Source organism: Streptomyces sp. NPDC048257, assembly GCF_043201855.1.
Lineage (GTDB): Bacteria > Actinomycetota > Actinomycetes > Streptomycetales > Streptomycetaceae > Streptomyces.
Genome location: NZ_JBICZI010000003.1, coordinates 109,586 through 331,828, shown reverse-complemented (window position 1 = coordinate 331,828; position 222,243 = coordinate 109,586). Strand labels below are relative to the sequence as shown.

Genomic DNA, 222,243 nt, shown 5'->3' with positions numbered 1-222,243 from the left:
GGGGGCCTCGTCGAGGGTGTGGCGCACGGCCCCGTCGAGGGCCGACGTGTCGAGCGGGCCGACGACCTCGATGTACTGGCCCATGTGGTGACCGGCGTACGAGGGATCCGCGCTCTGCGCCGCCGGGATGTGCGCATGCGCCGCCGTGAGTGCGGCCGTTCCGGCCTCCGCCGGGGTATCGGTCCGCGGCACGGCCGCTCAGCCCCGGTGGGCGGGGACGCCGTCGGTGACGGCCGCCCCGCTGGTCGCCAGCGCGGCCCGCACCTCGCGCTCGGCGACGTGCAGCAGCAGGGAGTCGCAGATCTCGCCCGATCGCACGGCCAGCGTGGACAGCAGGGAGGCGGTGATGCCGTGGGTGTGCTCGGTGGCGGCGCCCTGGACGTAGATGCCCGCCCGGACGCGGTCGGTGGTCTCCACCCGGTGGTCGCGGCCGACGCGCAGCCGCCCCTGCCCGTCCGTGAGGCACTCCCCGGCCAGGTCGCCGAGGAGTTCCGCCGGTTCGGTGGGCCGGTAGCCGGTGGCCAGGACCACCGCGTCGCAGTCGAGGGCGAGGGTCTCTCCCGTGGTGAGGGAGCGCACCACGGCCCGTGCCCCGTCGGGCAGTTCCTCCGCGCCGGTGAGGGCGGTCGCGTTCAGGATGCGCAGCCGTTCGGCGCCCGCGACCTTCTCCTGGTAGACGGTCCGGTACAGGTGCTCGATCAGATCTCCGTCCACGACCGCGTAGTTGGTGTTGGTGTGGTAGCCGATCAGCTGCTGCTTGACCTCCTCCGGGGCGCGGAAGAATTCGTCGACCGCGGCGGGGTCGAAGATCCGGTTGGCGAACGGGCTGTCGTCGGCCGGGCTGTACCCGTACCGGGTGAAGACGGCGCACACCTCGGCGTCCGGGAACGTGCGGTGCAGGTGGTCGGCGGTCTCGGCGGCGGACTGTCCGGCGCCCACGACGACGAACCGCCGGTGCGGACGCGCCGTCAGTTCCGGTGCTCGGTGCAGCAGGTCGCGGTTGTGCCAGATGTGCGGGCCGGTGCTGATCCCGGCGGGGACGCGCGGGCGCAGTCCGGTCCCCAGTACGAGGTTGCGGGTGCGGGTGGCGCGCAGGGGGCCGGTGCCCGAGGCGGGCCGGGTGATGACGTCCAGCTCTTCGGCGACACCGTCGGGACCGGCCGGCCGCACCTCGACGGCCTCGGTGGCGTAGTCGACCAGCCCGCGGAAGGGGGCGGCGCACCAGCGGAAGTAGTCGTGGAATTCGAGGCGGGTGGGGAAGAAGGACTTCTGATTGATGAAGTCGGCCAGCCGGTCCCGGTCCTGCAGGTAGTGCAGGAAGCTGAAGGGGCTCCCCGGATTGCGCATGGTCACCAGGTCCTTCAGGAAGGAGACCTGCATGGTGGCCCCTTCGAGGAGCATGCCCTGGTGCCAGCCGAAGTCGTCCTGGCGCTCGATGAACGAGGCCCGGAGCGCCTCGCCCGGGGCGCGCCGGCCGTTGTGCTCCCGGATCGCTATGGCCAGGGCCAGGTTGGCCGGCCCGAAGCCGATGCCCACCAGGTCCGGGAGGCCCGGGAGGCCCGGGAGGCCCGGGAGAGCGTCCCCGGGTGTGGAGCTCGCGTGCGGTGCGGACATGCCCATCCTTCCTCGGTCCTACCCCAATTCGATTAGGTAAGGCTGGCCTAACATCTCTGACGGACCGGAAGCTGTCAAGTTGCCCCTGCAGCTGTCTCGATCCGCATCAAGCCGAGGGAGGAGCAGGCGAGTTGGACACACGAAAGGCCCCGGAGCCGTCTCGGCTCCGGGGCGCGGTGGGGGAGGGGCGGCGGTCCCCGGTTCAGCGGGGGAGGTGCTCCTCGCCCGGCAATCCGTCCGGCACCACCGTGGTACCGGTGTGCTCGACGGCGAAGACCGACGCCGGTACGGGGCCTCAGCTGCGGTGGAAGACGACCTCCGGGTCGGCCGCCGACGGACCGTCCAGGCGCGGCGCCGGCTTCCCGCGCAGGTGCAGGTCGAAGAAGTCGCCGACGTACGCCCGCGTGATCTGCTGCGAGCGGGTGCCCGACAGGGGGGTCTCCGGATGGGGGTAGCCCACCTGCTCGCCGAGTACGGGCCAGTCGGTGAAGGCGGGGTGCCCGGCCCCCGTGACCGTCAGCCAGCGCTTCCAGCCGTCCAGCCGGGGCCAGTTGTCCTCCCAGGAGGTGTCCGGGAAGTCGGGCGGCAGCAGGGCGGGGTCACCGGCGAGCATCAGGAAGGGCCGTCCGCCGAGGCCGGCCTGGGGTATCGGTGTGAAGAAGGTGCCGTCCATGTTGACCCCGGCGTCCACGCGCGGGTCCACGGCCATGGTGGCCGAGGCCGCCGCGCCGCCGATGGAATGGCCGGCCATCCCGATGTGCCGGGCGTCGATCAGCCAGGAATACCGCCACGAGGCGTGTGGACCGGTGAGCCGGTCCAGGAGGAACGGGACGTCACGGGCCCGGCCGTCGGAGACCCGGTGCAGCGACCCGTCGGGGAAGACCTGCTCGCACGCCTTGCAGGTGAGCGTCCGCCCGCCGGGGAAGACGGTGCCGTCCGACTCGTACGCGTGGTCCACCGCGGCCACGACGTACCCACGGCTGGCGAGGTCCTCCGCCAGGGTGCTCAGTGAGGTGCGCGGCAGGGTGAAGCCGGGGGAGAGCACGATCAGCGGGTAGCGGCGCGCGGTGGGCCGGGGCAGCGCGTCCGCCCGCGCATGGGTCCGGGTGGCCGCGACGCGCTCGGGCGTGACGTACTCACCGAGCTGCCCCCGGTCGGTCAGCAGCGCCTTCGCCTCGGCAGCGCTCATGTAGGGAGCGGGAGTTCCGGTGTGGGCGAGCGCCGGGTAGTACAGCGACAGCAGTAATTCGCGATCGGCCGTGGGTACCCAGGGGTCCTTGCGGTCCCGGTCGACCAGGTGGAGGGTGTCCCGCCCCACCGCGAAGTCACCGGTGGGGCGGGGGAGTTCGAGTCTGATGGGGCCGGCCGCGGCCATGGCGGGAGTGGTGAGCGTGCCGGGCGCGGCGAGGGCCAGACCGGTCGCCACCGCCGTCAGTACGCGGATGATCTTCTTCATGTCGGCATCTTATGGCTTTTTAGGCAAGCCTTACCTAACATCCTCTGAATGTCATGGAGTTGAGGCGCCTCCGTGACGGTGCCCTTGGGACTCGAACGTGCATTTCAGGACAAGCTGAGTGGCCGTCCGGTGAACCGTGCGCAGCCGGCAGCAGGTCAGCGGGGTGGGGCCTGCACGTCGCGGGCGGCTGCGGCCCGTTACGGCGTGCGACGGCAGGGCGGGTGGGCCCCCGGTGAACTGCCCGAACGACCATTCGGTCGCCGGTATGCGGATGCTCTGTCCGTAAATCGGTCATGGACATGCAATGCGCCTTGATGTCGGACAGTCTGGTCCCACAACGACGCGATATCCAAACCAATTATCGCGTTCAACCTTTGAATCGAAAGTGAGTATCGTCGTGCGTCACCGCATCGCAGCTGCCTCCTCCGCCGCGCTCCTCTGTCTGATCGGTACCACCGGCGTGGCAGCCGCTCAGCCCACCAGCCTGTACGCCCCGTCCGCCCTGGTGTTCACCGTCGCGCAGGGCGACGACGCGGACTCGGCCACCGCCCTCCGGGCATCGACGCTCAGCTGCGCCCCGACCGCCCAGGGCACCCACCCGGACCCGAAGGCCGCCTGCGCAGCCCTCAACTCCACCGGCGCGGTGCTGGACCTGGACCGGCTGCTCGCCTCCCCGAGCACGGACCGCGCCTGCCCGATGCACTACGCCCCGGTCACCGTCACCGTCGACGGCGTGTGGAAGGGCAGCCGCGTCGCGTGGAAGCACACCTTCTCCAACACCTGCGTCATGTCCGCGACTCTGAACGGCAACGCCGTCTTCGCGTTCTGATCCCGCGTCGCCGCCGCGCCCGTCCCGCGCGCCCTCCTCGAGCGCCCTGCTTCCGGACCGTTCCAGGTCCGGAAGCAGGGCGCTTTTCTGCCGTCCCGCTGTCCGTCCCGCCGGTCCTGCTATCCGTTCCGCTCCCGGGCCGAGACGGTGACGTGGTCCACCCGCATCGCATGCCCCGGCTCGGTCGCAGGACCCGTGCCCGCCCCGTCGGCGAGCGGGAGACTGCCCCCGACGGCCACGTTGAGGATCAGGAACAGCCCGTGCTCGACCGCCGCCCTCCACGTCCCGGGGTCCATCCGGTCGGCGCTCACCCGGTGGTACACCCGCCCGTCCAGGTACCAGCACCTCCTGCGCACCGGGCGCGAGATCGACCTCGACGGCGTACGAGTGGAACGCGGTACGGCAGCCGGAGCACGGCTGCGGACCGGAGTTCAGGCCCGCGGGCTCCTGGCACGGGCCGCCGTCGAGGACACCGCAGTGCATGGTGCCGAAGACGGTGTCCCGCCCGTTGACGGACTCCATGATGTCGAGCTCCCGACACCCCCGCACCGCGGCCACTGCGGGAGCCGGCCTGCCCGCGCCACGCCTGTGTCCGTGCACGCCAGTCGGTCAGGTGTCGCAGCGCTGTTGGGGGGAGAGGGACGTTGGCGGGGTTTTGGTGCGTGGGTGGTGGCCGGGGAGGCTAGTTTGCTTGGATGAGTCTCCTTGATGATGTGGCCGAGCGCGACGGCTGGCGGTGCTGGGTGTGTGACGAGCCGGTCGACCCCGACGAGTCGGTGAACGATCCGCGGGGGCCGAGTGTCGACAGTCGGACCGCCGACCGGAAGGCCAAGGTCGCCGAGCGGCTCGCGCACCGTGGGTGCAATACCCGCAAGGGTGCGGTCAAGGTGGTCATCGCCTGGCCGGAGCGCCTGTATGTAGTGGAACCCGCTCCGCTGATCACCGTTGCCGACAGGCTGGAGCGCAAGGGGGGCCGCGAGATGGTGGGCCGTTGTCCGACCAGGAAGGACGCCCAGGAGGCGGCGGACTGGCTGGTGGACCGGTTCTCCCGACTGGTACCGGGGCTGCCGGTAACCGCCGGCATCGAGGCGGGCGGCGGCCAGTTCCTCGTCATCCTGGCCACCGGCCGCCGCTGATCGGGGCACACCCGCGCACACTCGCATCGAGATGGTGGTCATCTGACCTTTCAACTCTGCAAAGCCGGGCCCACTAAAGGCTGTCCCGTTCATGCTCTTCGAGTCGGTGAAGGCGGGTCGTTCCGTGCGGGGCTACTCCACCGCGCACCAGGTCGTCACCGATGCCGACACCTGCCAGGTCGTCGTCGGCCGGCCGGTGCCGGTAGTTCTTGGACTGCTCGGCAATGCTGCGGTCTCGGGTGGGTACGAGGGTGCCGTCCACGATGAGGTTCGTGCGCCAGTACGCCACGACCAGGAGCACCCGGTCTTCCAGTGACAGGCTCCACGGCCGACCGCGCCGTGCCCCGTCCGGTCTCACGGCGAACCGCGGTCACCAGCTTGCCGAAGCAGCGAGGGCTCAGCCCGGTGAACGGGACTATCCAGGACGGCTCCGACGCCGTGATCACACCAGCCACTGCCGGCGATGGAGTAGTGACGGCCCGCCTGCGCCCGCAGTTCTGGCATGTCCGCAGGTCACAGCTGCCATGCCGGAATCTCGCCAGTATCCCGCCCAGCGCCTGGAGCACCGCAGAGCCAGCGTCTGAGGGCCAGCCTCTATTCCCTACGGTGTAACAGCCGCAGCCGCAGCCGCAGCCGCAGCCGTTGCCCGTACTGCTCGATGAGGGGGTGACGTCGGACGCTCGCTGATCAAGCTACATCCGAAAGCATGAATGGACGCATTACTTCCGTTTCTATTCCTACCTGGGTCGTTGAACACATGAGTGGCGTCCGCACCGGGTTCTCCTTGGGCGACTCGCCGTGCACGTCACGCCGAACCACAGGAAGGAGAACCCGCATGCATCTGTCGCCACATGAGCAGGAGCGGCTCATGATCCGTGTCGCAGCGGATCTGGCCGAACGACGACTCAGGCGCCAGCCTGATCTCGCACTGAACTACCCGGAAGTCATGGCGCTGTTGGCGGCCTATGTGCTGGAGGAGGCCCGCCACGACACGAAGACGGTCGCCGAGCTCATGGATACCAAGCTGAGCGATGTGGCGAAGTCGCTCAAGATCCCCAGCAAGACCGCCGGCGTCGACTTGACGGACTTCAAGGTCATGGACGGCGTGCGGGAGATGATCCGCGACGTGCAGGTCGAAGCGACGTTCAAGGACGGCACGAAGCTGGTGACCATCCCGGACCCGCTCGGCAAGGCGGACCCTGACGCGAAGGTCTACCCGGGCAAGTACGAACTCCTCGCGGACGACGGCCAGCACGCGGTGACGTTCAACGCTGACGACCACGAGGACTCCCTGGAGGAGGGGCCGCTGTGGGCGAAGAACACCGCGAAGCGCCCCATCCAGGTCGGCTCCCACTTCCACCTGGGCGACGTCAACGCGTGCCTCAAGTTCTTCAAGGACGAGGGGTGCACCGACCCGGCCGACGATGACGTGAAGGGGAAGCGGCTGCACATTGCGGCCGGTACGTCGGAGCGGATCGAGCCCGAACACGTACGCGAAGTGTGGGTGGTGCCCATCAAGGGAGCCCAATTGGTCAAGGGCCTTCGAGTCAAGGATTCGAGTGAGTGGAAGGTGGCCCCATGAGTGGTAGCTCCAGTCAGACGAGTGGTGTGGTGAAGTCGACGCCGCGCGAGCTCAGCTTCACCGTGCGCCCTCCGGTGCCGCTGTGGCGGAAGGATTACGCCACGCTGTACGGCCCGACGAAGGGCGACCGGGTCAGGCTCGCCGACACGAATCTCATCGTCGAGATCGAGGAGGACTGGTGCGGGGGGCCGGGCCGTAGCGGCGACGAGATGCTTTTCGGCGGCGGCAAGGTCATCCGGGAGTCGATGGGCCAGTCGCATTTCCCCAGGAGCGACACCACACACAATCCGGTGGACACAGTGATCACCGGTGCGCTGATCATCGACTACTGGGGTGTGGTGAAGGCCGACGTCGGCCTGCGAAACGGCGAGATCAAGGCGATCGGGCAGGCTTACAACCCGGAAACGATGACACCGAAGCCCTACACGGCCGAGGAGAACCGGGGCGGGCGCGCCTCGCACTTCGTGGTGGGGCCCGAAACCGAGGTGATCTCCGGCAACGGGCGGATCCTGACCGCGGGCGGCATCGACACCCATGTGCACTTCATCGGCCCCGGGCAGATCCACGAGGCACTCGCGTCGGGAGTGACCACGCTCATCGGCGGCGGCACCGGCCCCGCGGAAGGCAGCCGGGCCACCACCGTGACGCCTGGTGAGTGGCACCTCCGGCGGACGTTCGAGGCCCTGGACGCCTACCCGGTCAACATCGGCCTGTTCGGCAAGGGCGGCACGATCTCCTACGAGTCGCTGAAGGCCCAGATCCTTGCCGGCGCCATCGGCCTCAAGGTCCACGAGGACTGGGGAGCCACCCCCGCGGCCATCGACAAGGCGCTGGAAATCTGTGACACCTACCACGCCCAAGTCGCCCTGCACGCCGACTCGATGAACGAGTCCGGGTTCGTCGAGGACACCTTCAACGCCACCAAGGACCCCGACACCGGCAAGCCCCGGGGCATCCACGTCTTCCACGTCGAAGGCGCCGGCGGCGGCCACGCACCGGACATCATGAAGCTGGTGGGCAAGGGCTACGAAAGCGTCCTGCCCGCGTCGACCAACCCGACCCGGCCCCTGACGGTCAACACCGTCGCCGAGCACATGTACATGATGGTCGTCTGCCATCACCTCAACCTCGACGTCCCCGCGGACAAGTCATACGCCGACTCGCGTATCCGGCCCTCCACCATGGCCGCCGAGGACTGGCTGCACGACACCGGCGCGATCTCGATGATGTCCTCCGACTCGCAGGCCATGGGGCGTATCGGCGAGATGATCATGCGGACCTGGCAGACCGGGCACGTCATGAAGAAGCGCCGCGGCCACCTGCCGGAGGACACCGACAGGCACGACAACTTCCGCGTCAGGCGCTACATCGCCAAGTACACGATCAACCCGGCCATCGCCCATGGCATCGACGAGCACGTCGGCTCCGTCGAGCCAACCGGCCCCGGTGGTACCTCCAAGGTCGCCGATCTGGTGCTGTGGGAGCCGAAGTTCTTCGGCGTCAAGCCCCACATGATCATCAAGGGCGGACAGATCGCCTACGCGCAGGTCGGCGACGCCAACGCGTCGATCCCGACACCGCAGCCGTACTTGCCCCGCCCGGTGTGGGGGGCATGCGGCCGGGCCCCGGGAGGCAACTCCTTCAACTTCGTGGTTCCCGAGGCGGTCGGCATCAAGACGAAGTACAACCTGACCAAGGGGGTGAAGGCGACCACATCCACTCGTGACGTGACCAAGCAGAGCATGAAGCTCAACGATGAGTCGCCGGAGATCGAGATCGGCCCCGAGTCCTTCCAGGTCACCATCGGCGAGGGTGGGGGCACGGGCACGGGCACGGGTCCGGGCACTGAGCCCGGCACAGGGGAACCGGGCGCGAATAGGGGCACGACGACTGATGCCCGCACCGTGCTGAAGAAGGCCCTTGCGGACGGTGCCGACGACGATGACGAGCCCGACGACAAGCTGATGTTCGACAAGGATCATCCGCAGAGAGATCCGGAGCTCTACGAGACCGAACTGCCCATGGCGCAGCGGTACTTCCTCTTCTGAGCGCGACGTCGGTCCGGCGCCCCCGCCGCCGGACCGCCTGCTTGGGAATTGTCCCTTTTCCTGAGCTCCGTACCTGTGAAAGGCAGGCCACCGTTCCCATGAGCCATGCCGCTCTGCTTGTCCTGGCCGACGGCCGTTTCCCCGCAGGCGGACACGCCCACTCCGGCGGTGTGGAGGCCGCGGTCGCCTCGCACGGTGTCCACGACGCCGCAAGCCTGGAGGCGTTCTGCCGGGGCCGCCTGCACACCGCCGGGCTGACCGCGGCCGGCCTCGCCGCCGCGGCCGCCACCGGATATGACCCGATGGCGCTGGATGAGGCCGCCGACGCCCGCACCCCCGTACCGGCGCTGCGGCAGGTCGCCCGCAAGCTCGGTCGGCAGATGCTGCGCGCGGCCCGGGCCGCCTGGCCCTGCCCGGAGCTCGACCAGATCGCCCACCGCCTGCCGCAGGGCGCACACCAGCCTGTCGTGCTCGGCGTCGCCGCGCGCGCCGCCGGCCTGACGCCGTTGGACGCCGCCCAGTGCGCCGCCTACGAGAGCATCAGCGGCCCTGCGACGGCGGCGGTGCGGCTGCTGAGCCTCAACCCGTTCGACGCGACCGCCCTGCTCGCCCGGCTGGCCGGCGAACTCGACGACGTCGCCCACGCCGCCGCCGAAGCGGCAGCACGGCTCGCCACCGACGGTGTCGGAGCCCTGCCCGCCGCGTCCTCGCCGCTCCTTGACATCACCGGCGAACAGCACGCCGCCTGGCCCATGCGCCTCTTCGCCTCCTGACCCCCCACACCGTTCGGAGAACGCCATGCACCTCAACCACGACACGACCCTGCCGCACCACTACACCCCCAGCGCCGAGGCACTGCGCCCCGATGGCAGCCGCCGCGCCCTGCGCATCGGCCTGGGCGGGCCCGTAGGATCCGGCAAGACCGCCACCGTCGCCGCACTGTGCCGCGCCCTGCGCGACCGGCTGTCCATCGCCGTCGTCACCAACGACATCTACACCCGCGAGGACGCCGAGTTCCTGCTCCGCGAAGCCGTGCTGCCCCCGGAGCGCATCACCGCCGTCGAGACCGGCGCCTGCCCGCACACCGCGATCCGTGACGACATCTCCGCCAACCTCGAAGCCGTCGAACAGCTGGAGGAAACACTGCCCGCCCTGGACCTCATCCTCATTGAGTCCGGCGGCGACAACCTCACCGCCACCTTCTCCAAGGGCCTCGTCGACCACCAGGTGTTCGTCATCGACGTCTCCAGCGGTGACGATATCCCCCGCAAGGGCGGCCCCGGCATCACCACCGCCGACCTCCTCGTCATCAACAAGACCGACCTCGCCCCCTACGTCGGCGCGGACCTGGACACCATGGCCGCCGACGCCAACCGGCAGCGCGGCGACCTCCCCGTCGCGTTCACCAGCCTCGCCTCGGACGACGGCATTCAGCCCGTCGCCGACTGGGTCAACGGATGCCTGGCCGCCTGGCGCACCGAGGTCGCCGTATGACAGCCATCGCACCCCATCCGAGCCCGCCGCACACCATGGCACCGCCCGCACCGCCCGCACCGACCGTCGCAGGAAGCGAGACGGAGTGCGGTCAGACGCAAGAAGAGCACGTGGCCGGACGAGTGCACCCAACGGACCCCGCACATTCGGGAGTCCGGGCCACCGCCGTCATCAGGGCCGCCCGCGACGGCTCCACCACGACCGTGCCGCTCATGCGCAACAGCGGCCCCTTCCACCTGCACCAGACGCAACCCCACAACGGGTGGGCCCGGGTCAGCGTGATCAGCTCCATGTGCGCACCCCTCGGCGGAGACCGTCTCGCCCTCGACATCACCGCCGAGGAACACGCCAGGCTGGAGGTGACCACGCCGACCGCCACCATCGCGCTGCCCGGCGCCACTGCCACACCCGCCACCTACGACGTCCGCCTCACCGTCGCCGACCACGCCATGCTGTCCTGGCTGCCCCAACCCCTGATCAGCGCCTCGGGCAGCACGCTTCACCAGACCTGCACGGTCCACCTCGCACCCACCGCCGCTGTCCTGCTGCGCGAGGAGCAACTCCTCGGCCGCACGGCCGAACCCCCAGGCCACCTCACCACCCGCCTTACCGTGCACCGCGGCGGCCGCCCCGTCCTGGACCAGCACGCCGCCTACGGCGGTACGGCACCGGCCTGGGACGGCCCCGCCGTGCTGGGCGGACACCGCGCCGCCGGCCAGCTCCTCGTCGTCGACCCCCACCTCACCACCGACCACCCGACGCTCCTCATCGGCGACGACCCCGAGAAGGGCCACGCCGTTCTCACCCCGCTCGCCCAGCACCCCGCCTACCTGGCCACCGCCACGGCCACCACCCTCCACCAAGTGGGCAAGCTCCTCGACACCGCGCTCGAACACATCCGGAACATGTAGCCGGGATCAGCCTGAGGCGCGGCTCGGGTGGACATCCGACGGATCGTGCAAGGGGCTCACGAGCAGGTCTTCCCACTCGGCGGCTCGGCGGAGGATCGGTCGAGCGACGAAGGCGCCCGGTTGCCACCACACACAGACTCCCGGCAAGGCAGTCGATGTTAGTTCTGCCTCGTGGATGACGGGGCCTGAAAACAACATCGCCAAGGAGGCAACACGCCCACGGCCACGACGAGCCCGTGGATCCCCACGAGGTCATGCGCTGGTTCATGGGGCAGGTGGTCGTGCAGGTAGGCCGCTGGCGCATCGCGTTCAAGCAGGGAGAATCGTCGGCAGTGGAATGATCAGGCAGTGGCTGGTGTGATCACGGCGTCGGAGCCGTCCTGGATAGTCCCGTTCACCGGGCTGCCCTCGCTGCTTCGGCAAGCTGGTGACCGCGGTTCGCCGTGAGACCGCGGACGGGGCACGGCGCGGTCGGCCGTGGAGCCTGTCACTGGAAGACCGGGTGCTCCTGGTCGTGGCGTACTGGCGCACGAACCTAACGCTGCGCCAGCTCGCCCCACTCTTCGGGGTCTCCAAGTCGGCCGCCGACCGGATCATCGAACACCTTGGTCCGAAACTGGCACTCCAGCCGCGCAAACGGTTCAGTAAAGACACCGTGCTCATCGTGGACGGCACCCTCGTACCCACCCGAGACCGCAGCATTGCCGAGCAGTCCAAGAACTACCGCTACTCCACCGCGCACCAGGTCGTCATCGATGCTGACACCCGCCGGGTGGTCGTCGTCGGCCGACTAATGCCTGGCAACCGCCACGACTCCCGCGACTGGAAGGAGTCCGGGGCGAAGGAAGCCGTCGGTGACACGGTGACGATCGCGGACGGCGGCTACCAGGGCACCGGACTCGTCGTCCCGCACCGACGGACGAAGGGTGAGGCCCTTCCGGAATGGAAGGAGGAACACAACCGCTCCCACAAGCAAGTAGGCACTCCTTTCTTCAGGGATCCAGTCAGCTGCAGTGCAACTGTGCGTCGGCCCAGTCAGCGTGGTCCTTGCCCGTGCCGTCGCCGCCGTCGGCGGCCACCAGTTCCAGCACCTCGGCGCCGGTGATGTCGACGTCCAGAGTTGTCGGGCCGGTGGCGTGGGTGCGCACCGGGGTGGTCGTCAGAGTGCGACCGTCGGCGCGGGCCGAGAAGGCCACCGAGCCGTGGTCGACCTCGTCGTCGATGCCCACCGTAGCGGTCAGCCGGGTGCAGTGGCCGTTCAGCTGCAGCCCCACCACACTTGATGCGTGGGTTCCCAGGCCTGTGGCGAAGGTCTTGCCGTTGAGCGAGAGTGTTCGCCCGTCTCCGGCGCCGGCCTCGCCGTTGCTCGTGTTCCGCTCCACCGGACCCCAGCCGTTGGCCGAGTAGTAGAACGGCAGGGCGCTGACGGGGGTGTCGGCGGTCGGGGGCAGTGCCGCCGTGGCCGGAAGGACCCTACGGCTGTCGGCCAGGTGCTGCGCGCCGCCCTGCTGGAAGTCCGCCGCTGCGGTGAGTGCGGAGAACTGCGGCAGGGTGCCTGAGGGGGCGGTGACCTTCCAGCTCGCGGTGGCAGACGTGCCCGGGGCCACTGTGGCATCGGCGACCGCCGTCGCCGGGGTGACGGTCCAGCCGGTCGGTGCCTGCAGGGTGATGCCGGTCGCGGTGGCGGAAGTGACGCCGGCCGGCACGGCCAGCGTGGCGGTGACCGTGGTCTGCTCGGCTGGCGCGAGGTGCTCCGGTGCGGCGAGCGCGAGCGCGGCATTCGGCGAGGCGGACGCGTAGGTGGCGGCCTGGTACTGGGGGGCGGCCGCCGAGCCTGCCGTGAGCGGGGAGAGCTGGGTGCCGTAGGACTCCAGGGAAACGGCGCCCAGGCCGCCGGTGGTGCCGTCCGCGTTCCAGACCGCGAGGGCGATGGAGTTGGCGCCGTCGGGGTTGAGGATGCCGTTGGGGATCGGGAAGCTGTGCTGCGGGCCGAGGTCGTTGATGTACCGGCCGAGCTGCCAGCCGTTGACGAAGATCAGTGCCCGGTAGTGGCGTGCCGGGTCGTCGGTGATGCGCAGCCCCACCGAGGTGTCCTGACCTGCGGGGAGGTTGAGGTTCGCCGAGGTGCGGTACCAGGTGACACCCGGGGTGGTGTTGTTGGTCGGCAGGGTGACGGGTGACCACGGGGTGTCGGGGAAGCCGGGCAGCGACCAGCCGGAACGCTCGCCGTAAAGGCCTCCGGTGTTCATCGGGCCGCGGGCCGGGTCGATCAGGGTCTCCCCGCCGCGGCTGCCCTGGATGCGCCAGGTGACCGCGGTGGTCGGTGCGCCGACGAGGGCGGCACCGGTCAGGCCGCGTGCCTCCTTGTGGGAGTCGTTGGCGGTCCAGTCCTCGTTGTGGCCGGAGTTCTCCAGCAGCACCGAAAGTACGTTGTCCGCGCTGTCCTTGAGGCTGCCTGCGGGTAAGGCGAACCGGTGGTGGCGGTCACTGGTGCTGCCCAGGAAGGTGCCGTTCAGCCAGACCGAGTAGATGCCGGCGGGGCCGGTGATCGCGGACAGGTCCACGGCGTTGGTGCCGGGCATGCCCGTGAAGTGCGCCCGGTACCAGACGTCGCCGTAGTGGAAGCCGTACTCGTCGGTGAACAGCACCGGGAGCGTGTCCGGGGTGGTCGTGCTGTGGGAGGTGAGCTTGTCCGCCACCGTCCAGCTGCTGTCGTCGAAGCCCGGCTGCGCCTCGGGATTCTCGGTGGACTTCTTCCAGCCGGTCAGTGCCGGCAGGGAGACCGCGGTCGGGGCCTTGAGCCGGCCCGTTCCCGAGCCGCTGGACGTGGTCGTCAGGGCGAGGGCACGGCCGTTCCAGGTGGTCTTCGCGAAGGAGCCGGCGAAGACCTCGACAGCGCCGGCAGAGGCGCAGTCGCCGGTGAGTGCCAGTGTGCCGTCGGCGGCGGTGGTGGCGCCGCGCAGCAGCGAACTGCCGCGGACCAGCACGGGGCCGGCCGCGCTCTGGGCCGTCCAGAACGTCTTGGCGGTTGCGGTATCCCCGATCAGCAGCAGCAGCGGTCGCTGTCCGCCCGTGACGAGCACCCGGGCCAGGCCGGAGTGCTGGTAGTTGAGCCGCAGGTCACCGGTGGTCGCGTTCCAGGTGAACGGCACGTTCCCGCTCAGCACCTTCACGGTCGGCTTCGTCGGGAAGTTGAGCACCGTCTCGCCGGACTGCCCCTGGCCGCCGTAGAGCACCGATAGGTCACGGCCGCCGATGGTGGTGCTGGTCATCAGCTCCGAGGTGGAGTACTGCAGCCGGCTCGCGCCGAGTTGGTAGCCGGCCACGAGGGTCTTGGACTCCCTCCCCGCCAGCGTGATCGCGGTTCCTTCCTGCTGCGGGACGGACGGGTAGTTGCGCGTGGCCCCCGTCGGCTGGTCGACGGCGTCGACCGCGACGAAGGCGCCGGAGGCCGAGGCGTTCTTCTGCCCGGTGGCGACGATCTTCAGGGTGTGTGCGGCGTCGGTCAGGTTGTTCGCCGAGAACTGCACCTGCTGCGGCACGACCGTGGCCGAGTAGCCGTCCACGGTGGCCATCTTGGTGCCGTCGATGTAGACGTCGGCCAGGCCGTGGTTGGGTGCGGTCGATGCGATCCAGCGGACCGACCTTCCGGTGAACGGTACCGAGACGCTCGTACCGGCGGTCTCGGTCCAGGACTCGGTCTGACGGTAGTCGTTCTTCGCGTAGTCCTGCTCGGCGCCGACATGGGTCCAGCCTGGGCTGTAGGCGAGGCGGCCGTCCTGGTCGTCGAAGGTGTAGGCACCCTTGGTCAGGTCGACCGCGATGTGTGCGTTGACGGTGCCGGTGGACTTGACGTCCGCCTGCCGCAGGAAATGGAACTGCGTTCCGTCGTCCGGGTTCCGGCGGACCGTCTGCACCACGTCCTGGGTGCTCGGGGCGGCGTTAGTCACCTGGTCGGTCTTGTTCAGCGACTGCGCGGTCCGGAGGAAGGAACCGATCAGCTTGATCTGCTGGTACTTGTCGGTGAGCTGGCGAGGCTCGCTGATCGCCGCGCCGTAGTCGTAGGAGGTGTAGACCATGTTGGGGTCGGCCTGCCAGCCCCAGGAGGTACCGCCGTAGGCCATGTAGAGGTTCTGCATGGTCGCCCCGACGGCGAGGTTGTTCTTGTAGAAGACGTTGGCGAAGTCGGCGCCGGTCAGCTGGCGGCACTTGTCGTAGCCGGGGCCACCCCACGGGTCGAAGGACCCGCCCTGGAACTCCGCGGTGAACAGCGGGGCGCCGGGCGCGCGGGAGTAGCCGGCGATGTTTGGCAGGTTGCTCCACTGCGTGGGGTTGGAGCAGTTGAACCCCTGCGGGTAGGAGGTCACGGCGTCGATGTCCACCGCCCCCGGACCGGTGGCGAACGCTTGGTTGTGGTTACCGGTGAGCGGCACGGTGATTCCGTGGTCCCGCGCGGCCTTCTCCAGGTGGGCCATGTAGGCCCGGGCGTCGTCGTTGTTCTTGTAGTACTCGTTCTCGATCTGGTAAGCGATGATCGATCCGGTCCCGTTGGTGAGCTGGTGGCGAGCCAGGATCGGGGCGATGTGGTTCAGCCACTCGTCCGCCGCTGCCAGGTACGCGGGTTCGGTGCTGCGCGCCGAACCCGGCAGGGTGTCGACCCAGGCCGGGAATCCGCCGCTGTCGAGCTCGGCGTTGATGTACGGGCCGGGCCGGGCTACCACGTAGATGCCCTCCTGCGCGGCCATGTCCAGCAAGTTGTCGACGTCGCGGATGCCGCCGAAGTCGTACACGCCGGGCTTGGGCGAGTGGTAGGCCCAGTCGAAGTAGATGGAGACGGTGTTGAACCCGGCCGCCTTCATCTTCTGCAACGTATCCCGCCACAGGTCCGGACTGGGCAACCGGTTGTAGTGGAACTCTCCGCTCCAGATGTAGGTGCGCTTCCCGTCGATCAGCATCGAGTAGCCGTCATACGTGACCGTGTGGGAGCCGCTGATCGCGGGAGCGGCAGCCGGCACGGCCGGCACGGTAGCGGCGGAGACCGCTGCGGTGGCGGGGTGGGCGGCGGCCGCGCCGCCGACCGTCAAGACCAGCGTGAGGACAGTCGCAAGCGCTCTGCGCAAGCAGCGACCGGTGGGCTTGGGAGGAAGGAAGTCATTGAGCATGGGGCGGCTCCTGAACTGGGTGGCAGTCACAGTGGTCGCGGAAGGGGCCACCACCATCGTGGTGCCAGCTGATGTCACCGTCAGGCCAGTACCTGTCGGTCAGCCGGCCAAGCTCCTCCCACCAGCGGCATGTCTCGGTGATCTCGTCCCACAGCTGTCGAGACCCGGCCTGCATGACGACAAACTCGGCCGCGGTGCGGCCGTAGTAGTCGACGCCCGCCCAGGATCCGGTGGTCGGATCGTCGCCCCAGAAGCGGGTGTGGGTGTGTTCGCCTCTGTCGTCCCAGCCGAACGAGGCGCGGGGGACGGTGAGGCCGATGTGGAACTCGGCGTCGAGGTCTCCGCCCGCGACTGCCCACGGCGACAACTCCGTCGACGAGTATCCGGCTGTGCTCGCGGCCGCCTCGGGCGCGGCCGGCTGCGGACCGTGCTCTGCTTCGGGGCGTGCCATCTGAATGAAGGAGGCGAAGGAGTGGAAGCGGCTTTGCGCCTGGCCTCTTCGGTAGCGGTGAGTGTCAAGGTGCCGCAACTGCACCAGGCAGTGGTCCAGGAGGTCACGATGCGGCCGCCCGGGCTGCTTGTGCCGTCGGTACGCATGAGCCCCGATAGGGAGATGAGCAGGTCCGCGAGGGTGTAGGTCAGTTCCCGCTGCCGTGTGCGGAGCGGCGCGGCGCGGCCTGGAGGGGCACCGCACGAGAGTCCGCACGTTCTTCACGCTGGTCCAGGTGGAGGCGCGGGCTGTGATTTGCCTGTTCGACCAGAAGGTGCGCGCACGGCGCCCCTCCCCCCGGTGGGGCGCCGTGCCCGTTCGGGCCAGAGCTGCGAGTGCCTGTCCGTCAGCCGGTGGCGACGGGGTAGACGTCGTCGATGGTGTCCTGGTCGGTGGTGGTCTCCCACTCCGTCACCTTGCCGCCGTCAGTGCGTGCCAGGACGTAGCGGTCGGCGCGGAACCAGATGGCTTGGGAAAGCCGCTTGCCGTTGGCGGGGTATTCGCGCTCGACGGTGACGGTGCGGCTGCTGGACTGGGTCGTCTCCTGGGCGACGCGGGTGCGCAGCTGGTGGCTGATGGTGGTGCTCAGGGAGGCGGAGAAACCCTTGTACTGGAAGCTCGTCTCGGCGGTGACGGAGATGCTGGTGGTGGTTTCCACCTCGCGGGCGTTGCTCGTGGTCATGCCGATGGTGGTGCTCTGGGACTCCTTCTTGCTCACTTGGCCACTGTGTTCGTAGTAGTAGACAATCTTGTAGTAGCCGTACCGCTTGAGCAGGTAGTACGGACTCTCCGCGGCCTGCCGCGCACGGCCGAGTGCCGGGTCCGACACCAGGGGGAAGGGCAATAGTGTGGTGCCGATGAGGACTTCCCGCGTGGTCTCCGGGTGGGGCCTCGAGTGTCCGCTCATCGGGAGGATTCCGCTGACCGCGCTTCCGGTCGGTCCGGCGGCGGCGTTGATGATGCCGCTGTAGGCGGTGTCCCTCTCCAGCAGCCACAGCTGGGAGTCGCCGTCCGCGCCGGATGCCCGCCCATAGGTGTTGATCTTGTCGGAGCCGCTCGTGCCGAAGTTGTTGGGGGTCAGGAACAGCCCGCCGTTCTTGTTGCTGAGCGTGTAATAGCCGCCCCCCGCCTGCCGGAGCAGCCAGGTCTGGCTGCTGCGGACAGCGGCGTCCGCCCCGTTCTGCGGCGGGAAGAGGTTGACCCGGACGTCATGACTGGCGAAGTTGTCCGGAGTCAGCAGGTTGCCGGCGACCTTCTGGGCGATGAGGTACTCGCCGTTGTCGAGGCTCAGAACGTTCCACGTCTGCGATGCCCGGGCCTGCCCACTGGTCTCGGACTTCCAGATCGTGGCGTAGGAGTCCCCCTCGAAGTCTGAACTGGTGAGGTACAGGCCGGTGCGCTTGTTCTTCAACCGGTAGGCGTAACCCTGCTCGATGCCCTCAGCCGTTGCCATCGTTCCCCTTCCGGATCCCCATCAGGAAGCGTCATCCTCACAGGGGAATCGCATGAAGAGAAAGTACGTAATCAGACAGACATCGACATGGAAATGAACACTCCAGCACATGAATCATCAAGCGCGCTGGACTCTGCTGCCAGTTGTCCCGTCTTCTCGGGCATGACGAGGGCGAAGAACGTTTCTGCGGCAGGTCGCGGCCCCGGCCGTGCCAGTTGCCCTCGCCGCCACCATCGGTTCCGTCGCCCAGGCACCGGGAGGCAGCTAGCCTCTCCCGCCGTGCCGTACTCGTCCGCCGGAGCTGATGGGGCGAGGGGCCGGGCAGCCGAACCGCTGACTACCGGCTTGTTCGACTGGAACCCGCACGAGTGAGCCGACAACGCCGGCCCAGCCGGATGGAGCCGACCGAGCCGCCGGTGGCCCGGACCCGGACCGTGCCACGCCCGACGGCCCTGCCCCGACGGCCCTGCGCCGACGGCCGCCGGGGCTGGGGTCGTTGTCGGCCTGGGCGACCGAGGTGACCCCTGGCGACCGGCGGCACGTCCACCTCACCCGCCGGGGGGACCTGCGCGCGGAAGCCGCGTTTGCCCTGCCGGGCGCCCCGGTCCCGCTGTTGTTCCTGGCGGGCCGAGGTTGTGCATCCCCTTCTCGCCGGTGCCCTTCTCTTGGCCTTCGCCGCGGGTGCCCATGCTCTTGGAGGGCTTGCCGTGCGGGTTGCCCGCCTCTTCCTGGGAGACCTGTCTGCCGGGGCCCTTGGCGGGGGCGTACTTCTCCGGGTGGAAGGAGCGCTGGGCGCTGGGGTTTATCCTGCTGCCGGGTGCGACTCGGGAGCCGCCCCCCGCCTGCGACAGTGAGGCCGACAAACAACAGGACTGTCGAACGCTGCATCAACAAGCTCAAGCAATGGCGCGGCCTGGCCACCCGATGCGACAAGACCGCCACCATCTGCCTCGCCGGACTCCGCACCGTCGCCATCTACATCTGGTCCACGAGGCGATCCGAAAAGAAGCGGCCTAGCTCTGCGTGGGGGTGGTCGGGTTGCCGCTCCCGGTGTGCGCGACGTCCACCACCAGTCGGTCGTCGAGCTGGAGGACCCGGTAGGGCAGTCGGGCGCGCAGGCCGAGGCCGATCTGGGTGCGGCCCTCGGAGCTTGCGCCGAACACGGCGTCCCGGAAGGTGCGGTAGCCGGTGACGTCCACGCCGGGCAGCGGCTGCCCGCTCCGGCCGGGGATGGTGGGGGCCATGGTCTGCCGGTCGTAGGCGGGCGAGTCCACCATCACCTCCAGGACCGCGCCGCCGCGCACCGGCAGGGGATCACCGGAGGCGTCCTGGAGGAGGGCGTCGGCGTAACGGACCTGATAGCCCACCGGGTTGGCGGACGAGCTGCCCGGCACGTCAAACACCAGCCGGTCGTAGCAGGGGTGTTCGCCGCTCCTGATGCCACGCAGCTCCGGGACCTGGCCGGTGGAGCGGCCCTCGGCTGGGCTGTCCCACCCGATCGGGCACTGCATGGCCGGTTCGACGGCCCCGGCCGCAGCGGCGGTGGTCGGGGCCGCCGCGGCGATTGTGACGGGCAGGGCCGTGGTGGCCGCGAGGACGAGAGTGGCGGGAAGGATGATCCAATGTCGCATGATCTGCCCCCTGGGGGAGATTATTGGTTTGTGTTGCTCCTTGTTGATTTCCGTTTGCCCGGGTGTTCGGTTTGTAGGCCTGAACCTGGGAACTTTCCGGAGGGACGTGACGGCCCCTCAACCCCCGCGCTCTCGTGGGGCGTGCTTCCTTGGCGTTTGCGACGGCTTGGTAGGTCGCGGACCCCGGGGCGCGGCGCACGGTGCGTCGTAGACGGTGATGGGGCCGGTGGTCGTGGTACTCGGCAGTGCCCTGCCCTGCCGGCAACTCCCGCTGGTGTCACTCGAGACTGCCAGCCCTGCCGTGCTGTGCGCCAGCTCCGTCGGCACCACGACCCTGCGGTCGACGCCGCGGGCCCCCTCCCGCAGCTGCCGGCTCGCCCGCCCTCCGAGCACCCGCTGCACCGTCGCCTCGGGCAGGTGCGCCAGCAGACCGATCGTGTGCACCCCGAACTGGACAGCCGCTGCTCCTGGGCGCGTTCTCTGAACTAGTTCGTCTTTGCGGGTGGTTCGTTCAGGTCTCTGACCAGCGGGGATGTGTGGGTTCCCAGGCGGTCGAGGAGGTGGAGCTGGATGATGCCGCAGGTAATGGCGATGACGGGCGGGTCGGTGGCGCTGGTGACCCGTAGTCGCAGGTCGGACAGGTGGTAGAGGATCACCGGGCCGGTGGGCATCACCATCTGGTTGCCGGGTTGAGCCCCTGCACCTTCTGGTCGCCGCCGAGGGCTCGGCGGACCTGGCGTTCGATCAGGCGGAACAGCAGCAAGGCCAGGCAGATCACCGTGATCAGTGCGGCGACGCGTGCGTTGTCCAGTACGAAGACGGGGATGACGGCCAGCGGGCACTTGGCGGGCGCCCGCCTCGAATTCGCCGTATCGGCGCTCGACCGTGCCTTGGTCCATGTGACGACGTAGTGCTTCGCCGGGATCGGCCTGTTTGAGCGTGAGGGTGGTCAGCAGCGCGTACCAACCGTCCTTGATGTCCGGGGCTCGCCGCGACACGCGTTTCGCCTGACCGGAGACGGACAGTGGCGCTCACTCACCCGGGCAGGTCAGGTCATCAGGTCGCAGGGAGGTAGTGGGCGATGAGCGCGTCGACGCCGGCGGCAAGTTGTTCCTCCCCGCCTCGGACAGCCAGGGCTGGGCCGAGCGAGCGAAGCCGGGGGAAGTCCTTCGCCGGTAGGCGGTGCAGGCCCAGGCGGAAGGCGGGGTCGGGTTCGTCGGGGTTGTCGACGACTTCACGCAGCTCGATGACGGTGTACCCGAGCACCCAGGAGATGAACGCCCGGTACATCTTCAGCGTCGTCTCCTCATTCATCCCTGCCGTGTCCAGGAGGGCGAGCAGGCGCTCGTGGGCACGTTGTACCGCTGGGGGCCTGCGGGTCAGGGGGACGGTGAAGGGCCTTATGGCCACCAGTGACATGACGTGGGGGTGGGCGAGGGCCACCTTGTACATCGCCTGCGCGATGCCATGGAGGGTCTCGCGCCACGAAGGCGCGGCCTGGCCCTGCGGCACGGAGACGGCGGACGCGGCGCTGTCCAGCGTCTGCTCCAGTTCGATGAACAGGTTCTCAACGAGGCCGTCCAGTAGAGCGTCCTTGCTGGGCGTGTACCGGTAGAGGGCCATGGTCTCCACGCCGAGTTCATCGGCTACCCGGCGCATGCTCAGACCGTCGAGTCCCTCATGGTCCACCAGGCGGAGGGCTGCTCCAAGGACGCGCTCGCGGCTGAGCCGACTGCTGGCTGCCATGGCCGCACCTCCGAAAGAGCCGGCTCCGCCGACCTGCCCTTGACGACCGCATCGGTGGGGTAGAGCCTGTATACGTACAGCATAAACGGATGGCGTCCGTATACGCCCTAAGCATGGCATGAGCACATTCCGCCATGCTCCTGTGATCGTCCAAGCAAGTGAGTGGTCGCCGTGCGACACACGAATACGCCCTATCCGTCACGCCTTCGTTCTTGCACCAGCCCCTGCCTGGTACCGCTGGCCCCCGAGGCGCTGGCTCAGCTCTACGCCGAATACCTGGACCTGATGGGATCAGGTCGGTTGCCGAGCCACACCACCTTCGAGGACTACTACTACACGTGGCGCTCCGCCCGGCGCGCTGGAAAGCTCACCGGCCTCGACGACGGCGCCGTGAGAATCGAACCGAGCGGCGAGCGACACCTGATCACCCGGCCCGACAAGCAGCTCAAGGGCGTCGTCAACACTTTGGTGCTCCTGGTCGACTTCCCCGACAAGCCGCACCAGCCGAGCCACCGCCCAGGTCACTACGAGCAGCTGTTGTTCAGCACGAACTCCCTCCCGACCGGCAGCATGCGCGAGTACTACCGCGTGATCAGCGGCTTCGACGCATTCAACAACACCGGCATCGACATTCAGGGTGAGGTCCACGGCTGGTACCGGCTGCCACAGCCGCTTTCGTTCTACGCCGACGGCAACTCCGGGCAGGGCCTTTTCCCCCGCAACGCACAGGGCATGGCCCTGGACGCGGTCAAGCTGGCCAAAGCCGAAGGTGTCGACTTCAAGCCCTTCGACGTGCTGGACGAGAACTCGGTCACTGCTGTCTTCGTCGTGCATGCCGGGTTCGGAGCCGAGAGAACCAGAAGCCGCGACGACATCTGGAGCCTCAAATGGGGTGTGCCAGGAGGCGTTGCGGTCAGCCCTGGCCTGACCGTGGAGACGTTCCTCACGGTGCCGGAGGACTGCACCATGGGCGTGTGCGCCCACGAGTGGGGCCATCTGGCGGCGCGTTGGGCCGACTACTACGACACGGGCCAACTGGAGGCAACCACCTCCAACGGCCTGGGCAACTACTGCCTGATGGCGGCGGGTTCTTGGGGCAACTCTGGACTCACCCCGGTCTTCCCCAACGGCATGCTGCGCATGTTCCACGGCTGGGCCGCTCCAAAGCGCATCTCAAGGACCTCGAAAGACGTGGTGCTGCGCCCGACTGCCGAGGGCGGTGACATGCTCTTCATCCAGAACCCGGACACGATGACAGAGATGCAGTACATCCTTGTCGAATACCGACGCCGCCGAGGACAGGATGCGTTCCTGCCGGACGCGGGCATCTCGGTCTACACGGTCGACGAAGCAATTGACAACGTGGACGATGAGGACCGTCTCGCGATCGAGCTACTCCAGGCTGATGGCAGGCGCGATCTGGGCACGATCTTCGGTCGCGGAAACCGGGGAGACTCCACCGACCTGTATCCCTCCGCGGGGAACAGGACCATCGGTGAGACGACGAGCCCGGCACTCAACCTGCCGAATGGAACGTGGTCGGGCGTCACGATCGAGGTCGAGGGCAACCCCGGCGATGACGAGATGGCCGTCGATGTCCACATAGTGTGAGCCCAAGCGATCGGCCTGAGGGGCCTCGACCTCGGATTTTGAACACGTCTATGCGGCTTGGGCCAGGGTAGTTGCTGCTGGTTGCAAGGCGTTCCCGTAGACGACCGGGGACCGCTGGCCGAGGCGGGAGCGCCGGCGTCGGATGTTGTAGCGGGTCAGCCAGCGGAAGGCGTCGAGTCGGGCTTCACCCTCGTTCGGCCAGCCTTTGCGGCCTTGAGCGTCTCGCTCTTGAAGGCGGCGTTGAAGCTTTCCGCAGCGGCGTTGTCCGCGCTGGATCCGCTCGTGCCCCTGCTCTGCCGGACCCCTGATGACCTGCAGGAGGACTTCTTCCTCGCCGACGTCGAGCGGGCGTTGGCAACCGCCGAGGGGTTCCTCCAAGAGGGCGCACAGTGACGCGAGCGGCTCGGCGGAGAACTGCCTGACATCGGGCCGTCCCGGCCGGTGGAGGCGGTGGAGGACGAGGAGCGGACCGTGATGCGCATCGTGGTCCTGCTGGCCTGCCGAACCCTTGGGGTCTTGCTCGAACCCTTGGGGCCTTGCTGGTGGTGGCCGGAGCCATGTTGAACTACGCGCTCAGCACCTGGTACTCCCGCACCGTAGGCGGCATCGGCGCTCTGCTGTGGGGGGCCTGGAGTGCTGCTCCTCGTGGACCCGTGGGACGCTTACACTGACTGGTGGCCCGCCCTGCGGGTCCGCATTCACCACGAGCCGGACCCGCCCGCCTGGAGCACCGGCCTGGGCAACATCTTCACCCGGCTGCTGCGGATCGCCTGGGCCATCGGCGCTGCGGTCGGCGGGGTGCTAATGCTGGCGACGTTCTACTGATGGCCGTTGTGATGGCCGTTGTGGTGGCTGATCCTGCTGGTGCCGGTGGCACTCGGCCTGGTCGGGCACACCACGGCGGGACGCGGCCTTCCCGCCGTACGAATCCTGATCGCCGTGACAGGACAGCTCGCCTCACTGTTCCCGGGCACTGTGCTCGCGCGGGCGTTCCACGTGGAGGCCCTGCCCCGCGGCCATGCCCAGGCGCCGTGAACGCCCCCTTGTGGGAGCCAAGTGGGAGAAGAACCGACGCGGGGAGGGGGATGCGGTAGAGCCGGTGGCGCCCGCCGCCGGCAAGCCGCTCCGACGGCGGAGCCAGACCGACGCGGCCACCGGTAAGACCCCGAGCATGTAGCACCCGGGAAACGCGCAGCGTCCCAGTAGTCCGCCAGCTGGACCGGGGGGTTGGGCACCCGTCATCGACCTGCTTGAACGGGGCTTGCGCGCGTCGGGCGGGCGTCCACCACCCGTCGACCGGCCCACGCACGGCAGCGCTGCTTGCCGAAGGCTTGGGCTCAGCCCTGCGACGTGATGTGGTCGATGACCGCGGTGAAGTCATCGGTTGGTGAGAAGTCCACGTATTCGCAGTCATCGAGGGCCACGGGGGCGTGTCCGGGCGGCCAGTAGAACGCCTGTCCCGCCTCGTAGACCTCCTCACCGTCCTTCGTCACCATCTTCAGCCGGCCTTTGAGCATGTACCCCCAGTGCGGGCACTGACAGAGATCATCGGTCAGGCCCTTCAGAGCCGGCCGCAGGTCCGTCCCCTGAGGCAGCTGCACGAAGGCCACGGACAGGTCTCCGCCGACCGCGCGCGTACGCAGTTCGACGCCTCCGCCCTCGATTGCGACTGGTGTGTCCTGTCGGGTCGTCCCGGTCATGGCTGCCTCGCTTCGTTCGTAGTGCGGCAGTGCGCCTCGCTTCCAGACTGGCCCGAGCGGTCGGGGCTCGCCAGGCGGGCCCATGGCCCGCCGGCCCCGCCTCTCCCCTCGCCGCGATCCAGCTCTGGCTGCATTGACGTACCACGAGGCAGTCCACGCCCCGGCGCCAGGACCGCACGGCTCGCACCGGCGCGGCCGGCGTGCGTCAGGTTGGAGACGACCACCGAGCGGACCATGACGTCGTCGTAGTCAGAGCCTACGAAGACCGTGGCGGGGGCGTTGGTGAGGTTCTGCGGGGCGAAGGCCGGCGAGGGATCGCTGACGCGGCCCCTGACGCAGAAGGCGTACGTCAGGAACTGGCGCCGCTGACGCCAGGGGCGACGAAGCGCCGGTGCAGGGGGTAGAACTTCGGCTCGGGGTCGCTCTGTACGCCCAGTTCGCCCTTGAGTACGGGGGCGACCCTCGCCTCGATGAACCGGTTGAAGTGGTCCTCCGACTCCCAGATGTCCATCACGTTGAGGCCGCCGTCGACGAACCAGGCGGCGTGCATCACGCACCCGTCCGGTGTGTCCTCTTCCCAGCGCACCTTCTGGCGCACCGCGTCGTACACGTCGGGTGTGATCTCGGGCCAGGAAAAGGTCATCACGACTGCCATGGAGTTTCCTTTCGACCGCCTGGACGCGCCGCGGCTGGACGGTCCGCGGCATGGCATTGCGAAGCTAAGCCGCCGGCATCGCCGGTGCACTCCGGGGCGTCCATCCGAGAACGGCTGGTACTGCAACGGTGTTGGGTGTGACTGGTGGCCAGGTGGGTCGTCGGGCTGGTTATGGGTGGGGTACGTGGTGATGTGAGGGCGTGGGCGGCGGGGCTGGGTGAGGTGCATGAGCGGTTCGTGCACCGGTTTGCCCGTTCGGAGCTGCGGGAGTCGGCGCTGGCGTATATGCGGGGGCTGATAGCTCCGCTGGAGCGGAAGAACACGTGGACGCTCGCGGAGGAAGCAGGGCACGCGGTGCCCCATCGCACGCACCGGCTGCTGCACCGGTGCGACTGGGACATTCTGGAGGGCCTCTTCGCGGCCCGCCCACTGGCCGCCGCGTGGACGACGTTCATTGATCGACGTCGGGGGCGACATGAGGCGTCCTCGCGGACTGGGAGGGCTTCGGCTGGCGGGCGGGTACGGCGACGGGGGGCTTCCCTCCGCTGAGCAGCGTCATCAGGTCCCGTCTCGCGTGGTGCACCGCGAGGAGATTCGGACCGAAGAACCTCTCGTCGAACAGCGTGTAGGGCCGGAAGTCGACGCGCCGCGGCATGGTCGCGGCGTAGCCGTACTCGAACTGGACGGCCGCCACCTGCCGTCGAGCAGGGCTTGTTGGAATCCCTCAAGGACTTCCAGTTCGGCGCCCTCCGCGTCGATCTTGAGGAGATCCACGGGTCGATGCCGTGCGCGGTCAGGTAGTCGTCTCCCCGGAGCACAGGCTCCCGTCGCCACTCGACAGCCTGCTCGCGTCCACCCGCGGCGGCAGCTGGAACGCGTGCCGAGGCTGATACCGGGTGCCCGCGCCGAGATCGTCGCCGCGACCGGCCACGGACCGCAGATCGACCACCCGACCTGGTCAACGCCCGGATGCTGAGCTTCATGGAGGACGTCGCTCGCTCGCCCCCGCCGGGTAGCCGTGACCGGACGGCCCGGCCGCCGGCCGGGCGCGACGGCCCGGCCGGCCGGATCGGGTCAGGGCGGTCTCGGCCACGCCGTGGCGAGCACCCCCGTGGTCCGCCACGGCGTGTGCGAGGCCGCCCTGCGTCAGTGGGCGAGGGTCGTCGGGGCGGGCTCGGGCGTGCCCGTGGGGTGGAAGCGGGTGAGGCGCTGCGGGGGGACGATCGTGGGGAGGAGGAAGTTCCACAGGTCGGTGACGCGGGCGGGCAGGTCGTCGCGGCGGGTGCGGACGTGCGAGGTGACCTGGATGCCGGTGAAGGCTCCGACGAGCAGCGTCGAGAGGGCCCGGACGTCGAGCGACGGGTGTATGTCGCCGCGTTCCTGAGCGGGGGTCAGGCAACTGCGGCAGGTGTCGATCCAGGCGTCGTAGGGAGTCGGGTCGGGGTGGGTGAAGGAGCCGAACTCGATGACCAGGCGGATGCCGGCGCGGATACGGACGTTGGTGCGCAGTCCGTGCGCCATCCGGTGGGTGAGGTCGATGACCGTCTGCAGCCCCGGGTCCTCGATGGCGGGGAGGTGCTCGGACACCTGGAACTGCTCGTCCATCAGGGTGCGGGCGAGTGCTTCCTTGGACGGGAAGTGGAAGTAGAGGGCGCCTTTGGTGACTCCGGCGTGTTTGACGACGTCGCTGAGGCTGGTGCCCTCGAAGCCGCTGAGGTCGAAGGCGGTTGCCGCGCCGTCGAGTATGGCTCGGCGGGTGATCTCCGCCCGCTCCTGTCTGGCCCTCGCCACGTGCGCTCGTCCCCCTGGTCCGCTGCCCGAGCGGTGTTCGCTGCGGTGTGCCGTCAATCTAGTCGGGCAACCCGAAAGGAAACCAGTCGACAGGTACTTTTTTGTGGCGGCGCAGGAGCGGTTGGGGGAGGTGTGTGTCTCTTTGTGTGATTGCTTCTCCCCGGCAGTCCGGGAGCACGAGCTCGCCGGCCGGGAGCCGGCATGGCGCACCACGGCTGTCTAGCATGCAGGGATGAGTGATCTTGACGAGCGGGTGACCGGGTTTCGGCTCGATGTGGGGCAGGGGGAGCTGGACGACCTGCAGGAGAGGCTGGCCCGGGTGCGGTGGCCCGACCAGCTGCCCGGGGTCGGGTGGGCGTACGGGATGCCGCTCGAACGGATGCGGGAGCTCGTCGGGTACTGGCGTCAGGAATACGACTGGCGGGCCGCCGAGGCCCGGTTGAACGAGTGGCCGCAGTTCACCACGGTCATCGACGGTGCCCGGGTGCACTTCGCCCACGTCCGCTCGCCCGAGCCGGACGCGACGCCGCTGCTGATGACCCACGGCTGGCCGGGATCCCTGGTGGAGTTCCAGCGCGTCGCGGGCCCGCTGACGGACCCTCGGGCGCACGGCGGCGATCCGGCGGACGCCTTCCACCTGGTGCTGCCGAGCATCCCCGGCTTCGGGCTGTCGGGGCCCACGACCGAGCCGGGCTGGGAGTTCAAGCGGGTGGCCCGGGCTTTCGGCGTCCTGATGGAACGGCTGGGGTACCCGTCGTACGGGGTGCAGGGCGGCGACTGGGGCGCCGCGATCTCGCGGGAACTCGGACGGATCCGGCCGGACCGGGTGATCGGGGTGCACCTGAACCTGCTGCCCGGCGGCGGGGCCACGACCGAACCCCGGCCGGAGGAGCTGGCCGCGCTGACCCCCGCCGAACGGGAACGGACGCTGGCGTCCTGGGAGCGGTACCGGATCTGGGCGCGCGAGCGGCAGGGGTACGCCGACATCCAGTCGACCCGGCCGCAGACCCTCGCGTACGGGCTCAACGACTCACCCGTCGGACTGCTCGCCTGGATCGGGGAGAAGTTCACCGAGTGGAGCGACCCCGCCTGCCCGGTCGACCGGGACCAGATGCTGACCAACGTGATGCTGTACTGGCTCACCGGAACGGCCGGCAGCGCGGCCCGCATCTACTACGAGCGGGCCCACGCCGCGTACGCGGGCCGGCCGCCCGAGGTGTCGCAGACCCCGACCGCACTGGCCGACTTCCCCCGGGACAACTTCATCCCGCTGCGCCACATCGCCGCGCGCACCGACACCATCGTGCGCTGGACCTCGTACGACCGGGGTGGCCACTTCCCGGCCATGGAGGTTCCCGAGCTGCTGGTGGAGGACGTCCGGGCCTTCTTCCGTGCCCTGCGCTGATCGGCACGGGAAACGCGGTGGGCCGGAACCGGGGCCGGATGTGATGATCACCCGATGATCGATGAGCAGCGGACCCGGCCCGTCCTGGCGGGCGACGAGCGCGCCACCCTGACCAGCGTCCTGCAGTGGCAGCGCGACACCCTGATGATGAAATGCGCGGGCCTGACCGAGGACCAGCTGCGGATGCGGGCGGTGGCCCCGTCCGGGCTGAGCCTGCTGGGGCTGGTGCGTCACCTCGCGGAGGTCGAGCGCGGGTGGTTTCGCAACGTCCTGGGCGGTGAGGACGTGCGCGGCCACTTCCCGAAGAACGAGGCGGGGGAGTGGACGGAGTTCCATGTCGAGGACGCTGACGTGGCCGGCTCGTTCAGGATCTGGGAGGAGGCGTGCGAGCGGTCACGGGCCATCGTTGACGCCGCCGAGTCCCTTGACGTGAAGGGGTACTTCGGCGACCAGCCGTACTCGCTGCACTACATCCTGACCCACATGATCGAGGAGTACGCCCGCCACAACGGGCACGCGGACCTGCTGCGCGAGGCGATCGACGGCACGACCGGCGAATAGCCGGGCCGCGGCCCGGCACCGCAGGGTACGGTCCGAGGTCATGCGGATCACGAAATACACCCACGCATGTGTCCGGATCGAGCACGGTGGCCGCGTACTGGTCATCGACCCCGGGACCTGGAGCGAACCGGCGGCCCTGGCCGGCGCGGACGCCGTCCTGGTGACCCATGAGCACGCCGACCACGTCGACGTGCTGCGCCTGGCCGGGCTCGGCGTGCCGGTCTACGCTCCCGCAGAGGCCGACATCCCACGGCTGGAGGTCAACGGGGTGTCCTCCGGTACCGAGTTCACGGCCGCCGGCTTCCGGATACGGGCGGTCGGCGGCCGCCACGCGTTCATTTACGGCGGCCAGCCCGACTGCGCGAACCTCGGCTACGTCATCGAGGACGCGGTCTACCACCCGGGTGACTCGCTGCACGTGCCCGAGCAGGAGATCGAGACGCTCCTGGTTCCGGTGCAGGGGTCGTGGCTGAAAACGGTGGAGGCGATCGACTTCGTCAAGGCGGTCAGGCCGCAACGGGCGTTCGCCATCCACGACGCCCAGATCAACGGCCGCGGCCTCGGCAGTGTCAACGGCTGGCTCACCGAGGAAACCGACCACGGCTACCGGTACCTGAGCCCCGGCGAGTCCCTCTGACCCACCGGCCGTCGGTGAGGGGTGGCCGGATGTCAGAGCACATCCGGCCACCCCTCTCCGTGCTCTCACAGCTCCGGCACCACGTCCCCGCCACCCGGATAACGGCCGTGCTCCAGCCGGAAGACGTACGCCCGCAGGTCGTCGGCCAACTCCCCGGCCAGGTAGGCCTCGTACTCCCGCAGGCCCTCGCCCGCGTCGCGCTCGTCCTCCTGCATGCTCCCCTCCCACTCCACGAGCATGGTCGCGATGTACTCCTCGACCACTCGTCTGGCGTGCCACCACTGCCGCACGGCAGCGGGCGTCCAGTGCTGGTCGCCGTCACAGGCGTACGCGGCCGGCAGGTCCTCGGCCGCGGCCCGCGCGAGAGCGTGTACCTCATCGGGGGTCTTCGGCTGCCGGTACACGAACTCGCCGTAGCCTTCCAACCGGTCGGCGTAGAGCAGGTGCCGGGGTGCGTACCTGCGACCGGTCCAGCCGCCGTCCGCGCCGGCCGTGTAGAACGGCCCGGGCACGTTCAGCGGCGAACGGTACTGCCACTGTCCGTGGAAACTCCGCTCTGGCTCACCGTCCGGCAGCGCCGCCACCGGGTCCCACCCTTGCACCCCGGTCATTTGGTCGTCGGAGGCGCGGCGCTCCGCCGAATCCATCTCCCGCTCCTTCTCTGCCTCGCACACCCGGTTTCCCACCCCGCCGTCCGCAAGTGACCCGGCACCACCTGCGTCCGGCCGAGGATATTCGCGCACCGCCCCACGTGGTGCATCCCGCTGGGAACGGGACCGAGCCGGGCCTGCCGGAAGGGCCGGCCCCCACACCGTGGGACAGGTCACCTCGGTTGGCCGGGTGGTGGTGAACTACCAGTCCAGGTAGGTCGCGGTGGGGATGCCCCCGGCGCCGAGGGCGGCGAGGTTGTTGCGGTAGCGGGGCGCGAGGGTCTCGAGGGCCGTGGCCTTGTCGAGGGGTACCCATTCGAGACCGATCTGACCCGTGTCCTGCTCGGTCCCTCCGACGAGTTCGGGACTGCCGTCCACGGTGCACAGGAACACGATCTCGACGCGGTGGTAGTTCTTCGCCACCGGCTCGCGGTCGCGGATCCACGCTTCCAGGACCCACAGCAGCGGGCCGACGTTCACGGTCAGGCCGGTCTCCTCCCGCACCTCGCGGCGAACGGTGTCCGGCAGCAGCTCGCCCGGTTCCTGGCCCCCTCCGGGGAGGAAGTGGCCTTCCCTTCCGTCCCAGATGTTGCGGGTCAGGAGCACGCTGCCCTCGTGGAGGATGACGGCCTTGGCGGAGTTGCGGATGTGGGTGGGGGTCATGCGGGGGCCTCCTTCGCGGTGCGCTGGCCGGGGACGGTGCGGTCGTTCTGCAGTTCGAGAAGTTCACGGAAGAGTCCGTCGGTCCTGGACAGTTCCTCGAAGGTGCCCTCCTGGACGACGCGACCGTGGTCGAGGACGACGATACGGTCCGCGACGGCGACGTTGGCGAGGCGGTGGGTGACCAGGACCACGGCACGGTCGCGGGCCACCCGGCGCAGGTTGGTGAAGATGCGGTGCTCGGCGCGCGGGTCGAGAGCGGACGTGGGCTCATCGAGGACGAGGAGCGCGGCGGGGCGGTAGAAGGCCCGGGCGAGGGCGACGCGCTGCCACTGGCCGCCGGAGAGCTCGGCGCCGTTGAGCCACTCGCGGGCCAGCAGGGTGGAGAGGCCGGCGCGGAGTTCTCTGACGACCTCGTCGGCACCGGCCGCGGCGGCGGCTTCCCAGATGTCCTTCTCGTCGTCGCTGTGGGGCTGGCCGAGGGTGATGTTGTCGCGGGCGGTCATCGGCCAGCACGAGAACTCCTGCGGTACGAGGGAGACGTGCTTCCAGGCGGCGTGGGGGTCGAGCGCGGTGGTGGGGTGGCCGTCCCAGGTGACGGTGCCCGAGGTGGGGAGGTGGAGGCGGGTGAGGAGCTTGGAGAGGGTGCTCTTGCCGGATCCGTTCTCACCGACCAGAGCGACGATCTCGCCGGTGCGGACGCTGAAGTCGATCCCGTCGAGGGCGTTCCGGTCGGCGCCTTCGTAGCGGTACACGAGGTTCTCGGTGCGGATCTCCCTCGGGGTGCCGGGAGTGACGGCGCCGGCGGCGAGGCGGTAGCCGCCCGTTTCCTCCAGGAACTTCGACCAGTCGTCCATGTACATGCCGGTACGGAAGATCATGGCGGCATTGCGGACGACGCCCTGGACGGAGCCGGTGACGGTGCGCAGGGCGAGCACGGCGGTTCCGGCGGCGGCGACGGTGAGGTGGCCGGTGGCGAGGAGGGCGACCAGGACGCCCCAGACGATCGCGGAGGCCACGCCGCCGCCGAGGGCGCCGAGGAAGGCCATGCGGGCGCCTTCGCTGACGGCCTCGCGGTGGACGGCGGTGACCCGGTGGGTGAGGTGCCGGTATTTGCCGAGGAGGAAGGGGGCCATGGTGCCGGCGCGGATCTGGTCGGCGGAGTGGCGGCCGGCGAGGTGCCAGCGCAGGACGCCGATCATGCGGCCGTGGCCGGTCATCTTGACGGCGGCGATGTAGGTGACCCGGGCACTGTGCACCTGCGCGATGCCCTGGGGGAGGCTGGCGAGGACCAGGAACGGCAGGAGCAGGGGGTGGAGTGTTCCGAGGACGACGGCACCGGCGAGGAGCGAGGCGAGGGCGGCGAGGAGGTCCTGGCCCTCTTCGATGATGTCCTTGGAGACGACGGCGCCGCGTTCGGCGTTGTCCCACCGGTCCTTGAAGCCGGGGCTGTCGTAGGCGGCGAGTTCGCTGCCGGTGGCCGCGTCGAGCAGCATCAGCTCGTACTCCTGCTGGAGCAGCGGTGCGATGCGGGAGGTCAGCCATGTGACGGCGATGTAGAGGGTGGCCCGGACCCCGGCCGCCGCGGCGAGTACCGCGACGGAGGGCCACGCCTGCCACAGCCGGTCGGTGATGTTCCCGGAGGAGATGAGCGCGGTGATCGTCGAGGTGGTCGCGAACAGGCCCAGGGCCGCCGCGATGCCGGAGACTACCTGACAGGCCAGCAGCCCGGTCACCGACGCCCGGTCGACGCGCCACGCGATCGACAGGGAGCGCCTCATCAGGTGCGGGAGGCGCCGGGCCATGTGGCGCAGCGTGATGTACTGCGCGGCCTCCCACCGACTGTCGCCCTCCCACGCGAAGTCGATTTCCTCGTCTGCTTGTTTTTCACTGTCCTTGCTGGTCATCGGATGCGCCTCCGTGAGTGATGGCGAGGGTCAAGACTCAGTCCGCAGGAGGCGGTTGGGAAGGGTGTGCGCACGGCGATCACCCGAAGGTGTCACCGTACGCAGTCGGGGGCCGGCTTCGGCGAGGTGGCAACGGGTCACCCCACCGGCTCCGTTGCCGGCAGTGGCGGCGGGATAACCTCCGTCGAATGGCTCGACAGGAATCCCTCTCCACGCTGCGGCACAGGCCGTTCAGGCTGTTTCTTCTGGCACGTCTCATCTCGATGAGCGGTACGGCGATGGCGCCGGTGGCCCTGGCCTTCGCCGTGTTCGGATTCGACAGCAGCCCGGCGTCCCTGGCGATCGTCCTCGCCAGCAACACCGCCCCGCAGCTCGTCCTCCTCCTCGTCGGAGGGGTGATCGCGGACCGGTTCTCCCGCCAACGGGTCATCGTGATCGGCAACTTGGTGCCGGCCGTCACCCAGGGCTGCGTCGCCCTCCTCGTGGTGTCGGGAACGGCCACCACGGGGCGGATCGCCCTGTTCGCCGCACTGGCGGGCTGTGCGTCGGCGCTGACCCAGCCCGCCATGAACAGCCTGCTGCCGCAGCTCGTCGATCCCGGCGAGCTGCAGCAGGCCAACGCGCTGATGCGGTTGCCCGGCAACATGATCCGCATTCTCGCGCCGGCGGTCGGCGGCGCCCTCGTCGCGCTCATCGGCCCGGAGTTGACCCTGGGCTGGGACGCCGCCAGTTTCGCGCTCGCGGCCCTCCTCTGCAGTCGTCTCGACGTTTCCGGACCCGCCCGGACCGCCGCCTCAGTCTTCCGCGACTTCAAGGACGGCTGGAAGGAGTTCTCCCGTCTCTTCTGGGTCTGGTCCTATGTGCTGTCCGGAACCGTGGTCGTCGCCCTCTGGCTCGGCGGCTATCAGCTCCTCGGTCCCGTGATGGCCAGGAACAGCCATCTGGGTGCTGCCTCGTGGGGCATCGTCCAGGGGGCATTCGCGGCCGGCCTGTTCCTGGGCGGAATCGTCTCCCTCAAGTGGAAGCCGTCCCGGATCATGGTCGTGTGCGTATGCGCCAACGTGCCTCTCGCACTGCCCCTCCTCGCGCTCGCCTGGGGCGCCCCGCTCGCCGTGCTGGCCGGGGCGACCCTCATGGCGGGCATCGGCCTCGACATCGCGATCGTGTGCTGGAGCACCGCCGTACAGGAACACCTGCCGTCCGAGGTGCTCGGGCGGGTCAGCTCCTTCAGCTCGGCCGGTGAGCTCATGTCCGTCCCGCTGGGCTACCTGGTCGTGGGCGCCGCCGCGGCCTCCCTCGGTACGGAGGCCGTCCTCCTGTGGAGCGCCGTACTGATGACCGTGGCGACCCTGGTGCTGCTGCTGGCCCCGAGCGTGTGGGCCGTACGCAGGCTGCCCGCGGGCCCCGGTCCGGCCGCGGCAGCGGCGGGAGACCAGGGCCACCGGGGCCGGAACGGCCGGGCACCGGATCAGGTGGCGCGTCCGTAGCGGACTGCCGAGCTCCAGATCCGCTCCAGACGCACGCGGGTGCCGGGGCGTGGGGCGTGCCAGATCCGGTCGTCGCCGGCGTAGATCCCGACGTGGGTCATGGTCGCGCCGCTGGGGAAGAAGACCAGGTCCCCGGCCGCGCGATCGGCCTCGGGGATGTGGCGGGTGTGCTCGTACTGCTGCTCCGCGGTGCGTGGGAGCCGTTTGCCGGCCTTCTTGAACGCGTAGAGGGTGAGGCCGGAGCAGTCGAAGCGTTTGGGGCCGGTAGCGCCGTAGGCATACGGCGAGCCCTGTTTGGAGGCGGCCACCGCGACGGCTTTGGCGCCATACGGTGCGGCGGCGTGCGCCGGGGCTGCGGGGCCGGTCAGAGCGGCGGCCGTGAGGAGCAGCAGGGAGAGGGCGGCGCGTGCTCGGGGGCAACAGCGCGTGGGGGGAAGGCCCTTGGGGGCCCTTCGGAAGTCGGTCCTGAAGCAGGGCATCGTGACACCTCCGCGATCGATTGGCAGGTAACAGTCAGATCAGTGGTCGGGGTCCTGTTCTCGGTCGGTTACGTCATGGTTCTGACGGCGGACCAGTTTTCTCCGACGCGATGGGCCGATCAGGACAGGACACAGTGGGATTTGTCCCGATTTTGCATTCGATTCGAGATCATAGGCATGAATGATTGCCATACGGGCGCGTCCCGAACGGGCCCGAACTGCCGATGTCCGCCAAGTTCTATGATCATCGGATGAAGGATCCCCGCTATCCCGCGAAGCCCCGCCCCGGAGACCTGGTGGCGGTACTGTCGCCCTCGTCCGGCCTCCCCGGCCTGTTCCCGCTGCCGTACGAGTTGGGGCTGCGCAGGCTCCGGGACGACTTCGGACTGAAGCCGGTGGAATACCCGACGACCCGGACGATGGGTGCGACGCCCGAGGCGCGGGCCGCGGACATCCACGCGGCCTTCGCGGACCCCGGCATCACGGCGGTGATCGCCACCATCGGCGGCGACGACCAGATCACCGTCCTTCCCCACCTCGACCGTGATCTCCTGCGAGCCAACCCCAAGCCGTTCTTCGGCTACAGCGACAACACCAACCTGCTGCTGTTCCTGCGGAACCTGGGCATCGTCGGCTACCACGGCGGATCGGTCATGGTCGAGCTCGGACGGCCGGGCGCGATGCACCCGTCGACCGCCGCATCCCTGCGGGCCGCGTTGTTCACTTCCGGCGAGTACGAACTCACCGCGGCACGCACCTCAAGGGACGTCAACAGCCCCTGGGAGGACCCGCGGACCTTCGCGTCCGAGCCGCTCATGGAACCCGCCGACGGCTGGTCCTGGCACAACGGCGACCGCGTGGTCGAAGGCATCGGCTGGGGCGGCAACCTGGAGATCATCTCCTGGATGCTGATGGTCGATCGCGCGGTGCGACCGGTCGACGCCTACGCCGGGAACGTGCTGTTCCTGGAGACCTCCGAGGAGATGCCGCGCGCCGAAGAGGTCTACCGGATCCTTCGGAACATGGGCGAACGCGGGCTGCTCCAGCAGTTCCCCGCCCTGCTCATGGGCAGGGCGAAGAGCTGGTCCTTCGAAAAGCCGCTCGGAGCCCGGGACAGGGCGCACTTCCGCCTGCAGCAGCGCGAGGCCGTCCTGCGCGCCCTCCGGCAGTACGCCCCCGACACCATGGTGGTGTTCGACGTCGACCTGGGCCACACCGACCCCCAACTCGTCGTCCCCGTCGGAGGCCGCATCCGGGTGGACGGCCCGGCACGCCGGATCGTCGTCACCTACTGATCCGGGAAGGCCAGGAGGCCGGGGCCCGTGGGGCCTTGGGAGCCCAGGAGGCCTGGAGCCCGGGCTCGGTGACTCAGTGGCTCTCCGAGCGGTAGGCGCGCATCGCCAGGGGCATGAAGACCGCCGTGATGCCCACCGCCCAGAGCAGCGACCACAGGATGGCCGCGCCCGCCGGAGTGCCGAGCAGCAGCCCGCGGAACGCGTCCGACAGATGGGTCACGGGGTTGACTTCGACCCATGCCTGGAGCCACCCGGGCATGGTGTCGACCTCGACGAACCGCTGCTCGTGAAGGTGAGGGGGAAGATGAAGGTGAAGGCGAAAACCTGCACCTTCTCCGCGTCACCGGCCACCATCCCGATCAGCACCGCAGTCCACGACACGGCCGCGGCGAACGTCAGCAGCAGCACGGTCGCCCCGGCGAAGCCCGCCGGACCGCCGGTTATCTCGAAGCCCAGTACGAGACCCAGCGCGATCATCAGGAGCATCGCCCACAGCTGTTTGGCCAGGTCGGCCACGATCCGCCCGAACAACGGCGCCGAACGGGCGATAGGCAGGCTGCGAAGCCGGTCGAACACGCCCTTGGTCAGGTCGGTGTTCAGCGACATGGCGGTATACATGCTCATGAACAGTGTGTTCTGAACGATGATCCCCGCCAGCGCGTACTGGAGGTACTGCTGTGGGGAGCCCGCCATCTGCCCGCCGAAGACGTAGGTGAACAGGAACACGAACATGATCGGCGTGATGCTGTAGTCGACGAGCTCCAGCGGATTGTGCTTCACCGAGACCAGGCTGCGCCAGGCCATGGTGGCGGTCTGCCGCAGTGCCGCCGGCGGCCGCACCCTGCCGCCGCGGCCCAGGCTGTCCGTGAGGGCCGCGCCGGTCATGACGGCCTCCGTGCCTGCGCGTACCGGCCGTCGTCGTCGGCGCCGGCCTCACCAGGGGCGTCACCGGCGGCGTCACCAGCGGCGTCGGCCTCGCCGGCCCGACGGTCGGCGCCCGGCTCGGCGCGGTGGCCGGTCAGGGCGATGAACACCTCGTCGAGGGACGAGCGACGGAGCGTGAGCTCCCCAACGGCGATACCCGACTGGTCGAGCCGGCGTACGACACGGGGCATGAGCGCCGGGTCGTTGACCGGGGCGATGATCCCGTCGCCCTCGGTCTTGGCCTGTGGCCCGGCCTCCTCAAGGACCAGGGCGTGCGCCGCGCCGAGATCGGCCGGCCGGACCGGACGCAGGTGCAGTACCTGACCGCCGACCTGGGCCTTCAGCTCGTCCGGCGTGCCGCCGGCGATCACCCGCCCGTTGTCGATCACCACGATGCCGTCGGCGAGCCGGTCCGCCTCGTCCAGGTACTGCGTGGTCAGCAGGGTGGTCATGCCCTCCGCCACCAGAACGCGCAGCATGTCCCACACCTCACCGCGGCTGTGCGGATCGAGCCCCGTGGTCGGCTCGTCCAGGAAGAGGATCTGCGGCCGCCCGGTGAGGCTGGCCGCGAGGTCGAGGCGCCGCCTCATGCCGCCCGAATAGGTCTTCACGGCCCGCCCCGCCGCGTCACTCAGGTGAAAACGGTCCAGGAGCTCGGCGGAGCGGGCCCGGGCCTCACCGCGCGACATGCCGAGCAGCCGCCCGATCATCAGCAGGTTCTCCGTGCCGGTCATGTTCTCGTCCACGGCGGCATACTGACCGGTGAGCCCGATGAGCGAGCGGACCAGCCCCGCCTCCCGCACGACGTCGTGCCCGCCCACCTCGGCCCGCCCCTCGTCGGGGCGCAGCAACGTGGCGAAGATACGGACGGCGGTCGTCTTGCCCGCGCCGTTGGGCCCGAGCAGGCCGAGCACCGTACCCGCGGGAACCTCCAGGTCCACGCCGTTCAGCGCGCGGGTCTCCTTGAACCGCTTGGCCAGGCCCTCGGCCTGGATCGCGTATCTCACGGGATCACCTCGTCCGGCGGAGAGATCGGCATCCCCTCCACTGTGACCCATACCACTGACACCCGGCCCGGCGGCCGGCTCGTGGCCTACGGCAGCGGCCGGGCGCCGGCGTGGGCCGCACCGCATCCACTACGGCGGCGAGCGTCCGTCGACACGGGCGCAGCGGCCAGGCCACCCGCCCCGGGATCATCCGCCAACCGTCGGGGATCGCCCACGGATCGCGCGCCGACCGGCGCTCCGGCTCCCTGCCCGGGCGCCCTATGCTCCTGACATGGAGGCACTGGCCGTACGGCTGTCAGGACTGGATTCCCACGTCGACGGCGCGATCCGCATCATCGCCTTCTACGACACGCTGATGCGCCGGCGGGTGGACCTTCCCGCGCTCGCCCGCTCCTCGGCGGGCCTCGCGGAGTGCGTGGCCGGGATCCGGCTCCACGGCACGGGGCAGACCATCCGCGTCGCACCCGACGGAGGACACGTCCCGGGACCGCCGGGACCTGCGTCCACCACCACGCCGATCACGCTCGACGAGGAGGAGATCGGCGCCGTATGGCTGGAACGCCCCGGCCCGCCGAACCCGCTCGACGACGTCCTCCTCGACCGGCTCGTCATCGCCGCCGCGGCGGCCGTCGAGCGATACGGCCCGGCCCGCACCACCATGGCCGACCCCGCCCTCGTCGAACTGGCGATCAGTCCCGACAGCGACGAGGCGGCCTGTGCCCGGGCGCTGCGCCTGCTGGGGTTCACCGCAGACCTGCCGGTCCACGCCGTCGCCGTGCGCTGCTCCGGCGTCCCGCTCGACCGGATCGGCTCCCTGCTCTGCCCCGCCCGCCCCGTCAAGGCGGCATCCCTCGCCGGTGTGGGCGTCATCCTGGCGACCACCGTCGACCCCGCCGGGATCACGGCCGACGTACGCGCGGGCATCGGCGCCGCCGGCAGCCCGGCCCGATCCTGGCAACAGGCCCGCACCGCCCTCCGCTTCACCACCGCACGTCAACCAGTGGTCCATCACCATGAGTTGGGGGCGTTGGCGCTGCTCGCCGAGGTGTCCCAGGACGCGGTGCGCGACAATGCCGATGTCGCCGCCGTCGCCCGCATCGCCGCCGGCAATCCCGAGGACCTGGAGACCCTGGCCACCTACTGCGCCACGGGCTCCCTGCGCCGGGCAGCCGACCTCCTGCACCTGCACCACAGCAGCGTCGCACGGCGCCTCGACCAGATCGCGAAGGTTCTGGCCATCGACATCACCGAACCCACCGGCCTGACCCGCGCCTCCCTCGCCCTCACCGCATGGCGGCTGCTCGACCCCTGAGGAACGGTCAGCCGCAGCCGGCCGGAACGGCCGCCCGGGGAGCTATCCGCATCCGGTCCTGCGCGTACTCCACCGTCTCACCCGGCAGGATCAGCAGCCCGGGCTCCCCGTCCCGGCACGCCCCGCCGATCCGCTGCACCTGCACCGCCGGGCCGAGTCCGCCGGCCATGAACACCGTCGGGTCGACCTCCCAGCCGTGCACCGCGAGCCACAGTTCCAGCGCGGCCGTGTCCTCGGCCTCCGCACCGCGTGGCCACTCGAACGTCGTGCTCCCCATGCCTGCCCCCTGTAGGTGGTTGGATCACCGCCGTCGATCCTGCCACCCACCTCTGACAGTCGCCGCCCAATATCGGGAGGCGTTGCACACATACGGGCGTGCCCGCACCCCCGACGTGCACGGGGTGCGGGCACGGCTGCCGGCCGGATCAGCCGTTGCGGTGGTGCCGACGGCCGTCCCAGGAGTCGGTGTCGAGGACGTTGCCGCGGTTGTCGCGCAGGGTGGCGGTGTCGCGCTCGTCCCAGATCTGGTGACGCCGGTCCTGGTAGACGTCGCGGCGGGTGTCGCGGCCCTGGCCGGTGTGGACCTTGACGCTGGACCGGCCGTCCAGACGGAAGTCGGCGAAGCGGTAGCGGTTGCCCTGCCGGTCGGTGAGGGTGAAGCCGCGCAGGTTGACGCCCTTGCGGCCGGTGTTCTTCACCTCGACCCATTCGCGGTTCAGCGCGCGGTCGGCGCGCTCACCGCGGACGGGGCTGGCGTACTGGACGGCGCTGATGACGATCGAGGACGGGGCCCGGTGGTCGCGCCTGTGGTCGTCGGCGGCGGCCGGCAGGGCGGCGGCGCCGACCAGGGCGCCTGCGGCCAGGAACGCGGCGACGGCCCGGCGGGTGGCGAGAGAAGCAGACATGAAGATGACCCCTTCAACAGACAGCGGTCCCGGCGTCCTGCCGAGGAGCCACACTCTGGCCTCCAAGCACCACCAAAAGCCACTAACTCGGGGCGTGTTGCGAAATACGGACGTATCAGCGACTCTCGCTTGTAGTGGACGTATATCCCCAGGGTGACTGCTTGCACCGTTTCTTCGTACGTACACGCGCGAATGGTTCTGGCGTTCTGCCGCTCGGAGCGTGATCACCGAGCTGCATCGGCCCGGCCCGGTGCATCAAGGAGCTCGTCGAGCAGGTGGCGGACGCGGGTTTCGATCTCGTCGCGGATCGGCCGGACCGCCTCGACGCCCTGTCCGGCGGGGTCGTCGAGCCTCCAGTCGAGGTACCTCTTGCCGGGGAAGACGGGACAGGCGTCCCCGCACCCCATGGTGATCACGACGTCGGATGTCCGGACCGCGTCGGTGGTCAGGATCTTCGGGGTTTCGGCGGAGACGTCGATCCCGGCCTCCGCCATCGCCTCGACGACGGCCGGATTCACGGCATCGGCCGGTGTCGATCCGGCCGAGCGGACCTCCACACGGCTCCGGCCGAGGCGGGCGAGGAAGGCGGCTGCCATCTGCGACCGGCCGGCGTTGTGGACGCAGACGAACAGTACGGACGGGCGCGAGGGGGACGCATGCACGGCAGGACTCTCCTGGTTCACGGGGCGGGAACAGCGGCACGCGGAAAGGTGGGTTCAGGTTCACCGGTCGCCGAGGTCGGGCGGGCGAAGACCAGCGCCACCGCTCCCAGCCCCAGGGCGCCGCCGACGAGCTGGGCGGAGACGAACGCGGGCACGGAGCCCGGGTCTATCCCCGCGAAGGAGTCGCTGAAGGCCCGGCCGATGGTGACCGCGGGGTTCGCGAACGAGGTGGACGAGGTGAACCAGTACGCGGCGCCGACGAACGCCGTCACCACCACCGGAGCCAGTTCCGTCCGGCCGCCCCGGGTCAGCCCGAAGATCACCAGGATGAGCCCGGCCGTCGCCACGATCTCGCCGAGCCACAGGTGGGAGCCCGAGCGTTCGTGGCCGGAGAAGACCAGCAGCGGCTCGCCGAACATCGCGTTCGCCAGTACGCAGCCGCCGATCGCGCCGGCGATCTGCGCGGGCACGTACGCCGCGACCTCACGCAGGCCGGGCCCCTTGCCGGAGCGGCGGCCGGTGAACCAGACCGCCAGGGTGACCACGGGATTGAAGTGAGCGCCGGAGACCGGCCCCAGGACGGCGATCAGCACGCCCAGCCCGAACACGGTGGCGAGCGAGTTCGCCAGCAGCTGGACGCCGGCGTCCTGCGACAACCCGGTGGCCTGGATCCCGGACCCGACCACGACCGCGACCAGGCCAGCCGTTCCGAGCGCCTCGGCGGCAACTCGGCGTCCCAGCGGGGCGGACACGGTCACGCGGTCGCTCCCTCGGCCTGCGGTACCCGCAGGACCGCCGCCAGCCGCTCCAGTGCGGCGGGCAGTGCCCAGTAGTAGACCCAGGTCCCGCGGCGTTCGCAGTCGACGAGACCGGCCTGCCGCAGCAGCTTGAGGTGGTGGGAGATCGTCGGCTGGGACAGGTCGAAGGCCGGGGTCAGTTCACACACGCAGATCTCGCCCCCGTCCCGCGAGGCGATCATCGACAGCAGCCTCAGTCGCACAGGGTCACCCAGGGCCTTGAACACTCTGGCCAGGTCGGCGGCCTGTTCCTCGGCCAGCGGCGCGGCCGCCAGTCCCTGGCAGCAGGATGCATCCGCGTCCTGGCCGAGCACCACGAACTCTTGTTTCGACATGCTTCTATGTTGACGTTTTTCGATCCAGGGTGCAAGCTGATTCGAAGAACGTCAATACAAGCGGTCCGGGTCGGTCCCGCCAGGCCCCGGCATTTGGGAGTGCACGTCATGAACGAGCAGAGCGTGAGCGAGCAGAGCAACGACCAGGACGACGACCTCCGCGAGACGGTCCGCCGGCGCTATGCCGCCGCAGCGGTGCAGGTCACCGAAGGCGGCGTCGGGTGCTGCGGTCCGCAGGCCGTCGAGGTCGACGACAACTTCGGATCCACCCTCTATCCCGCCGCCGAACGCGACGGACTGCCCGCCGAGGCCGTCGCCGCCTCCCTCGGCTGCGGCAACCCGACCGCCGTGGCCGACCTCCATGAAGGTGAGCGCGTCCTGGACCTCGGCTCCGGGGGCGGGATCGACGTCCTCCTCTCCGCCCGGCGGGTCGGCCCCACCGGGAAGGCGTACGGCCTGGACATGACCGAGGAGATGCTCGCCCTGGCTCTTGCGAACCGAAGGAGGGCCGGCGCCACGAACGTCGAGTTCCTCAAGGGAACCATCGAGTCCATCCCGCTGCCGGCGGCCACGATCGACGTCGTGATCTCCAACTGCGTGATCAACCTCTCCGTCGACAAGCCCGCGGTGTTCGCCGAGACCTACCGCGTCCTGGTCCCCGGTGGCCGCGTCGGCATCTCCGACGTCCTCGCCGAGGACACGCTCACCTCCGAACAGCGGGCCGAACGCGGCGACTACGCCGGCTGCATCGCCGGTGCGCTCTCCTTCGCCGAATACCGGCGCGGTCTGGAGGCCGCTGGATTCACCGGCATCGAGATCACCCCCACCCACGCCGTCGCCGACGGCATGCACTCCGCCATCGTCCGGGCGGTCAAGCCCTCCTCCGCGGCGCGGCCCGGAATCGGCCCGGCTCCGCGCGGGCGGTCGACCGGGTCTGCCCGATAATGGTACCCAGGGGGCATTTGCGTACTAGTGGAGGCCGGAATGGGACGGGACAGCAGGTACGAACTGGTATTCGTCGGCCCTGACCTCGCGGTACCGGGCGCCGAGGAATCGGTTCTCGTGCACCGCACCGACCGGACCGGCCCCGGCGGCCACCCGATCTACGCCGACGACACCGGGATCGTGCAGGCGGAGATCAGCGACCAGGGCGACGTACGCATGATCGCGAGCGGCGGCCATCAGGAGCCCTCTTCGCGCGTGAGGGTCCGTCCCGTGTCCAGCGGGTGAACCTTCGATTCATAAGTTGAATCGTTGCCGTCAATGCAATGATGCCGATTGGCCCTGAAAAGCCCGAACCGGCGAATGCGGACTGTGATGGCAACGTTGCCATCACGTTAATAATTCACTTCTTGACGAGGGTGTCAGTGCCGAGTTGACTGCCCCTACCTCGGCCGCAAGGACACGGCCTCGTCAGGGAGGTTTACATCGTGAACGCATATCTCGGTCGTGCCGCTGTGGCGGTCGCCGCTTCCGCGATCACCGTTTCGCTGGCCGCTTGCGGCGCAGGGGAAGACGGCGACGGAAGACCGGGCGGCGTGGAGGATGACGCGATCAAGGTCGGTCTCCTGCTTCCCGAAGACCAGACCGCGCGTTACGAGAAGTTCGACAAGCCGCTGATAGAGAAGGAAGTCGCCAAGCTCACCCGCGGTAAGGGCAAAGTGGTTTATGCCAATGCCAAGCAGGACGCCAACGCCCAGAACACCCAGGTCGACGCGATGATCACCAGCAAGGTGAATGTCCTGCTCATCGATGCGGTGGACTCCAAGGCGATCGCGGGCGCGGTCAAGCGGGCCAAGGACGCCGGTATTCCGGTCATCGCCTACGACCGTCTGGCCGAGGGCCCGATCGACGCCTACACCTCCTTCGACAACGAGGACATCGGCAGGGTGCAGGGCAAGGCGCTGCTGGACGCACTGGGCGACAAGGCCAAGGACGGCCAGATCGTCATGATGAACGGCTCGGTCATCGACCCGAACGCCAAGTCCTTCAAGTCCGGTGCGCACTCCGTCCTCGACGGCAAGGTGAACGTCGGCAAGGAGTACGACACCGTCGACTGGAAGCCGGACAACGCCAACAGCAACATGGCGGCCGCGCTCTCGGCGCTGGGCAAGGGGAAGATCGCGGGCGTCTACTCCGCCAACGACGGCATGGCCGGCGGCATCATCGCCGCCCTCAAGGCGGCCGGCGTCACCCCCCTGCCGCCGGTAACGGGTCAGGACGCCGAAATCGCCGGCGTGCAGCGGGTCGTGGCGGGGGAGCAGTACATGACGGTGTACAAGCCGTACGCCCCCGAGGCCGCAGCCGCCGCGGAGATGGCCGTCGCCCTCGCCAAAAGCCAGAAGATCGACGGATTCATCAACCAGCTCGTCGACAGCCCGACCACCAAGCGCGTGCCGTCCGTGCTCGTCCCCGGCGTCGCGCTGACCAGGAACAACGTCAAATCGACCGTGGTCGATGACGGGGTCTACACGGTGGCCGAGATCTGCACCGACAGGCTGAGGGCGGCCTGCGAGGAGATCGGGCTGAAGTAGGCGGGCCCGCGGCGGGGGCTGCTCAGGACTCCTTGCCGCGGCCGCTCATCATGGCGCGGAGGCGGTCGACGAGGCCGACGCCCGGCGCGAGCAGCTTGTTCGCGGGAGGGGTGTTCGGAGCGGCGGGGTGCGGGCGGGTCGGCGCCAGCCGCTTGGCGGTGCGCACCTTGTCGCCGAGCTCGCCGAGCGTCTCGTTCGTGCAGTGGGCGCGCAGCTGGGGGAACAGGTTCGTCTCCTCGTCGGCGACGTGCGCGCGGATCTCGGCCATGAGCCTGCTCATCAGGGTCTCGAAGCGGGGGTCGTCGGCGGCGCAGCCCTCGAGCTCCTTCATCGTGCGCTCGGCCGCGGAGTGGTCCTCCAGCTCCCGGTCCGCCATCGCGTCACCGCCCGGCACGTGCTTGCGGACCGCCGGATACAGGTAGGCCTCCTCGGCGACCGAGTGGCGGACCAGCTCGATGGTGACCTGGTCGGCGTACTCCTTCCGCCTGGGATCCCCGAGCGGCGCCCGCTGGATCTTGGCGAAGAGCTCCTCCACCTCGTGATGGTCGGTGGTCAGCTCCTGGATGACGTCGCCGCCGTGCCCCATCGCCCGCTGCTTGCTCAGCTGCTGTTCGGCCGCGTCCATGAAATCCGGATATGCGCGAAAGTTCGTGATTCATGAACCTCCCCGCGTGTCGTGATGCGTGTGTCCAAGGCCACCTTTTCGGGCAGAACATTCCATTTCATTCGATTGGCTCGCTACCGTGGCGATCCGATTCCCTCGCCTACTGGTCCGGATGGTCAGCCGTGTCCGCAGACTTCTCCCTCTCGCCCCTGATAGCGGCGACCGCGCACTGGCTCACCCGGGCCTACCCTGCCGGCGGCGGCGCCCTCCAGCGCGGTCTGGCCGAGGCCCAGGCCCGCCAGGCGGTCACGGTCGCGGCGTGGCTGTGTTACCCGACCGAGCTCGACGCGCAGCTGGTCGCGCTGACGGGCCCCGGCGGATCGCACCGGCTCGACTGGATCACCGGTACGGACGGCCACGCCCCGACCGGCGACGGCGACGGCGACGGCGACGGCGACGACGACGGTGACGGCGGCGGCGCCTGGCGCTCGTGGGTGGACGAGATCGTGGCCAGCTGGGCGGCGAGCCTGCTGAGCCATCCGCACCTTGCCGCGTCCGCGACCCGGGCCCTGGCCGAGACCGATCACGGCGGTGCCGTCCCCCTCGCCTTCGACCGCCTGACCCGGCCGAGCGAGAGCGACCGTGGCGCGGCCGCCCTGATGCGCCACCCGGATCTCCTTGCGCCCATAGCCCGGCTCCACCGCACCCGGCTGCTGGCGCGCCTGGACGCGGGCACCACGCTCGCGGGGTAGCCGCGTCCGGGGGCCTTCGCGGGCCTCGCGGGCTTCAGGGATGGATGGTCAGATCGGCCAGGTGGTCGACCACGTCCCGTAGCCGGTCCGTCCTGCGCAGGGCCGCACGCTGGCGGGCCGCTCCGCAGCCCTTCCTGCGGAGGGCTCCGAGGAGGCGGTGGACCTCCGCCTCGTCGCCCGCCGCCCGAAGCCCCGGCCCGGCCGTCCTGATCAGGGCGCCGATCAGAGCCTGGGCGGGTACCTGCTCACCGGTGAAGGGATCGAGGGCGAAACCCGTGGGGCCGTACTGGGCGGCGTACCGGTGTGCCTCGCGCAGCCGCGCGACGGACACGTCGGGCGGCGGTCGCCCCTCCTCGGCCTGCCCGAGGAACGTCGCGCACAGGCCGCGCAGGAGCAGTGCGACCAGGACGGTCGTGTCCAGGTCGGCGTTGCTGTCCGTGACGCGGAACTCGATGGTCGGCTGGTGCTCGGACGGCCGCGCGAACCAGTAGATCATCCGGCGGTCCAGGAGGGTGCCGGAGGCCACCAGGGCCTCTGCGGTCTCCTCGTACGAGACCGCATCCAGCAGCGGGGTGGGACCCGCGGTGGGCCAGCGGCCGAATTCCAGGGCCCGCCAGCTCGCGTAGCCGGTGTCCAGTCCACCGGAGAACGGCGAGTTCACGGCAAGGGCCTGCAGGGCGGGGAGCCAGGGGCGTACGCGGTTGGCCAGGAACAGGGCCTGCGCGCGGTCGGCGGTGCCCACGTGGATGTGGCAGCCGCAGACGACGCCCAGTCTGCCGTCGACGAGGGCGCCGAAATGCCGGGCCATGCGGCGGTAACGCGGTGTGTCGGTCACCGGGATCGGAGCCGTCGGCGGCACCGGAGGGGTGCCGGAGGCGATGAGCAGGCACTGTGCGGAGCGGGCCGCCTCGGCGACGGCGGCCCGGAGGAAGGTGAGCTGCGTCCGCAGGTCGGTGGCGGTGGTCGTGGGCCGGGTGCAGACCTCGACCATGCAGCGGTAGAACTCCGCCTGCACCAGTTCTCCGAGCGCGGGCGTGGCCGCCTCGATCACCGGGCCCGCGCGCGCCACCGGCGCTCTGGTCAATCGGTCGACCAGGAGGAACTCCTCCTCGACTCCCATCGTCGACACGATCGGTCGGCCGGTGGCTATGGCGAGCGCCGCTGCGGGACCACTGCGCGGCTCGATGGCGGTCATACACCACATATACCCCCAAATCGGCCCCGAAGCGGCAGGTCGGGTCGGTCGGCGGTACGGGGGGCCGCCGCGGGGAATGCATGACCGTGCCGATGCCGGGGAGGCGCAGGGGGTACCGCCACCGCAGGAGGAAAGAACAGTGAGCCGCATGGAATCGACCACCGAGCCGGAGCCCGAGGGGCCGGGGCCCACGCCCACGTCGCCCGACCCGGTGCCGCGCGACCCCCATCCGCCCGAACCGGGAGGGGAGCCGCCGGCTCCTGCGCCCCCGAGCCCCGGCCCCGGCACGCCGCCGCCGGTACCGGAGCCGCCTGACTGACTGCCTGACTGCGGACTGACGGAAGGGCCGGACGGCCCAAGGGCCGATCGGCTGAACGGCTGAATCACGGAAGGACGTGAGCACTGTGCGAGTCGCGTTTCTGGTGGCGCCCGAAGGTGTCGAGGAGATCGAACTCACCGAACCCTGGAAAGCCGTGCTCGGAGCCGGCTGGAACCCGCAACTGGTCTCCACGGAGCCGGGCCGGATCCAGGCCTTCAACCATCTGGACAAGGCGGGCACGTATCCCGTCGACCGGGTTCTCGGGAGCCACACGGCCGAAAGCTTCGACGCCCTCGTCCTGCCCGGCGGGGTCGCCAATCCCGACGCGCTGCGGATGAACGAGACGGCCGTCGCCTTCACCCAGGGCTTCTTCGAGTCGGCCAAGCCCGTGGCCGCGATCTGCCACGCACCCTGGCTGCTGGTGGAGGCCGACGCCGTACGCGGGCGGACACTGACCTCCTGGCCCAGCCTGGCGACCGACATCCGCAACGCGGGCGGCACCTGGGTGGACGAGGAGGTGCACGTCTGCCACGCGAAGCCGGCGACACTGGTCACCAGCCGAAAGCCGGACGACCTGGACGCCTTCTGCGCGGCCTTCCTGAAGGAGTTCGGCGGCTGACCGCCGCGCCCGGGTGCCGGCCTGATGGTCCGCCCTGCGGTCGTCCCGCAGGGCGGCACTCGGCTTTTGCCCGGGGGAGGGGCGCGAAAACCCCGAGTGTGAGAAGGAACCCCCCTGGGGGGCCGAGCCAGGAGGCTGATCCATGCACCGCGCCGCGCTGTTCGACGTCGACGGGACGCTCACCGACACCAATCACCTGCACGTCACCTGCTGGTGGGAGGCGCTGCGGCAGGCCGGACACACGGTGCCGATGCACTCCATCCACCGCGCCCTCGGTCTGCCGGGAGAGGACCTGATCGCGCATCTGCTCGGCGACCGGCGCGACAAGAGCGAGGACGACACGCTGAGCGCCGCTCACGACACCCTGTACGGCACGTACTTCGACCGGCTGGCGAGGCTCGACTCCGCCGCCGACCTGCTGCGCGCGCTCGACGAACAGGGATGGCGCGTCGTCCTCGTCACCTCCGCGAGCAGCGTCGAACTGGAGGCGCTGAGGAAGGCGATCGACGCCGACGACGCCATCACCGCCACCGCGAGCTCCGACGACGTGAGCGACGGGAAACCGGCGCCCGACCCGGTGCACCACGCCCTCGACCTTGCCGGAGCGCAGGCGCACGACGCCGTGTTCGTCGGCGACAGCGTCTGGGACATGAAAGCCGCCGTCCGTGCGGAGGTCGCCGCCGTCGGGCTGCTCTGCGGCGGCATTGCGCGGCACGACCTGGAGGAGGCCGGAGCCCGCGCCGTGTACGGGGACCCCGCCGACCTGCTCGCCCACCTCGACCGCAGCCCCTTCGCAAGGCCTTCCTGACCCGCGTCGCGGGACCTGCCCGAGTAGACTCGATTCGCACCTTTTCCTGTGCGGTCGGTGCCCTCCCGCGGCCTACCGGAGTCGACATGGACGAGCCCGCCGACGGACCGGCCACCCCGCCGTCCCCCGACCCCAGCGGGCTGTACCGGGCCGTCAGGGCGCTGACCGACGAGATCGCCGAACTCCGGGCCGAGCGCGCCGATCGCCATCTGCTCGACCTCGCGACCGGGATCCTCGTCGCCCAGCTGTCCGCACCGCCCTCCGCCGCGGCGGACCACCTGAGCCGGCTGGCCGCGAGTACGGGCGTGAGCGCGCCCGATGTCGCCGCGGACATCGTGAACGCGGCCGCCGGATCCCGTGACGAGGCGGGGTCCCGTCCGGCCACCGCCGAGGCCCACCCGGCGGCGGCGCGCCGTCTGCGACGGACCGATGCCGCCATCGGGGCTGCCCCGGCCGCGGGACAGGCGGCCGAAGCGCTGCTGGCGGGCGGTCTGAGCCACCTCGGCGCACACGCCGTGTGGCTGTGGCGGCGAACCGCGACCGACTGCCTGGACCTGGTCGCGCACGCGGGCGGCAACACCTTGCAGTCCGCGCACTGGCAATGGCTGCCCGCCCACCTGGCCGGCGCCCTGCGCAGCGCGGCGGAAGCCGGTGAGCCCGGCTGGCTGCCCCACGGCCCGCCGGACGGCCAGCCGTTGCCCGGCGCCGTGCCCGAGGCGGGGCGGGCCGTTCTGCCGCTGTGGGACCAGGGCACGGTCGTCGGTGTCCTCCTGGCCGCCTGGCCGGGACCGGTGGCCTTCGACCCGCCCCTGCGCAAGGCCGTGGAGGCGGTCGCCGACAGTGCGGTGCGGGTCCTGGACGCCGTGCCGGATCCGGACGGTTTCGACAGCCCGCTCACGCTCCGGGTCCTGCTGGACTGCCTCACCGACGCGGCGCTCGCCCTCACCCGCACCGAGGGGCCGTCCGGCGCCGACTGGCGCATCGCCCACGCCAACACGGCGGCCGCGCGGCAGCTCGCCGGTGTGCCGCGGGCGGCCGGCCGCTCCCTCGCCGAGGTGCTGCCCGCGCACTCCATCGACCTGGTGCGCCTGATCGACGAGGCCCGGGCGACGGCCGCACCGCGCCGGGTGGACCGCCTCACGGGCAAGGGCGCCGGAGCGCTGGTCGACGTACGGGCGCTGCCGCTCGGGCCGGGGCGCGCCGTGGTCCTCTGGCACACCTCGGACGACCCCGGACTGCTGCTGCCCGGGGTGCTGGGCAGGCTGGACCACTTGGCGCTGTTCGAGGACGACCTCGTCAGCGGGGTCTCGCGGTGGAGCGCGCGGGCATACTCGATCTTCGGAATCGAGCGGGGTTCTCCGGGCGTCCCGCTGCGCGACCTGATGTCCCGGACCCACCGGGACGACAAGGGGCAACTGGTCGCACTCCTCGAAACCTTGACGGTGCGTCAGGAAGGCGCGCACACCCTGGCCCGGATCATCCGGGACGACGGCGGGATGCGTCACGTCCGGATCAGTGCGGAGCCGCTCCTGAAAGGGGCGGTCACCGTCGCCGTGACCGGCGTCTTCCAGGACGTCTCCGCCCAGCACAGGACCGAGCTGGCCCTCGGGGCCACCTACGACCGGCTCACCGCCGTGCAGGCGCAGGCCGCGCTGCGCCACCGGTTCGTCCTCCAGCTCCAGCAGGCCATCCTGCCCGAGGTACCGGCCTCCGTCCGGCTCCCGGGGCTCCTGGTCACCGCGCGCTACCGGCCCGCCTCCGAGGACTACCGCGTGGGCGGTGACTGGTACGAGGTGCTGCCGTTGCCCGGCGACCGGGTGATGCTGGCGGCCGGGGACATCGCGGGACACGGGGTCGGGGCGGCGACCGCCATGGTGGCCCTGCGCAACGCCCTGCGCGGCCTCGCCTTCACCGGAGCCCCGCCCGGGCAGCTGATGGAATGGCTCAACGCGGTCGCGTCCGCCGACCCCCGCCGGTCCACGGCGACCGCGGTCTGCGCGCACTACGAGCCGCAGGACCGGGTGCTGCGGTGGTCCAGCGCCGGACACCTGCCGCTGATCCTGCTCAGGGAAGGCCGGGCCGTGTTGCTGGACACGCCCCGGGACCTCCTGCTGGGCGCGGTGCGCTCGGTCACGTACACCGAGACGGTGACCCCGCTGCGCACCGGTGACCTGCTGGTCTTCTACACCGACGGTCTCGTCGAGCGGCGCCACACCTCGCTGGACGAGGGAGTGGCGCGCCTGACGCGGGCCGTGGAGAGCCATGCGCGCGCCGACCTCGACGACATGGCAGACCGGCTGCTCGCCGAGGTGCGGGGGGACACGGACGACGACACGAGCCTGGTGCTGGTCAGGGTGGTGCAGTAGACGGCACGGATCAGGCGAGCCAGGTGTGGATGCGCGCGGCCAGGTCGTCGGCGTCGACCGGCTTGGTGACGTAGTCGTCCGCCCCGGCGGCCAGCGCCTTCTCACGGTCACCCGGCATCGCCTGGGCGGTGACGGCGACGATCGGGACGTTCGTGTAACCGGGCAGGGCACGGATCGCCGCGGTGGTGGCGTAACCGTCCATGCCCGCCATCATCACGTCCATCAGGACGAGGTCCACGTCGTCGTGTTCGGCCAGGAGCGCCAGGCCGGTGAGGCCGTCCTCGGCCCGCAGCACCTGCATCCCCTCGCGCCGGAGGATCTCCGTCAGCGCGAAGACGTTGCGTGCGTCGTCGTCCACGACCAGCACGGTGGGCCCGGTGACGACCGCGGCTCCTCCTGCCGAAGGCCCTGCCGGTACGAGGCCCTGCGCCGCGCCGTCGGCCGGGTACGGAGGCGGTGTGAGGGCCGGCGTGGTGTCCACCGGCGCCTCTGGTGCGGACGCGTCGGAGGGCGCCGGCGGCGCCGGGGCCCGGAGCGCGGACCGCTCCGGCGTCCGGAGCGGCAGGAAGAGGGTGAAGACACTGCCTTCCCCGGGCATGGACCGGACTTCGATCAGGCCACCCAGCAGATGGGCCACCTCTCGGCTGATGGACAGGCCGAGCCCCGTGCCTCCGTAGCGGCGGCTGGTGGTTCCGTCGCCCTGCTGGAACGCGTTGAAAACGGTCTCGAGCCGGTCCTCGGGTATGCCGATGCCCGTGTCGGACACCCGGAAGGCCATGACGGGCGCACCGCCCTCGCCCAGGTCGGCCGGGACCTCGTCGGCGGCCGCCGGGTCCACCCGGAGCTCGACGTGCCCGTGCTCGGTGAACTTCACCGCGTTGGCGACCAGGTTGCGCAGGACCTGCCGCAGCCGGGTTTGGTCGGTGAACAGCTCGTCGGGCAGCCCGTCCCCGGTGACCACCCGCAACTCCAGCTCGCGGGCGGCCGCGACGGGCCGGAAGGTCGCGTCGAGGGAGGACAGGAGTTGCTGGAGCGGGAAGGCCTTGGGGCTCAGGTCCATCTTTCCCGCCTCGACCTTGGAGAGGTCGAGGATGTCGTTGATCAGCTGGAGCAGGTCGGACCCGGCGGAGTGGATGACCTCGGCGTAGTCGACCTGTTTGTCGGAGAGGTTCCCGTCCGGGTTCCGCGAGAGCAACTGGGCGAGGATCAGAAGGCTGTTGAGCGGGGTGCGCAACTCGTGGCTCATGTTGGCCAGGAACTCCGACTTGTACATGGAGGTCCGCGACAGCTGCTGGGCCCGCACCTCGAGTTCCCGCCGGGCCTGTTCGATCTCCAGGTTCTTGCGTTCGATGTCCCGGTTCCGGTCGGCCAACAGGGCCGCCTTCTCCTCCAGCTCGGCATTGGAACGCTGCAACTCGCCCTGACGGGACTGGAGTTCCTGGGACCGGGCACTCAGCTCCGCCGTCAGGCCCTGGGACCGCTCCAGCAGCTCGTCGGTACGGGCGTTGGCGATCAGCGCGCTGACGCTCACGCCGATGGCCTCGATGAACTGGTCGAGGAAGTCCCGGTGGATGGCGGTGAACGGGGCGAGTGCGGCCAGCTCGACCGCGCCGAGCGCCTGGTCCTCCACCACGATGGGCAGGACGACGAGGACGGCCGGTTCGGCGGCGCCGGCGCCCGAGGCGACGGTGGCGTACCCGGGCGGCAGCCGCTCCACGGTGAGGGTGCGCCGCCCGCCGGCTGCCTGCCCCACCAGCGACTGCCCGAAGCGGAAGCGGCGCGGGGGCGCGGCGGGGTCGTCCGGCATCCCGTAGGCGGCCCTCAGTACCAGGTACCTGCCCTCCTGGTCCTCCTCCGTCAGGAAGAAGGCGCCGTACTGGGCGCCCACCAGGGGCGGCACCTCGTTCATGATCAGCTGAGCGAGGTCGGTGAGGTCGCGGGTTCCCTGCATCAGGCCGGAGATCCGGGCCAGGTTGGTCTTGAGCCAGTCCTGTTCCTGGTTGGCGCGGGTGGTCGCACGCAGGGACTCGACCATCGCGTTGATGTTGTCCTTCAGGTCCCCGACCTCGCCCGGGGCCGCGACCGTGATCGACCGGGTGAGGTCGCCCTCGGCCACGGCGCTGGTCACGGCCGCAATGGCGCGCACCTGGCGGGTGAGGTTGCCGGCCAGGCCGTTGACGTTCTCGGTGAGCCGTTTCCAGGTGCCGGATACGCCCTCGACCTCGGCCTGGCCGCCGAGCTTGCCCTCGCTGCCGACCTCGCGTGCGACGCGGGTGACCTCGGCGGCGAAGGCGGAGAGCTGGTCGACCATCGTGTTGATGGTGGTCTTCAGCTCCAGGATCTCCCCGCGTGCGTCCACGTCGATCTTCCGCGTGAGATCGCCCTTCGCGACCGCGGTCGTCACCTGGGCGATGTTGCGCACCTGGTTCGTCAGGTTGTCGGCCATTGAGTTGACGTTGTCGGTCAGGTCCTTCCACGTGCCGGATACGCCCTGCACCCTCGCCTGCCCCCCAGCTTGCCCTCCGTGCCGACCTCGCGTGCGACGCGGGTGACCTCCTCGGCGAAGGAGGAGAGGCGGTCGACCATCGTGTTGATGGTCTCCTTCAGTTCCAGGATCTCGCCGCTCGCGTCCACCCGGATCCTGCGGGTGAGGTCGCCGCCCGCGACGGCGGTGGCCACCTGGGCGATCGAGCGGACCTGGGAGGTCAGGTTGTCGGCCATGGTGTTGACTCCGGTGGCGAGCTCCCGCCAGATGCCGCTCACCCGGGGCACCTGCGCGTGTCCGCCGAGCAGCCCCTGGCCGCCGACCTCACGGGCCACCCTGGTGACCTCCGAGGTGACCAGGGACAGCTGCTCGACCACGCCGTTGTAGACCGTGGCGATCTCGCCGAGGAGGCCCTCGGAGTCGGCTGGCAGCCGGATGGTGAAGTCTCCGTCGCGTACGGCCGTCAGCCCCTCCAGCAGCCGCCTCAGCCCCTCTTCGCCCAGCTCAGGGCGTTCCCGCGCTTCGTCCATGGACGCCTCCGCAACCACTGTGACACGCGGTGCCGCGGGGGACATCCCGGGGGAGGAGGCCGGATCTCCACCGTCTTCAACCGGGAACGCAGACTCCCGGCGGACAGGCGACCTCGAGCCAGACGCGCTTGCCGTCCGGTCCCGGTTCCGAGCCCCAGTCCCGGGCCAGGCGTTCCACGATCAGCAGCCCGTGACCGCCCCGCTGCCCGCGCTCACCCGGTGCGCGTGCACGGGCCGGTACGCGCACCGGCGGGGCCGGATTACCGTCCGTGACCTCGATCCGCAGCCGCTCGGCCGAGCAGTCGAGCACGAGTGTGCGGGGGCCTCCGCCGTACAGGCAAGCGTTGGCGACCACCTCCGACACCAGCAGGAGCACGTCCTCGGCAGCCTCGCGGCGGCCACTCTCCTCCGAGGCCGGGAGCCAGTGCCAGGCGGTCAGGGCCTCGCGGGTGAAGTCGCGGCTGCGCGAGACGACGCCGGTGCTCCCGGACAGCGTCAGGCTCCAGGTCCGGTCGGACGGGCCGCGCTGTTCCATGGTGCTCAGGCTCCTCCGGCTCGAGGCGTCCTCAGGGCATCCGTCACATCGGAGTGGACGGGGAAGACACCGTCAGCGCCGGTGATCCGGAACATGCGGGCGACGGGGCCGCGCAGGCCGACCAGTTCGAGGGTGGCTCCCGCCTCCCGGGCGGCGAGCCGGTTGTTCAGCAGCACGTTCAGGCCGGTGGAATCGCAGAATCCGAGCGCCGTCAGGTCGACCAGCAGCCGACCGCCAGGGGTGAGCGCCGCGTCGAGCGCGTCCCGGAGCGGCTGCGCCGTGTCGTGGTCCAGCTCCCCCGCGAGCACGAGGACGACAGCTCCGTCCACCGCCTCCACCGCGACGGTGAAGCGTTGGCCGTCCGTTTCCGGCACCATCCGGCATCACCCTTCCGTCGTGCTGCTCCGCAGCTGCCCGGGTTCCCGCGCAATATACCTGCCCGCCCCGTACGGACGGTGGAACCGCTCACGCCGGATCGGCCTGCCCTTCGTCGCTGAGCAGGCCCTCCCGGAGCCGGCCCAGGATGCGGCCCAGCAGCCGGGAGACGTGCATCTGCGACATACCCAGGCGCGCGCCGATCTCGGCCTGGGTCAGCTCCTCCCCGAAGCGGAGGGCGAGGATGGTCCGATCCCGTTCGGACAGCCCCTCCAGCAGTGGTTTGAGGGATTCCAGGTCCTCGACCGTCTCGAAGCGCGACTCGTCCACGCCGAGGCTGCGGGCCAGCGTGCCGGGCGCGTCGTCCTCCTCCGTCACGGGGAGGTCGAGGGAGAGGCTGGTGAACCCGTTGGCCGCGAGCCGGCCCTCGCAGACCTCCTCCACGGTGATGTCCAGCCGCTCGGCGAGCTGCTGCGCACTCGGAGCGTGGCCCAGCTCCTGCTCCAGGGCGTCGTTGGCCTTGGCCAGGTCGATGCGCAGCTCCTGCAGCCGGCGCGGTACGCGCACGGCCCAGGTCGTGTCACGGAAGTACCGCTTGATCTCGCCCACGATGGTGGGCAGCGCGAACGACATGAACTCGAAGCCGCGATCCGGGTCGAACCGGTTGATCGCCTTGATCAGGCCGATGGTGCCGACCTGCATGACGTCTTCCCAGGGTGCGCTGCAGTGGCGCACGCGCGTGGCCGCGTACTTGACCATGCTCAGATTCAGCTCGACCAGGGTGTTGCGCACGTACGAGTACTCGGCGGTCCCTTCGTCCAGTACGTGCAGCCGCCGGAAGAGCGTCACCGAGAGGTCGTGGGCGTCCGCCGTGCTCACGGACTGCGGATCGGTGATCACGGGGAGCTCCGGCAGCGGCTCCGGCTGCGGCACGGGGGTGGCCTGGACGGGAAGAGCGCTGGTCATGAGGCCTCCTTCGGGCGTTCCCTCAGGCCACATACCCCGCTGCCGGCCGGTTGAAGCTGTGCACGTCGTTGGCCATGCCTCACTCTGCGTGAGCGGGCGGGCCGCCCGCGGCCAGCCGGTAGACGGCGAAGGCCCGGTCGATGACCGGCATCGCGACGTTGCGTACGCGCACCCCGCCCGCCGTCGTCCCGTGTTCCGTACCCAGGTGGGCGTGGCCGTGGACGGCGAGGTCCGCGCCGGCCTCGTCGACCGCCTCGGCGAGCAGGTAGCTCCCGAGGAAGGGATAGATCTCCGGAGGCTCACCGGCCAGCGTGTCGGGCACCGGGGAGAAGTGCGTGAGCGCGATCCGCAGGTCACTGCCCGCGTCCTCGAGTTCCCGAAGCGATCGCGCGAGCTCCTCCGCGCAGCGCCGGGTGTACCGGACGAACGACTTCATCTCCGGTTCGCCGAACTCGCTGCCGCAGCGCCCCGCGAAGCCGCCGCCGAAGCCCTTCGTCCCGGCGATCCCGACCCTCGCCCCGTCGACGTCCACCAGCACTCCGTCGCCTTCGAGGACCCGTACGCCCGCCTCGGCCAGCACGCGGGTGACGGCCGTCTGCCGGCCGCTCTGGTAGTCGTGATTGCCGAGGACCGCGATCACGGGCACCGGGAGCCCTGCCACCTCCCCGGCCACCACGTGAGCCTCCTGCGGGGTGCCGTGCCGGGTCAGGTCGCCCGCCAGCAACAGCAGGTCCGCACAGTCCCCGAGCGTCTCGAAGGCGGGGCGCAACAGCCCTTCGCTGCCGGGGCCGAGGTGGATGTCACCGACAGCCGCGACCCGGATCACAGCAGCTCCTCCGAGCGGTCGGGAGGGCTGGGGCAGCACACGGTGACGTCCTGCTGCCAGGGAACCCCCGCGAGCGCCTCCTCAGCGATGCGCAGGACCTCCGCCCGGCTCCCACCACTGCTCACACTGCCCCAGACCAGTACGCCCGCCCCACGCGCCTCGATCCGGATGCCCAGCTCGGAGATCTCCTCACGCGCCAGGCGTTCCCTCAGGTGCTCGATGCGGTACTCGATGAGGTCGATCGCGGTCACGGCGTCGCCTCCCACGGGTCGGTGATCTGTAGCCGTTCGAGCAGGTACAGGAACGCGTCCGACAGCGGGGCGGAGCGGTGGGCCCGGTTCAGCCGGGCCCAGTCGATCTGCTCCCGCAGCATCCGGGCCATCGGCAGTAGGTCGCCGAAGTCGCAGTAGTGCTCGCAGAGCGCGGTGAGCCGGGCGTCCATGAGGTCGGTGGGTGCCAGGACCGGCATCCACACCGAGTCCACCGGCCGGACCTCGGCCCGGTCCAGCAGCGCCGTGTCCACGGGGCGCCGGGCGAGCTCGAAGATCAGGTCGATCTCCTCCCCGCCGGCCCGGCCCTTGACCAGCCAGTCCTCGGGGGCCCGGCGCATGGCGATGCCGCCGTCCTCCAGCGCCTTGACCACGACGTCCGCGTCTTCGGGCCGGACACAGAAGTCCGTGTCGTGCTGGAAGCGGGCCGGCACGCCGTGCGCGAAGGCGGCGACGCTGCCGGCGAGCGCGAACGGCTGCCCGGAGGCCTTCAGGAGCGCGGCCACGCGCTTGGTCGTCTCCAGAATCGCCTGGGTGTGGTCGTGCGGCAGGCTCCCGCCCGGGCCGGTCGTCTCCGGGAACGGGGTCCCCGGCAGGGCGGGCGATTCCGACGGAGGGGGAGGAAGTTTTCTCACGGTGCACCTCACTCGGAGCGCTGGTCCCATCGTCTCAGATTCTTCACCCGCGGTTAGCCTGGACAGCGCCCTTCAAACCTGTACGGAGGGCCGGTCACCCCCGGAACGCACGGCCGGCCCGCCCGGGCTGGGCACCGGCGCGAGCAGGCGGCGGACCAGCGCAGCCGTTCGTGCCGGCCGCCCCCTGCGCCGGTCCGACGCGGGGGATGTGTACCCGTCCGGCGGATCGGACCGGACGTCAGGTGACGGGATCAGGAGCCGGTACCGGTCCGGGCAGGGGACCGGGCTGAGGGAGCGGATCGGGCCCCGGCGCCGGCTCGGGCTGCGGATCGGGCTCGGGCCGGGGCGGCGCCGGCGGCACGGGATCCGGGCCGCCGGGACCGGGCACCGGCCCCGGCAGCGGACCGGGCGCCGGCCCGGGACCAGGTCCGGGAGCGGGCGTGGGGTTGGGCGGTACGGGGTCGGGAGGGGTGTGCAGGTGCATGAGGGCCACCTCGGCTCGGATGCGGGTCACGGCGTCGGCCGTGCTCGTCGCTGCGCGACTACCCGGTTGATCCACCTTGATGCCGACCTCATCCGGGCGCCGCTTTTGCGGGCCCTCGGCCAGGGGCGGATGGTGGAGGGCGAAGCGTGGACCCCTCGTGCGAGGACGGTGTGCCATGAGCGAGGCCAAGGGCAGTACGCAGCAGGTCTGCGGCATGCCGCAGAGGTACTGACCCGTGCGCGTGCACATCGTCCTGTTCGACGGGGTGGAGGAGCTCGACTTCGCCGCGCCCTACGAGGTGTTCTGCGTCGCCCGGTCCTTCACGGACCGCGAGGTCGGCGTCCGCTACGTCACCGCCTGGGGGCCGGGCGTCGTGCACGCCGCCTACGGCACCCGGGTGACGGTCGAGCACGCGTGGGATCCGCGCGCGGCGGACCTCCTCCTCGTACCCGGCGGCGGATACCAGCGCCCTGACGGTCCCGGGGTGCGGGCCGAGATCCGCAGCGGCCTGCTCCCGCGGAAACTGGCCGAGGCGGTCCGCCCCGGCCTCACCGTCAGTGCCGTCTGCACGGGCACGATGCTGCTGGCCGCGGCCGGCCTGACCCGGGACCGTCCCTGCACCACCCACCACAAGGCGCGCCCCGACCTGGAGCAGCAGGGCGGCCTGCTGAAGAACGCCCGAGTGGTGGACGACGGCGACCTGGTCGCCGCGGGTGACATCACCTCCGGACTGGACCTCGCCCTGTGGCTCGTACGGCGGGAACTCGGCGCCGAGACCGCGACGGGCGTCGAGGCCAGGCTCGAATACGAGGCCCGTGGCACCGTATGGGCCCCGCCCCCGGACCGGCGTCCGTGGTGATCCTGCCCGGCAGCGGTCAGCTGCCGGGCAGGATCACCACGGCGGGCACCTCCACCGGTGGGCTGTGCCGGAAGTGGAGGACGAACGTCACGATGTCGCCCGCCTGCCAGCCGGCCTTCGGACGGGTCATCACGCTCACGTCGAAGGGGGACATGGCCAGCGTGGCGCCCGCGGGCACCCGCACCGCTCCCGTCATCCGCATCGTGTCGGCCCCGAGGCCCGAGCTCTCGTGCCGGCTCAGCATCGCCTTCTCGACGGCCGTCGACGTCACTTCGGTCAACTGGTCCTCGGCGCCGCCGATGTTGGTGATGTCGAAGAAGGCGGCCGTGTCCCGGCTGTTGCCGTAGGGCAGGAAGACGCGGCCGTTGCCGGCCGCGATCTGCGGCGGGGTGCCCGCGGCGCCGGACGAGGTCCAGGCCGTCAGACCGGCCAGCGCCACCGAGCAGGCGACCACCGGGACGATCGCGGCACGCAGCCCCTCGCGCATGCGTCCCGGGCTCGGCAGCCAGCGGTCCGGGGTCCGCGCCTGCGCTGGTTCCGTCATCGTCCCGTGCCTCCCGTCCGGTTGACCGTATGCGCTCGGCGTGACGGCGGCGCGGGCTGCCAGGTACGCAGCCGGAGACTGTTGCCCACCACCATCAGCGAACTCACCGACATCGCGGCGGCCGCGACCATCGGGTTGAGCAACCCCACCGCCGCGAGCGGAACGGTCACGACGTTGTAGCCGAAGGCCCACACGAGATTGGCCCGGATGGTCCCCAGCGTCCGCCGGGCCAACTGGACCGCGTCCGCAACGGCCTCGATGTCGCCGCGGACCAGCGTGACATCGGCCGCGCCGATGGCCACGTCCGTGCCGCTCCCCATGGCGATGCCGAGATCGGCCCCGGCCAGGGCGCCGGCGTCGTTCACCCCGTCGCCGATGACCGCGACCCGGTGGCCGAGGCTGCGCAACTCCCCGACCAGTTGCGCCTTGTCCTCGGGCGAGCAGTGCGCGTGCACGTCCGTGATACCGAGCGCGGCGGCGACGCGGGTCGCGGTGGCCCCGCGGTCGCCGGTGGCCAGGACGGGCTCCACCCCCAGGCGCCGCAGCCGGTCCACGGCCCGGAAGCTGCCGGGGCGCAGGACGTCGCCCAGGGAGATCAGCGCCTGGTCGGCGCCGTCCACCCGGACCAGGACCGGCGTGTGTGCGGCCGCCTCCGCCTCGGCCAGTGCCCTGTCCAGCGCCGGATGCAGGTCCGCGCCGGCGGCACGGACCTCCACGCGGTGGCCTTCCACCAGCCCGGTCACCCCGATGCCCGCGGTGGCCAGGAATCCGGTCACCTCGTCCGGCTGCGGGGGCCGGCCCAGCTCCTGCCGGGCGTACGCGACCACAGCGCGGCCCAGCGGGTGCTCGGACCCCTGTTCCACCGCCGCGGCCAGCCACAGGGCCCGCTCCCTCCCCATCCCGTCGGGAACGGCCGTCACGCGCGCGACGGTCATCCGGCCGGTCGTCAGCGTGCCGGTCTTGTCCAGGACCACCGTGTCGACATGGCGCAGGGTCTCCAGCGCCCGCGGGCCGCTGACGAGCAGACCCAGCTGCGCGCCGCGGCCGGTTGCCGCCAGCAGGGCGGTGGGAGTCGCCAGTCCCAGCGCGCAGGGACAGGCCACGACCAGGACGGCCACACAGGCCGTGACGGCCGCCTGCGGATCCGCTCCGGCGCCGAGCCAGAAGCCGAGCACGGTGACGGCCAGGGCCAGTACGGCCGGGACGAACACACCCGCGACCGTGTCCGCCAGGCGCTGGGCCCGGGCCTTTCCGGCCTGCGCCTCGGTGACCATCCGGGTGATGCGGGCGAGTTGGGTGTCCGCGCCGACCGCGGTGGCCCGTACGACCAGCAGGCCGCCCGCGTTGACCGCACCGCCGACCACGTCGTGACCCGGGCCCACCTCGACGGGCTCGCTCTCGCCGGTGACCAGCGAAAGGTCGACGGCCGAACCACCGGAGGCCACCACCCCGTCCGTCGCCACCCGCTCACCCGGCCGGACGATGAACTCCTGCCCCACCCGCAACTGCGCGATCGGGACGAGCCGCTCCTCGCCGTCCTCCCGTACGGTCACGTCCTTGGCCGCCAGCCCCGCGAGCGAGCGCAGCGCCCGACCCGTGCCGCGGCGGGCCCGGGATTCGAGGAACCGCCCGGTGAGGACGAACAGCGGCACCCCGACCGCGGCCTCCAGGTAGATGTGCGCGACCTCCCCGCCGGCCGAGGGCAGCAGGGTGAACGGCATCCGCATCCCCGGATCGCCCGCCCCGCCCAGGAACAGCGCGTACGCCGACCAGGAGAAGGAGGCGACCACGCCCAGCGATACCAGGGTGTCCATCGTCGCCGCCGCGTGCCGCAGCCCGCGTACCGCCCGGGCGTGGAACGGCCACGCGCCCCAGACGGCGACCGGCGCGGCCAGTACGAAGCACAGCCACTGCCAGTTGCGGAACTGGAAGGCGGGCACCATTGACAGCACCAGAACCGGTACGGACAGCAGGGCGGTGATCACCAGCCGCTCCCGCTCCTCACGGCCGGGGGAGTCCTCGGTCTCCGGTGACGGCGTCCGGTCGTCCGCGGGCAGGGGAGGGGCGGGCGGTTCGGCGCTGTATCCGGCCCTCTCGACCGCCGCGACGAGGTCGTCCGTCGTCACGTCCGGCGGATGGCTCACCCTGGCCCGCCCGGTGGCGAGGTTGACCGTGGCGCTCACGCCGTCGATCCGGGCCAGCCGCTTCTCGACCCGGTTCACGCAGGCCGCGCAGGTCATCCCGCCGACGACCAGGTCGGTGGTCTCCAGTACCTCCGTCCGCTCCGCCGTCACCGCGCGCCACCCGTACCGACCGTGCCGCCGCCGTGTCCGTGCGGTCCTCGCGGGTTCGTGTCGAACCTCGGGGTGTCGCCACCGGTGGAACGCATCCCGGGAGCCACCGGGCCGGCGGTGGTTCCCACTCCGTACGCCACGGCGAACATCAGTATGAGCAGTGCCAGGAATCCGGCGAGAGGGGGCGGCGGCGCCCACCGCTTCAGGGCGGTGATCGCCGGGGGCGGGTACTCAAGCCGGTCCGTCATCGTCACTCCGGAATTTCTCGTTCTCGGTTCCAGACGCACTTTCTCCGGTGAGGTGGTCGTGGAGCGGGGGTAGGAAGTTCCCGCGAAGTTCCCGCGCGGGAGGCAGGTCACAGAAGAGGACCCTTATGGACCTCTTGCTCCGTATGTCACCCTGGCCGGGTGAACCGGGTCACCCACCTGCCGTGCGACCCGGCCGACCGAGCGACACGGATACCGCCATGCACCTGCCGTCCCCGTCCCGAGCCGTACCCGCCGTACTGGCCGGAGCTGTGACCGCCCTGCTGGCCGCGTGCGGGCCCTCGGCCGCCGCCGGAGCGGCCGCTGCGCCGCACGCGGCGACGGCCGCGCCCGTGGCCTCCGCCGCCCACACCCCCGCGCGGGAACCGTCCCCGGCGGCCACCCCCGCTCCTCCGGCCCCCACCCCCTCGCCCGTGGTCTCGGCGCTGTCCATACCCTCCGCGGGCGTTTCCGGGCTGCGCGTGGTGCCGTACGAGGGCACCACCGACGACGCACCGGGAACCCGCATCCAGGACCAGGGCGCGGCGGCCAGCCCGTACGGGAAGCGGGGCGGAGTCGGACCCGGTCAGGTGGGCAACTTCCTCGTCACCGCGCACCGCCTCTCGGCCGGCGGCCCGCTGGGCGCGCTGCCCACCGTGAAGAAGGGCGACACGGTCCTCGTGACCGTGGGCGAGGTGGTGTACACCTACGAGATTGTCGAGACCCGCAAGACGTCCTTCCGCTCGGAGCGCTCGCTGAGCGAACAGCGCGCTGCGGTGCCCGGGAAGCCCGGGGCGACCCCCACCCAGGCCATGATCACGATCTCGACCTGCGCCACGCCGGAGGACCACGCCGAGGGCAACTTCTGGAGCGACGCCCAGGGCAACCCCGAGCACCGCATCGACAAGATAGGCGTGCTGCGCAAGACCTCCGGAGCGCCGTCCGCCGGCTGACGCGCGGCCACGGGACCCCTCAGCCGGGGACCGATTTGGGTGCGGTGCGCCTTGAGGCGGCGCGCCCGGACGGGTGGTGAAGACGTCCCGCCCGCATGCACTGCCGTGGGCGGGGCAGGCGCGGACGAGGACGGAGGGAGAGCCTCTTGCGTCCCCGCACACCGGAGGAGTTGTTTCGCGTGACCGATCACGTGTGGAGCTACAAGTCGACCTCGGGGCATCTGGCCGGGACCGACCTGACCGGGTACAAGGTCGAGGCGGTCGACGGAAGTATCGGCAAGGTGGACAAGCACTCCGACGAGGTCGGGGACGCCTATCTGGTCGTGGACACCGGGGTCTGGATCTTCGGCAAGGAAGTCCTGCTCCCGGCGAGCACCGTCCTGCGGGTCGACCCGGAGGACGAGAAGATCTTCGTGGACGGCACCAAGGAACAGATCAGGAACGCCCCGGAGTTCCACCGCGAGAAGCACCTCGGTGACCCCGGCTACCGCGAGGAACTGGGCGTCTACTACGGCATCGGCGGCCCCTTCGGAGGCCCGCTCGTCTGAGGACCGACGGGCACGGCCGAGGCCGGCGCCCGGGAGAGGACGGATGAGGTGAAGGAGAGGACCATGGAGACGTCATTTCTGGTCACCGACCAGATCCGTGAGGCAGCACACCAAGCCGCACAGCTGGTGAAGGACAACGCCCCGGACCCCGCGCCCGCCCTGGACAAGGCCGCCAAGGCGTCCCGTCGGGTTCTCGGGACCACGGCCCGGTCCGACCGCAGGCCACTCCTCGTGGCCGGCGCCGTCGTGGCGGTGTTCCTCCTCCTGGTGCGTCGCCGCAGGGGCTCCAAGTGAACAGGTCGCAGCTTGCCTACCGTCCGGTGGGACTCGTACTCGGCGCGCTCAGCGGCATGATGGCCGGGATCGCGTTCAAGCAGGCCTGGAAGTTGATCGAGGGTGAAGCCGACGCTCCGGGAGCCACCGACGAGGACCGCTCCTGGAAGGAGATCCTCATCGCCGCGGGCCTCCAGGGCGCGATCTTCGCGGTGACGAAGGCCGCCGTCGAGCGGTCCGGCGCGGTCGCCACCCGGCGGATGACGGGCACGTGGCCGGGCTGACCCGGCCTTGACGCCTCCCGCTCACCCCGGCGGGGGGGGGGGGGGCCGGGCCCCCCGGGGGGGGGGCCCCCCCCGGGGGGGGGGCGGGGGGGGGGGGGCCCCCCCCGGCGCCCCCCCCCCCCCCCCCCCCCCCCCCCCCCCCCCCCCCCCCCGCCGGGGCAGCAGTTCTGGCAGGGTTGCCCAGCATGGCGACGACCGCGCTTGTCATCATCGACATGCTCAACACGCACGACCACGACGACGCGGACCGGCTCGTCCCCTCCATCACGCGAGCGCTCCCCGCGGTCGTGGACCTGCTGGAGCGGGCGCGCGCACAGGGTCTGCCGGTGATCTACGCCAACGACAACTTCGGGAAATGGCGCTCCCACCACGGCGAGATCCTCGACGCGACCCTCGCCGGTCCGAACGCCGCACTGGTCGAACCCGTCCGGCCGGACGAAGCCCCGTACTTCGTCGTCAAGGCGCGCCATTCCATCTTGTGCGAAACGCCGCTCGCCTATCTGCTGGGCACCCTCGACGTCGGCCACCTCGTCCTGTGCGGGCAGGTCACGGAGCAGTGCGTGCTCTACTCCGCGCTCGACGCCCCCATCCGCCACCTTGAGGTCACGGTCGCCCGGGACGCCGTGGCCCACATCCACCAGGATCTGGCCGAGGCCGCCCTGCGCATGATGGAGACCAACATGTCGGCGCGCATCCTGCCCGCCGCCGACGCGCTGCGCTGAAGCCCGGGGGCCGGGGCCGGGGGAGCGGGTGGAGGTGCCCGACCACCGACCCGGGTCGCCGGGAGGCAACCGGCACGGACTCGCCACGCCCTGGGGGGGGTCTTGCCGATCAGGCCAGAACCCGCGCGGGGATACTGGCCGCATGCATCAGACGCCGCGCGCCGTCGACCCCGAGCCGATAACGGCCGACCCGCCGCACACGGCGGACCGTCCCCTGCTCACCCAGTCCTGGCTCGACCTCTCCTTCGTGCACTGGGCCGTCGACCCCGCCCTCGTCGCCCCGCTGCTGCCGCCCGGCACCGTGCCGGACACGCTGGACGGGGTCACCTACGTCGGCCTGGTGGCCTTCCGCATGCACAAGGTCGGCTGGTTGCGCCTTCCCGGCGTCCCCTACCTGGGCTCCTTTCCGGAGACCAACGTCCGGCTCTACTCGGTCGACGCGCACGGCCGCCGCGCCGTGGTCTTCCGCTCGCTCGACGCCTCCCGGCTGATCCCGGTGGCCGTCGGGCGGGCCGCGTTCCGGCTCCCGTACCTCTGGTCCCGGATGACGGTCCGTCATGACGGTGACACGATCACGTACACCAGCAGCCGGCGCTGGCCCGGCCCGCGCGGCGCGCACAGCCGCATCGCCGTACGCGTCGGTGAGCGCGTCGCGGAACCGACGGCCCTGGAACACTTCCTGACCGCCCGCTGGGGCATGCACACGGAGTTCTTCGGACGGCCGCTGTACCTGCCGAACACGCACCCGCGCTGGCCGCTGCACCGCGCCGAACTCCTCGACTGCGACGAGGACCTGGTGGCCGCGGCCGGCCTGCCGGCCCCGGCCGGGCCGCCCGTGAGCGTGCTCTACTCGCCGGGGGTCCCCGTACGGTTCGGGCCGCCGCCCCGGGGACGCTCCTGAGGGGAACCGGACGGGCCCCTTCTTCCTCTCAGAGGGCGTGGACGGGCCAACGGGGGCTCAGACGAAGGAGAGGACGCGCATGAGCGGCACCATACGCACGGACGCGGAGGGCGTGCGCCCGAAGGAGATCGAGGTGGCGTGGGCGCTCACGCTCGCCGCCGTCGCCGCGAAGGTCCTGGACTGGGTGCTGTGGGCGTTCGTGATCGGGCCCACCGGCCTGGACGAGCTGACCGACGTCGCCGGTGCCGACGGCGCCGCCCTCCGGCTCGCCGGCTCGGGCGCCGTGCTGCTCGTGATCCTGGCCGGCTGGCTGGCCGTGGCGGTGAAGATGCGGGCGGGCCGCGGCTGGGCCCGTACGGTCCTCGGCATCGTCGGAGCCGGGAACCTGCTCTTCGTGGCAGACGACCTCGGAATGAGCGGGATGATGCCCGGAATGGGGCCGGCGCTGGCCGCCCTCCCCGACCTGCTCGCCGCGGCCGCCGTGGTCCCGATGTTCCTGCCCGAGGCCCGCGCCCACTTCCGGGCCCGTCCGCGCCGGATCTGAACCCGCGCCGGATCTGAACCCGCGCCCGATCCGACCCCAGCGCCTAGACGGCCGCGCGGGGATCGCTGCCGTCGGACGTGTCGTTCGCCACTTGGCCGGCGGGCGCCGGCGGTGAGTTCAGCGGGCCCGCGAGGTAGGCGAGCAGGCCGGCGATCTCGTGGCCGGCCTCCGCCGGGTGGCGAAAGCGCGCGCCGGGCGCGACGACGTACCGGTTGCGCCGGCCGTCCCGGATCCGGGTCAGGTACCCGTCCGCCTGCAGGTCCGTGACGATGGTCTGCACCGTGCGCTCGGTGAGACCGCAGTCCACCGCGATGTCACGCAGACGGATGCCCGGATCGCGCGCGATGGCGATCAGAACCCGGGCGTGGTTCGTCAGGAAGGTCCAGCCGTGGCGGCGGGAACCCGTGTGCTCGCTCTCCACACCGTCATTCTTGAGGGATAACTCACGAAAATCAATTCCAGAACAAGTTTTCCGGTATTACTTGACGTGTGTCCCAGGCACCGACAGGGTGCAGGTAGGCGGAAGCGCACTTCCGCATGACCGAGCTGCCGAGCTATCGAGCAACGCACCGCAAGCACACGTGCCCAAGGAGCGAAGACGATGACCTTCACGGCCACGGCCGAGGCCATGACCATGACGACGACCGCGACCGCGACCGCGACCGCGACCACCTCCACCGGTGGCGCCGCCGATGCCTCCGGGCTCAGCGGGCTGCCGGACGTGCCCTGCCCACGGGAACTGTCGACCGGCGACGCCCGCGAGCTGACCCGCATCTTCTTCGAACGGCTCCACAGCCTCGAAGAGGGCACGCAGGAGTACCAGTACGTGCGCAACACGCTCATTGAGATGAACATCTCACTGGTGCAGTTCGCCGCCCGGCCGTTCCGTGACCGCCCCGGCGGACCCGAGAACGAGGACATCGTCCAGGTCGGCGTCATCGGCCTGATCAAGGCCATCGACCGCTACGACCCCGAGCGGAACACCCAGCTCACCACGCTCGCCCTGCCGTACATCACGGGCGAGATCAAGCGCCACTTCCGGGACACCACCTGGGCCGTGCGGGTTCCGCGCCGCCTGCAGGAGCTGCGCCTGGAGCTGGCGAAGGCCACGGAGGAGCTGACCTCCGAGACGGACCACGCGCCGACCCCGGCGGAACTCGCCGAGCGGCTGGATCTCACCGAGGACGAGGTCCGCCAGGGCCTGGTCGCGGCCAACGGCTACTCCACCCAGTCCCTCGACGTGCCCCAGGAGAACGCGGGCAGCGGCAGCCAGGCGTCCACGGCCGCCGGAGGCTCGCTCACCCTCGGCGACACCATGGGTGACCTCGACCCCGCCCTGGAGGCGGTCGAGGACCGCCACGCCCTGGCGCCCCTGCTCGCCGGCCTGGACGAACGCTGCTCCCAGATCCTGGAACTGCGCTTCGGCCAGGAGATGACCCAGGCGGAGATCGGCGCGGAGATCGGCCTGTCCCAGATGCAGGTCTCCCGGCTGCTCACGCGCACGCTGGGCACCCTGCGCGAAGAGCTGCTGCAGGGCTGACCGACCGGCCGGGGGCCTTGCGTCCCGGTCGGTCGTCCCGGCCGAGCGGCCTCAGGCCCGCCCGGGCCGGTCCGCCCGCAGCCGCTCGGCGTCGATGTCGGCCCAGACGACCTTGCCGTGCGAGGTGGCCTCGGCGCCCCATCGGTCGGCGATCCTGCGGACGAGGTGCAGGCCGAACCCGCCCGGAACGCCCGGACCGCCCGGACGCGCCACGGGCACCATCCGCCGGAGGTCGCCGAGGCCGTCGTACACCTCGACCCGGAGCACGTCCCCGGCGCGGAGCAGGAGCTCGTGGCAGCCGCCGGCGTGCAGGCTGGCGTTGGTGACGAGCTCGGACACGACCAGCAGCGCGTCCTCGGCGGTGTCCCGGCCGTCCCACCCCCAGTCCTTCAACGCCTCACGGGCGAACGCGCGCCCCCGCGCCACTTGCCGGTGGGCCCCACGCAGGGCGAGCCGACGGCACTGGCGGAAGGCCGGCTCCCGCGCGTCCGATGCGGGCTCGCTGATCTCCGATCCGATGGTCTGCACTGCGCTCTCACCTCGTTCTCGTCACTCATGTCCCGCTATGTCGTGGTGCGCTTCTACCCACCCTGGCGAAAGGGACGCTCCCTCCCCACCCCCTTGCCCGGACCCGTTTCCGAGACCACCTCAGAGGAGTCATGGACACCCTGCTTCGACTGGTGGCCGTCATCGGCGGCTCGATCGTGCTCACGTTCGTCGTGGGCCGGCTCACCGACCTGTTCCTGCGGCGCGCGCATGCCCGCCATACCGAGACACCCCTGTGGGACATGCTGCGCCGCTGCCGCACCTCCGTCCGCGTCCTGCTGTTCACCGCGGTGCTGCGCGGGACGTACCGGCAGATCGAGTGGCAGCCGCTGCACGAGCACGCGGCGGCCGTGGGCCGGACCCTCACGCTCGTGCTGATCGGGGCGAGCGCGTGGTGCGTCGTCCTCGTCACCTCCGCCGTGGTCGAGTCCTCGTACGCCCGCTACGCGCTCGGCACCCGTGATCCCTCCCGCGTCCGCCGGGTCCGCACCCAGGTGACGCTCATCATGAGGATCGTCACGGCCGTGGCCGTCGTGGTGGCCGTCGCGGCGATGCTGCTGACCTTCCCCTCCCTCCGCGCCGTCGGCACCTCGCTCCTGGCCTCGGCCGGCATCATCGGCATCGTCGCCGGTGTGGCCGCCCAGTCCACCCTCGGCAACCTCTTCGCCGGATTCCAGATCGCGTTCGGCGACATGGTGCGCATCGGCGACACGGTCGTCGTGGACGGCGAGTGGGGTGTGGTCGAGGAGGTCACGCTCACCTTCCTGGCCGTGCGCACCTGGGACGAGCGCCGGCTCACCATGCCCGTGTCCTACTTCACCGGGCGGCCCTTCGAGAACTGGTCGCGCGGCGGGATCCAGATGACGGGCACGGTCTTCCTCCACTGCGACCACACGGCCCCCGTCGCGCTGATGCGCGAAAAGCTCAAGGAGGTCCTGGACGGCTGCGAGGCGTGGGACGGCCGCGGCTGGGACCTGGCGGTCACCGACACGACCGCCACCACCATCGTCGTACGGGCGATCGTCACCGCGAAGGACGCGGACGACCTGTGGACCGCCCGTTGCACGGTGCGCGAGCAGCTGGTCGCCTGGCTGGCCGAGAAGCACCCCTACGCGCTGCCACGCGTCTCCACGTCCACCGCAGCCGAGGCGCCGACCTGGGCGGACGGCGTTTCGAAACGCGCACCCGGGTCAGACGCGTGAGGGACGAAGCAGGACGTGCGGAACGTGGAAGAGAGGAGTCGCAACATGACCAAGGTGGCGCGCCTGCCCGGCCGTGCGGAGCACCACTGGCTGTGGCAGGAGGAGGCGGCGTGCCGGGAACTGGGGACGGACCGGTTCTTCCACCCGGCGGGGGAGCGGGGTGAGGACCGCTCCGCGCGGGAGCAGGAGGCCAAGGAGGTCTGCGCGCTGTGCCCGGTGCGGGCGCAATGCCTGAGCCACGCGCTGCGCGTGCAGGAGCCCTACGGAGTGTGGGGCGGGCTGAACGAGGACGAGCGACGGGCGCTGGGCGCACGACGCGCGGCCGGCTGACCGGCCGGGCGGCGTGCGCGGCAAGGCGTACCTCAGGGGCGCGCGTTGAGCTCTGCGACGATCGAGGCCGGTGTGTGGCCGCTCCCGTCCGACAGGCGGTGGAAGTCGACGGAGACGAAGTTCGGGTCACGGCCCCCGGCTGCGGGCCGGCACTGCTCGGCGATGCGGTTCCTCAGCTTGGTGCCGTTGTCCAGGGCCGCCGTGAGGACCGTGGGCACGTTGCGGTGGTGGCTCATCGTGAACAGGCGCCGGAAGCCCGGCTCCTGACGGTCCAGCGGCACGTCGGCCCAGCGGCTGACGCACGTGAGGTCGTTGCCCAGGTCGCCGAGGCTCCAGAAGTTGCTCACGGTCCAGGACTTGTCGTACATGACGCCGAGGTGTTCCCGGTCGGACCGATCGGAGAAGATCAGCAGCCGCTTGCCCGAGGTGACGAGGTCGGCCACCTTCGGCCAGCCGTGCTGCCGTACGCCCCAGTCGTCGGGCCGGAACAGCAAGTTCTGCAAGCCGTTGACCCGGCCCAGGGACGCCTGCAGCTGATCGGCGCCGACGTAGTCCTCGAGGAAGACGGTCACGACCTCCTCTGGATGGGCGGCGAGGAAGTCCACCACGGTCTGCATGGTGCCGTGGAAGGTCTGCCGCGGCAGGGCGTACGTGGCTCCGGCGAAGGTCTTGCAGTCACCGTGGCACAGGTACACGTCGCTGGGGTAGCAGTCGCTGCCGAAGCTGATGATGCACAGCCAGGTGCTGCGTTCGTACCAGTGCGTGTCGAGGCTCAGGCCGCGGACGCCGTTGTCGAGCTGGGCGCGCACGGACTCCGACTGGTTCACCGAACTCCAGCGGGAGTCCTCGTAGTTGGTGAAGGCGTTGTGGGTGGTCAGGAAGGTGGCCTCGTCGAGCCGCCGGTCGCCCCAGCGGGCGGCCGCGGCGGCTTCGGACACGCGCGAGGCCGTGGCGGGGGCCGTCGGCGGGGGTGAGGCGGCCGCTGTGGTCGCGGTGCCCAGCAGGAGGGCCAGCAGGAGGAGGCACACCCACGAGCGCCGGCCGCTTAGGGGCGGCCCTACGGTGGTGCGCTGCATGTCCATGTCAATCATGGCGCGGAGGATAGCGCGTCACCCGCCGATCCGCTCCCCTGCCGACGCGCATGGCCGGTACGCGCGGCCGCGGCGTGCGCGGTCGCGCGCTGGGCCGGATCGCGGTTTCGTTGAGCCAGAGGGGTGTACCGCGAAGGAGGAGGGCGGAACATGCCCGGTCCCGGGCCGAGATCCGGCCGCCGCCGTGCGGCCGTCCTCGCCGCGGCGGCGATCTGCTCGTCGGCGCTCACCGCGCCGGAACCGGCCGCCGCCCACGCGCAGCCGTCACCCTCGGTGGCCGTGCCCCGGCTGGACTGGAGTCCCTGCACACCCGGCAGCCCGTACGACTGCGCCACCGCCGAAGTGCCGCTGGACCACGCCGACCCGGCCGGCCGCACCATCGATCTGGCCGTCGTCCGGCGGAAGGCGGCCGACCCCGGGAAGCGGGTCGGCACCCTGTTCGTCAATCCCGGTGGCCCCGGTGGCCCCGGCGGCCCCGGTACGGTGCAGGTGCCGCAGAACTACGACTCCTTCCCGAAGGACCTGCGCGAACGGTTCGACATCGTCAGCTGGGATCCCCGGGGCATCGGCAGCACTTCATCGACGGCACGCTTCCGCCGCCCGGCACGACGTGCCAACCGGACCGGCCCCCGTTCTCCTGACGGGCCCGGCTGCCGGGTCACGGGACGAGGACGACCTTTCCGGCGACCGTGCCGGACTCGGCCAGGCGCATCGCCTCGGCGGCGCGGGCCAGCGGGATCTCGGCCGCGACCTTGGCGGTGATCTCACCGCGCTGCAGGGCGGTGAACACCTGGGTGAGGTCGGACCGCAGGCGCGCCCGGAAGCGGTTCTTGGCGTACGCGCGACCGGCCCACACGTTGAAGAAGTACGCGCGGCGGCGGTTGGGCAGCGCGTTCCACACCCACACCCGGCCCAGCAGCTTGAGCACCGGCCGCGCGCCGGAGCCCTCGTCGTCGCGGGTGGCGGCGCTGCCGTACGAGACGAGCGTGCCGCCGGGGGCCAGGAGCCGCCAGGAACCGACGATGCCGTCGCCGCCGACGTGGTCGAAGACCGCGTCCACGCCTCCGGGGGCGAGGGCCCGTACCCGGGCGGGGACATTGCCGGAGCGGTAGTCGATGGGGGTCACCCCGAGCGCGCGCAGCGCGTCGTGGTGGCGCGTGGAGGCGGTGCCGATCACGTGGGCGCCCGCGGCCAGGGCCAGCTGGACCAGGATCGAGCCGACTCCGCCGTTGGCGCCGTGGACCACTACGGTCTGGCCGGCGCGCACCCGGGCCTTGCGGTGGAGCATCTGCCAGGCGGTGATGCCGTTGACGACCGCGGTCTCCGCGTCCGCCGGGCGGACGCCTTCGGGTACCTCCACCACGTCGGCGGCGGCGAGCGCGATGTGGCTCGCCCAGCCTCCGGTCTTCGTCAGGGCGGCCACGCGCTTGCCGAGCAGGGCGGCGTCGGCGCCCTCGCCCACGGCCAGCACCGTGCCGACCAGGTCGTATCCGGGGACGAAGGGGAAGGGCGGCTGGTCGTAGTACCGGCCGCGCCGCATCTGCTGCTCGGCGAAGGACACGCCCGTCGCTTCCATGGCGACGACCACCTGGCCGGCCGTCGGCGCCGGGACCGGACCGCGGTGCAGTTGCAGGCCTTCGGGCTCGACCTTGCCCGGAAGAACGATCTCGACCCGCTCGACGGTGTTCGTCATGACGACCTCCGGATGGTTACTATTTCTTGTGTTCGTTAGAACCTGTAACCAGAGTGAATGGCTATCTCGCGAATGTCAAGAAGCGGTTCGTGCGATCGAAAGTGGCTGTGCCGATGGTGATACCTTCTAACTCGCGATGAAGAAGCCATGCGGCGATGGGGCGTGCAGGGCGAGAGCGAGAGGTGACGGGCGTGACCGGAGCGACGCAGACCCCGCGCGAGCGGTACCGGCAGCAGGTGCGCGAAGAGGTCAAGGAGAAGGCCTGGCAGCAGATCGCCGGCTCCGGCGCCTCCGCGCTCTCCCTGAACGCGATCGCCAAGCAGATGGGGATGAGCGGACCGGCGTTGTACCGGTACTTCGCCAACCGCGACGAGCTGATCACCGAACTCATCCGCGACGCCTACCGCAGTCTCGCCGATGCCTTCCTGGCCGCCGCCGCCGCCGCCGCCGGCGGCGGGGGAGCGGACCGGCCCGGCCTCGCCGGGCTGGCGCAGGTGCTGCGGCGCTGGGCCCTGGAGGACCCGCACCGGTACTTCCTCCTCTACGGGACCCCGGTGCCCGGATATCACGCGCCGCAGGATGTCACCGGAATCACCTCGGAGTTGATGTCCGTCCTGCTCGACGCGTGCGCCGCCACCGGGCCGGCTCCCGCCCGGGGCGCGAAGTCCGCTGCCGTCGAGGGCCACCTGGCCGATCACCGCGAGTGGGCCGGGAGCCACCCGGACGCCCCGCCGCCGGCCCTGCGGCTGGCCCTGGCCTTCTGGAGCCGCCTGCACGGGGTGCTGTCCCTGGAACTGGCGGGCCACTTCACCGGTATGGGCCTGGACCCGGCCCTGCTCTTCGAGGCCGAGGTGGAGGCCCTCAGCGCCGGGTGAACCACGTGATCGTGGCGCCGTTGTCGAAGGAGGTGCGGTCGGTCATCACGAAGTGGGCGGGAGCGAACGCCCCGTTGAACACCGGGATCCCGGCCCCCGCGACCACGGGGTAGCTCTTGATGATCAGTTCGTCGATCTCGGGCAGCAGTGCGCCGGCGAGAGTGCCGCCGCCGCAGAGCCACACGTCCTGGCCCTCCTCCCGCTTGAGCTCGCGCACGAAGGCGAGCGGGTCCCCGCCGACCACGGTGACCGCCGGATCGGTGTCGGGGGCGAGCGTGCTCGAAACGACGTACTGGCGCAGGTGGGCGTAGGGGCTGGCGATTCCCGCCCGCAGGACCGGGCCGTAGGTGCCGAGGCCCATCAGGACGGTGTCGAAGCGCCGGTTGGGCGCGTCCGTCAGGCCGTGGGCGGCGCGCATGACCGTGGGGACGGTCTCCGGGTAGCGGGTATTGGCCCATTCGGAGTAGGCGGCGGCCTGCTGCTCGTCGCCGAGCGGGAAGAAGTCGAACTCTCCGCCGGGGCCGGCGATGTAGCCGTCGATGGTGACGGCGATGTAGTACACGAGCCTTCGCATCTGGCAACTCCATCTGTAGTACTCTGCGCGAGCTGGTCGCAACGTAGTACTACGGATGGAGTGGTGTCAATGGTCCGCAGGAACGCCGAGCGGAGGGCCTCGCTCGTCGATGCCGCGATCGAGGTACTGGCCGAGCAGGGCGCGCGAGGTCTGACCTTCCGGGCGGTGGACACCGAAGCCGCCGTCCCCGCCGGCACGGCCTCCAACTACTTCGCCAACCGCGACGACTTGCTGACCCAGGCCGGAGCCCGGGTCTACGAACGCCTCCAGCCCGACGAGGCGACCATCGCGCGGCACCGGACGGCCGCGCAGGACCGGGCGGCCTACGCGACGCTGATGCGCGAGACGATCGCCCGGATCAGCACCTTCCGCACCGGCTACCTGGCGCTCCTGGAACTGCGCCTCGAAGCCACCCGGCGCCCCGAACTGCGCGCGGTGCTGACCGCACGCGTCCGCGCCGACGTCGACGCCAACGTGGCCCACCACGAGGAATCCGGCCTCCCGGGCGACGCGACCGCCGTCCGGCTGCTCTACCTGGCGTTCAACTGGCTGATCGTCGAACAGCTCACCCTGCCAGGAGTGTTCTCGGAGGCCGAGCGCGAACAGCTCATCGAGGCTGCCGTCGACCGCATCGTGTCATCCTGACCCACTCCAGGCGAAGCCTTCGGCCGGAGGCCGTGGTCACCGTCTCGCTCACAGCCCGGTGACCTTGGCGCTCGCCGACAGTTCGTAGACCAGCGTGACCGTCCGGCGGCCGCCCGGGGGGAGCGCGACGGCCCAGCGGGCGATGCCTTCGGCATCGACCGCGTCCGGCGCCGGAGAGCAGGCCTCCTTGCGCAGGCGTACCTCCACCGCCGCGACCTCGGAGACGGGGATCCGCTCCCGGAGGACGACCACCCGTTCGCCCTCGTCCCCGGGCGCCGAGAAGCGCGACAGGTGCAGCCGCACCGTGCGGGTGACCACGGTCCGCTGGGTGAATCCGGCCGAGTCGCGCGACTCCTCGGTGTACCGGACCACCCTGTGGTCGTCGCAGCTGCCGAAGGCGAGCTCGACCGGGGCGCCCGGGGCGGCGAACTCCAGCGTGCCGCGGCCACTGAATCCGCTGCCGCGGACCAGGTCGACGGGACCGGCGAGCAGCGCATGACCGGACCGGTTGTCGAAGGAGACCACCCGGGTGACCAGCGGCGACAACTCGGGTGAGCAGGCGTACTCGCTGTCCGCCGCCGTGGTGAAGGCGGACAGGGGCACCCGGTGGGCGCGGCCGTCCGCGCGTACGGACACCGGTACGGGAGAGTGCAGCACCCGCGCCTCACCGCCGTCGTCCACCCCGGGCAGGCCCACGACCGGGGCCGCCGGTCCGAGGTCCCCGATCTCCTCCTCGCGCAGCTCGACGTCGACCGTGCGGCGCTCCGCCGCCGTACGGTCGCCCAGCGTGAGGCGGTCCTCGCCCAGCCGCGGCGGATCGGTGGCCAGCGCCGACCGCGCCGTCGACAGGGTCAGCCGGACGCCGGACCAGTCCTCGCCCGTCCGCTGCCAGACCATCGCGTCGGTCTCCAGCGTCAGGGACTCCCCGTCGAGCACGGCCCGGTAGGCGGGCCGCCACAGCGCGCACGGGACGAGGTGGCTCAGGCGCAACCGGACGGGCCCGGCGGCTGCCGTCTCCACGGTCAGCTCGACATGGCCGACCAGCTCGGCGGGCTCCGTCTCGGCGAGGTCCATGGCCCGCCGGATCTCCCCGAGCTCGACGGCGAGGGCGGTCAGGCGGGCGTCGACGGTGCGCAGTTCCTCACCGTACGCGTCCCGCTCGCCGTCCACCCGGTCCATCTCGCGGGCCCAGCGGGGACCGTCGTTCTCCCCGGAACCGGCGCCCTCGCCGACCTCCCGCAGGAGATCGGCGGAGAGTCGGCCGAGCACGCCGAGGCGGGCGTGCAGCCGATCGCGTCGCCGACCCACGGCGAGCTGCTCCTCTTCGAGGACGTGCACGCGGTGGCGCAGGACGGAGTCGTCCTCGGCGGCCGGCACCGGTCCGCGCGGCTCCCAGCTGCGGACGATCCGTACGTCGAGCACGGTGGCCGGGTGATCGGCGGTCAGCTCGGCGTGGAGGGTACGGTCGACGGCCAGCGCGCTGACCGGACCGAGCCGCAGGCGCTGGACCCCCGCCTCCAGGTCCAGTACGGCGGTGCGCTCGATGTGGGCGCGGTCCTCCAGGCAGGTGACGGCGGTGACGGGAAGGGCGATCGGCTTCGGGGCCGTGGACATGAGGGGTGTCAGCTCCTGCGGTTGCCGCCGACCAGGGCCTTGCCGGCCGGGATGCGGATCTCGTAGCCGCCGTCGAGGGCGGTGGTCCCGCCGGCCGGCAGGTCCACCCGCCAGACGCGGGTGCCCGGGGTGTGGTGCTCCGGCCCGGCGCCGTCCTCGGGGGTCGTCCAGCCGTCGCGTTCCTCGATGCGCACGTCCGGTTCGGAGGTGACGGGCACGCGCTCGTGGACCTCGACGGTGACGGGTGCGGCGAGCCGGTTGGCCAGTTCCACGTGGACGTGGTGGTCGAGCACGGTGGTGTTGTTGCGCAGACCCGACGTCGATTCGCGCAGGGTCGTACGGCGGGTGACCCGGATGCCCTCGGCGGTCCCGAGGCCCACCCGGCGGACACCGCCCGGGGCGAGCGTGGGCAGGGCGGCGGTCAACAGGAAGTCGTCGTCGACCGTGACCTCCACCGGGCCGGCCAGCAGGGCCTGGTCCGTGGCGTTGGAGAGCACCAGCGTCGCGTACACGGTCTGCTCCACGGAGGGCACGCAGACGTACTCGGTGCGCAGACCGACCGGGATCTCCCCGACGGTGACGGTGTGCCAGGTGCCGTCCGAAGGGATGTCGGCGCGGGCGGCGGCGTCGAAGCGGTGGTCGAAGGAACCGGCCGACTCACGGGGCCGCACGGCGTGCCCGGGCAGCGGCAGCCGGTTCACCGCTTCGGCGCGGCGGCGGTGTTCGGCCGCCACCGGGTCGAAGGGGGAGTCGGGGAACAGCCGGCCCCTGCGCCCGCCCTGCTCGTCGGGGCCGCACAACACCAGGGAGGCGTAGTCGAGCTCGGCGCCGCTCGGCTGGGGCGGCCCGGGCGCCGGCTCCGGTGCCGGAGGTGCCGCAGGAGCCGGCGGAGCGGCCCGGCCGGGGGCCGCGGGAGCCAGGGGGGCGGGGGCCCCGGCGAAGCCCGTACCGCCGCCCCGCTGCCTGGAGGCCGGCCGCGCGGAGGCCGGCTGTGCGAGGGCGGGCATCGCGCCGCCGAAGGCGTCCGGGGAGGCACCGTACGCGCCGCCCGGTACCGGGGGAGCGCCGTAGCCCTGCGGCGCGGCCGCCGGGGCGGGGGGCGGCGGTGGCGGCGGCGGTACGGGACCGGACGCGGAGCCGGCCCTGAGGGCCGGGGGTACGGCGGTCGGGGCGGGGCGGCGCGGGCCGGCCGCCTCGTACCCGGCGAACAGATCGGCCAGACCCGCCGGAGGCTCGCGCCAGCCCGACGGCGCGGGGGCGGGCTGACGGCGCCCGATCCGGACCGAACGGAGCCTCGGCAGATCGGTGCGGCGCCGCAGGTCGGCAGTGGCCAGGGCGATGCGCACACCGGTCCAGTCCTCACCGGTGCGCTGGGCGACCGAGGCGCGCAGCACCAGACGGCCGTCGCCGTCCCCCTGACGGTGGGTGAGACGGTAGGCCGGAACCCAGACGGCGCCCGGAACCCCGTACTCCAGCTCCAGCTCGACCTCCCGGGCGTCACCGCCCACGTCACCCTCCGCGTCACCGGTGGTGTCGAGGGTCAGGAGAACGGAGACCGTCGTCTCCAGGTGCGCTGACGGTGCGTCGGTGGAGGCCCGGGCGAGCCGGTCCGTGGCCATGCCGAACTCGTGCTCCACGCGGCGCAGCGCGTCCTCCAGCTCGGCGAGGCGGGTGTGCAGCCCCGTCAGCCGTCCGTCGACGAAGTCGGCGAGCTCCAGCCACGCGTCGACCGGGGTACGGCGGTGCGGATCCTCGGGGTTGGGGGCCGGCGGTACCGGGTGCAGGGCCCTGACCTCCTCGATCAGGCCCAGGTGCCGGTTGCGGCGGGCCTGCGCCGCCGCGTACTCGTCGCCCAGCCGCTCGACCTCGCGCCGCAACGTGTCGGGAGCACCGGCGTCCAGCGGCTCGGCCTCGACCTCCACCCGGGCCTCGGTGACGCGCACTCCGGGCGCGCCCACCACACCGGCCCGCAGCGAGCCCGGGTCTAGCGAGCGGGGCAGTCCCGCTACGCGCACCCGACCGTCCGGCGGCATGCTGCCCCGTACCAGACGGCGGCAGACGGCGCCTTGCGCGTACACCACGACCGAATCGAGGGTCGAGTCCCACCTCTGTGCCGTCCCAGCCGTCATGTGACCCGCCCCCTCTGCGCCTGTGCTGATCGAAGCCTACGCCCGACCGGCCCCTGCCGGCCCCCGCGTTCGTGCCGGGGCCCGATGTCAGTGGCCTGTCGTACGGTCTGGGTGTGTGCACGTCCGACGAAGCCCGTGAAATCGCCCTCGCCCTCCCGGAGACGACCGAGAAGGAGGCCTGGGCCATGCCCACCTTCCGGGTCGCCGGGAAGATGTTCCTGACCCTGCCCGACGACGAGACCTCGCTGGCCGTCCGCTGCCCGAAGGAGGAGCGCGACGAGCTGGTCCGCGCCGAGCCCGGGAAGTTCTGGGTCGCGGACCACGAGGCCTCCTTCGCCTGGGTACGGGCGCGGCTGGCGGCCCTCGACGACGTCGACGAGCTCCGTGCGATCGTCGTCGACTCCTGGCGCCAGGCCGCCCCGCCCGCGCTGCTCCAGGCCCACCCCGATCTCGGAGCCCCCTGACCTGGGACGAGGCCCGCGACCCGACGCCGTCGTCGGCTCACACGGGCTCACACCGGCCCGGGCGGGGCCGTGCGGGCTCGCCGGGAGAGCGGCGGGTGCCGACGGGACGGAGGCGATGGGGGGACCATGGTTACGTGCGAAACGTTCCGGGGCGCGGTCAGCAGGCCGACCGGCGTGCGCTGAGAGAGGCACTGGTCGAGGCCTGCGCCGACGCGGGAGCGTCCATCGGCATGCTCTACCTGCCCGACCCCGACCCCGCCCGCCGCGTCCTGCACCTGACACTGGCCTCCGGGCTCTCGCGCGAGTTCGCGGCACCCTGGTCCCGGGTCGGCCTGGACGACCCCATCCCGGTGGCCGACGCGGTCCGCGACGACCGGCTGGTCTGGCTCGGCGGCCAGGAGGACACGGCCCGCCGCTACCCGCGCCTCGGCCTCGTCCTCCCGTACGACTTCGCCCTCGCGGCCGCCCCGCTCACCGCGGACACCACCCACGGGCCCGCCGGGCCGACGGGGGCCGGGCTGGTGTTCCTGTGGCCGGGCTCGCACGGGCCAGACCTCCACGAGCGGGAGCACCGAGCCCTGGAATCGGCCCGCCACCGCCTGGGGAGCATCCTGCTGCGCGCCGCCGGCGAAGGCCTGCCGCTGCTTCCGGCCCCGCATCCGGTCATCCTGCGACCCCTGCCACCCCCCACGCCGGGCCCCGCAGAGGCGGCGGCCACCGTGGCCTTCGTCCGGCGCCTCCCCGGAGGGAACTGCGCACTCGACCTGAACGGCACCATCACCTTCATCACCCAGGAGGCCGCCGACCTGCTCGGCGCGCCGGTCGCCGCTCTGCTCGGAACCCTGCCCTGGGAGGCCCTTCCCTGGATGGACACCCCCACCATCGAGAACCACTACCGGGCCGCCGCGATGAGCCGGATGCCGCGCACCTTCACCGCCGCCCGCCCCGCCGGAGAGCCCCTGCGCTTCGATCTCTACCCGGACAACACCGGTATCAGCGTCCGGATCACCACGGGGAGTGACGAACCCACCCCGCCGGCCCCCGCCCGACGGGAAACCCCCGAGCAGACCGCGCCCAGCCGGGCCACCGCGCTCTACCCGCTCATGCTGCTCGCCGCCACCCTCACCGAGGCCGCCCACGCGCAGGACGTCGTCGAGAAGGCCGCGGACCAGCTGGTCCCCTCGCTCGGCGCGCACGCCATGGCCCTCCTCGCCGAGCAGGACGGGCGGGTGCGGATCGTCGGCCACCGCGGATACTCCGCCCAGCACGTGGCAGAGCTCGACGGCACCTCCACCTCGGCCGACACCGCCCTCACCCACATCCTGCGCAGCGCCGCACCCCTGTTCTTCGGCGACGTGGGCGAACTCCTGGCCGCCCACCCCGACGCGGCGATCGAGGACGGCATGGCGGCCTGGGCGTTCCTGCCCCTGATCGCCTCCAAGCGCCCCACCGGCTGCCTCGTCCTCGGCTACGCACACCCCCGTACCTTCGCCCCCGGCGAACGCGCCGTCCTGACCTCGATCGCCGGGCTGATCGCGCAGGCCCTGGACCGGGCCCGCCTCTACGACGCCGCCCACCAGCTGGCCCGCAGCCTGCAGACCGGGCTCCTGCCGCACACCCTGCCGCGCGTCCCCCGCCTCGAGGTGGCCGCCCGCTACCTGCCCGCCGCGTACGGCCTCGACATCGGTGGCGACTTCTACGACCTCATCCGCATCGACGACACCACCGTCGCGGCCGCCATCGGCGACGTCCAGGGCCACAACGTGAACGCCGCCGCCCTCATGGGCCAGGTCCGCACCGCCGTCCACGCGGGCGCCGGCGCACCCCCGGAAGAGGTCCTCGCCCGCACCAACCGGCTCGTGACCGACCTCGAACCGGGGCTCTTCACCAGCTGCCTGTACATCCACATCGACCTCGCCGGTCACACCGCCCGCCTCGCCTCCGCAGGCCACCCGCCGCCCGTGCTGCGCCACGCCGGCGGGACGACCGAGATGCTGGACCTGCCGGCCGGGCTCCTCCTGGGCATCGACCCCGGGGCCTCGTACACGGCCGTCGAGATCCCCTTCTGTCCCGGCGACCTCCTCGCCCTCTACACCGATGGCCTCGTCGAAGCCCCCGGCCGGGACATCGAGGAGGCCATCGATGCGGTCGCGGCCTGTATCCACGACGCCCCCGAGCACCTCCCGCTCGCTGATCTGGCGGACGAACTCATCGAGCACGCCCACCGCGACGCGCCCCGCACCGACGACATCGCCCTCCTGCTGCTGCGTACCGAGGGCGCCCTTCCCCTCGACGTTCCTCATCGCCTCTGACTGCCCACCTCCTCGTCCACGGTGTCCAGCGCCGCCTCGCCGACCCGCAGGGAGTCGTACACGAACCGGACCGCCGTGTCCTTAATGCCACAGAACTCCGAGATCCCCACCCGGAGGGTGTGCTCCACCGTCCGGTCCCAGCCCGCGCGGGTGAACTCGGCCTCCGAGTAGCTCACGAGGGGGATCCAGAGCATCCGCTTCCCCGTCAGCGTGCCGCGGCTCCGGCCGCCGTAGGCGAAGCCGTAGTTCCACACCCGGTCGATCCAGCCCTTGAGGATCGCCGGCAAACCGAACCACCAGAGCGGGAACACCACCACGATCACGTCCGCCGCCGCGACGCGGGCCATGTGGGCGCGGACCTCGGCCGAGTACTCCTTGCCGGCGTCCGCCCAGTCCGGTTCGTCCTCGGGGCCCATCCGGGGGTCGAACCCCTCGGCGTGCAGGTCGAGTACGTCCACGGCGAACCCGTCCGCCGCCAGGCGGGACCGCGCCCGCCCGGCGAGCTGCGCGGTCAGGGAATCGGTCCGCGGGTGGGCCAGGACGACCAGCGCCCGCCCGCCCGGGGCGGCCGCGCTCATCGGCCCGCGCCCAGACGGACCAGCATCTTGCCGGTGTTGGCACCGCTCAGCACCCCGAGGAAGGCGTCGGCCGCCCGCTCGATCCCGTCGGCGACGGTCTCCTCCGTACGCAGGGTCCCGTCGGCCAGCCAGCCGGCCGCCTTGCCGATCCACTCCGGGAACAGGTCGAAGTGGCTGGAGACGAGCATTCCCCGCAGGGTCACCTCGCGGGCCGCGGCCCGGAAGAGGTTGTCGGGCCCGGGCGCCGGCTCCGTGGCGTTGTAGCCGCTGATCGCACCGACCATGGCGATCCGCCCGCCGGGGCGGATCGCGCCGATGGCCGCCTGGAGGTGGTCGCCGCCGACGGCGTCGAGGTAGACGTCGATGCCCTCGGGGGCGGCCTCGGCGAGCTGACCGGGCAGATCGCCCTGGCGGTAGTCGACGGCCGCGTCGTAGCCGAACACGTCCAGCAGCTTCTTGGTCTTGTGGGGGCCGCCGGCCGAGCCGATGACCCGGGACGCGCCCAACTGCCGGGCCAGCTGGCCGGCGATGCTGCCCACCGCCCCGGCCGCGGCGGAGACGAAGACGACGTCACCCTCCTCGACCGGCGCGGTCCGGGTGAGCGCGGCGTACGCGGTCAGGCCGGTGGTGCCCAGAGCGCCGAGGTAGTCGGTCGGCGAGGCGATCGAGGTGTCGACGACGGTGGCGGCGCCGGCGTCCAGGACCGCGTACTCCCGCCAGCCGAGGAAGTGCGAGACGGTCGCCCCGGCCGGCACGGACGCGGAGCGGGAGGCGACCACCTCGCCGACCGCGCTGCCTTCGAGGGCGGCGTCCAGGGCGAAGGGCGGGATGTAGGAGGGGGCGTCGTCCATCCGGCCCCGCATGTACGGGTCCACCGACATCCAGGTGTTGCGGACCAGGATCTGGCCCTCGCCGGGCTCGGGGAGGTCGGTGGTGACCAGCTGGAAGTTCTCGGGCTTCGGGGCGCCGACGGGGCGGGAGGCGAGGCGGATTTCACGGGAGACGGTCATGACGTGTTCCTTTCGGTGCGGACCGCTCGGTCGCGGTCACAGGAACACCTTGCAAGGGGCCGCGCACGGGCCGCGCACGGATCACGCACGGGGTCACGCACGGGATCGGGCACGGGGGCAGGTGCGGGTGACCCGCGGCACCGCTGGGGTGACCAACGGCCCGTGCAGGGCCTGTTGACGTGGGGGAAGTAACGTTGCGGCATGCGTTTCGAGGTGCTGGGCCCACTGACCGTGCGAACCGACGACGGGACCCCCGTCCCCGTACCCGAGGCGAAGGTCCGGGCGCTGCTGGGCGCGCTGCTCGTGCGGTACGGGCGGCCCGTGCCCGTGGACCGGCTGATCGACGAGCTGTGGGGCGAGGACCTGCCGGGCAACCCGGGGAACACCCTGCAGACGAAGGTCTCCCAGCTACGGCGCATCCTGGCCGGGGCCGAGGAAGGGGGCCGGGCCCTGGTCGGCTTCGGCCCGGCGGGCTACGCCCTGCGGGTGGACGACGACGCGGTGGACGCGGGCCGGTTCGCCGAACTGACCGCGCTCGCCCGCAAGGAGACCGGCCCGGGGGCGCGCGCCACGCTGCTGTCGGAGGCGCTCGGGCTGTGGCGCGGGCCCGCCTACGCCGACTTCCCGGACGCCGACTTCGTGCGGACCGAGGTCGTCCGGCTGGCGGAGCAGCGGATCACGGCGCAGGAGGACCTCGCGGAGGCCCGGCTGGAGATGGGCGAACACGGAGTGCTGGCAGATGAGTTGGCCGCCCTGATCGCGGAGCACCCGCTGCGGCAGCGGCTGCGGGCCGCTCAGATGCGGGCGCTGTACGGGGCGGGGCGGCAGGGTGAGGCGCTCGCGGCCTACAGGGAGGTGGCGGAACTCTTCGCGGAGGAGCTGGGCATCGACCCGGGGGCCGAACTCGGGGCACTGTACGAGGCGATCCTGCGGCAGGATCCGCAGCTCACGGCGGCTGCCCCGGCCGCGGGGGCCACGGCTCCGGATGCCCCGGCCCCGGCCCCGGCCCAGGCCCCTGCCGCCGGGCCCCGGCCGGTGCCCGGCGCCGCGGGGGAGCGGTCCGGGCCGGCGGCGAACCTCCCCACCCCCGTCAGTTCGCTCGTCGGGCGGGAGGAAGCCGTCGCCCGGGTCTGCGCGGCGGTCGGGGCCGGTCGTCTGGTGACGCTCACCGGGCCCGGCGGTGTCGGCAAGACCCGCCTCGCGCTCGCCGCCGCGGCCCGCCTTGCCGACGCCGAGCCGGGCCTGTGCCCCGACGGCGTCCGCTTCGTCGAACTCGCGGGCGCGCAGGGCGCCGTGGCCGGGTTCGTCGCGGCCGCCCTCGGGGTCCGCGAGGACGCGGACAGCGGCGCCGGCCCCGTTCAGGGACCCGCCTCCGGTACCGGTTCCGGAGGCGAGGACATCGCCCGCGACCGGCTGGCCGCGGCCCTCACCGCGCGCCGGCTGCTCCTCGTACTCGACAACTGCGAGCACGTCGTCGAGTCCGTGGCGCCGCTGGTCGAGCAGCTCCTGCGGCAGGCTCCCGGGCTGCGCGTCCTCGCCACCAGCCAGGAGCCGCTGGCCCTCTCCGGCGAGGTACTGGAAGCCGTCGCCCCGCTCGCCGGGGCCGAGGCGATGGAACTCTTCGCCGCCCGCGCCGCCGCCGGCGCCCCCGGGTTCGCCCTGGGCCCCGACAACGCCGAGGCCGTGGCCCTGGTGTGCCGCCGCCTCGACGGGCTCCCGCTCGCCCTCGAACTGGCCGCCACCCGGGTCAGGACGCTCGGCGTGCACGCGCTGGCGGAGCGGCTGCACGACCGGTTCCGGCTGCTCAACCAGGTCCGGCGGGACGCGCCCGCACGGCAGCGGACCCTGCGGGCGATGATCGACTGGAGCTGGGAGCTGCTGGCCCCGGCCGAACGGGCGGTGCTGCGCCGACTGGCCGTGTTCTCCGGCGGGTTCACCCTGGAGTCGGCCGAGTCGGTGTGTGCCGCGGGGGACACGGCCGCCGAGGACGTCCTGGACCTCGTCACGCGGCTGGTCGACTGCTCGCTGCTCGTCGCGCCGTACGGTGGTGGCGGGGACGCCGCCGGACCGCCGCGCTACCGGATGCTGGAATCGGTGTCCGCGTACGGGCTGGAACGGCTCGGCGAGGCGGGCGAGGCGGCACCCGCGCGGCGGAGGCACGCCGAGCACTTCACCGACCTCGCGGAGCGGGCCACGGCCCATCTGCACGGGCCCGAGCAGCGCGTATGGCTGCGCCGTCTGGACACCGAAGGCCTCAACGTGCGTGCCGCGCTGGACCATGCGGTGGCGGCGGGAGCGGCCGGTGTCGCGCTGCGGCTGGTCAACGCGTCGTCCTGGTACTGGTGCCTGCGGGGCAGGATCGGCGATGCCCGGGCGGCGTTGGAGTCCGCCCTGGCGTGCGCGGCGGGGGCCGTGACCGTGGCCGGGTCCAGGGCCGGGGGCGGTGGACGGGCCGCGTCGGACGTCGCCGGAGCGCGGGTCCGGCTGGCCGCCTTCGCGGTGTTCGCCGGGGACGACAGCCTCCTCGGCGGCGACTTCGACGGCGCCGACCCGCGGGGGAGATGGCTGCTGGAGTTCGCCCGCCTCGGTTTCGCGGGTGGGCGCAGTGACGCCGCCGACGACGATGTCCTCGACGGGTTCCCGGCGGTGTTCCGGGGCCTCGGCGACCGGTGGGGAGAGGCGGCCGCGCTCAGCAGCCTCGCCACCCGGGCCCTGTACCGAGGAGACCTCGTGCAACTGCGCCGCAACGCCGACGCCGGATCCCGGCTGTTCGCGGAACTCGGCGACCAGTGGGGCCGGTTGCAGGCCACGGAACAGCTGGGCATCCTCGCCGAGATCGGCGGGGACTACCCGGCGGCCGCCCGGCTGCACGAGGACGGTGCGCGGAGCGCGCAGGAACTGGAGCTCTGGACGCAGGTCTCCTTCCGGCTGGCACGGCAGGGCCGTATCGCCCTGCTGTCGGGGGACACCGCACGGGCCGCGGAGCTCCACGAGCGGGCCCGGCGGCTGGCCGACGAGCAGTCGCACCGGCCGGCCCAGCAGTTCGCCGAGATCGGCCTGGCACTCGGAGCCCGCCGGGACGGCGCCCTGGACGCCGCCGAGGCATGGCTGCTGCCGTGGCTCGACTGGAACCGCAGGCTGGGGGTGGACATCGGCGTCGCGCTGATCCAGGCGCAGCTGGGGTACGTCGCCGAGCTGCGCGGCGACGCTCCGCTGGCGCAGACCCGGCACCGGGACGGCCTCGCGGCGGCCCGCCGGTCGGGGGACCCGCGGGCCCTGGCCCTGGCCTTCGAGGGGCTGGCCGGCGCCGGATCCGTGACCGGGGACCACCCCGCCGCGGCTGCGGCCCTCCTCGGTACGGCCGCAGCCCTCCGGGAGTCCGTCGGCACCCCGCTGCCGGCGGCCGAACGGCACGACGTGGACAGGGCGACCGCCCGCCTCCGCGCGGCCCTGGGTGAGGACGCCTTCGCCGCGGCGTTCGCCGACGGCCGCGCCCAGCCACCGTCGGACCAGGCAGACTTGATCGAACGCACCGGTCACTGACCGCATCGCTCCCATGCCGTCGACGCGTCGGGGGAGAGGGACGGCGAGGTCTCCGGGGTCTCCCGCCGGAGCGTGTCAGGACCCCGTGATCGGGCCCGAGGACCGGAGCGCTTTGATCGCCATGCGGTCGGTGCGCCGGGCGTTGCTGCTCAAGCGGTGGAGCACGAGCCAGCGGCCGTCGTCGTGTGCCACGGCGATGGCGGACGCTCCGTGCGTGGCGCCGTTGTGCCACAGCACCGACTGGGCCCGTTGCCAGGTGGGCGCCGGCGGTCCCAGCCTGCGTTCGACCAGCAGGCCGACCACGGCGGCGGCCAGGATCCGCGGGGTGGACCACAGGCCACCGGCGGACAGGATCGGCCCGGTCAGGGTCCAGGTGGGTCGGGGACGGCCGAGGAGGGTGCTGGCCACCAGCCGCCGGTCGTGGGGTGGGTTCGCCGTGATGTCGCCCGCCGCCAGGCCCAACGGGGCCAGGACGTGCTCGTCGACCAGCTGCTGGTAGGTGCGCCCGGACGCTTCGGTCAGTGCCCGCCCGAGAATCGCGTAGCCGAGGTTGGAGTACTCCGAGACGCCGGGCTGTCCGGTCGCCAGCCGGTCCAGGCCGGACAGCAGCTCGCTGAGCGAGTCCTCGGTGAAGCCGATGTACGGATCGGCGGTGGTACCGGTGTCGCCAGGGGGAAGGCGTGGCAGCCCCGAGGTGTGCTCGGCGAGGTGTCGCAGGGTTATTCCGGTGCCGGGAGGCACCTCGGGGAGGCAGTCATCGAGCGGTGCGTCGAGGCCGGTCATTGTAGGTTCCGACTTGATTTGTCGGCTGGTGGCGACGTGACCTGGTGTTTTGGGGTGCTGTCCGGGCTTCTTGTCGGGGCTTTGTCCGGCCGATCTGTCGGTTTCTTCAGACCGCGGTGCGGTGTTGGGTTTCGTGCCGGGCGGCGCGGTGGCCCTCGGCTGTGAGGGTGTAGAAGGTGCGGCGCTTGCCGGGTCCGCGGCCTGGGGTGGCTCTGTTCATCCAGGTGGCGTCGTCTTCGAGCCGACTGGTGAGCCAGCCTGCTCGTTCGAGCCGCTTGAGCTTGGGATAGACGGTGCCTGGGTCGAGTCCGGTGCGTGCGATGACCTCGGCTCCGTAGAACTCCTGTTGCGGTCGGGCGAGCAGATCGTGCAGGAGGGCGAGCGTTGGCTTGGTGACGCGGATGCGTTCGACGGCGATGTCGTCGAAGGGGGTGGGCGGGCCGGGGTTGCGGCGGGTCTGGAACTTGGTATGAGCGGCTTCCAGGACGTGGTCGTCGGGTGGGGCGGGGGTGTGGTCGTGCGGGAATGAGGCGGTCATCAGGGCCTTGAGGCGGTCGGTTTCGAGGTGCCGAAGTAGTTGTCGGCCCCGTGGGGTGGGCTGTTGAGGGCGGCCGAAGGCTGCCCTGGCGAAGAGGTGTGTGCCGATGTCGCGTTCCAGTCGCTTGAACTGTGTGACCAGCGCGTTGGGTTCGGTCTTCAGGTGGTGGGCGGCGCTGTCGAGGGACGGGAAGCGCATGGCGATCTGGAAGCGGTGGAGGCGGAGCCAGCCGTGGAGGGTGCCTTCGACGGCGGACCGGACATCGCGGGGGAGGCTGGTGTCGATCTTGGCGGTCATGATGGTGCGGCTGTGCACTCCTGGGGGCCGGAGGGGAATGTTCAGGTGCTTGAGGCGTCGGCGGACCGTCTCGTCTTCGGTGCCGAGTTCTTCGGCGATGTCGAGGGTCGAGCGCTTGTGGGTGAGGTATTGCTCGCGCAGCCAGGTCTCGTCGATGGGGAAGGGCTTGCGGGTGCGGCGGACGGTGAAGCCGAGGGCGCGGGCTTGGACGACGGCGATGTGGCGGGGGATTCCGGTTTCTTGTGCGATGCGGGTCAGGGTCTTGTCGCCGTCGACGTACTCGCGTTGCAGGAAGTCCGTGGTGAGGACGTCCTTGGCCTGCTGGTGGAGGCGCCAGGAGCCGACACTGGATGACCTGCCCCACTCGCGGGGTTCGCGGGGGACCTGTTCGAGTGCGAACCGGATATGGGTGAGGGTGGTATCCAGTTGCCCGGCCGCTTCTCGGGGCGCCCGCTGGTCGGTGATGACGATGCGGCGTACTTCTTCCAGGTCGATGTCGTCGAGGCGACGGCCGGGAGGTCGAGTCCATCGGCGCATTCTTGCGGCGGCTCCCAGGTCAGGGGCTCGTCGATGTTCAGGTCGTGCAGGACGCCGATCGCGTGCTGATGCAGAGCGTCTCGCTGGTCGAGGGTCAGGGAGGGAGGGAAGGCGAAGTACCGGGATCGGTCAGGTCGGCTCCGGTCAGGAGCTGGTTGAGGTAGCGCTGGGCATTGAGGTAGCGGGGGGCCTGGGTGGTCTTGTTGTTGAGCTGTTCACCGGGCTGGGTGCCGGTGCGGAAGCAGAGCTCGCGCCACTGGTCGGGGCTGATCGGGGCCGCGGGGACGAGGCGCCGCCGGCGCTCGTAGTCGATGGGGCTGCCGTGGTCGTCGAGGTGGTGGGCGAGGTTGCAGAGCGCGGTGAGCACGTCCGGGTGGCCGGACTTGAGGGCTCGCTGCAAGGTGACGGTCATGGCGTTCGGTAGGTGCGGTCCCAGCCGATCGGTGATGCCGCGTGCCCGCAGGGCCGGTTCTCCGGGCAGCAGGAGCAGTGCGGCGGCGATGCCGCGGAAGAGGTTATCCTGCATTCCCTCTTGGGGCATGAGCCGCACTGTCCAACCGGGCCAGAGCAGCTGCGGAACGTGCCGGATGCGTGCACTCGCGCTGTGATCACCGGGCCGGGGGACGTGGGCGCGTGGGGTGGAGGAGGAGAAACGGACGCGGTCCAGGGCGCCCATGATCTGGTCGCCGGCGTGCAGGAACCGGCGCTGTGTGCCAGGTGAGAGCTGGGACCACTGTTCGGTGGTCATGCCTCGGGGGATCACCTTGTTCGGGGTGTCGTGCCGGGCTCGCAGGACGTGGAGAGTGCCGGCGGCGAAGGTTTCGTCGGATGTGTCGAGGAACGGCAGAGCCGCGTGAGCGATGACGCCGCTCACGGCGGCGCCGAGCGGCTTGGCCCGGTCGGCGGGTGTCCGCGTGGCCAGCGGCCTGCGGTGCCACCGGTCTCGGATCACCGGCCCCATCGTCTGGATGTCGTTGTCGTCGATCGTGTGCATCAGCCATGACGTGCACTGATTCAGATCGGCCAGCACCGTGTGGGCCCTGGACGGGCCGGCGAGCAGGACGTCGACGCGGAGCTGGGCGGCGAGCAACGGGTGATCGGAGTCCAGTGCAAGGAGCTTGGCGCTGGTCAGGTCGGTGCCGCAGACCGACGCGAGCCGGGATCCGCGGGTGCAGGTTCCTGCCGGGAACCGGAGGGTGTGGCCAGGCAGCCTGACGCGTACTCCTTCGCCGCAGCCGGGACAGGTGTCGTGCAGCAGGGCCTCGTGGGCGGTGCAGGCGAATGTCCAGGGCAGCCACCACTTCAGCAGCCAGCGTCCTTCCCGCTCGGCGAGGCACTGGGGACAGAACCGGCATCGTCGCTGCCGCCTGGGGCTGAAGGGGAAGTCGCTGTCGATCACCGCGTGATCGAGACGGCCGACCGGAAGACCGGCGCGGACCTCCAGCTCGCGCAGCATGGAGACGGGCAGGTCGCTGACCAGCAGGCGGGTCAGGTAGTGCCGGGACAGGCCAAGGACGCGCAGGAACGTGGAGAACGTCAGGCCGTTGCGGCGGCCCATCGCCTCCAGCCAGCTGTCCAGGCTCTCGCCGTCCAGGATCGGCATCCGCAGGGGCAGCACACGTGTTTCGGTCACGAGGCGTCACCGAGTGCGGAGGTGGTCTTCGCGTGGGCCACGGTGGCGGCCAGCTGCTTGCGGGCCTGCTCGGATGCCTCATCGAGTCGAACGCCGTCGAGGACCTCGCGGGTGACGGCTTCCGTACCGGTGCGGATCGCGCGGTAGCAGCCGCGCATGAGCAGCGTGAAGTACGACCCGATGTGCCCGCTGGTGCGTTCGAAAAGGTAGTCGGCGTTGTGCAGCAGCATCCCGGGCCGGTGCTCGGCGAGGACGAGTCGCCGTTCGGTGGACTTGATCAGGCTCCGCCAGTGGCGTCGGCCCTGCTCGGTGTCGAGACGGAACGGTTCGACACCCAGACGGGTCCAACGGCGGGCGGTCTGGGCCAGGGCCACGTTCTTGCCGGTCAGGCCGTCAGCGAAGAACCGCCGCTCGGCCAGGCCGACACCGACATAGATGAAGGTGACCGGCAGCTCGTTGGCGAGCCACTTGAGATGGTTCGACACCGCCAGGCCGTCGCGGCGATCCAGGTCGATGAAGTGGATGTCGTCGATGATGTCGAGCTGGGTCTCGCAGGACAGGACGCAGTCCAGAGCGTGACTGGCCAGGGCGGCGGCGTTCGCCCGGTCGGTGGCAGGGTGGCCGTAGTACTCGCAGATCATCCGGTTCAGGGTTCGCAGGGTGGTGTTGGAGGTCAGCCCGACACGGAAGACGGGAATGCGTTCGTGCCCGGCCTCAGTGACCGTGGACAGGCGGCGCATCTGCTGGCGGTCGAAGTCGCGGCCGAACAGGTTGGCGATGGTGGTCTTGCCCAGTCCCGGCAGCGCGTCGATGACGGCGGCGGAGCGGATGCGGTCGCCGTCCTGCCGGTTGCTCGCGACGATCTGTTCGAGTTCGTCGTGGATGCCCGCGAGCTGCGGCGTCTGCACGATGCCGAAGTTCGCGTGCCAGTCGTGCCGCGAGTCGTTGTAGTCCTCGGCTGCCGCCTCGCCCAGCGCGGTCAGTTGGGCCCGGGTCAGTGTCTCGGGCCGCAGCCGCGGCGCGGCGTCGGCGAAGCGGCGCCAGCCCTCTTTGCGGGAGAGGCTGAACAGGTTGGGCTGCCTCACTCGATCACCTCGAAGGCGTCGGCGTAGAAGTCGTCGCCCTCGGGGGCGTCGAACAGCTCGTCCTCCTCGTCGCTGTCTCCGGCCGGCAGCTCGGGCACCAGCCTCAGCTCCGGAGGCGTCAGGGGGCCGGACTGCTCGGGCAGCACCGGCAGGGACAGAGCGCCGCGTTCCGCCGACAGCCGCACCGCCATGCGGCGTTCGCGCCGGTCGGTGACCATGCCCTGGTCCCAGCGGGCCAGCAGATCCGAAAGAGCCTGTGAGGCGTCGATGTGCCGGCCCTCGCGTGCGGCCAGACGGCGGGCATAGGCGGCGGCCTCCCCGCTGAAGGCCATCGTCAGCGCGGGAGCGTGTTCCCAGAGCAGCGGATGCCAGGAGTCGTCGGCCGGGTCCTGGAAGTAGACGAACCGCACGTCGTCAGGGTTGACGTGGATCGGCCACTGCCGTCCCAGACCGGTGTAGGGGCTGGGCGCGTTGCGGTAGCCGTCCAGCACGGGCCCGTTATAACGCAGGCCATCGACCTCGACCCCGTAGTGCTGGATCGTGCGCGGCTTGACCGCGAGGAACTGAAAGGCCAGGTCCGGCGAGGCCGGCATGCGAAGCCGCCCGGCGCGGGCCAGACCGATGCGCAGCATCTCCAGCGGGGACAGCGACAGCTTCGGCCACTGCGGGATGACCAGTCCGTCGTGCTCACGACGGTGGTAGCCCACTTTACCGACCGCAGGAGCTCGTGAACCTGCTCTGAACTGCGACGATTCATAGACTACATGTCCGCGACGGCGAGTTGGGGGCGTTGTTGTCGCTCGTTCGCGTGGTCGTCGAGCTGCGAGCGGAAGCGTGGTGCGCGAGGCGTCGCAGCGCGAGGGCGCCTGGGGCCTCTGCCCTTGTAAATCAGTCGTCCAGGGGTGTGGGGACCGACACGATACGGCCATGACTAGCGATCTCTTGCTTGACCGGGCCCGGGAGCTATGGACACACCTGGCCGTGAAGCCAGTGGAGTTCTCCTCCTCGGACGGGGCGAACGTTGTGGTCTCTCCCAGCTCGCAGTTGTGTCCGCCGTTGTGGACAGGGATCGTAGTCCTCGGCGGAGCCAGCATCGTCACCGTGCCGAGCGTGCAGGTCGCCCAGCTGATGGCGGGCGCTTCAAGCAAGCTGTCCGCTGAGGAGCTCGTCGACAAGGACCGCTTGCGTGAGGTGTTGCCCGTCCTCGACGTACTTGGTCCTGCGTCCCTCTTCTATCTCGACCGCGCCGACTTCCTGCCTGCGCAAGGCGGCGCCGCCGTCGAGGAGGCGGTGTGCGGCGCTGACGAGGTGGCCGCACTCCTGGCCCGTGCTGGTGAAGAGGACGCCGGCGAAAGCGGCTTGGAGGACATCACCTCTCCCGCCTTCGTCCTCCGCGAGAGTGACGACGTGGTTGCCGCGGCCGGCTATCAAGCTTGGCCGCAGTCGGCGGCTCACCTGAGTGTGCTCGTTGCGCCGGGTCATCGAGGCCGAGGGCTGGCGCGGGTCGTGGCGTCTGCGGCGGTGGCGCATGCACTTGACGCTGGGCTGCTTCCGCAATGGAGAGCACGGCCGCATCCGTCAAAGCGTGTGGCGCTTGCGCTGGGCTTCCAGGAACTGGGTTCCCAGCTCAGCATCCGCCTCGGCGACGCGGTCGCACCGGCCTTGGCCGGTGCGACCGTGTCCGAACTCGGCCGAGGTGATTCAGCGCACCGTTGAGTCGGCGATCTGGGCTTCGAGGTCGGCGACGCGTCGGTCCTGGAAGCGAAGGTTGGAGCGGGCTGCCTTGAGCCGCTCGTCGAGAGTGCGGTTGTCGGCCGTGAGCTGGCGGACCCGCTGCTTGAGGGTGGTGTTCTCGGTGGTGATCCGCTGGATGGCCTCCTCGGTCCACTCGGCCTTCAAGTCGCGGATCTGGCCGAGGAGTTCGCCGATGCGGGTGCGCTGGACGAGGATCTCGCCGTGGGCGGCCTTGAGGGCTTTCTCGGCGTTCAGTGCGCGTTCGCGCCAGGTTGCCTCGCGTTCACTGTCCTGGTCGGCGAGGGTCTGGGATCGGCCTTCGCCAGCCTCGGTCAAGGCGGTGGCGACGGCGGCTCGGGCTTCGGGATTGTCGTAGAGGAAGGTGCGGGAGACGTCCGCTCGGCGGGCGACCGCCGCGACGCTGACCTGGGCCTTCTCTCGCCGAAGCTGACCGATCGTCTCGTGGACCCGTTGGAGTGCGGTCTCGGTCTTCCGCCGGCGGGCCGCCAGGGCAGCGGCGGTGCGGGGTTCGGGGACGGTGGCGGCGTTCATGCGATGGCCCGTTCGGAGTCGTCGTCGGTTGTGCACGTATCGCTGCACTCGCCTTCGTCCTTGGCGCCCGCGTCGGCGAGATCGGCGGCGCGGAAGGCGGTGGACCACACGCGGTGGAAGTAGTCCTGGGGTTTGCGCAGGTCCAGGGCGAGGGCGTCGTCGAGGAGGCCGAGGCCGGCGAGAGCCTTCTCCAGGCCGTCGATGGCGCGGGCGGTGGGCTCGAAGTAGCGGTGGAGGTAATCGGCGGTGGCGTCGTCGGGGGCGCCTTCGGCCAGCAGCCGCCACTGTTCGCGCTTGCGCCGCCAGTAGAGGAGGTCGGCGCCGGAGAGGACGAACTTGTCGCAGTTGTGGCAGTCGAGGTTCCAGGGGCAGGCGCCGCCGTCGACGACTGGCTGGAAGGTGCAGAACCCGCCCTCCGCGGGGGTGCTGCGGCGGGACAGGTCGATCGCGAGAGCCTGAGCCTGCTCACGGGTGAGCGGGGCCGTTGGCTCGGTGAGGAGTTCTCCGGGGCTGGTGGTGCCGGGGCCGGTGACCCAGACGTGCTGGAGGACGTCCTCGAGGTCGGACTGGGTCAGGTGGATGTAGTGCTCGGCCATCCGCTCGGAGACGTGGCCGAGGTAGCGGCGGACGTGAGTCAGGCTCGCGCCGGCCCGCAGCAGGCTGGTGGCCAGACTGTGCCGGGCCTGATGGGGGACCCACCGGCCGATGTCGAGCTCGTCGATCCAGAGCTTGAAGCCCTTGTGGAACCACTTGTAGGACAGCGGCGTGCGTCCGTTGCGGTTGCGCTGGTTGGTCGGGAACAGCGCCATCTGGGCCCGTTCCTCGGTGGTGGGCGGCCGGTTGTTCCGGGTCTCGAACAGGGCGAGGGTCTTGCGCTGGCGATCCTGCAGGAGCTGGTGGACCCGTTCGGGGATCCGCAGGGCCTGGTCGTAGTTGCCGACCTTGGTCTGGTCATGCCAGAGCATGGGGAGGCCGCCGTAGCGGCCGAGGCAGTCCAGGCGGAGTTTGAGAACCTCGCCGCAGCGGCGGCCGGTGACGATGATCGTCTCCCAGGCGTCCCGCAGGCCGCGGTCGAAGGGGTCGTAGGTCTCCGCGAGCCTGACCAGGTTGCTCTCCTCGGCGAGCGCGCGGGCGACCTCGTCGGCGAACGGCGGCCGAGCGCGGCTGATCATCCGCCCCGGGGCGGGAATGGCGGCGATGAAGGCCCGGTCCAGGCCGAGGCGTCCGGCCTCGCCCGATTCCAGAGCCCCGCGCAGGAGCCGCCGGGTGCGGTGGAAGACGCGCTGCCGGGTGTTGGCGGTCACGATCGACGGCTTGCCGTGGACGCCCCTGGCCGCGAGCGAGACGAGGCCGTCCCGTTCGCGTTGCCGCTGGTCGGCGACGAACTGGTGCATGTGCTCGGCCGTCAACGCCCGTGGGTCGTGGCCTCGCGCGGGAGCGTGGAGTTCGAAGAAGGCGCTCAGCTCCAGCCCGGCTCGGCGCATGTCGTCGAAGGTGCCTCCGCTGCGGGGGCAGCTGGGAGAACGCAAGATCGCGACCAGGTGGTCCCAGATCAGGTCGCGCAGCCATCGCTGGGAGACGCCGGTGAGGTCGATGCGGATCGCGCGGCCGGTGAGCTTGCGGCCGAAGTGCTCGGTGAGGATGTAGCCGAGTTCGCGGGTCTCCTCCGGCGTCACGTAGAGAGGGTGCAGGGCGCCCGCGATGGCCTGGGCGGTGTAGACGCCCTCGCGGGTGACCGCCTTGCGCTGGTCCGCGTCGTCCCAGCCCACGTCGGTCAAGGAGCGCAGGCCGTGCGCGCGTGCGTAGTTCGCCAGCCGCTGCAGCGGTGCCAACTCCCAGCGGCCGTGGGGTCGTTGGGTGTGCCAGAACATGCCCCACTGGATCTCGGCTCGCAACAGCGGGTGCAGGCCCCGGAGGTTGACCTGCGCGGGCCGCAGCACGGCTGCGGCCGTCGTGCACCACCGGCGGAAGGCCGGCTCGTCCGTGTACTCGACCGGGGTGGGCCGGCCGGTGCGTTCATAGCGGTTGCCCCACTGACTGGGCAGCACCGCCCCTCCGGGGCGGTGCTGATTGCGGTAGCTCCGGTCGTGGCGGAAGCACAGCCCCAGCGGCGAGTCCGCCAGGTCGGGGCAGACCTGGACCAGGCAGATTCCGTAGCCGGGGGCCGCTTGCTGGTCGGCGAGCCAGCCGTCGAAGTCGGCGTCGGCGCCATGGCGGTCACGGTGGTGATACCAGCGGAACTGATGGTGGTGGCAGAGGTCCAGGGTCAGGTGGCGGGCGGGCCGGTCGGGGCAGATTCGGCAGGGGCGCTCTTCCACCTCCTGGCCAGGGCCGGCGGGTGGCGCAGTGCGCAGGAAGTCGGCTCGCGACCTCCCGGCATCACGCTGCCGACGCCAGAGCATCTCGTGGGCCGAGCACAGGTCGCCGTGGCCCATCGTGGTCCGTTCGCAGTCCGCGACCAGGCAGTTCCAGCGATAGACGGGGTGATCGGGCGGGATCGTGACGAGGTCCGGGCGGAACAGCGGGTCGAAGGACGGCGCGTTGATCAGCGCGGTGAGGACCTCCAGGCGGTCCCGGCCCGTGCGGGGGTCCTGCCGCGGCAGCAGCGACGTGATGGTCACCGGGCCTCACCCCAGACCGTGCGCAGGGCGGCGTCGAAGGTGGGGTCGTGGACGTCGACGTGCCCGTAGACCTCGTCGACCGTGGCGGCCGAGGCCCAGCCGCCGGCATCCCGGGCGATCAGCAGGTTGCCGTCGGCGGCGTCGAGAACCGCGGAGGTGAACGTGTGCCGGAAGGCATGGGGTTTCACCAGCCCCAGACCAGCACGTTTCCCGGCCCGTCCGAGCATCCGGCGGGCCCCGACCGGCGCCCAGGGCTGCCCGGCATCGGCGCCGTGCAGCTGGACCAGGAGCATGCCGTGCCCGGCGCCGCGCGGGTACTCGGTGGTCATGTACTCGAAGTAAGCGTGCACCATCGCCGGGCTGACCCTCTTGATCAGCCCGCCGGTCACCGTGCCGTCCTCAACCCGCCAGGGGTGCTTGGTCTTGGCCTCGGCCCGGTTCGAGTTGCTCGGGCGGTAGCAGACGTGCAGGTGAGGGCTGCGGCACTCGCCGCAGGCCGCGTTCTCCCGCAGGTGCAGGTCGACCAGGTGCAGCCCGCAGAGCTCGCCGATGCGGAGCCCGCCGTCGGCGAGCCAGGCCACCACCAGCCGGTCCCGGGCGGCGTTCACGACCTCCAGCAGACTCTCCCGGGCGCCGTCGGGGAGCATCTTCGGGTGCCGACGGTGCGGGCCCTTCGGACTGAGCGGGTTCGCCGGCATCGCCGACTTCACGTGACCGAGGAACGAGCGACGACGATCCACCCGCGACGGAAGTCGGGTACCGTCCAGCTTCCCGCCGAGCTCAACGCCGACACCGAGCGAGGCTTGGTGAAGGTAGAAGCCCTTCAGGCAGGATGCCGCGGCCGACAGCGCGGACCGGCCATAGGGACGCTTGCCGACCCGCCACGGTTCGCCGAGCGGCATGCGGACCTCGGCGCCGACGATGCCCATGTACCGTTCCAGGTCCCGCAACTGGACCGTGTCGAAGGCCAGGCACTCACGCTCCAGCCACCGCAGGTGATCCACCAGCAGATACGCGTACGTCCTCTGCGTCCCCGAGCCGTCATGGACGCGCAGGAACCGGTCCGCCTCGGTGTGTTCCGTGCCCTCGGGCCACACGATCGTCCACGATCGCCGTCCGTCCTTCCGCTCGATCTGCTGGACCCTCAAGTCCCCGATCACCACGTGCCGTACCACTCGTCCTCCGTACCGACTCCGAGACATGACAGACGTCCCGGTCCCGGTCGGTAAACGAGCCCATGACGTCCATGTCACAGGCCCAGACGGACATCACTGGCGGCACAACTCACGGTCGGTAAAGACCTCCGCGATCCACTCACGGATGACCTCCTCCACCTCGTGGATGAAGAAGAACGCGGCGTCCTCGACGGCCTGTCCGCGGCTGTGGACGTCGGGCCCCTTGTAGGCGGGAAGGTGCTGAATCAGCCCCTCCCGCAAGGTGCGGAAGAAGCGTTCGACAGTCGGCTTGTCCGTGGGCTTCTTCGGCTGGGCCGGCTGAATCGACATCCCCAGCCGCGTGCAGACCCCGATCACGTGCGCGGACATGAACGCCCGCCCGTGATCGATGACCAGCGTCTCCGGCGGACACAACCCGCCGCCCGGCACGAGCCCGTCCTCGGTGAACACCACCTCGTCCCACAGCCCGTGGTAAGGAGCTAGCGCGGGCCGGACCGTGTCCTCCAGCGGAGGGCATACCGCCTCGAACAGCACGCCGGCGACGTCCACCGACTTCGTCGAGCAGGCCGTTACCCGCAGGCCGACGATGCAGCGAGAGAACAGGTCCTGGGCGACGGTCAGCTGGATCGGAACCCAGCGGCAGGTCACCGGTTCCATGGCGAAGATGTCCAGGTCCTGGGTGTCGAGCACGACGTACTCACCGGGCCGGGTGGCCCGCAGCCGCCCGTAGGTGCCCTGCGGCCTCTCCGCGATCGAGCGGCGGGCCTTGGCGCTGCCGGAGACCGCGTTCGTGCCCTTGGCTAGCCACGCGAGCCGGGCGTAGGCCGTGCTCCGGGACGGGACAGGAACAGTCCCCCTGCCGTACTCGCCGTTCAGCCGTTCCTCGGCCCGCAGCAGCAGAGCCGACCGCGTCGGGGTCGAAGCGGTCACCGACTCCGCCATCACCCGACGCACTGCCTCCTCCCAACGGGGATCGACGCTTGAGGCCCTTCCCGAGCGGGCATCGACGAGGCCGACCTCACCGCTCTCCCGGTAGGCGGTCAGCCACCGCTGAAGCGTGCGAGCCGAGACACCCAGCTCAGCGGCCTTTGCCGCAGTCCGGTCCTTCAGCGGAAGATCGGGATCGTAGGCGGGCCTGGGTTCGGCCGGCAGAGCACTGCCGGGGTGCCCGGAGCGGTAGCCGTTGAGCACCTCGCGGACGTGCCCCGCCCGTTCCTCCAGACGCTGACGCTGGTCGGCCGACAAGCCCGCCAGCAGAATGCCAACCCCCTCCGCGGCGGCCGGCGCGGGACCTCCGATCGACCGGGCTCCGGCTGCCAACCGCCCGAGCGGAACGGAGCTGTACTCGCCTGTCCGTTCGCTGCGGACCGTCGTCCGCAGACCCTCGATGACCACGACCTCGACGACGTCACCGCCGAAGAAGAGTCGGGCCCCCGGGAACAAGGTCATCGCGTAGGTGCTCATGCCACCACCCGGATTCGGCTCGCAAGGTTGAGCGGTGCACGCAGGTTGGTGACGAGCTGGCCGGACCAGACCAGGTGCAGGACGACCGGACGGACGATCTCGCACGGCTTTCCGGCCAGCGCGGCCTCGATGCCGCCGATCGTCGGCTGGTCCACCGCGGCGTCCAGCACGCGCGCAATGAGCGAGGTCTCCACCAGGTCGCGGCGCCGGTAGCCGGCCAGGAAGCGCACGTTCTCCACGACGGCAGGCTCGGCCCCCGACCAGGTCTCATAGACCCAGCCGCGACGCGCACACACCTGGCGTGTCCAGTCGAACTGTGCGATCACCTTGGAATCCTTCATGCGAGAGGGAGCTTTGACGTCCACGACGGTCACCAGACCGTCGGCATGGACGAGGAACAGATCGGGAACGTGGCGACGGATGCGCGTACCGTCCCAGCCGACCAGTTGGAAGGGCTGGGCCGCGATCTCCGTGACGTCCCTGGCGAAGTCGGCGATCAGGATGCGTGCGAGCTCCAACCGGCTCTCGTAGGCCACCATCCGGCCCGTCGTCGAGGCGTGGTACCAGCCCGAATAGTGCTTCCGGCCCCGGTACCAACGGAACTCGCGTACGGGCAGTCCTCTGGCGACCTCGTCCACCGGAATCCGGTCGAACGGGGCCTCGACCAGCCGTCCGTTGCCCCGCCGATACGTGACCCGGACTGTCCGGCTATCTCTCGCGTCCTCGCCGCCCGCACCAGTCCCCATGGTCGCCCCTTCGTGTCCGATGTCTTCGACACCAGGACACTGGCCACCACCAGCGCGATCCCGAGCCGAAAGGCGGACAAACCAAACGAAAGGCTGGACCGCGGACTACCAGCGTGACGTTGGCGCCGAGGCGGGGGCGGCACGGGGCCGGAGAAGCTGCGAAGGTGCGGGATGTTAGCTTCCTTCCCATGGTGGAGCACCAGGAACAAACCAGGGCGGCCTACGACGGAGTCGTCGAGCTGTATGCGTCGATGTTTGCCAATCGGCTGGAGACGCAGCCATTCGCGCGGAACATGATCGGCACCTTTGCCGAGCTGGTGCGCGGGACGGGAATCCCGCGGGCGGCCGACGTCGGGTGTGGACCCGGACATCTGACGGCCATGCTGCACGACTTGGGGCTGGACGCCTTCGGACTCGACCTCTCCCCGGCTATGGTCGACCACGCCCGGCGGGCCCATCCGGCGCTGCGGTTCGACGAGGCGCGGATGGAGGCCCTGCCGGTCGAGGACGGCGCGCTCGGCGGCGTGCTGGCCCACTACTCAATGATCCATACCCCGCCTGGGGAACTGCCCGCGCTGCTTGCCGAGCAGGTACGTGTCCTGGCGCCTGGGGGCCTGCTCTTGGTCTCATTCTTCGCGACCGACGGACCGGAGCCGGTCCGCTTCGACCACAAGGTGACGCCTGCGTATAGCTGGCCGGTGGATCGGTTCGCCGAATTGCTGGCCGGGGCTGGGCTCATCACGGTCGCCCGGCTGATCCACGACCCGGCCTCCGAGCGGGGCTTCCTCGATGCCCACTTGCTGGCCCGCCGCCCCTAGAGCGGGGTAACGCCAGCTCATCTGCCAGCGCATCGTGGGCTGTCGCCTCGATCCGCATCTGGCCCCCAGACCCGGTCATATGGTCACGGGCCGGGCCGCAGTAGAGACTCAGCTGGGCGAGTCGGACGACAAGTTGATGACAAATCACTTGGACAACGACATCTCTATTCGGAACCTACAGTCATCCCCTGGACCGCCAGCTGGGTCAGGATCGTTCCGGTCATCGCCTTGCTCAGAGAGCCGATCTGCACGAACCGGTCCGGGTCGTGGCCGCGGGTGGCCCGGTCCGTGATCCCGTCTGCGCCCAGCAGGCAGGTGGCCGTCAGCACGCGCAGGTGCTCCCGTCCGTCCCGTTCGGCCGCATGGGTACTTCCCTTCGTCGCCCTCGGCTCGGTGCCCTCGGTCTCGCCCCGGGCAGCGGGGCCAGGTCCGCGATCTTGATCATCGTAGACCTCCACGATCGGGGTACCGGTGTCATCAGGCCAGAGGACGGACGTCCCGGGCGGCCCGGCAGGCATCGGTCGAACAGCCGGAATCGCGCACGAAACGGCCTGGACGATCCGGGACTTCGACCGGAACGTTCCCGCGCCCGGCTCGGCTGCGCCTCGGCATTTTCGGCCAATTCCGGGCAACGCCCTGACATGCTCCTGACACTTCAGGGCGGCTGTGGGACTCTCCCGGCACGCACTCCGCACACTCTGTGAGGCCCAGCGCCTCGCCCACCCCCACCAGTACGTGGCATGGAGGAGCGAATCATGAGGCACATCAGGCGTACCGTCCGCACCACCCGCACCACCCCCACCACCCGCATCTCACGCTTCGCCGGGATCGCGGCGCTGGTCGTCGCAGCGGCGTTCACCGGTACCGGTACCGCCCTCGCGCACGGCCCCGGCGCCCCGGCCGCCGACCAGAAGGTCGACGGCGTGATGGTGGTCGCCGGCAACAGCTGCAGCTGGACCAACGCGAGCACCAGCGCCCTTCCCCCGAACGCCCTCACGGTCGACCGCAGCACGATCAACGCGCCGGGCGGCAACCTGGCTTGCGGCGGCGGCATATCCGCCACGCTCAACAACAACCCCGCGTTCACCTTCGACGACGCCGCAGGCACCGCGCGGACCGATCTGATCGACATCACCGGCAAGATGAGCTTCATCTCGTGCCGCTACAAGGCGACGAACATCGTGTGGGACCGCAATGCGACGAGCGGGAAGTACGTCAACCGGGACTTCACCGCCACCAAGACCTCGGGCAGCTTCCTGTGTCCGGGATCGGTCACCACCCCGGCCGGGGACGCGTCCATGCTGTTCCACTGACCCGGACCGGCTCCGTACAGGGGCGCCGCCCCGATCCCGGGAGACGGCGTCGCGGACGGGGCTCGGCCGGACGGGCGGGCGCGTTCACCGGAACCGTCCGCCCGGCCCGCGAAGTCGGGGGATCAGGACTTGTGGCGGCTCTCCGCTTCGGCGTTCGCCATGGCTTCGGCTTCGCTTTCGGCCATGGCTATGGCGACGCCGAATGCCTGGGCGATGTGGCCGGCGGCCGACATGACGCGTGCCGTGCCCACGACGGGGGCGATCGCGACGAGAACGTCCTGGAGCTGTTCCACGGTGAAGTCGGCCTTCACGGCGGGGCTGATGTGGGCCAGGTAGGAGATGGCCGGTGCGTCCATCGCGACGAGGGCGGCGATGCGCGTGGTGATGAGTGTCTTCTCGTCCATGCCGCAGTGCTCGATGGAGTCGATGGTCATTGCGGCGAGGGTGTCGAGAACAGGAGCGTCAGACCTGGTGGCCATGTCGTAACCGCCTTTCGGTGCACTGGGCCGGACGCACCGCCCGTGACCGCGGGACTCGGGGCGTGTCGGCGGGGTTGCCGTTTCAGCGTAGGCGTCTCAAGGACCCCGCGCTCCTTGGGCTGTCCGGGTGAATGACCGCCGCACGGGCACTTCACCGGCCGAGGCCGTCCCCACCTCGGTGGCGAAACCGCAGAGCCCGTGGCCGACACCGCGGAGATCCGTATGATGATCGGCGGCCGCAGACGGGCAGGCCAGTAGGGTTGCGGGGTGGACACTTCATCGCGCCCCCGTTCCTTCCGGCTGCTCGTGACAGGCGGCGGGACGGGCGGTCACACCTATCCCGCCCTGACAGCGATCCGCACGCTGCGTCCCCGGCTCGCGGCCGAGGGCACCTCGCTCGACGTGCTGTGGATCGGAACCGCGGACGGTCTGGAGGCGCGCGTCGCTCCGGCCGAGGGCATCGCGTTCAGGACGGTCGCCACGGGGAAGATCCGCAGATCGGCGAACCCCCTGAAGATGCTCTCGGCGGCGAACGTGAAGGACATGTCACGGGTGCCGCTCGGAGTGGTCCAGGCCCGTGCGATCGTGGCCGAGTTCCGGCCGGACGTGGTCCTGGCGACGGGCGGGTACGTGGCGGTCCCCGCCGGGCTGGCCGCCCGGTTGTGCCGACGCCCTCTGGTACTGCACGAGCAGACGGTCCGGCTGGGGCTGGCGAACCGGAAGCTGGCCGGCTCGGCGACACGGATCGCGGTGTCCTCCGAGTCCTCGCTGCCGCTGCTGCCGGCCGAGGTTCGCGGCCGGGCGATCGTCACCGGCAATCCGGTCAGGCCCGAGGTCCTGACCGGGCACCCCGACAAAGCGGTGCAGGCGCTGAACCTGACGGCGTTCGACCGGCGTCTTCCGACCGTTTACGTCACGGGCGGGGCGCAGGGCGCCCAGCAGATCAACGGCGTTGTGCGGGAGGTGCTTCCGTGGCTGCTGAGCCACGCGAACGTGATCCATCAGTGCGGCCCGGCCCATGTCGATGACCTCCGATCGGCTGCTGCGGGCCTCGACCCCGTCCTCGCGGGCCGGTACCACCTGACCGGCTTCGTCGGGCCGGAGTTGCCGGACGTGCTGGCGCTCGCGGATGTGGTGGTGTCCCGGTCCGGGGCGGGGACTCTGGCGGAGCTGACCGCGCTGGGCAAGCCCGCGGTGTTCGTCCCCCTTGCCACCTCCGCCGGGAACGAGCAGGCGCACAACGCGCGGCACTTGGCGGATGCGGGCGCTGCGGTGGCCCTGCTCGGAGAGGTCACCGGGCGGACCCTCGCGGAGGCCGTCGGCCCGCTCCTGACCGACGCCGCCGGGAGGGCGGCGATGGCGGAGCGGGCCCGTGGGTACGGGAGGCCGGACGCTGCGGACAGACTCGTGGACGTACTGCTGTCCGCGGCGGCCGGCTGATCCGTCCCGCGCGGGTCAGCCCGTGCGTGCCGCCGGGGCGTCCTCGGGACGGAATGCAGGAGGAACAATGACCGAGCGCGTGGTCGATGTGGACGGCATCAGACTGTGCACCGAGTCCTTCGGTGACCCGTCGGCCCCGCCCGTCCTGCTCGTCATGGGCATGGGGGCCTCCATGCTGTGGTGGGAGGAGGGTTTCTGCCGGATGCTCGCCGCGGGCGGGCGCTACGTGATCCGCTACGACCACCGCGACACCGGCCGTTCGGTCACCTACGAGCCGGGCCGCCCCGGGTACACCGGAGCGGACCTGGTCGGTGACGCGGCCCGGGTGCTCGACGCCCGTCAGATCCCGGCCGCGCACGTCGTGGGTGTCTCGGCCGGAGGGGCACTCGCGCAGCTGCTCGCGCTCGCCCACCCCGGGCGGGTCCTCTCACTCGTCCTCATCAGCACCTCCCGCGCCGTCCCGGGGCCCGGGGACCGTGAGCTGCCGCCGCCGACCGAGGAGTTCGCACGGTTCGTCTCGACCGTGCAGGTCGATTGGTCGGCTGCCGACTCGGTGATCGACCACCAGGTCGACTACGCGCGTGTGCTCGCAGGGGGCCGGCGCCCGTTCGACGAGAGCGCCGCCCGCAGCCTTGTCCGTCGCGACGTCGAGCGCGCGAACGATTTCGCCGCGGCCCGCAACCACGACTTGCTTCCGGACGGCGAGCTCTCGCCGGAGCCGCTGTCCCCGATCGCCGTTCCCACGCTGGTGATCCACGGGACCGCCGATCCGATGTTCCCGCTCCGGCACGGTGAGGCCCTTGCCGAACAGCTCTCCGAGGGAAGGCTGTTGGTTCTGGAGGATGCCGGTCACGGGGTCGAGCGGGCCGACTGGTCGACCATCGTCACCGCGATCCTCGACCATACCGCCGCGGCCGTCGGCGGCTAGGCCGAGCCCAACGCCGGAGCGGATGACGTTCACGGAGGGCAGCCTAAGGGCTGTCCCGTAATCCCCGGCGGGCGCACGACGACAGCTACGGCACGTCGCTGCGTTGTCGGAACGCCCGGATACGCACAGTATGAGGACGTGCCTCCGCCTTGCGATGCACCGCATCTGACGCCGCGCGCTGATCCACCCGGGATTACGGGACAGCCCTTAGGGGGGTCTTGTCGATCAGGTCGGGCTCGCGTCACCCGGCACGCGCGCTCGCCGCGTTCTCGTCGGTCGCCGACGCTCCGGGTCGGCTCCCTCCTCGGCCTTGCGACCGCACGCACCAGGCACCGCTCCCTGATCCGGCCCGATCGACAAGACACCCCCTAGGGGGCCGAGGCGCGCGCGCCGGTCAGGGAGTTCAGCAGGGCGGCGGCCCGCTCCGCGTCGTCCACGCTGACCGCGAAGTCCTTGCCCTTGGCCCGGATCACCAGGCATTCGCCGCTCCGCAGCATCACCGTCGTGCCCAGGCCGCTGAGCCGGTAGCCCCAGCCGCCGACCTGTGCCGGCGTGCGGTTCTCGGCCCGCGCCCATTCGATGTCCGCCGCCTGCCAGTGCCGCACCGGCCACCCGAGGGGCCCGAACGCCACGTCCATCCCGCGCTCGGCGACCCGTACACGTACGGAGGAGCAGGCCAGCACCGCCAGCGAGGCGACCGTGAACGGCGCGATCAGCAGCCACAGCGGCGCCGCCGGGTCGCCGGCACCCATGCCCATGCCGACGAGGAGCGCGGCGAGCGCGACCACGCCGGTGGCGGCCGACAGCAGGTAGAGCCACGGATTCGCGGTACGCGACAGCCAGACATGGCGCTCACCGGGGGGAACCTCCGCCCGAGGGCCGCCGTCCCCCGGCAAGGCGGGGGAGCCGGGCCGACGGCGCACCAGCATCCCCACGAGCCCGGCCGCGCCCGCCGCCACGACGGTCACCACGGCCCCGGCGAGGACCGAGTCCGCGTCGCGCCAGTCCGCGTGGGAGAGGTTGGCCCGGACGATCGAGACCTGCTCCCCGGCCAGCAGCACCCCGCACGACAGCAGCACGGCCGCGCGCCACCGGCGCGCCGCCCGCCAGAACACGGCGCCGGCGACGAGCACGATCCAGATCGCGGTCGGCACCAGCATCACCGCCCAGAGCGGAAGCGCCCCGTCGGGCTCTCCCCAGGCGTTCCAGTGCGTCGCCAGCACGCCTTCGAACCCCCTGTGTGCCGCAAGCGGCAGCGCCACCAGCAGGGCGAGGATTCCGGCTGCCCAGGCGGCCGTCCCCCACGCGGGCCCGCTCTTCAGCCCGGCTAAGCCACCACGGTCCTTACCCTCGCTCACTGCGCCTCCTTGATCATCTCCATGAGATCCGCTTTGCCGTATCCCAGGCGCGCCCCGTCGGCCACAAGCTCCCGCACCCGCTCGAGCAGCGCCGACCGGCCGTCGGCCCCACCGGCCACCGTGACCCCGCGGCCGCGCCGGAACTCCAGCAACCCTTCGTCACGCAGCGCGCGCAGTCCCCGTAGAACGGTGTTGGCGTTGACGCCCAGTGCCTGCGACAACTCCCGCGCCGACGGCAGCCGGTCGCCCGGCCCGCACTCGCCCTCGGCGATCGCGCGCCTGATGGCCCCGGCCACCTGCTCGTGCAGGGGGCGGTGGTCCGCGGTGTTCAGCCTCAGCAACATGATGCCAATGAAGCTAGCACCACTCCACTCATCCGGCACCGGCCGACGCCGAAAAGTCGGCTCCGAAGGTCGAACCGGCTCGCGGGTTCTCGCGTGTGGGGAGCATGAACACGCCTTCCGCCGGCCTCCGCGCGAGAGCCTCCGAGTACGCACTCCTGCCGCTGCGCCTCTTCCTCGGCGTCACCTTCGTCTACGCCGGGCTGGACAAGCTGACCGATCCGGCGTTCCTGTCGGCCACCGGCGACGGCTCGATCGGGCAGCAGATGGAGGCGGTACGGGACGCCGCGGCCGTTCCCGGCCTGGTCGACTTCTCCCTGACCAGCCCGGTCGGCTTCGCCGTCGCGATAGCCGTCGGTGAGCTGGCCGTCGGGCTGGGCGCCCTGGCCGGGCTGCTGACCCGGATCGCGGCCGTCGGCGGCGCGCTGATCTCGCTCAGCTTGTGGCTGACGATGAGCTGGTCGACCACTCCGTACTACTTCGGCGCGGACCTGATCTATCTGCTGGCCTGGACCCCGCTGATCCTCGCCGGCGCCCCGCTCCTGTCCCTCGACGCGCTGCTCCACCGGCGGCGCGGTGCCACGGCGCGCCCGCCCACCGGCGCCGGCCCGAGGCTCACTCCCGTCGGCGCCCCAGTCGGCTCGCCTGGCGGACGCCGACGGGCCCGGGCCGGTCGGTGATCCAAACGACGGGGCCCCCGCTCCTCGGAGAGGAGCGGGGGCCCCGCAGAATCAGAACTCACGACTCAGAACTCACGACTCAGAGCTCAGGAACCCGGAACTCGGGAACGGCTCAGAGGACGCTCTTCGACGCGCTCGCGACGACGCATTCCTTGTACTCGCTGCCGTCGCCCTTCCCGGTGTACGTCGTGGTGGCCTCGGCCTGCTGCGACGCACCCGCCTTGACCGTGAGAGCGGTGACCCTGGCCTGGGCCGGGCTCGCGGCCGAGGTGGTGTCCCCGCGGAACTTCATGGTGATGTTGTAGGTGTAGTCGACCGAGCCGCTGTTGGTGACGGTGAGCTTGGCGACGAGGTTCTTGCCAGCGTCGTCCAGCTTGCACGCGACGATCTTGATGTCGCGCTCGGCCTTGTTGCTGCTGGATCCGCCGGTGGTCGTGGATCCCCCCGAGCTGCTGGTGGTGGTGCCGCCGCTCGTGCTGTCGCTGTCGTTGCTGCCACCGGTGGTGCTGCCCCCGCTGGAGCTGCTGGAACCGCTGGAGCCCGAGCCGTGGCTGCTGCCGCCACAGCTGCCGCCGTGGGAACCTCGGGCTCCGGTAAGTGCGAAGATTGCGATCCCGAAGACGGCGACCGCGCGGACATGGCGAAGCTTCACGTAAACCCCGTTGAAATATCAGTACGTCAACGCCCGACTTGACGAGCGCACGTCACCCTAACAGTGGATGGGGGCGCCTCGGTTCACCACCCGGTCGACCCGATTACTTGGGTGTGACCCAGACCTGACGCTTGTTCGTGTTCGCCGTGTAGAGCTGAACGACCGTGCCATTGGCGGTCGCGCCACCTGTGACGTCGAGGACCTTGCCCGAGGCCACGTGGACGATCTGCCCCTTCGCGTTGACGGACCAACGCTGCGCCGCAGAACCGTTGCAGTCGTACAGGCTGATCTTGTTGCCATTGGCATTGGCATTGCGCGCGTTGTCCAGGCACTTGCCGAAGGCGCGGAACGTGCCGTCCTTGCCCAGGATCCACGACTGGGCCACGGAGCCGTTGCACGTGTAGAGCTGGATCTGCGTGCCGTTGACCGCCTTTCCGCCCTTCACGTCAAGGCACTTGGCGCCGAGCCCGCTCACCTTGCCCTGCGGGGACAGTGCCGCCCCGGCGCCGGCGGCGAGGAGGCGAAGGCCCTGGACGTCGAACTGCTGGACGTAGTTGCCCGCGCGCTTGTCCTGGTAGGCGTACGTGGGCGTGCACATGACCGGGAACTGGCCGGAGTCGGTTCCCTTGACGCAGTCACTCTTGTTCATGCTGCGGTTGGCGTGGCTCAGGCCCAGCGTGTGCCCGATTTCGTGGCTGACGTGGTTGCGCATGTACGTCTCGCCCATGGCGGCCGTCGGCTTGCCCGCCGAGGTGAAGAACTCGCTGTCGATGTAGGCGTGTCCGCTGGTCACGGTCGCGGGGACAGAGGAACTGGTGAAACCACAGCTGAGGTTCGCGCTGCCCGACCCGTCACGGACCACCTTCCAGCCCTTGTTGCCCATGCTGCCGCCTTCGGCCGGCGGGACGCAGGGCCGGTGCAGGACTCCGACGACCACTTCGCCCTTGGGTCTGGCGTAGTCCCAGCCGACCGGCTTCGTGTCGACGGTCACCGGCAGGTTCGTGATGCGCCGCAGGTCGGCGGCGGTGGCCTGGGCGTAGGGAGCCAGCCAGTCCGCGGACTTCTGGTCGTAGAACTTGATCGTGTAGCCGGTCTGCAGCCACTTGGTCGCCCCGCTCAGTTTCCACCCCTCGCCCTGGGGCGGTGCGGGGTCGGCAGCGGCGGCGGCCGCCGCCGACTTCGCCGGGGCCTTGGGCGCCGGTGCGCCGAGCGACATGACGCCGTCCTTGAAGGCCGTGTTGTCACTGCCGTACGCGGCGGAGTCCTCCCCGTGCGCGTCGGGCGCCTCGCCGGTCGGAGCCGTCGGCGACGGTTCGGAACTTCCGGTCGCCAGCGGGGTGTTCCCGGCGTCCTCGGTGCCGAAGGCGCTCGAAGTCAGCTGGAGACCTCCCACGATCGCCGCCGCGACCGCCACGGCCGCGATGGATTTCCGGTGTTTGCCTGTCAATCGCAAGTTCTCGTTGCCCTCTCATCGTGAATCGCCTCCCGCCGACGTGTCCTGTGGTGACAGGGGTGGCGGGAATCGAACGAATAATAGGACAAGCCCAGTTGGGGTCCGACACGGCAGGCCGTTGGCGCGCGTGGGCAGCGGTCCACGCCGTCGCTGATCGTGCGCGGCGGTCCGCGGCGGTACGCAGCCCTCGGCCGGGCTCGTCGAGTCTCAACGGCGGCGCGGCGGATGCCGATTGCGGATGCCGATTCACCTGACCGTGCCGCGCACCCCGCCCTGGTCAGGACTTCGAGCACGGTGACGAGCAGGCCATGGGACACCGCCCGGGGACGGGTGGGCGGCTGTCACTACCCGATGTGACTCAGACCTGGGGAAGGGACGGGTCGGGTGCCCAGGGAGTCGGTGCGGTGACGGCCCAGCGCTCGTGGTCCCGCCAGTCCCCGTCGATGTAGAGGTAGGCGGGCGAAACCCCTTCGAAGCGGAAGCCCAGCCGCTGGACCAGGGCCAGGGATGCCTTGTTCGCCGGCTGTATGTTGGCCTCCAGCCGGTGCAGCCGCAGGTCGGTGAAGGCGTGCTGCAGGGTGGCGGCGAGCCCTTCGGTCATGTACCCGTGCCCTGCGGACGGGGCGAAGGCCGCATAGCCGATGGACGCGCCCTGGTAGCGGCCCCGGATGATCGAGTTGATGTTGACCATGCCGGCGGCCGCGCCGGTCTCCCGGACACGGACCAGAAATCCCCGGTTGGTGCCGTCGTCGAAGCGGCGCATCCAGACCCGGAACTCCTGCGCGGTCTTGGGTAGTTGCATCCACGGCTGGTGCAGCTCGGAGCTGGCCCGCACGAGTGTGCAGAACTCGTCCTGGTCGGAGAGGGTGAGCGGGCGCAGTTCGACCCGTGACGGCATCTTGATCACACGTCTACGGTACGGCCTGGCCATCGCCGACCCGGCCGGGGTTTCCCGTGCGTCCTGCACGGGAAGCAGCACGCATGCTCCGGGGAACACCTGCCATTCGCGTGGTCGGGGCCGCTCATGGCCGGCGCAGCGATGAGTTCGGGAAGGCCGGCCGCGCGGCCGGACGCGGTGTTCTGCTCGACGGCGTGTCATGCCAGGTCGTGGCGGCGCGATTACGCTGATGACCAGGCGAATCACCCGCCGTACCTCCCGCCGGAGCGGCCAGCCCGCCTCCCGCGAAGCCCAGCGGGACTCACAGTCAGCGCCCCAACGCCAGCCCCACCTTCCGACTCATGCATCCCCGCATGGACCTGAACGGCCCGTCAGCATCTCATCCGAGCCGGTAGCCGACGGTGGTACCTCGACGACGAAGAACAGGAAGCAGGTTTTGGTCGAAAGGTTATGGAAGTCGTCGGGGAACAGTTCACGGGCGGCCGGGTCGGGCTGCGGCTCGCTGATGACGGAAAGGCGGAAGCCGGCGGTGGTGAAGGCATCGGTCATCGCCTGTAATGACCTGCGCCAGAATCTCATGGGGACGGACTGCCCGCCGAACGTCCAGTCGAAGGCATAGCTGGTGGTCGCAAAATAGTCGGGCCGAGGATCCTGGATCGTGTAGGCCACGAAAGGGTGATCCACCGACGCGATCAGCCGGCCGCCAGGCTTCAACACTCGCCGCAACTCGGCCAGCGTCGGCCCCCAGTCCTCCAGGTAGTGCAGCACCAGCGACGCGACCACATCGTCGAACGCACCGTCGTCGAACGGCAGGCGGTCCCTCAGGTCGACCACGTGGAGGTCCGCGTAGTCACCGAGGCGCCGCCTGGCTAACGCCACCATCTCCGCGCTGGCGTCGATGCCGCTGACGACTGCACCGCGATCGCGTAATGCAGCGGTCAGAGGGCCCGAGCCGCAACCGGCGTCCAAGATCTGACGGCCAGCCACGTCGCCAGCGAGGGCCAACATTGCGGGCCGCTCGTAGTACGCGTTCACCAGGCTGTTCTCGTTCTCCGCCGAGTACGCCTCGGCGAAGCTGTCGTAGTCATTCGCCTGGGCCAGGTCTGCCGGCTGGTCGAAACTCTCGGGCACGTCGGTTAAGCGTTCCATCGTCGCAGCCTAAGGCCTGTCTGATAATTGATCTTGTGGCAGGTCGAGGTGAGTTGACGGACGCGGTGTGGGATCGGATAGAGCCCTTGTTGCCGACGCCATCAACCTCCGCGGCTGGACCCTGCGCGATGACGACGGCAACCGCTACCGCTTCGACAACGTCCGCATCAATGGCCGCGCCACCATCCGCATCCCTACCGGCAACGGCCGCGACACCCGCACCGACCTCTTCCAGAACCGCCGCGACTACGTCCGGGACAACCACGGCGACACCGCCACCCTGCGCGACGACCGCGGCCGCACCGTCGACACCGAGACCTGGGGACGCCGCCGCCAACCCCGACCAGCCGCAGGCCCCGCACCACCGTGCGAACCCTGCGTGAGCGGCGCCCCGGACCTGCTCGGGTCCGGGGCGCCGCTGTGTCTGTCGCATGGTGCGGCAGGGTGCAGGTGCGAGAGGACTGCGCCGGTGAACCGGGCGCCCGCCCCCGCTACGCCCCCGGCCAGTACCGGTGTCCGGGGCGGGTGGTGTCGCTCGGCGGGGCCGCCCCGGGTGGGGGCGGCTCCGCGTGTGCTTGGCGTGTTGCGAGGAGAGTGTTGCTGGTCAGGGTAGGGCGCGGCCTTGTTGTTCTTGTCTGTGGTTGGTGTGGGCGTCTTGGTTGTCGTCGGTGAGGAGGTGGGCGAGGAGGAGGCCGGTGGCGCGTTGGCTGAGGCCGTGGGCGGCGGTGATCAGTCGGGTGTGGTCGTGGGCGGGCAGAGACACGGCGATGCTGGAGGCCCGGCCGGGTAACCCGAGGGAGAACGCGACGCAGACTTCCTTCTCGGAGTGTTCGAGGAGGTCGAACTGGGCGGCGTGGGGGAGTGGCTCGTCGGGGACGTCGAGCAGAGCGCGGCGGCTGGTGATGGTGCGTTCGGTCAGTTGCACGGAGGGGTAGCGGGTGAGGTGGTCCATGCGGGAGTCGAAGTCGAGTTGCGCGAGGAGGCTCTTGCCGACGGCGCTGGCATGGGCGGTTTCGGTGAAGGGGGCCCACTCGTGGACGGGTGGGGCGGAGGCGCTGTGTGCGCAGCCGTTGACCTCAACCTCGCCGTGGGTGTAGGTGCTGATGTAGACGGCCGCGCCGAGGTCGTCGCGAAGTTGTTCGAGGGCGAGGTTGAGCATCCGCCGGTGGGGATCCGCCTTGGTGACGAGGTCGAGGACGGGGCCGGTGAAGTAGGCGCCGCCGACGGTCTCGACGAGCCGCTGCTCAAGGAGCCAGTCCAGCAGTCGCACGGTGGTGTTCAGCGACATCCTGGCCTTGTGCGCCAGGGCGCGGCTGTCGACCGCCGGCAGTGCTGATCACATGGAGCAGGCCGCGGGCGCGCTGGGTGGTCTGCCACTTCTGGGGCACACGGGCGGGGGTGTTGCGGTGGCGGGCCATGTCATTGAGGACGGCGGGGCGCAACGCGTTCACCGACCAGGGCTCCGCCATCCCCCTGCCGTCGTCGGTGTCCGCCTCGTCGGCGGCCTGCCGCAGCAGGTGCACCGCGGCCGCGGTCGCGTCGGGCCGCAGATCGGGGAGCGGCAGACGAAGCCCGCCTTGGGCGGGGGGCAGCGCGGCCAGGTGCGGCCGCCGCCCGCCGGCCATGACCCTCTACGCGAAGACGTTCCCGGGCTCGGACGGGGCGAAGGCGGTGCACTGGTACCGGATGGCCGCGAAAGCCGCCGACGCCTCCGGCGACACCACCACCCGCGTCTGGGTCCGCGGCCGCGCCGCGATCGCCCTCGGCCACGAGGGCGCCGCACTGCCCGTCGCGGACGTCTTCGCCGACCAGGCCATGGGCATCAGCGACCGGCCGTCCCTGGGCCTGCTGAACGCCGTCTTCGGCAAGGCTCACACGGCAGCCCTCCGCGGGGACCGGCGGGCGGCGTTTTCGGCCGTCGAAGGCTTTCGTGATCGTGATCGTGATCGTGATCGCGCTCGCGGTTGCCGGAGCTCCGTGGAGGCCCGGTCGGCGTGTGATGGAGGCTGCCCTCGGCCTCAGGACCGTCCTCGCGGACTCAGACGACCGCCCCCGTCCCCCTCTCCTTCTTCCTCCGCGCCTCCGACGGGCTGTACTCGTCAGGGACTTCCTTCGCGGCGCGGCGGCCCCGTGCCGGTGGTGGTGGCGGGTTGCGGTGTTCCAGGGCGATCGCGATCGGGACCGCGGTGAAGATGGTCGAGGCGATGCCGACCAGGACGCCCGCGATCAGTGCCACGGAGAAGTCCGCCAGCGAGTCGCCGCCCAGTACCGCCAGTGCGGTCAGGATGAACAGGGCTCCCATGCCCGTGTTCACCGTGCGCGGGAGTGTCTGGACCACCGCGTGGTTGGCCGTTTTCTCCAGGTTGCCTCGGGGGTCTCGGCGGCGCGCTTCGCGGACGCGGTCGAAGACGACCACCGTGTCGTTCACGGAGTAGCCGATCACCGTGAGCAGCGCCGCCAGGAAGACGCTGTCCACCGGCCTGCCCATCCAGGCGAACAGGCCCACCACGAGGAGGACGTCGTGGACCATCGCAGAGACTGCCGCTGCCGCCAGGGTCCAGCGGAACCGCACGCTGAGGTAGATCAGCTGGGCGGCCACCGCGATGCCCAGGGCCAGGAGGGCCTTGTGGCGCAGTTCGCTGCCGAGGCTCGGGCCGATCTGTTCGTCACGCTCTACCGTGACGGTTCCGCCGGGCTTCTCCAAGGCCGCCCTGACGCGCTGCTGTTCGTCGTCGGTGAGCTTCTCCGTGCGTACGGTGATGTCGCCGTAGCCGGACTCCTGCACCACCGCGCGCGGGAACCCCGCGTCGGACACGGCGTTCCGGGCCGTGTCCGCGTCGACGGACCTGCTGGTGCTGTACTCGACGAGGCGGCCGCCGGTGAACTCCACGCCGAAGTCCAGGCCGCGGATGAGGATTCCTGCGACGGCCACCGCCACCAGGAGTGCGCTCGCGCCGAGCCAGCGGCGACGGTGGCGGACCAGGTTCGGGTTGCGGCGGGACAGCCATGTGCGGACCCGGCCCGTCGAGGCGATGCCCGTCAGACCGGGGCGCTTGCGTACGAAGCTGCGGGCGACGGCGAGGTCCGCGAGCGCGCGGGTGATCACGAGCGCCGTGAGCATCGATGCCAGGACGCCGATGCACAGGGTGACCCCGAAGCCCTTGACCGGGCCCGTGGCGAAGAAGAACAGCAATCCCGCGGCGAGCAGCGTCGTCACGTTCGAGTCGATCACCGCGCTCCACGCCTTCGCGAAGCCGGTCTTCACCGGCTTCGCAAGGTCCTTGGAACGGACGCCCAGGTACTCCTCCCTGGCCCGTTCGAAGACCAGGACGTTCGCGTCCACCGCCATGCCGATCGCCAGGACGAATCCGGCGAGCCCCGGCAGCGTGAGCGTCGCGCCGAGCGCCACCAGAGCGGCGTACGAGATGAGGCCGTACAGCGCGAGGGCCAAGGCGGCGAGCGCGCCAAGGAGCCGGTAGACGACGGTGATGAACAGTGCGGTCAGGGCGACGCCGATGAGCGCGGCCTTGGTGCTCGCCTCGATTGCGTCGGCGCCGAGCGTCGGGCCGACCGTGCGCTGCTCCACGACGTCGAGGGGCACCGGCAGCGCGCCGCCCTTCACGAGCGCCGCCAGCTCGCGCGCCTCGGCCCGGCCGAAGCCGCCGCTGATCTGCGTGGAGCCGCCGGTGATACCGGTCCCGCACACCACGTCCGCGGTGACGCCGGGCGCCGAGATGATCTCGTTGTCGAGGGTGATGACGACGCGGCGTTCCGGAGCGCCCTGAGGCGCGCAGGCCGCGTCCGAGGTGATCTCCGCCCAGGTGTCGCCCGCGCCCTTGCGGAAGTCGAGGGAGACCATCCAGCCGCTGAGCGACTGCTGGTCCAGGACCGCCTCGGCGTCCTCGACCCCCTCGCCGGTGAGGGCGGTGGGGCCCAGCTTCAGGTGGTTGCCCGGCTGGTCCGGGTCGGGCAGGGTGCGTGATCCGTCGGCCTCGGGCTTCGCGGAGCCCTTGTCCGCCGTCGCCCCCGTCACCGGGTGGACCGTGAGCTGTGCGGTGCGGCCGATGACCTCGGCGGCCTTGCGTGGGTCCTGCACTCCGGGCAGTTCGACGATGATCCGATTCTCGCCGGAGCGGGCGATGCCGGGTTCGGAGACGCCGAGGGCGTCGACGCGCTGCCTGAGGACCTCCAGAGCGCGGTCGGTGGATGCGGCGTCGGCCTTGACGGTGGGTGAGTCCCGGGTCTCCAGGACGATCTGGGTGCCGCCGCGCAGATCGAGGCCGAGGCGGGCGGATTGGGTGAGGGCGATGTAGAGGGACAGCGCGACGGCTGCCAGCGCGACGATCGCCCTCCACAAGGGTGGGCGGGACAAGGGTGCGCGAGACATGCGTACTCCACGATGAGGGCAGGACGGAGGGACGCGTGACCGGCCCCGCGCGGTGTGCGCCGGGTCAGAAGGGTCAGGCGTCGATGACGGTCTGTGTGCTCATCGGTGGGGCGGGCCGCGCGGGGCGGCGGACCCGGCCGGCCTGCGCGGCGGCGCGAGTGCGGTGGCGGGGCCCGTGTCGGGCCCGCCCAGAGCGCGGTGCGGGGCCGTGTCGACGGCCGTACGCGGGGGGCCCGCAGGCTGCGGGCCCGGGATGTGGGCGTCAGGTCGGTGCGTGACCGCGACATGCCGCGCCGGGACGTCGTCCGGTCCTGCCCCTTGTCCGGCGTGCCCCGCCACCGTGTGGTGGGCGAGCGGCTTGTCGGCGGGCATGGGCATGCCCTGCGCCCCGGCCACCGGGACGAACAGCGCGAGGACGGTGACGACGAGGGCCAGCGCGGACGCGGCCAGGCGCGCGGAGCGGCTCTGTTGCGGCACGCGTCCCCCCATCCCTTCGATGCTCGTCGGGTGCGCACGGCGTGGCCCCGCCTTGCTCAACGTATGGGGCGCCCCGGTCCGTTCCGTGTTCCTCGGCAGTTTTTCGGAAGCCGAAGAACTTCAGCAACAGTGCGAAACCCAGCCGGTTCGCCGCCCCCGACTTGTTCCGAAGCTGCTCCTGGTCCTCCTCCAAACAGCGTCCAGACCTCGATCAAGTCCTCCCGCTCCCACTCCTGCCGCACTCCGCACTCCCTCCGGTCTTCGTGACCGGACCAACGTCGCCGAGCAGCTCCTCAAGAATCCGGAAAGATCGAAAACCCGGACAAGCCCACCCCGGATTTGCTACAGAGAGCTACTTGTCACTTCGTGGCAGCTTCGGGAGGACAGGGCCGAGATGCCCGTGGGTGCAAGGAAACTGAAGGGTCTCCAGTGGGAACCCGGGGGTTCGTCGCCGTACTGCGAGGGGGTGGACCCGTGGGTACGTGGTGAAGCCACGGTATCGGCTTCGGCTGACTGTTCCATGAGTTGCCGTGCGGAGGCCGCGTAACGAATCGCGGTCTGCTCGTCGATGAAAAAGATCGGAGCCTCACGACCCGAGCGAGGGCATTGACGGACCGCCACCACCGATCATGATCGTTCTCACCGATACTGACTGTCCCGTTGGTCCCCATGGCCGGGGAGCCCCGCGAGTTCGCGGAAACTGAAAGTCCTTCAACGCGAACCCGGGGGTATGTTGCCTTAATTCTCCAGCAGTGCCCGCGCGGAGTCCGCGTAGCGCACGGCCGTCTTCTCGTGAAGCCCGAACAGCTCGGCGAGGTGAAGGGCATCAGGGCCTTGGACCATGGCCTCTTCGAGCTGTCGGTCGACGCGGAGCCTCTCCAGAGTCGCCTCCTGACCGCGCAGGGGCCCGCGGACCCAGCGGTTGCTGGCGCGACCGGTGCCCGTGGCTGTCTGGTTGTTGATCAGCAGGTGGAGATTGGCCGTGTTCGGCCAACGCTCGCGCCGGTGTTCCAGCCACTCCAACAGCAGTTTCAGGGTGAGATCGTCGAGTGGCCGGGCTCGTCCGGCGATAGTCAGGCGGCGGTTCCCGACGTCGGCGTCGTCGAGCATGATGGTGGCGATCTGGGCGACCCGGGCTGCGTGCACCGCCGCGAGAGCGAGGACGAGCCGGGCGGCCGGCGTGGTGGCGACGGCGACAGAACGATCAACCTGAGCCGGCAGCAGAGGCTGGAGCACGGCGTAGTTGTTCTGGCCGACCTTGATGCGGCTGGTCGGGTTGCGGAAGATCACGCCCGACCGCTGGGCCCAGCTGAACAGAGATCGCAGTCCGACGAGCCGGTCGTGGCGATGACGGCCGTGCAGGTTCTTGAGATGGGCCAGGACGTCCTCGCGGGCCACTTCCCGCAGGTGGTCGTAGCGGTTCGACCATTCCAGGAGTGCTGGGAGGACCCAGTTGAGGTAGAGGCGGACCGTCGCTTGCTGCCGGGGGCGGCTGCGGGGGCCTCCGTCGCGCAGAACCCGGGTCCAGCGCTCGGCTTCCGCAGCGATCCCCGGGGCGAGCCCCTCCAAGCGCTCGGCGAGCCAGCACTCGAAGAAGGGCTCCTCGTCATCCAGGAAGATACCCATCTCCTCCAGGACCGTGATGGTGTGGCCGACCCGCAGGCCCAGGGCACGGAGCGGGGTGAAGATCTCGCTATGGCGAATGACGTCGCCCTCGGTGTATCCGGTGAGCACGATGGCCAGGCCGCGGTTGACGGCGAAGCGGATGCCTCGCCCCCAGCCCCGCGCCTCGGCAAGTCGCTGGGCGAGGTACTTTGCCCAGGCCAGCCAGGGGTTGGTCAGGTCAGCGGCGGCCGGGTCGAGGCGGCAGTAGTCACGCGAAACCTGCTCGAACAGCGGCAGTTGCTTCCAATCGCTGCTCGGTCGTGAGCGCGACACCGGTGGCGGTCTGCGGGATGCTTCTCGCACCCTGACGCGGTGCAGAGCCGTGAGAGCCGATCCTCTGCGGTAGTGCAGTCCCACGAAGAAGAGCTGGTGATGGCGGACGCCCTTGAGCCATGGGGCCATCACCTCGCCATTGACGGTCGGCATGCCGGTGGCCATCTTGGCGTTGAGTCGGGCCTGGCACCAGCACAGACGGCAGTACTCCCACTTCAGCGGCTGGACTCGTCGGCAGCCGACGCAGGCGGCCGCCTCGTGATTGCGGCCGAACATGTAGCAGGTCTGGCAGAGGCGTCCGCTGAACTCGCCCCAGGCCAGGCAGTTGTCGCAGGAGTCGGTGGGCTTGCGATAGCCCTTCGGGTACCGGCTCATGCCGGAGGCAGCGACCGGCCATCGCGGCGCTTGGGCACCACTGCCGGGGCAATGGTGCCGGAGCCGACCGCGACTCGACCTGTCTCTTCCTGACCAGGGCGGTTGACTTTGCCCGGCTCGGGGATAAGCAGGTCGCCGATCTCGCAGCCGAGGACAACGCAGATGACATCCAGGTCCTCCAGCTTGAGCGAGACCGGCTGGCCGGACCACAGTCCGGACATCTTCCCGGCCGAGATCACCAGACCGTGCTCCGCGAGGTTCCGCTGAAGCTCGGACGCCTTCCAGATGCCCTTGTTCGCGGCGGTCAGCCGCAGGTTCCACCTCATCGGACCAGTCCTTCCAGCCGCTTCGCGGCCCGTTCCATCCCGGCAACCCAGGCGTCCTCGACCCGGGTCTGCTGAACGTGGATATAACGCATCGTCGTGGCGATCCAGGAGTGCCCCAAGACCTCCTGAATCGCGATCAAGTCCATTCCATTTCCGTAGAGTTGAGACGCGCAGTAATGCCGAAGGACGTGCGGCGTCAGCTTCTCGCCCCACCCCGGCAGATGAGCCTTGGCCGCCTTCTTCAGGCCGTCGCGCAGTGCGTCGTCGCCGACCCGGCGCGAGGAGCCGTCGGTGTTCTTCCGCTCGGAGGGAAACAGCGGGGCACCAGGGCGGGTGTGGTCATCGTCGAACTGGCCCCAGACGTCCTCGATGAACCACCGAAGCGTCCGGTCGGCGCCGTTGATCAGCGGCACCATCCGCTCGCGCGGGCCCGAGCCGCGGGTGCCCTTGCCGTGGCGGACGTGGAGTTTGCCGAATCGGCCCAGCTCCCACTTGATGTCGTCCAGGTCGAGCCCGCATGCCTCGCTCACCCGCAGGCCGACCTGGGACAGCAGCTTCGAGGCGGTGTAGTTCCTGGCGGTAGGGGCGAACTTGCGGCAGGTCGCCAGTTCGCCGCCCCAGCCGGTGAACAGTGTCCCGACCTCCGGCTCGCTGGGCGGGATCCGCAGCTGTGCGTCCCTCGCCCCACGCGGCTTGTTCATCTCGTCGATCGGGCACTCGACAACCCGGCCCGTCATCCGATGGAGCTCGACCTTGTGCCGCAGCTCCAGGAACATGAAGTACGTGGTCAGTGCCTGTGACCGTCCCAGCCGGGTGCCACTCGGCGAACCCCGCAGCACCTTCCCGAAGTACGCGTCAGCATCGGCCGGCTCCATGTCCCACAGCGGTCGACCGAACCAGGTCCTGATCTGGTCCAGGTGTCCGACGTCCCCGCGAATGGTGCCGTCCGCCAACCCTGCCGAGGCCCGAGCGAGAACGAATCCGGACAGCGCGTCGGTCTCGAACTGCTCCAGTTCCTCCACCAACGCGGGCGCCCAGTGCTCGCGCAGATCCCGTACAACTGCCAGCGCCGCCAACCCCGAGCCCCCTCGCCTTCGGCCCGACCGTGGATCGGTCGGACATGGTGAGAACGCTTCAAGAATCCCGAAGTTACGTCACCGGGCAACAGAGCACCCAAAGGAGGAGGAACCCCCTGGCCACAGGGGAAAGGACTCAGCAGAGCTCAGGGCAACTCAAGGGATGTCGCACATACGTTCTGCGAGGTTAGGTGCGAACGAATCCGGTTGGGTCGGCCAGGTAGCGGTCGAGGTCCGGGTCTTCGCGGAGTGCCTCGAACTCGTCGTAAATCTGCCATCCCGGGCCGAGTTCGGTGCGAAGACGGCCGAGCGCTTGGCCTACCGCCTCGTTGAAGTTGCGACACTCCGCTTCACGCCACGGCCCCGGGTCTGGGGGGTAATCCCAGTTCAGCGACGTATCGTAGCGAGCTATCAGCCCACGCAGGACGTCGCGGAGGTCGTGGCTGATCGGTAGTCGGTCCAGCTCGACGGGGTACCCCCACACCTCCTTGTCCTCGGGCGTGGCCGCCCAAAGGACTACGCCTGATCCTGCGTCGAAGAAGAACCTCGCGGCGGGCATGGCGTCGACCTCTCGATATATATCGGTTTAAGCGGCCACCACGGTACTTGACGAGGCTGGCACGGCACCCCCACGGCCCTGGATGCGGCCGACACCTTGCCTTCATTCTGATTGAAGATCGCTCGGACGAAGTGAGAGATCTTCGAGAATACTGAAGTTCCGTCACCCGATCGACGATCACTCCAAGGAGGCCGAACGCCCTGGCCACGGGGGCAAGGGCTCGGCAGGGATCAGGGGAACTCACGGGATGTCGCACACTCGCGGGTCCGCCGCCGACGGGGTCGACTACAGCGGCGAGCGGCCCGTACTCGTGGTGAAACTGCAGGAGTTGTTCGGCTGGTCTGCCGCCCCCGCGCTGGTGGACGGGTGGGCCCCGCTGACCGTCCACCTGCTCTCCCCGGCTGGGCACCCGGCCGCCGTCACCGGCGGCCTCGCGTCGTTCTGGCGCGAGGGCTACCGCGCCCTGCGGGCCGAGCTCCGCGGCCGCTACCCCCGCCAACGGTGGCCGGAGGACCCGGCTGCGGCCGAGCCGACCCGGCGGCTCAACGCGCCCAAGTAGCGGCAGGCTGCCCCGAACCGCCTGCCGCCGGCTGCATCGACGGGCGCTCCCCGGCCGGGGAGCGCCACGGGTAGCCCGGGGTCAGCCGCCACCCGAGCCGGCCGAGGCCGAACCGCCGGAGGTCCAGGAGTTGGTCTGCGGCCGATCGCGCGTGCTGCGCTCGGTGCGCAGCTTCACCACGACCCCAGCCGGGCCGAGCAGGGCCTCCAGCGCGTCGGCGAGCCGCTGCGGGTCGCCGCCGAACGGGAGCGGGTCGAGCCGCTCCCGGACGCCCCGCAGGACGAGTTCCAGCGCGAGCGTGGAGACGGCCGGCTTGTAGTCCCCCTGGTACGGCTCCACCACCTTGTGCGTCAGCCGCACCTCGCGCAGGGTCTCGACGGGCAGCCAGTCGTCAGGCCCGGCGGCCCGGACCAGCCGCAGGGACGCGGGCACCCCGGCCGGCGCGAACTCCACCCGCAGGATGTCCCGGGCCCGGGAAAGGGCCAGCGCCGGCCAGCCGATCAGGTACTCCAGCCCGGCGATCACCCCCACCACCACGAACACGGTCGAAGCCCGCGCCCCGGCCAGCGCCATCCAGAAGGCGACGAGCAGGGTCGGCACGCCCAGGGCGAGCGGAGTGAACAGCGCCGGCCCCGCCGAGGTCAGCGCGTTCCACGCCGGCCCGGCCGGGCCGGCGCGAAGGACCAGATCCGTCGAGTCGGGGCCTTGTCTCAGCAAGGGATCGGTGGCCATGCCTCCAGCGTAGGACCGGTCCGCAAGAGCGCCTCGACCACATTCGGCCGATGGGGCAGGACTTCTGACGGCCCGTAGCCCTCAGCCGGCGGGCGCGGCGGGCTCCCAGGGCTCGAACCACGGGTCGGGCCACGGCTCGGCGGCGGCCATCAGCGGGTAGAGGGTGGCGCCGTCCAGGCTCTCTCGGATGATGTCGGCGTGGCCGCCGTGGCGTGCGGTCTCCTCGATCAGGTGCAGCAGCACCCACCGCACCGACCACTCCTCGACGTCGGCGGGGAACCACGGCTCACCCCGGGGGACGGGAACGCCCTGGCCGAGGTCGGCGATGCCGGCGACGGCCTCGTCGGTCTCCCCGGTCGCCAGCTCGTAGTCGGCCAGCAGCCCGGCCGGGGTCTCGCCGGGCGCGGGCCGGAACTCGTCGTCGTCCGACTCGTCGGCCGCCCGCTGCAGGGCGCCGGAGCGCCGCAGGACGAGGGCCGTCCAGCCACGCTCTCAGCGCGCGGCGTGCTGCGAACGGGTCCTCGATGCGGTAGACGGCGGGGCGCCGGCTGAAGCGCGATCCCAGGGCCTGCTCGGCGATCGCGCGGGCGCTCGGGGCCGGGCCATCTGGAACGGCGGTCGCCCCTGCATGGCGCCCGCAGCGCGATGATCTCCCGCTACGAAAATGTCGCCGACCCCGGCCTTTGCATGCGCTGGAGCCCTCGCTATGATCGTAAGTAAGTACTTACTTGCAGGAGGTGGGGCGTGGACAGCCGGGCACGTGTAGTGGAGGAGGCCATGCGGCTCTTCGGCGAGCAGGGCTACGCCAAGACGACCATCGCCGAGATCGAACGGGCCGCCGGGCTCTCGCCGGGGTCCGGAGCCCTCTACCGGCATTTCCGCTCGAAGGAGGAACTGCTGGCCGAGGGCGTGCGATCGACGGTCGCTGAGAACGCCGGGCTGCTCGCACTCCTCGGTGACATGCAGGCCGTTGCCGCGCTGCCGCTGCACGAGCGTCTGGCGACACTGGCTCGTGCCGGCCTGCGGCGTCTGGGCGAGGAGCGCGACCTCAACCGGATCGTGGTGCGTGACCTGGCGGCCTTTCCGGCACTGCTGGAAGAGGTCCGCGAGGGCGAGATACGCCGCATCCACGCCGCGGTGGCGCAGTGGCTGAGGGTGCAGGCCGGCCCGGGGGAACGGGACTGGGATGCGCTCGCCGTGGTGCTCGTGGGGGCCGTCTCGCACTTCTGGCTGCTGCGGGATGTGTTCGGCACCCATCCCAGCGGCCTCGATGAGGACCGCTTGGTGGCTGCCTTCGTGGACCTCGCCGAGGGGCTCCTCCAGCAGCCCGCTTCCTGAACGGTGCCAGAACAGCCGATCGACCAAAATACAGATAAATCGGAGTGGCTCGATGAACATCGCATTGTGGATCGCGCAGGGGCTGCTGGCCGCCGTCTTCATGGGATCGGGATTTCTGAAGTCGACGCAGACGAAGGAGAAGATGATCGCCACGGGCCAGACCGGCGTCGCGCCCTTCCCCCTGCCGGTGATCCGTGTGGTCGCGGCACTGGAGATCGTGGCGGCCCTCGGGCTCATCGCTCCCCAACTGACCGGCATGGCCCCAGTCCTCACCCCGTTGGCTGCCGTCGGCCTCGGCGCGGTCATGATCGGTGCTGCCGTCGCGCACTGGAGCCTCAGGGAGTACCAGCAGGTCTTCGGCGCGAACATGCTCCTCCTGATCGGCTGTGTCTTCGTCGCCCTCGGCAGGTTCTGAGCGCCCGCACCCCTCTCGGCCGCTCCGGCAAGTGACCAGCCTTGGCTCGCCTCCTGGAGGGTGGGGTGAAGTGGCCGCCGACGAGACCGAGCGCCAGGCCCTGCTCGGCCTCGCCGAGGGACTGCCCGACCACCACGTTCGTCTACGAGCCGGCCGCGGCCCGGTGGCTGGGGCCGCGCCGCATTCCCATACCTGTCAGGGACTACCTCGCAGCGATGAGGTCTACGACGAAGGCGAGGGCTGACCGATGGTCCCCTCTGTGAGGTGTCGGTTGTGGGGGCCCGAGGGAGGCCGCAAGTTTTGAGCATGTTCAAATAGGGGCGTGCGGTCGCAGGGCCGGACATCCAACCTCTGGGAGAGGTCTGTGAACATGCGCGGATGGCAGGCGATCGTTCTCGCGGTGACCGGGGTGGTGCTCACTGCGTCCTGTGGGTATGCCGCAGCGAGCTACTCTGCGGAGATTCCGCAGGAGGAACTGGTAGGGACATGGACCAGCTCTGCCGGGACGTCCCTGACCTTCTCGAAGGAACACACCTTCTCCGGAACGGGTTTCGACAAGGTTGAGGCGCTGGGTTGCGCCAATCCCGAGACACTGTCCAATGGCCGCTGGGCCTTCTACGTCGGCCCCAAAGGCGACGTCACCCATCCCGACGAGACCGCCACACGTGGCAATGACCTTGAGCTGTCCTTCACCGAGGATCCGACGTGCACGGTGTGGGTCTACCTCTACGGCGATGCAGAGGACCCCAGCATGTGCCCCACGCAGGACCCGGACGACGGTTGCTCTCCGGGCGGTTACCTGAGGCGGGATGAGGCCCCTTCCCACTCCTGATGCCCGTTGCCGCCCGCGGCAACGCGCACCGTTGCCGGCCCGGCCGCACCGATAGACCACCGGCTCGAACCCCTCAACCGCCGGGATCAGGCAGGAATGCCACACATTGCGAATGACGCTCCCCGCCAGCTGGCGCTTCCTCCTGGACGGCGGCGCGGCGGGAGGCGTACGCGAACGACCAGGGCCAGGCGGCCTCCCTGGTTGGGGTGACGGCCCGTTCGAACAGGCAGAAGGCTGATCAGGATCGGGCGGAGTGGCTCCCGTCCGCGGACGCCCTGTGCTGTATGGCGCCGAGCGGACAGCGACCAAGCTCCGCCGGGGCCTCGCTGTCGACGAGGCGGAGAAGGACCGGCTTGCTAGAACGGCCTTGGTCATCCGGCTTCGTACTTGCTCACCTCACCAGGCCGGCGGCCGGGGCCGGTCACCGTCTTCGATCTCCTCCGGCCAATCGACGGGCCTGCAGTCCGTCCGGCTGAGGATGCCAGGGTCGGGAGCGTGGCCCTCCTCGGGAGGTCCGGACCACCAGGCCCGGCGGGTACGTGGAAGGGGTATTTCCACCAGCCTGCCGTCGTGGATCATCCAGAGGCCGAAGCAGTCGTCCTCCTCGTCGTGGATCAGTACCTGTACCGTCTCCGGCCGAGGCCACGGCAAGGACTCCAGGTGCTTGAGCAACCCAGACCTGCCGCCCATACGCTCGAACTCCGCGCCCCAGCCGAAACCCCAGCGATTCGGGTACATCTCGGCGAAGCACGCCCGCCAGGTACGGGTGGGGTCGGGCCGCGTCAGAGGTTCCATCACCTCGTCCGCGTTCTGGGCCAGCACGATAACCTCAGCGATTCTGCTCATGTCCCGGAGTATCGCTGCCGAGCACGGGCCTCGTGCAACTAGATTCACTGATCGTTTCAGAATGCCGTCCTGCGGAGACGCTGGCGGCCCCGTGGAACAATGCCTTCCTTACCGTGTTGGCGGGTTGATTCCGGTCCTTCGTACGATCGGGAGACCCAGGGGCTTGGGTGTGGCTGAAAGTGCTCATGCCGTACGTGTGGCTTTGACTGATTGGCCGCCCAGTGCCCCGCGACGACACGGCCACTCATTGGGATAAGCGAACAGAGATCGCTTCGTAAGGACACGTCGGCGTGGTCGTCTGCAGGGACCAGTCAACCGGACGACGAGGGAGGCTCGGGTGCCCGAGCTCTGGGCGGGGACGGATGCCGGCAAGGTCGCGCATCACTGCACGGTGATCGACACGGACGGGACGAAGGTGCTCTCACGCCGGGTTCCCAACAACGAGCCCGAGCTCCTGGAACTGATAGGTGACGTCCTCGTGCTCGCGGCGGACAGCCCGGTGACCTGGGCCGTCGACCTGAACGCCGGCGGCGGCGCTCTACTGATCGCTCTCCTGGCCAACCACGGCCAGCGGCTCCTCTATATCCCTGGCCGAACCGTCCACCACGCCTCCCGCGGTTACCGAGGCGACGGCAAGACCGACGCGAACGACGCCTACGTCATCGCCGACCAGGCACGGATGCGCCGGGACCTGCAGCCCTTGCAGGAATGGGACAAGATCGCGGTGGATCTGAAGATCCTCACCGCCCGCCGCTACGACCTCGCCGCCGACCGCACCCGCGCCATCAACCGGATGCGGGCACAACTCCTGGAGTACTTCCCCGCCCTGGAACGGACCTTCGACTACGCCGCCTCCAAGGGTGCCCTCGTGCTGATGACCGGTTACCAAACGCCGGCTGGCCTGCGCCGGATCGGAGCGGCCCGGCTCGCGACCTGGCTGAAGAACCGCAAAGTCCGTGGCGCCCAGGTCATGGCCGATGCGGCCGTCACCGCGGCTCAGGCCCAGCACACCGCCGTGGCCGGGGAGAGCACAGCGGCCACCGTGGTGAACACCCTGGCCCGGACGGTCCTCGCTCTGCACGAAGAGATCGCTGACATCGACGCACGGATCGCGGCCCGATTCCGAGAGCACCGTCACGCGGAAGTGGTTCTCAGCATGCCCGGCATGGGCCCGTTGCTGGGGGCGGAGTTCATCGCCTGCACCGGCGGGGACATGGACGCCTTCGGCACCGCGGGACGCCTCGCCGGCGTGCCGGCCTCGCACCGGTCCCACGGGACTCCGGTCGGATCAGCGGCAACATGCGCCGGCCACACCGCTACCATCGCCGGCTCCTGCGTGTGTTCTACCTCTCCGCCCAGATCGCCGCCCGTTTCTGCCCCACGTCGAAGACGTTCTACGACCGGAAAAGAAGCGAGGGCAAGAGCCACAAGCAGGCGATCCTCGCTTTGGCCCGCCGCCGTCTCGACGTCCTATGGGCTCTCATCCGCGACCACCGCACCTTCACCACCGAGCCGCCCCAACCCGATCTCACCTCGGCATAGCGCCCTGGTGACTGTGCGCTTCATGTGGCCTCTTGGCCGCACCTGGTCGTTCCCAGGCTGGGCGGTCGGGATCAGAGGGCCCAGGGCAGTCGGAGGGCCTCGATTTCCGTGTCGTTCAGGAGGGCCTCGACGAGCGGGGCAGGGCCCGCAACTTTGGTGGCCCAGAGGTCGTAGTCCGTGCAGAGGACCCAGGACCGGTCCTGGGACCAGAGGTTGGACGGGGTCCAACCGTCCTCCTCCGGGTGGTCGTACAACGCCTTGGCATCCGCGAGCGTGCCTGCCCGGACGTGCAGGTTGTCGAAGTCCTCGGCCCTCTGCAACAGCGGGTTGTAGTAGGCCAGGCAGCGGGTCTCAGCACCCTGCGGGCTGTGCTCGGTGAGGATCTCGACCAGGCGGTTCCAGTCGGTCCGGTCCAGGCTGCCCTCGGACGGCCCGGCGATGCCGACAGGCCAGCCGCTCGGCTCCCGGAGCGAAGGGAAGGAGCGGTAGCAGGGCAGCCGCCCCTCGGGCGCCACGGGATCACCGGTCCGCCGCGAGAGCTCCGCCCAGCGCAGCCGGCGCCAACTGGGGCCGCGGGGCTCACCCGGCGTCCCCCCGAACACGTCCGCGGGATCGAGGCCCGGGATGATCTCGGGCCCGCCTCCATTCAGCACGGCTCGTTGATACGCGACATAGGACATGTCGGTGGGCCCGAGTTCGTGTTCGTACATGGAGTGGAGCACCCAGGCGGCGTCGGGCAGTGCCGGCGGCATGAAGCCGGTGAGCCCGTCATCGTCGGCCAGCTCCCGCAGCCAATCAGTCTCCCCAGCCGCGGTCAGCGGCCACCGAGCGGTCGCCAGAGCAGCGGATGTCTCGTTCATCCGTTCAGGATCTCACCCGCCGCCGCGGCGAGCGCCGGGATCACTTCCCGGCCTCCACCACGTACCCGACGCCCTTGACAAACATGATTGGGAATCAGTCACAGGCTCAGGGGGGACCACGCCGTACGGAGCGGGTTGGGGCTGCGCGAGACCTTGTGCTCGGTTACGTTCGCGCTCTGAACGCGATTGATCAGGCCATGAGGGTGGCCATCAGCAGCTCGGCGATGAAGCCGCAGTAGGTCATCTGGTCCTTCATCGCCCTGCCAGCGATGTCGGAGAACTCGTTCCTGATCGACGGAAGCCGCAACAGGCGGCAGGCGGTGTCGATGGCCGTGGTGGCGGCCTGCCCGGTCACGGCCGCCGCTACCGTGGCTGCCCGCGGACGTCCTGCGCCATGTCTTCGACGAGGCGGGAGTCGACCCGGAAGACCGCGCCGCCATGGCTGACGACCACACGACCTTCGAGGCGGTGACTGCCGCGGCGACGGTGCGGGCGAAGGAGGGGGCGACGGTAAGAAGACGGCCCGGGCCAAGGCGATCGTCGGCCGTTGACGCGCGCGGCGAAGGCTCACACGGGAGAGTGAGGCGGAAATGTGCGCTGATCGTGGCGCGAGGGCAAGGGCGCCCTGGGTCGACGGCGGGTGGCGCGTTGGACCGGCAGCCAATCGGCGTAGCGCGGATTTGCGTTGTTCAAAAAATGCCTTACCTATGTCCATATTCTATGCCCGAGTTTCCCCGAGCCCTTTCGCTTCCGGCCGCCGTGCACGTGGGTCGACTGCACCAGGAACGCGACATGAGGCTTCCGCTCTCGATTCCTGGAGAACCGTATGCGCGTTGCCGTCACCGGCGGCGGTGGATTTCTTGGGTCGCATCTCTGTGAGGCCTTGCTGAGGCGCGGGGATGCCGTAGTGTGCCTGGATAATTTCTCGACGGGCGACCCCAGGAATATTGCACACTTGCTCCCCGATCCAGCATTTGAATTCATCCGTGCAGATGTCAGTGCCACCGCGGAGGTCCCGGGCCGCGTGGACGCTGTTGCTCACCTGGCGAGCCCCGCGTCGCCACCCGATTACCTGCGGCAGCCGCTGGAGACGCTCGCTGTCGGAAGTAGGGGGACGGAGAACGCGCTCCGTCTCGCACTGCGCCACCGTGCCCGGTTCATCCTCGCGTCGACGAGTGAGGTCTACGGCGATCCTCTGATCCACCCGCAGGACGAGGAGTACTGGGGCAACGTCAACTCCGTCGGACCCCGCAGTGTGTACGACGAGGCGAAACGTTTTGCCGAGGCGATCTCGGTCGCGTACCGCCGCACCCACGGTCTGAACGTCGGTATCGCGCGGATCTTCAACACCTACGGTCCCCGCATGCGCCCGCACGACGGACGGGTGGTTTCCAGCTTCATCACCCAGGCCCTCACCGGCGAGCCCCTGACCATTTACGGCGACGGAAAGCAGACCCGCAGTTTCTGCTACGTCGACGATCTGGTCCGCGGTCTCGTCGCCCTGCTCGACTCCTCCGAGACCGGACCCTTCAACCTGGGGAATCCGGTCGAGCGAACCGTTACCGAGCTCGCTGAGATGGTGCTGGAACTCACCGGCTCGTCGTCGGAGGTCCAGTACCACCCGCTGCCCGTCGATGACCCGACCCGCAGGCGCCCGGTCATCTCCCGGGCGCGGGAAGCACTCGGCTGGTCGCCCGAGGTGGAAATCGAGGAGGGGTTGCGCAGGACGAGCGACTGGTTCGCCTCCCGACCCGCCGACCTCTCGGCCGGGGCCGCCGCGATCCGCGGGGGCCAGGAGGACGGGATGCCGCCCCCGAGGAAGTACGCCGGTGCCGTGTCCGTCGCGGCGGAGTCCGTCCCCGCGCAGGCCTGAACGGTCCGGACCCTCCCCCTCCGGGGGGGGGGGGGGGGGGGCCCCCCCCCCCCCCCCCCCCCCCCCCCCCCCCCCGGCCCTTCCCGCCAAGGCGGCTGTGAGGCTCTCGCGTCGCCACACCGAGATCATGCTGGAGCGCGCTCACATGACCCCGACCGAGCCAGGGCTCGTACGCGAGGCTGCCGCGACCGACGGGCGCATCCCCAGCCCGTCCGGAGAGCAGGCCACACTCAAGGATCAGATCCGCGAACTCTCCCGGGGGCGCGTCGCCGAGATTCCTCCCGACGGGCCCGTGTTCGCCCATCCGCGCCGTGCGCTGGCGACCCGCCCCACGAGCTTCGTCCGCCAGTTCGGCAAGGCCGACAGGATCAAGGTGGCGGCCCTCACCCTGGGGTGGGTGGCCTGCCTCGTCTGGTTCTGGGTCTGGTGGCTGCGTCCCGAGCACCGGATCGGCTGGGTGGGCCTGGCCGTCAACAGCGCGCTGCTGTTGTACCTGGCGCTGCTGCCCGTGCACTTCCTGGTCGCTGTCGTCCGCCTGCGCCGCTTCGACTCGCAGATCGAAGTCCCGCTGGTGCGTGCGGCGTTCGTCGTCACCCGTGCTCCGTCCGAGCACTGGGACATCGCCCGCACCACCCTTGAGGCAATGCTCCACCAGGACTACCCCCACGCCTACGACGTATGGCTGTGCGACGAGGACCCTTCCGGTGACGTCCTGGACTGGTGCGAGGCGAACGGAGTGCGGGTCTCCTGCCGCCGGGACCGCCCGGACTACCACCGGCTCACATGGCCGCGCCGCACCCGCTGCAAGGAGGGCAACCTCGCCTTCTTCTACGACCACTGGGGCTACCGGGACTACGACGTCGTCGCCCAGCTGGACTGCGACCACGTGCCGAGCCGCACGTACCTGACCGAGATGGTGCGTCCGTTCTCCGATCCCGCGATCGGCTACGTCGCCGCCCCGAGCGTGTGCGACGCCAACGCCGAAGTCTCCTGGTCCGCCCGCGGCCGACTGCACCGTGAGGCCGTCTTCCACGGGGCGGTCCAGCTGGGCCACTCGGCAGGCCTCGCGCCCTTGTGCATCGGCTCCCACTACGCCGTGCGCACCGAGGCGGTGCGGGACATCGGCGGCATCGGGCCCGAACTCGCCGAGGACTTCTCGACCACGTTCCTCATGAACTCGGCCGGCTGGCAGGGGTCGTTCGCCATCGACGCCCACGCCCGCGGCGACGGCCCCGTCACTTTCGCCGCCATGGCGACCCAGGAGTTCCAGTGGTCCCGCAGTCTCGCGGTGATGCTCTTCGGGATGCTGCCGCGCCACCTGGGCCGCATGCGCGGCTGGCTGCGCCTGAGATTCGCGTTCGCCCTGTCGTACTACCCCTTGCTCGCCGCGACCACGACGATGGGTCTGGCCCTGCCTCCGGTGGCGGCCGTCACCGGTCTGCCGTGGATCAACGTGAACTACTTCTCGTTCCTCGGCCACTTCTGGGCGATGTCCGTATGGCTGATGCTTCTGACCGTGCTCGTGCGCCGGCGCGGCCTGCTCCGTCCGGCGAAGGCCCCGGTCCTGAGCTGGGAGAGCTGGCTCTTCGGGCTCGCCCGCTGGCCCTTCGTCGCCTGGGGTGTGGGCGCCGCCCTGGTACAGAAGCTGCGCCCCCGGCCGGTGGTCTTCAAAGTGACCCCCAAGTCGACGGACGGGCTCGAGCCCCTGCCGCTGCGGCTCGTGGCGCCCTACCTGATCATCACGACCACCCTCTCCTGCGCGGCCGTGACCGGCGAGCTCACCGGCCCCGCCGCGGGATACGTCTTCCTGTGCATCCTCGGCTCGCTCTCGTACGCGATGGTCACCCTCACCATCGCCGGGCTGCACATCGCGGAGATGGCCCGGGCCGCGGGAGTGCCCAAGCACAAGGCCGTGGTGACGGCCCGGCTGCCCCTGCTCGCCGGAACCCTCACGCTGCTGCCGCTCGCCCTGGCCGTCGGCCTGTTCCCCGTCTACGCGGCAGGCATCTTCGGCTGGTGACACCGGCGCACCGGCCCGCCACCCCACTTCCCCCCCAGACGATCACGGAGAAGGGATCCCCCCATGCCCACGACGGTCCTGGTCACCGGCGGTGCCGGCTTCATCGGCAGCCATACCTGTGTCGAGCTGCTCGAGAACGGCTACGAGGTGGTCGTCGTGGACGACCACTCGAACAGCTCACCGGAGTCCCTGGAGCGCATCGCGAAGATCGCCGGACGCCCGATCGCCGCCGTCTACCGGGCCGACCTGCGGGACCGGCGCGCGCTGGACGCCGTATTCGCCTCGAACCCGATCGACGCGGTGATCCACTTCGCCGCGAAGAAGGCGGTGGGCGAGTCGGTGGAGATCCCGATCGCCTACTACGACATCAACGTCGGCGGCACGACCGCCCTGCTGTCGGCCATGCACGCGCACGGAGTGCACCGGCTGGTGTTCTCCTCGTCCTGCTCGATCTACGGGGACGCCACAAAGGTGCCTCTTGCAGAAGGGGATCCGGCGGCCCCGACCAACCCGTACGCCTCGACGAAGTGGCTCTGCGAGCAAGTACTGGCCGACACCTGCCGCCGCCTGCCCGAACTCAGCGTGCTGGCCCTGCGGTACTTCAACCCGGTCGGCGCGCATCCGTCCGGCCTGCTGGGTGAAGACCCCCGGGGCGTGCCCAACAACATCATGCCGTACCTGGCACAGGTCGCCGTAGGCCGCCGCGAGCGGCTCAGCGTCTTCGGCGACGACTACCCCACCCCCGACGGGACCGGCATCCGTGACTACATCCACGTCATGGACGTGGCCGAGGGACACCGGCGCGCATTGGAGCACCTCGGCGACGGGAACGGAATGCGCGTCTTCAACCTCGGTACCGGGGTGGGGTCCTCCGTCCTCGACCTCGTCGCCGCCTTCGAGCGGGCCTCCGGCATGCCTATCCCGTACGAGGTGACCGGGCGCCGCCCGGGAGACGTGACCGAGCTGGTCGCCGATCCCACCGCGGTGGCGGAGGCCTGGAACTGGGCCGCGACCCGGGATCTCGCCGCGATGTGCCGCGACGCATGGCGCTTCCAGGAACTCAACCCCTCGGGCTACACGGGCTGACGCGTCCGAGCCTGCCTGTGGCCGTCCCACCGACCCCTCACAGTTTCGCCAGACAGGAGAATCACATGCGCTTGACCGTCATCGGTACGGGATACCTCGGAGCCGTGCACGCCGCGTGCATGGCGGACATCGGACACGAGGTCCTCGGCGTCGACGTCGATGCCGAAAAGATCAGAGCCCTCACCGAGGGCAGACCCCCCTTCTTCGAGCCCGGCCTCGACGACGTACTGACCCGCGCCATCGACTCCGGGCGCCTGCGGTTCTCCACCTCCCTCAGGGAGGCGGCCGCCTTCGGCGAGGTGCATTTCGTCTGCGTGGGCACCCCGCAGCAGGCCGGCTCGGATGCCGCCGACCTGCGCCACGTCGACGCCGTCATCGACGGACTGGCCCCCCACCTGACCAGTCCCTGCCTGATCGTGGGCAAGTCCACCGTCCCGGTGGGCACCACACCCCGCATCGCGAGCCGGCTGAGGGGCCTCGTCCCCGCAGGTGCGGACGTGGAGGTCGCCTGGAACCCTGAGTTCCTGCGTGAGGGGTTCGCGGTCGAGGACACACTGCGGCCCGACCGGCTCGTGGCGGGCGTCACCTCACCGCACGCGGATCGGACCCTTCGCGAGGTCTATGCCCCCATGCTGGCCGCCGGCATTCCGTACATCAGCACCGACCCCGCCACCGCCGAGCTGGTCAAGGTCGCGGCCAACTCCTTCCTCGCGACCAAGATCTCGTTCATCAACGCAATGGCGGAAGTCTGCGACGCGGCCGGTGCCGATGTGAGCACCCTCGCTGACGCACTCGGACACGACACCCGCATCGGACGCCGTTTCCTCAACGCCGGCCTCGGCTTCGGCGGCGGCTGCCTGCCCAAGGACATCCGGGCGTTCACCGCACGGGCCCGGGAACTCGGTGTGGAGGAGGCGGTGAGCTTCCTGCGCCAGGTCGACGACATCAACCTGCGCCAGCGGCTCCGGACCGTTGCCATCGCCCGTGACCTGGTAGGCGGTGCGTTCTGCGGACACCGCATCGCGGTCCTGGGCGCCACCTTCAAGCCGAACAGCGATGACGTCCGCGATTCGCCGGCCCTTGCCGTGGCGGCGGCGATCCACCGCGAGGGCGGTGAGGTACGGGTCCACGACCCCGAGGGGATCTACAACGCCCACTTGGCCCACCCCGAGCTGCGATACGAGGCAGACGTGCTGACCGCGTGCCAAAAGGCGGATGTCGTGCTGCACCTGACCGAGTGGAGCCAGTACCGGGAAGTCGACCCGGTGAAGCTGGCACGCGTGGTGTGCGCACCGCGTCTGGTAGATGCTCGCAACAACCTCGACGCGGGTCTGTGGCGCTCCGCAGGCTGGACCGTCCGGACCCTGGGCAGGCCCGCCCCCGCCACCGTCCCTGCACCCCAGCGCGGCGGCACCTTTGCTCAGTCCTCGGCAGTTGGCTGTGCGGCACCTGCGGAGGGCGCCGTGCTCAGTCGTGCCCCGAAGTAGTCGACCTGACCCGGGTTGACGCCGACCGACTGCAGCGTGACGGCGCCGTCCAGTTGGTCGACGCATTGCGAGACGAGAGGGGTGGCCCCGGCCGAATCGGTGACCGGGGCCACCGCGCCCGCGAGACACGGGTCGGCGCTGCTGCCCGTCGGGACGGTGCCGAGCAGTTCCTGTCCAGCCCGATTCCGCCAGGCATCCAGGTCGGAGTACCGGGCCTTACCCCACTGCACCTTCCAGTCGCCCGTGCTGAAGTAGTCGTTGCCCTGCAGACGAACGAGGCCTTGCGTGTAGTTGGTGTCCGAATCCACCACGGGAGCCCCGTTGGTGACGAAGATGTTGTTGCGGACGCCGACTCCGCTCATTCCGTTCCGGAGTCGCAGGGCCGGAGGCCGGTCGATGCCGCTCGACCGCAGGATCACGGTGTTGTGGTAGATGTCCAGATCCCGCAGGAGGTCGCCGAAGGCCACGATGCCGCCGTACCAGGACAGCTTTCTGGCGTCGTCCCAGCTGTAGTTGAACCGCACGATGTTGCCCTTGTGCGCGTTGGTCGGGGCACCTGAATACACGAGGAAGCCCGCGCCGTCGTTGTTGTAGGACAGGTTGTACTGGAGCACCGAGGACGACACGTTGTTGTCCAGACCGAAACCCCCACCGTCGACGCGGGACCCGGTGCGGTTGCGATAGGCCTTGTTGTTCTGGATGATCACGCGGGTCGAGTCGTAGGTCCAGATTCCCTCGGGCCCTTCCTGGGCCAGGGCCGAGGATTCCGCCCCGTTGTCGTACGAGACGGACTGCTGCACGGTCGAGTCCCGGACGCTGCCGAGAACGATGCCGCTGCCGGTGTTGCGGTCGTCCGCCGTCGGGTCTCCGGGATTGCTGTACGCCTTGACTCGCGTGATCGTGAGCTTCTCGTGCGCGTAGCTAGGATCCTTGGCCTTGAAGTGCGGCCCGTAGGTGACCAGCCCGGCATCCTGGTTGTGGTGCACTGCCGAGTCGCTGATCTGGATGTCGCTGAACCCCGACGACTTGGGGCCGGATCCGAGGCGAATGCCGTTCTGGAACCGGGACACATCGACGCCGTTGATCCGCACGTGGTTCATATGCTTCGCGCCCGGGCGATCGGAGAAGAAGCTGATCCCGTCCGCACTGCCCTGAGCCTTGGCATCGCCGACGAGTGCGAGATTCCGGATCTCCACGCCGGCGGTGTTGTACACGGCGATTCCCGCTGCACCCCGGGGCGCGATGGTGGCCCGACCAGTGCCGTACGAATCGATCACCACAGGTTTCGCCGCGCTGCCCGCATCACCCGGGCCGATGGTCAGCCCACCGGGGAAGCGCGCGCCGCCCTGGAGCCGGAGACGGTCCCCCGGCCGGAACGGCACTTGGTCGGCCTTGCCGAGTGTGCGCCAGGCAGTCGCCTCGGACAGCCCGTCGTTTTCGTCGTCGCCGTCCGGACTCACGTAGAAAGTGAGGGCCTCCTTGGAGGGAGGCCGTGGGGGCGTGTAGGGCTTGAGTACATCGCATCCGGAAAGAAGGGCGATCGCGCCCACGGTCATACCTGCGACGCATTTCACCCCACCACGGAGACCCCAGCCGGCGGTCCGACGGTCGCGCATCATTCCGGTGTCCCCATTCCGTCGGCTCCGCACTTCGCGTAACAAGGTGCCAGAAGCCATAGGTGCGTTACATCCGTGACATGGCGATAACTCCCTATCTTTAAGCTGACGCCCAAATAGCGCTTGATTATCTTATTTTGTGCTCGTCGGGTCTGACGAGCTGATGCAGACGGGCGGCAGCGGGATCGAGGGCAGCCCCGCCGCCCAGCCGGGCGACCCGAACGCGGCACCCGGGCAGGACCCGACCACCGCGCCGACGGCCACCCCGGCCGCGCCGGCCCCGGGCGAGCAGGACCCGGCCGCGACGATTGCCCGTCTCGAATCCGACCTCGCCGCCGCGCGCGCCGAGGCCGGCAGATCACCGCCAAAGCAGCAGGCCGCCGACGCTGCGCGCCAAGAGTTCACGGCGCAGCTACTGGGGATTCTCGACCCGAGCGGGGGCGGCAGCGTGGCCGGGACCCTCGGGTCCGTCACGTCCGGACCATTCCCGCAGGCACGGGATCATGCGCGTGGCTTGACGGGCCCTCAGGCCACCGATCGCCCCTACGAGCACCCCGCAGGGTGTCACCTGTTGTCGGAGATCCGTCTTCTCGCCTCTGGTGTCCGGCGTCCATCCGGGCGCGCCGTCCCAACCTTGAGGCGTTCGCGGCGGTTCATCGCGCTTCCAGGATGCCGCATCCCGAGCAGTAGGGAGATGGCACCCCACTGCATGCCGTCTGCCCGGGCGTCTTCGATGGCTGCGAGCTCCTCCCTGTCCAGCACCGCGCGAAGGCGCCGCACAATGGCGAGTCGGATTCCGGCCTGGTCGCCGCGGTGGTGCCACCCGCCGTTCGCCGGAGGCAGCGCGCAGTGGAACCGGCGGGTGTAATCCAGAATGCCAATGGCATCTTGATGGTCAGGCCACAGAGCGAAACATGGATCGTCGCGATGCATCTCATGGAGGGTGGCCAGCAGATCTCGCAATTCAGCGGGTTCGGGTGGGCGCGGGTTTCCTTGGGGCACTCCCCGATCTTGGCAGGGCCGTCGCGCCCCTTTCAGCCCGGCACGCACATTGCTGCGTAATATGCCAAACAGCCCTGAACTTCCCCGCCACCGGCCCCGTACGGGACGAGGTGGTGCACCCGGTTGCCCGGCCGGTGCGGCGGGGTGGCCGGGCCGACCGGCGGGGGCGTGCGCCGCACGCCCCCGCCGTGACCGGATCAGGGCGTCGCCCGGCGCAGGGACACGGCGAAGGCGCAGCTGGTGACGGCGAGGACGACGATCGGCGGCATGGGCAGGAGCAGGACGGATATCGCCAGGCCCACCAGTGAGGCGACGAAGGGGATCCATCCGAAGGCGGTGCGCCGTTCGATCAATTCCGGGGCGTGCCGGACGGCGGTGAGGGCGAGGAGCCCGCACGCGATGACGAACAGGGCCATGACGAGGCTCATGCCCTGGACGAGGTCGAGGGTGCTGCGTTCCAGACCGAGCAGGGTCATGCTCGACTCCCGCATGGCTGCCGAGGAGGCTTGCTGCTGGGGGGTGGGGTCGCCCAGCGCCGTCGCGGCCGCAAGGGCGAGGTGGCCAGTGCCCAGCAGGAGGAAGCCGCCGGCCCCGACTCTGAAGGGTCGCAGGGGCTTGGGCTCGGGCTTGCGCTCGAGGACGGGTGTGACGGTCGCGCTCACCGTGGCTCCTTGAAGTCGATCGAGGCCGTCCTCTACATGTGTAGAGGATGGTGCCCGAACTCTACACATGTAGAGGCGTATTGGTGGGGGCGGCTGCAGCTCGCAAACCGGATTCCGCCGCGCACTGCTGAGCGCGTATCTGCAGGGGACGGGTCGGCCGGACACCGGCAGCCGAAGAGATGGGAGCCGGTCGCTGTGCCCGCTCCGGAACCTGACTGGGGGCCCGCGCCCGGATACCAGGGCAATCGAATCCCGCGGTGCAGTACGGGATGTGGGATTCGATTGCCCTCTCCCACCGGCCGATCGGTGTGCTCCCACCGCCTATGAAGGCGTACGCGGACAGGCTGGTGCTGCAGGTGGAGCAGAGCTGGGAGGACCGGGGCGCTGTGGACGTCGCCTCGTTCCGACTGGGCGGGCGCTTTTACGCGCTGAGCCAGTTCACTGACGTGGAGGACACGGGCGTTACCGTGTGGCTCGACCGCCGGCACACCGACGACGAGGCCTCCCTCGCGGCGCTCGTCGAGGTCCTGGGCGTCCCGGGCGACTGCGTCCGCGACCTCACCTGGTGCCCGCACCCGGTAGTCCGGTTCATGCTGCCAGCCCCACCCGAAGACGGCCCGGGTGCATCACGATGGACACGCTTCCTCCGGAAACTCGGCAGGCCAGGGGCCGGTCCCGCCGTCCCCTAGGGACGTGTCCGGGCGATCTTTGAGGCAGCGGCACCTGACGCCCGTGACTCTCGTTGTCGCCGATGCCGCGGAGCTCCTGCGCACGATGGGCGCGAATCAGGTCCGCCGGCTCCCGGTCATCGACGTGCACACGCTGGGCGGCATCGTCGCCCTTGCCGACGTAGCCCGCGCCCTGCCCGAAAAGTAGGTCGGCGACCTGCTTCGAGGCGATCTCGCAGAACTGACCCGACAAGCACGGCCCGTGAGATGCTCACCTTTGCTTCCGCGCCCCTGCACGGCGGCGGACTCCTCGACCCGGTGACACCCGAACCGGTCGAGTTCCTCCGCCCCGGAAGCAGGCCCCGCCGCGGCCTGCCTACTCGTCTCCGCCAGCACCAGCGAACGCTGGGACACGGCCGTCGCGGCGCTCGACGACCCGCTCACCGACACGGAGCTGAGGAAGGTGCTCGACGTACTCGCTCCCCGATGACGCCACCCGCGACCGCATGGAAGCCGCGCAGGCCGAAGCCCGCCGCCGCCTCGCCACCGAGACCGAGACCGAGACCGACGGACCGTACGCCTGGGGATGGAACGCCCGCACCATCAGCGCCCTGCTTCGGCACCGACCACTGGCTGCGCGTCACGAGGCCACTTCCGAGGACCGCGCCGCCTCCCGGGTCCCAACGCGGGAATCAGCGGCGCCGAGAACCTTCCCGACGCCGTACCGCGCCCGCGCCTGCACGCCACCGCGACCTGGACCAAGGACGGCTGGACACACCACGCCGACCTGCTCAGCCGCATCGCCCACTCCGTCGTCTTCCCCCAGACCCCTGAACTCCTGGCGGACCCGGGGCTCGACGACGCTCGTGGGCCGAGCTGCGCAGAGCGCCGGACGTTCTGGGCGCTGCCAGCGGACCGGGAGTCGGTCCCGCTGCTGTGATCACGAGCCGGACGCTGGCCCGTCCGCTCCGTACCGGAGGCCGTCGAGGAGCAGGTCGAGGAGGCGGCCGGCCCGTTCGCGTTGGGCGGGAGCGCTGGTGATCAGCCCGATGCCGGCCAGGCTGAAGCCGACATCGACGGGGTCCAGGTCCGGGCGCAGGAGGCCGGCGTCGGCGCCGGCGTGCAGCAGGGTGCCGACCGCGGTGGTGAGCTTGTCGAGGGTCTCGGCGAAGGGGTCCGCACCGGATGCGGCTGCGGCCCGCAGCGCGTCCGCCATGCCCTGCTTGGCAGCCAGGTAGTCGATGAAGTCGTCCATCCACAGGCGGAGCGCCCGGTCCGGGGCATGGTCGGCGAGCCGCGTCGCGGCGCTGTCGCAGACACGGGCCAGCTCGTTGCGGTAGGCCGCCTCGATGAGCGCCTCGCGCGTGGGGAAGTGGCGGTAGAGCGTGGCCGAGCCGACGCCTGCGGCCTTGGCGATCGCGTCGATCGCAACGTCCGGGCCCTTCTCGGAGAAGGCGCGAACGGCAGCTTCGAGGATGCGCTCCCGGTTGCGGCGGGCATCGGCGCGCAACACGCTCGGCTTGGAGGTCAAGGCTGTTCCTTCGTCATGGGGGCAGTCTATCTGGACAACCGGGGAGTTCCCCGGTTACGGTTGTGGCTAACCGGGGAACTCCCCGTTTGTGGCGTTTCCATATACGCCCCACGCGCAAGGAAATGGCGATCATGAGAGCACAGCCAGCCCATCGGCTCCGGCTTCGGGGCGCACAGCACCGCGGCCGAGGTCCTGGCCGGCCTCGACCTCACCGCAAGGCTCGCCGTCGCGACCGGTGGCAGCTCCGGACTGGGGCTGGAGACCGTGCGCGCCCTGCGGGGCGCCGGCGCGACTGTCGTCGTCGCCGTCCGCCGCCCGGAGGCGGCCGTGGAAGTCTTCGACGCATTGGACCCGGTCGAGGTACGCCGCCTCGACCTGGGCGACCAGGCCGGCGTGCACACATTCGCGGACGAGGGCCTGGCAACGGTCCGCGGCATCGACTTCCTCATCAAACAACGCCGGCGTGATGGCCCTGCCCGAGACCCGCCTGGGACTCGGCTGGGAGGCGCGGTTCGCCACCAAGCACCTGGGCCACTACACGCTCACCAACCGGCTGTGGCCTGCACTCGCAGCCGACCGGTGACACGACGGCAAAGCGCACTCCTCTTCAAGGAACCCACACCTGAAATCTCTGTAAGAGAGGTCACGAAATCATGACGCACACCGATCTGGCCGCCGTCGCGAACGAAGCGCAGGCATGGTTCGACGGATACGTTGAGACGTTCATCGGACTGGCGGCGAAGGGGAGCATCGACCCCGCGCCGCTCCTCGACTACTTCTCCGTGCCGATCAGCATGACCACCGGGACGGCCCACACCGTGCTCACCTCCGCCGAGGCGCTCTCCCAGGGACTCGCACACGAACTGCGCGGACTGTGCGACGCCGACTACGGAGGCAGCAAGGCCCTCGACCCGGTGGTGCGCGCCCTCAACGAGCGGGCCGCAGAGATCGAAGTTACCTGGGCACGCCAGGACAGCCAGGGGCGGGAGTTCCAGCGCGTCCGCGTGCTCTACCTCGGCGCCCGGACCGACGCGGGCTGGCGGACAGTCGCTTCCGTGATCCTGGCCAGCTGACGAAGCTGTTGCCCGCCCGGGCGCCCGCTCGTCTGGGTCTGCTCGCTCATGCTGCACCCTCCCCTAGGCAGTGTCTGACAAATGATCACGGACTGGTTCATGGGGGGATCTGAAACCCGCTCCTTGATCGACAAGGTCGACGCGTACTTCGCGTTCTACCGCCTACCCGGTCCACTTCGTACGTTTCTTCGATCTCCATCCAGGCGTCGCGGCGGAGTACGTGCAGGCCGCTCACCCGGACAAGGCTCTGCCACGCATCCGCTGGCAGGACCATTCCTTCCGCAGCCTGCTCACGGTGGAAACCGTACGTAGACCATGTCCTCGACCTGGACCCTGCCGGAACCACCCCCGCATCTGACATCGCTCTCGCCGCCCTGGGGAGACGCGGTCGGGGTGGCGTGAATTTATCGGACCTGCCGAGCATGACGGGGCCGCCGAGGAGTAGGGGTCATGACGTCCACGGCGCGCAGCGTCGGACGTTGTGCGCGAGGGCTTCGAGTACCTCGGAGCGGGTCACCTGAGTGGGGAGCAGCCGGGTCAGGTGGGAGGGCATGTCCGGCTGGCCGGGTGGCAGGAAGCCGATTTGGGCTACGCGGGCCATGCCGCGTGCACGAGGTTGCGGGATGGAGGGATCGGCCAGCAGGGGTCCGGTGGCCGGGCGGCCTGCCTCGTTGAGGAAGTCGATGCATGCGTGTTCCAAGTCGGCTGCGGTCAGGCGGGCGGGGCCCGCGGTGACCCAGTGGAGGCCGGGAGCCGTGCTGTCACCGCGGATCTGGGCTTCGGTCAGTGCGGTGACGTAGTCGACGAGGGTCTCCATCGGGAGGATGTCGGTCCAGTGGTCGGGGTGGACAGGCAGCGAACCGGGTCGCGCTTGCAGCATGGCGGTGAACAAGGCGTGCGGGAACTGGTGTCGCGGTGCGGCGAGCGCGTTTCGGGCGGCGAACAGGAGCGCGGTGCGCACGATCGCGACAGGCTGGCTGCACTGGGCGGCCAGTTCCTCGCCTCGGCGCTTGGACTGGCCGTACGCGCGCATGGAGCGGGCGGCGAGGTCGTCCCCGGGGATGTCGAAGGCGGCCGAGGCGGAGGAGAGCAGGACTACGGGCACGCGGGCGTCCTCAGCGAGCTCCAGGATCCTGCGGGTGCCCTCGGCGTTGACGTGGTCGAAGGCGGTGCGGTCGCGGGGGGCGAAGTCGGTGAGACCGCCGCAGTGCACGATGACGTCGATGCCGGCGGTCAGTTCGCGTCGCTGGCTGTTGCTCAGGCCCAGGCCGTCGGCGGTCAGGTCGGCCTGCACGCACTTGGTGGCGCCTTCGGGCAAGCGGCGGTGGACGAACGCGGTGACGTCGTGGCGGACGGCGAGTGCCGGGAGAAGGTTCGCCCCGATCACGCCGGTCGAGCCGGTGAGGAGGACGGTGGGACGGGCTGCGGTCATGGTGGCCTCGGAACTGGAGGAACGGGCACGGGGCAGCCCGCTGTGCGGGATGCCCCGCAATTGGGATGTCGGGGGCCGGGGCGGTGGCCACGGTCAGTTCACACGCCGTCGGCGGGAAGGATCTCGTACGGACCGGCGCTGGGTACGGAGCGGGTGGGTGAGCCGGGGGAGGTGGGCGCCGGCTTACCTGGGGCGGGAACGGGTTTCGGTGAATCGGGTCATCGCCGGCCGTCCGCCGCGCTCATCGCGGCACTGAGCGATGGCGCGGCCGAATATTCCACCGGGTGGCAGTAGGCGAGGCCATCGAGGGACTGCCCGGTCGCGAAGCGCGTCAGCAGGTCGCCGGCCAGGTCTGGGAGCTCCAGATGCATCGCGTGGTCGGCTCCGTGGACCAGCACGACGCGGGCGTCCAGGCAAGCTGAAGCAACTTCGCGGCACAGGTCGGGCGGAGTGAAGAGGTCGTGCTCACCGGTGGCCACCATGACGGGCACGGTGATCGGCGGCTGCGACGACGGCGCCTGTTCCAGCAACCTCAGAGTGTTGTTCCGGTACTTGTCCCGGTCCGCTTCACCGATGTCACGGAACATGGAACGCAGGATGCGGCGCACCGCCGACTGGCGGGTCACTCGCTCGCCCGGCGTGGAGCGCAGGATGATGTCGGCGCTCAATTCGGCGAACGCCTCCATTCGCTCTTCTGCCAACAGATCCACGGTGCGGCGCAGATCCTCCCGGACCGCGTCGGGGACCCACAGGAGTGGCCCAGCAAGCACCAGGCTGCGTACCGCCTGGGGACAGGTCTGGGCATAGCGGTGGGCGATGCCCGAACCGTACGAAGCGCCGAGCACATGCACCCGCCGGTGCCCGGCCGCCTCCAGCAGGTCATGCAGGGCGCCTGCGAGGAAGTCCAGCCCGAAGGAGGCGGGCAGCGTGTCCGCGTCACCCCACCCGGGCAGATCCACCGTGAACATGTGAAACGTTTGGGCCAGAGCCGCCTCGAAACGGCCCCATGCCGTCTTGCGCTGGAGGGCCCCGCCGATCAGCACGACCGTTTCCGCCGCAGGGTCGCCGTGCCACAGCGTGCGACCCTCGGACTTGTATCCGCCATAGCCGGACACCACGAACTCTTCGAAGGTCAAGACGCTCTCCTGTTCTTGTGACCCGTGAGGACCCCGGCCCCGCGCCGCCCGTAGCGACCACGGCGGCGGCGTACGCGCCATCAGGTGCAACGATCTTGGCCACGTGGCGTCACGCGGACGGCGCAGAGCAGCGCCCGTCCTGAACGTGGCTTCGAGTCGAGTGCGTTCGTCGGCTCAAGCCCCTTCGCAGCAGACGGGCCGCAGCGGGGTCGTCAGGTTCTGTGTTGCGCCTGTGAAGCACTCAGCTGCCGCTCGTCTGCCTGGTCCGGGCGGGTGCCGGTGCGGTGCCAGCCGGGGCGTGGAGGGCGAACAGGCGGCTCTTGACGTGATCGCTGAGCCAAAGAGGCGCCGCACACTGCAGGGCGGTGCCCAGGTACGCGTCGACGCCGACGGTGTACCTGCGACGCGGCCGCTGGACACGGAGAGCCCTTGCGATGGTGCGGGCCACCGGCTGCGGTCCGCCGGCCGACCGCTGGATGCGGGAGAAGAGGCTCGCGACCCGGTCATGGACGCCGGCGTCGGCGTCGCCAGTGGTCAAGCCGGACAGATCCTCCTTGGCCCGGTCCCAGAACGGGGTCGCGACCGTGCCGGGCTCGACGAGGACCACCTGCACGCCGTAGCGGCGGGCCTCCATTCGCAAGCTGTGCGTCGCCGCGCTGAGCGCGTGCTTGCTCGCGGAGTACCAGCCGTTCATCGGTGCCGGAATCCGAGCCGCGGCGGAGGAGACGGTCACGATCCGCCCCCTGCCCCGCTCACGCATCGCAGGCAACACCAGGCTGCACATACGCAGGGTGCCCACGACGTTGACCTCCATCACCTCACGGATCCGGTCCTCCGACACATCGGTGATCGCACCCGTCAGCGGGATCCCGGCGTTGGCCACCAACGCATCGGGGCCACCATCGGTGAGCTCAGCCACTCTCCTGGCAGCCTCCCGGCAGGAGACCGGGTCAATGAGGTCCATGACCACCGTGTCCAACACCAGCCCCTGGTCGCGGGCGGCGCGAACCAGAGCGTCGGCCTTGTCCTGCGAGCGGGCAGTCCCGATCACCCGTCGGCCCTGACGGGCAAGGAGCAGAGCAGTGGCCAGCCCGATCCCACTGGTCGCACCCGTCACCAACACGCTGGCCGGCCAACCGGCACTGCTCGTCTGCTCATTCACGTGTCGCTCCATTGGTATGTCAGTAGACATCCCGCCGCGAGCAAGCTCCCGGAGGTTCTGGCCCCGGTCTCGGCCGAGATGTGCCTTCGGCGACAACGACGTCACACCGGCTCAGGGCACGCACTGTCTGCGCAGGACCGCTCGACGGGCTCCCGACGTCTTCAGGCGCCCCACTACGAACCGCGGCATAGACCAGCACAATGAACCAGTCGACGCACCGGTTCGTACGCATTCGAGTCCGAGAATCCGCGAACCCGCGCGCTTCCGCCTTCGACGCCCTGCAGATCGACGGCATCGAGCTGTTGGCCCTGCCCTATGCCGGGCGTCGCCGTCGCCTGGAGGTTCTGTTCGCCTCTCGCGCACTGGCCGCTCCGTGGACCCTGTGCCCCATGACCACCGACCCGGCCGAGGCCCGGGAGTGGCTGGAGGACTGGACGGATGTCTCCGGCGTTGAGGGGATCTTGTAGCCAGGGTTCGTTGCTGACCGGTTGACCACTATGCTGCCGGGCCGAAGCTCTACCGTCGCGACCGCCTTTGTCCCAGAGCCCCGCGAAGGTTACGCCGAATGCTGTAGCAACACCCGCGTTCGGTTCTCAACAGTTACGGCATGGCCACCGAGGACGAGAATCCCGGTCAGCCGGACATCGCCGGCGATGCTTACCGACCAGACCCGCGCTTGCCAGGCAGCACGCGACGCTATCGCCGCTGGCCGCCAGATGGTGGTCTGGGACCGGCCTTGCGACTGGTGATGTCGCGGCTTAAGGTGCTGATGCTCATGGGTTGGGCATCAGACGCACCGGCCCCTCCCGCAGACTTCCGTCGTTCCCTCTCTCCCAGCGAACGTTGCCCGCGTCCACGAAGGCGAAGGCAATGGGGAAGACGTTGGCACCGATGGGCGGTAGTTCCACCTCAGGGTTCGCGGCTCGCCAGTTATCTGCGAGGTCGAGACCGTTGACCTCTTCTTCAGTCATGGGCTGGATCTGGCGCGTACCGGCTTCGAGCATGCGGTACCTGGTGGTGGTGTTGACGAACTCGCGGGGTAGGCGGATCCGATAGATCGGCTCGTCACTGTTGTTGGCGATCACGTACGCATAGCCTGCGCGGACCCAACCCTGCGGCCCTCGGGCTTCCTCCTGCCAGGCCGCATAGCCATGCACCCTCCGGGCCTGTTTACGCCGCTCAGCGTCCAAGCGCTCGCTGTCCCGGGACGCTTCCTTCTTGAGAAGGATTAACCCTGTCACGAAGGTGGCGATCGTGCCGAGAGCGGCAAAAGCCGTGGCTGCGGCAGTGATCCAGTCGGTGACTAGCGGTTCGAACTCAACAGGGAGTGGAGCCATAGCGGCACACTGGCCGAAATTTGATCACGCCTCCAACTGCGGATCGTGTGTCGGGGAGGATTCAGTCGACTGAGTCGACACGGAGGCCGTCGGCTGCCACCTCGCGGGCAACGCGCCGAGCCGGGGGGCACGGCCGTGCAGGCGGGCGGTTCCAGGGCTGGGACAGGCCTGCCTGTGGCGCCGGGGGTAGGCCCGCGTCGTGCCTGCGGGCCGCTGGCACAACACCCAGGTGGCGGGTCCGTGTCGGCGTCACGCCGAGGTGCGGCTGCTCAGTCCGCAGGCGCGTCGGGCGAATCCGTCTGCTCTTGCGCCGGCTCCGGGAGCAGCGCGAGCAGGTCTGCGAACACCCACCTGTCTACGAGGTCCGGGTACGCGGCGATCCAGTCAGTCGGCTGCGACGTGTGGGGTTCCTCCAGGCCGTGGCACCACTGCGAGATCAGGTTGTCTCCTGCCGCCAGGTTGGCGACGGCGGCGCGTAGTTTGACGGCGTGCTGAAGGATCGGCTCCAGGCGGGCAGACCAGATGTAGCCGATCGAGGCGCCCTCGTGGGCGATGAAGTTCCGGGCTTCTCTGGCCTTGTGCAGGGTGTCCATGTCCATGGTCACGCCCATGGGGTGGTTGGCCAGGCTGTGCAGGGTGCCGCCGAGCATCTTGTCTGTCGGGGTTGCGGCGATCAGCTCGTCCAGAGTGAGGACGGGGTCCGCTTCGCTTGCGGTGACCATGTTGCCGATGCGCAGGACGTACTGGCATTTGCTCTCGTACGCGTTCGCCAGGTGGAGGGCCCGGCCGACGGCCAGGAACAAGGCGTCCAGAAGCTCCGGGTGCGGCGGCGCGAAGCGACTCAATGACCAGCTCATGTCAGCGACCGTATCGCCCGCGATCGGTGCTGTGCTGCGATTTGCCGAGCCCCTACTTGCCGCGAGCGATGTCGATTTGGGACTGGACCTCGTAATCGACCTGGAACACGGCATCCCTGATCTTCTCCTCCAGAGATTCGAAGGAGTCCTCGATGGCGGCGTACTCGCTGACCAGTGCGTGCTTGTCGTCGATGGATTCCAGAGCGTCTATCCGGGTTCGCCACTGCTCCAGGTCCGCCTTGGAGTACTGATACCTCCGCCCACGCACCTGTTCGAGCGTCGGGTTCGCGGCAAGGTCCGCCTGCACGAGCCGCAAGGCGTCCCCGCGGACGAGGGGCGGGCCAACGAGGTTGTCCTCGATGAACTCCAGGCCGTCGACCATTTGATCAAGCCGAGCATCGAGGTAGGCGGTGAGGGCACTCCTCACCTGCGGGAGATCGAGCCCCACCTCTCGGCGTAGCTGTGCAGCGATCTTCTTCGGGAGGTCTTTCGCATCGAAGAGGCCCGGCCGCCTGCCTTCGGTGAAGCGACAGATCTCCGAACCGGGGTCGGACGGGTAGGCGATGAGCATCTGGTGGCGGTACGCCTCCAGCACCGTGCATGCGGAGTCGAAGTAGATCAGGGTGGCTGGCCTGATGATCTCGGGCCTCAACTTGTCGCGGTGGTACATCTCGTTGCGGTACTTGTGCAGCTTTTCCAGGACGGGGCCGAGCGCTTTGTCGAGCAAGTTGCGGCGGACCAGAAGACCGACCTTGGCGTCGAAGTTGCGGTCGATGTTCTTCATCTCGGACTTGGATACGATCTGCGCCTCGATGGACGCGACCTCTTCCGCGTCGACCGGCATTCCGTAGGCCGCGTTCTGCTGGTGAGCCAACAGCAGCTTCTTGAGCACGCCCTGGTACTGAAGTTCCGTCTGAACGGTTCGGTGGAGGATCAGCTCCGTCACGCTGTCGATGAGTAGGTACGCCAACCGCAGGTTGGGCACACGCCCCTTCTCGATCATCCCCTTGGCCTCTTCGAGCTGCACGACGATCAGCTCCAACCGCTCCATGTTGATCCTCCGTCGCGTCAGTCGGTCTCCTGCTCCACATCATCTCTGGATGTTCGGCCGCCTACACCCGATATAGGGCCGCACCAGGTCCCCGCAGGCGCGCCGCAGCTGCACTCGTCTGGGGTGACAGCTCACTGGCGAACCTGATTGGTGGCGACGGAGTCGGTCATCGGGTGCGGCGGGGCAGCGGGGTGACCGCACGGGCGTCCTGGAGTGCGGTACGCAGGCAGTCGTTGTCGATGGTGAGGCGTTGGATGGCGGCGATGGCAAGCTCGAGCTGTTCGGCGAGGTCGCGGTTGTCGCGCCGGAGCCGCGCATTGTCGGCTTTGACCTTGCTGTAGGCATCTGCGCCCCCCGTGCCGCCTGCGGTGCCCGGGGTGCCGGACAGTTCGGTGCAGATGCCGGGGAAGTTGCGGCGGAAGGTGGTGTTGGCGAGGCCGAGGCGGGTGGCGAGGGCCAGCACGCTGGGGGACCTGCCGGTTTCGACGGTGAGATGGTCGATCGCGGCGTGGACATCGGCGAGGCCGGGAAGCGGCCGACGGTGAGCGCTCATGTGGCGGCTCCGGTCGTGGTCAGGAAGCGGCGGATCGCATCCCGGCGGCGGGTCAGGGAGGCGTGAAGGGCGGGCGGCAGGGTTGGGCGGGCGCCGAGCTGTTTGTGGAGGCGGTCTTCCTCGGCGGCCAAGGCGGTGGCGTTGCCGGGGGTGAGGGCGACGTTGCGGCATTCCAGCGGCTGGCAGTCGAGTGGGGCCGGGCGCGGACGTTCGTCGTGGGAGGCGGTGCGGGGGCGGCACAGGGCTTTGTCGGGGTTAAAGACGCAGGTGACGTAGTTGCCGGGGTAGACCTCGGGGTCGTGACGTGCGAGGACTCGGTGCAGGCGGCGGTCATCAGTGATGACGGAGCCCGCAAATCCGGTTCGCTGGTGGAAGTCGGCGAGGCGGGTGGTGGCCTCGGCGGCGGCGGGGCCCGACAGGTCGTGCTGATGGTCGGTGGCGAGGGCCAGGAGGTGCTCGCCGCGCTTAATCGCCTGTTCGGCTTCGACTTCGGCGCGGAAGCCGGAGTCGCTTGTCCCTGCGTATCCCTCGAACATCTGGATACCCAGGTGGCGGTACTGGACGGCTCCGGCGATCACTCCGCCGGGGCGGCGGGCGATGTACCAGGCCAGGGTGCGTCGGAACTGGCGGGTGGTCAGGTTCCAGGGGGCGCCGTTGACGTCGGGGATGGTGTCGTTGATGCCGTGACGGTGGCAGTAGGCGTTGATCCAGGTGATGACGTGGTTGATCAGTTCGTTGCTGGACCGCAGCGTCATCGCTCCGGGCTTGAGGCGGTGTCGGTGGGTCAGACAGCGGAAGAGCAGGTCGGTGCCTGGCGGCTGGAGCCGTTCCAGGACGGTGACGGCTCGCGCGGCTGGGGCGCCGATGATCCAGGTGGCGGGGGTGCCGCTCGGGTCGTGCTCGCCCTTGAAGGCGAGGCTGGTGATCGTCCAGCGGTAGGGGCGGCCGGAGCCGTCGAGTAGGGTCCGGGTGCTGCCGGGACGCAGGTGCTTGATCTCGCTGTCGCGCATCCCGGACAGGTGGGCGATCAGGATGTAGCAGGCGCCCTGCAGAAGCCGGGCCAGAGCGAATGTCTCCAGGCGGCCCTGCCTGCCGACCACCGGACGGCTGGTAGCTGATCCAGGGGATTGGGCTCGGTGAGGCCAGATCCCGGAGGGACGGGGAATGGGCACACGTCCCTGTGCCAGGCTGGCGGCGTGATGAGCGCGGTGCGCGTCCAGGGCATTGAGGATGTCGGGGGCGAGGTCGTCGACGATGCGTAGGCACCATGCCAGCAGAGGCCCCATGACCTGCTCGGGGATCCGGTGGGTGGTGTTTTCCGCGCGGCCGCGGCGGGTGCTGTTGCCCCAGTGCTCGCACGCCAGAGGGTCGGTGGTCAGCCGGTCGCAGGTCAAGACGGTGCGGTACCGGTAGAGGAACCGAACGGAACTCTGGGCGACTTCGCGACTGGACTCGGCGGGCAGCACGGTACGCAGGTGCAGGGCGTAGGCGGCGACGTCGTCGACTCGAAGGTCGGCCAGCGCCGGCCGCCCGGGCCGTGCTGCGACCCAGCCGGTGAAGCGGACCAGTTCGGTGAAGTGCCGCCGCACCGACATGACCTTCGGACGGGGCTCGTTCGGCGGCAGCTGTCCCGAGAGCATCGCCGCGAACAGTTCCTTTAGAACAGGGACGAAGCCGGGCGCGACGCGCGTGAAGTCCAGGCGGGTGCGGGCCTGCTGCCGCTGAAGCAGCACGGGGGCAAGCGGCCAGACGCCGTCCGAGAATCGAGCGGTGTCCTCCAGCACGTGCCCCTCGGCGAGGGGCCTGCCGGCCAGAACAAACTGGTCACCGCTCCTTGGCGCTGGTGTGCGTACGGCGTGGGTCAGGGCTGCTGCCATGGGTCTTCCACCAGGTCGAGGAGGGCATTGGGAACGGGTGCGAGGCGGGCCTGGCGGAGCTGCTCGGGGGTGAAGCGGGCCAGCACGTCGTGGCGGATCGCCGCGAACGCGGGCCCGTACCGTCCCCACCAGGCATCCTCGCCCATCCGCTGCCGCCGCTGCTCCATCGCGTCCAGCAGGGCCAGGAGCCTGGGCAGGTGCTCGGGCGTGATGACGCAGTTCCCGCAGTGGAAGCAGTCCAGGAAGGAGGCCCTGCAACTGCGGCCCGTGGCAGGATGCCGCTCTACGTCCTCACAGGCTGACCACGCGCCCTCGGACGCGCCGTCGGCTGTTTCGGCGATCTGGGGGCTGCCGGCGCGTTCGATGAGACGGCGATGGGCATCCAGGGCCGCCTCCTCGGCGTCCGTGAGGGCCTGCGCCATCACCTCGTGTGCCCACTCCACCGTCGCCGGGTCATCACGCAGGTAGTTACGGAACAGCACCGGGACGGTGTTGGTCCGCGCGGCCGAGGGCAGGTGACCGCCCATCTGCCGGGTCCGCCGCGCCTCCACACTGGTACGCAATCGGTTGAAGCTCACCCCGAACCGCTCGCCCTCGTCATTGACCAAGCCGTGCCGGTCGACCCAGGCGGTCATCTCGATGCCCGCGGTCATCGCGCCGCGAAACGGGCTGCCGTGCGCGTCGTCGTGGCGGCTCCGACAGTACGACCAGAACCAGCGCGGGTCCTCGGCCAGGGCGCGGCTGGGCGCCATCAGGTCGTGCAGCAGCAGGTAGAGCCCGCCTGGGTTGCGCAGCTCTTGCCCCGCCTCGCCGATCTCCCACAGGACCGTCTCGTACCAGCGCCCGGCCCCGCGGCGGCGCTTGGTCAGCCGCACCTCGACCGCCTTGCCGTCCACGATGCGATGCTCGGCTGGAAGCTCTTTGATCGTCTCGATGTTGCGGCCCGTGACAGCCGCCAGGAGCACCAGCATCCCCGGCAGGTCCCGACGCATGGGGAACAGCATCCGGGCAGCCCTCAAGGTTTCCCGCAGGCTTGAGGATCGGCCTCCGGCCGCGACAGTGCGCAACAGGTCCGTCTCCGGCCCGCCGTCGGGGTCCGCGAGCAGACGTCGCCCCTCCGCGATCCGCTCCCGCACTCCGGCCACGTCCGCGCGGGCGGCGACCACCAGGCGCCGCAGCTCACCCTCCGAGTAGCCCGGCACGTGCTTTGGTGCAGCCGGGACGCGCACCAGCAGGACGTCGAGAACCTCCGATGAGACCTGTCGTCCGGGTGGCAGCAGCCGCAGCAGAACCCCGACCTGCTCGATACACCGCAGCGCGTACACCGGCTGCATCGTTGCGCCGAACGTGTCGGCGAAGTGCCGCACGTGCTCTACCCGCAGGTCAGCCGGGCGCTGCGGCGGGTTGGGCAGCGCCGCGAGGGTACGCAGGAATCGACGCAGTGGCACCCACATCGCCAGGGTGGACGAGCCGGTGCGCAGCCCGCCGCCCGGGCCGATCCGAGCGGCCACCGCGACGGCCAGGTCCCGGTGCCAGCCCGGCAGCTCGCAGTCGGCGAAGTCAAAGGTGCGCCGTCGGCCGTCCTCACCCTCGAACTCCACGCATACGCTGCCCTCTGGCGAAAGACCGATCGCGGAACGGACCTCGTAGTTCCCGGGCGGCAGGACAGCCCGCACCCCAGGACGTGTCGTGCCGCGCCCTCTCACGAGGCCACCACCGTATCGTCCACGATGTCCGCCGGCAGATCCCAGCCGTCGGGCACCAGCGCCACCCTGGTCTCCATCTCCAGCTCCGCCAGGGTGTGCAGGTAGATCATCGTGGTCACTACCGACCGGTGCCCCAAGCGGCGGCGCACCCAATCCAGCGGGTCGCCGAAGATCCGCGTGTAGTGCTCCCTCTGTCGCGGGTGCTGCTCGGCCAGTGTTGCCAGGTGCCCGCGCTGCAACTGCTCCAGCGTCACCACGGCGAAGGTGTGGCGCAGCATGTGGGCGTGGCAGGTCACCTTCACGCCCGCCGCTCGGCAGCGCCGGTTCGCCGCGGAGAACATCTCCTTCCACGAGGACATCGACAGCGGCTGCCCGCTCTCGCCGAGCCACAGCATGGCCGGTTCCAAGCCGCCCGGCCCGTTCACCAGCAGCAGGCGCCGTTCGCGCAGCGCCAGGTGCTCCACGGCGACACGGAACTGCGAACCGACACGGCGGGCCCACGGCTTCTGCGGGTCCTCCACGACCCACGGGCGCCGCCACCGGGCATACCGGCCGGCCGCCTGCGCCTCCGCGACAACCTCTGCCCGGTCCCACCGCTGGTAGTCATCCAGGTCCGCCAGCGCGCCGTCGGGCACGTACGTCCAGCGCGCCGAGCCGCCCTTCGCCACCGCGGCCGGCAGCCAGAACCTTGCGTGGCCGCCCAGCAGCGGCGATCGCCACGGCACCTCGAAGACGGTCAGCGCGGACTGTTCAGCCAGCCTCAGCCCAGTGCGGACCATCACGTCGCAGAACGCCGAGTTGCGCGCCGCCCAGCGACCGCGGAACCCCGACCGGGGCAAGCCAGCAGCATCGAAGCCACGCACCCCCACATCCCGCCACACCCGATAGACCATCGGCGGAAGCCACTTCACTCGCGTACCGCTGGTATCCCGCGCGTACGTGGCCGGCCGCTGCTCGTCCGCCGTCTTGTGAGCCAGCCAAGATCCGACGCCGTCGCGCCGGGCCACCTGCGGGATCGGACTGCTGGGAACGTGACCGCAGCGCACCGCCCAGCGGTAGAAGGCATCGGCGGCCGCTACTTCGCGATTCCACGTCGATCCGGCGACCCGCGGCCCGTCGCCGTCGCGGCGCCGCCAGACCAGGTAGGCCAGGTGATCGGCGTCCGTCGCATCCCGCCAGCCCTTGCCGCCGCGCGACACCCACAGGAACGTCAGGAAAGCGGCCAGATCCCGGGCATAGCCGAACTGGGTGTTCACCGCGTGCATCCGCATCCCGGGCGACTGGAAGAAGCGGTTCAGGACGATGTCGTACTCGAACGCGGGCGACAGCAGAAACGGCGTGCCCGGATCCAGCCCGATCTCGCGCAGCCACTCGGCTCGACCGTCCGTCAGCAGCCGTGCATCGAACCGCACGCCGTCCCGCGGAAGCTCAACCTCATCCATCGTCGCCCGGACCCGCCACGCATTCACGATCATGCCCGTAGGTGTATGGTCAGTGACCTTCTGTGCACAAGGAATCCTCGTGAAGAACATGGGCCAGCGCTATCGGCCGGGAGAATCAAGATCAGACGCAGGAACACCACCGAGGCGATCATCGGCGCGATCACCGGGACCCTCGCACGCCCTCAGCTCCTCGTTCTCGGCCGCCACGAATCGACCGGCCGCCTCCGCTTGGTCGGCCGCACTGTCCCCCTGCGCCCTGACGCGGCCCACGCGCTCGCGGAGCACCTCACCCCGGCGGGCTCCGGCCATCTATGGACCGGTGCGAAGTTCTCCTCGGCCTGGGGCACGCGCGACCTCCTCGATACCACCCTGGTCCGGCCCGACCTCGTCGCGGAGATCAGCGCCGACACTTCCGTCGACCGAGGTGGCGTCTATCGGCACCCGATGCGGTACGTGCGCTTGCGCCTGGACGCGACCGTCGACGACGTACCCCGGTTCGGTGGGGGTCCGGCTGCAGCTGCGGGGTGACCACGAAGGCGCTCGGATGGTGAGCTGCCGGGGGAGTGGAGACGACCCTGCCTCCGGGCGGTGGAGCAGGGCCGTCTCACGCGGGCCGCCCCGGAAGATGGGCCGGGGGTCCACGTCGTACCGTTCAACGCCTGCGTCCGGCTTCGGGACACGGGTCGGGGCGCGGCCCCCGTCGCGGCCTTCTGCCGCGCGGAACAGCTCGATGCGCCCCGCCGTCCTCCAGCCGCGCTCCGCCCAGTACGGGTGGGAGTTGATCAGGCACGACAGCCGGATCAAACTGATGAAGGTCTCCCGGTCCGCCTACTACACCCGCCGAACCCCGAAGCCAGGACCGCGAGCCCGGCGTGATCAGGAACTGACCACGCTGATCAACGAAGTCCACACGCAGTCACGCGGTACCTACGGCGCCCCACGGATTCACGCAGCCCTGCTGCGTGAGGGCCATACCCGCGGTCGACGCCGGATTGCCCGGATGATGCGAGAGGCCGGCGTCGCGGGCCGGCACCGTCGACGCAGCCACCGCACCACCGTCCCCGACCCGGAGGCAGGTAACCCCCGAGACCCTCAAGATCATCGGCAAGCCTGGAAGATCTTGGTAGATAAAGAACAAGCTCAGGCTGCGGCTTCGCCAGGGTCCTCGTTCTCGTCTTCGTCGTCCGAGCTGCTGCCCCGCTCGTGACGCGGGATGGGGATGACGCGCCCGTCGCGAAGAGTCCTCGTGTGGGCGCTTACCCCATGCCTGACGGGGGGCCTCCGTCGCTCAGAGTCGGAGACCGACTCGGTGTCCTCCACGTCCCCGCTGTCCTGGCCGTCCTCGGCCGCGTTCTGTTCCGTGGCCTTCTTGACGACCACGGCAGCGACAATCAAGCCGGCGGCGCAGACGGCGATGATCTTTCCCTGGTGCTTCTTCCACAGGTTCTTCGCGTTCTCGGTGAAGGGGGTGGGCTTGCCGTCCTCGGGCGTGGAGTCGTTCACGCGTACAGATCTATCGGACCCGTCCCTCGCCTGTCAGGCGATCACCCGACATCGCGTGATCAAGTTCAGTAGCCCACAGGCCAGTGTGGGTTCGGCATGCCGTCATCGCTCATGTGCGCCCTTTGCCAGATCTCGTTCCAGCCGTACGGGGTCTCCGGCACGATCCGGTGCCGCCGCTCGCACGGACACAGCGCTGGCGCCCATGCACATCGGCCGCACAGCTCGACCCAGCCGTGTCCGGTCGAGTTCTGCTCCAGCGGTCCCTCGTTCCCGCAGGCCGGGCAGCCGGGCAGCTCAGCGCCGTCGAGAAGCGCGTTCTGCCGCCGGACGTACTCGGACAGTCGCAGCGACGGGTGGCGGAACGGGGCGTCGTACCAGGCGCGCTCTGATCCCTCCCACCTGCTCCGCAGCCACCACGGCCGAGGGTTCGGTACAGCCCGCCGCCCGGCCCGCTTCTCAGCCCGACGCTGCGCGGCGTAATCCTCCGCCCGCACGAGCCACAGGAGCCGCGCCTCGTGCAGTTCCTCCACCGCCCGCACCAGCGCGTCCGGATCCGCCTCCAGCCGCCGGGGGATCGCGGCGCTGAGCGTGAGGTGGTGGTACGTCGCCCGCAGGCCGTAGGGCGCAAAGAGGGTGAGGCAGGTGCGCAGCGCGCTGTGCCGCTGATGGAGGGGGAGCCGGACGTCGTCCACGCGCGCTCGGTGGGTCAGGAAGCTGGTCATGGTGTGGGCCCCAGGTCCAGTGCCCGGGCCAGGGCGGCGGTGACGGCGGCGGCATGTGTCGGCAGGTGTTGCCCGGCCCAGGGTCCGGCGAGGTTGAGGAAGTCCCGCAAGTCCTGCTGGGCACCGGTGACGAGCGCGCGTACCTGGTCCACTGGCAGCTCGATCACCGGGCTGCCGTCCTTCGCGTGGGCGTCGAGAGTCAGCCGGACGTTGTCGCCGACACGTTCGGCCGCTGAGGACGGGTCGTGGCCGAAGTAGGAGCAGCCGGTGCCGTCGAGCACCTCCAGCCAGTCCCGCCAGGTTTCCAGGCCGTTGCAGCAGCCCGGCTCGACGAAGACGGTGCCGGTGCGGATGTCGGTCACCCGGAAGCCGCCGGCGGCGAACAGGTCGGTCATGGTGAGCAGCCCGTGCAGGAACGCGCCGAGCGGGTCGGTCGGGCACGGCCCGTGCTCCTCCTCCGGCTCGAAGTCGTTGCAGTCGGCGATCCGCATAACCGCCGTGCCGACCTCCGCCGAAGTCAGCTCCCCGTCCAGCACGAGGTAGCCGTACGACTCGTGCTCGCCAACCGGCCAGAGCGCGAAGTCGTCGGTAGCGAAGATCTCCAGAACGGGTTGCATCACAATCACACAGGGATGATGCAGGACCCGATGCCACACCGCCACGGGCTTTAGCTGCGGCATCGGGCTCAGGGCGGGCCCGCTACCTGGGCACATTCGCGGGTCGCTCGGGTAGGCGGTGCCGACGGAGCGCATGGAGCGGCGGGCGAGGGCGAGGGCGTGACGTGGATGCGGCAGCGGTCGGCGTTCAGCGTCCAGTGGCCGGCCCTTGAGGGCGACGGAGGCCGCGGTTAGGAGGGCGCGGTTCGGGCGCACACGGTGTCAGGGCTGGGCGAAGGGCTGGACGGTGAAGCGGACGCCCTGCCCGGCGGCGGCGGGCGCCGCGGCGAGGAAGCCGGGGTCGGCCTGCGCGATGTCGCCCAGCAGGGCCTTGATCCAGTCGGTGGGGCGCTGGAGGTCCACTCGGAGCACGGCTGGTGATGAGAGAGTGGCCCCGCCAAACGTCTCCACACGCCGGACCGCATGCTAGACCGAGCCCCCGGCCGGAGCCTTCCTACTGTCCGCGGCGATGGTCGTGGATTCGAACGATGCCTGACGTCGCGGGTTGTGCTTCGGCCCCGCAGCGGATTCAAAACAGGTTGGCCGGTCTGTCACGGAGCTGCGACGATGCTCCCTGATTCTCTAGCGGAGGGCATTTGTTCGTTTTCGTGTGTGGGGGATGCGGCGCCGAGCTGACCAACCCGCTGTCCCAAGTTGCCCTGCCGGCACACGCTCATCAGAAGTACGGGAACGGGCTTCAGCTCCCCGTGCTCATGGAGTCAGCCACCTTCGCTGAGGACCCAGAGCCCTGGGGGCCGCCGTGGCGGAGATGGGAGGAGATCCATCCGGACGAGGCGGTGGCCCGCGGCATCTACGCGCCGGTCTTCGCCCTCTCCGACGCCGCCCCCGGCTCGATCGTCATCGCACCCGGCGACGCCCGCGGCACCGTGCTGATCCCGGAGAGGGCCGGCGGCTACTGTTGCGGCCTCGACGGCACAGACGGCCCCAACATGGCATGCGAGGCGTGCGACCTGCCCGTGGCGAGCCGGATCGACGACTGCTCGCTCTGGCAGGCGGTATGGCTCGCGCCCAACGCCGTCCGCCGCCTGATCGTCGACGGCGCCGACTCCGTGCCACTGACCTGGGCAGAGCTGTTGAAGGAAGGAAAGTCCACGCCTCCGTTCGAGCCGATCGCCACATGGAGGTCGCGGCTGGGGCCGAACCCCTTCTGGTCGTGGAGCCCACAGTGGGAGGCCGCGGTCGGCCGGGCACTCGCCCACCTGCTGGCTGCCTCGCAGGGCCGGCCGGTGACCGTCCCGGACGGTCTGAGCAAGGAAGTATTCCAACGCGCCCTCGACGCCGTGCTCCCCGCGGGTCCGCCGACACGGCGCGCCGTTCTGGCCGGACCAGGACAGCCCGCCGCCGACGCGGACATCGTCCTCGTGCCGACCCATCCGCAGACCGGACAGATGTGGGCCGGCCCGGCCACTTCGGCCTATCCGGTGCCGCTGCCGTTCGGGGTGTGGTTGTGGCTGGCCTTCCCCAAGCCGCACCTGCCGCTTCCCGCGTCGGGCGGCATGCCCGACGGCGTCCTCCGCGACGATCCGCCCGCACCGCGCCCCCGGTACCTGTTCCGAGCCGATCCGGGTGCCTTTCAGCACACCCTGGTCCGGCTGCCGGCCGTCCGTAGTCCGTGGTTGCGCGAGATCCTCGAAAACCTTCCTCAGCACATGCGCGCCGGGCTCTTTTAGCTTGGGCGTGTATCGAAAGTGCCTGGTGAGGATGGCGGAGAGCCCACCTTGTGATCCAGAATGATCGGATGGTCACGCTTGAGACTTCCCGTTTGATCCTGCGTCGCTGGCGCGAGGAAGACGTTGCGCCCATGGCTGCCATCAATGCGGACCCCGAGGTCATGCGGTGGATCCGTGACGGCAGCGTCCGTGACGAACAGCAGACCCGCGATGGGATCCGGGCATGGGAGAGCGAGTGGGAGTCACAGGGCTTCGGCCTGTTCGCTGTGGAGATCCGGTCCACTGGCGAGCTTGCCGGGTTCACCGGCCTTTCGGTGCCCAACTTCTTGCCGGAGGTACTGCCGGCGGTGGAGATCGGCTGGCGGCTGGGACGTTCCCACTGGGGGCAGGGCTTGGCCACCGAGGCCGCTGCGGCCGCTGTACGGTTCGGGTTCGAGGAGCGAGGGCTGGAGCGGATCGTCAGCATCACTCAAGTGCGCAACGACGCCTCCGAACGGGTCATGACCAAACTGGGAATGCATCCGGTCCGTGAGACCGTCAATCCCACCGGCGGTCGGCGAGTCCGGGTGTTCGAGTTGTCGTCAGACCAGTACGTCACAACCACTCGTTGATGGCGGCAACGAGGAAGGTTGCCTCGTAGCGGACCGCGAGTTTGATGCCCCTATGGATGTCAACCGAGGGATCCCGCGGCTCCGGTCTGGTCAGTCGGAGGGTTTGCCGGGACGATCAGTCGGTAGATCTCTCGTGCGACGTAGCGTTTGAGGCAGCGGATGGTCTCGCGGCGTGTCTTGCCCTCGGTCAGACGTCGTTGGAGGTAGTTGCGGGTGCGGTCGTCCCAGCGCAGGCGGCTGAGGACGATGCGGTAGAGGGCGGCGTTCGCCTGGCGGTCGCCCCCGCGGTTCAGTCGGCGGCGCTGTGTCCTTCCGGAGGACGCCTCGACCGGGCTGGTGCCGCATAAGGCCGCGAAGGAGGCCTCGCTGGCGAGTCGCTCCGGGTTGTCGCCGGCCGCGATGAGCAGGGCAGCGGCGCTGTCCGGGCCAACGCCGCGGACTTCCAGCAGGCCGGGGGTGCTGTCTTCGACGGCCTTGGCTATCTGCTTGTTGAGGTCGTCGATCTCCTCGGTCAGGTGCCGGATGCGGCGGGCCAGCAGCCTCAAGGTGTGACGCGCGGCCCCGGCCGGCCCGCTCGCGTGCTGGGGGTCGAGGTCGGCGCACCGTTTGAACAGGTGGGGGTTGCTCAGCTCGGCCAGCGACTCGCGGAGGGCGGAGTCGGCTGAGATCAGGACGCTCTTGAGCCGGTTGATCGCCTGGGTCCTGGACTTGATCGCGGAGCCCTTCGCCAGCTTGAAGAGCCGGAGCATCTCGACTGGACCGTCGCCGGTCTTCGCCGCGGCGGTGGCTCGTCCGGTCAGCACGGCGCGGGCTGCGGCCTCGGCGTCGATAGCGTCGGTCTTGCCGTGGCGGCGTCGGGCGGCTTTGTCGGGTTGGTTGACCTCGGTCACCTCGATGCCCTCGGCACGCAGGTGAGGGGTCAGGGCGGCTCCGTATGAGCCGGTGCACTCGACGCCGGCCCGCCGCAGCACGCCGAATGACCGTGCCCAGTCGAGGAGTTGCCGGTAGCCATCGGCGTTCGCGAGGAAGCTTCGGCCTTCCAGGGCGGCGCCGAGCACGGTGACGACGGCTGCGGCGTGGACGTCCTTGTGAGTGTCCACTCCGAGCAGGACGTCCTCGGCGTCCGCCGGGACGTGACATGGGGCGGTGGACTGCGTGATGCAAGGTCAAGGTCGCCTGTCTCCTGATCGCCTCGGGAACCGGTGGGCGTCGCCGGGCCGGGGGCGGTCAAGACTGTGACGGTGCCTCTCGCGAAGGCCCCTATTGGGACACGTCCCCTGCCCGGCGGCAGCCTGTGCCACCCCAGACAGCGGTCGGCAGATCAAACTCAGGGCACCACGGCCAGTCGTACCTCGGGCCAGACCGCCGCCCAAGGCGGCACTCCCACATCCTCACAGTCGTACCTGGTGGCCACGGCTCGATGCCTCTTGAGGCGATTGATGCCGCACTCGACCGCGTGCCGGGCCTTGTAGTCCTTTGGGTCGAACGTCCACGGCCGGCCACCGCTGGACCCGCGCTTCTTGCGGTTGCGGACCTGGTCGGCCTTGTCCGGAATGGTGCAGCGGATTCCCCGGCGGAGCAGGTAGGCGCGGTTCTTCCGACAGGCGTACGCCTTGTCAGCCCGCACGCGGTCGGGGCAGACGCGCGGCCGACCCGGCCCTATGCGGGGCACACGGATCTTCTCCAGCACCCGTTCGACGCCGTCACCGCCGGACTCTCCACACCATGGAGCTCCGGCCAGGTCGAAGGCCACGTCACCCGCGTCAAGCTCATCAAGTGCATGGCCTACGGCCGAGCCAACCTCGACCTCCTACTCCTACGCCAACGCGTACTCCTGGGCCCATGACCCTGGGACATCACAAGATCCCCGACAGAGCCGAATTGCACGAACGTCTACATGCAGTTCTGGGCGTGCCTGGGGGAGCTGCTTTACGGGTTCTGCTGCTGGGCGAAGGGCCCGTTGAGGGCCGCCCATTGCAGGAGCAGGATGGTCTTGCCGTCGGTGATGCGTCCATCGCCGGCCATGGCCAGGGCCTCCGTGAAGGGAAGTTCGAGGACCTCGATGTCCTCGCCGTCTTCCTCGAGTCCGCCGCCGGCGCCGGTCCGGTCGGCTGGGGTGTAGGGGGCGGCGAAGAAGTGGAGGCGTTCGGTGACGGAGCCGGGGCTCATATAGGCGTCGAGGATGTGGGTGAGCGGGCCGAGGGTGACGCCGAGTTCTTCGGTGCTCTCGCGGCGGACCGCGGTGAGCGGGTCGTCCGCGTCGAGCAGTCCTGCCGCGGCCTCGATGAGCATGCCGTCGGGGTGGTCGTTGACGTAGGCCGGGTATCGGAACTGGCGGGTGAGCAGGACGCAGGCGCGTGCGGTGTCGTAGGGCAGGACGACAGCGCCGTTGCCGCGGTCGTAGGTCTCACGTTGCTGGGTTTCCCATCTTCCGTCGCGGCGCCGGTAGTCGAAGGTGGTGCGGCGCAGGACGTGCCAGCCCTGGGAGGTGAGCTCGACCTGGCGCACGCGGACGTCGGGGTTGCGGTCCAGGCCGCGTCCGGCCCGGTCGAGACCGGTCCGTCCGCGGTGGTCGGGGCTGTCAATGCCCGGGCGGCGTGTCACGCCGTCTCCTGCGGGACGCGGCGCGGGATCTCGGCCACTTCGTGGTAGACGGGCAGGCCGCGGCGATGGGCGGTGGCAACGTCCTGGTCGGCTCCGGTGGAGTCGCCAGGAAGGCGGAGCACGGCGTCGCAGTGGTCGAGCAGGCGCTCGGCGGTCGGGTAGAGCACCTGGTCGGCGAAGGGGTCGGTGGGGCCCGCGCCGGCGGAGCGCAGGACGGGCAGGGCGATCCATTCCCCGATGACGGGGAGGTGACCGGTGGCGAAGACCGGCCAGGCGGCGGCTTCGAGGCGGGCCAGGTTGGCGGCCATGGCCTGCGGGTCTTCGTCGGTGCCGGAGCGGTAGGGACCTGAGATCAGGATGAGCATGGGCTTGTCGGTCATGGGGCGCTACGATACATGCAGAAACGTGCAAGAACAGGAGAGAATACGGATGCTGGCTGCTGAACGGCGTGACCACCTGCTCGGTCTGCTCGCTCACGAGGGAAAGATCGTCGCCAAGGACGTCGCCGCCGATCTGAGGATCTCTGAGGACAGCGTGCGGCGCGACCTGCGCGATCTCGCCGCCGAGGGGCTGTGCCAACGGGTCTACGGTGGCGCGCTGCCCGCATCTCCAGCGGTGGCGGACTACGGTGCTCGGCAGACGGTGGCACCCGACGGGAAGCTGAAGGTCGCGGCGGTGGCCGCCGGACTGGTACGGCCTGGCAGTGCGCTGATTCTCGACGGTGGCACCACCGCCCTCGCCGTAGCCCGTGCGCTCCCGCAAGACCTCGCCTGCACTGTGATCACCCACAGTCCGACGATCGCCGTGGCCCTGCTCGACCATCCGCAGGCGGAGCTCTTCCTGCTCGGGGGCCGCATCTTCAAGCATTCGGCGGTCGCCTGCGGTGCCGCCGCGGTCGAGGCCGCGCAGAACATCTCCGCCGACCTCTGCCTGCTCGGCGTCACAGGCGTGCACCCCGAAGCGGGACTGACGACCGCAGACGCCGAGGAGGCCGCGATGAAGCGCGCCCTGTCCGCGCGGGCCGCGGACACCTACATCCTCGCCTCCTCCGAGAAGATCGGTACGGCTTCGCGGTTCCGTGTCCTGCCCTGGGAGAAAGTCAGCGGACTGATCACCGATGTCGATCCCCACGACACGGTCATCGGGCAACTCAAGGCGCTCGGCGTGGAGGTCCTCGCAGCCAACTGACGGTCGAACACGGGACCACAGACCGGCAGGAACGTCCTCCGGCTCGGCATCCCGGCCTGCGGCTTCCCGAACCAACCGACGGAGCAGTCCGTTGAGCTGGTCGAACAATCCGTCTTTCTGCCAGGCCGCGAAGTACCCATACACGGTTTCCCACGGTGCGAAGTCGTGCGGCAGATACCTCCACGGAATCCCCGTCCGGTCGACGTAGAGGACCGCGTCCATGATTCGGCGCAGGTCATGTTCGGGCGGCCGCCCGATGTCCAGGCCCTTCCCTCTCCGCTCGGCCCTCCATGCCGACAGAATGGGCTCGAGCAGTTTCCATCGGGCATCGGACAGGTCACTCGGATACCGTCGGCGTCGAGGCATGTTTCCGTAGTACCGGCGTTCGCCACTCCGCCACAGGGCGCAAACAGGGGTGAGTAGGGGCGCCTTGGGATCAGACAGGAGCGAAAGGGCCGAAACGGTCCCGCTCATGTCGTCACCCGTCTCTCACGTCACGGATGACGACAGCAGCCTCAGTGGTCTCAACCCAGCCAGTCACCCATACGCCAACCAAACACTCTCGCCGGGACAAAACGCTCTTTGAGACCGCGTTTGGGATCTCGGGAACTCTGAAGGTCAGGTCAGTTGTCGAATGCTGGGAGTGTGGGAGCTCGTGGCGAGTGGTTGCCCGCATGTGCAGGTTTGGCTTACCGGGTAGACAAGGTTGCTCTGGGTACAGAACGTTCCGGCCTGCCGGGACTGGGGGCAGAGGTACGCGGCTTGCAGACGGACCCAGCGTGTGATCGCGGTTGATGGTGTGTCCCGCTTGGCGTCGTGGAACGGTGCCCACCAGTAGTCGACTACCGCCCGGAGTATCAGTCGCTCCTCTTCGTGGGTGACGTCGAAGCCTGCGACGCGTGCCGCGGCTGGGTGCTGAGGGTGCTCCTGGTCTCCCGAGCAGACTGCATGTTCTCGGCCGTACTCAAAGGAGGTGGTGCGCCCTGTGCGCTTACAGATGAAGCAGTCCAGGCTCAGTTCGAGCTTCGGTTGCCAGTGGAGGTTGTGAAACTCCTTGCTTTCGTCCAACCCTGTCAGTTCGGCAGTGATTTCAACGGTTCGCAGCATGGGGTGATCATCCCAGCGGGCTGGGATGTGGCAATCATCCGGTGGGACGGTGCAGGGTTCGCGTCGAACCCTCTGGTCGCTGGCACTGTGTCGGCCGTGCGCACGGACTGCGAGTCGAGTGACCGGCGAAGACCGCCGGATCACACTCAATGTCGGACTCACCGCCACCGCGGCCGTGACCGCCTGGTTGGCCACCAGGCCGTGAGCGTGGATCCCGGGCGGCATGGTGCTGGTGCAGACCCGCCGCGGGGTGCTGGTCCAGGACCGATGGCCGGCCCTGGTGGCGGCTGCCGAGGCGCAGTCGCCGCACGGCCTGGTCCTCGATGGCGAACTGGTCGTCTGGGACGCTGAAGCGGGGCGGTTGTCGTTCGAGGCGTTGCAGCGCCGGGCCGCCACCCGCGCTCGCGGCGCCGCCGGCCTCGTCGCCTGGTGGCCGGCCTACTTCGTCGCCTTCGACGTCTTGCCGCAGGACGGTCAGGTGCTTTTGACGTTCCCGTACGCGGAGCGGCGCGCACTGCTGGAGAACCGGAGAACCTGTTCTCCGAGCACGCCCTGACGGCGCCGTGGACGTTGTGCCCGATGACGACGGGCCTGGCCAAGGCGCGGGAACGGCAGACCTGTTCGGTAGCCAGCCCCACTCTGCCAACCGCTGGGCACGGCTCGTCAGCGAAAGCTGGTCCCACTATGTGGCGGCCCGTAGAACATGCTGCTGGGCTGCGGTCTCTTCACGGGGCGCGTGCCACCCCTGCCCTGGCTCGTTACAGCGGGGAGCTGGAGGCTGCTGCAGATGGTCTCGGCTTGTCACGCGCCGCCCCGACCGCGGAACGGAGGAAGAGGGGCGGCGTGCCCGGTGCATGTGATGATCGCCCGATCCCTAGCCGCCAGCGCTGTCACGCTACTGCGGGGGACATCATCCTCGCGTTACGGGACAAGTCTTAGGCGCCTCGTCCGGCGACGCATGCCACCTTCCAAGCCTCCCCCCGGCCGCTGATCGCTTGTCCGTCCCGCAGAGAGGCGTACAGGGGCGTCTCGACGGAGACGTCAGATGGGTCGCAGGAGGTCTGGAGGGGTGCAGACGGGCCGCCCCGGCTAAGGTCAGCGGCAGCCCGCGCTACGGCGTGCGTGGGTGAGGCCCGGTGCCCGGGATTCCGGGGGCAGTACCACCGGGCCGCCCCCATGCCGACTTGGCGTCCGGCCCACTGAGCGAACCCGGAATGCTCACGTTCCAGCTTTTTCCCCGCCGGACCGCCGGCGCTTCACGGGTTCGGCGGGTGGTGGAAGCGCAAAGGTATAGAAGCACGCCTCGTTGGTGGCCGGTCGGCTCGTGCTTACGGGCAGGGGCATGACCCAGGCGGTCAGATCCGGTCGCTATGCGCTACTTTCTGTCGTCTCCTTGCGCTCGGATGCAGCTGGATCGACGGTGGGCTGAACGCTTACCGCAGCGCTTGGAGGTTCCATGAGGAAGACCCGACGCACGGCGGCAGTGTCCGGGGTCCTGCTCTGCGCACTGCTCACCCTCGGCGCCTGCGGCGGGGGTGAGGGTGGAGGTGGGGATACGGGTGGCAACGACGGTGGTGGAGTGTCGGGCGGCGGCGTCTCCGACGACCGGGGCGGAGTCACCGGTATTCCGGCCGAACTGATCGGAAGTTGGAGCGGAGGCAGCTCCGATGGCTTCAAGTCCTCGGTGTACAGCTTCTACCCGGACGGCACGTGCAGGATGGACATCTGGGGCAGGACCCTTGTAGGCCGCTTCACGGTCGCCGGGAACCAGCTCACCACCCACACCCAGGCGGGATCACAGACGTACCTTTGGGAGATCGGCCCCCAGGGGCACCTGTTCCTCAACGGAGAGAGCTACGTCCCCTTCGGCTGACCCGGTCACTTCCCTACCGAGGAGACGGCCGGCTACTTCTGGGATTCCCCGTGGTGGAACTGGTAGGCGCCGCCGGCCACCCTCGCGGTCGCCTCCTGGGAGGTCGTCCGCCACCCGTGGGGGATCCTGTTCCGATCGGCTGCTCTCCTCCCGCCCTGGAGCCCTGCCTTCTGACGGCTGCCGGGGGCGCGCGCGGGGCACGGGAGCCGTGGAATGCACCTCACGCGCCCTGTACGACCCTGGTACGCCACCTGGGTGCTGCGTAGGGTTGGTCGGCCGGAAGGGGAGCCGTCCGGCGCGAGCCGTGCAACCCGGGGGTGGGTCGTGAGCCGATCGCAGGCAAAGCCGTACGTGCTGGAGGAAGAACTCCTCAGGGAGCTCGCCCGCGAGGTAGTGGAGCATGTCGCTCCCCACGAGCTCGTCCTCTTCCACGCCGAGAGCACGGCCTACTTGCGGGATCCCCGCAAGGCGCTCAAGGCGGCGCGCAAGCGGGCGGCCGCGGCACCGAAGGATGAGCGGTTCGGTTTCGGCGGCGGTGAGCTGATCGCCATAGCGACTCCCATCGTGCTGGCGATGGTCGAGACCGCCCTGGTCACCGTGGGCGCACACCTGGCGCTGACGGCGACGGAGCGGAGCGCGGGTTCGGTACGTGCCCTGGTGCGACGCATGCGGCGGCGACCGGACCCGGCGGAGGGGGAGGAGCCGACCGGGGGAGAGAACTCCGCCGAGGCGAGCGTTACCCCGGCAGCTGGGGCGGGCATCGACTCCGCGGCTGGTCCGGAGACCGATGCGGTGGACGGGACCGCCCGCCCCGCCGAGTCGGCTGAGGCGCTGCCCCCTGCGGTGAGGGAGGCCATCCGCCAGAAGGTGTACGAACAGGCCCTGCGATACGGCATCGACGAGGACGGGGCCCGACTGCTGGCCGACGCGGTGATCGGCAGCCTCACCACATAGCCGAGTCCGCCCACCACCCTTCGGGGGTTCGCGATGCCGACGCCTGCCACGCCGACGGTTCCCGCACCGGCGACTCCACCGGAACCGTCCGGGCTTCCCGCCGGGACGACGTTCCGGTTCCTCCTGCTTATCACCGCGTTGTTGGGCGCGTCCGTCTTCGTCTACAACACCGTGTACCTCGCCCTCGCACCCGGCGCAGACCGGGCGCAGGAGGTCTATGAGCAGTGCTCCGCGGCAGCTGGCCGGACCGGGGGGAGCGGTGCTTTCCTGGACTCCTTCCTTACCTGTACCGCGGAGTACGAGCGGACGAAGGCTCCCTGGGTGCTGGCCGGGATCGCTCTCCTCCTGGCCCTCGCCGGGCTGTTGTACTGGGCGGACCCGAAGGTGCACGTACGCAGGCACGACCTGACCGCTTTCGCCCCGGAAGCGGACGCGGAACAGGCGGCCCTGGTGGGACGCCTGCACGAGCTGGTGACCGAGGCGGGCCTGCACCGGCCGCCCCGATTCCTGCTACGGCTGTCCAGGGGTGAGGTCACGGCCCACGCTTTCGGGCGCGCGGGCTGGTACGCCGTGGTCCTCGACGCGGGGTTCGTCACCCTGTTCCGGGCGGACCCCGCGCGGTTCCGCGCCGTGTTGCTGCACGAGCTGGCACACCTGCGGAACCGGGATACCGACATCGAGTGCATCACCCGGTCGTTGACCTGGGCCTTTCTCCCCCTCGGCGTGCTCCCCCTGGCCGTCGGCCTGATCGGCTCCCCACCCCAGGACGCGCTCGGCGTCGGGTTGCGGGCCGCTGTCCTGCTGGGCCTCGTCTTCCTGACCTCCCAGGCCGTGCTGCGGGTGCGGGAGTACGGTGCGGACGCACGCGCGGCATCGTGGGTTGTCCGTGAGGACTTGGTGACCGCGCTCGAGGCGGCGGCGGACGATGGCCGCCCGTGGTGGAAGGCGTTGCGCGGCAACCATCCCACCACCGATCAGCGGATCCGTATGGTGCACCGTCCGGAGCGGCTGTTCCGGATCGGGTTCTGGGAGTGCTGCGCGGCCGGAGTGGCCGCCATGAGTGCCGGCAGCGGGTTCCTGATCCTATGGTGGCTCACGGCCCACGAGGCCGATCCGCTGAACAGCCGATGGGCGGCGGCGCTCGTGGTCTCGCCGGCCATCGCGGCCGTCATCGGCCTCGAAGCGTGGCGTACGCCCCGGTCCGGACGCACCATCCGGGACACGGTGTTCCCCGCACTCGGCCTGGCGGCGGGTCTCGTGCTCGGCAGGCTCCTCGCCGTGGACAGGGGGGTGGGGGCGGTCTCGCCCTGGCCGCCTTCGTCCGAAGGCATGACAGCCGCCCTCTGGGCGCTGTCCCTGGCCGTCATGCTCGTCCTCTTCGTACGGTGGGCTGCTCGGTCCTCGGCCGCCTGGGGGGCTCCAGCCGCTCCACGGCGCAGGCTGTGGGCGGTGGGCTGGGCCGCCGCCTCGCTGATCCTGTCGGTCGTGATCGCCTCGTGGATGGTCCTCACCGACACGGCGGACTGGCTCGGCACCATCGAGGAGGGGGTCCGCGCCGACCACCGCGCTGTGGCGCAGGTGGCGCCGGCGGGGCCGTACTGGCTTTGGTCGGCCGTTCAGCATCCGCTGATCCTGCGCTTCGCGGAATGGACCCCGCTGGTCCTGGCGCTCGTCGTGGTGTGGGCGCTGCCGCTGGCCGCGCGCCTGCAGCCCCCACCGCGGTCGGCGACGGCGGGGAGGAGCACGGCGGAGACTGCGGCGGAGGGCCGGAGCACCTGGCCCTTCGTGGTCGTCATGACCTGCCTGGCCGCCACCGCGGCCTTCCTCGGTGGCACTCTCGTCGCCCGCCTCCTGATCCATTCCGGCATCTCCGAGAGGACCCGTACGATGGACGGCTTCCTGCTCGCCTTCACCCACGGGAACCTCGTCGCCGCCATGTTCCTTCAGGGCCTCGTCGCGGTCTCCACGGTAGCCTTGCTCCGGCCGCGGCACGGGCGCATGGCCGTCCTTCATGGGCTCATGGCAGCCTTCCTGACCGGGTGTCTGGTGACGGCCGTGCTCTTCGGCGGTGTCCTGGCCGCCGGCTGTGTCGACGCGCTCGCTCTGCGCCCCGCCGCGTGCAGCGGGATCTCGGTGCCTCTCGTACGCAACACCCTGTTGCGGATCCTCGTCGGGGGTACGGCCTGCTCGCTGCTCGCCATCACAGTGGGGGGCGTTGCCTGGGCCGTACGTCGCCGTGGCCGACCGGAGTCGCCGCCTCGGCCCGTGGCCGAGGCGGCGACGGAGGGCAGGCTCACCGCACGCCGGGTCGGCCTGGCGGCGCTGCTCCTAGCCGGAAGCGTGACGGTGTTCGCGTGCACCACGGACAAGACCGACCGGAGCTTCGGCCCGCCGCCGGGTGGGCTCGAAGAGGTCCGTTCGGCCTGTCAGCACTACGACGAGTTGCTGGGCTCTCTGGACGCGCTCACGGCCCCCGAGGTGCACACCCGCCTGGACGAGGCCAGTCAGCTGGCCGTCCGCGGCGGGGAACCAGCGCTCGCACTCACCTTCATGGAGCATTTCAAGGCCGCCCTGGAAGGCGATTCAGCAGCGTTCGAAACACACGGAGAGCGAATCCACCAGACCTGTGGTGCTGCCGGGGTCGTTCTTGTGAACCTTCCCTGAAAAGCGAAACCAGAGAACCGGTCAGGGCCAGGCGATCGCTTTTGCGTCGGCGTTCGAGGTAGTGCAGCACGTCTGCGCGATGGCCAAGTTCCTCCAGGGACTCGAGATCGGGAGGTACCTCACCTGGGCCGCCCAGCAACGCGAAAGGCCTGCGATCGCGCCGAAGCAGAAGCGCGGTCGAGAAGGTAGGGGCTGGCGATCTCGTCGATGTAGCGCCGGAGACTCTCGACGATCTCGGTGAGCCGGATTGGGTCATCGTCGTCTGTGGCGCTCTCGCGGATCGTGATCCAGCCGTGGTATTCGAACACGACGGGAGCGTATCGGCGTGTTCGTAGCGGGCCGACGCAGGGCAGGGACGGGCGACGGGTCAATGATCGTCACGAAGTGTGGACCACAGCCTTGAAAATCCCCAGCCCGTGCTCCGGGTTTCCTCAGACTTGCTCACCCTGGCGCCCAGCGGGGCGCGCGCAGGTTGATGGTTCGGCGCCCCGGAGCCGCCCGAGTTGGAGCCCGTTCCAGGAGGTGGGTCGGCGCTGTCAGGTACGGTCGCGAACCGGCTTTCGGCCCTGGACCGCCCAGGCGCGGGCGGTGAGCGCGATCGACCCGTCCGGCCGCGTCGGCACGGTATCGCGGAGCGTGTCACGCAACCGGTCTCGGGGGGGCGGGGTGAGGTCGGCGACGTAGCCGGGGGCGGGGCCCTGCCCGGCCGTGAACGGCTCCCACAGATCAGCGAAGCCGGAGAAGACGGTGGCCACCTCGATCGGGGCGACGGTCACGTCCATGAGCCCCGCCTCCGTCCACAGAGCCCGGAGCGGCTCTGGGCGGCACATCGGGAACCGGCGCCCCTCGTCCAGGGCGGCGGCCGCAGGGTCCACCGCAATCGCGGCCTGCCAGAAGTGGCGTAGGAACGCCATGCCCTCGGCGTAATCCCACACGTACGCGGCGACCAGCCCGCCCGGCCCCACGACGCGGGATGCTTCGGCCACCGCCGCACCCGGTGCGGGAAAGAAGTTGAGCACCAGTCCGCTGACAGCCACGTCGCACCCCGCGTCGCGTACTGGCAGCGCCAGCCCGTCGGCCACGACGAAGCACGCCGGCGCGGGAGCGGCGGCACGCGCCGTGCTTACGAACCCTGCGGACCGGTCTAACCCCACCACCGTCCGGGGCCGGCATCGGGCAGCCACCGCCGCGGTCAACGCCGCCGTACCGCAGCCCACATCCAGCCACCGCAGGCTGTCCGCGCAGTCGAGCCACGCCACGAACTCATCCGCGACCAGACGGCTCCACCGGCCCATGTACCGCTCGTAGGCGTCCCCGGCCGCCCACATGTCGAACCGCTGCTCCTTCATGCCACCACGATCCCCGATCGGGCCCGGCAGGAGCCACAGACGCGCGGGTACCCGGCCCGGCATCGCCCGTACCACTTCGTCGGCCCCCGCTGAGGGCCTGCACGGCCGTCCTTACCGAACCGGGCGGCGCTGTTTGCCCTTGCTCGCATGCCCCATTTCCAGATCCAACGGACTGGGGCGAAGAGCGCGCCTGGCCGCTTTCAGGGCTGTGACCGCGCTTCCGTGATGACTACGCCCCTTGTGGCTCGTTGCTGTGGACGCCGGGTCAGACGGACTGAGCGGCCCGCGGACCGCAGGGAGTGGGGATCACGGTGATGAAGAAGATGGGGTTCGTGTGGAACCTCCGCCGGCTGATGGCCGAGCACGACATGTTCCGGACCACAGACCTGGTGCCACAGCTGGCCGAGTACGGAGTGCACTTGTCGCGGGAGCAGGTGTTCCGGCTGGTCACGCAGCCCCCGCAAAGGCTGTCGATGGAGATGCTCGCCGCCTTGTGCGGGATCTTCGACTCTTCCCCGGCTGACCTGATCGAGGTAGAGCCAGTCCACCGGCCGACGGCGAAACCAGTGGCCTCCGGCGAAGCCGTGGACCGAGCGGTTGCTCCGCCCTCGCGCAGCGTCCGGGTACGGCGCACGGCGCCCGGAGGGCCTGTGAGCGGCCGCCCGGTCCCGGCGGCGTGGGAGGAACTCGCCGACCGGATGACCGCGTTCCTACCAAGACTGCCCGCCCCGGAGGCGGCCCGAATCGTCGCGGGCACGACCCCGTCCGCCCGCGGCCGGACCCGCGCCCACCTCGTTCAGCACCCCGAGGCGCTGGTCAGCGGTGCGTCCGACGCACTCCGCTCAGTCCAGGCCCTGATCACTCAGCTCGCCGACCTGGATATCGCCGGGGTACGGGCTCCGGCCTGCCTGCGCTGCGGCCGGGTACGCCTGCTGCGGCGAGCGGTGCCCGGCGGCAGGGTCTGCCTCGGCTGCGAGGGCGCCCTCGCCGTCCACGCCAACGTCGGGCCTTGCACCGTATGCGGCGAGACCCGGCCCCGCCCCACCCGCCAGACCCGTGCACGCTGCCTGCGCGCCCAGACGGCGGCCTTCCGGTCGTGCTCAGCCTGCGGCAAGCCCAGCCACATCGACCCATGCAGCTCCTGCCGCCCCAAGGCGACAGTGCCTTGCGCGCTGTGTTCCGTGAACGCCCCGGTCTGCGCCCGCTGGCCACTGGGACCGGTATGCAAGCTCTGCTACCGGACAGCCCCCTCCCCACCCGGGCCAATGCCCTGCCTGCGACCGGCAGCGCGTCCTCGTAGGACGCGAAGACGGCGCCGGATCTGCGGACCCTGCTCCGGCCACCCTGACCTCTACGCCTGCCCCCGCTGCACCAGCCCGCTCTCCTACATGGTCCGAGGCCTGTGCGACCGGTGCACGCTTCAGGACCATCTCGCCGCCGTCTTCGACGCGGCTCCGGCCGAAGCCGGAGGTCAATACCGCCAGATGCGGACTGCCCTGGCTGAGTGCGAGCAGCCAAGGACTGCGTTGAACCGGCTGCGGAACTCGCACTCCGACCACCTGCTGGCCGACCTCGTGGCTGTCGGCCGGCCGTTGACCCAGAAGTCCTGGACACCATGGCCCATGCCTCCGGCCGGGGCGGAACCCAGACCATCGACTACCTCCGCACCACCCTCGTCATCTACCAGGCCCTGCCCGAGCGCGACGAACTCACCGCGCACATCGAACGCCACCTCACCCGCACTGGGGCCCGCCACCCCGAACATGCCCTGCTCCTGCGCGCCTACGTCCGCTGGTCCCTCCTGCCCCGGGCCCGCCGGGCCCACCGAAGGCCGGGCGGCTTCAAGCACCGTGTCCGCTGGCCTACACCCGCATCAACCTTGCCGTCGCCTTCCTCACCACCATGAACGCCCACGGCATGGCGCTCGCCGAGGTCACCCAGCGCGAGATGGACGGGTGGCTGGCCGCCAACCCCGGCACCCGCTACGAGATTCGCGACTTCGCTGTCTGGGCAGCACGCCGAGGGCACAGTCGTGAACTCCACGTCCCGCACCGGCCCAAGACCGACCCAGCCGGGCTCGACGAGGACTCGCACTGGGAGCTCCTACACCAGTGCCTGAACGACAAGAACCTCCCTCTCGAAGTCCGGGCTGCCGGAGCGATCCTGCTCCTCTTCGGCCAGCACCTCACCCGGATCGCCGCCCTCGCCTCGCAGCACAGCAGTTGGCGCGAGGACCTGCCCCGCAGGGCTCAGTTGTCCGGACCGCAGATGCCGCCGCCGGGCTGCTGGCGGGAGTACCGGACGATGGCTTCCTGCGAGGTCGCCGGCGCGCTGCTGTCGGCGGGAGTGTGGGTGTAGAAGGCGGTGATCGAACCCTCGGTGACGGAGTCCAGGACGCCGTCCCAGGGGATTGTGTAGCCGGCCGAGGTGGTGTCAGCGGTGATGCTTGCGACACCCTGGATCTCCGCAGCCGGGGTCTGCCCGGTGGCGTCGCTGCAGACCGTTATGTGGAAAGTGACCTCGTCGCCGGTCTTGAAAGGTATCTGGTCCACCACGACGAGGACGCCGTTCCAGGGCTTCTGCCAGCAGGTGATGCCGCCGGGGGGTTCCGCGTAGGGAAACTCCGGGAAGTCGAGCCCGATGGACATGCGGGCTCCTGGTCGGTCGAAGGGCGGGGGCGAGAGATCGGACTCCCGCTCCATGATCATGGACCAAACGCCAGGCCGTGAGGCCGGATCCGTGAGGATGACCAGGCTGGCCGCCACCATGGCCGGTGACGTTGATGTGGATCGGTCCAGACGTCGCGGGACCCCCGAAGGCTTCGCCCCTCAGTCCGGGCCCCGACTGCGATCACGACGGACTCGGCCGCCGCGGTCCACCGAGGAGGCCCGGGGGCGCGGCAGCTCGTCGTGGAGCAGCCGGCCGGCGAGTGCGCCGCCGAAGACGACGACGCCGATGCCGACGAGCCAGGTCTGGATGACGAGGACGGTTCCGAAGGGGCCGTAGCTGACGGCGCTGGAGGCGATCAGCGGGGAGAAGACGAGCCGGGAGAAGACCCGGAGCCCGAACAGCGCGATCATGGTGGCCACCGCGCCGGGAAGGAGAGCGGTCCACGCGATCCGGCCGCCCAGCAGCAGCCGCTGGGACCACCAGAAGAACACGGTGCCGATCGCCACGGTGACGAACCCGCGGGCCGGAGACTCCCGCCACGGCGGTGTGATGGCCGACAGGTACAGGACGCCGACCAGCACGGCGAGCCACAGCACGTGCCGCCACTTGGCCCACCAGCGGGCCGGGGGCAGGTCCCAGATCTTCTCGTAGCCGCTCTGCAGCATCACTGCGAAGGACAGGCCGAACACGGCGAGTACGGCGAGGCCGAATGCCGTCGTGGTCCGCCACGCTTCGCCGGGCAGGGCGAAGAGCCGGTCGATCTCCGCCCGGGCGGGCGGCGACACGCCGAGCCCGTCCCCCAGCCACTGCGCGAACCCCTGACCGGTGGCGGTGTTCGCGGCGGAGACGACGATCAGCAGCGGGACCAGCGTCAGGAACCCGAGTGCCGAGAAGCCCAAGGAGCGTTGCCACAGGTCCGCGTCCCGGACCCGTGCCCAGCGCCGTCCGGCCCGCGCACGGCGTATCGCGCTGCGCATCCGTCCGACGGGTGACAGCCGACCAGGTCCGTCCGACCCGGTCATTTCGCCGGGGCACGCTCAGACGAGTCGCCGCGACCGCAGTTCATGTCGCGACCGCAGTGCATGACGCGCATGGCCGCTCCTGATGTTGCTCCTACGATAGGACTCGCGCGGCGGTGAATCCATCGACCGGAGCTCGGTCAGGCCGAGCCGTCCTGAGGCGCCACCACGGTGAAGAGCGCGCCCTCCGGATCGGCGAGAACCATCCACCGGCTCACGCTGGTCGTCTGCACGGGTGAGGCGACCCTGCCGCCCAGCCGGGTCGCGGCCTCGACCACGCTCTCCAGGTCGGGCACGCGGAAGTGGACGTGCCATCGGGGCCGCACCTCGGGATCCGGCGCAGCTTCGAGCGCGCCGCCGCTGATGCGGGCCACCGTATCGTGCCCGTGGCGCAGGACGACGTGGGCGTGCTCGTACGAGACCACGCAGCAGCCGGGACGCTCCCCGGCCCAGTCGAGGACCTCCCCGTAGAAGATGGCGGCGGCGAACGCGTCCCGGGTCCGCAGTTCCAGCCAGGCGGGTGCGCTGCCACGGCCGACCGACCAGTCGGGAACGACCTCGCCCTGCCAGAAGCCGAAGACGGCCCCGGCGGGGTCCGACGCCAGGGCGATGCGGCCGGAGCCGAAGGCCACGGGGCCGACCGCCATGGTGGCGCCCCGTTCGACGATCCGTGCGGCGGTCACGTCGGCGTCCTCGACGGCGAAGTACGGCGTCCACACCACCGGGGCGCCGCCGAGACTCCCCGAGAGCGAACCGATGCCCGCGACGGGCGCCCCGTCGCGGAAGGCGACCATGATGCCGCCCCCGAGGTGGGTGGGGCGGAAGTCCCAGCCCAGTACGCCGGCGTAGAACCGCTGTGTGGATTCGAGATCCCGCGCCATGAGGCTGACCCAGCACGGGGAACCGAAGATCTCGTGGCTCGAAGTCGACACAGCTGTCAGCCTCATCTGCCGTTCACGCGGGACGGGACCCCTCCACCGTAGTCCTGGCGGCGGCGCCGGGCCGTGGGGGTGTGCCAGGCGAGTGGTCGATTCGGCAGTCGGCGCGGGGGGTAGGCGCGTCGTGGATCCACGGGCCCGTTTCGACGGGCGCGGGCCGTCGAAGGGAGTGATCGCAATGCGCACTGCGATGGCACGGGCCATGGGTGTGGCCACGTTCGCGTACGGAGTGGCCGTCGCCCGCAGGCCCCGCGTGCTGGCCCGCCCCTGCGGCCTGCCGGATCACGGCTCCTCCGCCCTGCTGATCCGGGCCCTGGGAGTACGCGACGCGGTCATCGGCGCCGCGATGGTGACGGTCCCCGGGGGCGCGGGGCTGCGTACGGCCGTCCTCTGCCGGGTCGCGGTCGACACGGGTGACGCGCTGCTCTTCGGCTCCTTCCTGGCCCGCGGGCCCGAGCGGGCCAAGGCGGCTTCGGCCGCTCTGACCTGGGCGGCGTTGTGCGGCTGGACGCTGGGTGGTGGAACCACTCACTCCGCGCAACGCACTACCGTCTGATCCTCCGAAGATCGAAGAAAGTCCGGATGAGGTGCATTCCGCTGGGCACCCGCACAGGGTCGTCCCACTCGTCCACTGAGGCAGCCCGAATCCGCGGGCTCCACTCGATCCCGGAGGTATGCGGTGTCCAGTACGGCTCTGACTGGGGGGACCCTGCCCGGTGACCTGATCGCGCTGCCGGGGGTTTATCAGCCACAGGCCGACACCATTCTCCTCGCCGAGGCCCTGGCCCAGGAGGACATCGGGCCCCGTACGGACGCGCTCGAGATCGGCACGGGCACCGGTGCGCTCGCCCTGCACGCCGCCGGCCGGGGAGCGCGGGTCACGGCGGTCGACGTTTCCTGGCCCGCCGTGGCCACGGCGCGGCTGAACTCCCTGCGCCGACGCCTGCCCCTGCGCGTCCTGCACGGTGACTTCATGGCACGCGCCGCCGGTCACCGCTTCGATCTGGTCCTGGCGAATCCGCCCTACGTGCCCGCCCCGGGGGACGGGCTCCCGTCCCGCGGGCCGGAGCGGGCCTGGGACGCCGGCCCCGACGGCCGCGCGATCATCGACCGGATCTGCGCGAGCGCCCCGGCCCTGCTGCGCCCCGGCGGCACGCTGCTCATGGTGCACTCGGGCATGTGCGGGGCCGAGGAGACCATGGACCGGCTGGCCGGAGCGGGGTGTGCGGCACGGGTGACGGCGACGGCCACCGTCCCGTGGGGCCCGGTCCTGCGTTCGCGACGGGCCTGGCTGCAGCGGCAGGGCCTGGCGGCCGAGTCCGAGGAGTGGGAAGAGCTGGTGGTGATCCGTGCCCAGCGCCTCTGAGAACGAGAACGGCACCCCCCGCCCGGGCGCGCCCGCGGCTCCGGCGCCCGCGCCCGCCCGCCGGGTGTCCGTCGACCCGCAGGGCCCGGTCCTCGTCGAGGGCCCGGTCGAGATCGTCCTGACCGACGGTACGGTCGCCCGTTCGGACCGTTTCATGGTCGCGGTGTGCACCTGCCGCCGCAGCCGTACGTACCCCTGGTGCGACACCAGCCACCGCCGCCGCGAGCGAACAGCACCGGCGCCCGGGGACAGGAGCCCACGATGACCCCTCCGAGCCCGAGCACGACGGCGGTCGCCGCAGGCCCCCGCCTGGCCGGGGGACGGGGCGAGCTGTCCCGGGCCGTGGCCGAGTCCCTGCGGTCCGGCCGCCCGCCGTCGTACGCCACCGGGACCGTGCTGAAGGCCGATCCCTGGGGGGAGGACCTCCAACTCGCGCTCTACCTCCTCTACGAGCTGCACTACCGCGGCTTCGACGGCGTGGATGACGAACGCGAATGGGATCCGGACCTGCTGCGGTTGCGCCACGCCCTGGAGACCCGCTTCCTCCACGCCCTGCGCACCGAGCTGTCCGACGGCCCCCGAACGGTCGAGGAGGCGTTCGCCCCGCTGCTCGTCCAGCCCGCCGACCTCTCCGGCAGCGTCAGCCGCCGTCTCGAGACCGACGGAGAGCTGTGGCAGTTGCGTGAGTACGCGGCCCTGCGCTCCCTCTACCACCTCAAGGAGGCCGACCCGCACGCCTGGGTCATCCCGCGCCTCACCGGACGGGCCAAGGCCGCCATGGTCGCCATCGAGTACGACGAGTTCGGTGCCGGCCGCCCCGACCGCATTCACGCGCAGCTCTTCGCGGACCTGATGACCGATCTCGGGCTGGATCCCGCGTACGGCCGGTACCTGGACGCGGCACCGGCTCCGCTGCTCTCGACCGTGAACCTGATGTCCCTCTTCGGCCTCCACCGGGCGTTGCGCGGCGCGCTCGTAGGCCATTTCGCATGCGTCGAGGTCACCTCGTCACCCGGGTCCAGGCGCCTGGCCGCGGCCATGCGGCGCTGTGGGGCGGGACCCGCCGCGGAGCACTTCTACACCGAGCACGTGGAGGCCGACGCCGTCCACGAGCAGGTCGTCCGCCACGAGGTCATCGGGGGCCTGCTGGCCGTCGAACCGGACCTCGAGGCGGACATCGCCTTCGGGTGCGCCGCGACCGTCCTGCTGGAGGACCGCCTGGCGACCCACCTCCTGGAGGCCTGGGACCACGGACGCAGCGCGTTGCGGTCGCCCCTGCCGGAGGACTGAGGGAGCGCCCGGCGCCGTGCACACCACCCCCGGGGTGTTTGACCGGGGGTGGCGTGGGCAGCCGCGTCCACACAGAGGGACGGGCCCCAGGACGGAGGCCACACATGTCGACAAGCACCCTGATAGCCGTCATCCTCGGCGCTGTGGTCGTGGTGATCGTGATCGTTGCGGTGGTGGCGATGCTGGCGCGCCGGCGACACCTGCGCAGCCGGTTCGGACCGGAGTACGAGCGCGCGGTCGAGGAGGAGGGCGGCAAGCTGGCCGCCGAGCGCGACCTGCGGGCCCGCGAGGAACGGCACGACGAGCTCGACATCAAGGAGCTCCCCGCCGAACGGCGGCGCCAGTACGCGCAGGAGTGGAGCGGGGTCCAGGAGCACTTCGTGGACCGGCCCGAAGGCTCGGTCTCCGAGGCCGACGAGCTGGTGTCCAGGCTGATGAGCGAGCGCGGCTACCCGACCGAGGGGTACAGCGGCGCGGTGCGCGACCTGTCGGTCGAGCACGGACGCACGCTGGAGCACTACCGCGCCGCGCACGCCGTCAAGGAACGCAGCGGAAACGGGCAGGCGACGACGGAAGAGCTCCGCGGGGCGATGGTCCACTACCGCGCCCTCTTCGAGGAACTGCTCGTCGACCAGAGGAGCGGGTGACATGCAGACCCACGGCAGGCAGGCGCGGGCCGTCACCGACCTCGGTCTGACCACGGAGGACCTCGCGCATCCGGGCACGGGCGCCGGACGCGAGGCACCGGAGTACCCGGTTGAGGCGACCGGGACGAGGAGATCCAGGCCGACCCGCGGGGCGCAGCGGCGGAGAGTCCGGCCGACGGCGAGACCGGGCCGCTTCTCGGAGCCGCAGAGGCGCAGGGGTACCGCGGGGCGTGGAACGAGATCCAGGGCCGCTTCGTCGACGACCCGCAAGCCGCGGTGAGGTCGGCGGACACCCTGGTCGCCGAGATCATGCAGACCGTGACCGGCACGTTCTCCGAGCACAAGCAAGGGCTGGAGGGCCAGTGGGACCGGGGCGAGCAGGTGGCGACCGGACCTGCGGCTGGCCCTGCAGCACTACCGCTCGTTCTTCAACCGCCTGCTCAACACCTGAGCGGGCTGCCCGGAAGGAGTTGTCTCGCGTGACTGAGCATCTGTGGAGCTACCGGCCGACCGCGGGCCACCTGGCATGGGCCGACCTCACCGGGTACAAGGTCGAGGCGAGCGACGGCGACATCGGGAAAGTCGACAAACACTCCTTCGAGGTCGGTGACGCGTACCTGGTGGTCGACACCGGTGTGTGGATCTTCGGCCGGGAAGTCATCCTCCCGGCGGGCCTCGTGTCCCGGATCGACCTGGAGGAGGAGACGGTCTACGTGAGCGCCACCAAGGAGCAGATCCGGGGCGCTCCCGACTTCCACCGGGACACGCACCTGGCGGACCTCGGCTACCGGCAGGAAGTCGGTGCCTACTACACCAGCCATCGCGCCTGAGGCGGGAAAATCAGGGGGTGTGCAACCGATAAAGAAGGAATCCGAGGGTAGACGCCACCTGAGACGACACGGCGGACCCAACTGGTTCGCCGAATTCCGAAGTGGGAACGAGGGCATCATGATTCTTGTCGGGCTTATTCTCCTGCTCGTCGGATTTCTGACAGGGATCTCCATCCTGTGGACCATCGGCATCATTCTGCTCGTGGTCGGCGCAGTGCTGTGGATCCTGGGCTCGGTCGGGCATGCGGTCGGCGGCCGACGCCATTACTGGTAGCCGGTAGGGCGTGCACGGTTCCCATTTCCGCTCGAATTCACCAGAGAGTGATCAGCTGTGTCGGACAAGGAAAAGAGCCGGGCCAAGGCCGAACAGGCCAAGGGTGACGTCCGTCAGGCCAAGGAAAAGGTCAAGGATGTGTTCAAGCGCTGACGCGCACAGCGTTCACCGCTGAGGTCCCGCACCCCGAAGTGGGTGCGGGACCTCAGCGGTGAACGGCCGTATCGTCCGTGACCACGGACGGATTCACAGGAGCGATGGGCGGCGGAATGCGAAGTGTGGGCGTGGAGGAAGAACTCTTGCTGGTGGACGCCTCCAGCGGTGAGCCGCTGGCCGTGTCCGGCGCGGTCCTGGCCGAGGCGGACCGCTGCGCCGGGCAGCGGTCCGAGGACGGGGGAGCGCAGGAGCACGCCTTCGAGAAGGAGCTCCAGAGGGAGCAGCTGGAATTCGCCACCAAACCGGTGACGGAAATGGGCGAGCTCCTCGAGGAGATCGTCCGCTGGCGCGCGGAGGCGGCCCGGCACGCCGCCTCGGCCGGCGCCCTCGTGGCGGCGCTCGGCACGTCACCCCTGCCCGTACGCCCCTCGCTGAGTCCGGGGAAGCGGTACGAGTGGGTCGCCGAGCAGTTCGGCCTGACCGCGCAGGAGCAGCTGACCAGTGGTTGCCACGTCCACGTCTCGGTCGAGTCGGACGAGGAGGGCGTGGCCGTCCTGGACAGGATCCGCCCGTGGCTCCCCGTGCTGACCGCGATGAGCGCGAACTCCCCCTTCTGGCAGGGCGCGGACAGCGGGTACGGAAGCTACCGAAGCAGGGTCTGGAACCGGCTGCCCTCGGCCGGGCCGGTGGACGTCTTCGGGTCCGCCGACCGCTACCACGAGCAGGTCCGCGCCATGGTGGACACGGGCGTGCTGCACGACAAGGCGATGATCTACTTCGACGCCCGCCTGTCGGCCACCTACCCGACGGTGGAGATCCGGGTCGCGGACGTGTGCCTGGAGGCGGGTACGCCGGTGCTGCTGGCCGCCCTCGTCCGCGGACTCGTCGAGACCGCCGCCCGCGCCTGGCGGGCCGGTGAGCCGCCGGCCAGGGTCAGTACCGGCCTGTTGCGGCTCGCGGCCTGGCGCGCCGGACGCTCGGGGCTGGACGGGCCGCTGCTGCACCCCCGCACGATGCGGGAGACCTCTCCCGCCGACGCCGTACTGGCCCTCTACGAGCACGTCCGCGAGGCGCTCGTCGACCACGGCGACCAGGAACGGGTGAATGCGGACGTCGCCGCTCTCCTGGAACGCGGCAACGGAGCCCGCGTCCAACGCGAGTTGCTGAGCGCCCGGGGCGATCTGGGCGCCGTCGTCCTCGGCTGCGCGGCCATCACGACGGCCGCGCCCGCTTCCTGAAGACTGAGCGGGACGCCCGCTCAGTCCACCGCGGTGTAGCGGACCCGGGCCCAGAGGGGGAGGACGAACCAGCACAGGAGGTACCAGGCCAGCACTCCCGCGACCAGCCACGGCACGATCGCGTTGTGCGTGGCCACGCGCAGCACGAGGAACAGAGCGGACGTGCAGGTCGCCAGGAGCAGGATCAGCCCGGTGAAGGTCAGGCGCGAGGCCCACGCGACCGCCTCGGGTTTGATCCGGCGGCCCGAGACGATGCGGTGGAAGGAGACGGGCCCGATCAGTGCCCCCGTCGCCAGCGCGCCCAGGACCACGGTGACGATGTAGATCACCTTGTCCGTCGGGGGCAGACCCTGGAAGTGCGGGGTGAAGGCGACGGTCAGCAGGAAGCCGAAGAGGATCTGCACACCCGTCTGCGCGACCCGGATCTCCTGGATGAGCTCCTGCCACTGGCGGTCCGCGCGCTCCTCCGCGGTCTCTCTGCGCCCCGCCCGGTCATCCTGCGTCATGACGCCTCCCTCTGTCCGCTGTGGCGGTTGCCGCCAGGGGTACCCGTACGAGCACGTGCGCGAAACTCCCCGCTCCCGTCCTCACTGCTGACCGCCCCTCGCCGGGCACGGCACCGGGCGGAAGGGGTCCCCGTCCGGCTCCCGTGCCCGCTCGGCGTTGAACTGGGCGCCGGTCAGCAGGGCCAGGTTGGCGAACCAGAGCCAGACGAGGAAGACCACGACGCTGGCCAGCGAGCCGTAGAGCCGGCCGTACGTATCCAGCTTCGTGTACATGGCGAAGAGCCCCGACGCGGCCAGCCACAGCACGGCAGCCAGTACGCCGCCGGGAAGCCCCCGGCGGGTGCCCCGGCTCTGGGCTGGCCCCGTGCGGAAGAGGATCAGCACCAGAAGGGTGACGACCGCCAGCTGCACCGGCCAGCGCAGCAGCGCCATGGCGTCCGGGCTGCCCGCACCCGCTGCCCGCGCGACCCATCGGGCCAGCGGCTCGGACACGACCAGTCCCACGGCACCGACGAAGAGCAGGACCAACAGCAGGGCGTTGATGACCAGCGTGTGCGCCGCACGCAGCGGAGGCCGCGTATCGGGTACCCGGTGCATCGTGTGCAGGGCCCGGCGGAACACGGCCAGGTAGCTGCACGCCGACCACACGGCGCTCAGTACCCCGCTGATCAGCAGGGCCCAGATCGACGACCGTTCCGCCGAGAGACCACCGAGCGCGTCGCTGAGTACCTGCGCCGACTGCGGCGGCGCGTAGGAGGCGATCTCGGCGATCAACCGGTCCCGCGTCGCTTCGCCCAGCAGCCCCACGAGGGAGACCGCGATAACGAGCGCGGGCAGCAGCGCCAGTACGGCGTAGTAGGTGAGGGCGGCCGCCTGGTCGGTGAGGTTCTCGGTCCAGACGTGGACGGCCGTACGCCGCAGCGCGCCGCGGACGCGCGCCGCGAGGGCGGCGGCGGGTGGACTGCCTGGGTGGGGGACGGTGCGGGGGATGTCGGTCACGCTGCGCGCGTGCCCGAAAGAGCCCGTGGGCATGCGCCGTTGGAGCCCCCGGAACGCGTGCCGGGCCGTCGGCAGGGTAGACGCGCCCGCATGACATGGAGCCACGCGCGGCGGCGCGACGAGGTGTCGGAGGAAGGGGCCACGGCGGCCACCGGGCGGCAACACCGTCCGGCACACCCCGCGGTCCGGGCGCTGGCCATGGTGTTCGCCTTCGCCGGGACCGTCCTGTTCAGTGTGGTCCTGGCGCGGCTGACGCTGGAGCCGTCCGCCGCCTCGGCGGCCCTCGTGCACAGCAATGTCCGCCCGGGCCATTCGATCAGCGCCTACCTGGACGGGACCTCGACGATCGAGGCGGTGCGCCAGCTGGGCGGAAACCTGCTGCTGGGGGTGCCGTTCGGTGTGCTCCTGCCCGTCCTGCTGCCTCCGGCCCGAGGACTGTTGCGGGTGGCCGCGGTGACGGTCGTCCTGATGACGCTGGTGGAGCTCACTCAGGGAGCCCTGGTCACGGGCCGCGTGTTCGACATCGACGACGTCATCCTCAACACGGCCGGAGCACTCCTCGGGTACCTGCTGATCGGCCTGCGGCTGGGCCGGGCCGTACACCCCCGCCGCAGGCACTGGTGGCACCGCTGGACGGCCTGAGGGCCGTCCCCGCAACCCTCTTGCACGCCCCGGCTGCCACTCGTGAGGAAGCCGGGGCGTGATGGCCCTCGTGTCCCAGTTGCCGTGAGGCGAGACCCGGCCCGTGTTCACGGCGCCGCCGGCCGGTGACCACCGCCTGTACGTGGCGTCTCGCGCCGTGGAGGGGGAGGCGGGCATCGACCACCTCGTGCACTTGACCGCCCGCCTCGCCCAGGCCGCCACGGCACTGACCCCTGACGGCACGGCCGAGGAACGAGGAGCCGATCAGCACGCGGCTGCGGGTCGCGGCAGAATCCGGCGCGGGACAGCACTTAGGCCGTCTGTTTCGGACCATGCCGGGCATGGTCCGAAACAGACGGCCTAAGCCACCCACCCGGACGGGGATCAGACCTCGCGCCACCGGGCCATCGCCCAGGAGAACACCCCGAAAAGCATCAGCCCGATGGCGACCGCGACCAGCAGCCACGGCCCCGCCGGCGTCTGGGTGAAAGACCTCAGGGTGTCGTCGATGCCCTTCGCCTGCGCGGGGTCGTACCGCACCGCGGCGTACACGACGAAGCCGCCGACCGCCGTGAAGACGGCGCCCCGGGCCAAGCCGCCGGCCACCCCGAGGAAGACGACGGCCTTGCGCCCCCACTCGGGGACCCCGCTCATATTGAGGTGCTTGCGGAAGCTGCGCCGCGCCGCCTGCACCGCGATGACCACGCCCGCGACGGCGATCCCCAGCCCGGCCGCACCCACCAGCCACTGGCCGGCGGGCAGATCCAGCGCCTTCGCCGTCACGTCACGCGACTGCTGGTCGCCGGACTGCCCGCCACCGCCCGCCGCGAACGAGAGCACGGAGAAGGCGATCACGGCGTAGAAGACGGTCCGGCCCGCCGAGGCCAGCCGCTTCACCGGCTTGCCGCCGTCCGGGCCCGCCGCGCCGAACACCGCCTCCGACAGGCGCCACAGCATCATGCACACGAGTCCGATGCCGACGGCCCAGATCAGAACGCCGCCGAGGGAACTCTCCGAGAGCTCCTGGAGGGCGCCCTGGCGGTCGGCCTCCTTGCCCTCGGACTCGCCGAAGGCCACGCGCAGGGCCATGATCCCGACCAGTACGTACAACACCCCACGTGCCAGCAGCCCGCAGCGCGCCGTGACCTCCCGCGCCTTGCCACCGCGGGATGCGGCCCGGACCCCCTGGTTCGCGCGCCCGTTTCTCATCACGGTCAGACCTCGCCCCGCCAGGCACCGGTCGCCACTCCGCGGGACTCGATGAACAGCTTGAACCGCTTCAGATCGCCGGCGACCTGCCGCTTGACGAAGCCGAGCTTGTCGGCGGCGGCCTCGGCCAGCCCATCGGGCACCCAGTTCATGTGCAGGACGACCTTGGTGGTGCTCGCGTCGATCGGCTGGAAGGTCACCAGCCCGGCCTGGCGCGCCTCGCCGTCCACGGTCATCCACGCGACCCGCTGGTCCGGGAGCTGCTCGGTGATCTGCGCGTCGAACTCACGCTGCACGCCGTTCACGTTCGTCACCCAGTGGGTGAGCGTCTCAGTGCGCTGGTCGATGCGTTCCACCCCCTCCATGAAGGCGGGGAACTCCTCGAACTGCGTCCACTGGTTGTACGCCGTGCGTACGGGAACGTTGACCTCGACGTACTCCTCGACGTGCGACATGCGTACCCCTTCCGTGTCGTCGGCGGCCCCGCACCCGGCGATACCCCTCGCCGCCTGCAGGACTCTTCAGCCCGCGACTACCCCTCCCCGGGCCCCCCATGCGCCCGGCCGAGGCACCGGCGGCCTCATGCCGCCCGGCTTCGGTGCCGATGACACGGGTAGGTGCCCCGTGTGCGCGAGCGGCGCGTGCGCGAAGTGAGCCGATGGAGGGAGCGGTCGTGGCGGATACGGAACTGGACCCGTTCGCCGAAGCCCTGAACGGGCCCGTCTACGTGGTCACGGTGGCGGCCGAGGGTGAGCGGTCCGGCTGCCTCGTGGGCTTCGCCTCGCAGTGCTCGATCCGGCCGCCGCGCTTCATGGTGTGGCTGTCGGTGCAGAACCACACGTTCCGCGTGGCGCGCGGTGCCTCGCACCTGGCGGTGCACGTGCTCGACCGGGGCCAGCGGTCGCTGGCGGAGCTGTTCGGCGGCGAGACCGGCGACGAGGTGGACAAACTGGCACAGGTCGACTGGCGGCCCAGCGCCGACGGCAGCCCCGTGCTGACCGGCGCCGCCGCGTGGTTCGTCGGCCGCATCGAGAGCCGGATCGACGGAGGCGACCACGTGGGCTTCCTCCTGGCGCCCACCGAGGTCGGCCCACCGGTCCGGACCGCGCCCACTCTGCTGCGCTACCGCGATGTCAAGGAGATCGACCCCGGACACCCCGCCTGACCGGCCGGTCTTCCCCGGGACGCAGAAGGGCGACCGCACGCGGCGCCCGGGGAAACGGGACACCGGCGTGCGGCCGCCGATCTCGGCGGATCGCTGCCCCGCTCGAAACAGCGATCCGCCGACATTGACGCGTATGGCCACGAATCGAAGGCTCAAACAGAGGAACTGGAAGAGATTGCGGTGCCGTGGCTCTCACGCGTATGCGACGTTCACCGTCCGGAAGCCGAGGGAGTGCAGGAGCCCCTCCAGCATCGCCGTCGTGTTCTTCTCGGCGCGCTCTGTGAGTCCGCTGTCGCGGGCCGCCTGGTCGATGTGCTGCGCGGCGAGCTTCTGCACGGCCTGCTCACCGGCCGGGTTGTCGGAGAACAGATCGCCGAGCCGGTCCAGCAGGCCGCGCTGCTTCGACACCGCGTACGAGCGGGCCGGATCCAGGGCCGCCGCCCCGAGCACCGGCCGGGGGAGCCGGATCGTGGCCTCGGTGCGGTCACCGTTCACCGTGACGTTCCGCTCGCCCAGTCCGCCCATGTCCACGTAGCCGCTGACCGAGCCGGCGCCGACGTACAGGGTGCGGGTTCCCCGGATCGCGTCGGGGAGGAACGCCGCGTCCTTCTCCAGGTCCACGACGACCTGGAAGTTGCCGACGGCGGCTTCGTAACGGTGCATGTCCTGCAGCGACTTGAGGAGCGCGGGGCCGGAACGGTCGCGTGTCTCCCCGCCGAAGAGGCCGCCGAATCCCGGAACCAGGCTGAAGCGCTCCACGAGCACGATCAGCACCACGACCACCGCCAGGCCGGCGGCGATCCGACCCCACCACGGGCGACGCGTGCCGCCCGGCCGATCCGAAGAGGTTTCCATGTCCCGCGGATACCCCGCGGACGCGGCTCCAGCGCGAGACGGCCGAGGGGGGTGTCTTGTCGATCAGACCGGATCGACGAGACACCCCCTAGCGGTGCCGGGCCAGAGCGTTGAAGAGGACCAGGAGGGCGAAGGCGATGACGATCAGGTGGACCCAGGCGGGGCCGGGCGCCGCGGTCAGGGCCAGGGAAGTGAGCGCATGGGATGTCATACCGTCCGCCTGCCCCCGTCTCCCGGAATCAAGCTCCCGTACGGGGACCGGGCACGGGCGGGAGCCGCGACGTCACCGGCCCGTGGACCTGCCCGAGGCCAGCCGTGACGCGTCGATCTCGGCCCAGACGGCCTTGCCGTTCTCATGGGTGCGGGTGCCCCAGCGATCGGAGAGGCGCTCCACGATATAGAGGCCGTGGCCTCCAGGGACCCCGCGCTGCGGGGACGGGTTGCGGCGGGGCAGCACCGTCGTGCCGTCGAAGACCTCGATCCGCAGGACCTCTCCGGCCGAGAGTGCGAGTTCGACGCAACCACCCGCGTGCAGCGACGCGTTGGTCAGCAGTTCGGACACGAGGAGCAGGACGTCCTCGGAGGTCTCGCTGCCGTCCCAGCCCCAGTCGCGCAAGGCCTCACGCGCGAAGTCACGGCCCTTGGCCACGTGGCCGCGCACGCCCGACAGGGCCAGCCGACGGCGCTGCCCTGCGACGGACAGCCCGGAAGGACGTCGGTCGCCGGTATCCGGCCCGATCGTTTCCACTGTGGTCTCTCACCCCCACCATTTGACGCTGGTCTTTGTTCGCGGGAACGAACCAGGCCCCGCGGGGCCGATGACACCTGAGCATGCCCGTGACAGTCTAGGGGACTGCCGTCCCTCAGGACGTGGCCGTGTGCAGTCTCAGAGTGAGGCCGCTGTCCGAGGCACGTATCTCGACCAGGTCGCACAGCTGATGGATCATCCACAGGCCGCGCCCGCCGTTGGCCGATGCCAGGGCGGGACGGCGGCGGCCCGCCAGCGGGTCGGCCAGACGGCCGTCGTCGCGGATCTCGGCCACGGCCCCGGCCCCCGTGCTCCACAGCCGCAGCCTGCCCCTCCCGCCCCCGTGGGCGAGGGAGTTGGCGGCGGCCTCGCTGACCGCGAGGACGAGATCGCCCCGCCGCGCCGCGTTCAGAGCCGATCCGCGGGCCCAGGCCTCGACGTACGAGCGCACCTCGCCCAGCTCCCCGTGGGTGTACGGGAACCAGGACGCACCACCGTCGGGCTCGGGCAGCGGGAGATCGCAGTCGGTGCAGACCGACGAGGCGTCGACGTGCTCCGGGCTGGGCAGGTCCTTGCCCTCTTCGACCACCGTGGGGTGGGTGCGGCGGGCATCGGACACCACCGCGGCCGACAGGCCGAGGACGTCGTACGGGCACAGGATGGTGGCCTGCCGCCCCGCGAAGGCGGTGTTGATGAGGGCCTCGTGCCGTGTGGCCTCCGTCACCTCGGCCTGCGAGCGGCCGGCCCAGATCGGCTCGCCCACGATACGGGCGGGCCGGCCCACGTGCCGGTCGGCGAAATCGTGCAGGGCGGCCAGGATGCGGCCCGGATTACGGCCCAACTGTGTCATGTCCGTCCAGGTGACCGCGGCCGCGGTCGCGTCCAGGCTCTCGCGCAGGGCGTCCAGTCGCGGGCCCGGCACGGCCACCAGCACCGGTTCGTCGGCCTCCAGGGCGGTGCGTACGAACCCTCCCACTCCTGCCAGGTACTCCGCCTGACCCTGGTAGAAGAGCGCCGGGTGGACGAAGGCCCCGGGGGTGTTGCACGCAGGAAGGTTGATCATGCTGCGACCTCCAGCGCGGCACATTCGTCCGGGAACATCTCCACTACCTTGCGGAGCGAGTATGGCGGGTGGTGGAGCAGCAGGCGACGCCCCTGACCGGTGACGGTGGCGTTCGCCTCCACCAGGGCCGCGACGGCGGCCGGGTCGAGGAAGGCCACGGCGGAAAGATCGAGATGGACGATCGCGCCGGGGATCCTGGTGACGACGTTGAGCGCCGCGCACAGGATCGCCCGGGTGTCGAGATCGCAGTTGCCGCTCAGGAGGGCGCCGGGACGGTCGGGCAGCGGCCGGGCGGTCAGCGTCCCCGCCGCACCCGCACCGCCGCCCGCGCCCGTATCCGCATTGTCGTCCGCGCACCGCACGACCGCGTCCGCCCACACCACGTCGTCGTACAGGGGCTGCCCGTCGACGGGCGGGACGGAGCCGTCGTGCCGGTGGGGAGAGGTCATGCCCGCTGCCTACGCCGAGACCATTCCGGCGCGCAGCCGGGCCAGGGTCCGCGACAGGAGGCGCGAGACCTGCATCTGCGAGATGCCCAGTTCCGCGCCGATCTCGGCCTGGGTCTTCTCCTCGCCGAAGCGCATCCGCAGGATCACCCGGTCGCGTTCGCCCAGCTGCTCCAGCAGGGGAGCGAGGGTGTGGAAGTCCTCGAAGAGTTCCATGGCGGGGTCGACGTCACCGAGCCGGTCCGCCAGCGGACGCGGCGCACGGCTCGTCGTCGAGGGCTCGTCGCCCTCCGAGCCGGCGGTGTCCAGCGAGCCGCTCGTGTATCCGTTCGCGGCGACCAGCCCGTCGATGACCTGTTCCTCGGTCAGTTCGAGGTGCTGGGCCACCTCCTTGACCGTCGGGGCCCGGCCCAGGACGTCGGTCAGGGCCTCCTGGGCCTTGGCGAGCTCGGTGCGCAGCTCCTGCAGACGGCGCGGGACGTGCACGGCCCAGGTGGTGTCACGGAAGTAGCGCTTGATCTCACCGATGACGTACGGGACGGCGAGGGTGGAGAACTCGACCCCGCGCTCGGGGTCGTAGCGGTCGATGGCCTTGATGAGGCCGATGGTCCCCACCTGGATGACGTCGTCCATGTCCAGGCCCCCGCCCAGCACGCGGGCACGGAAGCGCCGCGCCGCGAACTGCACGAGGGAGAGGTTCATCTCGATCAGGGTGTTGCGGGCGTACTGGTACTCGCGCGTGCCCTCTTCCACCGCGCGGAGCCGCTCGAAGAAGAGCTTCGACAACTCGCGTGCGTCGGCGGGCGCCATCTCCCGGGCGTTCTTCACCTCGGGCAGTGACAGGTCCTGGAGTGGGGCTCCCGCGGTGTCGGGCGCAGCGGGCGTGCTCTGCGCATCTGTTGCACCAACGAGGCCTACGGCGGTGGCCGAGCGAGTCATGTGGCCGTTCCCTCCCGATTGACTGACGGCTGCTCGAGCGCTTGTGCCCACACTTCGCCGCCCTATTCGCCCCGAGCGGAAATCTTTTTCGTACGGCCACCGCCGGGCAGGTGGAGCCGGGCGCCGGCGTGCGCGTGCCGCGACCTCGGAGCCCTGGTCCGGTCGGCGAACAGGCATACTCCCTAGCGGAGGCCGTACAGGTGACGATCCGGGGAGGCGGACATGACCGGAGCAGCGGACGCGTACCACGAAGGCGTCGTCGGGGAGAGTTATCCCGCCGGAGCCGGCTGGGTGGTGGCGGCGCACGGGGAGCTCGACCAGGACACGTTGGCCCCGCTCGAGACGGCGCTCACCTCTGCCGCGGATCGGCACCGGCTGGTGGTGCTGGACGCCGGCTCCATCACCTTCGGCGACTCGTCGTTCCTGAACCTGCTGCTGCGGCTGCACCACCTCACCACGCTGCGGATCGCCGCCCCGGGTGAGCAGCTCCGCCGCCTCTTCGCCCTGACGGGCGCCGATACGGTCCTCTCCCTGCACCCGGACGTCGAGGATGCGGTCGGGGCGTCATGACGGGCGGGCACCGGCCGGGTCGGCCGGTGGACCGGTGTCGCCGTCGGGCCCGGTGTGGAAGCCGGTGTGGGGGTCGGGCGCGCCGGGCGGACGGAAGCACGCCGTGATCGCCTTGCCGCCGTGGCACGCGTGGACGTCCCAGGAGTCGGCGAGCACGGTGACGATGCCCAGCCCCCGGCCGGACGTGGCACCGGTGTCGCCGGCGGCATCGGCCTCCCGCGGCCTGGGTAGATGGGGGTCGGAGTCGGCGACGCTCACGTGCAGGCAACTGCCGTCCCACGTCAGCACGAGGTGGGCGGTGCCCGCCGCGTGCAGGTGGGCGTTCGTCACGAGCTCGGAGACGCTGAGGAGCACGGAATGCACGGTGTCCGCGGCCGAGTTGTCCCAGGGCAGCGAGGCCAGGTGCGAGGCGGTCCACTGCCGTGCTGCCCGGACCCCCCTCGAAACCGGAAACGAGCGTGCCCATCCCACTGCCTTGACCGCCAATGCCCTCACCCCATTTCGTCGGGTTGTGTCGTTCGTCACCGGTTCGTCTACCCACCGACCGCGCAAGCATCCGCGGCTTCCGTAGCGGTGGGTGCGCGGGCTGCTCCAGAGTGACGGGGGTCAGGTAATCGGATGTTCGCCAGGGGTCCCTGGCCGGAGGAAGATCGCCCGGAAAGGGCCGAGGCCCTTCCGGTCGGCGATAACCTTCATCGACTGGTTGTGTTTGGCGAAGACGGATCCCCCGGCACCGGCCGGGGGGATCCGGTGCGCTCCCGTGTCACGTCCTGTCCCGTGCGCCGGCACGGTCGTTGTCTAGAGTGAGGTTGGCGGATGGCTGAGCGGACGCGTACGGAGGCACTGGGCGTGTCACCGGCACTTCCTGGCGAGGACAGGATCGGCGAATCGGAACTGCGCCAGCTGCTGGCCGGACTGACGGCCGTTCGGGACGGGGATTTCCGCACCCGGCTGCCCGATACGGCGGACGGTCTGCTCGGCGAGATCGCCACCGTGTTCAACGGCATGGCCGACCAGCTGTCCCTGTTCACGTCCGAGGTGACGCGGGTGGCCCGTGAGGTGGGCACCGAGGGAACGCTCGGCGGTCAGGCGCACGTACCGGGCGTCGGCGGTGCCTGGCTGGACCTCACGGATTCGGTCAATTTCATGGCCGGAAATCTCACGGACCAGGTGCGCTCCATCGCCCAGGTCGCGACGGCCGTGGCCAAGGGCGACCTGTCGCAGAAGATCACCGTGACCGCGCGCGGGGAGATCCTGGAGCTGAAGGAGACCATCAATACGATGGTCGACCAGCTCTCCGCCTTCGCCGGGGAGGTCACCCGGGTCGCCCGGGAGGTCGGCACCGAGGGCAGGCTCGGCGGCCAGGCGGACGTCAAGGGCGTCTCCGGCACCTGGAAGGACCTGACGGAGTCGGTCAACGTCATGGCCGACAACCTGACCGCCCAGGTCCGTTCGATCGCGGAGGTCACCACCGCGGTGGCCCAGGGCGATCTGACGCAGAAGATCCGGGTGGACGCGCGAGGGGAGATCCTGGAGCTGAAGGAGACCATCAACACGATGGTCGACCAGCTCTCCGCGTTCGCCGACGAGGTGACGCGGGTGGCCCGTGAGGTCGGCACCGAGGGCAATCTGGGCGGCCAGGCCACCGTCCGGGGAGTCTCCGGCACCTGGAAGGACCTCACCGACAACGTCAACGTCATGGCGTCCAACCTGACGGGTCAGGTGCGGTCCATCGCCCAGGTGGCCACCGCCGTCGCCCGCGGCGACCTCTCGCAGAAGATCATGGTGGAGGCGAAGGGCGAGGTCGCCGCCCTGGCCGGGGTCATCAACACGATGGTCGACACGCTGTCCGCGTTCGCCGACGAGGTGACGCGGGTGGCCCGCGAGGTCGGCACCGAGGGCCGCCTCGGCGGCCAGGCCCAGGTCCCCAACGTCGCGGGCACCTGGAAGGACCTCACCGACAACGTCAACTCGATGGCGAACAACCTCACCGGCCAGGTCCGCAACATCGCCCTCGTCACGACGGCCGTCGCCAACGGCGACCTGTCCAAGAAGATCGACGTGGACGCCCGGGGGGAGATCCTGGAGCTGAAGACCACCATCAACACGATGGTCGACCAGCTCTCCGCCTTCGCCGCCGAGGTCACCCGCGTCGCCCGGGAGGTCGGCAGCGAGGGCCGGCTCGGCGGCCAGGCCGAGGTCGAGGGCGTCTCCGGGACCTGGAAGCGCCTGACCGAGAACGTCAACGAGCTGGCCGGCAACCTGACCCGCCAGGTCCGGGCCATCGCCGAGGTCGCCAGCGCCGTCGCCGAGGGCGACCTGACCCGCTCGATCACCGTCGACGCCTCGGGCGAGGTGGCCGAACTCAAGGACAACATCAACTCCATGGTCGGCTCGCTGCGCGAGAGCACCCGGGCCAACCAGGAGCAGGACTGGCTCAAGTCCAACCTGGCCCGCATCTCGGGCCTGATGCAGGGCCACCGCGACCTCTCCGTCGTCGCCGAGCTCGTCATGGACGAACTGACCCCGCTGGTCGCCGCCCAGTACGGCGCCTTCTACCTCGCCGAGGACGGCCCCCACGGCACCGTGCTCACCCTGGTCGGCTCCTACGGCCGCCCCGCGGGCGCCGCCCTGGGCGTGGGCTTCGCCCTCGGTGAGTCCCTGGTCGGGCAGGCCGCACGCAGTCACCGGATCATCGTCACCGACCAGGTCCCCGGCGACTACGTCATTTCCTCGGGCCTCGGCCACACCACCCCGGGCAGCCTGATCATCCTGCCGATCGTCGTGGAGGACCAGGTCCTCGGCGTCATCGAGCTGGCCTCCTTCTCCGCCTTCACCCCCGTACACCGGGACTTCCTCGGCCAGTTGATGGAGACCATCGGCGTCAACGTCAACACCATCGTCGCCAACGCCCGCACCGACGAACTCCTCGAGGAGTCCCAGCGGCTGACCGGCGAGCTCCAGGCGCGTTCGGAGGAACTCCAGGTCCAGCAGGTGGAACTGCAGCGCTCCAACGCGGAGCTGGAGGAGAAGGCGGCCCTCCTCGCCAGCCAGAACAGCGACATCGAGGCCAAGAACCTGGAGATCGAGCAGGCCCGCCAGGAACTGGAGGACCGCGCCCGGCAGTTGTCGCGCGCCTCCACCTACAAGTCCGAGTTCCTGGCCAACATGAGCCACGAGCTGCGCACGCCCCTCAACAGCCTCCTCATCCTCGCGCAGCTCCTCGCCCAGAACCCGACCCGCAACCTCTCCCCGAAGCAGGTCGAGTACGCGGGCATCATCCACTCGGCCGGCTCCGACCTGCTGCAGCTGATCAACGACATCCTCGACCTCTCGAAGGTCGAGGCGGGGAAGATGGACATCAACCCCGAGCGGGTCCACCTGCCCCAGCTGCTGGAGTACGTCGAGGCCACCTTCCGCCCGCTGACCACGCAGAAGAGCCTCGACTTCACCGTCACCACCGCCCCCGACGCCCCGGCCGACCTGCTCACCGACGACGCGCGGCTGCGGCAGATCCTGCGCAACCTGCTCTCCAACGCGGTCAAGTTCACCGAACGCGGCGGCGTCGAGCTGCGGATCGAACCGGCCACGGCCCCCGAGGTCCCCGCCGGACTCTCCGGCCGCCCGCCCATGGTGGCCTTCCGGGTACGGGACACGGGCATCGGAATCCCCGAGCAGCAGCTGGAGTCCGTGTTCGGCGCCTTCCAGCAGGCCGACGGCACCACCAGCCGCAAGTACGGCGGCACCGGGCTCGGCCTCTCCATCAGCCGCGAGATCGCCCAGCTCCTCGGTGGCGCCGTCACCGCGGAGAGCACGCCGGGACAGGGCAGTACCTTCACCCTCTACCTGCCCGTCAGCCGGGCGGACTTCGAGGAGGAATCGCTCGACGACACCGCCGCGGAGGCCCGGAACGCGGCCGGCGCCGGCCACCTGGTACCGGTGGGCGGCGCCGGCACGGCGGCCGCCGCCCTCGTGCCGCCGCAGCGCCAGCCCCGCCGGCTCCTGGTGATCGAGGAACGCCCCAACGGCCTGCTCTCCCTCGTCGCCGAGAGCGCCGACCGGGACTTCGCCCCCGGCCACCAGCCGTCCGGGGACCACCGCGAGGGCATCCAGGTGGTCAACGCCACCAGCTCGCGGGCAGCCGCCGCCGCCCTGGCGTCGGACTCCTTCCACTGCGTCGTCCTCGAGCTGGACATGCCCGGCGGCGAGGCCCTGCGCTTCCTCGACGCGCTCGACGGGGACCCCGCGCTCTCCTCCCTCCCGGTCCTCGCGCACAACAACCCGCGCCTGAAGACCGGGCAGGAGAAGGTGCTGCGGGAACGGGCCGCGTCGCGCCGACTGGAACTGCTGTCGAGCCTGGACGAGCTGCGCGAACGCATCGTGCTGCACCTGTCCGCCGACCAGCCGGGGGACGTACTGCCCCTCGTCCAGGGAAACACCGAGCGCCGCCAGACCGCCCACGTGCTCGACGACGACCTGGCGGGACGGACCGTCCTGGTCGTCGACGACGACGCGCGCAACCTGTACGCCCTCAGCGGCGTACTGGAACTGCACGGTATTCGCGTCCTGCACGCCGAGGACGGGCGCAAGGGCATCGACACGCTCACCCGCAACGAGGGCGTCGACCTGATCCTGATGGACGTGATGATGCCGGAGCTGGACGGCTACGCGGCGACCGCCGAGATCCGCCGGATGCCGGCCTACTCGGGGCTGCCCATCATCGCGGTCACCGCCAAGGCGATGCCCGGCGACCGGGAGAAGTCCCTCGCCGCCGGGGCCAGCGACTACGTGACCAAGCCGGTCGACGCCGACGACCTCATCGCCCGCGTCCGGCACTGGATCACCGGATGACCGCCACCGCGCCGGCACGGCCCGCACCGTCCGCGCCGACCGTCCGAGCGTGTCCCTCACGGCCCGTCTCCCAGGGCCCCGACCGTCCCAGCGAGGAGCCGGCAGCACGGTGAGCACCCCCGACACACAGCAGCACGACGATGCGCGGTCGCCGGGAGCGGTGGGCGAGGAGTCGTGCCGCAGCGCCATTCCGCACCAGGTCCCCACGCCGCTGGGGCGCCTGGTCGCCACCGTCGAACGGCTGCGCCGTGAGGTACGTCAGGCGCACGCCGCCGCGGACGGCAGGGCCCTGGTCGAGCTGGCCAAGGGCATCCTGATCGGACAGCTCAGCTGCACCCCCGCCGCGGCGGCACGGCAGCTCGACGAGTTGTCGCGCGAGACCGGGATGTCCCCGATCGAACTCGCCGCCGACATCGTCAACCAGGCGTCCCGCGACCACGTCAGCGAGGTCGCCGCCGAGTTCGTCGAGCGCACCGGCACGCCCGAACCGGCCGGGTCGACCGCCACGGTCGCGGTCCGGCTGCGCACCGCCGAGAGCGGGGTGCTGGCCGCCGCCGACGACACCCAGGCGGTCGCCGAGTCCCTCCTGACGAACGCCCTCGGGCCCCTGGGCGCGGTCGCCGTCGCCGTGTGGAGCGCGGCCCCCGACGGCTCGCTGGCCCTCGCGGGGCACGCCGGGTTCGTGCCCGGGGAAGCCGCGCGCTGGCGCCACGTCCCCCCGGGCGTCTCCACCGTCGCCCGCCTCGCGCTGCGGGACCGCCGCCTGGTCGCGCTCGCCCGGCTGAACCGCGAGGGCCTGCCCTCGATCGGCCACCTGCAATGGCCCGACGGCGGCCGGATGGCCGTACCCGCCGGGACCGGCGGGCGGATCCACGGCGTCCTCGAGATCTGCTGGCCCCAGCCGCTGGAGCCGCAACCCCCGCAGATCGAGCGCCAAGTCGAGGCCCTCGCCGAACTCTGCGCCCGCACCATGGACGCCGCACCCCCGGGCGACCCCGGCGCCCTCGAAGCGGTGCTCCCGGACGTTGCGGAGCTGATCGACCTGTCCGAGGGCCTGCACGATCCCGCCGTGGTCCTCACCCCCGTGCTCGACCCCGAGGGCCGGCTCACCGACTTCCGCATCCGCCACGCCAGCAGCCGCTTCGTCGATCCCGCCGGGCGGCAGCGCGGCGACGTCAACGGCGCGCTGCTGCTCGAGGCCTATCCGATGGCGGCCGGCGAGCGGGGGCTCTTCGACATCGTCGAGCGCGTCCACGCGACGGGCGAGCCCTTCCGCGCCGAACGCATGAGCCTGACCGCGCTCGTCGACCAGATCCCCCTCACCTCCGTCGCGGACATCAGCGTCAGCCGGCACGGCGCGGCCGTCCTGCTGATCTGGCGCGTCGAGGACGAGACGGCGCGACTGGCCGACCTCCTCCAGCACGCCCAGCGCCTGGGCCGGATCGGGGGCTTCGAGGAGAACCTCGTCACCGGCGAGATCACCTGGAACGCGCAGCTCTACGCGCTCCACGGACTGCCGGCCACCGCACCCCCCGTACCGCTGCGGGAACTGCCCGGCTACGCCCACCCCGACGACTCCGGAGCCCTGGGCCGCTTCCTGCGCGCCGTACTGCGTTACCGCCGTCCGGCATCGGTCAACCTCCGCCTGCGCAGATCCGACGGCATCACCCGGCACATCCGCGTCGTCGCCGAGCCCGTCCTCGACGCCGACCAGCGGCTCCACGCCGTCCGCGGCGCCTACCAGGACATCTCGGCGCAGCACTGGACCGAGGTCGCCCTGGCCGCGACCCGGGACCAACTCGCCCACACCGAGGCCGAGTCAGCCGAACGCAACCGCCTCGCCCTGCAGCTCCAGCACGCCATCATGCCGCCCACGCCGCCGGCCATCACGGCACCCGGCCTGCGCGTGGCCGTGCGCTACCGGCCCGCGGAGACCGAGTCGCTCGTCGGCGGCGACTGGTACGACACCGTGGTCCTGCCCTCCGGGCTGATCATGCTCTCCGTGGGCGACGTCGCCGGACACGGCATCGAGGCCGCCACCGGCATGGTCGTCCTCCGCAACGCCCTGCGCGGCCTCGCCGTGACCGGAGCGGGCCCCGCCCAGCTGCTGTCCTGGCTCAACACGGTCACCCACCACCTCGCCAAGCACCTGACGGCCACCGCGGTCTGCGGGCTCTTCGACCCCAGCACCAGGGTCATGCGATGGGCGCGCGCCGGGCACCTGCCGCCCGTACTCGTCCGCGACGGCGAGGCCGAAGCCTTCCCGCTCATCGAGGGCCTGCTCCTCGGCGCACTCCCCGAAGTCACGTACGCCGAACGGGAGGTGCGGCTCGAACAGGGCGACACCCTGCTGATGTTCACGGACGGCCTGGTGGAGCGCCGGGACTCCTCGGTGCAGGACTCGCTCGGTCACCTCGTGCACGCGGCCGCCTCCTGCGCCGGGGACCTGGACCTGCAGCTGGACCGCCTCCTCGCCGAGAGCCGATCCGACACGGACGACGACACCTGCGTCATCGGAATCCAGGTCGGCTGACGCGGTGGGATGACGCCGTAGGCTGGCTCCATGATCACCCACCGCCTCGTCCGGACCTGGGAAGTCCTCCCCAGCGGGGGGTACTCGACCGCCTGGGCCGAACTCACGGGACGCCGGCTCGCCGCACGCGGGCGCGCCGTCGGCCTGCTGCCCGAGCCCCACTGGGTGACGTACACGCTGGACACCGGCGACGACTACGTGACCTCCCGCCTGCGCGTCAGCGTGGACACCGCGGGCGGGACCCGGACGGTGGACCTGCGCAACGACGCGGGCCGCTGGACGGTCGACGGCGCGTACCGCCCCGACCTCGACGGCGCGCTCGACTGCGACCTGGGGCTGTGCCCGCTCACGAACACCATGCCCGTCCTGCGCCACGACCTGCACCGAGGGACCGGTGGCGGGGGCAGCGGCCCGCACGACTTCCTCATGGCCTGGGTATCGGTACCCGATCTGGCGGTCAGCGCGAACCGGCAGACGTACACGCCGCTCGCACCCGACGGACAGGGCGTGGGCGGCCCGCGGGCCTCGCGGGTCCGTTACTCGTCCGGCGAGTTCCAGAGCGACATCGAGTTCGACGAGCGGGGACTGGTCCTCGACTATCCGGAGCTGGCGACCGCGCTCACCCGGTGACGGAGGTCTGCGGACGGCGCCCGGGGGGCGTGCGCGGGCCGTGTTAGCGTGCGGACATGCGCGCTCCCATCGGGCCTTTCGACAACGCGGTGCCGGCTCCCGACTGCCTTGCGGAACTCACCGCACCGGTGGCCGAAGCGGTCGCGGGCTGGGCCGGGGACGTACCTGCCGGGCAGATCCTCTACGTGGACACCGACCCTGCGATCGCCGACACCGGCGCCTTCGTCGCGCACTACGGGCAGGGGCTGCTCGGCCAGTCGGCGAACTGCGTGGTGGTCGCCGCCAAGCGCGGCGGAGAGGTCACCCTCGCGGCCTGCGTCGTGCCCTCAGGCGGCCGGATCGACGTCAACGGCGCCGTCCGGCGCCACCTGGGCGCGCGCAAGGTGTCGTTCGCGCCCATGGAGACGGCCGTGGAACTCACGGGCATGGAGTACGGGGGCATCACCCCGCTGGGACTGCCGGCCGACTGGCCGCTCCTGGTGGACGAGGCCGTCGCCGACATGCCGTACGTACTCGTCGGCAGCGGACGCCGCCGCGGCAAGCTCATCGCACCCGGGAAGCTGTTCGCGGAGATCCCCGGAGCCGAACTCATCGAGGGCCTCGCGCCCTGAAGCGCCGACCTCCGGTGCTCTGACGTCCGGCGCTACGACGGTCGAGCGGTCAGGCGATTCCCACGGTGTACGCGGCGCGGTAGCCGGCACCGTCGGGGACGAGGGGCAGTGTCATCGCGGCCCCGGAGGCGCGGTAGTGGCTGTCGCGCGCGTTGGGGTGCTCCGGCGCGCGGCGGTCGGCGTACGGCGGGCGCGCGTACACCTTCACCAGGAGGTCCTCGGGGAAGAAGAACTGCGAGGTGGTTTCGGTCCGGCGGTCGGGACGCACCTTGAAGTGGATGTGCGGTGCCAGCCCGGCGTACCAGCCGGGCACGATCGTGCGGAACGTGCTGCGGCCGGCGGCGTCCGTGACCTGCGTACCGCGCAGGAAGGAGGCCCCGCCGGTGGAGTAGGCGCCGGAGGCGTCGGCGTGCCAGACGTCGACTGCGGCATCCGCGACCGGCCGACAGCCCGCGGAGACCCGTACGACGGTGAGGTCCAGCCGGAACGGCACGCCCTTGCGCCCCTCCGTGATGTCCGAGCGGACCCGGTCGAGGTCGAGGTAGTACGGGCCGGCTCCCGCCTTCACGGCGAGGAGACAGGCCGGGGCGCTGGCGCCGGGCGACGGCGGGAGGGACGGCCTGGGGGACGGCTGCCCAGCCGCCCCCCGGGTCCCGGCCGGTCCCGAGCAGGCCGCCGTCAGCGCTGTGACCCCGACCGATCCGGCGGCCAGCAAGAGGGCGCGGCGGCTGGTCGGGGAAGTGCCGTCCTCGGTCATGCGAACCTCTCCCGCGCGCTGCTGGGAGGCCGCTGCACGGACGCGACGGCCACCGACCGCGCCCACCGTGCCGGACGGAAGCCCTCCCGGCCACCACCGACACACCCGGTCGGGCAGACCGCACCGCCGTGGGCTGAACTAGGACGGGATCTGACCGCTTTCCTGTCTACGGTGGTGAAGTCACGAGGAGCGACAGCACAGCACAGGACACGACAGGAAGAGGACGCAGCCGATGGAGCCGAAGAACCGCTTCACCCCCGAGGGCTACACGAGCGTCGCGCCGTGGGTCGTCACCGACGACACGGGCGCGCTGCTCGACTTCGTCACCGCGGCGTTCGAGGGCGAGGAGATCGCGCGCGTGGCGGTCGAGGACGGCAGCATCGGCCACGGAGAGATCCGCGTCGGCGACACGGTCGTGCTGGCCTTCGACCGACGGCCCGACTGGCCGGTGATGCCCTCGCTGCTGCGGATCTACGTGCCCGACGCGGACGCCGCCATGGCCGCTGCCGTCGCTCACGGAGCCCGTGTGATCACCGAAGCCTCCGACAGCGCCTGGGGGGACCGTGGGGGCCGGGTGAGGGACCCCTTCGGCAACATCTGGTGGGTGGTCAGCCGGGTCGAGGAGGTCGCTCCGGACGAGGCCTGGCAGCGCATGGCCGAGCCGAAGTACGCCGAGTCGATGCGCGACGCCCAGAAGACCCTGGACGCCGAACTCAGCGGCCGTTCCTCCGGCTCGGCCAGTGCGCCGCAACGCCCGGACCGCCCTTAGGGTCCGGGCCGCCTCGGCGACGCTCTTCTTGAGGCGGGCGGCTGAGCCGGTGCCGGGATCGGTACCACGACCGGGGACCGGCCGAGCAGCCAGGTGAGCAGGAGCGGGGGCGCCGTGGCGCCGAGTTCAGCGGCGGCGGCATCAAGTTCGCCGGCCCGGGCGGGCGTTGCCGCGGCCACGGGCCTCCAGGGCAGGGGAGGCGATCCCGCGGCGGCCTGGCAGGCCTCCAGGACGGGCTCGTGCTCCCGGTCCAACCGGTTGTAGAGGTTCTGCACGCTCGCGATCTCGGCGGTCTGCCGCGCCTCGGCGCAGGGCGTGATCACCACCTTGTCGCAGGCGGTGCGCCGAGCCGCGGGCGGACCGTGCGGCGGCGGCCCGTCGCGGGACGCGTTCCACGGTCCGGCCGGGTGCAGCGCGGCAGCGCCAGCGGCCGGGTCAGGCGGTGACCTCGCCCCCGTACGGGCGCGGACAACACCCGCCCGCGGCGCTCACACCTCGAGTCGAGCGGCGACAGCGGGCTGATCGCGATGTCCGGCGACACGGACACCCGTACGGATGAGCGTCCGCAGCATCGTCGCGCCGGCCACCACGGCGCAGAGGTGCAGCCCGACCGCGACGACGGGGTTCTCGGGCGGGACGGCGCCCACCGGGTCCGCCCACGCCATGTACAACGTGAGCGGCAGCTTCCAGCCGCTCCACGCGAACAGCGAGCCCGACCCGACCCAGCCGATGACCAGCGGCAGCCACCGGGGCAACCGGGCAGGTCGTGCCCGGGCGACCATCCCGACGGCGAGGGATCCGGCGAGCGCCCAGAAGCCGGAGACGGCTCCCAGCGCGTACCAGTCGGTGGTCCGCTCGGCCGGGTGCGTGATTCCCACCGTGCCGCCGACCGCCCAGGAGAGCCAGACCAGTCCGACCCCCGCACCGACGGCAGCCGCGTACGGCAGCGCCGTGCGCGGGCCGTCGCCGATTCGCCCGGTGAACGCCTGCGGCCATCGGCGCCTCAGGTAGGCGGGGACCGCGAGGGCCAGCCCGAGCCCCGTCCCCAGGAAGCCGAACTGGACCAGTACGCCCTCCCAGAGCGGCATGGCCGGATCCTCGGCGACGCCCCGCGAGCCGCCGTCCCCCTCCAGTAGCGCACCGACCACGCCGAACGGCAGGATCGATACCAGGAACCCCGATCCCACCCACGCGCAGAACGCGACCAGCGCCCCCGGTATCCGCATCCCCCACGGCCGCACCAGGGCGAGCGCCAAGGCGATACCGATCGCGGCCATGCCGATCGTGACGGTATTGAGCGCCACCCACTCCGCCATGCCGAACCCACTGCCGATCGGCAGCACCCCGATGAGCGAGCCGACCACCCACGAAACCTTGATGAGCAAGTACGGCAACAGAGCAAAGGCCGCCCCATAGGCCGCGCCCCGCCCGGTCCGATCCCATCGTTCCACCCCGGAACTCCCCTTCCCTCAGCAGGAGCTCCATCCTCCAAGGCCGGTCCCGCCGGCCGCGTCATCCGTCGGCCGCATCCGGCTCCCCCATCCGGGGGAGGGGGCCATCGCCCCGTCCGGCAGCGGGGACCCCGCGCACGAAAGTTTCACAACTCGGCCCGGCTCGTGCGCAGTACGCCGCCACGGGTGCCCCCGGCGTTGCCGCTGTCCTCCGCCGCGACCCCCTCCGGAGCGGGCCGCCGGGCCACTTCCGCGAGCCCCGCCGCGCGCCGGTCCGTGAAGCACGGGGGCCCACCAAGACATCCGGCGTGGCGTGAATCCGTTCGGTCGGCGGACGGGCGGAGTGCCTCCCTCCGCCCGGGGGCACCGGGAACCTCCCAGGCGGCGGCGGCACGGCCCCGTACCGCCCTGGCGAATGCGCTCCCGCGGACGGTTTCAGCGCCGCGCTCCGGCCCGGCGTGTAATCGAGGTGCCGAGGACCGCCACGCACCGGGCGGTACCGGGGAGCCGTCCGGGTGTCGTCGCGCGTACCAGCCTTGAGGCGAGCCCGACCGACGGTGCCTGCGTCATGTGCGGGGCGTCTTTGCTCAATCATGTCCGGGGTATGGCAAGGATGTTACGCGTCCGTGGGCCTCTTGTGGGGGAGCGGGGGGTGGGTCAACCTTTCAGGAGCGGCAGCCGGTTGGGCTCGGATTGTCATGTGCATGGCTTGTGGCTCCGCTTAGTCCCCGCAGTGCACCACCCATGAGGAGGACCCCCCACATGTCCGTGATGCGTCACACCCGCCGGAGGCTCGCCGCCGTCAGCGCGACCGCCGTCGCCGCCCTCGCGCTCGGCGCGGCCGCCGCGTTACCCGCCTCGGCGGCCGACAGCGGCGCGCAGGGCGTCATCGAGAACGCCGGCGCCGCCGGAACCGTCTCCGGCAGCTACATCGTGACCCTGAACGACTCCGCCGCCCGCTCCACCGCCGACAGCGGCAAGGCCGTCGCCAAGCGGTACGGCGCGAAGATCGACAAGACCTACAGCGCTGCCCTCAACGGGTACTCGGTCGAGGTCTCCGAGGCGCAGGCCAGGAAGCTCGCCGCCGACCCGGCGGTCAAGTCCGTCGTGCAGAACCGTGTCTTCACCGTCGACGCGACCCAGCCCAACCCGCCGTCCTGGGGCCTGGACCGCATCGACCAGCGTGCACTCCCGCTGAACCAGAGCTACACGTACCCGGACAAGGCCGGCGAGGGCGTCACCGCGTACATCATCGACACCGGTGTCCGCATCACGCACCAGGACTTCGGCAGCCGGGCCTCCTACGGCTACGACGCCATCGACAACGACAACACCGCCCAGGACGGCCACGGTCACGGCACGCACGTCGCCGGCACCGTCGCGGGCGGCGCGTACGGCGTGGCCAAGAAGGCCAAGGTCGTCGGCGTCCGCGTCCTCGACAACAACGGCTCCGGTACGACCGCCCAGGTGGTCGCGGGCATCGACTGGGTGACGAGGAACGCCGTCAAGCCGGCCGTGGCCAACATGTCGCTCGGCGGGGGCGCGGACTCCGCGCTCGACACGGCCGTGCGCAATTCCATCGCCTCCGGCATCACCTACGGCGTCGCGGCGGGCAACGAGTCCACGAACGCCTCGACGAAGTCCCCGGCGCGCGTGGCCGAGGCCATCACGGTGGGCGCCACCACCAACACCGACGCCAAGGCGAGCTACTCCAACTTCGGTGCCGTCCTGGACATCTTCGCTCCCGGCTCCTCCATCACCTCCTCGTGGGGCACCGGCGACACCGCCACCAACACCATCTCCGGCACTTCGATGGCCACCCCGCACGTGGTCGGCGCAGCGGCGCTCTACCTGTCGCAGAACCCGGCCAGCACCCCGGCCCAGGTCCGCGACGGCCTGGTGAGCGCCGCGACCCCGAACGTGGTGACCGGCCCCGGCACGGGCTCGCCCAACCTGCTCCTCAACGTCGGCGACGGCGGCACGGTCCCGCCGGGCAAGCGCTTCGAGAACGCCGCGGACTACGCGATCAACGACAACGCGACCGTCGAGTCGCCCGTCACCGTCAGCGGGGTCGCCGGTAACGCCCCGGCGGCGCTGACCGTCGCGGTCGACATCAAGCACACCTACATCGCCGACCTCAAGGTGGACCTGGTCGCGCCCGACGGCACCCTCTACACCCTGCACAACCGCACCGGCGGCAGCGCGGACAACATCATCAAGAGCTTCACCGTGAACGCCTCCGCCGAGGTCGCCAACGGAGTGTGGAAGCTCCGGGTGAGCGACAACGCGAACATCGACACCGGCAAGATCGACTCGTGGGCGCTCCAGTTCTGAGGGCCCGGCACGGCGCATGACTTCTGAGCCGCGATGAACAGGCGGGGGCGACCACAGGGCGGTCGCCCCCGCTGCGTTCGCGCCAGCCCCAGCACCCCGGCCGCAGCTCCGGCGCCGGGGCTGATTCGTTCACGGAGGACGGCAAAAAGAAAAGGCAAGGAGGTGAACCACTCCTTGCCACTCTCAACATATAGCGCACCGGGGGGCTTGCGGCAAGCCCCCGGTCGTGCCGCAGAATCTCCCATCGAAACCGGAACCTGCCGAAATCCGGGATTCGCGAAGCCTGCGTGCCCATATCCGCATAGGCGTCTCATGGAGTGTGTTGATGGGGGATTCTGATGATTGACGTGATCATTGCCGGTGGCGGGCCGACCGGACTGATGCTGGCTTCCGAGTTGAGGCTGCACGGGGTGTGCGTGGTCGTGCTGGAGAAGGAGGCGGAGCCGGCCCCGTACGTCCGCGCGCTCGGCCTGCACGTGCGCAGCATCGAAGTGATGGCCCAACGCGGTCTGCTGGAGCGCTTCCTCGCCCACGGGCGGCGGTACGAGGTCGGCGGCTTCTACGCCGGCCTCGGCACGTCGTGGCCCGACCGGATGGACACCGCCCATTCGTACGTCCTCGGCATCCCGCAGACCGTCACCGACCGCTTGCTGGCCGAGCACGCCAGCGAGCTCGGCGCCGAGATCAGGCGCGGCTGCGAACTGGTCGGGCTGCACCAGGACGAGGACGGGGTGACCGTGGGGTTGGCCGACGGTACGCAGCTTCGCGCGCGCCATCTCGTCGGCTGCGACGGCGGCCGCAGCAGGGTGCGCAAGCTGCTCGGCATCGGCTTCCCCGGCGAGCCCTCCAGGGTCGAGACGCTGCTGGGCGAGATGGAGGTGGCCGCGGAGCCGGAGACGGTTGCCGCCGTCGTGGCCGAGGTGCGCAAGACCCAGCTGCGGTTCGGCTTGGGGCCCTTCGGCGGCGGGGTGTACCGCGTCGTCGTGCCCGCAGAGGGGGTGGCCGAGGACCGCGCGGTCCCGCCGACGCTCGAGGAGTTCAAACGGCAACTGCGGAAGTACGCCGGCACCGACTTCGGGGTGCACTCACCGCGCTGGCTGTCGCGGTTCGGCGACGCCACCCGGCAGGCCGAGCGCTACCGGTCCGGCCGGGTGCTGCTGGCGGGCGACGCGGCGCACATCCACCCGCCGACCGGCGGCCAGGGCCTCAACCTCGGCATCCAGGACGCGTTCAACCTCGGCTGGAAACTGGCCGCCGAGGTGGGCGGCTGGGCTCCGGCGGGGCTGCTGGACACCTACGAGGGCGAACGGCACCCGGTGGGCGCCGACGTGCTGGACAACACCCGCGCGCAGATGGAGCTGATGTCCACCGAGCCGGGGGCCCGGGCGGTGCGCCGGCTGCTGTCCGAGCTGATGGAGTTCGAGGACGTGAACCGGTACCTGATCGAGAAGATCACGGCGATCGGGGTCCACTACGACTTCGGCGAGGGCCACGAACTCCTCGGCCGCCGGATGCGGGACATCGGCCTGAAGCGCGGCCGCCTCTACGCATTGATGCACGGCGGCCGCGGACTGCTGCTCGACCAGACCGGCCGCCTCTCGGTGGAGGGCTGGGCCGACCGGATCGACCACGTCGTCGACGTCAGCGAGGAACTCGACGTGCCGGCGGTCCTGCTGCGGCCGGACGGCCACGTGGCCTGGGCCGGCGAAGACCAGCAGGACCTCCTCGGCCGGCTGCCGATGTGGTTCGGAGCCGCCACCTCCTGAGCACGCAGCGCGGCATGCCACCGCGAACGACGAGCCGGCCCGGAAACCGCCGTGTGAAGGGCACTGCCCCGTGGACTCCCCGCGGGGCAGCGCCGTGTGCGTAGCCCTCCTGACCTGCACGGCAGCGTTGCTCACCTTTCGGTAACTCTTGGTCAGGTCAGCGTGCCGCATGGGCTGTTCTATGCCGATTTGGAATCGGAGGCTCCGCTAAGTTCTGATCCACAACGGCCATTTTCGGCCACGTGCGTTGACGTGCTGGGGTGTCCGGAGCGTGGCGGCGCGCCGCAGCCCCACCGCTCGACATCCCGCCCCGACATCCCGACGCTCCACACCCCGATGTCCCACGGAGAGACACATGGCAGCGCAACAGAGGCCGCGGCCGGTCCGGCGGCTGCCCGTCGGATGGGCCATCACCCTTGCCTTTGATCTTCTGGCCACCTTTCTGGTGTCCCTCGGCCTGTGCGGCGTCGGTTTCCTGCTGCCGGAGCTCACGGAGGACTACGGTGCCTCCCTCAGGCTTACGGCGCCCAGGGCTCTCGCCTTCTTCACGGCCGCCGTCGTGCTGATCTCGTCCCTCGGCGTGACGGCGACCCTGCTCGCCCGGGCCAGGAGCGATCGCTCCCGCCGCCTCGCGCTGCGGCTCTCGGCCACCCGCCTCGTGCTGCTGCTGCTCGCCGCGGCCGCCTTCGTCGCGTACGGATTCGTCACGATCGAGCTCGCCTGAGCCGGCGCGGTGGTCAGGACGCCGGCGAGGACGGGCCCCACTGGGCGTCCGCGGGGAGGTTGCGCGGTACGGACGCGGCCCCACCGGTGCGTACGGCGTCCACGACGGCCTGGTGCAGGAGGCGGCTGTACTCCTCGGACTCGCAGGGGACGGGGCTGCCGCTCACGGTGAACCAGTCCGAGCCGCCGCTGTACTGCACCGCCACATGGGCCTCCGGGCCCGACCAGGTGGTGTGCACGGTCAGATCCCCGCTGAGGACGCCCGCCTCGTCGGTGCTCACTCCGCCCCGTCCGGCGAAGACTCCTGTCGTCGTCCACGAAGCCCAGGTCATGGCGCATCGCCCCTCACCGCGCGGGTCCTCTGACAGTTCCACGCTACGGTGCGTCCGCGGTTCCCGCGCGTCCCCGCGCGCTCGCGGCGGTGCAGGACGGCCGGCGCGGGCCACCCCGCTGATCAGTGCCCGGCGGCGGCCTTGACCAGGGCGACCGCGGTGCCGATGGCCGCGTCCAGGGTGCCGGCCAGCAGGGCCAGGCCCGTGCCGCCGCCCATCCGGATGCCTCCGTACCAGCCCCAGGTGAACAGCCCGGCGACACTCACCCCGGCCGAGATCAGCAGGGCGGTGTCGACCGCCATCAGCCCGAGCGCCGCCGAGCCGATCAGGACCAGCGGTCCGACGGCGGACAGCAGCAGGGGGCTGCTCACGGACAGCATGCGGCGCAGCTCGTGGCCGGTTGCCAGGCGCCCGTGGACGACGCGGTGGGCCTGCTGGTCCGCGACCAGCGACGCCAGCCACAGGCCCACCGCGGCGGTCAGCACGGTCGCGGCGGCTCCGGGGGCGCTGATGTGGTCGGCGCCCGCGAGCCCGATCACCACCGAGATCATGGCGATGGTCGCGTACAGGCGCTCCTTCAGCCGTGCGGTGGCGAACCGCGGATCGCGGTCGAAGGCCTGCTCGTGGGCCGAAGCGGGGGCGGCGCCGCCGGGGGACCCGGCCGGGGGCGTCTCGTCAGGGGCCATGCGGTCCACCGTAGGGCCGGCCGGTGGTCGTGCCCCGTAGGCGAGTGGGCAGCGCGCCGCCCGGGTTCGAGGTGCGGAAGCCGCTTTCATGGGAATCCGTGACCAGGACGGCGGCGAGCGGACGGCGAACCGCGGACCGTGGACCCGACAGGCCGCGCGGCGGCAGACGAGGCAGGTATCGGCGTGCTCATCGACCTCTCCGGCAGGACGGCCCTGGTCACCGGCTCCACCCAGGGAATCGGCGCGGCCATCGCGGCCGGGCTGGCCGGCGCGGGCGCCCGGGTGGCCGTCAACGGCCGCGGCCGGCAGTCCGTGGAGGAGGCACTGGCCCGGCTCGGAGCGGGCGGCGGCGAGTTCGTCGCGGCGGCCGGTGACATCACCACGGAGGAGGGGGCGCGAGCCGTCTTCGACGCGGTCCCGCACGTCGACATCCTCGTCAACAACCTCGGAGTCTTCGGGGCGGCACCGGCGCTGGAGATCGACGACGACGAATGGCGGCGGTACTTCGAGACGAACGTGCTCACCGCCGTCCGGATGACACGGCACTACCTCCCCGGCATGGTGGAGCGCTCCTGGGGCCGCGTCCAGAACATCGCCAGCGACTCGGCGGTGGTCATCCCCGCCGAGATGATCCACTACGGGATGTCCAAGACCGCCCTGCTGGCGGTGTCCCGGGGCTTCGCCAAGGAAGCGGCCGGAACGGGTGTGACCGTGAACTCCGTCATTGCCGGACCGACCCACACCGGTGGCGTCGAGGACTTCGTCTACGAACTGGTCGACCGGGACCTGCCGTGGGACGAGGCGCAGCGGGCGTTCATGCGCGCGCACCGGCCGCAGTCGCTGCTCCAGCGGCTGATCGAACCGGAGGAGATCGCCCACATGGTGGTCTACCTCGCCTCGCCGTTCGCCTCGGCCACCACGGGCGGAGCACTGCGGGTGGACGGCGGATACGTGGACTCCATCCTTCCGTAGCCCACGACCCCCGGGCCTCACGGCACCCCACCCCCGCCCCCGACGCGCCCCGCCCCCCCAGCCCTACCCGAGCCGCGCCCGCCTGTCATCCCGCAATGTTCCGGATCCCCCTGGTCGCGGGCCCGTTGCTACGTTCCCAACCGCCAGCCCACACGGCTCGGCGCCGGGCACGCAGCGCCGCCCGGCGTCGCACCCTTGCGACCAGGAGGCCCCGTTGGCCGCGAACCACCCCACCCGCAGGAACATCCTCAAGTCCGCCGGCGGACTCTCGGCCGCACTGGCCCTGGGCGCCGGCGGCGTCCTGTCGGCGGCGTCCCCGGCCGCGGCGGTCGGCGACGGCTTCGGCCTGCGCATCAAGGAGCGCAACGAGCAGGACCACCGGATGTGGTACTACCGGTTCGGCACCGATGCCATCGGCTGGGACCCGGCGGTGAACGTGCTGCTCCCCGACGACTACCACGGGAGCGGCCGCACCTACCCCGTCCTCTACCTCTTCCACGGAGGGGGTACCGACCAGGACTTCATCACCTTCGACCGTGAGCGCATCCGCGACTGGACCGCGGGCAAGCCGATCATCGTCGTCATGCCGGACGGCGGCCACGCGGGCTGGTACTCCAACCCCGTGAGCTCCAACGTCGGCCCCCGCAACTGGGAGCACTTCCACATCTCCCAGCTGCTCCCCTGGGTCGACGCGAACTTCCGTACCTTCGCCGAGTACGACGGCCGTGCCGTCGGCGGCTTCTCGATGGGCGGCTTCGGCGCGCTGAAGTACGCCGCCAAGTACTGGGGCCACTTCGCCTCGGTCAGCGCCCACTCCGGCCCGGCCAGCATGCGCCGCGACAACGGCCTCGTGACCCACTGGGCCAACCTCAGCTCCGCAGCCCTGGACCTGGGCGGCGGTACGGTCTACGGCGCGCCGCTGTGGGACGAGGCCCGGGTGAACGCCGACAACCCGGTGCAGCGCATCGAGAGCTACCGCAACAAGCGGGTCTTCCTGGTCGCGGGCACCAGTCCCGATCCGATCAGCTGGTTCGACACCGCCAACGAGACCCAAGTGCTCGCAGGGCAGCGGGAGTTCCGGTTCCTGCTCGACCGCGCCGGGATCCCGCACGAGTCGCACGAGGTGCCCGGCGGGCACTTCGTCCGGCACGACCTGCTGGACCACGACATCAACGGCATCATCGCGCGGCTCCGCAAGGCCTGACCCGACGACCCAGGGGGAGGAACGTCCCGTGCTTCTCGGCATATCCCGAACATCCCGGCGCGCGTCGGCACTGGTCCTGGCGGCCGTGGCCACCGCCGTACTGCCGGCGCTGGTGGCCCCGTCCACGGCCGCCGCCCGGACCGCCGGCTTCGCCGCCTCGTGCCCCACGTCCGGCTTCATATCCCAGTACTACAGTCAGGCGCACAACGGCATCGACATCGCGAACGACTACGGCACCCCGATCCACGCCGTGGGCGACGGCGAGGTCACCATCTCGGGCTACGAATCCGGCTACGGTCAGTGGATCCGCATCCGGCACGCGGACGGGACGGTGACCGAGTACGGGCACATGCAGCAGCGGGACGTCGCCGTCGGCGACCACGTCGTGGCCGGACAGCGCATCGCGCTCATGGGCAGCGAGGGCCAGTCCAGCGGCCCCCACCTCCACCTGCGGGTCTGGGCCGACTCGAACACGAGCATCCGCACCGACCCCGTTCCCTACCTCGCCGAGCGCGGGGTGGAGATGCCCTGCACTCCGGGCCAGGTCCCCGGCCCCGGTCCGGCCCCGGTCGTGCATCCGGTGGAGTCGGGCCGGGTGGTCTCGGCGCGGTCGGCGGACGGGCGGCTGGAGGTGTTCGCGGCCGGAGCCGACGGAGTCCACCACGCCTGGCAGACCGCCGCCAACGGCGGCTGGTCCGCCTGGGAGAACCTGGGCGGCCCGGGCAACGCCGAACTCGCCCTCTCACCCAACGCCGACGGCCGACTCGAACTGCTGGCCATCAACGGCACCACCTTCCAGCACCGCTACCAGACCGCGCCGTCCGGCGGCTGGTCCGGATGGGAATCCTTCGGCGGCGGCGGTCGCGACATCGCCGCCGGCACGAATGCGGACGGGCGTATCGAGGTCTTCGCCTCCGGTCCGGCCGGGATCTTCCACAAGTACCAGACCGCGCCCAACAGCGGGTGGTCCGAGTGGGAGCCCACGGGCGGTGGTCCGGCGCAGGGTCGTATCGAGCTGGAGAAGTCGCCGGACGGGCGGCTCGAGGTCTTCGCCCTGAACGGGGACACGTTCCAGCACCAGTACCAGACGGCCGTCAACGGCGGCTGGTCCTCCTGGGAGACCTTCGGCGGCGGCGGCCACGACCTCACGGTCGACCACAACGCCGACGGCCGCATCGAGGTCTTCGCCTCCGGCCCGGTGGGCGTCTTCCACAAGTACCAGTCAAGCGCGACCGGTTGGTCTGACTGGGAACCCTCCGGCGGGCCCGTCGACGCGCAGCTCAGCAGCGACCGCACCGCCGACGGCCGGGTCGAGGTCTTCGCCATCAACGGCAGCGTGGCCATGAAGACCTGGCAGACCGGAGTCAACGCGCCCTACAGCGAATGGGCCGAGTTCGGCGGGGGCGGGACCGAGATCACCGCCGCCACCAACGCCGACGGCCGTATCGAAGTCTTCGGATCGAGCAGCGCCGGTGTGTTCCACAAGTGGCAGACCGGCTTCTCCACCTGGTCCGACTGGGCATGGGTCAGCGACACCGCCGGCCCCGCCGTCAACTGACCCCCCACCACGCCCGAAAGGGGCAGCGGTTGTCCAGCACTCAGCGCTCCTCACACGCCGGAACGACACCACCGCGGCGGCGCGCCGGCCACCGCCTCGCCGCGCCGCTGCTGGCCTCGCTGCTCGTCGCGGCGGGGCTGGTCGCCGGAGCCTCGCCCGCGTACGCCGCTCCGAGCGATCTCTGCGCCCAGGTCGGCTACAACGCGGGCTGGCGGGGCGAGGCCCTGGAGTTCGCGGTCGCGATCGCGCTCGCCGAGTCCAGCTGCAATCCGGGCGCGTCCAACAGGCAGGGAAACGTCGACGCCGAGGGGTCGACCGACCGCGGGCTGTGGCAGATCAACGACTTCTACCACCCCGACGTCTCGAACGGCTGCGCCTACGACGCCCAGTGCAACGCGAACGAGGCGTTCCGCATCTCCTCCGGCGGCACGAACTGGCAGCCGTGGTCGACGTACAACCGGGGGCACCACTGGCGGCACATGGACGAGGCGCGCGCCGCTGTGGCCCGGCTCGGACAACCGGGCGGCCCCGGTCCGGCCCCGGTCGTGCATCCGGTGGAGTCGGGCCGGGTGGTCTCGGCGCGGTCGGCGGACGGGCGGCTGGAGGTGTTCGCGGCCGGAGCCGACGGAGTCCACCACGCCTGGCAGACCGACGCCAACCGCGGCTGGTCCGGCTGGGAGAACCCGGGCGGCCCCGGCAACGCCGAACTCGCCATCGCTGCGAACGCGGACGGCCGGCTGGAGATGTTCGCGATCAACGGAAACGTCTTCCAGCACCGCTACCAGACCGCTCCCTCCGGCGGCTGGTCCGACTGGGAGACCTTCGGCGGAGGAGGCCGGGACATCGCCGCCGGTACCAATGCGGACGGGCGCATCGAGGTCTTCGCCTCCGGTCCGGCCGGGATCTTCCACAAGTACCAGACCGCGCCCAACAGCGGCTGGGGCGACTGGGAGCCGACCGGTGGCGGACCTGCGCAGGGTCGTATCGAGCTGGAGAAGTCGCCGGACGGGCGGCTCGAGGTCTTCGCCCTGAACGGGGACACGTTCCAGCACCAGTACCAGACGGCCGTCAACGGCGGCTGGTCCTCCTGGGAGACCTTCGGCGGCGGTGGCCGCGACCTCACGGTCGACCACAACGCCGACGGCCGCATCGAGGTCTTCGCCTCCGGCCCGGTGGGCGTCTTCCACAAGTACCAGACGAACCCCACCAGCTGGTCCGACTGGGAACCGGCCGGCGGCCCCGCCGACTCCCAGCTCACCAGCGAACGCACCCCCGACGGCCGGGTCGAGGTCTTCGCCATCAACGGCAGCACCGCCGTCCAGGCCTGGCAGACCGGAGTCAACGCCCCCTACAGCGCATGGGCCGAGTTCGGGAGCGGCGGCACCGAAATCACCGCCACCACCAACGCCGACGGCCGCATCGAAGTCTTCGGCACCAGCAGCGCCGGTGTGTTCCACAAGTGGCAGACCGGCTTCTCCACCTGGTCCGACTGGGCATGGGTCAGCAACACCGCCGGCCCCGCCGTCAACTGACCCGACGACCGCAGAACCCTCTGGAGACACCCGTGCATCCGATCAGCAGACGACAGCTGTTGCGGGGCGCCGCGGCGGCCGGGGCGGCCGGGGCGGGCATGCTCGCGCTGCCGGGTGTCGCCGGAGCGGCGGCCGGCGCCGACCCGCCCCACCGGTGGATCGGCGCCGGACCGTTCACCCACGTCCACGATCCGTCCCTCCCCGGCCGCGCCCGCTACCTCAACGACCACACACTGATCAAGGCGCACGGCCGGTGGCACCTGTTCAGCATCGTCGGCGACAGCGCACCGCCCGGCGAGTCCCCGGACAGCGCCGCCGAGGTCTCGTTCGCCCACGCCTCCGCCCCGGATCCGTACGGTCCGTGGACCCCGCACGCCGACGCCCTGACCCTGGACCGGTCCTACTTCGGCGAGGAACACCTGTGGGCCCCGCACGTGGTCGAGGCGGACGGCACGTTCTGGATGTTCTACGCCGCCGGAGGACGCAACGGCGCCGCGGTCAACCTCGCCACGTCCACCGACCTGTTCACCTGGACGCGCGTCCCGACCGGCCCGCTGTTCCGCGGGTTCGCGGCGCGCGACCCGATGGTGCTGCGGATCGGCGGCGAGTGGGTCATGTACTACACCGACCTGTCCGCCCCGCAGGGCAGGCACATCGTGGCCGTGCGGCGCTCCGCCGACCTGCGCGACTGGAGCACGCCGGAGACCGCCTTCGCCGACGCGAGCACCACAACGACCCTGTCGGTCACCGAGTCACCGTGCGTCGCCGAGCGCGACGGCTGGTACTACCTCTTCATCGGGCCGCGGGGCGGCTACGAGGGTACGGACGTGTTCGCGTCCCGGAACCCGTTCCGCTTCGGGCTCGACGGCTACGCGGGTCATGTGCCCGGCCATGCCGTCGAGGTGATCTCCGACGGGCAGGACTGGCACGCGAGCACCGCGGGCTGGTTCCGCCAGGGCCTGTACGTGGCGCCCCTCCAGTGGCGGGACACACCACCGCCGTGGCAGAGCGCGGACAACCCGGTCGCCGGACTCGACGTGGACGGCCGGCTCACCGTGTTCGCACTCGACGCCGGTGACCGTTCGATGCTGCGCCGCGTCCAGCTCGACCCGGACTCCGACACGTGGGGGCCGTGGGAGTCCTTCGGCGGTCCGGCCGGGGCGGTCCCCACGCTCGGCCGCAACACCAACGGCAGGCTCGAGGTGTTCTCCCTCGCCCCGGGCGGCGTCAACCTGCACCACCGGGCGCAGCGGCCCGACGGCGGCTGGCACGACTGGGAGGAGTTCGGCGGTCCGGCCGGCGCCGCCCCCGCCGTCGCCCGGGGCGCCGACGGCAGGCTGGAGGTCTTCGCGCCCGCCCCCGGTGGCACCTCCCTCGCGCGGCGACGGCAGTGGTCGCCCGGCTCGCTGGCCTGGGACCCCTGGGACGGCGCCTTCGGCGGGCCGGTCGGCGCGCCCCCGGCCGTCGCCGCCAATGCCGACGGCCGACTGGAGGTGTTCGCCCTCGCGCCCGGCGGCGCCGCGATCCACCACCGGTGGCAGGAGGCGCCGGGCGGGGTCTGGGCCGCGGCCTGGAACACGTTCGGTACGGCGGCCGGCGCGGCTCCCCGGGTGGCCCGCGACGGCACCGGCCGGCTCAGCGTCGTCGCGATGGCCCCGTCCGGCCTGGCGGCGTTCCAGCGCAGGCAGACCCTGCCCAGCGGCGGATGGGGCGACTGGCAGCACCTGTTCGGTTGGACGGCCGCGGCCCCGGCACTCGGACCCAGCGTCGACGGCAGGCTGGAGGCCTTCGCCCTGTCTCCCGGCGGGGCCCGGCTCGGCCACCGCTGGCACCTCGACACCGGCGGAGCCTGGGCACCGGCGGAGGAGTTCGGCGAGCCCGGCGTCCCGCTCGCCGCCACCCCCACGGCCGCCGCCGACGCCACCGGACGGCTCCACCTCTTCGCCGTCACCGCGGATGGCCGGATACGCACCCGAGTCCAGGAACGGCCCAGCGGCGGCTGGCGCCCGTGGAGCGCCTTCGGGGAACGCCTGGTCGCACCACTGCGGCCCGGGTCTGCCGGCTACTGAGGCCGCTCCGGGGTGCCCGCGGAAATGGCCGATGTCACACCGTGCAGCCACGCTTCCAGCCGGTAACGTTCCCAGTCCGGCGTCTTGTCAACACGTCGGACAGGGGGAGCGGTGAGCGGCATAGTCGTCCATCTGCCGCAGGGGAGCGGTGGCGCCGCCGACGGGGAGCCGGCCGGCGATGCGGTGACGTTACGGCTCGGGCCGGGCGAGGTCGCCCGGTTCGGGCGCGGATCCTCGACCACGCCGGTCGAGCTGCGCCTCGCCGACGAGGCGATCTCCCGGCTGGCCGGGGAGATCCGGGTCACCGACGACCACTGGCAACTGACCAACCACAGCACCACCCAGAGCTATCTCGTGGAGAACCCGGAGGGCGCCGGCGAGTACCTGCGGGTGTCGCCCCGACGGGCCGGAGCGCCCATCCCGTTCGAGTTCTCCCGGGTGGTGCTGCCCACGCGCCGCGGCACCACGGTCTCCTTCCAGGTGTTCGCCCCCGACCACGTCTACCTGGACCCGCCCGGCGCCGGCGGCAGTTGGGCGAGCCAGACCGTCACGGCGTACTCGCTCGACGAGACGGCCACGTACTTCCTGGTGCTCGTGGCCCTCTGCGAACCCTGGCTGCGCGACCAGTCACCCGTCTCCGTGCCCACCACGCCGCAGGTCGTCGAACGCCTGCGGGGGCACGCCACCGGCGGCCGGCTGACGGCCCGCGCGGTCAGTTCGCACATCGACTACCTGGCCGACGAGAAGTTGCGCATCGGTGTCGCGGCCGCCGCGCCCGAAGCCGGTGCCGCAGACCGCCGCAACGGCAAGCGGGACGCGGTCGTCGCCATCGCCCTGAGGTTCGGCATCGTACGGGAGGAGCACCTCCCGCTGCTGCCGCCACGGGCCGAAGCGGGGACACGGGGACGGTAGGCGACGTGACGCGGGTGCAGGGTCTGGGTGCCTCGTGGGACAGCAGCCACACCGAGCTGCTGCCGAGGGGCCACCGGGTGGGCGACTGGGTGGTCGCCGAGCCGATCGGGGCCGGCGGCTGGGCCACCGTCTACGCCGGACGCCCGGCCGACGGCCGTACGGCTCGAGGCGCCGGCCGGGGGGAGCCCACGGAGGTGGCCCTCAAGATCATGCCGACCTCCGGACTCGCCCCGCGCCAGGCCCGGAACGTCGCGGAGGCCGCCCGGCGCGAGGTCGAGATCGGAGTCCGGGCCGGCCACCCGCGGCTCATCCGGCTGCTGGACAGCATCGTCCTGAGCGCCCCCGACCACCCGGCGCTGGACGGCGCCATCGTCCTGGTCATGGAACGGGCCGAACGCAGCCTGCGGGACCTGCTCGACGCCGGGGTGACCGAGGCCGAGGGCGGCCGGGTGATCGCCGGGATCTGCGAGGGACTGGCCCACCTCCACCGCGTCGGCTGGGTGCACGCCGACCTCAAGCCCGAGAACGTCCTCATCGGCGCGGACGGTTCGGTCAAGCTCTCGGACTTCGGGCTCGCCACCGAGCTCACCGGTACGCACGGATACGCGCCCCCGATGGGCACCCTGGACTACCTCCCGCCCGAGCGCTGGAAGGCGCCGCTGGGGGAGCGGGGCGTGGAGATCCGCCCGAGCGCCGACATCTGGGCCCTCGGCATCGTGATCCACGAGGTCTTCGCGTCGGGCGCCCCGCTGTTCGCCGGTGCCACCCCGGTGGCGCGCGGCGCCGCCGTGCAGGAGTACGCGGCGGGGCGCGCGCCCCTGCGCATGGCCCACGGGGTCCCGGAGTTCTGGCGTGCCTTGGCCGCAGACTGCCTCGCCCCGTCGCACGCCGTCCGCGCCGGGCACACCGCCGAGCGGCTGCTCGAGCGGATCACCGCCCAGCAGACGGGTGAGCGGCAGCCGGTCCGCCGCAGACGGCCGGCCCGCCTGGGGCGGCTGACGCGGGCCGTCCTCCTCGCCCTCGCGGCGTGCGGGACGGTGGGCTCCACGCTCTGGTCGTACGCCGTGCGGGAGACTGTCGACGAACCTCCGCTCCGGATCCGGGTGTTCAACGCGGAGCGGGCCTGCCAGGACCGTACGGACCGGGACCCGCAGTGCAGCCTCGGCCTGGCGGTCGACCCCATGCGGCCGTACACCGCCGGAAACGTCGTACCGACCCGGGTCTGGCACGCCGACCTCCTGGACGCCGACTGCCAACTGCTGCGCGGCGAGGCCGTCATCGACGAGTCGGACATGCAGTCCACGCACTGGTTCCGGGTGCGCCTTCCGGGACCGGACCCGAGCGCCAAGGCGTGGCTGCCGGCCGTACGGACGAAGGACCGCCCGGCGCTCCCGCGGTGCCCGGCACCCAGGGCGGCGGGTTAGGGACCTACCCTTCACCGAGCCGGACGTGATCACCGAGGGGATCCGGCGCATGCTTTAATGAATGAACGAGCATTTATTAAAGAGGAGTGGTGGCTGTGGCCGGACGCCCCCGAGGTGTGGAAGACGCGGTGATCCTCCGTGCGACGGCCGAGGTGATGGGGCAGGTGGGTCCTTCCGGGCTGACCCTGGCGGCAGTGGCCCGCCAGGTCGGTCTGGTGCCCGGCACGCTCGTGCAGCGGTTCGGCTCCAAGCGCGGCCTGATGCTGGCGCTGGCCGATCAGTCCGTGCGGGACGCGGACGCACTGCCCGGCCGGGTGCGCGAGGAACAGGACTCGGCACTGGGGGCCCTGGCCGCGCTGATCACCCAATGGACGGCTCCGATGGTCACCCCGGAAACCTTCGCCCATCACCTGGCGTTCCTGTGCATGGACCTCGCGGACCCGGAGCTCCACGAACGGGCCCTCGCCGTGCACCGGGCCCAGCGCCGGGCGATCGGGACGCTGCTGGCGGACGCCGTTTCCGAGGGCGAGCTCGCCGCCGCGACGGACGTCGAGGCGCTCACCGCAACCGTGCAGGCCGTCACCTCCGGCGCGGGCCTCACCTGGGCTCTCGACCGGCGGGGCAGCCTCGTCGAGCGCGTCCGGCACGAACTCGACACCGTGCTGGCCCCGCACGTCACCGCCACCCCCTGAACCTGCTGCGAGGCTTGGAGAAGACATGACGACACAGGTGCGAGGGCTGGCCGGAAAGGTCGCGCTGGTCGCGGGCGGCACGCGGGGCGGTGGGCGGGGGATCGCCGTCGAGCTGGGAGCCGCCGGCGCGACGGTCTACGTGACCGGCCGCAGCAGCGGAGCGGAACGCTCCGACCTCGACCGCCCCGAAACCATCGAGGAGACGGCCGAGAAGGTCACCGCCGCCGGAGGCCTGGGCATCCCGGTCCGCACCGACCACAGCAGCCCGCAGGAGGTCCAGGCCCTCGTGGCGCGGATCGCGGCCGAGCAGGACGGACGGCTCGACATCCTCGTCAACTCCGTCTGGGGCGGCGATCCGCTCACCGACTGGGAACACCCCCTGTGGGAACAGGACCTCGACACCGGGCTGCGCCTCATGCGGCAGGCGGTGGAGACCCATGTGATCACCAGCCGGTACGCGCTGCCGCTGATGGTCGCCCGCAAGAGCGGCCTGGTCGTGGAGGTCACCGACGGCAACACCGCCCGCTACCGCGGCAGCTTCTTCTACGACATGGCGAAGTCCGCAGTGATCCGCCTCGCCGTCGCACAGGCCGCCGAACTGAAGCCCCACGGCGTCACGGCCGTCGCACTGACGCCGGGTTTCCTGCGCTCGGAGGCATTGCTGGAGCACTTCGGTGTCACCGAGGCCAACTGGCGGGACGGCGCGGCCAAGGACCCGAACTTCGCCCACTCCGAGACTCCCGCCTATCTGGGGCGGGCGGTAGCCGCCCTGGCGGCCGACCCGGAGGTCATCGCGAAGACCGGCCGGGCACTGGCCACCTGGCAGCTCTACGAGGAGTACGGATTCACGGACGCCGACGGCACCCGGCCCGACTTCGCCGCGCACTGGGCCAGGAACCTGGAAGCGGAGTACGGCCCGCTCGGCGACCCCATCCGAGAGTGACCCCGCAGGGCCGTCGGGTGTTGATGACGGCATGGACGATGTGCTGGACGTGCTGGACGTGCTGGACTTGTTGCTCGACGGCGTGACGGAGCCGCGCCTGAAGCTGATCAGCGGGGACGAGGCGCGGGCCATGATGGTGCTCCTCGGGCTGCTCGACAACGACGAACAGCCCGAGGAGCTGCGCCGGGCCGCGGGCGAGATGCGGTTCCGTATCGCGTCCCGCCTCGGCAGACCGGCCGGTACCGGCGCCCGGCCGTAGGCGTCCGTCCACGACGCCGGTTCCGCCCCGTCCCGCCCCGTCCCGCCGCGCCCCGTACCTCAGTACAGCTTGTTCACCGCGGTGCGCAGGACGTTCTTCCACGCCTGCACGGGCGGGGCACCCCAGTAGCTCGACCACCTGACCAGCGTGACGGTGTCCCCGTCGCGGCCCACGCCCCACAGGTAGTTGAAGTCAGGTCGTTCCTGGGCCCGGCTGTCGAAGGTGTACATGCCCTGGAGCGTGGCGCCCTCCTCGACGTCCACCACGCCGTGGTCGTAGGCCGTCGCGGTGATGCCGGGCCGCTGGTTCTGCCGGCGCGGGCAGTCGGCGTAGTTCTGCCGGGCCGCATCCGCGAACGCGATCGCCTCGGCCTCCGTCGCGAAGACCACCACCTTCTGCTCGGCGGAGGCGGTCTCCGCGGTGGAGAACTCCCGGTGCCAGACGTTCACCTCGGGCGGCTCCACCGGCCAGTCCGCCAGGCAGTCGTACGAGGCGCCCCACTGCCGCTGCACCGGGGGCGCGGACCAGCCGATCCCGTCCCCGAGGCGGAGGTCGGAGATGTACAGGGTCCCCGGCCTCGGCCGCCATGGGTCGGCCGCCATCGCCGGTCCCGACGCCACGACGGCCAGCAGCGCGGCCCCCGCCACGACGGCCGATCCGCGCATCCGCGTACGTACCCCCATCACATTCCCCCTGTGTCCCTCGACGCCCCCGCCCCGACCGGAACGCGGATCCACTCCAGCGTGCGCCAAGGCCACCTCGGACCCGGGGGTGTTCCGGGCACAATGACCTGAATTGCCCCGCGCGCTGTCCGGACGACGCCTACGACCCGGCCCAGCCTCGCGTCGCCACGGCCGGTGGACCCGCTGCCGCGCATGGAGGATTCACTCCGACGGTCGTCGAGCTCGGGAAGCTGCCCGACCGGGACCGTGAGATCTTGTACCTGCGGTTCCGGCGGGAGCTGATCGAGGCCGAGAGCGGAGCGGAACCAGGCCTCGGCCCGATGCGCCCTTCGTTCCTCCGACGCGCAGGTGAGGACTGATGTCGCCCCTGATCCCGCAGGACCCCCACACGCTCAAGCAGGTCATCATCCGTGAAGTGACGGCCCTGCGCACCGCCGCCCGGCAGGGCGCCGGCGTTCGCCTGGACGACGGGCCGGAGACAGCGCCGGAGCCCGACGGGCAGCAGTCCTGTCCGTGCGGCGGGAGCGAGGGGCCGGGACACGCGTGCGGCGAGGAGGTGCAGGAGCACGACCCCTGGGGGTGCGTCTGCGCGACGCTGCCCGCGATCCCCGTGTCGGCCGCGCTGCTGGTCCCCGTACGGGACACGGACGGGGCGACGGTGGACTTCACGGTCAGGGCCGGCAACCACGTGCGCTCCGCCCAGTGGCTCGACGCCCCGGACCGGCAGATCGGGCGGCGGCTGCTGGAGGTCCAGCCCGGGGCGGCCGCCGGCGGGCTGATCGACGCCCTGGCCGACGTCCTCGACGGCGGGCGGGCCCTGCGGGCGTACTCCGTCGACTACACCGAACAGCGCAGCGACGGCCTGCACCGTACCCAGCTGCTGTACGACGCGGCGTCCTGCGGGGACAAGGTGCTGGCCACGTGGCGCCCCGCCCGCAACCGTACGGAGCTGCTCTCGCTCGACGCCCAGTACATCGCCTCCATGGGCTGGGGCACCTGGGACCTGCTGTCCGGCACCACGACCTGGTCCGAGGGCCTGCACGCGATCTTCCGTACGGACACCGGACGCGCGCTGTCGCTGGTGGAACTGTGCGACGACGTGCTCCTGGACGACGTGCCCCGGTTCGCCAGGTTGCTGACCGCGCTGCTCGACGGGGAGGAACCGCCCGGGGCCGAGATCCGCTTCACCGTGCTGGGGGAGATCCGCACCCTCCACCTGGTGGGCCACCCCGTCATCGCCCGGGACGGTCTGCCCTGGGCGCTGCACCTGATCGCGCGCGACCTGACCGCCCAGGTCCGCAGTCGCCAGCGGCTCGCGGCGACCAGGCGCCAGACCGAGCAGCTGCGCGAGGAGGCGGCGGCCGAGCGGCGGGTGGCCACCGCCCTGCGGGAGGCCCTGCTGCCCACGCACTCGGCGGAGCTCGCCCAGCTCGGGCTCTCCGTGGCGTCCGCGTACCTGCCCGCGGAGTCGGACGCCGTCGGCGGGGACTGGTACAAGTGCCGCCTGCTCCCCGACGGACGGATCCTGCTCGCCATCGGCGACGCCTGCGGCCACGGCCTGAGCGCCGTCGCCCGGATGGCGCAGCAGCGGCACGCCCTGGCCGGCCTCGCGCACACCCCCGGCGCCGACGCCGGGCAGCTGACCACCTGGCTCAACGAACTCCTGTGCGCCGACCCCGGCGCCGAGACGGCGACCGGGATCATCGGCCACATCGACGGGAACCACCACCTGCGGTGGGCATGCGCCGGCCACCCCGCCCCCCTGCTCCTGCGCGAGGGGCGGGCCGCGGCGCTCGACACCGGGCACGGGGGGCCGCTGTTCGGGATGCTGCCCGGCCACGCCTACGAGACCAGCAGCTTCCCCCTGGTACCCGGCGACCTCCTGCTGCTCTACACGGACGGCATGGTGGAGCGTCGCGGGGAGGACATCACCCAGGGCATCGAGGCCCTCCGCTCGGTACTCCAGTCCTGCACCGGGCTCGACGCGCGGGAAGCCCTGGACCGCATCATGGCCGCCTATGCGGCCGAGGACCACGAGGACGACACCTGCCTGCTGGCGATCCGGCTCGACGAGGCGTGATCACGACGTGTCCGTGTCGCCCGGACAGCCGCAGGACGTGATCACGGCCGGGGCCGGGGAAGCGATGGAACCGTGGCTTGCGAGCCCGGCCTGATGACCACTCCCTGCCCCTGCTTTCCCACGGCGGGGAACCTGCCCGTGATCCGTATGACGAGGAGTACCCATGGAGTTGAGCCGAGACGATTTCGCGCTGGCCGCATTGGTCCCGGCTCCGGCTCCGGCTCCGGCGCCCTTGGCCGCGGGGCCGGCGGCCGAACAGGCCGAACAGGCCGTACGGGCCGCACGGACCGCACGGGCCGGCGTACGGGGACCTCCGAACGCACTGCCCCGGACGGGGGTCTGGGCAGTACGCGGTGCGAGGGGCGCCCGGGCGGGCCCGAGTTCGGCGCCATGGTGGACCGGTCCCTCCGGACGCACCGACCCACACGGGGGTGGGGTCAGTGGGCAATGCCGTCGATCAACTCCCCGGCAGGCCGCCGGGGGTGGCCGGGCCGAGGCGGTCCGCGCACCCCCGTCTACTCGTCGT

216 protein-coding genes and 19 pseudogenes (2 of these 235 only partly in view) are annotated in these 222,243 nt (G+C 70.7%); 110 read left to right on the top strand and 125 right to left on the bottom strand.

The window, feature by feature from the left end:
* From ACGFZK_RS09125 to ACGFZK_RS09115, 3 genes are all read right to left on the bottom strand, one after another.
* Positions 1-192 carry the 5' portion of an MbtH family NRPS accessory protein gene (locus ACGFZK_RS09125; protein ID WP_393848197.1) on the bottom strand. It extends 1,212 nt beyond the left edge of the window, so 192 of the gene's 1,404 nt are visible here — the first part of the coding sequence; its start codon is at positions 190-192; its stop codon lies beyond the left edge, outside the window.
* A gap of 6 nt (positions 193-198) precedes the next feature.
* Complete coding sequence (locus ACGFZK_RS09120; RefSeq protein ID WP_393848196.1) at positions 199-1,614, bottom strand: lysine N(6)-hydroxylase/L-ornithine N(5)-oxygenase family protein; 1,416 nt, start codon at positions 1,612-1,614, stop codon at positions 199-201.
* A gap of 295 nt (positions 1,615-1,909) precedes the next feature.
* Positions 1,910-3,070: an alpha/beta hydrolase family protein gene (locus ACGFZK_RS09115; protein ID WP_393848195.1), complete on the bottom strand. Its 1,161-nt coding sequence runs from the start codon at positions 3,068-3,070 to the stop codon at positions 1,910-1,912.
* Between the two features lie 397 nt (positions 3,071-3,467).
* Between ACGFZK_RS09115 and ACGFZK_RS09110 the strand changes: the two genes are divergently transcribed.
* Positions 3,468-3,899, top strand: coding sequence for a subtilase-type protease inhibitor (locus tag ACGFZK_RS09110; RefSeq protein ID WP_393848194.1), 432 nt, complete (start codon positions 3,468-3,470; stop codon positions 3,897-3,899).
* Between the two features lie 119 nt (positions 3,900-4,018).
* On the opposite strand, the pseudogene ACGFZK_RS09105 reads toward ACGFZK_RS09110, so the two are convergent.
* Positions 4,019-4,442 (bottom strand): annotated as a pseudogene (locus ACGFZK_RS09105) (acyltransferase); the annotation flags it as partial.
* Between the two features lie 152 nt (positions 4,443-4,594).
* On the opposite strand from ACGFZK_RS09105, the gene ACGFZK_RS09100 reads away from it, so the two are divergent.
* Entirely contained in the window at positions 4,595-5,035 is a 441-nt protein-coding gene (locus ACGFZK_RS09100) for a hypothetical protein (RefSeq protein ID WP_393848193.1), read from the top strand.
* 196 nt (positions 5,036-5,231) lie between these two features.
* On the opposite strand, the pseudogene ACGFZK_RS09095 reads toward ACGFZK_RS09100, so the two are convergent.
* A pseudogene (locus tag ACGFZK_RS09095) lies at positions 5,232-5,490 on the bottom strand (IS5/IS1182 family transposase); the annotation flags it as partial.
* A 380-nt stretch (positions 5,491-5,870) separates the two neighbouring features.
* Here ACGFZK_RS09095 and ureA point away from each other — a divergent pair.
* The 7 genes and pseudogenes from ureA to ACGFZK_RS09060 all read left to right on the top strand — a co-directional run.
* A pseudogene (ureA, locus tag ACGFZK_RS09090) lies at positions 5,871-6,221 on the top strand (urease subunit gamma); the annotation flags it as partial.
* A complete protein-coding gene (locus ACGFZK_RS09085; RefSeq protein ID WP_393848495.1) occupies positions 6,201-6,617 on the top strand; it encodes an urease subunit beta in 417 nt (138 codons plus the stop codon). The pseudogene ureA and the gene ACGFZK_RS09085, both read left to right, overlap by 21 nt.
* Positions 6,614-8,665, top strand: coding sequence for an urease subunit alpha (gene ureC, locus ACGFZK_RS09080; RefSeq protein ID WP_393848192.1), 2,052 nt, complete (start codon positions 6,614-6,616; stop codon positions 8,663-8,665). The genes ACGFZK_RS09085 and ureC overlap by 4 nt, the downstream gene beginning before the upstream one ends.
* A 98-nt stretch (positions 8,666-8,763) precedes the next feature.
* Positions 8,764-9,438 carry an urease accessory protein UreF gene (locus ACGFZK_RS09075; RefSeq protein WP_393848191.1) on the top strand — a complete coding sequence of 225 codons (675 nt, stop codon included), beginning with the start codon at positions 8,764-8,766 and terminating at the stop codon, positions 9,436-9,438.
* Positions 9,439-9,463: 25 nt separating this feature from the next.
* On the top strand, positions 9,464-10,159 hold the full coding sequence (gene ureG / locus ACGFZK_RS09070; RefSeq protein ID WP_393848190.1) for an urease accessory protein UreG: 696 nt from the start codon (positions 9,464-9,466) through the stop codon (positions 10,157-10,159).
* A 110-nt stretch (positions 10,160-10,269) separates the two neighbouring features.
* A complete protein-coding gene (locus ACGFZK_RS09065; RefSeq protein ID WP_393848189.1) occupies positions 10,270-11,070 on the top strand; it encodes an urease accessory protein UreD in 801 nt (266 codons plus the stop codon).
* A 348-nt stretch (positions 11,071-11,418) separates the two neighbouring features.
* A pseudogene (locus ACGFZK_RS09060) lies at positions 11,419-12,049 on the top strand (transposase family protein); the annotation flags it as partial.
* A 25-nt stretch (positions 12,050-12,074) separates the two neighbouring features.
* Here ACGFZK_RS09060 and ACGFZK_RS09055 read toward each other — a convergent pair.
* The 6 genes from ACGFZK_RS09055 to ACGFZK_RS09030 all read right to left on the bottom strand — a co-directional run bounded on the left by ACGFZK_RS09055 (position 12,075) and on the right by ACGFZK_RS09030 (position 21,552).
* On the bottom strand, positions 12,075-16,085 hold the full coding sequence (locus tag ACGFZK_RS09055) for a beta-galactosidase (protein ID WP_393848188.1): 4,011 nt from the start codon (positions 16,083-16,085) through the stop codon (positions 12,075-12,077).
* Positions 16,086-16,221: 136 nt separating this feature from the next.
* Positions 16,222-16,683, bottom strand: a complete 462-nt coding sequence (locus ACGFZK_RS09050; RefSeq protein WP_393848187.1) for a hypothetical protein — start codon at positions 16,681-16,683, stop codon at positions 16,222-16,224.
* 385 nt (positions 16,684-17,068) lie between these two features.
* Positions 17,069-18,175, bottom strand: coding sequence for an RICIN domain-containing protein (locus ACGFZK_RS09045; RefSeq protein WP_393848186.1), 1,107 nt, complete (start codon positions 18,173-18,175; stop codon positions 17,069-17,071).
* A gap of 1,013 nt (positions 18,176-19,188) precedes the next feature.
* Positions 19,189-19,806: a hypothetical protein gene (locus ACGFZK_RS09040; protein ID WP_393848185.1), complete on the bottom strand. Its 618-nt coding sequence runs from the start codon at positions 19,804-19,806 to the stop codon at positions 19,189-19,191.
* A gap of 485 nt (positions 19,807-20,291) precedes the next feature.
* Positions 20,292-20,477 carry a hypothetical protein gene (locus ACGFZK_RS09035; RefSeq protein WP_393848184.1) on the bottom strand — a complete coding sequence of 62 codons (186 nt, stop codon included), beginning with the start codon at positions 20,475-20,477 and terminating at the stop codon, positions 20,292-20,294.
* Between the two features lie 385 nt (positions 20,478-20,862).
* Positions 20,863-21,552: a TetR/AcrR family transcriptional regulator gene (locus ACGFZK_RS09030; protein WP_393848183.1), complete on the bottom strand. Its 690-nt coding sequence runs from the start codon at positions 21,550-21,552 to the stop codon at positions 20,863-20,865.
* A 171-nt stretch (positions 21,553-21,723) separates the two neighbouring features.
* On the opposite strand from ACGFZK_RS09030, the gene ACGFZK_RS09025 reads away from it, so the two are divergent.
* The 4 genes from ACGFZK_RS09025 to ACGFZK_RS09010 all read left to right on the top strand — a co-directional run bounded on the left by ACGFZK_RS09025 (position 21,724) and on the right by ACGFZK_RS09010 (position 24,198).
* On the top strand, positions 21,724-23,163 hold the full coding sequence (locus ACGFZK_RS09025; RefSeq protein WP_393848182.1) for a M6 family metalloprotease domain-containing protein: 1,440 nt from the start codon (positions 21,724-21,726) through the stop codon (positions 23,161-23,163).
* 213 nt (positions 23,164-23,376) lie between these two features.
* Positions 23,377-23,556, top strand: coding sequence for a hypothetical protein (locus ACGFZK_RS09020; RefSeq protein WP_393848181.1), 180 nt, complete (start codon positions 23,377-23,379; stop codon positions 23,554-23,556).
* Positions 23,557-23,796: 240 nt separating this feature from the next.
* On the top strand, positions 23,797-23,988 hold the full coding sequence (locus tag ACGFZK_RS09015) for a hypothetical protein (protein ID WP_393848180.1): 192 nt from the start codon (positions 23,797-23,799) through the stop codon (positions 23,986-23,988).
* Positions 23,989-24,006: 18 nt separating this feature from the next.
* Positions 24,007-24,198, top strand: coding sequence for a hypothetical protein (locus ACGFZK_RS09010; RefSeq protein ID WP_393848179.1), 192 nt, complete (start codon positions 24,007-24,009; stop codon positions 24,196-24,198).
* 302 nt (positions 24,199-24,500) lie between these two features.
* Here ACGFZK_RS09010 and ACGFZK_RS09005 read toward each other — a convergent pair whose 3' ends face one another.
* Positions 24,501-24,863, bottom strand: coding sequence for a hypothetical protein (locus ACGFZK_RS09005; RefSeq protein ID WP_393848178.1), 363 nt, complete (start codon positions 24,861-24,863; stop codon positions 24,501-24,503).
* Positions 24,864-25,212: 349 nt separating this feature from the next.
* Positions 25,213-25,518, bottom strand: a complete 306-nt coding sequence (locus tag ACGFZK_RS09000) for a hypothetical protein (RefSeq protein WP_393848177.1) — start codon at positions 25,516-25,518, stop codon at positions 25,213-25,215.
* Between the two features lie 171 nt (positions 25,519-25,689).
* On the opposite strand from ACGFZK_RS09000, the pseudogene ACGFZK_RS08995 reads away from it, so the two are divergent.
* A pseudogene (locus tag ACGFZK_RS08995) lies at positions 25,690-25,932 on the top strand (IS701 family transposase); the annotation flags it as partial.
* A gap of 37 nt (positions 25,933-25,969) precedes the next feature.
* Here ACGFZK_RS08995 and ACGFZK_RS08990 read toward each other — a convergent pair.
* Together ACGFZK_RS08990 and ACGFZK_RS08985 are read right to left on the bottom strand one after the other, a co-directional pair.
* A complete protein-coding gene (locus ACGFZK_RS08990) occupies positions 25,970-26,212 on the bottom strand; it encodes a hypothetical protein (protein ID WP_393848508.1) in 243 nt (80 codons plus the stop codon).
* 35 nt (positions 26,213-26,247) lie between these two features.
* Positions 26,248-26,292: pseudogene (locus tag ACGFZK_RS08985) on the bottom strand (hypothetical protein); the annotation flags it as partial.
* 76 nt (positions 26,293-26,368) lie between these two features.
* Here ACGFZK_RS08985 and ACGFZK_RS08980 point away from each other — a divergent pair.
* Positions 26,369-26,511 (top strand): annotated as a pseudogene (locus tag ACGFZK_RS08980) (alpha/beta fold hydrolase); the annotation flags it as partial.
* Between the two features lie 153 nt (positions 26,512-26,664).
* Here the strand turns inward: ACGFZK_RS08980 and ACGFZK_RS08975 are convergent.
* Positions 26,665-27,309 carry a ScbR family autoregulator-binding transcription factor gene (locus tag ACGFZK_RS08975; RefSeq protein WP_393848176.1) on the bottom strand — a complete coding sequence of 215 codons (645 nt, stop codon included), beginning with the start codon at positions 27,307-27,309 and terminating at the stop codon, positions 26,665-26,667.
* 232 nt (positions 27,310-27,541) lie between these two features.
* Here ACGFZK_RS08975 and ACGFZK_RS08970 point away from each other — a divergent pair, with 232 nt between their 5' ends.
* The 3 genes from ACGFZK_RS08970 to ACGFZK_RS08960 are packed head-to-tail and all read left to right on the top strand — an operon-like array spanning position 27,542 to position 29,912.
* Complete coding sequence (locus tag ACGFZK_RS08970; RefSeq protein ID WP_393848175.1) at positions 27,542-28,714, top strand: epoxide hydrolase family protein; 1,173 nt, start codon at positions 27,542-27,544, stop codon at positions 28,712-28,714.
* A gap of 54 nt (positions 28,715-28,768) precedes the next feature.
* Positions 28,769-29,275, top strand: a complete 507-nt coding sequence (locus ACGFZK_RS08965) for a DinB family protein (RefSeq protein WP_393848174.1) — start codon at positions 28,769-28,771, stop codon at positions 29,273-29,275.
* Positions 29,276-29,315: 40 nt separating this feature from the next.
* Entirely contained in the window at positions 29,316-29,912 is a 597-nt protein-coding gene (locus ACGFZK_RS08960; protein ID WP_393848173.1) for an MBL fold metallo-hydrolase, read from the top strand.
* Positions 29,913-29,977: 65 nt separating this feature from the next.
* Here ACGFZK_RS08960 and ACGFZK_RS08955 read toward each other — a convergent pair whose 3' ends face one another.
* The 3 genes from ACGFZK_RS08955 to ACGFZK_RS08945 form a co-directional block, all read right to left on the bottom strand.
* Positions 29,978-30,559 (bottom strand): hypothetical protein, encoded by a 582-nt coding sequence (locus ACGFZK_RS08955; RefSeq protein WP_393848172.1) that lies wholly within the window; start codon positions 30,557-30,559, stop codon positions 29,978-29,980.
* A gap of 204 nt (positions 30,560-30,763) precedes the next feature.
* On the bottom strand, positions 30,764-31,225 hold the full coding sequence (locus ACGFZK_RS08950) for an NUDIX domain-containing protein (protein ID WP_393848171.1): 462 nt from the start codon (positions 31,223-31,225) through the stop codon (positions 30,764-30,766).
* On the bottom strand, positions 31,222-33,129 hold the full coding sequence (locus ACGFZK_RS08945; RefSeq protein ID WP_393848170.1) for an ABC transporter ATP-binding protein: 1,908 nt from the start codon (positions 33,127-33,129) through the stop codon (positions 31,222-31,224). The genes ACGFZK_RS08950 and ACGFZK_RS08945 overlap by 4 nt, the downstream gene beginning before the upstream one ends.
* A gap of 188 nt (positions 33,130-33,317) precedes the next feature.
* Between ACGFZK_RS08945 and ACGFZK_RS08940 the strand changes: the two genes are divergently transcribed.
* The gene (locus ACGFZK_RS08940) at positions 33,318-34,616 is read left to right on the top strand and encodes an MFS transporter (protein WP_393848169.1); all 1,299 of its coding nucleotides are present in this window, start codon (positions 33,318-33,320) and stop codon (positions 34,614-34,616) included.
* On the opposite strand, the gene ACGFZK_RS08935 is transcribed toward ACGFZK_RS08940, so the two are convergent.
* A complete protein-coding gene (locus ACGFZK_RS08935; RefSeq protein ID WP_393848168.1) occupies positions 34,598-35,095 on the bottom strand; it encodes a C40 family peptidase in 498 nt (165 codons plus the stop codon). The two genes, ACGFZK_RS08940 and ACGFZK_RS08935, sit on opposite strands and share 19 nt — an antisense overlap.
* 251 nt (positions 35,096-35,346) lie before the next feature.
* Between ACGFZK_RS08935 and ACGFZK_RS08930 the strand changes: the two genes are divergently transcribed.
* Positions 35,347-36,390 carry a S66 peptidase family protein gene (locus tag ACGFZK_RS08930; protein WP_393848167.1) on the top strand — a complete coding sequence of 348 codons (1,044 nt, stop codon included), beginning with the start codon at positions 35,347-35,349 and terminating at the stop codon, positions 36,388-36,390.
* A gap of 73 nt (positions 36,391-36,463) precedes the next feature.
* Here the strand turns inward: ACGFZK_RS08930 and ACGFZK_RS08925 are convergent, their stop codons facing one another.
* From ACGFZK_RS08925 to ACGFZK_RS08915, 3 genes are read right to left on the bottom strand one after another with little or no spacing between them, the layout of a single operon-like run.
* On the bottom strand, positions 36,464-36,610 hold the full coding sequence (locus ACGFZK_RS08925) for a hypothetical protein (RefSeq protein ID WP_393848166.1): 147 nt from the start codon (positions 36,608-36,610) through the stop codon (positions 36,464-36,466).
* Positions 36,607-37,275 (bottom strand): ABC transporter permease, encoded by a 669-nt coding sequence (locus ACGFZK_RS08920; RefSeq protein WP_393848165.1) that lies wholly within the window; start codon positions 37,273-37,275, stop codon positions 36,607-36,609. The genes ACGFZK_RS08925 and ACGFZK_RS08920 overlap by 4 nt, the downstream gene beginning before the upstream one ends.
* Positions 37,272-38,321: an ATP-binding cassette domain-containing protein gene (locus ACGFZK_RS08915; RefSeq protein ID WP_393848164.1), complete on the bottom strand. Its 1,050-nt coding sequence runs from the start codon at positions 38,319-38,321 to the stop codon at positions 37,272-37,274. Before ACGFZK_RS08915 ends, ACGFZK_RS08920 begins: the two co-directional genes overlap by 4 nt.
* A gap of 271 nt (positions 38,322-38,592) precedes the next feature.
* Between ACGFZK_RS08915 and ACGFZK_RS08910 the strand changes: the two genes are divergently transcribed.
* Complete coding sequence (locus ACGFZK_RS08910) at positions 38,593-39,633, top strand: PucR family transcriptional regulator (protein WP_393848163.1); 1,041 nt, start codon at positions 38,593-38,595, stop codon at positions 39,631-39,633.
* A 7-nt stretch (positions 39,634-39,640) separates the two neighbouring features.
* Here ACGFZK_RS08910 and ACGFZK_RS08905 read toward each other — a convergent pair whose 3' ends face one another.
* The 5 genes from ACGFZK_RS08905 to ACGFZK_RS08885 form a co-directional block, all read right to left on the bottom strand.
* The gene (locus tag ACGFZK_RS08905) at positions 39,641-39,910 is read right to left on the bottom strand and encodes a hypothetical protein (RefSeq protein ID WP_393848162.1); all 270 of its coding nucleotides are present in this window, start codon (positions 39,908-39,910) and stop codon (positions 39,641-39,643) included.
* Positions 39,911-40,058: 148 nt separating this feature from the next.
* Positions 40,059-40,538, bottom strand: a complete 480-nt coding sequence (locus ACGFZK_RS08900; RefSeq protein WP_393848161.1) for a lamin tail domain-containing protein — start codon at positions 40,536-40,538, stop codon at positions 40,059-40,061.
* A 224-nt stretch (positions 40,539-40,762) separates the two neighbouring features.
* Positions 40,763-41,200 carry an arsenate reductase ArsC gene (locus ACGFZK_RS08895; RefSeq protein WP_393848160.1) on the bottom strand — a complete coding sequence of 146 codons (438 nt, stop codon included), beginning with the start codon at positions 41,198-41,200 and terminating at the stop codon, positions 40,763-40,765.
* Positions 41,201-41,217: 17 nt separating this feature from the next.
* The gene (locus tag ACGFZK_RS08890; RefSeq protein WP_393848494.1) at positions 41,218-41,952 is read right to left on the bottom strand and encodes an aquaporin; all 735 of its coding nucleotides are present in this window, start codon (positions 41,950-41,952) and stop codon (positions 41,218-41,220) included.
* 2 nt (positions 41,953-41,954) lie between these two features.
* Entirely contained in the window at positions 41,955-42,332 is a 378-nt protein-coding gene (locus ACGFZK_RS08885; protein WP_393848159.1) for an ArsR/SmtB family transcription factor, read from the bottom strand.
* A 108-nt stretch (positions 42,333-42,440) separates the two neighbouring features.
* Here ACGFZK_RS08885 and arsM point away from each other — a divergent pair, with 108 nt between their 5' ends.
* From arsM to ACGFZK_RS08870, 3 genes are all read left to right on the top strand, one after another.
* Positions 42,441-43,277: an arsenite methyltransferase gene (gene arsM / locus ACGFZK_RS08880; protein ID WP_393848158.1), complete on the top strand. Its 837-nt coding sequence runs from the start codon at positions 42,441-42,443 to the stop codon at positions 43,275-43,277.
* A 39-nt stretch (positions 43,278-43,316) separates the two neighbouring features.
* Positions 43,317-43,562, top strand: a complete 246-nt coding sequence (locus tag ACGFZK_RS08875; protein ID WP_393848157.1) for a DUF6296 family protein — start codon at positions 43,317-43,319, stop codon at positions 43,560-43,562.
* 200 nt (positions 43,563-43,762) lie between these two features.
* Positions 43,763-44,866 carry a substrate-binding domain-containing protein gene (locus tag ACGFZK_RS08870; protein WP_393848156.1) on the top strand — a complete coding sequence of 368 codons (1,104 nt, stop codon included), beginning with the start codon at positions 43,763-43,765 and terminating at the stop codon, positions 44,864-44,866.
* Positions 44,867-44,888: 22 nt separating this feature from the next.
* Here ACGFZK_RS08870 and ACGFZK_RS08865 read toward each other — a convergent pair whose 3' ends face one another.
* Complete coding sequence (locus ACGFZK_RS08865; protein WP_393848493.1) at positions 44,889-45,452, bottom strand: hemerythrin domain-containing protein; 564 nt, start codon at positions 45,450-45,452, stop codon at positions 44,889-44,891.
* Between the two features lie 200 nt (positions 45,453-45,652).
* On the opposite strand from ACGFZK_RS08865, the gene ACGFZK_RS08860 reads away from it, so the two are divergent.
* Entirely contained in the window at positions 45,653-46,222 is a 570-nt protein-coding gene (locus ACGFZK_RS08860) for a hypothetical protein (protein ID WP_393848155.1), read from the top strand.
* A 34-nt stretch (positions 46,223-46,256) separates the two neighbouring features.
* On the opposite strand, the gene ACGFZK_RS08855 is transcribed toward ACGFZK_RS08860, so the two are convergent.
* Positions 46,257-47,417: a glutamate--cysteine ligase gene (locus ACGFZK_RS08855; RefSeq protein WP_393848154.1), complete on the bottom strand. Its 1,161-nt coding sequence runs from the start codon at positions 47,415-47,417 to the stop codon at positions 46,257-46,259.
* Between the two features lie 404 nt (positions 47,418-47,821).
* Between ACGFZK_RS08855 and ACGFZK_RS08850 the strand changes: the two genes are divergently transcribed.
* The 3 genes from ACGFZK_RS08850 (at position 47,822) to ACGFZK_RS08840 (ending at position 51,529) form a co-directional block, all read left to right on the top strand.
* Entirely contained in the window at positions 47,822-48,355 is a 534-nt protein-coding gene (locus ACGFZK_RS08850) for a type 1 glutamine amidotransferase domain-containing protein (RefSeq protein ID WP_393848492.1), read from the top strand.
* Positions 48,356-48,497: 142 nt separating this feature from the next.
* Entirely contained in the window at positions 48,498-49,163 is a 666-nt protein-coding gene (locus ACGFZK_RS08845) for an HAD family hydrolase (protein WP_393848153.1), read from the top strand.
* 86 nt (positions 49,164-49,249) lie between these two features.
* Complete coding sequence (locus ACGFZK_RS08840) at positions 49,250-51,529, top strand: SpoIIE family protein phosphatase (RefSeq protein ID WP_393848152.1); 2,280 nt, start codon at positions 49,250-49,252, stop codon at positions 51,527-51,529.
* A 10-nt stretch (positions 51,530-51,539) separates the two neighbouring features.
* Here ACGFZK_RS08840 and ACGFZK_RS08835 read toward each other — a convergent pair.
* The 7 genes and pseudogenes from ACGFZK_RS08835 to ACGFZK_RS08805 form a co-directional block, all read right to left on the bottom strand.
* Positions 51,540-54,589: pseudogene (locus tag ACGFZK_RS08835) on the bottom strand (HAMP domain-containing protein).
* 31 nt (positions 54,590-54,620) lie between these two features.
* Positions 54,621-55,079, bottom strand: coding sequence for an ATP-binding protein (locus ACGFZK_RS08830; protein ID WP_393848151.1), 459 nt, complete (start codon positions 55,077-55,079; stop codon positions 54,621-54,623).
* Positions 55,080-55,084: 5 nt separating this feature from the next.
* Positions 55,085-55,456: an STAS domain-containing protein gene (locus ACGFZK_RS08825; protein WP_393848150.1), complete on the bottom strand. Its 372-nt coding sequence runs from the start codon at positions 55,454-55,456 to the stop codon at positions 55,085-55,087.
* An 88-nt stretch (positions 55,457-55,544) separates the two neighbouring features.
* Entirely contained in the window at positions 55,545-56,420 is an 876-nt protein-coding gene (locus tag ACGFZK_RS08820; RefSeq protein ID WP_393848149.1) for a SigB/SigF/SigG family RNA polymerase sigma factor, read from the bottom strand.
* Between the two features lie 79 nt (positions 56,421-56,499).
* Positions 56,500-57,246 (bottom strand): metallophosphoesterase, encoded by a 747-nt coding sequence (locus tag ACGFZK_RS08815; RefSeq protein WP_393848148.1) that lies wholly within the window; start codon positions 57,244-57,246, stop codon positions 56,500-56,502.
* Entirely contained in the window at positions 57,243-57,497 is a 255-nt protein-coding gene (locus tag ACGFZK_RS08810) for a hypothetical protein (protein WP_393848147.1), read from the bottom strand. The genes ACGFZK_RS08815 and ACGFZK_RS08810 overlap by 4 nt, the downstream gene beginning before the upstream one ends.
* On the bottom strand, positions 57,494-58,150 hold the full coding sequence (locus tag ACGFZK_RS08805) for a nucleotidyltransferase family protein (protein WP_393848146.1): 657 nt from the start codon (positions 58,148-58,150) through the stop codon (positions 57,494-57,496). Before ACGFZK_RS08805 ends, ACGFZK_RS08810 begins: the two co-directional genes overlap by 4 nt.
* A 719-nt stretch (positions 58,151-58,869) precedes the next feature.
* On the opposite strand from ACGFZK_RS08805, the gene ACGFZK_RS08800 reads away from it, so the two are divergent.
* Complete coding sequence (locus ACGFZK_RS08800) at positions 58,870-59,493, top strand: DJ-1/PfpI family protein (RefSeq protein WP_393848145.1); 624 nt, start codon at positions 58,870-58,872, stop codon at positions 59,491-59,493.
* 16 nt (positions 59,494-59,509) lie between these two features.
* Here ACGFZK_RS08800 and ACGFZK_RS08795 read toward each other — a convergent pair whose 3' ends face one another.
* Genes ACGFZK_RS08795 through ACGFZK_RS08785 form a run of 3 tightly spaced genes read right to left on the bottom strand, consistent with a single transcriptional unit; the run spans position 59,510 to position 62,579 of the window.
* Positions 59,510-60,037, bottom strand: coding sequence for a copper chaperone PCu(A)C (locus tag ACGFZK_RS08795; RefSeq protein ID WP_393848144.1), 528 nt, complete (start codon positions 60,035-60,037; stop codon positions 59,510-59,512).
* Complete coding sequence (locus ACGFZK_RS08790) at positions 60,034-62,277, bottom strand: heavy metal translocating P-type ATPase (protein ID WP_393848491.1); 2,244 nt, start codon at positions 62,275-62,277, stop codon at positions 60,034-60,036. Before ACGFZK_RS08790 ends, ACGFZK_RS08795 begins: the two co-directional genes overlap by 4 nt.
* Before the next feature lie 50 nt (positions 62,278-62,327).
* Positions 62,328-62,579 (bottom strand): hypothetical protein, encoded by a 252-nt coding sequence (locus ACGFZK_RS08785; RefSeq protein WP_393848143.1) that lies wholly within the window; start codon positions 62,577-62,579, stop codon positions 62,328-62,330.
* A gap of 218 nt (positions 62,580-62,797) precedes the next feature.
* Here ACGFZK_RS08785 and ACGFZK_RS08780 point away from each other — a divergent pair, with 218 nt between their 5' ends.
* From ACGFZK_RS08780 to ACGFZK_RS08750, 7 genes are all read left to right on the top strand, one after another.
* Positions 62,798-63,529 (top strand): class E sortase, encoded by a 732-nt coding sequence (locus tag ACGFZK_RS08780; protein ID WP_393848142.1) that lies wholly within the window; start codon positions 62,798-62,800, stop codon positions 63,527-63,529.
* Positions 63,530-63,708: 179 nt separating this feature from the next.
* Complete coding sequence (locus ACGFZK_RS08775) at positions 63,709-64,077, top strand: PRC-barrel domain-containing protein (RefSeq protein ID WP_393848141.1); 369 nt, start codon at positions 63,709-63,711, stop codon at positions 64,075-64,077.
* A gap of 63 nt (positions 64,078-64,140) precedes the next feature.
* Entirely contained in the window at positions 64,141-64,371 is a 231-nt protein-coding gene (locus ACGFZK_RS08770; RefSeq protein WP_393848140.1) for a hypothetical protein, read from the top strand.
* On the top strand, positions 64,368-64,634 hold the full coding sequence (locus ACGFZK_RS08765) for a DUF4235 domain-containing protein (RefSeq protein ID WP_393848139.1): 267 nt from the start codon (positions 64,368-64,370) through the stop codon (positions 64,632-64,634). The genes ACGFZK_RS08770 and ACGFZK_RS08765 overlap by 4 nt, the downstream gene beginning before the upstream one ends.
* A gap of 185 nt (positions 64,635-64,819) precedes the next feature.
* Positions 64,820-65,356 (top strand): isochorismatase family cysteine hydrolase, encoded by a 537-nt coding sequence (locus ACGFZK_RS08760; RefSeq protein WP_393848138.1) that lies wholly within the window; start codon positions 64,820-64,822, stop codon positions 65,354-65,356.
* Between the two features lie 142 nt (positions 65,357-65,498).
* A complete protein-coding gene (locus ACGFZK_RS08755) occupies positions 65,499-66,257 on the top strand; it encodes a YqjF family protein (protein ID WP_393848137.1) in 759 nt (252 codons plus the stop codon).
* Positions 66,258-66,336: 79 nt separating this feature from the next.
* A complete protein-coding gene (locus ACGFZK_RS08750; RefSeq protein WP_393848136.1) occupies positions 66,337-66,801 on the top strand; it encodes a hypothetical protein in 465 nt (154 codons plus the stop codon).
* 43 nt (positions 66,802-66,844) lie between these two features.
* On the opposite strand, the gene ACGFZK_RS08745 is transcribed toward ACGFZK_RS08750, so the two are convergent.
* Positions 66,845-67,222 (bottom strand): helix-turn-helix transcriptional regulator, encoded by a 378-nt coding sequence (locus ACGFZK_RS08745; RefSeq protein ID WP_393848135.1) that lies wholly within the window; start codon positions 67,220-67,222, stop codon positions 66,845-66,847.
* Positions 67,223-67,402: 180 nt separating this feature from the next.
* Between ACGFZK_RS08745 and ACGFZK_RS08740 the strand changes: the two genes are divergently transcribed.
* Positions 67,403-68,341: a SigB/SigF/SigG family RNA polymerase sigma factor gene (locus tag ACGFZK_RS08740; RefSeq protein WP_393848134.1), complete on the top strand. Its 939-nt coding sequence runs from the start codon at positions 67,403-67,405 to the stop codon at positions 68,339-68,341.
* A 51-nt stretch (positions 68,342-68,392) separates the two neighbouring features.
* Here ACGFZK_RS08740 and ACGFZK_RS08735 read toward each other — a convergent pair whose 3' ends face one another.
* Positions 68,393-68,869 (bottom strand): ATP-binding protein, encoded by a 477-nt coding sequence (locus ACGFZK_RS08735; protein ID WP_393848133.1) that lies wholly within the window; start codon positions 68,867-68,869, stop codon positions 68,393-68,395.
* 131 nt (positions 68,870-69,000) lie between these two features.
* Here ACGFZK_RS08735 and ACGFZK_RS08730 point away from each other — a divergent pair, with 131 nt between their 5' ends.
* Positions 69,001-70,089 (top strand): mechanosensitive ion channel family protein, encoded by a 1,089-nt coding sequence (locus tag ACGFZK_RS08730; RefSeq protein WP_393848132.1) that lies wholly within the window; start codon positions 69,001-69,003, stop codon positions 70,087-70,089.
* A gap of 45 nt (positions 70,090-70,134) precedes the next feature.
* Positions 70,135-70,419: a WhiB family transcriptional regulator gene (locus ACGFZK_RS08725; RefSeq protein ID WP_393848131.1), complete on the top strand. Its 285-nt coding sequence runs from the start codon at positions 70,135-70,137 to the stop codon at positions 70,417-70,419.
* A 32-nt stretch (positions 70,420-70,451) separates the two neighbouring features.
* On the opposite strand, the gene ACGFZK_RS08720 is transcribed toward ACGFZK_RS08725, so the two are convergent.
* Together ACGFZK_RS08720 and ACGFZK_RS08715 are read right to left on the bottom strand one after the other, a co-directional pair.
* A complete protein-coding gene (locus ACGFZK_RS08720; protein WP_393848130.1) occupies positions 70,452-71,510 on the bottom strand; it encodes a PI-PLC domain-containing protein in 1,059 nt (352 codons plus the stop codon).
* Positions 71,511-72,168: 658 nt separating this feature from the next.
* Entirely contained in the window at positions 72,169-73,203 is a 1,035-nt protein-coding gene (locus tag ACGFZK_RS08715; protein ID WP_393848129.1) for a medium chain dehydrogenase/reductase family protein, read from the bottom strand.
* A gap of 191 nt (positions 73,204-73,394) precedes the next feature.
* Here ACGFZK_RS08715 and ACGFZK_RS08710 point away from each other — a divergent pair, with 191 nt between their 5' ends.
* A complete protein-coding gene (locus ACGFZK_RS08710; protein ID WP_393848128.1) occupies positions 73,395-74,078 on the top strand; it encodes a TetR/AcrR family transcriptional regulator in 684 nt (227 codons plus the stop codon).
* Here the strand turns inward: ACGFZK_RS08710 and ACGFZK_RS08705 are convergent.
* On the bottom strand, positions 74,065-74,652 hold the full coding sequence (locus ACGFZK_RS08705) for a dihydrofolate reductase family protein (protein ID WP_393848127.1): 588 nt from the start codon (positions 74,650-74,652) through the stop codon (positions 74,065-74,067). The two genes, ACGFZK_RS08710 and ACGFZK_RS08705, sit on opposite strands and share 14 nt — an antisense overlap.
* A 69-nt stretch (positions 74,653-74,721) precedes the next feature.
* Here ACGFZK_RS08705 and ACGFZK_RS08700 point away from each other — a divergent pair, with 69 nt between their 5' ends.
* On the top strand, positions 74,722-75,297 hold the full coding sequence (locus tag ACGFZK_RS08700; protein ID WP_393848126.1) for a TetR/AcrR family transcriptional regulator: 576 nt from the start codon (positions 74,722-74,724) through the stop codon (positions 75,295-75,297).
* A 48-nt stretch (positions 75,298-75,345) separates the two neighbouring features.
* Here ACGFZK_RS08700 and ACGFZK_RS08695 read toward each other — a convergent pair whose 3' ends face one another.
* Together ACGFZK_RS08695 and ACGFZK_RS08690 are read right to left on the bottom strand one after the other, a co-directional pair.
* A complete protein-coding gene (locus ACGFZK_RS08695; RefSeq protein ID WP_393848125.1) occupies positions 75,346-76,911 on the bottom strand; it encodes a mucoidy inhibitor MuiA family protein in 1,566 nt (521 codons plus the stop codon).
* 8 nt (positions 76,912-76,919) lie between these two features.
* The gene (locus ACGFZK_RS08690; RefSeq protein ID WP_393848124.1) at positions 76,920-79,040 is read right to left on the bottom strand and encodes a DUF4139 domain-containing protein; all 2,121 of its coding nucleotides are present in this window, start codon (positions 79,038-79,040) and stop codon (positions 76,920-76,922) included.
* 113 nt (positions 79,041-79,153) lie between these two features.
* On the opposite strand from ACGFZK_RS08690, the gene ACGFZK_RS08685 reads away from it, so the two are divergent.
* A complete protein-coding gene (locus tag ACGFZK_RS08685) occupies positions 79,154-79,504 on the top strand; it encodes an MmcQ/YjbR family DNA-binding protein (RefSeq protein ID WP_393848123.1) in 351 nt (116 codons plus the stop codon).
* Positions 79,505-79,638: 134 nt separating this feature from the next.
* Complete coding sequence (locus tag ACGFZK_RS08680; RefSeq protein WP_393848122.1) at positions 79,639-81,816, top strand: SpoIIE family protein phosphatase; 2,178 nt, start codon at positions 79,639-79,641, stop codon at positions 81,814-81,816.
* Here the strand turns inward: ACGFZK_RS08680 and ACGFZK_RS08675 are convergent.
* Entirely contained in the window at positions 81,804-82,394 is a 591-nt protein-coding gene (locus ACGFZK_RS08675; protein WP_393848121.1) for an NAD(P)H oxidoreductase, read from the bottom strand. The two genes, ACGFZK_RS08680 and ACGFZK_RS08675, sit on opposite strands and share 13 nt — an antisense overlap.
* Positions 82,391-83,404, bottom strand: a complete 1,014-nt coding sequence (locus tag ACGFZK_RS08670; protein ID WP_393848120.1) for an NADP-dependent oxidoreductase — start codon at positions 83,402-83,404, stop codon at positions 82,391-82,393. The genes ACGFZK_RS08675 and ACGFZK_RS08670 overlap by 4 nt, the downstream gene beginning before the upstream one ends.
* A 201-nt stretch (positions 83,405-83,605) precedes the next feature.
* Between ACGFZK_RS08670 and ACGFZK_RS08665 the strand changes: the two genes are divergently transcribed.
* Complete coding sequence (locus tag ACGFZK_RS08665) at positions 83,606-86,947, top strand: BTAD domain-containing putative transcriptional regulator (protein WP_393848119.1); 3,342 nt, start codon at positions 83,606-83,608, stop codon at positions 86,945-86,947.
* 75 nt (positions 86,948-87,022) lie between these two features.
* Here ACGFZK_RS08665 and ACGFZK_RS08660 read toward each other — a convergent pair whose 3' ends face one another.
* The 5 genes from ACGFZK_RS08660 to ACGFZK_RS08640 all read right to left on the bottom strand — a co-directional run bounded on the left by ACGFZK_RS08660 (position 87,023) and on the right by ACGFZK_RS08640 (position 92,527).
* The gene (locus tag ACGFZK_RS08660; protein ID WP_393848118.1) at positions 87,023-87,730 is read right to left on the bottom strand and encodes a serine hydrolase domain-containing protein; all 708 of its coding nucleotides are present in this window, start codon (positions 87,728-87,730) and stop codon (positions 87,023-87,025) included.
* Between the two features lie 106 nt (positions 87,731-87,836).
* Positions 87,837-89,102, bottom strand: a complete 1,266-nt coding sequence (locus ACGFZK_RS08655) for a LysR family transcriptional regulator (RefSeq protein WP_393848117.1) — start codon at positions 89,100-89,102, stop codon at positions 87,837-87,839.
* A 94-nt stretch (positions 89,103-89,196) separates the two neighbouring features.
* Entirely contained in the window at positions 89,197-90,735 is a 1,539-nt protein-coding gene (locus ACGFZK_RS08650) for a TniQ family protein (RefSeq protein WP_393848116.1), read from the bottom strand.
* On the bottom strand, positions 90,732-91,820 hold the full coding sequence (locus ACGFZK_RS08645; protein ID WP_393848115.1) for a TniB family NTP-binding protein: 1,089 nt from the start codon (positions 91,818-91,820) through the stop codon (positions 90,732-90,734). Before ACGFZK_RS08645 ends, ACGFZK_RS08650 begins: the two co-directional genes overlap by 4 nt.
* The gene (locus tag ACGFZK_RS08640) at positions 91,817-92,527 is read right to left on the bottom strand and encodes a Mu transposase C-terminal domain-containing protein (protein ID WP_393848114.1); all 711 of its coding nucleotides are present in this window, start codon (positions 92,525-92,527) and stop codon (positions 91,817-91,819) included. Before ACGFZK_RS08640 ends, ACGFZK_RS08645 begins: the two co-directional genes overlap by 4 nt.
* Before the next feature lie 220 nt (positions 92,528-92,747).
* Here ACGFZK_RS08640 and ACGFZK_RS08635 point away from each other — a divergent pair, with 220 nt between their 5' ends.
* The gene (locus tag ACGFZK_RS08635) at positions 92,748-93,536 is read left to right on the top strand and encodes a GNAT family N-acetyltransferase (protein WP_393848113.1); all 789 of its coding nucleotides are present in this window, start codon (positions 92,748-92,750) and stop codon (positions 93,534-93,536) included.
* Here ACGFZK_RS08635 and ACGFZK_RS08630 read toward each other — a convergent pair.
* The 5 genes from ACGFZK_RS08630 to ACGFZK_RS08610 form a co-directional block, all read right to left on the bottom strand.
* A complete protein-coding gene (locus tag ACGFZK_RS08630) occupies positions 93,522-94,106 on the bottom strand; it encodes a DUF6262 family protein (protein ID WP_393848112.1) in 585 nt (194 codons plus the stop codon). The genes ACGFZK_RS08635 and ACGFZK_RS08630 overlap by 15 nt on opposite strands.
* Positions 94,103-96,727 carry a tyrosine-type recombinase/integrase gene (locus ACGFZK_RS08625; RefSeq protein ID WP_393848111.1) on the bottom strand — a complete coding sequence of 875 codons (2,625 nt, stop codon included), beginning with the start codon at positions 96,725-96,727 and terminating at the stop codon, positions 94,103-94,105. Before ACGFZK_RS08625 ends, ACGFZK_RS08630 begins: the two co-directional genes overlap by 4 nt.
* On the bottom strand, positions 96,724-97,902 hold the full coding sequence (locus tag ACGFZK_RS08620; RefSeq protein WP_393848110.1) for a tyrosine-type recombinase/integrase: 1,179 nt from the start codon (positions 97,900-97,902) through the stop codon (positions 96,724-96,726). The genes ACGFZK_RS08625 and ACGFZK_RS08620 overlap by 4 nt, the downstream gene beginning before the upstream one ends.
* Positions 97,903-97,995: 93 nt before the next feature.
* Positions 97,996-99,147 (bottom strand): hypothetical protein, encoded by a 1,152-nt coding sequence (locus tag ACGFZK_RS08615; RefSeq protein ID WP_393848109.1) that lies wholly within the window; start codon positions 99,145-99,147, stop codon positions 97,996-97,998.
* Between the two features lie 215 nt (positions 99,148-99,362).
* A complete protein-coding gene (locus tag ACGFZK_RS08610) occupies positions 99,363-100,112 on the bottom strand; it encodes a TnsA-like heteromeric transposase endonuclease subunit (RefSeq protein WP_393848108.1) in 750 nt (249 codons plus the stop codon).
* 188 nt (positions 100,113-100,300) lie between these two features.
* Between ACGFZK_RS08610 and ACGFZK_RS08605 the strand changes: the two genes are divergently transcribed.
* Positions 100,301-100,930 (top strand): class I SAM-dependent methyltransferase, encoded by a 630-nt coding sequence (locus ACGFZK_RS08605; RefSeq protein WP_393848107.1) that lies wholly within the window; start codon positions 100,301-100,303, stop codon positions 100,928-100,930.
* 164 nt (positions 100,931-101,094) lie between these two features.
* Here the strand turns inward: ACGFZK_RS08605 and ACGFZK_RS08600 are convergent, their stop codons facing one another.
* A complete protein-coding gene (locus tag ACGFZK_RS08600) occupies positions 101,095-101,259 on the bottom strand; it encodes a hypothetical protein (RefSeq protein WP_393848106.1) in 165 nt (54 codons plus the stop codon).
* 426 nt (positions 101,260-101,685) lie between these two features.
* Between ACGFZK_RS08600 and ACGFZK_RS08595 the strand changes: the two genes are divergently transcribed.
* Positions 101,686-102,243 carry a hypothetical protein gene (locus ACGFZK_RS08595; RefSeq protein WP_393848105.1) on the top strand — a complete coding sequence of 186 codons (558 nt, stop codon included), beginning with the start codon at positions 101,686-101,688 and terminating at the stop codon, positions 102,241-102,243.
* Between the two features lie 122 nt (positions 102,244-102,365).
* On the opposite strand, the gene ACGFZK_RS08590 is transcribed toward ACGFZK_RS08595, so the two are convergent.
* Positions 102,366-102,722, bottom strand: coding sequence for a carboxymuconolactone decarboxylase (locus ACGFZK_RS08590; RefSeq protein WP_393848104.1), 357 nt, complete (start codon positions 102,720-102,722; stop codon positions 102,366-102,368).
* A gap of 267 nt (positions 102,723-102,989) precedes the next feature.
* Between ACGFZK_RS08590 and ACGFZK_RS08585 the strand changes: the two genes are divergently transcribed.
* Both ACGFZK_RS08585 and ACGFZK_RS08580 read left to right on the top strand, forming a co-directional pair.
* Complete coding sequence (locus ACGFZK_RS08585) at positions 102,990-104,162, top strand: glycosyltransferase (RefSeq protein WP_393848103.1); 1,173 nt, start codon at positions 102,990-102,992, stop codon at positions 104,160-104,162.
* Between the two features lie 67 nt (positions 104,163-104,229).
* Positions 104,230-105,090 carry an alpha/beta fold hydrolase gene (locus ACGFZK_RS08580; RefSeq protein ID WP_393848102.1) on the top strand — a complete coding sequence of 287 codons (861 nt, stop codon included), beginning with the start codon at positions 104,230-104,232 and terminating at the stop codon, positions 105,088-105,090.
* A gap of 368 nt (positions 105,091-105,458) precedes the next feature.
* Here ACGFZK_RS08580 and ACGFZK_RS08575 read toward each other — a convergent pair whose 3' ends face one another.
* Positions 105,459-106,448, bottom strand: a complete 990-nt coding sequence (locus tag ACGFZK_RS08575; RefSeq protein WP_393848101.1) for a DUF1648 domain-containing protein — start codon at positions 106,446-106,448, stop codon at positions 105,459-105,461.
* Positions 106,445-106,792 (bottom strand): GntR family transcriptional regulator, encoded by a 348-nt coding sequence (locus tag ACGFZK_RS08570; RefSeq protein ID WP_393848100.1) that lies wholly within the window; start codon positions 106,790-106,792, stop codon positions 106,445-106,447. Before ACGFZK_RS08570 ends, ACGFZK_RS08575 begins: the two co-directional genes overlap by 4 nt.
* A 104-nt stretch (positions 106,793-106,896) precedes the next feature.
* Between ACGFZK_RS08570 and ACGFZK_RS08565 the strand changes: the two are divergent.
* Positions 106,897-107,364, top strand: a pseudogene (locus tag ACGFZK_RS08565) (DoxX family protein); the annotation flags it as partial.
* Positions 107,365-107,581: 217 nt separating this feature from the next.
* Here the strand turns inward: ACGFZK_RS08565 and ACGFZK_RS08560 are convergent.
* The 4 genes from ACGFZK_RS08560 to ACGFZK_RS08545 all read right to left on the bottom strand — a co-directional run bounded on the left by ACGFZK_RS08560 (position 107,582) and on the right by ACGFZK_RS08545 (position 111,621).
* Positions 107,582-108,121, bottom strand: coding sequence for a hypothetical protein (locus ACGFZK_RS08560; RefSeq protein ID WP_393848099.1), 540 nt, complete (start codon positions 108,119-108,121; stop codon positions 107,582-107,584).
* Positions 108,122-108,224: 103 nt separating this feature from the next.
* Entirely contained in the window at positions 108,225-109,568 is a 1,344-nt protein-coding gene (locus ACGFZK_RS08555; RefSeq protein WP_393848098.1) for a ricin-type beta-trefoil lectin domain protein, read from the bottom strand.
* Between the two features lie 364 nt (positions 109,569-109,932).
* Complete coding sequence (locus tag ACGFZK_RS08550) at positions 109,933-110,472, bottom strand: GNAT family N-acetyltransferase (RefSeq protein WP_393848490.1); 540 nt, start codon at positions 110,470-110,472, stop codon at positions 109,933-109,935.
* A 339-nt stretch (positions 110,473-110,811) separates the two neighbouring features.
* A complete protein-coding gene (locus ACGFZK_RS08545) occupies positions 110,812-111,621 on the bottom strand; it encodes a methyltransferase domain-containing protein (RefSeq protein WP_393848097.1) in 810 nt (269 codons plus the stop codon).
* A 67-nt stretch (positions 111,622-111,688) separates the two neighbouring features.
* Here ACGFZK_RS08545 and ACGFZK_RS08540 point away from each other — a divergent pair, with 67 nt between their 5' ends.
* Positions 111,689-112,234, top strand: coding sequence for a lamin tail domain-containing protein (locus ACGFZK_RS08540; RefSeq protein WP_393848096.1), 546 nt, complete (start codon positions 111,689-111,691; stop codon positions 112,232-112,234).
* Here the strand turns inward: ACGFZK_RS08540 and ACGFZK_RS08535 are convergent.
* Entirely contained in the window at positions 112,226-112,909 is a 684-nt protein-coding gene (locus ACGFZK_RS08535) for an IclR family transcriptional regulator C-terminal domain-containing protein (protein WP_393848095.1), read from the bottom strand. The genes ACGFZK_RS08540 and ACGFZK_RS08535 overlap by 9 nt on opposite strands.
* A gap of 335 nt (positions 112,910-113,244) precedes the next feature.
* Between ACGFZK_RS08535 and ACGFZK_RS08530 the strand changes: the two are divergent.
* Positions 113,245-113,544, top strand: a pseudogene (locus tag ACGFZK_RS08530) (XRE family transcriptional regulator); the annotation flags it as partial.
* 115 nt (positions 113,545-113,659) lie between these two features.
* On the opposite strand, the gene secD reads toward ACGFZK_RS08530, so the two are convergent.
* The 6 genes from secD to ACGFZK_RS08500 all read right to left on the bottom strand — a co-directional run bounded on the left by secD (position 113,660) and on the right by ACGFZK_RS08500 (position 120,759).
* Positions 113,660-116,008 carry a protein translocase subunit SecD gene (secD, locus tag ACGFZK_RS08525; protein WP_393848094.1) on the bottom strand — a complete coding sequence of 783 codons (2,349 nt, stop codon included), beginning with the start codon at positions 116,006-116,008 and terminating at the stop codon, positions 113,660-113,662.
* Between the two features lie 99 nt (positions 116,009-116,107).
* The gene (locus ACGFZK_RS08520) at positions 116,108-116,485 is read right to left on the bottom strand and encodes a hypothetical protein (protein ID WP_393848093.1); all 378 of its coding nucleotides are present in this window, start codon (positions 116,483-116,485) and stop codon (positions 116,108-116,110) included.
* Positions 116,486-117,223: 738 nt separating this feature from the next.
* Positions 117,224-118,798, bottom strand: coding sequence for a hypothetical protein (locus tag ACGFZK_RS08515; RefSeq protein ID WP_393848092.1), 1,575 nt, complete (start codon positions 118,796-118,798; stop codon positions 117,224-117,226).
* Complete coding sequence (locus ACGFZK_RS08510) at positions 118,795-119,124, bottom strand: helix-turn-helix domain-containing protein (protein ID WP_393848091.1); 330 nt, start codon at positions 119,122-119,124, stop codon at positions 118,795-118,797. Before ACGFZK_RS08510 ends, ACGFZK_RS08515 begins: the two co-directional genes overlap by 4 nt.
* Positions 119,121-120,200, bottom strand: a complete 1,080-nt coding sequence (locus tag ACGFZK_RS08505) for a tyrosine-type recombinase/integrase (RefSeq protein WP_393848090.1) — start codon at positions 120,198-120,200, stop codon at positions 119,121-119,123. Before ACGFZK_RS08505 ends, ACGFZK_RS08510 begins: the two co-directional genes overlap by 4 nt.
* A 187-nt stretch (positions 120,201-120,387) precedes the next feature.
* Complete coding sequence (locus tag ACGFZK_RS08500; protein WP_393848089.1) at positions 120,388-120,759, bottom strand: hypothetical protein; 372 nt, start codon at positions 120,757-120,759, stop codon at positions 120,388-120,390.
* A 280-nt stretch (positions 120,760-121,039) separates the two neighbouring features.
* Here ACGFZK_RS08500 and ACGFZK_RS08495 point away from each other — a divergent pair.
* Positions 121,040-121,318, top strand: a pseudogene (locus ACGFZK_RS08495) (ATP-dependent helicase C-terminal domain-containing protein); the annotation flags it as partial.
* Between the two features lie 81 nt (positions 121,319-121,399).
* On the opposite strand, the gene ACGFZK_RS08490 reads toward ACGFZK_RS08495, so the two are convergent.
* Together ACGFZK_RS08490 and ACGFZK_RS08485 are read right to left on the bottom strand one after the other, a co-directional pair.
* Positions 121,400-122,050 carry a hypothetical protein gene (locus ACGFZK_RS08490; RefSeq protein WP_393848088.1) on the bottom strand — a complete coding sequence of 217 codons (651 nt, stop codon included), beginning with the start codon at positions 122,048-122,050 and terminating at the stop codon, positions 121,400-121,402.
* Positions 122,051-122,131: 81 nt separating this feature from the next.
* A pseudogene (locus ACGFZK_RS08485) lies at positions 122,132-122,530 on the bottom strand (DUF664 domain-containing protein); the annotation flags it as partial.
* Positions 122,531-122,794: 264 nt separating this feature from the next.
* Here ACGFZK_RS08485 and ACGFZK_RS08480 point away from each other — a divergent pair.
* The 4 genes and pseudogenes from ACGFZK_RS08480 to ACGFZK_RS08465 all read left to right on the top strand — a co-directional run.
* On the top strand, positions 122,795-123,388 hold the full coding sequence (locus tag ACGFZK_RS08480) for a TetR/AcrR family transcriptional regulator (protein ID WP_393848087.1): 594 nt from the start codon (positions 122,795-122,797) through the stop codon (positions 123,386-123,388).
* Positions 123,389-123,440: 52 nt separating this feature from the next.
* Positions 123,441-123,803, top strand: coding sequence for a DoxX family protein (locus ACGFZK_RS08475; RefSeq protein ID WP_393848086.1), 363 nt, complete (start codon positions 123,441-123,443; stop codon positions 123,801-123,803).
* Between the two features lie 364 nt (positions 123,804-124,167).
* Positions 124,168-124,635 (top strand): hypothetical protein, encoded by a 468-nt coding sequence (locus ACGFZK_RS08470; RefSeq protein WP_393848085.1) that lies wholly within the window; start codon positions 124,168-124,170, stop codon positions 124,633-124,635.
* A gap of 128 nt (positions 124,636-124,763) precedes the next feature.
* A pseudogene (locus ACGFZK_RS08465) lies at positions 124,764-124,990 on the top strand (HNH endonuclease); the annotation flags it as partial.
* A gap of 41 nt (positions 124,991-125,031) precedes the next feature.
* Here the strand turns inward: ACGFZK_RS08465 and ACGFZK_RS08460 are convergent.
* Positions 125,032-125,481, bottom strand: a complete 450-nt coding sequence (locus ACGFZK_RS08460) for a hypothetical protein (protein ID WP_393848084.1) — start codon at positions 125,479-125,481, stop codon at positions 125,032-125,034.
* A 337-nt stretch (positions 125,482-125,818) separates the two neighbouring features.
* Between ACGFZK_RS08460 and ACGFZK_RS08455 the strand changes: the two are divergent.
* Positions 125,819-127,023, top strand: a pseudogene (locus ACGFZK_RS08455) (IS110 family transposase).
* Between the two features lie 71 nt (positions 127,024-127,094).
* Here ACGFZK_RS08455 and ACGFZK_RS08450 read toward each other — a convergent pair.
* Together ACGFZK_RS08450 and ACGFZK_RS08445 are read right to left on the bottom strand one after the other, a co-directional pair.
* A complete protein-coding gene (locus ACGFZK_RS08450; protein WP_393848083.1) occupies positions 127,095-127,883 on the bottom strand; it encodes a hypothetical protein in 789 nt (262 codons plus the stop codon).
* 205 nt (positions 127,884-128,088) lie between these two features.
* Positions 128,089-128,238, bottom strand: a pseudogene (locus tag ACGFZK_RS08445) (AAA family ATPase); the annotation flags it as partial.
* 471 nt (positions 128,239-128,709) lie between these two features.
* Here ACGFZK_RS08445 and ACGFZK_RS08440 point away from each other — a divergent pair.
* The 4 genes from ACGFZK_RS08440 to ACGFZK_RS08425 all read left to right on the top strand — a co-directional run bounded on the left by ACGFZK_RS08440 (position 128,710) and on the right by ACGFZK_RS08425 (position 134,349).
* The gene (locus ACGFZK_RS08440) at positions 128,710-129,756 is read left to right on the top strand and encodes a UDP-glucuronic acid decarboxylase family protein (RefSeq protein WP_393848082.1); all 1,047 of its coding nucleotides are present in this window, start codon (positions 128,710-128,712) and stop codon (positions 129,754-129,756) included.
* A 145-nt stretch (positions 129,757-129,901) separates the two neighbouring features.
* Positions 129,902-131,776, top strand: coding sequence for a glycosyltransferase family 2 protein (locus ACGFZK_RS08435; protein WP_393848489.1), 1,875 nt, complete (start codon positions 129,902-129,904; stop codon positions 131,774-131,776).
* A gap of 63 nt (positions 131,777-131,839) precedes the next feature.
* Positions 131,840-132,862, top strand: a complete 1,023-nt coding sequence (gene galE / locus ACGFZK_RS08430; RefSeq protein WP_393848081.1) for a UDP-glucose 4-epimerase GalE — start codon at positions 131,840-131,842, stop codon at positions 132,860-132,862.
* Positions 132,863-132,927: 65 nt separating this feature from the next.
* Positions 132,928-134,349, top strand: coding sequence for a UDP-glucose dehydrogenase family protein (locus tag ACGFZK_RS08425; protein WP_393848080.1), 1,422 nt, complete (start codon positions 132,928-132,930; stop codon positions 134,347-134,349).
* Here the strand turns inward: ACGFZK_RS08425 and ACGFZK_RS08420 are convergent.
* The 3 genes from ACGFZK_RS08420 to ACGFZK_RS08410 all read right to left on the bottom strand — a co-directional run bounded on the left by ACGFZK_RS08420 (position 134,283) and on the right by ACGFZK_RS08410 (position 137,629).
* A complete protein-coding gene (locus ACGFZK_RS08420) occupies positions 134,283-135,905 on the bottom strand; it encodes a right-handed parallel beta-helix repeat-containing protein (protein WP_393848079.1) in 1,623 nt (540 codons plus the stop codon). The genes ACGFZK_RS08425 and ACGFZK_RS08420 overlap by 67 nt on opposite strands.
* A gap of 624 nt (positions 135,906-136,529) precedes the next feature.
* Positions 136,530-136,898, bottom strand: a complete 369-nt coding sequence (locus tag ACGFZK_RS08415) for a hypothetical protein (RefSeq protein ID WP_393848078.1) — start codon at positions 136,896-136,898, stop codon at positions 136,530-136,532.
* Between the two features lie 266 nt (positions 136,899-137,164).
* Positions 137,165-137,629, bottom strand: a complete 465-nt coding sequence (locus ACGFZK_RS08410; RefSeq protein WP_393848077.1) for a hypothetical protein — start codon at positions 137,627-137,629, stop codon at positions 137,165-137,167.
* A gap of 257 nt (positions 137,630-137,886) precedes the next feature.
* Between ACGFZK_RS08410 and ACGFZK_RS08405 the strand changes: the two genes are divergently transcribed.
* The 3 genes from ACGFZK_RS08405 to ACGFZK_RS08395 all read left to right on the top strand — a co-directional run bounded on the left by ACGFZK_RS08405 (position 137,887) and on the right by ACGFZK_RS08395 (position 139,237).
* Positions 137,887-138,318, top strand: coding sequence for a hypothetical protein (locus ACGFZK_RS08405; protein WP_393848076.1), 432 nt, complete (start codon positions 137,887-137,889; stop codon positions 138,316-138,318).
* A 43-nt stretch (positions 138,319-138,361) separates the two neighbouring features.
* Positions 138,362-138,505: a hypothetical protein gene (locus ACGFZK_RS08400; protein ID WP_393848075.1), complete on the top strand. Its 144-nt coding sequence runs from the start codon at positions 138,362-138,364 to the stop codon at positions 138,503-138,505.
* A 378-nt stretch (positions 138,506-138,883) separates the two neighbouring features.
* Complete coding sequence (locus ACGFZK_RS08395) at positions 138,884-139,237, top strand: hypothetical protein (protein WP_393848074.1); 354 nt, start codon at positions 138,884-138,886, stop codon at positions 139,235-139,237.
* On the opposite strand, the gene ACGFZK_RS08390 is transcribed toward ACGFZK_RS08395, so the two are convergent.
* Entirely contained in the window at positions 139,238-139,828 is a 591-nt protein-coding gene (locus tag ACGFZK_RS08390) for a TetR/AcrR family transcriptional regulator (RefSeq protein ID WP_393848073.1), read from the bottom strand.
* Between the two features lie 150 nt (positions 139,829-139,978).
* Between ACGFZK_RS08390 and ACGFZK_RS08385 the strand changes: the two are divergent.
* Both ACGFZK_RS08385 and ACGFZK_RS08380 read left to right on the top strand, forming a co-directional pair.
* Positions 139,979-140,399: pseudogene (locus ACGFZK_RS08385) on the top strand (SDR family NAD(P)-dependent oxidoreductase); the annotation flags it as partial.
* 82 nt (positions 140,400-140,481) lie between these two features.
* Positions 140,482-140,901, top strand: coding sequence for a hypothetical protein (locus ACGFZK_RS08380; protein ID WP_393848072.1), 420 nt, complete (start codon positions 140,482-140,484; stop codon positions 140,899-140,901).
* Positions 140,902-141,349: 448 nt separating this feature from the next.
* On the opposite strand, the gene ACGFZK_RS08375 is transcribed toward ACGFZK_RS08380, so the two are convergent.
* The 3 genes from ACGFZK_RS08375 to ACGFZK_RS08365 form a co-directional block, all read right to left on the bottom strand.
* Entirely contained in the window at positions 141,350-142,333 is a 984-nt protein-coding gene (locus ACGFZK_RS08375) for an SDR family oxidoreductase (protein ID WP_393848071.1), read from the bottom strand.
* A 218-nt stretch (positions 142,334-142,551) separates the two neighbouring features.
* Positions 142,552-143,469: an alpha/beta fold hydrolase gene (locus ACGFZK_RS08370; RefSeq protein ID WP_393848070.1), complete on the bottom strand. Its 918-nt coding sequence runs from the start codon at positions 143,467-143,469 to the stop codon at positions 142,552-142,554.
* Positions 143,470-143,710: 241 nt separating this feature from the next.
* On the bottom strand, positions 143,711-144,631 hold the full coding sequence (locus ACGFZK_RS08365; RefSeq protein ID WP_393848069.1) for an SDR family oxidoreductase: 921 nt from the start codon (positions 144,629-144,631) through the stop codon (positions 143,711-143,713).
* A 200-nt stretch (positions 144,632-144,831) separates the two neighbouring features.
* On the opposite strand from ACGFZK_RS08365, the gene ACGFZK_RS08360 reads away from it, so the two are divergent.
* A complete protein-coding gene (locus ACGFZK_RS08360) occupies positions 144,832-145,098 on the top strand; it encodes a hypothetical protein (RefSeq protein WP_393848068.1) in 267 nt (88 codons plus the stop codon).
* Positions 145,099-145,404: 306 nt separating this feature from the next.
* On the opposite strand, the gene ACGFZK_RS08355 is transcribed toward ACGFZK_RS08360, so the two are convergent.
* The 7 genes from ACGFZK_RS08355 to ACGFZK_RS08325 all read right to left on the bottom strand — a co-directional run bounded on the left by ACGFZK_RS08355 (position 145,405) and on the right by ACGFZK_RS08325 (position 153,487).
* On the bottom strand, positions 145,405-145,968 hold the full coding sequence (locus ACGFZK_RS08355; RefSeq protein ID WP_393848067.1) for a hypothetical protein: 564 nt from the start codon (positions 145,966-145,968) through the stop codon (positions 145,405-145,407).
* 269 nt (positions 145,969-146,237) lie between these two features.
* The gene (locus ACGFZK_RS08350; protein ID WP_393848066.1) at positions 146,238-146,825 is read right to left on the bottom strand and encodes a hypothetical protein; all 588 of its coding nucleotides are present in this window, start codon (positions 146,823-146,825) and stop codon (positions 146,238-146,240) included.
* Positions 146,826-146,877: 52 nt separating this feature from the next.
* Positions 146,878-147,876 (bottom strand): hypothetical protein, encoded by a 999-nt coding sequence (locus ACGFZK_RS08345; RefSeq protein ID WP_393848065.1) that lies wholly within the window; start codon positions 147,874-147,876, stop codon positions 146,878-146,880.
* 166 nt (positions 147,877-148,042) lie between these two features.
* A complete protein-coding gene (locus ACGFZK_RS08340) occupies positions 148,043-148,429 on the bottom strand; it encodes a hypothetical protein (RefSeq protein WP_393848064.1) in 387 nt (128 codons plus the stop codon).
* Entirely contained in the window at positions 148,426-150,306 is a 1,881-nt protein-coding gene (locus ACGFZK_RS08335) for a hypothetical protein (protein ID WP_393848063.1), read from the bottom strand. The genes ACGFZK_RS08340 and ACGFZK_RS08335 overlap by 4 nt, the downstream gene beginning before the upstream one ends.
* Positions 150,291-151,907: a hypothetical protein gene (locus ACGFZK_RS08330; protein ID WP_393848062.1), complete on the bottom strand. Its 1,617-nt coding sequence runs from the start codon at positions 151,905-151,907 to the stop codon at positions 150,291-150,293. Before ACGFZK_RS08330 ends, ACGFZK_RS08335 begins: the two co-directional genes overlap by 16 nt.
* Before the next feature lie 101 nt (positions 151,908-152,008).
* Positions 152,009-153,487: a tyrosine-type recombinase/integrase gene (locus tag ACGFZK_RS08325; protein ID WP_393848061.1), complete on the bottom strand. Its 1,479-nt coding sequence runs from the start codon at positions 153,485-153,487 to the stop codon at positions 152,009-152,011.
* A 195-nt stretch (positions 153,488-153,682) separates the two neighbouring features.
* On the opposite strand from ACGFZK_RS08325, the gene ACGFZK_RS08320 reads away from it, so the two are divergent.
* Both ACGFZK_RS08320 and ACGFZK_RS08315 read left to right on the top strand, forming a co-directional pair.
* Positions 153,683-153,982 carry a hypothetical protein gene (locus ACGFZK_RS08320; RefSeq protein ID WP_393848060.1) on the top strand — a complete coding sequence of 100 codons (300 nt, stop codon included), beginning with the start codon at positions 153,683-153,685 and terminating at the stop codon, positions 153,980-153,982.
* A gap of 16 nt (positions 153,983-153,998) precedes the next feature.
* On the top strand, positions 153,999-154,661 hold the full coding sequence (locus tag ACGFZK_RS08315; protein ID WP_393848059.1) for an IS3 family transposase: 663 nt from the start codon (positions 153,999-154,001) through the stop codon (positions 154,659-154,661).
* Here the strand turns inward: ACGFZK_RS08315 and ACGFZK_RS08310 are convergent.
* The 4 genes from ACGFZK_RS08310 to ACGFZK_RS08295 form a co-directional block, all read right to left on the bottom strand.
* Positions 154,595-154,957 (bottom strand): hypothetical protein, encoded by a 363-nt coding sequence (locus ACGFZK_RS08310; RefSeq protein ID WP_393848058.1) that lies wholly within the window; start codon positions 154,955-154,957, stop codon positions 154,595-154,597. The genes ACGFZK_RS08315 and ACGFZK_RS08310 overlap by 67 nt on opposite strands.
* 65 nt (positions 154,958-155,022) lie before the next feature.
* Entirely contained in the window at positions 155,023-155,679 is a 657-nt protein-coding gene (locus ACGFZK_RS08305; RefSeq protein WP_393848057.1) for a hypothetical protein, read from the bottom strand.
* Positions 155,676-156,296 (bottom strand): hypothetical protein, encoded by a 621-nt coding sequence (locus ACGFZK_RS08300; protein WP_393848488.1) that lies wholly within the window; start codon positions 156,294-156,296, stop codon positions 155,676-155,678. Before ACGFZK_RS08300 ends, ACGFZK_RS08305 begins: the two co-directional genes overlap by 4 nt.
* Positions 156,297-156,557: 261 nt before the next feature.
* Complete coding sequence (locus ACGFZK_RS08295) at positions 156,558-156,707, bottom strand: hypothetical protein (protein WP_393848056.1); 150 nt, start codon at positions 156,705-156,707, stop codon at positions 156,558-156,560.
* 224 nt (positions 156,708-156,931) lie between these two features.
* Here ACGFZK_RS08295 and ACGFZK_RS08290 point away from each other — a divergent pair, with 224 nt between their 5' ends.
* Positions 156,932-158,026 carry a hypothetical protein gene (locus tag ACGFZK_RS08290; RefSeq protein WP_393848055.1) on the top strand — a complete coding sequence of 365 codons (1,095 nt, stop codon included), beginning with the start codon at positions 156,932-156,934 and terminating at the stop codon, positions 158,024-158,026.
* 68 nt (positions 158,027-158,094) lie between these two features.
* Positions 158,095-158,637, top strand: a complete 543-nt coding sequence (locus tag ACGFZK_RS08285; protein WP_393848054.1) for a GNAT family N-acetyltransferase — start codon at positions 158,095-158,097, stop codon at positions 158,635-158,637.
* Positions 158,638-158,696: 59 nt separating this feature from the next.
* On the opposite strand, the gene ACGFZK_RS08280 is transcribed toward ACGFZK_RS08285, so the two are convergent.
* The 4 genes and pseudogenes from ACGFZK_RS08280 to ACGFZK_RS08265 all read right to left on the bottom strand — a co-directional run bounded on the left by ACGFZK_RS08280 (position 158,697) and on the right by ACGFZK_RS08265 (position 161,621).
* Positions 158,697-159,746 carry an IS110 family transposase gene (locus ACGFZK_RS08280; RefSeq protein WP_393848487.1) on the bottom strand — a complete coding sequence of 350 codons (1,050 nt, stop codon included), beginning with the start codon at positions 159,744-159,746 and terminating at the stop codon, positions 158,697-158,699.
* Positions 159,747-159,964: 218 nt separating this feature from the next.
* A pseudogene (locus tag ACGFZK_RS08275) lies at positions 159,965-160,327 on the bottom strand (hypothetical protein); the annotation flags it as partial.
* 239 nt (positions 160,328-160,566) lie between these two features.
* Positions 160,567-161,241, bottom strand: a complete 675-nt coding sequence (locus ACGFZK_RS08270; protein ID WP_393848486.1) for an NUDIX domain-containing protein — start codon at positions 161,239-161,241, stop codon at positions 160,567-160,569.
* Positions 161,238-161,621, bottom strand: a complete 384-nt coding sequence (locus ACGFZK_RS08265) for a DUF4406 domain-containing protein (protein WP_393848053.1) — start codon at positions 161,619-161,621, stop codon at positions 161,238-161,240. The genes ACGFZK_RS08270 and ACGFZK_RS08265 overlap by 4 nt, the downstream gene beginning before the upstream one ends.
* Positions 161,622-161,670: 49 nt before the next feature.
* Between ACGFZK_RS08265 and ACGFZK_RS08260 the strand changes: the two genes are divergently transcribed.
* Complete coding sequence (locus tag ACGFZK_RS08260) at positions 161,671-162,429, top strand: DeoR/GlpR family DNA-binding transcription regulator (RefSeq protein WP_393848485.1); 759 nt, start codon at positions 161,671-161,673, stop codon at positions 162,427-162,429.
* A 39-nt stretch (positions 162,430-162,468) separates the two neighbouring features.
* Here ACGFZK_RS08260 and ACGFZK_RS08255 read toward each other — a convergent pair.
* Positions 162,469-162,795, bottom strand: a pseudogene (locus ACGFZK_RS08255) (transposase); the annotation flags it as partial.
* 964 nt (positions 162,796-163,759) lie between these two features.
* Here ACGFZK_RS08255 and ACGFZK_RS08250 point away from each other — a divergent pair.
* From ACGFZK_RS08250 to ACGFZK_RS08235, 4 genes are all read left to right on the top strand, one after another.
* A complete protein-coding gene (locus tag ACGFZK_RS08250) occupies positions 163,760-164,092 on the top strand; it encodes a hypothetical protein (protein WP_393848052.1) in 333 nt (110 codons plus the stop codon).
* A 900-nt stretch (positions 164,093-164,992) separates the two neighbouring features.
* Positions 164,993-165,409, top strand: a complete 417-nt coding sequence (locus ACGFZK_RS08245) for a hypothetical protein (RefSeq protein ID WP_393848051.1) — start codon at positions 164,993-164,995, stop codon at positions 165,407-165,409.
* A gap of 324 nt (positions 165,410-165,733) precedes the next feature.
* Positions 165,734-166,363 (top strand): hypothetical protein, encoded by a 630-nt coding sequence (locus ACGFZK_RS08240; protein ID WP_393848050.1) that lies wholly within the window; start codon positions 165,734-165,736, stop codon positions 166,361-166,363.
* A 141-nt stretch (positions 166,364-166,504) separates the two neighbouring features.
* Positions 166,505-169,027 carry a M48 family metalloprotease gene (locus tag ACGFZK_RS08235; protein WP_393848049.1) on the top strand — a complete coding sequence of 841 codons (2,523 nt, stop codon included), beginning with the start codon at positions 166,505-166,507 and terminating at the stop codon, positions 169,025-169,027.
* A 119-nt stretch (positions 169,028-169,146) separates the two neighbouring features.
* Here ACGFZK_RS08235 and ACGFZK_RS08230 read toward each other — a convergent pair whose 3' ends face one another.
* Both ACGFZK_RS08230 and ACGFZK_RS08225 read right to left on the bottom strand, forming a co-directional pair.
* The gene (locus tag ACGFZK_RS08230) at positions 169,147-169,335 is read right to left on the bottom strand and encodes an Imm7 family immunity protein (RefSeq protein ID WP_393848048.1); all 189 of its coding nucleotides are present in this window, start codon (positions 169,333-169,335) and stop codon (positions 169,147-169,149) included.
* Positions 169,336-169,563: 228 nt separating this feature from the next.
* Complete coding sequence (locus tag ACGFZK_RS08225; RefSeq protein WP_393848047.1) at positions 169,564-170,376, bottom strand: class I SAM-dependent methyltransferase; 813 nt, start codon at positions 170,374-170,376, stop codon at positions 169,564-169,566.
* Between the two features lie 311 nt (positions 170,377-170,687).
* Between ACGFZK_RS08225 and ACGFZK_RS08220 the strand changes: the two are divergent.
* The 3 genes and pseudogenes from ACGFZK_RS08220 to ACGFZK_RS08210 all read left to right on the top strand — a co-directional run.
* A pseudogene (locus tag ACGFZK_RS08220) lies at positions 170,688-171,008 on the top strand (helix-turn-helix domain-containing protein); the annotation flags it as partial.
* A gap of 983 nt (positions 171,009-171,991) precedes the next feature.
* Positions 171,992-172,282: a hypothetical protein gene (locus ACGFZK_RS08215; RefSeq protein ID WP_393848507.1), complete on the top strand. Its 291-nt coding sequence runs from the start codon at positions 171,992-171,994 to the stop codon at positions 172,280-172,282.
* Complete coding sequence (locus ACGFZK_RS08210; RefSeq protein WP_393848506.1) at positions 172,279-172,734, top strand: hypothetical protein; 456 nt, start codon at positions 172,279-172,281, stop codon at positions 172,732-172,734. The genes ACGFZK_RS08215 and ACGFZK_RS08210 overlap by 4 nt, the downstream gene beginning before the upstream one ends.
* Here the strand turns inward: ACGFZK_RS08210 and ACGFZK_RS08205 are convergent.
* From ACGFZK_RS08205 to ACGFZK_RS08195, 3 genes are all read right to left on the bottom strand, one after another.
* Complete coding sequence (locus ACGFZK_RS08205; RefSeq protein WP_393848046.1) at positions 172,626-173,024, bottom strand: hypothetical protein; 399 nt, start codon at positions 173,022-173,024, stop codon at positions 172,626-172,628. The genes ACGFZK_RS08210 and ACGFZK_RS08205 overlap by 109 nt on opposite strands.
* Before the next feature lie 180 nt (positions 173,025-173,204).
* On the bottom strand, positions 173,205-174,023 hold the full coding sequence (locus ACGFZK_RS08200) for a ribonuclease BN (protein ID WP_393848045.1): 819 nt from the start codon (positions 174,021-174,023) through the stop codon (positions 173,205-173,207).
* A gap of 182 nt (positions 174,024-174,205) precedes the next feature.
* On the bottom strand, positions 174,206-174,946 hold the full coding sequence (locus tag ACGFZK_RS08195) for a VOC family protein (RefSeq protein ID WP_393848484.1): 741 nt from the start codon (positions 174,944-174,946) through the stop codon (positions 174,206-174,208).
* Positions 174,947-175,181: 235 nt separating this feature from the next.
* Here ACGFZK_RS08195 and ACGFZK_RS08190 point away from each other — a divergent pair, with 235 nt between their 5' ends.
* The 8 genes from ACGFZK_RS08190 (at position 175,182) to ACGFZK_RS08155 (ending at position 180,804) form a co-directional block, all read left to right on the top strand.
* On the top strand, positions 175,182-175,559 hold the full coding sequence (locus tag ACGFZK_RS08190) for a hypothetical protein (protein ID WP_393848044.1): 378 nt from the start codon (positions 175,182-175,184) through the stop codon (positions 175,557-175,559).
* A gap of 123 nt (positions 175,560-175,682) precedes the next feature.
* Positions 175,683-176,369: a HemK2/MTQ2 family protein methyltransferase gene (locus tag ACGFZK_RS08185; RefSeq protein ID WP_393848043.1), complete on the top strand. Its 687-nt coding sequence runs from the start codon at positions 175,683-175,685 to the stop codon at positions 176,367-176,369.
* Positions 176,353-176,634: a CDGSH iron-sulfur domain-containing protein gene (locus tag ACGFZK_RS08180; protein WP_393848042.1), complete on the top strand. Its 282-nt coding sequence runs from the start codon at positions 176,353-176,355 to the stop codon at positions 176,632-176,634. Before ACGFZK_RS08185 ends, ACGFZK_RS08180 begins: the two co-directional genes overlap by 17 nt.
* Positions 176,631-177,659 (top strand): iron-containing redox enzyme family protein, encoded by a 1,029-nt coding sequence (locus ACGFZK_RS08175; protein ID WP_393848041.1) that lies wholly within the window; start codon positions 176,631-176,633, stop codon positions 177,657-177,659. The genes ACGFZK_RS08180 and ACGFZK_RS08175 overlap by 4 nt, the downstream gene beginning before the upstream one ends.
* Before the next feature lie 104 nt (positions 177,660-177,763).
* Positions 177,764-178,306, top strand: coding sequence for a hypothetical protein (locus ACGFZK_RS08170; RefSeq protein WP_393848040.1), 543 nt, complete (start codon positions 177,764-177,766; stop codon positions 178,304-178,306).
* Between the two features lie 479 nt (positions 178,307-178,785).
* Positions 178,786-179,136: a PRC-barrel domain-containing protein gene (locus ACGFZK_RS08165; protein WP_393848039.1), complete on the top strand. Its 351-nt coding sequence runs from the start codon at positions 178,786-178,788 to the stop codon at positions 179,134-179,136.
* 118 nt (positions 179,137-179,254) lie between these two features.
* Positions 179,255-179,410: a DUF6131 family protein gene (locus ACGFZK_RS08160; protein ID WP_184792125.1), complete on the top strand. Its 156-nt coding sequence runs from the start codon at positions 179,255-179,257 to the stop codon at positions 179,408-179,410.
* A gap of 269 nt (positions 179,411-179,679) precedes the next feature.
* Complete coding sequence (locus ACGFZK_RS08155) at positions 179,680-180,804, top strand: glutamate--cysteine ligase (RefSeq protein ID WP_393848038.1); 1,125 nt, start codon at positions 179,680-179,682, stop codon at positions 180,802-180,804.
* 20 nt (positions 180,805-180,824) lie between these two features.
* Here ACGFZK_RS08155 and ACGFZK_RS08150 read toward each other — a convergent pair whose 3' ends face one another.
* Entirely contained in the window at positions 180,825-181,310 is a 486-nt protein-coding gene (locus ACGFZK_RS08150) for a DUF6328 family protein (RefSeq protein ID WP_393848037.1), read from the bottom strand.
* 81 nt (positions 181,311-181,391) lie between these two features.
* Positions 181,392-182,309, bottom strand: a complete 918-nt coding sequence (locus tag ACGFZK_RS08145) for a YihY/virulence factor BrkB family protein (RefSeq protein ID WP_393848036.1) — start codon at positions 182,307-182,309, stop codon at positions 181,392-181,394.
* A 90-nt stretch (positions 182,310-182,399) separates the two neighbouring features.
* On the opposite strand from ACGFZK_RS08145, the gene ACGFZK_RS08140 reads away from it, so the two are divergent.
* Positions 182,400-182,951, top strand: a complete 552-nt coding sequence (locus ACGFZK_RS08140; protein ID WP_393848035.1) for a VanZ family protein — start codon at positions 182,400-182,402, stop codon at positions 182,949-182,951.
* Positions 182,952-183,335: 384 nt separating this feature from the next.
* Here the strand turns inward: ACGFZK_RS08140 and ACGFZK_RS08135 are convergent, their stop codons facing one another.
* On the bottom strand, positions 183,336-184,160 hold the full coding sequence (locus tag ACGFZK_RS08135) for a DUF1206 domain-containing protein (protein ID WP_393848034.1): 825 nt from the start codon (positions 184,158-184,160) through the stop codon (positions 183,336-183,338).
* A gap of 5 nt (positions 184,161-184,165) precedes the next feature.
* Entirely contained in the window at positions 184,166-184,615 is a 450-nt protein-coding gene (locus ACGFZK_RS08130; RefSeq protein WP_393848033.1) for an SRPBCC family protein, read from the bottom strand.
* Between the two features lie 218 nt (positions 184,616-184,833).
* Between ACGFZK_RS08130 and ACGFZK_RS08125 the strand changes: the two genes are divergently transcribed.
* Positions 184,834-185,325: a flavin reductase family protein gene (locus ACGFZK_RS08125; protein WP_393848032.1), complete on the top strand. Its 492-nt coding sequence runs from the start codon at positions 184,834-184,836 to the stop codon at positions 185,323-185,325.
* Between the two features lie 192 nt (positions 185,326-185,517).
* On the opposite strand, the gene ACGFZK_RS08120 is transcribed toward ACGFZK_RS08125, so the two are convergent.
* From ACGFZK_RS08120 to ACGFZK_RS08095, 6 genes are all read right to left on the bottom strand, one after another.
* Positions 185,518-186,180: a DUF4230 domain-containing protein gene (locus tag ACGFZK_RS08120; protein WP_393848031.1), complete on the bottom strand. Its 663-nt coding sequence runs from the start codon at positions 186,178-186,180 to the stop codon at positions 185,518-185,520.
* A gap of 88 nt (positions 186,181-186,268) precedes the next feature.
* Positions 186,269-186,391 (bottom strand): hypothetical protein, encoded by a 123-nt coding sequence (locus ACGFZK_RS08115; RefSeq protein ID WP_393848030.1) that lies wholly within the window; start codon positions 186,389-186,391, stop codon positions 186,269-186,271.
* Between the two features lie 72 nt (positions 186,392-186,463).
* Positions 186,464-186,928, bottom strand: coding sequence for an ATP-binding protein (locus ACGFZK_RS08110; protein WP_393848029.1), 465 nt, complete (start codon positions 186,926-186,928; stop codon positions 186,464-186,466).
* A gap of 115 nt (positions 186,929-187,043) precedes the next feature.
* Entirely contained in the window at positions 187,044-187,991 is a 948-nt protein-coding gene (locus ACGFZK_RS08105) for an anti-sigma factor RsbA family regulatory protein (RefSeq protein WP_393848028.1), read from the bottom strand.
* Positions 187,988-188,440, bottom strand: a complete 453-nt coding sequence (locus ACGFZK_RS08100) for an STAS domain-containing protein (protein WP_393848027.1) — start codon at positions 188,438-188,440, stop codon at positions 187,988-187,990. The genes ACGFZK_RS08105 and ACGFZK_RS08100 overlap by 4 nt, the downstream gene beginning before the upstream one ends.
* Before the next feature lie 9 nt (positions 188,441-188,449).
* On the bottom strand, positions 188,450-189,376 hold the full coding sequence (locus ACGFZK_RS08095) for a SigB/SigF/SigG family RNA polymerase sigma factor (protein ID WP_393848026.1): 927 nt from the start codon (positions 189,374-189,376) through the stop codon (positions 188,450-188,452).
* A gap of 222 nt (positions 189,377-189,598) precedes the next feature.
* Between ACGFZK_RS08095 and ACGFZK_RS08090 the strand changes: the two genes are divergently transcribed.
* Complete coding sequence (locus ACGFZK_RS08090; protein WP_393848025.1) at positions 189,599-189,946, top strand: STAS domain-containing protein; 348 nt, start codon at positions 189,599-189,601, stop codon at positions 189,944-189,946.
* Here ACGFZK_RS08090 and ACGFZK_RS08085 read toward each other — a convergent pair.
* A complete protein-coding gene (locus tag ACGFZK_RS08085) occupies positions 189,941-190,432 on the bottom strand; it encodes an ATP-binding protein (RefSeq protein WP_393848024.1) in 492 nt (163 codons plus the stop codon). The genes ACGFZK_RS08090 and ACGFZK_RS08085 overlap by 6 nt on opposite strands.
* A 330-nt stretch (positions 190,433-190,762) precedes the next feature.
* On the opposite strand from ACGFZK_RS08085, the gene ACGFZK_RS08080 reads away from it, so the two are divergent.
* The 4 genes from ACGFZK_RS08080 (at position 190,763) to ACGFZK_RS08065 (ending at position 198,571) form a co-directional block, all read left to right on the top strand.
* Complete coding sequence (locus tag ACGFZK_RS08080) at positions 190,763-194,797, top strand: HAMP domain-containing protein (RefSeq protein WP_393848023.1); 4,035 nt, start codon at positions 190,763-190,765, stop codon at positions 194,795-194,797.
* Between the two features lie 109 nt (positions 194,798-194,906).
* Positions 194,907-197,330: a SpoIIE family protein phosphatase gene (locus tag ACGFZK_RS08075; protein ID WP_393848022.1), complete on the top strand. Its 2,424-nt coding sequence runs from the start codon at positions 194,907-194,909 to the stop codon at positions 197,328-197,330.
* A 30-nt stretch (positions 197,331-197,360) separates the two neighbouring features.
* Positions 197,361-197,960 carry a putative glycolipid-binding domain-containing protein gene (locus tag ACGFZK_RS08070; protein WP_393848021.1) on the top strand — a complete coding sequence of 200 codons (600 nt, stop codon included), beginning with the start codon at positions 197,361-197,363 and terminating at the stop codon, positions 197,958-197,960.
* Between the two features lie 56 nt (positions 197,961-198,016).
* Complete coding sequence (locus tag ACGFZK_RS08065) at positions 198,017-198,571, top strand: YbaK/EbsC family protein (RefSeq protein WP_393848020.1); 555 nt, start codon at positions 198,017-198,019, stop codon at positions 198,569-198,571.
* 49 nt (positions 198,572-198,620) lie between these two features.
* On the opposite strand, the gene ACGFZK_RS08060 is transcribed toward ACGFZK_RS08065, so the two are convergent.
* Positions 198,621-199,328 (bottom strand): intradiol ring-cleavage dioxygenase, encoded by a 708-nt coding sequence (locus ACGFZK_RS08060; RefSeq protein WP_393848019.1) that lies wholly within the window; start codon positions 199,326-199,328, stop codon positions 198,621-198,623.
* 232 nt (positions 199,329-199,560) lie between these two features.
* Here ACGFZK_RS08060 and ACGFZK_RS08055 point away from each other — a divergent pair, with 232 nt between their 5' ends.
* Positions 199,561-200,097 (top strand): VOC family protein, encoded by a 537-nt coding sequence (locus tag ACGFZK_RS08055; protein WP_393848018.1) that lies wholly within the window; start codon positions 199,561-199,563, stop codon positions 200,095-200,097.
* Here the strand turns inward: ACGFZK_RS08055 and ACGFZK_RS08050 are convergent.
* Positions 200,094-200,420, bottom strand: a complete 327-nt coding sequence (locus tag ACGFZK_RS08050; protein ID WP_393848017.1) for a hypothetical protein — start codon at positions 200,418-200,420, stop codon at positions 200,094-200,096. The two genes, ACGFZK_RS08055 and ACGFZK_RS08050, sit on opposite strands and share 4 nt — an antisense overlap.
* A 165-nt stretch (positions 200,421-200,585) precedes the next feature.
* Entirely contained in the window at positions 200,586-201,482 is an 897-nt protein-coding gene (locus ACGFZK_RS08045) for a hypothetical protein (protein ID WP_393848016.1), read from the bottom strand.
* Between the two features lie 828 nt (positions 201,483-202,310).
* Between ACGFZK_RS08045 and ACGFZK_RS08040 the strand changes: the two genes are divergently transcribed.
* From ACGFZK_RS08040 to ACGFZK_RS08030, 3 genes are all read left to right on the top strand, one after another.
* Entirely contained in the window at positions 202,311-203,882 is a 1,572-nt protein-coding gene (locus ACGFZK_RS08040) for a S8 family serine peptidase (protein WP_393848015.1), read from the top strand.
* A 338-nt stretch (positions 203,883-204,220) separates the two neighbouring features.
* Positions 204,221-205,648, top strand: a complete 1,428-nt coding sequence (gene rox, locus ACGFZK_RS08035) for a rifampin monooxygenase (RefSeq protein WP_393848014.1) — start codon at positions 204,221-204,223, stop codon at positions 205,646-205,648.
* 355 nt (positions 205,649-206,003) lie between these two features.
* Positions 206,004-206,372, top strand: coding sequence for a hypothetical protein (locus tag ACGFZK_RS08030; RefSeq protein WP_393848013.1), 369 nt, complete (start codon positions 206,004-206,006; stop codon positions 206,370-206,372).
* 13 nt (positions 206,373-206,385) lie between these two features.
* Here the strand turns inward: ACGFZK_RS08030 and ACGFZK_RS08025 are convergent, their stop codons facing one another.
* Together ACGFZK_RS08025 and ACGFZK_RS08020 are read right to left on the bottom strand one after the other, a co-directional pair.
* The gene (locus ACGFZK_RS08025) at positions 206,386-206,703 is read right to left on the bottom strand and encodes a hypothetical protein (RefSeq protein ID WP_393848012.1); all 318 of its coding nucleotides are present in this window, start codon (positions 206,701-206,703) and stop codon (positions 206,386-206,388) included.
* A gap of 122 nt (positions 206,704-206,825) precedes the next feature.
* Entirely contained in the window at positions 206,826-207,389 is a 564-nt protein-coding gene (locus tag ACGFZK_RS08020) for a hypothetical protein (protein WP_393848011.1), read from the bottom strand.
* A 183-nt stretch (positions 207,390-207,572) separates the two neighbouring features.
* Here ACGFZK_RS08020 and ACGFZK_RS08015 point away from each other — a divergent pair, with 183 nt between their 5' ends.
* The 10 genes from ACGFZK_RS08015 to ACGFZK_RS07970 all read left to right on the top strand — a co-directional run bounded on the left by ACGFZK_RS08015 (position 207,573) and on the right by ACGFZK_RS07970 (position 218,954).
* Positions 207,573-208,361, top strand: a complete 789-nt coding sequence (locus ACGFZK_RS08015) for an SDR family NAD(P)-dependent oxidoreductase (RefSeq protein WP_393848010.1) — start codon at positions 207,573-207,575, stop codon at positions 208,359-208,361.
* A gap of 214 nt (positions 208,362-208,575) precedes the next feature.
* Complete coding sequence (locus tag ACGFZK_RS08010; RefSeq protein ID WP_393848009.1) at positions 208,576-209,565, top strand: alpha/beta hydrolase; 990 nt, start codon at positions 208,576-208,578, stop codon at positions 209,563-209,565.
* A gap of 28 nt (positions 209,566-209,593) precedes the next feature.
* Positions 209,594-211,123, top strand: coding sequence for a peptidoglycan DD-metalloendopeptidase family protein (locus tag ACGFZK_RS08005; protein WP_393848008.1), 1,530 nt, complete (start codon positions 209,594-209,596; stop codon positions 211,121-211,123).
* A gap of 29 nt (positions 211,124-211,152) precedes the next feature.
* On the top strand, positions 211,153-212,655 hold the full coding sequence (locus ACGFZK_RS08000) for a hypothetical protein (RefSeq protein ID WP_393848007.1): 1,503 nt from the start codon (positions 211,153-211,155) through the stop codon (positions 212,653-212,655).
* Between the two features lie 32 nt (positions 212,656-212,687).
* On the top strand, positions 212,688-214,724 hold the full coding sequence (locus ACGFZK_RS07995) for a family 43 glycosylhydrolase (protein WP_393848006.1): 2,037 nt from the start codon (positions 212,688-212,690) through the stop codon (positions 214,722-214,724).
* 111 nt (positions 214,725-214,835) lie between these two features.
* Positions 214,836-215,636, top strand: coding sequence for a serine/threonine protein kinase (locus ACGFZK_RS07990; RefSeq protein ID WP_393848005.1), 801 nt, complete (start codon positions 214,836-214,838; stop codon positions 215,634-215,636).
* 5 nt (positions 215,637-215,641) lie between these two features.
* Positions 215,642-217,060 carry a serine/threonine-protein kinase gene (locus ACGFZK_RS07985; RefSeq protein WP_393848004.1) on the top strand — a complete coding sequence of 473 codons (1,419 nt, stop codon included), beginning with the start codon at positions 215,642-215,644 and terminating at the stop codon, positions 217,058-217,060.
* A gap of 128 nt (positions 217,061-217,188) precedes the next feature.
* Positions 217,189-217,752 (top strand): TetR/AcrR family transcriptional regulator, encoded by a 564-nt coding sequence (locus tag ACGFZK_RS07980; protein WP_393848003.1) that lies wholly within the window; start codon positions 217,189-217,191, stop codon positions 217,750-217,752.
* A 25-nt stretch (positions 217,753-217,777) separates the two neighbouring features.
* Positions 217,778-218,695, top strand: a complete 918-nt coding sequence (locus ACGFZK_RS07975; protein WP_393848002.1) for an SDR family oxidoreductase — start codon at positions 217,778-217,780, stop codon at positions 218,693-218,695.
* 31 nt (positions 218,696-218,726) lie between these two features.
* Positions 218,727-218,954, top strand: coding sequence for a hypothetical protein (locus ACGFZK_RS07970; RefSeq protein WP_393848001.1), 228 nt, complete (start codon positions 218,727-218,729; stop codon positions 218,952-218,954).
* Positions 218,955-219,013: 59 nt separating this feature from the next.
* Here ACGFZK_RS07970 and ACGFZK_RS07965 read toward each other — a convergent pair whose 3' ends face one another.
* Complete coding sequence (locus tag ACGFZK_RS07965) at positions 219,014-219,637, bottom strand: hypothetical protein (protein ID WP_393848000.1); 624 nt, start codon at positions 219,635-219,637, stop codon at positions 219,014-219,016.
* A gap of 358 nt (positions 219,638-219,995) precedes the next feature.
* On the opposite strand from ACGFZK_RS07965, the gene ACGFZK_RS07960 reads away from it, so the two are divergent.
* A complete protein-coding gene (locus ACGFZK_RS07960; RefSeq protein WP_393847999.1) occupies positions 219,996-221,717 on the top strand; it encodes a PP2C family protein-serine/threonine phosphatase in 1,722 nt (573 codons plus the stop codon).
* A 515-nt stretch (positions 221,718-222,232) separates the two neighbouring features.
* Here ACGFZK_RS07960 and ACGFZK_RS07955 read toward each other — a convergent pair.
* A protein-coding gene (locus tag ACGFZK_RS07955) for a cytidine deaminase family protein (protein ID WP_393847998.1) crosses the window boundary here: on the bottom strand, positions 222,233-222,243 show its final stretch. Its footprint extends 403 nt past the window's final position; only the last 11 of its 414 coding nucleotides appear in the window; its start codon lies off the right edge, out of view — the gene reads right to left on this strand; it ends in the stop codon at positions 222,233-222,235.

Excerpts from the sequence above, each read along its gene's own strand:
- ACGFZK_RS08950 (WP_393848171.1), bottom strand. The coding sequence starts at position 31,225 with ATGACCCCCACCCACATCCGCAACTCCGCCAAGGCCGTCATCCTCCAC.
- ACGFZK_RS08265 (WP_393848053.1), bottom strand. The coding sequence starts at position 161,621 with ATGACCGACAAGCCCATGCTCATCCTGATCTCAGGTCCCTACCGCTCC.
- rox (WP_393848014.1), top strand. The coding sequence starts at position 204,221 with ATGATTGACGTGATCATTGCCGGTGGCGGGCCGACCGGACTGATGCTG.
- ACGFZK_RS08845 (WP_393848153.1), top strand. The coding sequence starts at position 48,498 with ATGCACCGCGCCGCGCTGTTCGACGTCGACGGGACGCTCACCGACACC.
- ACGFZK_RS08285 (WP_393848054.1), top strand. The coding sequence starts at position 158,095 with ATGGTCACGCTTGAGACTTCCCGTTTGATCCTGCGTCGCTGGCGCGAG.
- ACGFZK_RS08205 (WP_393848046.1), bottom strand. The coding sequence starts at position 173,024 with ATGTCCATCGGGCTCGACTTCCCGGAGTTTCCCTACGCGGAACCCCCC.
- ACGFZK_RS08965 (WP_393848174.1), top strand. The coding sequence starts at position 28,769 with ATGATCGATGAGCAGCGGACCCGGCCCGTCCTGGCGGGCGACGAGCGC.
- ACGFZK_RS09050 (WP_393848187.1), bottom strand. The coding sequence starts at position 16,683 with ATGGCACGCCCCGAAGCAGAGCACGGTCCGCAGCCGGCCGCGCCCGAG.
- ACGFZK_RS08300 (WP_393848488.1), bottom strand. The coding sequence starts at position 156,296 with ATGCAACCCGTTCTGGAGATCTTCGCTACCGACGACTTCGCGCTCTGG.
- ACGFZK_RS09045 (WP_393848186.1), bottom strand. The coding sequence starts at position 18,175 with ATGGCAACGGCTGAGGGCATCGAGCAGGGTTACGCCTACCGGTTGAAG.
- ACGFZK_RS08435 (WP_393848489.1), top strand. The coding sequence starts at position 129,902 with ATGACCCCGACCGAGCCAGGGCTCGTACGCGAGGCTGCCGCGACCGAC.
- ACGFZK_RS08060 (WP_393848019.1), bottom strand. The coding sequence starts at position 199,328 with ATGACCGAGGACGGCACTTCCCCGACCAGCCGCCGCGCCCTCTTGCTG.
- ACGFZK_RS08440 (WP_393848082.1), top strand. The coding sequence starts at position 128,710 with ATGCGCGTTGCCGTCACCGGCGGCGGTGGATTTCTTGGGTCGCATCTC.
- ACGFZK_RS08500 (WP_393848089.1), bottom strand. The coding sequence starts at position 120,759 with ATGCCCGCCGCGAGGTTCTTCTTCGACGCAGGATCAGGCGTAGTCCTT.
- ACGFZK_RS08070 (WP_393848021.1), top strand. The coding sequence starts at position 197,361 with ATGATCACCCACCGCCTCGTCCGGACCTGGGAAGTCCTCCCCAGCGGG.
- ACGFZK_RS08065 (WP_393848020.1), top strand. The coding sequence starts at position 198,017 with ATGCGCGCTCCCATCGGGCCTTTCGACAACGCGGTGCCGGCTCCCGAC.
- ACGFZK_RS08325 (WP_393848061.1), bottom strand. The coding sequence starts at position 153,487 with ATGATCGTGAATGCGTGGCGGGTCCGGGCGACGATGGATGAGGTTGAG.
- ACGFZK_RS08090 (WP_393848025.1), top strand. The coding sequence starts at position 189,599 with ATGACCGGAGCAGCGGACGCGTACCACGAAGGCGTCGTCGGGGAGAGT.
- ACGFZK_RS08055 (WP_393848018.1), top strand. The coding sequence starts at position 199,561 with ATGGAGCCGAAGAACCGCTTCACCCCCGAGGGCTACACGAGCGTCGCG.
- ACGFZK_RS08360 (WP_393848068.1), top strand. The coding sequence starts at position 144,832 with ATGAACCAGTCGACGCACCGGTTCGTACGCATTCGAGTCCGAGAATCC.
- ACGFZK_RS08730 (WP_393848132.1), top strand. The coding sequence starts at position 69,001 with ATGGACACCCTGCTTCGACTGGTGGCCGTCATCGGCGGCTCGATCGTG.
- galE (WP_393848081.1), top strand. The coding sequence starts at position 131,840 with ATGCCCACGACGGTCCTGGTCACCGGCGGTGCCGGCTTCATCGGCAGC.
- ureG (WP_393848190.1), top strand. The coding sequence starts at position 9,464 with ATGCACCTCAACCACGACACGACCCTGCCGCACCACTACACCCCCAGC.
- ACGFZK_RS08570 (WP_393848100.1), bottom strand. The coding sequence starts at position 106,792 with ATGTTGCTGAGGCTGAACACCGCGGACCACCGCCCCCTGCACGAGCAG.
- ACGFZK_RS08785 (WP_393848143.1), bottom strand. The coding sequence starts at position 62,579 with ATGACGGACCGGCTTGAGTACCCGCCCCCGGCGATCACCGCCCTGAAG.
- ACGFZK_RS08695 (WP_393848125.1), bottom strand. The coding sequence starts at position 76,911 with ATGTCCACGGCCCCGAAGCCGATCGCCCTTCCCGTCACCGCCGTCACC.
- ACGFZK_RS07960 (WP_393847999.1), top strand. The coding sequence starts at position 219,996 with ATGTCGCCCCTGATCCCGCAGGACCCCCACACGCTCAAGCAGGTCATC.
- ACGFZK_RS08250 (WP_393848052.1), top strand. The coding sequence starts at position 163,760 with ATGGTGCTGGTGCAGACCCGCCGCGGGGTGCTGGTCCAGGACCGATGG.
- ACGFZK_RS08940 (WP_393848169.1), top strand. The coding sequence starts at position 33,318 with ATGGCTCGACAGGAATCCCTCTCCACGCTGCGGCACAGGCCGTTCAGG.
- ACGFZK_RS08970 (WP_393848175.1), top strand. The coding sequence starts at position 27,542 with ATGAGTGATCTTGACGAGCGGGTGACCGGGTTTCGGCTCGATGTGGGG.
- ACGFZK_RS09120 (WP_393848196.1), bottom strand. The coding sequence starts at position 1,614 with ATGTCCGCACCGCACGCGAGCTCCACACCCGGGGACGCTCTCCCGGGC.
- ACGFZK_RS08190 (WP_393848044.1), top strand. The coding sequence starts at position 175,182 with ATGCGCACTGCGATGGCACGGGCCATGGGTGTGGCCACGTTCGCGTAC.
- ACGFZK_RS08610 (WP_393848108.1), bottom strand. The coding sequence starts at position 100,112 with ATGGGGACTGGTGCGGGCGGCGAGGACGCGAGAGATAGCCGGACAGTC.
- ACGFZK_RS08155 (WP_393848038.1), top strand. The coding sequence starts at position 179,680 with ATGCGAAGTGTGGGCGTGGAGGAAGAACTCTTGCTGGTGGACGCCTCC.
- ACGFZK_RS08840 (WP_393848152.1), top strand. The coding sequence starts at position 49,250 with ATGGACGAGCCCGCCGACGGACCGGCCACCCCGCCGTCCCCCGACCCC.
- ACGFZK_RS08025 (WP_393848012.1), bottom strand. The coding sequence starts at position 206,703 with ATGACCTGGGCTTCGTGGACGACGACAGGAGTCTTCGCCGGACGGGGC.
- ACGFZK_RS08215 (WP_393848507.1), top strand. The coding sequence starts at position 171,992 with ATGGCCCATGCCTCCGGCCGGGGCGGAACCCAGACCATCGACTACCTC.
- ACGFZK_RS09035 (WP_393848184.1), bottom strand. The coding sequence starts at position 20,477 with ATGCCCACCGGCCCGGTGATCCTCTACCACCTGTCCGACCTGCGACTA.
- ACGFZK_RS08770 (WP_393848140.1), top strand. The coding sequence starts at position 64,141 with ATGGAGACGTCATTTCTGGTCACCGACCAGATCCGTGAGGCAGCACAC.
- ACGFZK_RS08635 (WP_393848113.1), top strand. The coding sequence starts at position 92,748 with ATGACTAGCGATCTCTTGCTTGACCGGGCCCGGGAGCTATGGACACAC.
- ACGFZK_RS08720 (WP_393848130.1), bottom strand. The coding sequence starts at position 71,510 with ATGATTGACATGGACATGCAGCGCACCACCGTAGGGCCGCCCCTAAGC.
- ACGFZK_RS08210 (WP_393848506.1), top strand. The coding sequence starts at position 172,279 with ATGAACGCCCACGGCATGGCGCTCGCCGAGGTCACCCAGCGCGAGATG.
- ACGFZK_RS09005 (WP_393848178.1), bottom strand. The coding sequence starts at position 24,863 with ATGACCGGGACGACCCGACAGGACACACCAGTCGCAATCGAGGGCGGA.
- secD (WP_393848094.1), bottom strand. The coding sequence starts at position 116,008 with ATGTCTCGCGCACCCTTGTCCCGCCCACCCTTGTGGAGGGCGATCGTC.
- ACGFZK_RS08135 (WP_393848034.1), bottom strand. The coding sequence starts at position 184,160 with ATGAGAAACGGGCGCGCGAACCAGGGGGTCCGGGCCGCATCCCGCGGT.
- ACGFZK_RS09000 (WP_393848177.1), bottom strand. The coding sequence starts at position 25,518 with ATGGCAGTCGTGATGACCTTTTCCTGGCCCGAGATCACACCCGACGTG.
- ACGFZK_RS08885 (WP_393848159.1), bottom strand. The coding sequence starts at position 42,332 with ATGTCGAAACAAGAGTTCGTGGTGCTCGGCCAGGACGCGGATGCATCC.
- ACGFZK_RS08475 (WP_393848086.1), top strand. The coding sequence starts at position 123,441 with ATGAACATCGCATTGTGGATCGCGCAGGGGCTGCTGGCCGCCGTCTTC.
- ACGFZK_RS08705 (WP_393848127.1), bottom strand. The coding sequence starts at position 74,652 with ATGCGAAGGCTCGTGTACTACATCGCCGTCACCATCGACGGCTACATC.
- ACGFZK_RS08515 (WP_393848092.1), bottom strand. The coding sequence starts at position 118,798 with ATGAGCCGGTACCCGAAGGGCTATCGCAAGCCCACCGACTCCTGCGAC.
- ACGFZK_RS08930 (WP_393848167.1), top strand. The coding sequence starts at position 35,347 with ATGAAGGATCCCCGCTATCCCGCGAAGCCCCGCCCCGGAGACCTGGTG.
- ACGFZK_RS08350 (WP_393848066.1), bottom strand. The coding sequence starts at position 146,825 with ATGAGCTGGTCATTGAGTCGCTTCGCGCCGCCGCACCCGGAGCTTCTG.
- ACGFZK_RS07970 (WP_393848001.1), top strand. The coding sequence starts at position 218,727 with ATGGACGATGTGCTGGACGTGCTGGACGTGCTGGACTTGTTGCTCGAC.
- ACGFZK_RS08040 (WP_393848015.1), top strand. The coding sequence starts at position 202,311 with ATGTCCGTGATGCGTCACACCCGCCGGAGGCTCGCCGCCGTCAGCGCG.
- ACGFZK_RS08905 (WP_393848162.1), bottom strand. The coding sequence starts at position 39,910 with ATGGGGAGCACGACGTTCGAGTGGCCACGCGGTGCGGAGGCCGAGGAC.
- ACGFZK_RS08935 (WP_393848168.1), bottom strand. The coding sequence starts at position 35,095 with ATGCCCTGCTTCAGGACCGACTTCCGAAGGGCCCCCAAGGGCCTTCCC.
- ACGFZK_RS08675 (WP_393848121.1), bottom strand. The coding sequence starts at position 82,394 with ATGAGCGCGGCCGCCCCGGGCGGGCGGGCGCTGGTCGTCCTGGCCCAC.
- ACGFZK_RS08580 (WP_393848102.1), top strand. The coding sequence starts at position 104,230 with ATGACCGAGCGCGTGGTCGATGTGGACGGCATCAGACTGTGCACCGAG.
- ACGFZK_RS08830 (WP_393848151.1), bottom strand. The coding sequence starts at position 55,079 with ATGGAACAGCGCGGCCCGTCCGACCGGACCTGGAGCCTGACGCTGTCC.
- ACGFZK_RS08755 (WP_393848137.1), top strand. The coding sequence starts at position 65,499 with ATGCATCAGACGCCGCGCGCCGTCGACCCCGAGCCGATAACGGCCGAC.
- ACGFZK_RS08340 (WP_393848064.1), bottom strand. The coding sequence starts at position 148,429 with ATGAGCGCTCACCGTCGGCCGCTTCCCGGCCTCGCCGATGTCCACGCC.
- ACGFZK_RS07965 (WP_393848000.1), bottom strand. The coding sequence starts at position 219,637 with ATGGGGGTACGTACGCGGATGCGCGGATCGGCCGTCGTGGCGGGGGCC.
- ACGFZK_RS08715 (WP_393848129.1), bottom strand. The coding sequence starts at position 73,203 with ATGACGAACACCGTCGAGCGGGTCGAGATCGTTCTTCCGGGCAAGGTC.
- ACGFZK_RS08855 (WP_393848154.1), bottom strand. The coding sequence starts at position 47,417 with ATGACCGCCATCGAGCCGCGCAGTGGTCCCGCAGCGGCGCTCGCCATA.
- ACGFZK_RS08020 (WP_393848011.1), bottom strand. The coding sequence starts at position 207,389 with ATGGCCCCTGACGAGACGCCCCCGGCCGGGTCCCCCGGCGGCGCCGCC.
- ACGFZK_RS08345 (WP_393848065.1), bottom strand. The coding sequence starts at position 147,876 with ATGGAGCGGTTGGAGCTGATCGTCGTGCAGCTCGAAGAGGCCAAGGGG.
- ACGFZK_RS09100 (WP_393848193.1), top strand. The coding sequence starts at position 4,595 with ATGAGTCTCCTTGATGATGTGGCCGAGCGCGACGGCTGGCGGTGCTGG.
- ACGFZK_RS08660 (WP_393848118.1), bottom strand. The coding sequence starts at position 87,730 with ATGACCGGCCTCGACGCACCGCTCGATGACTGCCTCCCCGAGGTGCCT.
- ACGFZK_RS08865 (WP_393848493.1), bottom strand. The coding sequence starts at position 45,452 with ATGGGGCACGGCGGCGACGTCATCCAGGAGCTGACCACCGACCATCAC.
- ACGFZK_RS08100 (WP_393848027.1), bottom strand. The coding sequence starts at position 188,440 with ATGACCTCTCCCCACCGGCACGACGGCTCCGTCCCGCCCGTCGACGGG.
- ACGFZK_RS08375 (WP_393848071.1), bottom strand. The coding sequence starts at position 142,333 with ATGACCGCAGCCCGTCCCACCGTCCTCCTCACCGGCTCGACCGGCGTG.
- ACGFZK_RS08535 (WP_393848095.1), bottom strand. The coding sequence starts at position 112,909 with ATGTCGCTGAACACCACCGTGCGACTGCTGGACTGGCTCCTTGAGCAG.
- ACGFZK_RS08900 (WP_393848161.1), bottom strand. The coding sequence starts at position 40,538 with ATGTCTGCTTCTCTCGCCACCCGCCGGGCCGTCGCCGCGTTCCTGGCC.
- ACGFZK_RS08670 (WP_393848120.1), bottom strand. The coding sequence starts at position 83,404 with ATGACCGTCTCCCGTGAAATCCGCCTCGCCTCCCGCCCCGTCGGCGCC.
- ACGFZK_RS08760 (WP_393848138.1), top strand. The coding sequence starts at position 64,820 with ATGGCGACGACCGCGCTTGTCATCATCGACATGCTCAACACGCACGAC.
- ACGFZK_RS08550 (WP_393848490.1), bottom strand. The coding sequence starts at position 110,472 with ATGCCGTCACGGGTCGAACTGCGCCCGCTCACCCTCTCCGACCAGGAC.
- ACGFZK_RS09075 (WP_393848191.1), top strand. The coding sequence starts at position 8,764 with ATGAGCCATGCCGCTCTGCTTGTCCTGGCCGACGGCCGTTTCCCCGCA.
- ACGFZK_RS08700 (WP_393848126.1), top strand. The coding sequence starts at position 74,722 with ATGGTCCGCAGGAACGCCGAGCGGAGGGCCTCGCTCGTCGATGCCGCG.
- ACGFZK_RS08170 (WP_393848040.1), top strand. The coding sequence starts at position 177,764 with ATGTCGACAAGCACCCTGATAGCCGTCATCCTCGGCGCTGTGGTCGTG.
- ACGFZK_RS09030 (WP_393848183.1), bottom strand. The coding sequence starts at position 21,552 with ATGGCAGCCAGCAGTCGGCTCAGCCGCGAGCGCGTCCTTGGAGCAGCC.
- ACGFZK_RS08245 (WP_393848051.1), top strand. The coding sequence starts at position 164,993 with ATGAGGAAGACCCGACGCACGGCGGCAGTGTCCGGGGTCCTGCTCTGC.
- ACGFZK_RS08825 (WP_393848150.1), bottom strand. The coding sequence starts at position 55,456 with ATGGTGCCGGAAACGGACGGCCAACGCTTCACCGTCGCGGTGGAGGCG.
- ACGFZK_RS08875 (WP_393848157.1), top strand. The coding sequence starts at position 43,317 with ATGGGACGGGACAGCAGGTACGAACTGGTATTCGTCGGCCCTGACCTC.
- ACGFZK_RS08420 (WP_393848079.1), bottom strand. The coding sequence starts at position 135,905 with ATGACCGTGGGCGCGATCGCCCTTCTTTCCGGATGCGATGTACTCAAG.
- ureC (WP_393848192.1), top strand. The coding sequence starts at position 6,614 with ATGAGTGGTAGCTCCAGTCAGACGAGTGGTGTGGTGAAGTCGACGCCG.
- ACGFZK_RS08380 (WP_393848072.1), top strand. The coding sequence starts at position 140,482 with ATGACGCACACCGATCTGGCCGCCGTCGCGAACGAAGCGCAGGCATGG.
- arsM (WP_393848158.1), top strand. The coding sequence starts at position 42,441 with ATGAACGAGCAGAGCGTGAGCGAGCAGAGCAACGACCAGGACGACGAC.
- ACGFZK_RS08395 (WP_393848074.1), top strand. The coding sequence starts at position 138,884 with ATGGAACGCCCGCACCATCAGCGCCCTGCTTCGGCACCGACCACTGGC.
- ACGFZK_RS08115 (WP_393848030.1), bottom strand. The coding sequence starts at position 186,391 with ATGACATCCCATGCGCTCACTTCCCTGGCCCTGACCGCGGCGCCCGGC.
- ACGFZK_RS08590 (WP_393848104.1), bottom strand. The coding sequence starts at position 102,722 with ATGGCCACCAGGTCTGACGCTCCTGTTCTCGACACCCTCGCCGCAATG.
- ACGFZK_RS08315 (WP_393848059.1), top strand. The coding sequence starts at position 153,999 with ATGGTGAGCTGCCGGGGGAGTGGAGACGACCCTGCCTCCGGGCGGTGG.
- ACGFZK_RS08140 (WP_393848035.1), top strand. The coding sequence starts at position 182,400 with ATGACATGGAGCCACGCGCGGCGGCGCGACGAGGTGTCGGAGGAAGGG.
- ACGFZK_RS08820 (WP_393848149.1), bottom strand. The coding sequence starts at position 56,420 with ATGACCAGCGCTCTTCCCGTCCAGGCCACCCCCGTGCCGCAGCCGGAG.
- ACGFZK_RS08740 (WP_393848134.1), top strand. The coding sequence starts at position 67,403 with ATGACCTTCACGGCCACGGCCGAGGCCATGACCATGACGACGACCGCG.
- ACGFZK_RS08160 (WP_184792125.1), top strand. The coding sequence starts at position 179,255 with ATGATTCTTGTCGGGCTTATTCTCCTGCTCGTCGGATTTCTGACAGGG.
- ACGFZK_RS08450 (WP_393848083.1), bottom strand. The coding sequence starts at position 127,883 with ATGAACGAGACATCCGCTGCTCTGGCGACCGCTCGGTGGCCGCTGACC.
- ACGFZK_RS08095 (WP_393848026.1), bottom strand. The coding sequence starts at position 189,376 with ATGACTCGCTCGGCCACCGCCGTAGGCCTCGTTGGTGCAACAGATGCG.
- ACGFZK_RS08955 (WP_393848172.1), bottom strand. The coding sequence starts at position 30,559 with ATGGATTCGGCGGAGCGCCGCGCCTCCGACGACCAAATGACCGGGGTG.
- ACGFZK_RS07975 (WP_393848002.1), top strand. The coding sequence starts at position 217,778 with ATGACGACACAGGTGCGAGGGCTGGCCGGAAAGGTCGCGCTGGTCGCG.
- ACGFZK_RS08630 (WP_393848112.1), bottom strand. The coding sequence starts at position 94,106 with ATGAACGCCGCCACCGTCCCCGAACCCCGCACCGCCGCTGCCCTGGCG.
- ACGFZK_RS08605 (WP_393848107.1), top strand. The coding sequence starts at position 100,301 with ATGGTGGAGCACCAGGAACAAACCAGGGCGGCCTACGACGGAGTCGTC.
- ACGFZK_RS08080 (WP_393848023.1), top strand. The coding sequence starts at position 190,763 with ATGGCTGAGCGGACGCGTACGGAGGCACTGGGCGTGTCACCGGCACTT.
- ACGFZK_RS08780 (WP_393848142.1), top strand. The coding sequence starts at position 62,798 with ATGCACCTGCCGTCCCCGTCCCGAGCCGTACCCGCCGTACTGGCCGGA.
- ACGFZK_RS08910 (WP_393848163.1), top strand. The coding sequence starts at position 38,593 with ATGGAGGCACTGGCCGTACGGCTGTCAGGACTGGATTCCCACGTCGAC.
- ACGFZK_RS08030 (WP_393848013.1), top strand. The coding sequence starts at position 206,004 with ATGGCAGCGCAACAGAGGCCGCGGCCGGTCCGGCGGCTGCCCGTCGGA.
- ACGFZK_RS08175 (WP_393848041.1), top strand. The coding sequence starts at position 176,631 with ATGACCCCTCCGAGCCCGAGCACGACGGCGGTCGCCGCAGGCCCCCGC.
- ACGFZK_RS08195 (WP_393848484.1), bottom strand. The coding sequence starts at position 174,946 with ATGGCGCGGGATCTCGAATCCACACAGCGGTTCTACGCCGGCGTACTG.
- ACGFZK_RS08105 (WP_393848028.1), bottom strand. The coding sequence starts at position 187,991 with ATGATCAACCTTCCTGCGTGCAACACCCCCGGGGCCTTCGTCCACCCG.
- ACGFZK_RS08335 (WP_393848063.1), bottom strand. The coding sequence starts at position 150,306 with ATGGCAGCAGCCCTGACCCACGCCGTACGCACACCAGCGCCAAGGAGC.
- ACGFZK_RS08795 (WP_393848144.1), bottom strand. The coding sequence starts at position 60,037 with ATGACGGAACCAGCGCAGGCGCGGACCCCGGACCGCTGGCTGCCGAGC.
- ACGFZK_RS08545 (WP_393848097.1), bottom strand. The coding sequence starts at position 111,621 with ATGGAACGCTTAACCGACGTGCCCGAGAGTTTCGACCAGCCGGCAGAC.
- ACGFZK_RS08425 (WP_393848080.1), top strand. The coding sequence starts at position 132,928 with ATGCGCTTGACCGTCATCGGTACGGGATACCTCGGAGCCGTGCACGCC.
- ACGFZK_RS08305 (WP_393848057.1), bottom strand. The coding sequence starts at position 155,679 with ATGACCAGCTTCCTGACCCACCGAGCGCGCGTGGACGACGTCCGGCTC.
- ACGFZK_RS08120 (WP_393848031.1), bottom strand. The coding sequence starts at position 186,180 with ATGGAAACCTCTTCGGATCGGCCGGGCGGCACGCGTCGCCCGTGGTGG.
- ACGFZK_RS08355 (WP_393848067.1), bottom strand. The coding sequence starts at position 145,968 with ATGGCTCCACTCCCTGTTGAGTTCGAACCGCTAGTCACCGACTGGATC.
- ACGFZK_RS08790 (WP_393848491.1), bottom strand. The coding sequence starts at position 62,277 with ATGACCTGCGCGGCCTGCGTGAACCGGGTCGAGAAGCGGCTGGCCCGG.
- ACGFZK_RS08690 (WP_393848124.1), bottom strand. The coding sequence starts at position 79,040 with ATGACGGCTGGGACGGCACAGAGGTGGGACTCGACCCTCGATTCGGTC.
- ACGFZK_RS08510 (WP_393848091.1), bottom strand. The coding sequence starts at position 119,124 with ATGAGGTGGAACCTGCGGCTGACCGCCGCGAACAAGGGCATCTGGAAG.
- ACGFZK_RS08415 (WP_393848078.1), bottom strand. The coding sequence starts at position 136,898 with ATGCATCGCGACGATCCATGTTTCGCTCTGTGGCCTGACCATCAAGAT.
- ACGFZK_RS08945 (WP_393848170.1), bottom strand. The coding sequence starts at position 33,129 with ATGACCAGCAAGGACAGTGAAAAACAAGCAGACGAGGAAATCGACTTC.
- ACGFZK_RS09115 (WP_393848195.1), bottom strand. The coding sequence starts at position 3,070 with ATGAAGAAGATCATCCGCGTACTGACGGCGGTGGCGACCGGTCTGGCC.
- ACGFZK_RS08200 (WP_393848045.1), bottom strand. The coding sequence starts at position 174,023 with ATGCGCAGCGCGATACGCCGTGCGCGGGCCGGACGGCGCTGGGCACGG.
- ACGFZK_RS08595 (WP_393848105.1), top strand. The coding sequence starts at position 101,686 with ATGAGGCACATCAGGCGTACCGTCCGCACCACCCGCACCACCCCCACC.
- ACGFZK_RS08920 (WP_393848165.1), bottom strand. The coding sequence starts at position 37,275 with ATGACCGGCGCGGCCCTCACGGACAGCCTGGGCCGCGGCGGCAGGGTG.
- ACGFZK_RS08960 (WP_393848173.1), top strand. The coding sequence starts at position 29,316 with ATGCGGATCACGAAATACACCCACGCATGTGTCCGGATCGAGCACGGT.
- ACGFZK_RS08225 (WP_393848047.1), bottom strand. The coding sequence starts at position 170,376 with ATGAAGGAGCAGCGGTTCGACATGTGGGCGGCCGGGGACGCCTACGAG.
- ACGFZK_RS08150 (WP_393848037.1), bottom strand. The coding sequence starts at position 181,310 with ATGACGCAGGATGACCGGGCGGGGCGCAGAGAGACCGCGGAGGAGCGC.
- ACGFZK_RS08655 (WP_393848117.1), bottom strand. The coding sequence starts at position 89,102 with ATGCGCCGATGGACTCGACCTCCCGGCCGTCGCCTCGACGACATCGAC.
- ACGFZK_RS08665 (WP_393848119.1), top strand. The coding sequence starts at position 83,606 with ATGCGTTTCGAGGTGCTGGGCCCACTGACCGTGCGAACCGACGACGGG.
- ACGFZK_RS08725 (WP_393848131.1), top strand. The coding sequence starts at position 70,135 with ATGACCAAGGTGGCGCGCCTGCCCGGCCGTGCGGAGCACCACTGGCTG.
- ACGFZK_RS08750 (WP_393848136.1), top strand. The coding sequence starts at position 66,337 with ATGAGCGGCACCATACGCACGGACGCGGAGGGCGTGCGCCCGAAGGAG.
- ACGFZK_RS08460 (WP_393848084.1), bottom strand. The coding sequence starts at position 125,481 with ATGAGCAGAATCGCTGAGGTTATCGTGCTGGCCCAGAACGCGGACGAG.
- ACGFZK_RS08260 (WP_393848485.1), top strand. The coding sequence starts at position 161,671 with ATGCTGGCTGCTGAACGGCGTGACCACCTGCTCGGTCTGCTCGCTCAC.
- ACGFZK_RS08130 (WP_393848033.1), bottom strand. The coding sequence starts at position 184,615 with ATGTCGCACGTCGAGGAGTACGTCGAGGTCAACGTTCCCGTACGCACG.
- ACGFZK_RS08490 (WP_393848088.1), bottom strand. The coding sequence starts at position 122,050 with ATGGCCACCGATCCCTTGCTGAGACAAGGCCCCGACTCGACGGATCTG.
- ACGFZK_RS09040 (WP_393848185.1), bottom strand. The coding sequence starts at position 19,806 with ATGCGACATTGGATCATCCTTCCCGCCACTCTCGTCCTCGCGGCCACC.